Here is a 214,250-nt window from a genome sequence, read left to right on the forward strand (position 1 = left end):
ATGCAGCGGCTGCTGCGTACGGCGGTGTGGGACGCCGACGCCGTCCGCGATGACGTGCGTTCCTGGCTGGTCGAGCAGCTCGGCCATCCTGACGCGGTGCTGGCCACCGACGAGACCGGGTTCCTGAAGAAGGGCGTGTGCTCGGTCGGGGTGCAGCGGCAGTACAGCGGCACCGCCGGTCGGTTCGAGAACAGCCAGGTCGGGGTGTTCCTGGCCTACGTGTCACCTGCGGGGCGGGCGATGATCGACCGCCGGCTCTACCTACCCGAGGCGACGTGGTGCGAGCGGCCCGAGCGTCTCGTCGCCGCTGGCGTGCCGGACGACGTCGAGTTCGCGACGAAGCCGGCCCTGGCCCGGCAGATGATCGCTGCCGCGTTGGACGCCGGTGTCCCGGCGGGGTGGGTGACCGGCGACGAGGTCTACGGCGCCGACCCCAGCCTGCGCGGCGACCTCGAGCAGCGTCAGATCGGCTACGTCCTGGCCGTCGGCTGCGACCGACGCGAGACGGGCGGTGAGGTCATCACCATCACCACGGCGGGTGAGAAGCCGGGTGTGATGGTGGGGCAGCTCATCGAGGTCGAGCAGTTGGAGGCCATTCCGTGGGCGACCAACGGGCGCAACGGCGTCGCGTTCCGTGCGATCTCGCTGAAGCCGAAGGCTGGTTCGGCGGCCAAGTAGTCCTTCGCACAGCGTGCTGTGTGAAGCCTGCGGTGTCCTCCGCCAAAGCGGCCTGATGGTCCGCTGACCTGACAAGCAACGGTCCGGGAGTGGTTCCGACTCCTACGCTCCCGGCCCGGTCACCGCCTGCGGCGGTGGCATCCCCGCAAGAGCTGGCGCGGGGTCGGTCCGACTCCTACATCTGCCGACCCCGTGCCCTCCAACTCATCCACCCTCACAAGGGAGGACTCGTCGTGTCCAAGTCTAGCCCCCGCCGCCCCTTCGGGCGGAACACCGGAACGGTGACGGTCATCGAGGCCAAGGTCCACCGTTCCTCGGCACGTAATGCCCGGCTGGCGTTCATCCTCACGGCGGTCATCGTCGGCCTGCTCTCGGCCGTGGTGGCCGCTTCCTACATGCACCCCATCCTCGCCCTGTTCCTGGGCGCGCTCATCGGCGTCCCGCTCGGCGGCCTCGCCTGGGTCCTGGTCCGGATCTGGCCGGTCCTGCGAGTGCTGTGGTGGTGGACCCCGGAAGTCGGGATCACCACTTTCCTCGGTGCTGGCTGGGTCCAGCTCGCCAACCACACCTCGGGTCCGGTGACCCTGCTTGTGGTCGCCCTGGTCGTCGGCGTCCCGGCCGCCCTGCCGGCCTCCCGCCGCGCCCTGGTCGCCTGGACCTGGTGCCTCGTCGTGCGGCACCGCCTGCGCGTGTGCTTCGCGCAGTTCATCATCGCCAACCAGTCCGGCAGCCTGCCGCTCATCCTGTGGGCCAAGCCCACCCCCGTCGGTGAGCGGGTCTGGGTCTACCTGCGCCCCGGCCTGTCCCTGGCCGACCTGGAGGGCCGTCTCGACCGCATCGCGGTCGCCTGCCACGCCTCCACCGCCCTGATCGAGCGGGCATCCGACGGCAACGCCGCCTACCTGCGCTTCGACATCAAGCGCCGCGAGGTGCTTACCGCCCAGGTGGGCTCCCCGCTCGTCGACGTCATCGACCCGGCAACCACGCCGGCCGCCACCGACCGGCCTACGCCGGCCGTACCGACGGCCCTGGACCTGCCCGACGTCGACGTCCCGACCATCACCCTGCCGGCCCAGAAGAAGCCGCCGGCCACCGCCAACGGCAGCAAGCCCGCGGCTACGTCCTCCACCCCCTGAGGACGACGTCTCCGACTGGATCTGACCCCACCCAACCTCGGTCGCGGAGAGCCCTGCGGGCTCGTTCGTGTGGCTCTCCGCGCCCACCAACGCCCAAGGAGGGCACCCATGAACACCGCTACCGCCCCGGACACCGGCATACCGGTGGGGCCTGGCCTGTCGATGTTCGACCCCATCTTCGTCGGCATCGACGAGTTCGGTCACCCCGTCTACATCACCCTCGCCTACCGCAACCTCCTCGCCGGCGGCGAACCCGGCGGAGGCAAGAGCGGCCTGCTCAACACCATCGCCGCCCACGCCGCCCTCTCCGTCGACTCCCGGCTCGTGCTGCTGGACGGCAAGCTCGTCGAACTCGGCCAGTGGGAGGACTGCGCCGACGCCTTCATCGGCCCCGACATCACCGCCGCCCTCGACGTTCTCAAGCGCCTCCAACTGGTGATGAACAACCGCTACGCCTGGCTGCGCGCCCACGGGCGCCGCAAAGTCACCGCCGCCGACGGCCTCTCGATCATCACCGTCCTCGTCGACGAAATCGCCTTCTACTCCGCCACCGTCGGCAGCAAGCAGGAGCAGGAAGAGTTCGTCGCGCTCCTGCGCGACCTGGTCGCCCGGGGCCGTGCCGCCGGCATCCCGGTCGTCGCCGCGACCCAGCGGCCGTCCTTTGACATCATCCCCACCTTCCTGCGGGACCTGTTCGGCTACCGCGCCGCCTTCCGCTGCACCACACCCAACAGCTCGAACATCGTCCTCGGCCACGGTTGGGCCGAGCAGGGCTACACCGCCACCGACATCTCCCCGTCGAATCAGGGCGCGGCCTACCTCATCGCCGAAGGCGGCACCCCCCAACGCATCAAGGTCGCCTACCTCTCCGACAGCCAGATCGCCGGCATCGCCGACTACGCCGCCTGGATCCGCCGACCCCGCCCGTTACCGGCCCTCGTCCCCGACCTCACCCGCGTCGACCTGGGGATGGCGGCATGACCACCCGGGAGCGCACCTACACCCGCGCCAACCAGCAGCGGGCCGCGCAGTACGCCGAAATCTGGATCATCGCCCAACCGGCGGAGATCGCCGCCATGGTCCAGGTCGCCTCCGCCAGCGGCCGACTCGTCTACGTCGGCCCGCCTCAGCTCATGGGCGGCGACGACACCCGCCACCGCCGCTACCTGCGGCTGCGCACCCGATAGCCGGCCGACAGGACCAGGTCACCGCCTGCCAGCAGAGCTGGTCCTGCCGACCTCCCACCAAGCCCTTCTGAAAGGACGTGGCTGCCATGAAGGCTACCCAGAAACCGCCCACCACCGCGCCGGTCACCCCTGCCGACCTGCTGCGGATGGCTGCCCTCTACCTGCGCCGGCACGGCTGGCACCAGGGCACCTACTACGCCCCCACCGACACGCCCACCCCGCCGGCCTGCGCCGTCGGGGCCATCGGCATGGCCTGCGCCGGACACCCGGTCAACCACTTCGCCGACCTCAACCCGGACGACCAGACCACCTACCTCGACGCCATCGCCGTCCTCGTCGACTACCTCGACGACCACTACCCCATCCACCTGTTCGACGACGACGGCTACTGCATCGACGAACACACCTCCCCCTACTCCTGGAACGACGACCCGCTCTGCACCGCAGAGCACATCACCACCGCCCTAGAAGGCGCAGCGAAGGAGTGGGACCGCCTCCACACCACCGGAGGCGAGAACCGATGAGCACCGTCAAGCACACCTTGACGCACATCCCGCGATCCCGCCGCCGCCGTGAGGTCGTCGAGAACGACCAGTTCGCGGCCTTCGCTCGGCGCATCATCCGCGCCCACGGCCGCCGCGTCGCCACCGGAGACGTCGAAGCCCTCCGCGACCTGGTCGCCCTGTCCACCAACCTCGACAACGCCATCGGCGAAGCCGTCATCGGCCTGCGCGCCTTCGGCTACTCCTGGGCCGAAATCGGTGCCCGGCTCGGCATCTCCCGCCAGGCCGCCCAGCAGCGCTGGGGAGGCCAGGCATGACCACCACCGCCTACCCGGCCAGCACCGCCGAACAGTTCCCCACCTACCCCTATCGGCTGGCTCCAGGCGGCCTCGCCACGCGCCGGCAACTGCGCGCCGCCGGCCTCCGACCGGGAGGGCATGACCCGGTCGCGCAGATCCTCTGGCGTCGCGGCAAGCGCGTCGCCTACCTCTACCGCCTCGACCTCGCCGCACCCAAACGCACGGCCACGCCCGCCCAGCGGGAGGCCATCGCCAAAGCCCTACGCGCCCGGCGCACCTGCCGCCACTGCGGCGTCGTGCGCCCCTACTACATCCCCCGCCGTACCGGCTCCTGCCTCGACTGCACTGGAGGTGCCCGATGACCACCGCCATCACCAACCTCGCCGCCCAGGAGCGGATGACCCCGGACGACTACGTCATCACCGTCATCGCCCGTGACTTCGCCGGCCGTGGCGAGCTGTCCTTCGAACGGTTCCTGTCCGGCTACTACGCCGAAGCCCTGCGCATCATCCACGAAGCCCACCTCACCCAGTGCACCGCCGCCGACGGCGACAACTGCGCCACCTGCGACGGCATCCGCGTCGGCCTCGCCGGCCTCATCGCCGAGGAACGCGCCGTCACCGCCGGGGAGGTGACCAGCAATGGCCACCACTGACCGCGCCACCGGCACCCGCGTCGAGGGTGTCGTCCTGGTCCTCATCCTCCTTGTCGTCGCCGGCTTCGCCGGGGCCGCCTCGTTCACCCACGTCAAGGACTGGACCCTCGCCAACTCTCCGACCGGCACCGGGCAGTGGTTCGGCTGGGCCAACGCCGTCATCTCCGAACTCGTCCCCATCGCCTCCCTCCTGACGATCCGCCGACGCCGCCGGGCCGGCGCTCCGATCGGCTACCCGCTGTTCCTGCTCATCGCCGCCGCCGGCCTCTCCCTCTCCGCGCAACTCGCGGTCGCCAAGCCCGGCCCGTCCGGGTGGCTCCTGTCCGCTGTTCCGGCGCTGGCGTTCATGGCCCTGGTGAAGCTCGTCCTCGCCCCCGCCCCCATGCGGGAGGACACCACTCCGCCGGCTGAGCCGGCAGAACCCCTTCGGGTCCAGGTGGCCGAGCAGGTCACCGAGCCGGCACCGCCGGCTGCCATCACCCCGGCCCCGGAACCGACCCCGGCCACCCCGCCGGCTGTCGAGCCGGAGCCCGTCACCGTGCCGGCCCCGGAGCCGGTCGACGTCCCTACCCACCTGCTGCCCATGGCCCGCTTCGCGGCCGTGCAGCACGAACAAGCCACCGGCACACCCATCACGCCCGCCGAGCTGGCCAACCGGCTCGACGTTGCCCCGGCCGTTGCCGGGCAGCTCCTCACCACCATCGGCGGTGGTGCCCGATGACCATCTACCTCGTCGACGTCGAGCAGGTCATCCACACCTGCCCTGGCGAACCTGAGCCGCACCCGTACGACATCCGCCGAACCGTCGTCGACGTCATCCCCGGCGGCCCCTGCCGGGCACCGGTCACCATCCGCTGCGGCGGACAGACCATCCAGGTTCCCTGCCATCGGCACGAGCCGGCCAAGCGCCAGTGCGGCGCCTGCCGGGTCATCGTCACCGAACGCACCATCACCAACCACCACCAGACCGGGGTGGCGGCTTGATGGCCTCGACGCTGGACCTCACCCCCCGCGCTTCGGCCCGGGGGGTGGGCTCGAACGCCGACACCATCACGCCCGTCTACGGCTACACCGCCGCCGGCTCCGCCTTCGAACGCGCCACCCGCCCCGACTACTTCGGCTGGCTCGAACACGTCCGATCCGCCGCCGGCTGCACCCGACCCATCCGGCTCGCCGGGCAGCTCCTCACCGTCGACGCCTCGACGGGCCGGGTCCTAGAGCAGCGTCACACCGACGCCATGCCCGACGCGGCGATCTACACCGCCTGCGGCAACCGCCGCGCCACCGTCTGCCCCTCCTGCGCCCAGACCTACCAACGCGACGCCTTCCAACTCCTGCGCGCCGGTCTCGTCGGCGGCAAAGGCGTCCCCGAAACAGTCGCCGCTCATCCAGCGGTGTTCCCGACATTCACCGCCCCGTCGTTCGGGCCGGTCCACGCCCGGGTGATCAAGCGACATACCTGCGCCAACCGCCGCCGCTGCGACTGCCGCGCCGAACCATGCCACGCCCGCCGCGACGTCGGCGTCTGCCCCCACGGCCGGCCCGCCGTCTGCTGGGCACGCCACGAAACCGGAGACGCCGTCCTCGGGCGGCCGTTGTGCCTGGACTGCTACGACCACGACCACCAGGTCGTGTGGAACCTGTTCTCCGGCGAGCTGTGGCACCGCACCAAGCAAGCCGCGGAACGCTGGCTGGCCACGCTCGCCCGCCGACGCGGCATCCCCCGCGTCGAGATCGTCACCGCCTCCGGCAAGACGCGCAAGGTCGCACCGGTCCGGCTGTCACCCGGCAAGGTCGCTGAACTGCAAGCGCGGGGAGCGGTGCACTTCCACGCCATCGCCCGGCTCGACGGCGTCGACGGCCTGGACCCCGACGCCGTCGTCCCTCCCCCGGCTGGGTTCACCGTTGACGACCTGGTCGACGCGTTCCGGCACGCCGCCGCGCAGATCGCTTTCCACACCCCGCCGCACCCCGACCGACCCGAGGGGTGGCTCATCGGCTGGGGCGAGCAGCTCGACATCCGGCCCATCACCACCGGAGTTGCCGGGGACGTCACCGACGGCATGGTCGCCGGTTACCTTGCCAAGTACGCCACCAAGAGCACCGAGGCCACCGGGCACACCTCCACCCGCCTCACCGGCGACACCATCGACGACTACGCAGACCCCGACGGCGACCACACCGCCCGCCTCATCGACGCCTGCTGGCGCATCGGCCGACCCACTGCAATCCCGGCCTCGCTGTCCGAGCGGCCCCGGGAGCTCCGACCCCGGCCCGGGTTCGTTGACCGCTGGGAATGCCCCGACTGCGGCACCCACACCCGATACGCCGCCTGCCCCGTCTGCGTCGCCCACCGTCAAGCCAGCCTTGACACCGAACCGACGAAACCAGCGACGACCAACCCATACGCCCGACTGCGCCGCTGGGCGCACATGCTCGGCTACGGCGGCCACTTCCTCACCAAAGGCCGCCGCTACTCCGTCACCTTCCAACTCCTGCGCGACACCCGCATCGCGTACCGGCGGCACGAGGACCACGCCCACGAGCACCCCGCCGCCGGCGGCCCACCGGTCGACCCCGTCAACGAGGACACCACGCTCATCGTCGGCACCCTCACCTTCGCCGGCACCGGCTGGCACACCACCGGAGACGCCCTCCTCGCCAACACCGCCGCCGCCATGGCCAGAGAGCGACGAACCACCGGCCGCGAAGAACTCGCCCACGAACTCGCGACCACCCCGGCCAGCATCACGCCGGCTGCCGCTTGACCCCGGTCCCGTCACACGAGGAAGGCCAACCGTTGAACAACCCTCTGCGATCACTCCTCGCGTGCTGCGCGTCGAGGAAGCCGCCCGAGCGCTCGGCATCGGCCGCTCGCTCACCTATCACCTGATCCGCTCTGGCCGGCTGCGCTCCTTCAAGGTCGGCAGCCGCCGTCTCATCCCCGCCTCGGCCATCGACGAGGCGATCGCCACGCTCACGGAAGAAGCCGCCTGATGACCAAGCAAGCCAAGCCCCGCCAGTCCACCGCCCGCCGGAACCCCAACGGCGAAGGCTCCATCTACCAGCGCGCCAGTGATGGCCGCTGGGTCGGACAGGCATACGTCCTCACCACGGACGGCACTCGTAAGCGCAGGTTCGTCTACGGAGCCACCTGGGATGAAGCCCACGCCAAGCTCACCGAGCTCAAATCACGATCCCAACGCGGCATACCCGTGCCCGACCGGGCCTGGAAGCTGGCCGATTACCTGCCCTACTGGCTGTCCGCCTACGTCACTGACCTCAAGCCCACCACCGCGCGGGGGTACGAGAGCGCCGTACGTCTGCACTTGATCCCCGCACTCGGCACCAAGCGCCTCGATGGCTTGCAGGTACAGCACGTCAAGGCGTTCATGGACGACTTCCGGCGCAAGTGCCTCTGCTGCACCAACGGCCTCGACAAGATCCGTCCTGCTAGCCGACGGTGCTGCTCCGTTGGCCGCTGCTGCCAGAGCTACCCCAGCGCGCGACAGATTCAGTTCGTGCATGCGGTGCTGCGCAACGCGCTCCAACACGCCATGCGCGAGGAGCTGGTGTCCCGCAACGTCGCCAAGCTCGTCCGGGTTCCCTCGCCTCGCTACAAGGTCGGTAAGGGCCTGTCTGTCGACCAGGTGCGCAAGATCCTCGCCGCCTCTGCTGGTCACCGGCTCCACGCGCTCTACGTCGTGGCCGCCACGATGGGCCTCCGGCGCGGTGAGCTGGTCGGGCTCCGCTGGTCGGACGTCGACCTGGACGAAGGCACCCTGCGGGTTCAGCAGACCGTCCAGCGGGTGGCGGGACAGCTCCACGTCCTGGACGCCAAGACCGAGGACTCAGAGGCAGTGTTGCCGCTGCCCGAGGTCACCTGGCTCGCTCTGCTTGAGCACCAGGAGCGCCAGCAGGCCGAACGGGCTGCGCTCGCCGAGGTCTGGGAGGACCACGGTCTAGTCTTCCCCTCCGAGCGGGGCACCCCGTTGGAGCCGACCAACCTCAGCCGCTCGTTCGCTCGGCTTCGGGAGACCGCCGGTCTGCCCGGTGTCCGCCTGCACGACCTGCGACACACGGTCGTGTCGCTGCTGATGGAGCTGGGCGTCCCGCCGCACGTCGTCCAGGCCATCGCCCGGCACGCGGACGTGAAAATGACGCTCAAGGTCTACGCTCACGCCAACCTTGACGCGATGCGCCAGGCACTCGGCAAGCTCGACGGGCGGCTGTCATGAACCGCGTTGTCTGTCAGCGTTGCTGTCATCGGGCCGTCTCACGGCGGCAACCGCCGAGAAATGCCTGATGAAATTGGAGCCCCCGGCCGGGATCGAACCGGCGACATCTCGCTTACAAGGCGAGTGCTCTGGCCAGCTGAGCTACAGGGGCGCGTGGTCCGGGGTCAGCATAGCGACTGGGCGCCGGAAATCCCGTTCCGCAGGCCTCCCGAGCACGGAAAACGTCAATTTTCCGACCTCCGCACCACCGGATCGACGCCCATCCGGGCCGGGCACCGTGGAGATTGATGCCTGCCCGTGCCCGCCTGACCGTTATGCGCCATGCACTCGGTCCCACCGGCCGCATCTCGCCTTGGCAGGTTCGCGAAACCCGTTTACGGTGCAGTGACACGGACGACACTCCGGTTGGCCTCGGCTGCCCGGTCGACCGCCCGTTGGCCGGCACCTCGGGTGCCGGTCGCTCCTTCCACTCGGATCGTCCGGCACGTTCCTGCCGGTGAAAGGAAGCGCTCCACCATGGCTACGGTCACCTACGCGAAGGCCTCCCGGATCTACCCGGGCACCGAACGCCCCGCGGTCAACCAGCTCGACCTCCAGATCGGTGACGGGGAGTTCCTCGTCCTGGTCGGCCCGTCGGGTTGCGGAAAGTCCACCAGCCTCCGGATGCTCGCCGGCCTGGAGGACGTCGACGACGGCGCGATCTACATCGACGACCGGGACGTCACCCACCTCCCGCCGAAGGCCCGCGACATCGCGATGGTCTTCCAGAACTACGCCCTCTACCCGCACATGACGGTGTACGAGAACATGGCGTTCGCCCTCAAGCTGCGTAAGACCTCGAAGTCGGAGATTGACCGGCGGGTCAAGGAGGCGGCCGGGCTGCTCCAGCTGGAGGAATTCCTCAGCCGCAAGCCGAAGGCGCTCTCCGGTGGTCAGCGCCAGCGGGTCGCCATGGGTCGCGCGATCGTCCGCGAGCCGCAGGTCTTCCTCATGGACGAGCCGCTGTCGAACCTCGACGCCAAGCTCCGCGTGCAGACCCGCACGCAGATCGCCTCGCTCCAGGCGAAGCTGGGCGTCACCACGGTCTACGTCACGCACGACCAGGTCGAGGCCATGACCATGGGTCACCGGGTCGCGGTCATGCTCGACGGCGTCCTGCAGCAGGTGGACACCCCGCGGGCGCTCTACGACACCCCGTCCAACGTCTTCGTCGCGGGCTTCATGGGCTCCCCGGCGATGAACATCAAGACCGTGCCGCTGAACGACAACGGCGCCGCGTTCGCCGAGCTGAACGTGCCGCTCACCCGCGAGCAGGTCGAGGCGGCCCGCGCCGAGGGCGGCGACGGCAAGGTGACCGTCGGCTTCCGTCCGGAGGACTGCGACCTGGTCAGCCCGACCGAGGGCGGCATGCCGGTCGTGGTCGAGCTGGTCGAGGACCTGGGCTCCGACGCCAACGTCTACGGCCACGCCGCGCTCGAGGGCCACAACGAGCGGTTCGTGGTCCGCACCGACCGGCGCACGATGCCGAACATGGGCGACACCGTGTTCGTCAAGCCGCGCACCGGCCGCAGCCACGTCTTCCACGCCGCCACCGGCAACCGGATCTGACGTACACGAAGAAGGGGCGGCCCGCCACGGCGGACCGCCCCTTTCTCGTGCCGTCGTTACGCCTCGACGGAGCGGCGGCGGGCGACCTCGGCGAGGGTGACCGCCGCGGCGACGCTGGCGTTGAGCGACTCGACGTCGGAGACCATCGGGATGCTGACGGTCAGGTCACAGGTCTCCCCGACGAGGCGGGACAGCCCACGCCCCTCCGAGCCGACCACCACGACGAGCGGGCCGACCGCGGCCTCCAGGTCGTAGAGGTCGGTCTGCCCGTCGGCGTCCAGGCCGACCACGATGAAGCCGGCGTCCTTGCACGCCTTCAGCGACCGGGTCAGGTTGGTGACCTGGGCGACCGGCACCCGCGCGGCCGCGCCGGCGCTGGTCCGCCAAGCGGTCGCGGTGATCCCGGCGGCCCGCCGCTCGGGTACGAAGACGCCCTGCGCGCCGAACGCGGCGGCCGACCGGATGACGGCGCCGAGGTTGCGCGGGTCGGTGACCCCGTCGAGCGCGACCAGCAGCGGGGCGGCCTGCTCCAGCGACGCCGCCATGAGGTCCTCGAACGGCTCGTAGGCGAACGGCGGCACCTGGAGGCCGACGCCCTGATGCAGCACGCCCCCGGTCATCCGGTCCAGCTCGGCCCGGCTGATTTCGAGGATCGCGATGCCCCGGTCGGCGGCGGTGCGGATGATCTCGTTGACCCGGTCGTCGATGTCGATGCCCTGGGCCGTGTAGAGGGCGGTCGCCGGCACCTGGGCGCGCAGCGACTCCAGCACCGGGTTCCGCCCGACCAGCAGCTCCGGGCTGTCCTTGGCCGGGTTCGACTTGCGGCCGGGGGCGACCCGCGGCCCGGACCGGCCGGCGGGCTTGCCGCCACGGCCCTTCCCGGCGGCGGGGACGCCCCGGCCTCCGCCCTTGCCCCAGGTGGTGTCCTTGCTGCCCGGCTGACCGATCTTGGGGGCGCGCCCCTCCTCGACCGCCGCGCGGCGCTCCTTGTCCTGCTTCCAGGCAGTGCGCTGGGGCAGCTTCTCGGTGCCCGAGTAGGCCTTGTGCCAGGGCCGCTCGTCGGCGGGAAGGGTGCGGCCCCGGCCGGCGAGGGAGTCCTTGTTCTTGCCACCGGAGCCCTTCTGGGCACCCGCCTTCGGCGTCAGTCGCCGGCCACGGCGCTGCGAGTTGCCGGCCATCAGTCCTGCTCTCCAATAGTCCAACGCGGGCCCTGGGCGGTGTCCTCGACGACCACGCCGGCCTGCTTGAGCTGGTCGCGTACGGCGTCGGCGGCGGCCCAGTCCTTGCGGCTGCGGGCCTGGGCGCGCTGCTCCAGAGCCAGCGCGACCAGGGAGTCCACCACGCCGCGCAGGTCGTCCACACGGCCGCCGCCGGTCCAGGCCGAGTCCAGGGGGTCGACGCCGAGGATATCCAGCATCGCCCGGGTGGCGGCCAGCGTGGTGCGAACCGTCACATCGTCGCCGCCGGTCAGCGCGGAGTTGCCGTCCCGGACCACCTCGTGCAGCACGGCCAGCGCGGCCGACGTGTTGAGATCGTCGTCCATCGCCGCGACGAAGCCGGCCGGCAGCTCGCCCGGCTGGCCGGCGCCGACCCGCTCGGCGGCCCGCTGCACGAAGCCCTCGATCCGCCGGTAGGCGACCGCGGCCTCACGCAGCGCGTCCTCCGAGTAGTCGATGCGGGACCGGTAGTGGGCGGCGGCGTAGTAGTAGCGCAGCTCCACCGGGCGCACCCCGAGGGACGCCACGTAGTCGAGGTCGAGGGTGTTCCCCAGCGACTTGCCCATCTTGGCGCCGCCGATGCCGAGCAGGCCGTGGTGCACCCAGTAGCGGGCGAACGGCAGGTCGGCGGCCTGCGACTGGGCGATCTCGTTCTCGTGGTGCGGGAACGTCAGGTCGAGCCCGCCGCCGTGGATGTCGAACTCGGGCCCCAGGTAGCGCCAGCACATCGCCGAGCACTCGATGTGCCAGCCCGGCCGGCCCCGGCCCCACGGCGACGGCCAGTAGGCGTCGGCCGGCTCGTCCGGCTTGGCGCCCTTCCAGAGCGCGAAGTCGCGGGGGTCGCGCTTGCCCCGCTCCGGGGCGTCACCGGCGGACTGCATGTCCTCCGGTGACTGACCCGACAGCGACCCGTAGGCCGGCCAGGAGGCCACGTCGAAGTAGACGTCGCCGGAGCCGTCGGTGGCCGGGTAGGCGTGCCCGGTCTCGATCAGCCGGGCGATCAGCTCGTGCATCTCCGGGATGTGACCGGTGGCCCGCGGCTCGTAGGTCGGCGGCAGCACGTTCAGCGCGCGGTAGGAGGCGGCCAGGATCTGCTCGTTGGCGTAGGCGATCGACCAGAACGACCGCCCCTGCTCCATCGCCTTGACCAGGATCTTGTCGTCGATGTCGGTCACGTTGCGGATGAAGGTGACCTCGAAACCGGAGGCGGTGAGCCAGCGGCGCAGCACGTCGTAGTTGACACCGGAACGAAGGTGGCCGATGTGCGGCGGGGCCTGGAGGGTGAGACCACACAGGTAGACCCCCACCTTGCCGGCTTCCCGCGGGACGAAGTCCCGCACCGATCGGGTGGCGGTGTCATACAGGCGTAGCGTCACCGTACAAGGGTAGCCGTCCGCGCATTTCGAGGTAGGCCGGAGCCGGGTCGTACGCTGCGTGCTGTGGACACGGCGGCACGTACGGGAGAGACGGCGCAGACCCTGGACCGGGGGCTGCGGCTGCTGCACCTGGTCGCCGACGCGCCGGGCGGGCTGACCGTCACCGAGGCGGCAAACCGGCTGGGCATCGGCCGGGCGGCCGTCTACCGGCTGGTCGGCGCGCTGACCGATCACGGCATGCTGCGCCGCGACGGCGAGGGCCGGCTCCGGCTCGGCGCCGGCGTGCTGCACCTGGCCCGGCGGGCCCAGCCGCTGCTCGCCGAGGGGGCGCTGCCCGCGCTGCGCCGGCTCGCCGAGCAGGCCGGGGCGACCGCCCACCTGACCGTGGTCGAGGGCGGCGAGGGGGTGGCCCTCGCGGTGGTAGAGCCGAGCTGGACCTCTTTCCACGTGGCGTACCGGACCGGATCCCGCCACCCGCTGGAGCGGGGCGCGGCCGGACGGGCGATCCTGGCCGGCCGCGCGGGTGCCGCCGCCCCGGTGAGCACCAGCGGCGAACTGCAGTCCGGGGCGTACGGGGTGGCCGCGCCGGTGCTCGGCGTGCCGGGCCTGGAGGCGAGCGTCGGCGTGGTCTCGCTGACCCCGCTCGACGTCACCGAGGTCGGCACCCAGGTCGCCGCCGCCGCCGAGTCGATCGCCGCCGCGCTGTCCTGAGGGCCGCCACCCGGGCGCCTGCGCCAGCACGGCGATGTGGCGGTATCGGCGGGCAGCGGTCACCGCCAAATCGGCGACCTGGCCTGGGGCGGCCGCCGTGCTCGGCCACTGTCGGCGCCCTGCCGCTAGCACAGCGGCCGAGGGTGGTGGTGGTTGTCCACAGGCCGCTGGTCGCGGGCGCTCGTGGGTTGTCCACAGGGGTGCCGGACGGCGGCCCGCCGCCGCCAGGCTGGTCGGCATGCCACCTCATCCCCATCGACCGCCCGAGCTGGCCTGGCAGGTCTTCCGCGGCTCGGATGTGATCCGGCGCGGCCTGCTCACCCGGCACCAACTCCGGGGCGCCTCCTGGATCCGGCTCCGGCAGGACGTCTACGCCGACGCCCGCCTCGATCGCGACCACGCGCTGGCCTGCCGCGGCGCACTGCTCCGCCTGCCGCCGGGCACGCTGCTCGGCGGGCCGTCGGCGGCGTACGTGCACGGGGTCGAGCACGCCGCCGGCTTCCAGGACGACGTGCACGTCCTGCTGCCGGCGACGGTCCGGGCCGATGCCCAGCCCGGCGTCCGGGTGCACCAGGCCCCGTCGTCGCCCCGACGACTCGGTCTCCTCGTCCCGGCCTGCTCGGCCGGCACCGGCCTCGGCCCGAGCGGCCCGACCAGCACCATCCCCGATCCGCGCAGCCCGGCCAGCACCAGCCCCGATCCGCGCAGCCCGACCAGCACCAGCTCCGATCCGGACCGCCCGGCCAACTCGGTCAGCGCCATTTCCGGCCCGCACCGGCCGGGCCACGTCATCGCCGGCCCCAACCTCCCCGCCGCCGGCTCCGCGGACACCACGCCGGGTCGAGACGGCCACGGCATCCGCCGGTGGAGCACCACCGCCGGCCGGGACGGCAGAGCCACCGGGCTGAGCACGGCGTTGGCCGGATCGGCGGTCGGTGGCCCTGTGGGGCTGGGCGGCGAGCCCGGCCTACCGAGCGGGGCCGGCAGGCTGCTCCGTACCGCGCCGGCTGCCTGCGCCTGGGAGACCGCGGTCTGGTCCGACCCGGTTCGGGCCGTCGGGATCATCGACGCCCTGCTCCGGATGGGTGTGGTCAGCCGGACGGATCTGGTTGACGTGGCCGACCGGAGCGCCGGACGACCGGGTGGCCGGCGGGCGCGGTGGGTGTTCGGCCTGGCGGACCCGGGAGCGCAGTCCCCGCCCGAGTCGCACCTGAGGGTTCGGCTCGTGCTGGCCGGCCTGCCCCGCCCGGTGGCGCAGCACCCGGTGCGCGGTCCCTCGGGTCTCGTCCTGCACCCCGACCTGGCCTGGCCGCAGTTCCATGTCGCGGTCGAGTACGACGGCCAGTGGCATGCCGACCCGGATCAGTTGACTCGGGACCGTTACCGGCTCAACCAGCTCGTCGCGGCGGGCTGGCTGGTGCTGCACGTGACCGGTCGCCGCCTGCACCGGGAGTTCCCGGCCCTGGTCCGCGAGATCCGCGCCGCGCTGGTGGCCCGGGGCTGGCGGCCGTGAGGCAGGCCGACGTGGCGGCATGCGAGCTCCGGACACCGCCACTCCGCATCAGAACGCCGACGTGGCGGCATCCGGGAGTTCCGGACACCGCCACGTCGTGGAGCTGGGTGTTACGGCCGGACGTTCGGCTTGAGCGGGGACTTCACGGCGGAATAGGCGTCGATGACGCCGTAGCCGTAGAAGCCGTTGAAGTTCAGCGAGCCGGCGCAGTAGGCGTCGTACTCCGGGCCGCGTCCCTCGTTGGCGTAGGTCTGCAGCCGCGGCTCCGGGCAGGCGTGCTCCGCCGCCGTCCGGTAGAGGTGCTGCTCGACCAGGTCCGGCGACATGCCGAAGCCGTCCCGGCCCTGCTTCTTGCCGTAGCGGCTGACGATCAGGGCCGCGACCCCCGAGGCGTGCGGGGACGCCATCGAGGTGCCCTGAAGGTAGGTGTAGTAGCCGCACTCACCCTTCGTGGTGCACTGCTTGAACACCGAGTTCTCGAACCCGGCGACGATGTTCCCGTCCTCGTCGACCGAGCCCTCCTCCTGCAGCACCTTCTTCGGGTACGTCGAGAGGATCATGTTGGCGTCGGTGCGGTAGGTGTCGGTGCCGAAGCCGTCCCGGAACCAGCCACCCGGCGCGGAGACCGAGATCTGCTCGGTGCCGTAGTTCGAGTAGTCGGCCTTCTTGCCGGACGGGCCGAGCGCCGACACGCCGATCACGTGCGGTCCCTCGGTCGGCAGGTCCCAGCAGCTCGCGTTGTCGATCGGCCGCGGGTACGGGTCGGCGCCGTAGTCCGGGCTGCTCACGTCGGTGCGCGGGTCGCCGAGGTCCTCGTTGTTGTTGCCGAGCGCGCCCACCAGGGTGACGCCCTTGTGGTGGGCGAAGTTCAGCGCCCGCTTCATGGCCTCGATGATGGTCCGCTGCTCGGCCTGCGCCTCGGGCGAGTCGGCCGGGTTGGCGGTGCAGTTGTAGAGCCACGGGTCGACGTAGAAGGACATGTTGACCACGTCGAGACCCGACTTGCCCGCGTGCACGAGGGCGTTGACCACCGGGTTGAGGAAGAAGTAGCCGCTGTCCTGGCCACCCTTGAGCTCGACGATGGAGACCTTCGGCGCCACGCCGGAGAGGCCGAACCCGTTCGCGGCGGCGCCGATGGTGCCGGCGACGTGCGTGCCGTGGCCACCGTCGTCGGTGCCGACCGGGTCGAGGCAGCTCGCCACCTCGCACGGGCCGTCGACGTCGGTCAGGTCGGGGGCGAAGTTGCGCGACAGCGCCCAGTTGAAGTTGGGCGCCAGGTCGGGGTTGCTGGCGTCGACGCCGGTGTCCAGGACGCCGACGGTCACCCGACGGTCGCCCGGCTCGATCTTCCGCGCCTGGTCGGCGCGGATCATCTCCAGGCCCCAGAGCTTGTCGTCCAGCGGGTCCAGCTTCTTGCCGTGCCCCTTGGCCGTGCCCTTGGTGGCGGCCGCGGCCAGCAGGTGCTCCTGCTCGACCCGGTCCAGCTTGGGCTTGCGGCCGATGGCCTTCTGCTCGGCGGCTCCGACCAGTGCACCGGCGGCGGTGGCCCGGCTGGCGAAGTCCGCCCGGGCGCTGGTGACCTGGAAGAGACCGACGTCGTCGGTGCGGGAGACGACCGAGCCGCCCGCCGCGGTGATCGCGGCGATGGCGGTGTCGATGGAGACGCCGTCCTCCGCCAGCACGGTGAAGGTTCGGGTGCTGGCCGGGGCGGCGGTCGCCGGCACGGCCAGTCCGGTCACCGTGAGTGCCAGCGCGGCTGCGGTCGCGCTGGCGGTGAAGCGTTTGCTCACCACATCAGATCCTCTCGTTGAGGGACGTGGCAGCCATCCCACCGCACGCGAGGAGGTTTCGCCAGACGGTCGTCCGGTATAGACCGCAATCAGGCTTTCGTGGTTTCGAGTCGGGCGAGCACGTCGGGCAGTTCGGCCAGGGTGGACACCTCGGCGTCCGGGGTGAGCCCCGGCGGGCGGGGCAGGCGGCCCCGGTTCAGCCAGATGGCCCGCAGCCCGGCACGCTGGGGCGCGAGCACGTCGTGCTCCGGCGAGTCCCCCACGTGGACGACGGGGAGACCGGCGGCCGCCACCACGGCCGCGTAGAACTCCGGCGCCGGCTTCTTGGGCAGGCCGTTCTCGTGCGCGTAGAGCTCGAACTCGAACTCGCCGGCCAGCCCGCAGCGTTCGGCCCGGCTGTTGCCGTTGGTGGCAAAGCCCAGGAGGTGGTGGGAGCGCAGCGCGGCCAGCGTGGGCAGCGCGTCCGGGAACGGCCGGGTCAGCGCAAACCGGCGGGCGAAGAAGAGCGCGGCGAACTCGTCGAGGTGGGTGTCCAGCCCGGCACGGGCCAGTGACCGGGCCAGCGCAGCCCGCCGGATCTCCTGCACCGGCGCGGCGCTGAGCGCGCCGAAGACCGCGCCCCAGTCGGCCTCCAGGTCCGCGAGCGACACCTCGGCCGCCGCCGGGGTCCACCGCCGCATCTCGTCGAGTACGGCCGCCAGCGCGCCGGTGACCGCCGGCCGCAGGTCGACCAGGGTCTCGTCGGCGTCGAAGACGACGGCGCTGGACGGTCCGCTCATCGCTCGGCGGCCAGGGCCGGCTCGGCCGGGGCCGGCGGTGCGGCTGCCGGCGGGGAGCGCAGCTCGTCCACCCGGACGAGGGCCACACCGGCCACGATGAGCGCCCCGCCGAGCAGTTGCACGGCGTTCGGCAGCTCACCCAGCACCAGCCAGGCGATCAGCACGGCGAACATCACCTCGGTCAGCCCCACGAAGGAGGAGAGCCGCGCGCCGAGCATCCGCGCCCCGGCGACGCCGGTGAGGTAGGCGACCACCGCGGCGATCAGCGACAGCCCGGCGATCGGCACCAGCCAGCTCATCTCGTGCCCGGCGAAGCTCACGTCGGCGGTGCCGGCGTGCAGCGGGAGCGCCCCGACCAGCCCGAGCAGGAGCAGCACGAGGGCGCCGACGGCCATGCCACCGCTGGCCATCACCACCGACGGCAGCGCGGGGTCGACCCGGCCGGCGATGACGAAGTAGCCGGCCAGCCCGACCCCGGCGCCGAGCCCCCAGAGGACGCCCACCGGGTCGAGGCTGCCGGCGCCGGTCAGGTCCAGCACGAACACCAGCCCGCACAGGGCGGTCAGGGATCCGGCCACCGTGAGCAGCCGGGGCCGCTGGCCGTGGACCAGCCACATCCAGCCGACCACCAGCACGATGCCCAGGTATTCGAGCAGGAGCGCGACGCCGACCGGCAGGTAGCGGACCGCGTTGAAGAAGCACGCCTGGGCCAGGGCCACCCCGAGCAGCCCGAACACCACGAGCGTGCCGGCGTTGCGGCGCAGCACCGGCCAGCGGCCGCGCAGTGCCAGCAGGGCGGGCACGGCGAGCACCAGCGCGGCGATGCCGACCCGGGCGAGCACCACCGCCTCGGCGGACCACTCGCCGGTGATCAGCGGTCGGGCGAAGGTGCCCGAGGTGGCGAAGGTGAGCGCGGAGAGCAGCGCCAGGCCGAGGCCGACGCCGGGCCGTTCACGCATCGACAGCTCCTTGGGGGTCGACCGGACATGAGTCAAGTGGCGTTATGCTGATGACGCTAGGCCGGCACCTCGACAGGAGTCAAGTTGCTTTTTGCTCATGACACCGAGTGTGGCCTGGTCGCGGCCGCGGCGCTGGTCAACACTGCCGGACCGGACCGGGAAGGGCTGCCCGACGTGACCGCCCTCGACGAGTTCTTCACCGCGTACGGGTGGACGGGCCGGCACGAGCACAGCGAGGCGGAACTGCGCGAGGTCCGCGCGCTGCGGCCCCGGCTCCGCCGGATCTGGTACGCCGACACCGACGAGGTCGTCACCGTGGTCAACGGTCTGCTGCGGGAGTCGCACGCCCTGCCCCAGCTCGTCCGGCACGACGACGAGCCCTACCACCTGCACGCCGTGCCGCGGGACGCGCCGCTGGCCACCCGGATGGCGGTCGAGGCCGCCATGGCGCTGGCCGACCTGATCCGCATGGGCGAGCTGAGCCGGCTACGCCTCTGCGACCACCCCGACTGCGAGAACGTGCTGGTCGACCTCTCCAAGAACCGGTCCCGCCGGTTCTGCGACACCGGCTGCGGCAACCGGGCCGCGGTGAGCGCGTACCGGGCCCGCAAGGCGGCCTCCCACTCCTGACGCACCCCGCAGCGGGGTGGGCGGAGCCGTGGCTCAGGGGTGGGTCATCCGGAGCAGGTCCAGGGCCTCGTCCAGCTGGGTCTCGCTGAGCTTGCCCGAGTCGACGTGCCCGCGGGAGATCACCACCTCGCGGATGGAGACCTGCTTGGCCAGCGCCTCCTTGGCGATCGAGGCGGCCTCGTCGTACCCGAGGTGGCGGTTGAGCGGGGTGACGATCGACGGCGAGCCCTCGGCGTACGCCAGGCAGACCTCGGCGTCCGCGACCAGGCCGACCACCAGGCGGTCGGCGAAGAGCCGGCTCGCCGCGGAGATCAGCCGGATGGACTCCAGCAGGTTGCGGCCCATCACGGGAAGCATCACGTTCAGCTCGAAGTCGCCCTGGGAGCCGGCGAACGCCACGGCGGCGTCGTTGCCGATCACCTGCGCGCACACCTGGCGCATCGCCTCGGCCACCACCGGGTTCACCTTGCCCGGCATGATCGACGAGCCGGGCTGGAGGTCGGGGATGCGTAGCTCGCGCAGGCCGGCGCGGGGGCCGGAGCCCATCCAGCGGATGTCGTTGGCCATCTTGTAGAGCCCGACGGCCACGGTGCGGAGCTGACCGGAGGTCTCCACCAGCGCGTCCCGGGCGCCCTGCGCCTCGAAGTGGTTGCGGGCCTCGGTCAGCGGCAGCCCGGTCGAGCCGCGCAGCTTCTCGATCACCCGCGCGGCGAAGCCGAGCGGGGTGTTGATGCCGGTGCCCACGGCGGTGCCGCCGAGGGGCAGCTCGGCCAGCCGGGGCAGCGCGCCCTCCAGCCGTTCGACGCCGTAGCGGACCTGGGCGGCGTAGCCGCCGAACTCCTGCCCCAGGGTGACCGGGGTGGCGTCCATGAGGTGGGTACGCCCCGCCTTCACCACGGTCTCGAACTCGGCGGCCTTGTCCTCGAGCGCGCCGGCCAGGTGCTTCAGCGCGGGCAGCAGGTCCTCCACCACCGCTTGGGTCGCCGCCAGGTGGATCGAGGACGGGAAGACGTCGTTGCTGGACTGGGAGGCGTTGACGTCGTCGTTCGGGTGCACGTTGCGGCCCAGCTCCCGGCCGGCCAGCGTGGCGATCACCTCGTTGGTGTTCATGTTGGACGAGGTGCCGGAGCCGGTCTGGAAGACGTCGACCGGGAACTGGTCGTCGTATCCACCGTCGGCGACGTGCGCGGCCGCCGTGGCGATCGCTTCACCCACGTCGGCGCCGATCACCCCCAGCTCGGCGTTGACCTGGGCGGCCGCCCCCTTGATCTGTGCCAGGGCCTTGATCTGGGCCGGTTCGATGCCCCGCCCGGAGATCGGGAAGTTCTGCACCGCGCGCTGGGTCTGCGCCCGCCACAGCGCCTCGGTGGGCACCTCCACCTCACCCATCGAGTCGCGTTCGATCCGGTAACCGGTCGCCTCTGGAGTCGTCACGCGTACCATCCTGCCGCGCCGGTCGCCGGGATGCAGGGAAAGCGCTGCCGGCCGGCCCGCTCAACCCAGCTCGGCCAGCAGCTCCGCGGTCGGGTGCTGATCGGGCGACTCGATCTGCCGAAAGAGCGCCAGAGCGCGGCTGGCGTAGGTCCGGGCCTTGCGCGGATCGGTGCCGCGCGTGCAGCGGGCCATCCCGTCCAACGCGCGGGCCTGCTCGTGGCGGGAACCCAGGCGGGTGGCGTCCGCGAGCACCCGGCGGTGCAGGTCGAGTGCGCTCGCGCCATCGCCCTGCGCGAGAAGTGCCCGGGCCAGCAGGTTCCGGGACGAGCACTGCCCGATCCGGTCCGCGGCCTCGATCATGATCAGCAGAGCCCCACGGTGCATTTCCGCGGCTCGCTCGGCATGACCGGCCTCCTGCTCGATCGTCCCCAGCTCGTTGAGCAGTTCGGCCTCACCGAAGCGGTTGCCCGTCTGGCGCTTGAGACGCAGGGCGACGCGCAGCAGGCGGCGGGCCGGCTCGACGTGCCCCAGCCGGTGTCGGACCATCCCGATGTGGCCCATCGCCAAGGCCACGTGGCGGGTGTCTCGATGCTGCTGCGCCAGGAACATGTGGTGCCGCGCCACCCGCAGAGCCTCCGGATACCGGCCCCAGCTGAACAGGCCGAAGGTGAGGTTGTTCAGCAGGCTCGCGTGCGCCTTGGCGGAGTGCTGCTTCAGGGCGAGCGCCTCGTCGAGGTACTCCTCGCCACGCCGGTAGTCACCGTTGTTGAGGGCGGCCACGCCGAGGTTGCCGAGGGTGGCGCCCATCTCGGCGTCACGCCCGAGCCGGCGCTGATGGACAAGCGCCACCTCCATGAGTCGGATCGCCTCGCTGAACCGGGCCCGCCGGTAGTGCGCGGAGGCGAGGTAGTTCAGGGTTGTGGCCACCGCGTCGTCGTCCCCGAGTGCCTCGGCGGCGCGCAGGGCGATGCTGTGGGTCTCGAGCAGCTCGTCGAGGTGCCCACCGTCGAAGTTGGCCCGCCAGGTGGCCCGAGCCAGCTGCCAGCAGTGCCGGAGGAAACCCTCCGCCTCAGCGAGCCGGACCAGGGCGGTGAGCGTGGCCCGGTTCTCGTCGAACCAGGAGCGGCCCTGGGCAGCGGTGGCGGTCACCAGGTCGAGGCGGGTCGGATCGGGCAGCCGGGAGAGTGACGGGCTCCCCACCAGCTCGATCGTGCGGGCGATCGCGGCGGCGACATGCATGTGGTGGTCCAGGAGTCGCTCCAGCGCCCCCCGGCGTTCCGCCGCGTGCTGGGGCTGGCCCGAGATGGTCCGCGAGTACTCCCGGATCAGGTCGTGCAGTCGGTACCGCCCCGGCTGCACCTCCTCCGCCAGGTGCGCGTCGACAAGCTCGTCGAGCAGGTGCTGGCTGTCCGGCATCGGCACGCCGAGGAGGGCGGCCGCCACCGCGTTGTCGAAGCGGGCCCCGGGGTGGAGGCCGAGGAGCCGGAACAATCGCCGGGCGGGCGGCGGAAGTTGGGCGTACGACAGGGCGAAGGCCTGCCCCACCGACCGCTGGCCCGCCGCCAGCTCGGCGAGCGGGTCGCTGCCGGTCGCCAGGCGCTCGGCCAGGTCCGTGACGCGCCAGCCGGGCCGGTGGGCCAGCCGGGCACCGGCCAGGCGCAGGGCCAGCGGCAGGTAGCCGCAGCGGCGTGCCACCTCGGCGGCCGCCACGGGCTCCGCCTCGATCCGGCCCGCGCCCGCGACGCGGCCGAGCAGTTCGACCGCCTCGTCCCGCTCCAGGACGGTCAGCGAGGAGGGCCGGCCGTCGTCGAGCCCCACGAGTCGACGCCGGCTGGTGATGAGGACGACGTTGTCCGTCCCGTTGGGCAGCAGCGGCGCCACCTGCGCGGTGCTCGCCGCGTTGTCGAACACCACCACCGCCCTCCGGCTGGCCAGTTCCGTGCGCCACAGGGCCAACCTGTCGTCCACGTCCAGCGGCACCCGCTCCGCCGGCACCCCGAGCTGGCGCAGCAGCGTGGCCATCGCCGCCGCCGGCGTGAGCGGCGTGCGGTCGCTGTGGCCGTGCAGGTCGACGAAAAGGTGCGCATCCGCGAAGCGCTCGCCGAGGGCGGTCGCCACATGCACGGCCAGAGCGGTCTTGCCGCTGCCCGGCATCCCGTCGATGAGCTGGATCCGGACGCCGTCCCCCTCGATCTCCTTGACGAGTCGGGCCACCGTCTGGTGGCGGCCGGTGAAGTCGCTGATCGCCCGGGGCAGCGAGCGGACCGGCACGAGGACGCGGTTCTCCGCACCGGCGAGCGCCAGGTCGCCGGCCAGGACCCGCTGGTGCAGCTCCTGCAACGCCGCACCGGGCTCGATGCCCAGCTCCTCGGCGTAGATTCGCCGGCCCTCGCGGTAGACGGCGAGCGCGTCCGCCTGGCGGCCCACCGCGGACAGGGCGAGCATGAGCTGACCCCGCAACCGCTCGCGAAGCGGATCCCGCTCGACGCTCTCGGTCAGCTCGTCGATCACGTCGGTCGCCCGGCCCAGGCGCAGCTCGACGTCGACGCACTCCTCCAGGGCGGCGAGTCGCTGCTCGTCGAGGGCCTGGGCCCGCCGGCGAACGCTCCGGCTGGCGATCCCGGCCAGGGCCGGGCCGCGCCACAGCGCCAGCGCGGCGCGGTAGTGCCGGCGCGCGTCGGCGGGACTGCCGGCGGCGACCGCGGCCCGGCCGGCCTCCACGAGGCGGGCGAAGACCTCGGCGTCGAGGTCGTCGGGCTCGATCCGGACGCCGTAGCCGACCGGGTCGGTGATGATGATGTCCGCTGGTGACCCGAGCGTCGCCAGACGCTGTCGCAGGCGTGACACACAAATCTGGAGCTGGGTGCGCGCGGTGGCCGGCGGGTGGTCCTCCCAGACCGCGTCGATCAGCTCCTCGACGGGCACCACCCGGCCCGACCGCAGCAGCAGAAGGGCGAGCACGGTCCGGTCCCGACCTGCGGTGATGGTGGCCTCGCCACCGCCGACCCGCAGCGGCCCCAGAATCGCGAACCGCATCTGCGCCCCCGCATGCCTTCCTGTGCAACTTCCAGCAGCGTAGCCCGACGGTCACGGATCGCCTCGGGCAGACGATAGCGATGTGATAGCGGATCGACAGCACCGGCCCGGACACTGGGCGTGGTTGTCGGTGACGGCATCCGACGGGGGCGGTGCGCCCGCCCGGGCTCCGCGCCCGGACGGGCGCACCGATGTCGATGAGCCGCCGGGCACCGGGACGGCGTAACGTCCGCACGTCTGCACTCGCTGAGGTGCATGAAGCTCGATCCCACTCCTCGGAGGCATCCATCTTGCACGTAAACGGGGGTTCCCTCGGCGTGTCCACGGCACGCCGGCGGCGCGTACCGCGCCGCCTTCTCGGCACGGGCCTGGCGGCCCTGCTCACCACCACCGGCGCCCTGGCGGTCACCGGCCAGCCGGCTGCCGCGGGCGTCACCCGCTGGGTCACGCCGACAGGCGTCAGCTACACCGACGCCCGGCAGCCGACGGAGGCCTTCGCGGTCGCCGCGGGCGAGGCCCTGCCGGTCGGCACCTGGGAGGCGGCGGGCGACAAACACACCGCACGGGCCTACTTCACGTTCGACCTGACTCCGTACCGGGGCAAGGAGATCATCAGCGCCGAGCTCCAGACGGGCGAGACCTCGGTGGACGACTGCACGAAGCCGCGTGAGCTGGAGTTGTGGCGTACCGACACCCCGGCGGCCGCGCCGACCTGGGCGAACGCCCCGGCCGTGCGGGAGAAGGTCGGCGACCTGGGCGGGACCGTCACCCACTGCCCTGCGGGTTACCTGGAGATGCTGGTCACCGCGGCGGTGCAGCGGGCGGTCGAGGAGGGGCGTGACTCGCTCACCCTGATGGCCCGGATCGCCGGAGACCACGAGGAGGCCAAGCACTTCGGCCGGCGGATCGAGCAGCCGGGCATCTCGCTCAAGGCGAACGCCGCGCCGGACGTGCCGGGCAAGCTCACCGTGTCCGGCCTGGCCTGCGCGGAGGGGCTGCGGATCGGCACCACCACGCCGACCTTCTCCGCGGAGGTGACCGACCCGGACAGGGTGGACGGCTTCGTGGGCGACCAGGTGACCGCCACCTTCGCCTGGTGGCCGGTCGACCGTCCTGCTGAGCGGACCGAATGGACGTCGTACGCGATGTACGCCCCCGCCCGGTTCGACTACTCGGTGCCGCCGGGGCTGTTGGTTCACGACCGCACGTACGCCTTCACCGTGAAGGCCGCCGACCAGCAGGCCGGCTCGGAATGGTCGCCCGAGTGCCGGTTCACCGTCGACACGAAGGTCCCCCCGCCGCCCACCGTCACCTCGACCGAGTACCCGGCCGGCTGGGCCTTCCCCGGCCACGGTGGTCCAGGCATCCCGGGCCGGTTCACTTTCACCGCCCCGGGCGCCGACGACGTCGCCGGCTACCGGTGGGGTCCCAGCGGCGCCACCACGTACGTCGCCGCCGACACGTCCGGCACGGCCACCATCACCTGGACGCCCACCGACTACGGGCTGAAGCGGCTCTATGTCCAGGCGGTGGACCGCGCGGGTAACCGGTCCCCGCTGACGACGTACCAGTTCACCGTGCGCAACACCGCGCCGACGGTGACCGACGGCAATCCCGACGGGCGACTGGGCCAGGCACGGCAGTTCACCCTCGCCCCGAACATGACGGACGTCGTGGAGTACGTCTGGCGGCTCAACGAGGGCGCCGAGCAGACTGTGCCGGCGGACGCCGAGGGCCGCGCCACGGTGCAGGTCACGCCCGAGGTCGCGGCCAATACGCTGCACGTCCGCAGCCGTACCCGCGACGGGCAACTCTCCGGCGACGCCGGCTACCGGTTCACCGTCCGGACCGAGCCCACCGTCACCTCCGCCCAGTGGCCGCTGGACGGGGCGGTCGGCGCGCCGGTCGGCAGCGAGGGCAGCTTCGTCTTCACCCCGGCCATGGACGGCGTCACCGAGTACGTCTACTCGTTCGACTACGGCGAGCAGGAGACGGTCGCCGCGGGCGCCGACGGCACTGCCACGGTCCGGTACACCCCGACCGCGGCATACCAGCACTCGATCCAGGTGTTCAGCCGGACCGGCGACGGCGTCGAGTCGGCGACCGCCTACCGGTCGTTCCAGGTGGCCTCGCTCGCTCCGAACGTCGAGTCCGCGGTCTACCCGCGGAACACGACGGGCGGCGGTCCGGGCGTGACCGGCACGTTCACCTTCCGGCCCAGCCCGGGGAGCAACGGCGTCACCTCCTACGTCTACACGTTCCGAGGCGAGCCCGAGCGCACTGTGGCGGCGGGGCCGGACGGGTCCGCCACCGTCGAGTGGACGCCCGCCACCTTCGACGAGGCGTGGGACGGCTGGAACTCGGTGCAGGTCTCGGCCCGGACCGCCGCCGGAACGAGCACGGACGCGCAGTACTACTCGTTCCGGATCGACCCGAAGAGCCCGATGGTGACCTCCGACGTCTTCGGCTGGCAGGGCGCTCCCGTCGGCACTACCGGCGACTTCGTCTTCACCGCCCAGCTCGCCGGCACCGTCGAGTTCGTGTACTCGTTCGACGGTGGGCCGGAGCGGACCGTGGCCGCCGACGAGGCCGGGACGGCCCGGGTGAGCTGGACCGCCGACTCGGCGTACAGCCACAACTTGACCGTACGCAGCCGCACCGCGACCGGGGTGAGCTCCGGAGCTGCGCTCTACAACATCTGGATCGACGGCTGATCCAGGGGAAGCCGAAGGGGCGCCGGGTATTCCACCCGGCGCCCCTTTTCGCGTACGTCGAAGGTCAGCGCCGCCCGACGGTGAGCACCGGCTTGGTGACCTCGGCGAAGAAGTCCTCACCCTTGTCGTCGACCACGATGAAGGCCGGGAAGTCCTCCACCTCGATCTTCCAGACCGCCTCCATGCCCAGCTCGGGGTATTCGAGCACCTCGACGTGCTTGATGCAGTCCTGCGCGAGGCGGGCGGCCGGGCCGCCGATCGAGCCGAGGTAGAAGCCGCCGTGGGTCTGGCAGGAGCGGGTGACCTGGGCGGAGCGGTTGCCCTTGGCCAGCATCACCATCGAGCCGCCGGCCGCCTGGAACTTCTCCACGTAGGCGTCCATCCGGCCGGCGGTGGTGGGGCCGAACGAGCCGGAGGCGTAGCCCTCCGGGGTCTTGGCCGGGCCGGCGTAGTAGACGGCGTGGTCGCGCAGGTACTGCGGCATCGGCTCGCCCGCGTCCAGCCGCTCGGCGATCTTGGCGTGCGCGATGTCCCGGGCCACCACCAGCGGGCCGGTCAGCGACAGCCGGGTCTTCACCGGGTATTTCGACAGCTCGGCGCGGATCTCGTCCATCGGCCGGTTGAGGTCGACCCGGACCACCTCGGAGCTGTCCAGGTGGGCCTCGGTGACGTCGGGCAGGTAGCGCGCCGGGTCGGTCTCCAGGCGCTCCAGCCAGACGCCCGACGGGGTGATCTTGGCGACCGCCTGGCGGTCGGCGGAGCAGGAGACCGCGATGGCCACCGGGCAGGACGCGCCGTGCCGGGGCAGCCGGACCACCCGGACGTCGTGGCAGAAGTAGCGCCCGCCGAACTGCGCGCCGATGCCGAAGTTGCGGGTCAGCTCCAGCACCTCGGCCTCCAGTTCGAGGTCGCGGAAGCCGTGCGCGCTCATCGAGCCCTCCGTGGGGAGGGCGTCCAGGTATTTCGCGGAGGCGTACTTGGCGGTCTTCAGCGCGTACTCGGCCGAGGTGCCGCCGATGACGATGGCCAGATGGTAGGGCGGGCAGGCCGCGGTGCCGATGAGGCGCAGCTTCTCCTCCAGGAACTGCATCATCCGCGTCGGATTCAACAGCGCCTTGGTCTCCTGGTAGAGGTAGGACTTGTTGGCCGAGCCACCGCCCTTGGCCATGAAGAGGAACTTGTACGCGTCGGCGTGCCCGTCCGGGTCCTCGGCGTAGAGCTCGACCTGGGCGGGCAGGTTGCTGCCGGTGTTCCGCTCGTCCCACATGGTCAGCGGGGCGAGCTGCGAGTAGCGCAGGTTGAGCCGGGTGTAGGCCTGGTAGACGCCGCGCGAGATGGCCTCGGCGTCGGTGCCGTCGGTGAGCACGTGCCGGCCGCGCTTGCCCATGACGATCGCGGTGCCGGTGTCCTGGCACATCGGCAGCACGCCACCGGCGGCGATGTTGGCGTTGCGCAGCAGGTCCAGCGCGACGAACCGGTCGTTCGGCGAGGCCGCCGGGTCGTCGATGATCGATCGGAGCTGGGCCAGGTGGGCCGGGCGCAGGAAGTGGGCGATGTCGTGCATCGCCTCGGCGGTCAGCGCGGTCAGCGCGGCGGGCTCCACGGTGAGGAACCGTCGGCCACCCGGGCCGTTGACGACGTCGACGCCCTCATCGGTGACCAGGCGGTATTCCGTCTGGTCGGGTCCGGTCGGCAGCAAAGGGGCGTACGAGAAGGCGGCGGCACTGCTCATGACCGAAAAGCCTAGGGCAGAGCAGTCGATCGGTGACACCCGCCGGGTCGGTCCTGGGACGCCGCTCTCACCGGGGGTCACTTGCCGTCGGCGCAGAGTTCCTTCTTCGGACCGCAGCTGCCCTGGTCGGTCGGGGGTCGCCAGGTGTCGCCCGGGTCCGGCGCGGGCACCGCGCCCTCGTCCGGTGCGGGCACCCCGGCGGCTCCGGCGCCCCAGCGGACGTACCCGATCTCCCGGCCCTCGCCGATGATCATGCCGTTGGGGCCGACCGCCAGGGCGTTGGCGGAGGTGCGCAGAAGCACCAGCTCCCGGCCGCTGCGCGGCTCGACCGCGATGAGCCGGGACGGCTTCTCCTCGGCGATCAGCGCCGCGTACGGGGTGAGCGCCGCGCCGGTCTTCCCGCCGGCCGGCCGGGTCCACCGCGTGCGGTCGACCGACAGCTCCCGGCCGAGGAGCGAATCCTTGTCGGCGCTGCGCACCAGCGCGTAGCGGTCGTCGACGGCGAGCAGCTTCTCGCCCTCGGCGCCGACCTGGAGCAGCCGGCCGTCGTAGCCGTCGATCACCGCCTCGCGCCCGTCCGGGGCGACCCCGATGAGCACGTTCCGGGCGCCCTGCGGGTCCTCCCGCTGCACGCAGCCGGCGTAGTCGGCGGTCCGCAGGTTCACCCCGTTGCGGCGCCACACCTGCTGCCCGGTGGCCGGGTCGACGGCGGTGAGGGCGAAGTAGCAGGTCCCGTCGCGGGAGGTGGCGGCGATCCGGAGCAGCCGCCCGCCGACCACCGCGAGCCGTTCCTCGCGGCCGGGCTCGACGTTCTGGAGGACCCGGCCGGTGGCGGTGTCGACCACGTGCACCCGGCCGTCGACCGGGAAGCCGAGCAGCGGCGGGACCGACTCCGGCCCGGCCACCCCGCCGTCGATCCGCGGCGCGCCGAGCCGCCGGGTGCCCAGGAGTTCGGGGTTGTCGGCGAGCACCCCGCTGTTGACGCCGGGCAGGAAGGCGCTCCAGCGCGGTGCGGTGCCGCGCGGCTCCCAGGCCCGCAGCGTGCAGTCGGTCGACTGCACGCAGTAGGCGTCGAGCAGCAGGTTGCGGTAGGTCCAGACGGCCACCGCCCGCTCGTCGCGGCGGCGCACCACGCCGGTGGCGGGGTCGAGCACCTCGTAGCCCTTGTCCAGGAGCTTGCCCACCGCGACGACCGCGTCCCGGTCGCCGCCGGCCACCGCCGCCCAGTCGGCCTTGCGCTCCCAGAGCTGCGCGCCGTTGGCCAGGCTGCGTGCCTCGACCCGGGTGCGCTGCTCCACGATCACCGTGTCACCGGCGATGGTGACGCTCTTCGGGGTGCCACCGACCCGCTGCTGCCAGACCACGTCCGGCTCGGAGATCGGCTTGCTCCGGTCGACCCAGTCCCACAGGGCGGGGAACGGGTTCCACACCCCGGTGGCGGCGAGCACGACCACGGTGACGAGCCCCAGCAGCAACCAGCCGCGTACGCCAAGGCCCTTCACACCGCACACGGTAGCGACGATCACCGGCGGGCCGGCCCCCCGAACGGCCGTGTCGCGCCGCTTTCTCGGTCGGCCGCCGTGTTATGCGCCGCGGGCGGCGGAACGGACCAGGGGCAGGGTGCGATAGGGGATCTGCTCGGCGAGGGCGATGATCGTGGAGGCGCGGCGGATGCCCTCCGAGGCGACGATCTGGTCGATGACCCGCTGGAGGTCGGTGTTCGACCGGGCCACGATGCGGCAGAGCAGGTCGCTGGAGCCGGTGATGGTGTGCGCCTCCAGCACCTCGGGGATGGCGGCCAGGTGCGCGGTCACCGGGTCGTGGCCGTGCCGCTGGCTGATCTCCAGGGTCACGAAGCTGGTGACGCCGAAGCCGATCGCGGCCGGGACGATCTCCGGCCCGAACCCGGCGACCACTCCCCGCTCGACCAGCTTGTCGAGCCGGGCCTGGACGGTGCCCCGGGCCACGCCGAGCCGCCGCGAGCACTCCAGCACCCCGATGCGGGGTTCCTCGGCGAGCAGATCGATCAAGCGAGCGTCCAGCGCATCGAGCTGTACATCCTGACCAGTGTTCATGGGGTTTCATATTACTGAATGCACAACCTGACCAGAGTTTCCGCCGACTATTGCCCAACCGGTGGCGGCGCGGCGATCCTCGCCACAACAGCAGAGCAACGGCGGCCCACGAGGCCGGCCGGTACGCAAGGGAGGCCCAGATGACCCAGGCGATCGACCGACCCCAGTCGACCGAGGAGGTCGACGTCGACGCCCTCGTCGGCGCCGTCGACCACGACATCACCCGCGACCCGTTCCCGGTCAAGGGCCTCGACCACGTGCACTTCCTGGTGGGCAACGCCAAGCAGGCCGCCCACTACTACTCCACCGCCTTCGGCATGACCTGCGTGGCGTACCGGGGGCCGGAGCAGGGCTACCGGGACCACGCCCAGTACGTGCTGACCAGCGGCTCCGCCCGGTTCGTGCTGACCGGCGCGGTCCGCCCGGACGCCGCGGGCAGCGAGCACGTGGCGAGGCACAGCGACGGCGTCTCCGACATCGCGCTGGAGGTGCCGGACGTGGACGCCGCGTACGCCCACGCCACCGCCCAGGGCGCGACCGGCCTGGTCGAGCCGCACGACGTCAGCGACGAGCACGGCACCGTCCGGATGGCGGCCATCGCCGCGTACGGCGACACCCGGCACACGCTGGTCGACCGGTCCCGCTACACCGGCCCGTTCCTGCCCGGCTTCGTGGCCCGCGGCCCGATCGTGGACCGGCAGCCGATGATCGACGCCGGCATCCAGCCGAAGCGCTTCTTCCAGGCCGTCGACCACGTGGTCGGCAACGTGGAGCTGGGCCGGATGGACGAGTGGGTCGAGTTCTACAAGCGCGTCATGGGCTTCAGCAACATGGCCGAGTTCATCGGCGACGACATCGCCACCGACTACTCCGCGCTGATGAGCAAGGTGGTCGCGAACGGCACCCGCAAGGTGAAGTTCCCGCTCAACGAGCCGGCCGTCGCCCGCAAGAAGTCGCAGATCGACGAGTACCTGGAGTTCTACCAGGGCCCGGGCGCCCAGCACATCGCCGTGGCCACCAACGACATCCTGGCCAGCGTCGACGCCATGCGGGCCGCCGGTGTCGAGTTCCTGGACACCCCGGACTCCTACTACGAGGACCCGGAGCTGCGCGCCCGGATCGGCCAGGTGCGGGTGCCCATCGAGGAGCTGAAGTCCCGCAAGATCCTGGTGGACCGGGACGAGGACGGCTACCTGCTCCAGATCTTCACCAAGCCGGTGCAGGACCGCCCGACCGTCTTCTTCGAGCTGATCGAGCGGCACGGCTCGCTGGGTTTCGGCAAGGGCAACTTCAAGGCCCTGTTCGAGGCCATCGAGCGGGAGCAGGAGAAGCGCGGCAACCTGTAACACTGTCCGCGTGACCGAGCCTTCCCCCGCGTCTCCGCCGCCCGCCGGGCCCCCGCCCGCGGGCGGCGGCTTCGCGCCGCCGTCCGGGCCGCACCTGCCGCCGCCGCAGCGCACCCCGCCGCCCTACGCCGGGCTGCCGGGCTACCCCCCGCCGCCCCCGGGGTACGCCCCGCACGCCGCCTTCGTGCCGCCCACCCGGGCCCCCAACGGGCAGCCGCTGGCCGGTTTCGGCGACCGGCTGCTCGCCTGGCTGATCGACACCGCGCTGGCGAGCGCGGTGGCCATGGTGCTCTTCCTGCCGGTCTTCCTCTGGCTGTGGTTCCGGATGTTCAACGAGATGATGACGGTCGCCCCGGACGGGACGGTGCCCGAGCCCGACCCGGCCACGATGCTGACCGACTTCTTCCTGCCGGTCCTGCTCGCCGAGGCCGGGCTGCTGCTGGTGATGCTCGCCCTCTACTGGCTCTACCACGTCGAGTACGCCCGCCGGACCGGCCAGACGCTCGGCAAGAAGGCGATGAAGCTGCGCATCGTCCCGCTCGACCCGACCGCGCCGCTGACCCGGGGCGTCCTCGGCCGGCGGTACCTGGTGGAGTTCGTCGCCGGCTCGCTGGTGCCCTTCGCCAACTACCTCGACGGGTTCTGGCAGCTCTGGGACAAGCCCTGGCAGCAGACCCTGCACGACAAGTTCGCCGGAACGGTCGTCGTTAAGGTTGCACCGTGAGCGTGAGGAGTGAGCCGGGTTTGCGAGCCCCGCAGTCGCGAACTGAGATGACGCCGTGAAGCACAGCGAGGCACGGCCGTGAGCGTGCAGGCCGGCTGGTACGTCGACCCCGCCGACCCGGAGACCCGCCGGTACTGGGACGGCGAGGGGTGGGTCGGCGCCCCGATCCCCGTCGACGCCACCCCGCCCGAGGGACCACCGCCGCCCGAGCCGGCACCCGCCGCCGCACCGGCCCCCGTCCCCGCCGCGCCGCACCCGGGCCAGCCGGCCCCGGCGCCTGGCGCGCACCCCGGCGCGCCGGCCCCCGGGCCGTACCCGGGCCCGCCGGCCGGTGGCCCGGGACAGCCGTGGCCGGGACAGGCCGGCCCGTGGCCCGGACAGCCGGGCCAGCCGGGCCAGCAGGGCCAGCCCGGCCCATGGGCGGGACAGCCGGGCCAGCAGGGACCGCCGCCGGGCTGGCCGTACCCCGCCTGGCCGGTACGGCCGCCGGCGCCGCGCCCGCACGGGCTGCCGCTCGCCTCGTACGGCGCCCGGCTGGTCGCCCGCCTGATCGACCTCGGCGTGGTGTTCCTGCTCAACGCCGTGGTCAACGGCTGGTTCGTCTGGCGCTACGTCGAGGAGATCTCGCCGTACCTGCGCGAGTCGGTGCGCCGGTCGCTGGCCGGGGACACCTCCACCGACGGGCTGCCCCAGCCGGGCGAGCAGGCCGCCGGGCTCCAGATCGCCATCCTGCTGATCGCCACCGCGCTGTGGTTCGCGTACGAGGTGCCCTCGATGGCCGCCCGCGGCCAGACCTTCGGCAAGCGGCTCATGGGCGTCCGGGCGCTGCCGGTCGAGGCGGACCAGCCGCTCGGCTTCGGCAGGGCCACCCGGCGCTGGAGCACCCTCGGCCTGCCCACCCTGCTCTGGTACTGCTGCGGCCTGGGCCTGCTGCTCCAGTTCGTGGACGCGGTCTCCCCGCTCTTCGACCAGCCGCTGCGCCAGGCCCTGCACGACAAGCGGGCGCAGACCGTGGTGGTCCAGCTTCCCCGCACCCGGCCCGACACCCGTACCACCTCGCGCGACCGCGCCAACCCCCCGGGAGACACCCCATGACCGACACCGGACGTCACCAGCCTCCGCTGCGGCTCACCCGCGCCGACCTGGACGCGCTGCCCAACTACGTGCCCGGGCGCAGCCCGGCCGACCTGGCCCGGGAGCTGGGCCTGCCCGAGGCGATCAAGCTGGCCAGCAACGAGGTCCCGTACGGCCCGCTGCCCGGCGTCGTGGAGGCGGTCGCCGAGGCGGTCGCCGGCTCGCACCGCTACCCCGACATGGGCGTGGTGGCGCTGCGCCAGGCGCTCGCCGAGCGCTACGGCGTGGACGCCGACCGGATCGCCACCGGCTGCGGCTCGGTGGCGCTGGCCGAGCACCTGGTCCGGGCCACCTGCCTGCCCGGCGACGAGCTGCTCTACTCGTGGCGGTCCTTCGAGGCGTACCCGATCATCGCGGCGACCAGCGGCGCGACCAGCGTGCGGGTGCCGAACGACGCCGGCCACGGCCACGACCTGGTTTCGATGGCGGCGGCGGTGACCGACCGGACCCGGATGATCCTGGTCTGCAACCCGAACAACCCGACCGGCACGGCGGTCCGGAAGGCAGAGCTGGACCGCTTCCTCGACGCGGTGCCGGACGACGTGCTCGTGGTGATCGACGAGGCGTACCGGGAATTCGTCACGGACCCCGAGGTGCCGGACGGCCTGAGCTACCTGGACCGGCCGAACGTGGCGGTGCTGCGCACCCTGTCCAAGGCGTGGGGCCTGGCCGGCCTGCGGATCGGCTGGCTGGTCGCCGAGCCGACCGTGGCAGCCGCCGTGCGCAAGGTGGTCACGCCCTTCTCGACGAGCATGGCCGCGCAGGCCGGCGCCCTGGCCGCGCTCGCGCAGGCGGACGAGGTCGAGCGGCGCTGCGCACTGGTCGTCGCCGAGCGGGACCGCGTCACCGAGGCCCTGCGCAAGTTCGTCCCGGACGTGCCGGACAGCCAGGCCAACTTCGTCTGGCTGCCGCTGGACGAGCGGGCCGTCGAGTTCGGCCGGGCGTGCGAGGCGCGCGGCGTGATCGTCCGGCCGTTCCCGGGCGACGGGGTGCGGGTCACCATCGGCACCCCGGCCGAGAACGACGCCTTCCTGGTCGCCGCCGAGGCCGCGCTGGCCTGACCGGCGCAGGTCCGGGGCCGGTCCGTCAACCCCCTACGGACCGGCCCCGGACGCCTCGACCGACGGGATATTGGGAACTCTAATACCTTTTGTCCGTTTTGTCGAGTGAGCACAAGGTCAGGTCGCGGCCAGGAGCACCGGCTCGGCCATCAGGAAGTACCCCTGGTCGTCGTCGTCCGGACGGGCCCGCTCGCGGAGCCGTTCCACCGCCACGTAGCCGTCCGCCGCGTGTGCCCGGCCGGGCTGCCAGCCGATCCCGTCCCGGCCGATGTCCATGGCGAACCGGGACCGCTCCGCGCCGGTCGTCGGGTCGACGGTGACCAGCTCCCGCGCCTCGGTCAGCAGGTGCACCCGACCCGGCTCGACCGCCAGGATCCGCACCGGTCCCAGGTCGGCCCGGCGCCACAGCTCCGCGCCGGTGCGGGCGGACCGTCCGCTGACCACGCCGCCCGCGATGCCCACGGCGTGCTCGCCGTCCAGCTCGGTGTCCGGGCCGTCCAGGGCGGCAGCGGCAACCGGTTCGCCCGCGCCGGGGACCAGCCACCCCCGGCCGGTCTCGTCGCCCCGCCCGGAGGTACGCAGCCCGCGGCAGGCCGAGTGCCCGTCCCGGCAGCCGAGCGGCGTCACCACGAGCTGCTCCGGGGCGTCCGGCGGTCGCCAGCGGGTCCGTACCGCTCCGGTCGCGGCGTCCCGGAACTCGATCGTGGCCGGCCCGGCGCAGGAGTCCACCCCGAGCAGCTCGCCGGCGGCCGTGGTGCCCACGTCGGCGCGGCAGCCCCGCGCCACCTCCGCACGCCACAGCCGGCGGCCGTCCGCCAGGGCGTACCCGCCCACCGCACCGGGACCGGCGGCGACCAGCACGGCACGGCCGTCTGCGGCCCGGGTGACGTGCAGGCCCGCCGGATCCCAGACCGTGGCGGCGTGGGTCCGGCGCGGCTTCGGCACGTCGCCCGGCTCCGGCCCGTCGGCCCGCCAGGCGACCCGCCCGGTACGCGCGTCCAGCGCCACCAGCTTTCCGTCGGACCAGCGACTGACCACCGTGGTGCCCTCGGCGAGCACCCCGACCAGCTTGGCCGGCCAGCGGCGGTACGACCAGAACGGGGTGACCCGGTGCTTCCCGGAGACGGGCTGGTCCGCGTACACCTGGCGGGCGCCTGCGTAGACGCGGAGCCGGCCGTCCACGACCAGCGGCGCCACCGGCAGCCGGCCGATCACCCCGACCGGCGGGGTCGGCGCGGCCGGGTACGCGCCCCGGGCGACCGTCTCGACCTCGGCGGGCGCGAGGACCCGGAGGATCACGGCGGCCGCCGCCGCGACGGCCAGCACCGCCACGACCGCCACCACGATCCGCCGCCCCGCAGGCTTGCCCATGCCGCACCTCCGCCCGGCACCCTACCCAGCGGAGGTTCCCGGGGGCCGCGCGCCCGGCCGGGGTCGGATCCTCCGGCGGGGTCGGCTCAGGCGGCCTCGGCGGACCGGGTGGGCCCGACAGCCAGCGCCAGGTCGGCCAGGTCACGACGGAGGGCACCCTCCACCGCACGGGCCGCCAGGCCGCCGAGGATCAGCGCCAGCACCCGCCCGTACGCGCGGGTCGGCACCGCCTCGTGCTCGACGGTGACCTCGGTGCAGCCGCGCCGCCGGCGCTCCACGGTGCGCAGCGTCCAGGTGATCCGGTAGTCGGCGCCCGCGCCCTGCGAGCTGAGCACCAGCCGCGCCGGGGCGGCCGCCTCGATCACCAGGAACTCCTCCGACTCGGCGACGCCGTCGGGCCGGACCCGGGTCTCCCGCCAGGCGGTGCCGGGCCCGAGGTCGCCGGGGCTGAGGACATCGACCGCGCCGACCGCGGAGAGCCAGTCGGCCCGCGCCGGGAGGTCGGTGAGGAGTCGCCAGACGTCGACGTCCTGCGCTTCGATGAATGCGGAAACCGTCACCGTCGACATGGCACCTCCCGTGTCGTCCACGGTACGGGCCGTCACCGGGTAAGGGGAGCCTTGCGGTGACATTTCCACCACCGGTGCCCCGATCGGGGCACCGGGCGCGCGGTGAGCGGTCAGGAGTGGAAGGCGTCACCCCGGATCGCGGCGACGAACGCGGTCCAGCCCGGTGGGCTGACCGTGAGCGCCGGACCCTGGGGGTCCTTCGAGTCGCGGACGCCCACCACGCCGTGCGCGGCGACCACGTTGGTCGCCACCTCGACACAGAGGCCCTGATCGTTGGAGCGGCTGCTGGTGCGCCAGACGGCGCCGGTCAACTCGGTCATCCTCGCGGTCCTTCCTGTTCCACTCGGGTGCGCCCCGGCTCGCACCGCCGGGGCGTACGCAATCCGCGACGATCAACGGCGCAGGAAACGCCCCCGGTCGCACAGCGGGTGCGACCGGGGACGGAGAGTGAACAGGCCGACTCAGCGGGCCGGCAGGACGGTGCCGCTGACCTCGCCGAGGGCGATCGTGGTGCCGTCCGGGCCGGGCGCGGTGGCGGTGATCGTCACCGTGTCGCCGTCCTCCAGGAAGGTGCGGGCGGCGCCGTCGGCGAACTTGACCGGCTCGGCCCCGCCCCAGGTCAGCTCCAGGAACGAGCCGACCTGCCCGCGCTCCGGGCCGGAGACGGTGCCGGAGGCGTAGAGGTCGCCGGTCCGCAGGGAGGCGCCGTTGACGGTGAGGTGGGCGAGCTGCTGGGCCGGGGTCCAGTACATGGTGGCGAAGGGCGGTTCGGCGACCCGCTCCCCGTTCCACTCGACCGACAGGCTCAGGTCGAGTCCGAGGTGCGGGGTGTCGCGCAGGTAGTCCTGGACCGGCGGGTCCTGGTCGGGCGCGGGCACGAAGGCGTCGGCCAGCGCGTCCAGCGGGGTGACCCAGGCCGAGACCGAGGTGGCGAAGGACTTGCCCAGGAACGGGCCGAGCGGCTGGTACTCCCAGGCCTGGATGTCCCGGGCCGACCAGTCGTTGACCAGCACCACGCCGAAGACGTGGTCGGCGAAGTCCGCGACCGGAACCCGGTCACCGAGCCGGCTCGGCACCCCGACCACGAAGCCGACCTCGGCCTCGATGTCCAGCCGGACGGAGGCGCCCGTGGTCGGGCCCTGCGCGGTGGCCCGCTGGCCGGCGGGGCGCACCACGGGGGTGCCCGAGACGACCACGGTGCCGGCCCGGCCGTGGTAGCCGATCGGCACGTGCTTCCAGTTCGGCAGCAGCGGCGGCTGGCCGGGGCGGAAGATCTGCCCGACGTTCGACGCGTGGTGCTCGGACGAGTAGAAGTCGACGTAGTCCGCGACCTCGAACGGGAGCAGCAGCTCCACCTCGCGCAGCGGCACCAGCAGCGGCTCCACGGCCGGCCGGTGCGCCGGGTCGGTGAGCAGCTCGGTGACCCGCTGCCGCACGGCGGTCCACTGCGGACGGCCGAGCGCCATGAAGTCGTTGAGGGTGTGCCGCCCGAGCGCGCCGGCGGCCAGCACCAGCCCGGCGGCCTCCGCACCCGCCAGGTCCAGCACGAAGTCACCGATGCGCACGCCGATCCGCGGCTCGCGGTCGCCCTGCCGGAACACCCCGTACGGCAGGTTGGTCACCCCGTACGGCGAACCCGCGGCACCCGTCACCCAGCTCATGCCGCCACTCCGCTTCGCTCCGTGCCGCCATGAGGCACCATCGCACTGAGCCTGCTGATTCGCTCGCTGCGCTCGCTCATTCGTCAAAGCCCCCGTTCACCAGCCCCAGCCGGATCAGATCGGTCAGTGGTTCGGAGATGCTGCACGAGCCGTAGCCGACCCAGAGCGGCCGCTCGGCCTCCTGGTGCGCCCGGGCCAGCTCGACCACCCGGAGCGGGTCCGTGGCGGCGAGCAGCTCGGCCACCCCGTCGACCTCGGCACCCCCGGTGGCGGCCAGCGTCGCCGCCAGCACGTTGACGAACCCGTGGTGGGTGAAGCCGGTCTCCGGGTCCCGGTGCCGGAGCGCCTGGTGCAGCCCGGCGGTCAGCTTGAACGGCAGCCCCCGGTCCCGGCAGGCGCAGATCACCCCGGCCAGCTCCACCGGGGTCGGGAAGAGTTCGGCGGCCAGCCCGCCGGTGCGGAACTTGGCGGCCACGGGCAGCCCGCCGGCCCGCGCCGCGGCGAGGGCGTCGAGCGCGCCCATCAGTCCGAAGGTCAGCGGGATCTCCGCGTACACGATGGTGCCGGTGCGGCGCTCGGCGAGCTTGAGCAGGTCGGCCAGGCCGGGCTGCGGGTCCTCGCCGCGCTTGGCGACGGGCGCCTCGACCTGGCGGACGGCGAGCCGGGCGTCCGCCTCGGCCAGGGCCGCCTCCAGGCGGCCGACCGGCACGTCGCCGATCACGCCGACCGCCAGGGTCGCCTCCGGAGCGAGCAGGTCGGGCAGGTCCGGCAGCGTCGAGGCGGGCAGCAGCAGCGGGCCGACCAGGTCGGCGTACCACCCGGTCCGATGCCGGCGGTGGGCGGTCACGGCGTCCGGCAGCGCGGCGCTGCCGGGCGGGAAGACCGCCGCGTCGTCGACCAGGCCGGCGAAGAGGCGGGGCACCTGCGTTGACACGAGACAAGAATCTACGGGACGCTACAAGGAACGGACAACTGCGTCCGATTATCGGACGTCACCGGCCGGAGAACGGGACATATCGGGAGGCGAGATGCCGTACTACCGCAGCGTCGGCGAGGTGCCCCGCAAGCGCCACACCCAGTTCCGCCAGCCCGACGGCACCCTCTACGCCGAGGAGCTGGTCGGCCAGGAGGGCTTCTCCTCCGACTCGTCGCTGCTCTACCACCGGCACGCGCCCACGGCGATCGTGGCCGCCGAGGAGTTCGCCCCGCCCGCCTTCACCCGCGCGCCAAACCTGCCGCTCAAGCCGCGCCACCTGCGCACCCACAAGCTCGACGGTGCCGGCGCCGACCCGGTGCTCGGCCGGCAGTACCTGCTCGCCAACGACGACGTGCGGATCGCCTACGTGCTGGCTGACCGGCCGTCGCCGCTGTTCCGCGACGCCACCGGCGACCACTGCCTCTACGTGGAGTCCGGGGCGCTGCGGGTGGAGTCGCCGTTCGGCGTGCTGGAGGCGGTGGCCGGCGACTACGTCGTCATCCCCACCTCGACCATCCACCGCCTCGTGCCCACCGGCGACGAGCCGACCCGGCTGCTCGCCATCGAGGCCGCCGGCCACGTCGGCCCGCCCAAGCGCTACCTGTCGGTGCGCGGGCAGTTCCTGGAGCACTCGCCCTACTGCGAGCGCGACGTCCGCGGACCGGACACCCCACTGCTGGTCGACGGGACCGACGTCGAGGTGCTGGTCCGCCACCGGCGGGGTTGGACCCGGTACGTGTACGCGAACCACCCGTTCGACGTGGTCGGCTGGGACGGGCACATGTACCCGTGGGCGTTCTCCATCCACGACTTCGAGCCGATCACCGGCCGGATCCACCAGCCGCCGCCGGTGCACCAGACCTTCCAGGGCCCGAACTTCGTGATCTGCTCGTTCGTGCCGCGCAAGGTGGACTACCACCCGGGCGCCATCCCGGTGCCGTACAACCACCACAACGTCGACTCCGACGAGATGCTCTTCTACACCGGCGGCAACTACGAGGCCCGGCGCGGCTCCGGCATCGAGCAGGGCTCGATCTCGCTGCACCCGTCCGGCTTCACCCACGGCCCCCAGCCGGGCGCCGCCGAGCGGTCGATCGGGGCGGAGTTCTTCGACGAGCTGGCGGTCATGGTGGACACCTTCCGCCCGCTGGATCTCTGCGACGCCGCGACCGCCTGCGAGGACGACGCGTACGCCTGGACCTGGGCGCGCCGGGCCTAGCGCCGGGGGTGGTGGCCGGGCCGGGCGAGCACGACGAACTCGGCCACCACCGTGGCCGTGATCCCGGCGACCAGCGGCCACGGGCCGCCGACCAGCGCGTAGAGCACCAGCAGCACCGGGGCGGCGGCCACCGCGCACACGGCCAGGGCCAGGCCGCGGTCGGCACGGAACAGCCCCGGCAGGATGGTGTCCAGCAGACCGGGCAGCCGGGCCGCGTACCGCCAGGCCAGCAGAGCGCCGCCGAGCGCGGTGAGCACCGCGAGGACCCGGGACGGACCCGACGCGACCGGGGCCAGGAAGGCGACCAGCACGGTGGCCACCAGCGACCAGCCCGCGCCGTAGAGGACCAGGTCGCGCAACCCCTCGCCGACGGTCCGGCGGGTGTCGCCGCCGGCCGGGTCCAGGGCCGCCGACTCGGCCAGGTGTTCCAGCGCCTCCGCGTAGCGGCGCTGCTCCAGCCGGATCACACCCGTGTCGTGCCGCGCCTCGGCCAGCTCCGGATCCAGCCGCAACGCCTCCCGGTAGGCCCGCTCAGCCAGGTCGTACAGCTCCAGCCGGGCCGCGACCAGACCGAGCACCAGGTGCGCCTGGGCGGTGTCCGGAGCCAGCTCCACACCGCGCCAGGCGGCGTTGAGCGCGGCCTGCCCGTTGCGCGCGCCGGCCAGGATCGCGGCGGCGCTCCGCTGGGCGTACGCGTCGTCCGGGCCGAGCGCCAGCATCTCGTCAGCCGTGCTCGCGGCGGCCTTCCACCGGCCCAGGTCGACCAGGGCGAAGCCGCGCGCCACCAGCGGCGCCACGGTCCCGGGGGCGGCGGCCACGGCGGCCTCGGCGATCGGGAGCGCCTCCGCCGGCCGGGCTGCGGCGAGGTGCACCCGGGCCAGCATGGTCAACGCCGCGGCGTTGCCCGGATCGGTGGCGAGCGCCCCGTCGAGTTCCTCGGCGGCCTCGTCGTACCGGCCCAGTTCGGCGAGGAGCTGCGCGCGCTGGACGAAGCCGTCGGCGGCGGACTGGTCGGGGGCGGCGTCGTTCGGCATCCCGCCGAGCGTAACCGCCGACCGCTGCCCCCGCCGCCGGCCGCGGACGCCGGTCAGGCGCTGTGGCAGCGGGACCGGTCCGGCGAGCGCCCGCAGGTACCCAGGCTGCACCAGCGCCGCAGCCCGCTCTCGTCCAGGAAGAGCCAGCCGCACCGCTCGTCCGGGCAGATCCGGAGGGCGAGCCGGCGCGGGTCGGCGAGCAGTTGGGCCGCACTCCACGCGACCGCGTGCAGGGGCATCCGGAGCCCGGCCGCGAGGTCCGGCCACCAGCGCCCGCGACCGTCGGTCTCACGCCGGAACACCAGCTCCTTCGCGGCGGCCTCCGCGGCCCGGGCGACCACCTCGAACCCGTGCCGGCCGTCCGGGTCGGTCAGGCACCCGTACAGCGCGTGCCGCAGGTCCCGGGCCTCGGCGAGCACCGCCTCGGCCCGGTCCGGGTTCCGCCGGGCCAGGTGCAGCAGCCGGCTCACCGAGACGTCGTCGACCAGCCCCACGTGCCCGGCCCACACGGCCAGGGTGCGGTAGCCGCGCAGCCACTCGGCGCCCGGCAGCGGCGGTTCGTGCCCCCACCCGGCGAAGGTGTTGCAGAAGTCCAGCGCCGGGTGCCCCCCGACGCTCCAGGGCAGGCACTCGTCGCGTACCCGGACCTCGTAGACGGGCCGCCCGGGCCGGTCCAGGCGGTCGTCGCCCCGCAGGATCCGGCGGTGCACCTCCCGCAGGCGCGGTCCCGGTTCGACGCCCAGCTCGTCCACCAGCAACTGCCGGGTGGTCCCGTACAGGCGCAGCGCGTCGGCCTGGCGGGCACCCCGGTACAGCGCGGTCATCAGCACGGCGACGAGCTGTTCCCGGGCCGGGTGCCGGGCGGCCAGGGGCATCAGCTCGGCGATCGCCCGCGCGTGCTGGCCCAGTGCGAGCTGCGCCTCGGCACGCAGCTCGACGGCGACCAGCCGGAGCTCCTCGACGGTCCCGTGCAGCCGGTCCCGCAGCTCGCCGTCCGCCGCGTCGGCGAGCAGCGGCCCGCGCCAGAGGGCCAGTGCCCGGTCGAGCAGCCGCACCCGCTCGGCGGGGCCGGCGGCGGCGCCGGCCGCCCGCACCAGCTCGCCGAACTCGTCGACGTCGACGCGGTGCCCGTCGGCCTCGACGAGGTAGCCCCCACCCCGGGTGCTGATCCGCACCCCGTAGGGCGTCAACGCCCCGCGCAACCGACCGATGTACGTCTGCACGGCACCGCGCGCCGACGCCGGCGGCCGGCCGCCCCAGAGCAGGTCGATGAGGCGGTCGGTCCGGACCACCCGTCCCGTGTCGAGCAGCAGCACACCGAGCAGGCAACGCTCCTGGCGGCGGCTGCCGACCTCGACCGGCCGGCCTTGGTGGCGGGCCTCGAAGGGTCCGAGCAGGCGGAACTCCATACCGAACAGACAGCCTGGCGCGGGCCGGCGGTTGTCATCCGCAGGTGAGCGGATGGTGAGCGCGCCGGCGGCCGGTCCGGCAGCCGGGCGGACCGGGCCGGCTGGAGCGGCAGGCGTGGTGAGTCCGTGGTGAGCGGGCCCGGTGATCCTGGTCCGGCCCTGACCAGAAGCACGGATGGAGTGACCATGCGTTTCAGGATGAGCGTCGCGGTGGCGTCGGTCGTGGCCGCGATCGTCGCGGCCCTGCCCGGCTCGGCGTCCGCCGCGACCGGCGGCAGCGGCCACGGCGCCTGGGAGCCCGCCCCGCAGGAGGCGTTCGAGATGCCCGCCGGCGCCCGGTGCGACTTCGCGGTGCGGGTCGAACCGATCGTCGACGAGGTCCGGAAGCTGACCCTGGCGACGTACCCGGACGGCTCGCCGAAGCGGGAGCTGTTCACCGGCGCCCTGATCGACCGGGTGACCAACCTGGAGACCGGAGCCACGTCCACGGCGGACGCGAGCGGCACCGCACTGGTCGTCTACGGCACCGACGGGTCGATGACCTGGTACGTGACCGGGCCGGTGCTGCTCGGCTTTCGGGAGAACGCGGGCTCGCTGCCGAAGGGGCTGTGGATCGTCGACGGCCAGTTCACCGTGGAGTTCACGCCCACCTTCGACAAGACCATCACGATGCTCCACGGCACGACCCACAACGTCTGCACCGACGTCGACTGACCGGGCGCGGCGACCGGGCCACCCCGGTCGCCGCGTCACGCCGCCGGCGCCTCGTACACCAGGGCCACCGCGATCCCGGTCAGCCCCTCGCCGCGGCCGGTGAAGCCCAGGCCGTCGGTGGTCGCGGCGGAGACGGTGACCGGCGCGCCGACCGCTGCGGAGAGCACGCGCTGCGCCTCCTCCCGGCGGGGACCGATCTTGGGCCGGTTGCCGACCACCTGGACCGACACGTTGCCGATCTCGAAACCGGCCGCCCGGACCCGCCGGGCGCTCTCGGTCAGCAGGGCCACCCCGGACGCGCCCGCCCACTCCGGCTGGTCCACCCCGAAGTTGGCGCCCAGGTCGCCGAGGCCGGCCGCGGAGAGCAGGGCGTTGCAGGCGGCGTGCGCCGCCACGTCGGCGTCGGAGTGGCCGGCCAGGCCGTCCTGGTCCGGCCAGTGCAGGCCGGCGACCCAGCAGGGTCGCCCGGCCACGAAGGCGTGCACGTCCGTCCCGATGGCCACCCGAGGAACGATCATGAACCGAGGGTACGCGTCGGGTCGGTTTCGGACTCGTGCAGCGTCCTTGACTGCCCGGTCGAGCCGAGTTAACTTACTGACGTACGCCCCAGTGTCGCCTCTGCCTCGTGCACGCGCCTGGGGCTCCTTTCGTTGCGGCGTGTGCTGCCGCCATCACGCTCCGGGTGTGCCTAGCATCCCTCCGTGACGGTCCACCCCTACGCACGAACGATCCGGCACTGGCTCTCACCCGGGCGCTTCCAGACCTATCTGGCAGCCGCGGGGGGTGACGACAGCGAGGCCTGCGAGCTCTACGAATGGAGCGCGGCACTGACCGCCGCTTCCTTCGAGGCCTTCCACTACGTGGAGGTGGTCATCCGCAACACCATCGACCGGGTGCTGCAGGAGCACCTGAACGAGGCCGAGCGCGGCATCCCGTGGTTCCTCCTGCCGATGGGCGGCAGAAAGGAGACGCAGGAGCGCATCGACCGGAACGTGATGGAGGTCCGCAACCGGCTCCGCCGGGAACACCCGGGAAAGGAGACGCGCGATCAGATCATCGCGGGGCTGAGCTTCGGATTCTGGGTCGCGCTCTTCGGCTCGGAGCACGAACAGTTGTGGCGCGATGCCCTCCACCGGGCGTTTCCCCACTCCTCCGGCAAACGGCACGATGTCGCCAGCGCGCTGAACGCCCTCCGGGTGTTCCGCAACCGGCTCGCCCACCACGACTCGCTCCTGGCGACGGACGTACCGTTCCGCCTCACCCAGATGCTCGACGTGGTGCGCTGGGCCGACCCAGACGCCGCCGCCTGGCTGGCGGCCAACGAGCGGGTCACCGAGGTGCACGGCCGGCGACTCACCGCGCGGAACGACACCGTCGTGGTGCCCGCCCGGGACGCCTGGGGCCTCTACCAGTCGGCACGCGCCTACGTCTGCCAGCCAGGTCGCTCGTTTCAGCCGGTCGACCACCTGGCGTTCTACTCGCAGCGGCAGATCCACCCCGAGATCCCGAAGATCCTCTTCCGGTTGGACAACGTCGACTGGACGGCCGGTGAGGTGAACCGGCTGCGCACCACCGGGCTGACCCGGGACGCGCAACTGGCCGACATCATCGAGACCAGCTGGAAACATGGTTGGACCGAGGGTCGGTACCAGGTGTTCGGGCTCAGCGCGCCGGGCTCGGCCGGCCATCTGACCCTGTCTGCGCCGGTCCCCCACCACCCGCGAGGCAGGGGCAGCGCGTTCACCCAGGGGCAGCGCTACGTCGTCCGGGACCGGCTGCGCCGGGCGTCCTCGACAGCCGACCTGTGAACGCCCCGGTACGCGTCAGGCGCCGGTGGCCAGCAGGTGCTCGGCCAGGGCCAGGTCGAACGGGCGGGTGATCTTCAGGGCCAGCTCCGACCCGGGTACGCAGACCACCGCGACGCCGAGCTTCTCGACAAGGCCGGCGTCGTCGGTGAGCGCATCGCCGGCCGCCTCGTGGGCGGCGGTCAGCACCGACCGGCGGAAGCCCTGCGGGGTCTGCACCGCGCGCAGGGCGGCTCGGTCGACCGTGCCGAGGACCCGCTCGCCCGCGTCGACCTCCTTGACGGTGTCGACCACCGGCAGCACCGGGATCACCGCGTCGTGGCCGCCGCGGACGGCCGCGGCCACCGACTCGACCAGCTCGGGCGGGGTGAGCGCCCGTGCCGCGTCGTGGACGAGGATGATCTCCGGTCCGGCGGGGACGGCGGCCAGCGCGGCGGCCACCGACGCCTGGCGCTCGGCGCCGCCGGGGACGACGGTCACCGGGGCCACCGGCGCGAGCAGCAGCCGCACCGACTCGACGTCGGCGGCCGGGGCGGCCACGACGATCGTGTGCACCGAGGGTGCAGCGGCGATCCGGCGGACCGCATGCACCAGCAGCGGCTCGCCGGCGAGCGGCCGGAGCGCCTTGGGGGCGCCCGGGCCGAGGCGTACCCCCGCCCCGGCCGCAGGAACAAGGACCGCGACGTCACCGCGCGGATTGAGCTGCGCGGTCACGTCGCGGTCCTCGGATTCGTTTGCTACGGGGTGGGTACGACGACTGCTGTGGATCAGGCCTCGGTCAGCACCTTGTCGAGCAGCGTCTCCGCCTCGTCCTTGGTGCTCTTCTCGGCCAGCGCGACCTCGCCGACGAGAATGTCGCGCGCCTTGGCCAGCATGCGCTTCTCACCCGCGGAGAGACCCCGCTCCCGCTCCCGGCGCCACAGGTCGCGGACGACCTCGGCCACCTTCAGCGGGTTACCGGAGGCCAGCTTCTCCAGATTCGCCTTGTAACGCCGCGACCAGTTGGTCGGCTCCTCGGTGTGCGGTGCACGGAGCACGTCGAAGACCTTGCCCAGGCCCTCTTCGCCGACCACCTCTCGCACACCCACGATCTCGGCGTTCTCGGCGGGCACCCGGACCGTCAGGTCACCCTGCGCGACCCTCAGGACGAGGTACTGCTTAGGCTCGCCCTTGATGACCCGAGTCTCGATTGCCTCGATGAGTGCGGCCCCGTGGTGGGGGTAAACAACGGTCTCGCCGACACTGAAAACCATAGGTTCGAAACCCCTTTCGCTGTGTCTAGGGTAACACGCTCAGGCACCGATGTCTCACCGCTGTCCTGACCGTTGGCGCAGCTCAGGGGCCCTGTGAGAGGTATTTCTTCAGCTTGACAGGCGGTCAAGCCGATGGTTTCGACACGCTCCGTGACCATCGGATGACAACCCGGTAAGAGTGACGGAAGCGTTCATATCTAGGGCTATGCGCTCCTTCCATGGTAGCTCCGGAATTCCACCTGCGCCCAGGTGTGGCGGTACGACGACCGGTGCGGGACCCTGGAGATGGACTGACGCCCGCTCACCGAGACGGTTCCTGGGGGTCCGATGGGCATGCCTGACGCTGAAGGCCACGGGCCACCGGACGGGCTTCCCGACCTGCCCCCGGAGTGGGGCCGGGTGGTCGTCCCCGACGACGCCTCGGCGCTGGCCGAGGAGGCCCGCCAGGTCCGCCGCGAGCTGCGCCGGGCCGACCGCCAGGCCGGCCAGGGGCCACACCTCGGTCCGGCCGTCCGGCCGTCGATCGGGCTGCCGGTCCTGGTCCTCCTGGTCGCCGTGCTGATCACCCTCACCGGGCTGGCCGCCGTCACCTGGCCCCGGGCCAGCCGCTCCGGGGGCGCGCCCACCGTGCTGCCGTACCCGACGGCCCCCGTCGGGCCGCTGCCCGCGCTCGACCTGGTCGGCCCCGACGACGCACCGGTGCCGCTGCGCAGCCTGCTACCCGCCATGATCGTCCTGGTGGACGCGTGCGCCTGCACGGAGCAGGTCAGCATCGCGGCGGCCGCCGCGCCGCCGGGGGTCACCGTGGTGACCGTCACCGAGGACCGCGCCGCCGGTGCGGCCACCGCACCGGGGGTACGCCCGCTCGCCGACCCGGCCGGCGGCCTCCGCTCCTACCTGCACCTGTCCGCCCATCCCGGCACGGCCGCCGCCCTGCTGGTGGACCGGCAGGGCGCCCTAGTCCGGGTGGTGCCGGAGCTGGGGCCGGTGACCGACTACCGCGACGACCTGGCGCGGCTGGCCGGCTGACCCGCGCTCAGTTGAGCTCGTCCAGCCGGGCGTCGAGGTCGACCTGGTCGCGGGCCGCGGTGAAGCGCACCAGGAGCGGCCCGCCGCGCGCCGTCACCACCACGCGGTCAGCCGGCCCGTTGCAGCTCAGCCCCAGCTCCGTCTCGTCCTCTGACGAGCCGGTGAACCCGACGGAGACCGCGTCCGCGCCCGAGCACGAGACTGTGAGCAGGAACCGGGCGCCGTCCGACGCATTCGCCCGGCGGGTCACCGGGCCGCCGTCCGGCATCAGGAGGGACTGCTCCCGCCACACCGTGTGCGAGACGTCGCGCCACCGCGCCGCCCCGTCGGGATTCTCCTCGATCACCACCGGCTCGTCCGGATCCGCCTCCGACCCCGGCAGCACCCGCCCGGTCTTCGCGTCAAGCGTCACCCGGAGGCCGGGTTGGAGGAAGGCGCCGGCGGACGCGGCGGGGTCGGGCCCGGTCCGCCCCAGCGCCGGCTCCGCCGCCCGCCACCAGGCCGCGCCGGCCACCAGCGCCGCCACCGTCAGGCCGGCCAGCAGCGCGCGCCGGATCCGCTCGTCGGGAGCCACGCGCAGAGCGTATCGGCGCGCGGCGGCGGCCACCGACCCGTCAGGCGGTGCGCTCCAGCAGGGCCGCGTAGAGGGTGAGGCCCGGCCCGAAGGCCAGCATCACCACCCGCTCCGGTGGTGTCTCCGCCCGGCGCAGCCGGTCCAGGATCAGCAGCACCGTCGGCGACGAGCAGTTGCCGTGCTCGTCCAGGACGGCCCGGGACGCGGCGAGCGCCGTCGGCGGCAGGGCCAGCTCCCGCTCCACCACGTTGAGGATGCGGGGACCTCCCGGGTGCACCGCCCAGCCGTCCACGTCGTCGCGGTGCCACCCGTGGCGGGCCAGCAGGTCGTCCACCAGGCCGCGGACGTGGTGCGAGAGCACCTGCGGCACCTTCGGTGACAGCCCCATCCGGAAGCCGGTGTCGGTGACGTCCCAGGTCATGTGGTCGGCCGTGGAGGTGTCGGTGACCGAGGTGACCTCGCGCAGCGCGTACCCCCGGCCGCCGGGGACGACCACGGCGGCGACCGCGGCGTCCGAGAAGAGCGCGTGCGAGACGATCTGCTGGGTGTCCACCCGGGCGCCCGGCGGCTGGATGTGCAGGCTGGTCAGCTCCGCGCAGAGCAGCAGCGCGGGGCGGCCCCGGGCCGTCACGAAGTCGCTCGCCGCGCCCAGCCCGGGCAGGGCCGCGTAGCAGCCCATGTGCCCGACGAACATGCGCTGGGTGTCCGGGGCCATGCCCAGGTCCCGGGCGAGCAGGATGTCCAGCCCCGGGGTGGCGTACCCGGTGCAGGAGCAGACCACGAAGAGCCCGACGTCACCGGCGTCCAGACCGGCGGCGGTCAGCGCCCGGCCGACGGCCTCCTTGCCCAGCGGCAACGCCTCGACCTGGTACCGCCGCATCCGGCGTTCCGTGGGCCACTCCGAGACGTCCTCCAGCAGCGGGTTCACCGCCGCCTGCCGGCGGGACACCCCGGAGTTGGCGAAGATCCGCTCGGCCAGTGCCCGGGTGGTCCCGGAGAAGTGCTTCGCGAAGAAGCCCGCCCACAGCTCGTCCTGCGCGGCGGACGGCGGCTGCGCCGTACCCAGGCCCGCGATCACCGGCACGCCCATGTCCCCCACCTCTCGTCCCGCAACCCCACGCTTCACCAACGAGGCCCGCCCGCTCACGACTGCGGCCCTCGCAAAACCGATTCACCAAGCCGCCTTTCGTTCGCGACTGCGGGGCTCGCAGGACCGGCTCACTCCTCGCGCTCACCAAGCCGCCTTTCGTTCGCGACTGCGGGGCTCGCAGGACCGGCTCACTCCTCGCGCTCACCAACGAGGCGCCGAACCGTCGCGGTCCGGGTCCCCACCGAGCGCGGCGATGCCGAGCCAGTCGGCGCAGACGTCGGACGTGGCCGGGTGCAGCGAGCCGCACCGGGCGTCCCGGTAGAGCCGCTCCAGGGGATGCCCCCGCCGGGTGGCCGAGGTGCCGGCGGCCTCCAGCATGGACGCCGCCACGTCGGCCGCCGTGGTGCCGGCGAGCAGCTTCGCGCGCCACACCCAGCGGTTGGTCTCCTCGTCGCCGGGCGCCTCGTCGACCCGGCGGGCCGCCTCGGCCACCACCAGCTCGGCCGCCGCGACGGCCGCGTCCGCCCGGCCCAGCCGGGCCCGGACCGCCGGCAGGCCGGCCAGGTTGCGGGCGTTGAGGTGCTCGGCGGCCGCGTCGATCGAGGCTCGGGCCACGCCGACGTAGACGGCCGCGTAGCTGGCCACCAGCCAGTGCGGCATGAGCTGGGCGACCACCAGGGCCAGACCCTCCACCCCGCCGAGCAGCCGGTCGGCCGGCACGGTCACGTCCAGGTGCAGGTCGTGGGAGGAGGTGGCGCGCATGCCCAGCGAGTCCCAGGTGGGCTCGACCGTGATCCCCTCCCCGGCCGGCACCAGGAACTGGGAGACCACCGACTGGTCGGTGGCGCTGCGGGCGGCCACCAGGTAGCCGTCCGGGTGGCCCGCGCCGGAGCAGAAGGTCTTGCTGCCCTTGAGGTGCCAGCCGCCCTCGGCCGCCTCGTAGACCGTGCTGAGCTGGGACAGCCGGGCGCCGGCGCCGCGTTCGCTCATGGCCACCGCGTACCAGGCGCCCTCGGCCGCCGCGCGGAGCAGCCGGTCCCGGGCGGCCAGCGCCTCGTCGGGTACGCCGAGCGCCTCGGCCAGCTCCTCGGTCACCGCCCCCAGCGCGCCGGTGACCGAGGCGTGCATGTTGAACACCAGCGCCGTCGCGCCGTTGCCCCGGGCCAGCTCGGTGGCGACCGCGGCGTACTGGGCGAAGGTGGCGCCCAGGCCGCCCAGCTCGCGCGGCACCATCAGCCCGAACAGGCCGGCCTCGCGGAGGTCGGCGAAGTCCTCGACCGGGAACGAGCCGTCCCGGTCGTGGTCGGCCGCGCGGGCGGCCAGTCGCGGCGCCAACCTGCGGGCCGCCTCCAGCGCGTGCACAGTCATGTAGCCCCCTTCTCGGCGTCCCTTTACCCCGGGCGGCCCCCGCTACCCGCTCCGGTGCCCGCGGCCCTGGTAGAGCACGGCGGTCGACCAGGTCGGCACGATGCGCGGCTCCGTCCGGGCGGGACGGTCGCCGCCGCGCAGGCGGCGCAGCAGCCAGGCCAGTGTGCCGCCCAGCTCGGGGCGGATCCCGCGCAGCCGCAGCGCCACGCCGTGGCGGGCGCACTCGGCGGCCAGCGCGCGGGCGTCCACGAACAACCGTGGATCGTGGATGCCGCGCGGCACGGTGGGCAGCCGCTCGCCGAGCTCCACCGCGACGAGCCGGGCCAGCAGGGTGTCGTTGAGCGTGTCGAGCACCAGGAGGCCGCCGGGCCGCAGCAGCCGGCAGGCCTCGGCCACCGCACGGCGCCAGTCCGGCACGTGTTCCAGCAGCTCACCGGCGGAGACCACGGCGGCGCAGCCGTCCGCGAGCGGGACGGCGGTGGCATCGGCCTGGATCACCGTCACGCCGTGCGCGGCGGCCTGGTCGAGGGCGGAGCGGGTCAGGTCCACGCCGACGTGCCGGTAGCCCTTGCCGGCCAGGTGGGGGGCGAGCAGGCCGGCGCCGCAGCCCAGGTCGATGAGCAGCGCGTCCCTTTCGGACGCCGGTGGCACCATGGCCGCACGGGCCCGGGCCAGCCAGTGCAGCATCGCGAACGCGCCGTCCGGTCGCCACCACTCGCCGGCCAGGTCGTCGTACTGGCGGGGATCGTTGGGCGGCAGCACCCGGGGTGGGGTGGACACCGGTGCCGCGTCTCGCATGGACCGAGCGTGGCACGACTCCCCGGTAACGACCAGACTTCCCTTATGTCGATGTCGGTGTTAGGGCTGGTCAAGGCGAGCCACCCGGAGCCGGCCGCCGCGGTGACCGTGGTGGCCGGACTGCTCGCCCGGGCGGTGGGGCACGGTCCGGGCGGGGTCGCCGTCGTGTCGCTCACGGTGCTGGCCAGCCAGCTCGCCGTGGGCTGGAGCAACGATCTGATCGACGCCGACCGGGACGCCACGGTGGGGCGTACCGACAAACCGGTGGCCACCGGCGCGGTCTCGCGGCGGGTCCTGGCCCGCGCCACCGTGCCGGCCGCCGTCGCCACCCCGCTGCTGGCACTGGCCGCGGGTCCGGCAGCGGCGCTCTGCGCCACCCTCGGCCTGGTCTCGGCGCTGCTCTACAACTGGCCGCTGAAGTCGACCGCGGTCTCGGTGCTGCCCTACGCGGTGTCGTTCGGCGCGCTCCCGGCCTTCGTGGTGCTGGCCCTGCCGGGCGCGCCCCCGCCACCGGTCTGGTTGGTCGCCGCCGCGGCGCTGCTGGGCGCCGGGGCGCACTTCGCCAACGTGCTGCCGGACCTGGCCGACGACGCGCGGACCGGGGTGCGGGGGCTGCCCCACCGGCTCGGGCCGGCGGGCAGCCGGGTGGCCGCCGCCGGGCTGCTCCTCGCGGCCACCGTGGCGCTGGTCGTCGGCCCACCCGGACCGCCGTCGTGGGCCGGGTTGGCGGCGGTCGCCGCCGCCGCCGGGGTCCCGGCCCTCGGCTGGTACGCCGGCCGCACGGCGACCGGGGACGGCGCCCGACCGGTGGCCGCCTTCCGGGCGGTGATGGTGGTGGCCCTGATCGATGTGGTGCTCCTGGTGGCGAGCGGTCGGGTCGTCTGACCGGTCCCCTCGAAGGTGGCAATACCGGGTCGGCGTGCGGGCCTCGATCAGCTCCAACTACCCTGGAGCGCGGTCTGCGCGGGTATGGCCACCCCGTGTCCGGCGTCCGGCCGGGTGGGGATCGTGACGAGGAGGACCGACGTGACGCGCTCGATCAGGGGTTCCCGGCGGGCGGCCCTGTTGCTGGCCGGTACGGCGGCGGCAGCGAGCCTGCTGCTGACCGGGTGTGGCGCCGGCCAGGTGGCCGAGACCGCCAACAAGATCCCGTCGGTGCAGGGCGTCAACGTCCAGACCCCCGACAACCTCTACAAGGTGCGCGGCCTCTACCTGGAGTTCCCCGGCCCCGAGGGCTACAAGGCGGGTGCGCAGGCCCGGGTCAACGTCGTGGTCTACAACGACAGCCGGGAGCCGGTGACCGTGACCGTCACCACCGACAGCGCGCGGGAGATCCTGCTCAGCGGCGCCGGGGCGGGCAGCGACGAGGCCACCCCGACCGGCTCGCCGACCGAGCCGGCCTCCGCGTCGCCCACCGCGACCGACCCGAGCGCCTCGCCGAGCCAGTCGCTCGGCACCGAGGAGTCGCCGTCGGCCAGCGGCTCCGCCTCGGCCAGCGGATCGGCCTCGGCCAACCCGTCGCCGTCCGCCAGCTCGGCCCCGGCCGGCCGGCCGGCGCGGTTCGAGATCCCGGCCCTGAGCTACCTCCAGCTCACCAGCAACAGCCCGCAGTTCCTCCAGCTTGTCGGCCTGAACGAGGACCTGCTCGTCGGCCAGCGGGTCAACCTGACCTTCGACTTCGGCGGCGGCAAGGTGATCAAGACCGGTGCGCCCGTCGGCGTCCCGCTGACCCCGCCGGCGCCCGCCTCGCCCGTGGTGCAGCCGCGCGAGGAGGGTGGCGCCGGGCACCCCGGTGGCCTGGAGGAGGGCGGCAACGAGGGCGGCGGCCACAGCTGACCGTCCCAGCGATCGTCGACGACACCGCCGCCGTGGCCAGCGCCACGCCGGCGGTGTCGCCGTTTCCGGGTGGGCTTTCGTCGTACCGTCCGGTTAGCGTCCTGGGGTGAGCACGCCCCGATCCGCCTCGCCCCGACCCGCCGCCGGTCGCGGCCGCGCCGCCGCCCGTGAGCCCCGCCCGGCCTACGAGTGCGACGCCTGCGGCCACCAGCCTCCCAAGTGGGTCGGGCGCTGCCCGGAGTGCGGCGAGTGGGGCTCGGTGGTCGAGTGCACGGTGAGCGGCCCGCTGGTCTCCGGCCGGGTGGTCAGCTCCCGGATGCCCGCCGAGCCGGCCCGCCCGATCGCCACCATCAGCGCCGCGCCCGCCCGGGCCCGGGCCACCGGCGTCAGCGAGCTCGACCGGGTGCTCGGCGGTGGCCTGGTCCCCGGCGCGGTGGTGCTGCTCGCCGGCGAGCCGGGGGTCGGCAAGTCCACCCTGCTGCTCGACGTTGCCCAGCAGTGGGCGGCCAACGCGGGCAGCCCGTCGCTGGTGGTCAGCGGTGAGGAGTCGGTCAGCCAGGTGCGGCTGCGCGCCGAGCGGATGGGCACCCTGCACGATCAGCTCTACCTGGCCGCCGAGAGCGACCTGTCGGCGGTGCTCGGCCACCTCGACGCGGTCAAGCCGGGGCTGCTGGTCCTCGACTCGGTGCAGACGATCTCCACGACCGGCACCGAGGGCGTTCCGGGTGGGGTCACCCAGGTCCGGGCGGTCACCGCGGCGCTGGTCGCGGTCGCCAAGGAGCGCGGCGTCGCCACCGTGCTGGTCGGGCACGTCACCAAGGACGGCCAGGTCGCCGGCCCCCGGGTGCTGGAGCACCTGGTCGACGTGGTGCTGCACTTCGAGGGCGACAAGCACTCCTCGCTGCGCATGGTCCGGGGGGTGAAGAACCGGTTCGGCGCGGCCGACGAGGTGGGCTGCTTCGAGATGCACGAGGGCGGCATCAGCAGCCTGGCCGACCCGTCCGGCCTCTTCCTGACCCGCTACTCCGAGCCGGTGCCGGGCACCTGCGTGACGGTGGCCATGGAGGGTCGGCGGGCCCTGGTCACCGAGGTGCAGGCGCTGATCGGCGCCACGGTCGCCGGCTCCCCCCGGCGCACGGTCTCCGGGCTGGACGGCGCCCGGCTGGCCATGGTGCTCGCGGTGCTCCAGCGGCGCACCGAGCGGCTGACGCTGCACGACCGAGAGGTCTTCGCCGCCACGGTGGGCGGCATCCGGGTGGTCGAGCCGGCGGCCGACCTGGCCGTGGCCCTGGCGGTCGCCTCCGGCGGGCTCAACCTGGCCCTCAACCCGCAGCTGGTGGCCATCGGCGAGGTGGGGCTGACCGGCGAGGTGCGCCGGGTCGGGGCGGTTCCCCGCCGGCTGGCCGAGGCCGCCCGGCTCGGCTTCCGGCAGGCCCTCGTGCCGCCCGGCTGCGGCCCGGGCAGCAGCGGGGTGGCCCCGGAGAACATGCGGGTGACGGAGGTCACCGACGTCCGGGCAGCCCTCCAGGCTGCCGCGCGCGCGTCGGCGGAGTGACGGTCGGTAGACGTGCGGTGGGACCGGCCGGGCGATTCCGGACAGCCGGCGCACCCGGTCGGCGACCGGGGGAGCGGGACATCGTGACACATCACAGTAACCACGAGAGCACCCACCGCACCGCAGTCCGTAGACTGTGCCCGTGCCGATCGACCGCGATGCCACCAAGCCCGCCGCGACGACGCCGCACGCCCGCACCGGCGCCGTGGGCTCCCCCACCCGTTCCATCAGCGTGAGCGTCACCGGAAGCGTCGGCGGGGCCGGCGGCGACCCGTTGCGGGCGAACCTCGCCCTCATGGCGCCGGGCACCGCGCTGCGCGACGGCCTGGAGCGGATCCTGCGCGGCCGCACGGGCGCGCTGATCGTGCTCGGCTACGACAAGATCGTCGAGCAGATCTGCACCGGCGGCTTCCCGCTCGACGTCGAGTTCTCCGCGACCCGGGTCCGTGAGCTGTGCAAGATGGACGGCGCCGTGGTGCTGTCCAGCGACGGCACCCGGATCGTGCGGGCCGCGGTGCACCTCATGCCCGACCCGTCGATCCCCACCGAGGAGTCCGGCACCCGGCACCGCACCGCGGAGCGGGTTGCCCGCCAGACCGGCTACCCGGTGATCTCGGTCAGCCAGTCCATGCGGATCATCAGCCTCTACGTCAACGGCCAGCGGCACGTGCTGGACGACTCGGCGGCGATCCTCTCCCGGGCCAACCAGGCGCTGGCCACCCTCGAGCGCTACAAGCTCCGGCTGGACGAGGTCTCCGGCACGCTCTCCGCCCTGGAGATCGAGGACCTGGTCACCGTCCGCGACGCCGTGGCCGTGGTGCAGCGGCTGGAGATGGTCCGGCGGATCGCCGACGAGATCGCCGGCTACGTCGTGGAGCTGGGCACCGACGGTCGCCTCCTCGCCCTCCAGCTCGACGAGCTGATGGCCGGGGTGGACGCCGACCGCACTCTCGTCATCCGGGACTACCTGCCGGTGGGCCGGAAGTCGCGCACCCTCGACGAGGCGCTGGTCGAGCTGGACCTGCTCAGCGCCACCGAGCTGATCGACCTGGTCGCGGTGGCCAAGGCGATCGGCTACCCGTCCGCCTCCGACGCGCTCGACGCCGCCGTGAGCCCGCGCGGTTTCCGCCTGCTGGCCAAGGTGCCCCGGCTTCCGGCGGCCGTGGTGGACCGGCTGGTGGTGCACTTCGGCAGCCTCCAGCGCCTGCTGGGTGCGACCGTGGAGGACCTCCAGGCGGTCGAGGGGGTGGGCGACGCCCGCGCCCGCGGTGTGCGTGAGGGGCTGTCCCGGCTCGCCGAGGCGTCCATCCTGGAACGCTACGTCTGACCCCGGTCAGCCGGTGATGGTGAGCTTCACCGGCTCGCCGAGCTTGGTGCCCACCCGGGCGAAGAGCTGGTACGTGCCGATCGGGGCGTACGGGCCGGCGGCCACGCCGTTCTTGCAGGCGCTCACGTCCCGCCCGTTCCAGCCCAGCTCGTAGGAGCGCTCGAAGTTCGGCGTGAACGACTGCACGTCGGAACCCTTGCCGGTGCCGCAGGTGTCCGACGACCAGACCTTCGCCGCGCCGGCCTTGATGTAGAGCTCCTGCAGGTCGGCCCCGACGTCCCGGCTGCACGTGCGCTCCGAGATGTTCTTGACCTTGAGGCGCAGGGTGACCACCGTGCCCCGCTGCGCGGAGGCCGGCAGCGCCACCGGCGTCACCTGGAGCTCCGAGTCCGCGCAGGTGCCGTCGTCGGCCACCGGGGCGGCCGGCGCGCCGCCGTCGTTCGTGCCGCCACCGTTCTGGCCGCCGCCGTTGTCGGTGCCCGTGCCGCCGCCGTCGCTCGTCCCGTTGCCGTCGCCCGACTCACCCGGGGTGGGCGACGGGCTGGTGGACTGCGGGGTCAGCAGCGAACCGGTCGGGCCGGGAGCGGCCGCCGACGGCGTGCCTCCCGCGTTGCCCCCCGCCTTGCCGGTCGGGGCGCCGTTGCGGTCGGTGCCGGTGCACGAATAGAGCAGGACAATCAGGAAAAGCAGCCCGGCTCCGAAGACGACGGCTCGACGCCGCCAGTACACGGCGGGAGGCAGCGGGCCGACCGTCATACGCATGATGCGTTCACCGTAACGGCGCGACGCCCGGCCCGCTGGCGCGACGCGCCGGAGGCCCTTCGGCCCGGTCCCGCAGTGCTCCACAATGGACTTCGGAGGTCACCGAGCGGCGCCGCCGGACCACGGCCCGTCAGAGGTAGACCTTGCGCTGGTAGACGGCGTGCGCCCCGGCCACCCGGTCCAGGAAGAGCAGGCCGGCGCAGTGGTCGATCTCGTGCTGGAGCGCCCGCGCCTCGAACCCGTCGGTCACCAACCGCACCGGGTCCCCGCTGCCCGGCAGCACACCCTCCACCACCAGCCGGCTGGCCCGCTTCACGTCACCGGTCAGGTCGGGCACCGACATGCAGCCCTCCCGCCCGGCCTTCCAGCGGCTCGCCTCCACCACCGTGGCGTTGCACAGCACGAAAGCCCCGTGCACGGTGATCGCCTTCGGGTGCCCGGTCACGTCCACCGCGAACACCTGGGCGCTCACCCCGACCTGCGGCGCGGCCAGGCCCACGCAGCCCGGCGACACCCGCATGGTGGCGACCAGGTCGGCGGCCAGTTGGACGATCTCGGCCGAGGTGGGGTCGACCGCCGGGCCGGGCCGGCTGAGCACCGGGTCGGGCGCGGCCACGACCGGACGTACGGCCCCGGGGACGTCGAGTTTCTCCGGTGTCCAGCCGCCCAGCCCGGCGTACTCCTCCCCGGTCACAGCAGGTCCGTGTCAGCCGGGCGGAGGCTGACCCCCACGCCCAGCTCCGCGGCCGTACGGGCGAGCCGGCCGGCCACCTCGTCGGCGCTGCCCGGCGGCAACTCGACCTCGGCGACCACCACGTACAGCGAACCGGTCAACCGGGTGCTCAGGTCGGTCACGTTGCCGCCCGCGTCGGCCAGCACCCGGGTCATCGCCGCGACGATGCCCATCCGGTCCGCGCCGTGCACCGCCATGACGTGCGGCTCGCCGCCGGGCGCGGCCTGCCCGTCGGGGGTGACGGCACGTACGGTGGCCAGCAGCTGACCGTCGGCGGCGAGCGGGGCCAGCGCGGCCTCGACGTCGGCGGCGGCCGGGCCCACGCAGATCAACGTCATCGCGAAGTGTCCCCGCAACCGGGTCATCGTCGAGTCGGTGAGGTTCGCGCCGAGCCGCGCGAGGACCTCGGCGACGTCGGCCACGATGCCCGGCCGGTCCCGGCCGATGACGGTGATCGCGAGCTCGTTCATCCGGACATTCTGCCCCGTCGCCGCCGGCCGCCCGCGACGGCCCGCCCGCCCCGCCCAACCCGCGGGAAAGCCACCCGTGACATCCTTGGCGGCGCGATGTCTGAGCCCACCTTCGCCACCCTGGTCAGCCGGTGGTACGAGCGCAACGCCCGCGACCTGCCCTGGCGCGAGCCGGGGATCGGGGCCTGGGCGATCCTGGTCAGCGAGGTCATGCTCCAGCAGACACCCGTGGTCCGGGTGCTGCCCGCCTGGGAGGCGTGGCTGTCCCGCTGGCCGATCCCGGCCGCGCTGGCGGAGGACACGCCGGCCGAGGCGATCCGGATGTGGGGCCGGCTCGGCTACCCCCGCCGGGCCGTACGCCTGCGCGACTGCGCGGTGGCCATCGTGGAACGGCACGGCGGCGAGGTGCCGGAGCGGCTCGACCAGCTGCTGGCACTGCCCGGGGTCGGCACGTACACGGCGCGGGCGGTGGCGGCCTTCGCCTACGGGCAGCGGCACCCGGTGGTCGACACCAACGTCCGGCGGGTGGTGTGCCGGGCGATCGCCGGCGAACCCGACGCCGGGCCCGCCACCCGCCCCGCCGACCTGGTCGCCACCGAGGAGCTGTTGCCCGTCGAGCCCGCCGCGGCGGCCCTGGCCAGTGCGGCATTCATGGAACTCGGCGCGGTCGTCTGCACCGCCCGGGCACCGCGCTGCGGGGTTTGCCCCGTCGAGTCGAGCTGTGCCTGGCGGGCCTCCGGCCAGCCGGCACCCGCCGGCCCGACCCGCCGCCCCCAGCGCTACGTCGGCACCGACCGCCAGGTGCGCGGCCTGCTCCTCGCGGTGCTCCGCGACGCCTCCGGGCCGGTGCCGCACCAGCGGCTGGACCAGGTCTGGCACGACGACGTGCAGCGGGCCCGTGCCCTGGCCGGACTGGTCACCGATGGCCTGGTCGAGCCGGTCGGCGAGGAGTCCTTCCGGCTCACCGGCGACGGCCCCCCGGTCCCGCTCCCCTGCCCCTGACCCGCTCGGCGTCGGCACCGGGCCGATCCGGCTGGCTGGCTGGCTGGACACCGGCTCGCCGATGTGGCGGCATCCGGGCGGCCCGGAAAGCGCCACCTCGCCGAGCTGGAGTCGATCATGCACGGGAAAGGCGACGGCCCCGGCGGCTCTCGCCTGCCGGGGCCGTCGCCCTCGATCGGTTGCCCGAACTTACGCCGCGTCGTCCGCGCCCGTGGCGGCGGTGCCGCCGAGGTCCGCCGGGACCGCGTCCGGAACGGCCACCGGCCGGTCGGCGCCCCGGAAGACGAGCTTGGACTTGTCGATGTCGCTCGGGTCGCCCTCGCAGTCCACCACCACGATCTGACCCGGGGTCAGCTCGTTGAAGAGGATCCGCTCGGACAGGTTGTCCTCGATGTCGCGCTGGATCGTGCGACGCAGCGGCCGCGCGCCCAGCACCGGGTCGAAGCCCTTCTTCGCCAGGTACTTCTTGGCGTTGTCGGTCAGCTCCAGGCCCATGTCCTTGTTCCTGAGCTGCGACTCGATCCGGGCGATCATGATGTCCACGATCTGGAGGATCTCGTTCTCGCGCAGCTGGTGGAAGACGATGGTGTCGTCGATCCGGTTCAGGAACTCGGGCCGGAAGTGCTGCTTGAGCTCGTCGTTGACCTTCTGCTTCATCCGGTCGTAGTTCGACTCGGAGTCGTCAGAGGCCTGGAAGCCCAGCGACACCGCCTTGGCGACGTCCCGCGTGCCGAGGTTGGTGGTCAGGATGATGACCGTGTTCTTGAAGTCCACGATCCGGCCCTGGCCGTCGGTGAGCCGCCCGTCCTCCAGGATCTGGAGGAGCGTGTTGAACACGTCCGGGTGGGCCTTCTCGATCTCGTCGAAGAGGACCACCGAGAACGGCCGGCGACGCACCTTCTCGGTCAGCTGCCCGCCCTCGTCGTAGCCGACGTAGCCGGGAGGGGCACCCACCAGCCGGGACACCGTGTACCGGTCGTGGAACTCGGACATGTCGAGCTGGATGAGGGCGTCCTCGCTGCCGAACAGGAAGTCGGCGAGCGCCTTGGAGAGCTCGGTCTTACCGACGCCGGACGGGCCGGCGAAGATGAACGAGCCGGACGGGCGCTTCGGGTCCTTCAGGCCGGCCCGGGTGCGCCGGATCGCCTTCGAGACCGCCTTGACCGCGTCCTCCTGGCCGATGACGCGCTTGTGCAGCTCGTCCTCCATGCGCAGCAGGCGCGAGGTCTCCTCCTCGGTCAGCTTGTAGACCGGGATGCCGGTCCAGTTGCCGAGCACCTCGGCGATCTGCTCGTCGTCGACCTCGCTGACGACGTCCAGGTCACCGGCCTTCCACTCCTTCTCCCGCTGGGCCTTCTGGCCGAGGAGCTGCTTCTCCTTGTCACGGAGCTGCGCGGCCCGCTCGAAGTCCTGCGCGTCGATCGCGGACTCCTTGTCGCGGCGGACCTGGGCGATCCGCTCGTCGAAGTCACGCAGGTCTGGCGGCGCGGTCATCCGGCGGATGCGCATCCGGGCGCCGGCCTCGTCGATCAGGTCGATCGCCTTGTCCGGCAGGAAGCGGTCGGAGATGTACCTATCGGCCAGAGTTGCGGCAGCAACGAGAGCTGCGTCGGTGATCGAGACGCGGTGGTGCGCCTCGTAGCGGTCCCGCAGGCCCTTGAGGATCTCGATGGTGTGGGCCAGCGAGGGCTCACCCACCTGGATCGGCTGGAAGCGGCGCTCGAGAGCGGCGTCCTTCTCCAGGTGCTTGCGGTATTCGTCGAGCGTGGTGGCGCCGATGGTCTGCAGCTCGCCGCGGGCCAGCATCGGCTTGAGGATGCTGGCGGCGTCGATCGCGCCCTCGGCGGCACCCGCACCCACCAGGGTGTGGATCTCGTCGATGAACAGGATGATGTCGCCGCGGGTGCGGATCTCCTTGAGCACCTTCTTGAGGCGCTCCTCGAAGTCACCGCGGTAGCGGGAACCGGCGACCAGGGCACCGAGGTCGAGGGTGTAGAGCTGCTTGTCCTTCAGCGTCTCGGGCACCTCGCCCTTGATGATCTTCTGGGACAGGCCCTCCACCACGGCGGTCTTGCCGACGCCGGGCTCACCGATCAGGACCGGGTTGTTCTTGGTCCGGCGGGAGAGCACCTGCATGACCCGCTCGATTTCCTTCTCGCGCCCGATGACCGGGTCGAGCTTGCCCTCGCGGGCGGCCTGGGTCAGGTTCCGGCCGAACTGGTCCAGCACGAGGCTGGTCGACGGCGCGGCCTCGCCCGGCGCGGCGCCCGCCGCGGCCGGCTCCTTGCCCTGGTAGCCGGAGAGCAGCTGGATCACCTGCTGGCGGACCCGGTTGAGGTCGGCGCCGAGCTTGACCAGCACCTGGGCGGCGACGCCCTCGCCCTCACGGATCAGGCCGAGCAGGATGTGCTCCGTGCCGATGTAGTTGTGGCCGAGCTGCAGCGCCTCGCGCAGCGACAGCTCCAGCACCTTCTTGGCCCGCGGCGTGAACGGGATGTGCCCGCTCGGTGCCTGCTGGCCCTGGCCGATGATCTCCTCGACCTGCTGACGGACGCCCTCGAGGGAGATGCCGAGGCTCTCCAGGGCCTTTGCCGCGACACCCTCACCCTCGTGGATCAGGCCCAGCAGGATGTGCTCCGTACCGATGTAGTTGTGGTTGAGCATCCGGGCCTCTTCTTGGGCCAGGACGACAACCCGTCGCGCTCGGTCGGTGAACCGCTCGAACATGCCCTCGTGCTCCTCACGTGCCGTGCGCCTTGATGGTCAGATCTCGGCGGGGCCGGTGCGCGGACGTCCGGGACGGGCGTCCGTGCCTCCTTACTCTATCGCCGCGGACCGACTCCGCTGAGGTCGTGTGTCCCCGCGAATGGCCGTTCACGCGTCGTTTCTGACAACCGTCCGCGCTCAGGAGGTGTTCCGGTACCCCCGCCTGTACGCGCAGAGCGAAATTCGACCGCCGGTGGAAAAGCCCGGTCGAGGGGCTGGAGCGGGAGCGGGGGCGCCCGGCCGCGGTCTTCCACAACCTGTGGACAGAATCTCCACCGCCTGTGGACAACGGCGCGGGACGCGGGTTTCTTCCCGCGCCCGGCGACGCCGCGCACCCGCCCGGCACGGGACCGGACAGACGGCGCAGGCGGGCGGAAACGGCGACGCCGGCCCGGAGAGGCACTCCGGTCCGGCGTCGTGTCGCCCGCTGCGGGGGTCGTCGGGGTCAGTGCCCCGCCTTCGCGTGGTACTCGTCCACGATCTCCTGCGGGATGCGCCCCCGGTCGGAGATGTCCTTGCCGGCCTTCTTGGCCCAGGCCCGGATCGCCTTGTTCTGCTCGCGGTCGGCGGTCGCGCCGCCACGTCCCCGGGCAGCCCGGCCACCCACGACCACCCCGCCGCGGCCGACCTTCGTGCCGTGCCCGATGTACTGCGCGAATACGTCGCGCAATTTTTCAGCGTTGGAAGCGGAGAGGTCGATCTCGTACTGCACACCGTCGAGCGCGAACTTGACGGTCTCGTCAGCGTCCCCGCCGTCCAGGTCATCGACCAGCTTGTGAATGATCTGCTTGGCCACGTCCCACATTCCTTTCGAGCAGGGTTGTGCTCCTGCAATACAGGAGCACAATAGCCCGCCCGCCGCTCGCTCCGTCAATAGGACGCGGTAACGACCCGGAGAAGCTTGTGTGCTACTCGGGCCGGACCAACGGGAACAGGATGGTTTCCCGAATTCCCAGGCCGGTCAGCGCCATCAGGAGCCGGTCGATTCCCATTCCCATACCACCGGCCGGCGGCATTCCGTACTCCATCGCCCGGAGAAAGTCCTCGTCCAGCCGCATGGCCTCGTCGTCGCCCCGCGCCGCGAGCTGCGCCTGGGCCACCAGCCGCTCCCGCTGCACCACCGGGTCCACCAGCTCCGAGTACGCGGTCCCCAGCTCGAAACCGAGCACGTAGAGGTCCCACTTCTCGGCCAGGCCCGGCTCGGTGCGGTGGGCCCGGGTCAGCGGGCTGGTCTCCTCCGGGTAGTCGCGGACGAAGGTGGGCGCCCGGAGCGACGGGACCACCAACTCCTCGAACAACTCCTCGGCCAGCTTGCCCGGGCCCCACTTCGGGTCGACGGAGAGGCCGACCTTGTCCGCGTACTCGACCAGGCGTGACCTTTCGGTGCGGACGGTGACCTCCTCACCGAGCGCTTCGGAAAGAACACCGAACAGCGACACCGAGCGCCACTCGCCGCCCAGATCGAACTCGCGGCCGTCGGCGTGGGTGACCACCGTCGAGCCGGCGACCGCGAGAGCGGCCTGCTGCACGAGATTCCGGGTCAGCTCGGCCATGGTGTTGTAGTCGCCGTACGCCTGGTAGGCCTCGAGCATCGCGAACTCCGGCGAGTGCGAGGAGTCGATGCCCTCATTCCGGAAGTTGCGGTTGATCTCGAAGACCCGGTCGACGCCACCGACGACCGCGCGCTTCAGAAACAGTTCCGGCGCGATTCGCAGATACAGATCGGTGTTCAACGCATTGCTGTGGGTCACGAATGGGCGGGCCGCCGCGCCGCCGTGCAGCAACTGGAGCATCGGCGTCTCGACCTCGACGAAGTCCTGCCCGTGCAGGGTGTCCCGGAGGCTGCGCACCGCGGCGGCCCGGGTGCGGACCATCTGCCGGGCCTGCGGGCGGACCACCAGGTCCACGTAGCGCTGGCGGACCCGGGCCTCCTCGCTGAGCGGCTTGTGCGCCACCGGCAGCGGGCGCAGGGCCTTCGCCGTCACCGCCCACTCCTCGACGAGCACCGACAGCTCGCCGCGCCGGCTGGTGATCACCTCACCGGTCACCCCGACGTGGTCGCCCAGGTCGACCAGGCGCTTCCAGTCGTCCAGCCGCTCGGCGCCGACCCGGTCCAGCGAGAGCATCGCCTGGAGTTCGGTGCCGTCGCCGTCCCGCAGGGTGGCGAAGCAGAGCTTGCCGGTGTTGCGCACGAAGATCACCCGGCCGGTGACCGAGACCCGGTCGCCGGTGGCCGTGTCGGTGGGCAGCTCGGCGTACCGCTCGCGGATCTTCGCCAGCGTGCTGGTCCGCGGGAAGCCGACCGGGTACGGCTCGACGCCCTCGGCGAGCATCCGGTCCCGCTTCTCCCGGCGGACCTTCATCTGCTCCGGAAGGTCGTCGGCGGGGTCTACTGGCAGGGCGTTCTGCTCGGTCACGGCACGCTTCCTCAGACGGAGAATTCGGGCGGGGTCAGGCCCCGAGCGTACTCAAGGGGCTGCCGGGTCGTTACGGGATAACCTGCCCGCCATGACCGACCCCACTGAGGCCCTCTCGTTCGGCGCGGCCGCCGCCGACTACGACCGCTACCGGCCCCGCTATCCCGAGGCCGCGCTGGGGTGGGCGCTCGACGACCTCACCCCGCCGGCCCGCACCGTCGACCTGGGCGCCGGCACCGGGATCGTCAGCCGGGGCCTGCTCGCCCTCGGGCACGAGGTGACCGCCGTGGAGCCCGATCCGGCGATGCGCGCCCAGTTCGAGGCCGCCACGCCCGGCGTCGCCGCCCGGCAGGGCAGCGCCGAGTCGGTCCCGCTGCCCGACGGGTACGCGGACGCCGTGCTGGTCGGCCAGGCGTACCACTGGTTCGACCGGGAGCGGGCGCACCCGGAGATCGCCCGGGTGCTGCGGGCCGGCGGGATCTTCGCGGCGGTGTGGAACCTCCGGGACGACCGGGTCGGCTGGGTGACCGAGCTGAACCGGATCGCCGAGATCGGCGACACCGTCGACCACCTGCGCGAGACCGTGACCGGCTTCGGTACCCGGTTCGCGGCGCCCGGGTGGGCCGAGTTCGACCACGCCACCACGCTGACCCCGGACGAGCTGCTCGGCATGGTGCGCACCCGCTCGCACTACCTGACCGCCGGACCGGAGCGCCGCCGCGAGGTCGACGCGGAGCTGCGGGACCTCCTCGCCGGCCACCCGGACCTGGCCGGCCGGGACACGATCAACCTGCCCTACCGCACGCTCGTCGCCCGCGCGCGCCGTAGCTGACCCCCCCCGCGGCCGGCCGCCGCACTAGCCTCACCTCATGGTCGACGTCATCCCGGCACTGTCCTTCGGCGCCGCCGCCGCCGACTACGACCGGTTCCGCCCCCGCTATCCCGAACCGGCGTTGCGCTGGGCGCTGGACGGGCTGGCCGCCCCGGCCCGGGTGGTGGACCTCGGCGCGGGCACCGGCATCCTCACCCGCGGGGTGCTCGCGCTGGGCGCTGAGGTCGTACCCGTGGAGCCGGATCCGGGGATGCGGGCGCAGCTCGCGGCCGCCACCCCGGGCACGACGGCGCGGGCCGGCAGCGCCGAGTCGGTGCCGCTGCCCGACGGGTCGGCCGACGCGGTGGTGGTGGGTCAGGCCTACCACTGGTTCGACCGGGAGCCGGCGCACGCCGAGATCGCCCGGGTGCTGCGGCCGGGCGGCACGTTCACGCCGCTCTGGAACGTCCGGGACGAGCGGGTGGCCTGGGTGGCGGAGCTGACCCGGATCGCCCACCTCGGCGACAACGCCGGCGACGTGACCGAGAAGTACGCCGACTTCGGCCCCGCCTTCGAGCCGGTCGAGCTGGGCGAGTTCGCCCACGCGACCACGCTCACCCCGGACGAGGTGGTCGGCATGCTGCACACCCGCTCGTACTGGCTGACCGCGGCGCCGGACGAGCGGGCGCGGATCGACCGTGAGCTGCGCGAACTCTTCGCCACGCACCCCGACCTGGCCGGCCGCGCGACGGTCGAGCTGCCCTACCGCACTCTGGTCCTCCGCTCCCGCCGCCGCTGAGGCTCAGAGGTTGCGCTCGTAGACCATCCGCAGGCCGATCAAGGTGATCATCGGCTCGTGGTGGGTGATGGTGCGGCACTCGCTGAGCACCAGCGAGGCCAGGCCGCCGGTGGCGATCACGGCCTTCACCTCGCCCAGCTCCTCGGTCATCCGCTCGACGATCCGGTCCACCTGGCCGGCGAAGCCGAAGTAGAGGCCGGCCTGGAGGCACTCGACGGTGTTCTTGCCGATCACCGAGCGGGGCCGGGTGGCCTCCACCTTCCGGAGCTGGGCGGCGCGGGCCGCGAGCGCGTCGAAGGAGATCTCGATGCCCGGCGCGAACGCGCCGCCGAGGAACTCACCCCGGCCACTGATCACGTCGAAGTTGGTGGTGGTGCCGAAGTCCACCACGATCGACGGCCCGCCGTAGAGCGTGTACGCGGCCAGGGTGTTGACCACCCGGTCCGCGCCGACCTCCTTGGGGTTGTCGATGGCGAGCTGCACGCCGGTGCGCACGCCGGGCTCGACGATCACGCTGGGCAGGTCGGCGTAGTAGCGGGCCAGCATGGTGCGCAGCGAGCGCAGCGCGGCCGGCACGGTCGAGCAGGCGGCCACCCCGGTGATCTCCACGGCGTCACCGGCCAGCAACCCGCGGAACATGAGGCCCAGCTCGTCCGCGGTGGACCGGGCGTCGGTCTTGATCCGCCAGTTGTGCACCAGCTTGTCGCCGTCGAAGGTCGCCAGCACGGTGTTGGTGTTCCCGATGTCGATGCAGAGCAGCACGATCGCAGCCTAGACAACCGCCGTGCGGGCGGGCGCGCAGCGGCGGCCGAACCGTATCCTGAACACATCGCGGCATGAACATGGTTCTATCCACGGCACGGCCGGACGGGGAGCGGACATGTCGAGGACGTGGTGGGTCCGGGGGCGCAGTGCCCTGCTGCGCCGTCGCCGGCACGTGCTGGTGCTCGCGGTGCTGGCCGGTGGGGCGCTGTGGATGATCGTCCAGGCCGGGCAGTCGTGGCAACGCCACGGGCAGACCTTCCGCGGCGACCTCTACCTCAACGTCGGCGCCGCCCTGATCATGACGCTCCTGACCTATCTGGTGCTCAACCCGCTCTTCCGGGAACTCAGGACCGCCACCATCATCGAGCACCCGCGGCTGGACCGGGACGCGCTGATCCAGCGGGTGGCGCAGTCCCGCGAGGTGGTCGCCATCCTGGAAACCTTCACCAGCATGCTGGAGGGGCCGTACACCACCCGGTTCCTCGCCGCGCTGCGCTTCGCCCTGGCCAACGGCGCCACGGTCAAGGTGCTGCTGCTCGACCCGGACTCCCCCGCCGTCCGGCTACGCGCCGAGGAGCTGCGCCGCGCCGACACCGCCGTCGCCATCATGAACAACCTCTACCATTTCGGTCGCCTCCAGCAGCAGCTCGCGCCAGCCGCCCGCTCGCGCCTCCGGGTACGGATCTACGCCACCGCACCCTCGGTCCAGATGTACCGCTGGGACGACAAGGCGTTCATCTCGTTCTTCCCCGTGCACGGCAAGACCTTCGACGCCCAGCAGCTGGAGGCCTTCGTCTCCACCCCGCTCGGCGAGTTCGTCGACGACCGGTTCAGCGAGCTGTGGGAGACGGCCCCGGTACGCGACCTCGACGCCTGCCTGACGCTCAACGTCTGCCTCCGCCGCGGCGACACCGAGCTGGAGTCCTGCGACGCCCGCTACGTCCGGCTGGACGGCACCTGGTACATCGCCGGCGGCGACCTCGTCCGCAACGTCGCCCGGCACGGGCTGACCGGGCTGAGCGTGGTGCTGCTGAACCGGCCGGAGGCGGCCGGGCAGGCGTTCGCCCTCGCCGAGGCCGACGAGCTGGAGGCCGAGATCTACCACCGCGCACTCCAGCTTTTCCGCGCCAAGTACGGGCTGGACGCCCGGGACGACACCGAGAGTCAGGTCATCTTCAACCTGGTGCCGGCCACCGCGCTCACCGCCCGGCTGAGCTGACCGTCACTCCTCCCGCAGGTCCAGCGCGAGGTCCAGGATCGGCGAGGAGTGGGTCAGCGCGCCGACCGAGAGGAAGTCGACGCCCGTCGCCCCGTACTCGGCGGCCACCGGCAGGGTGAGCCCGCCGGTCGCCTCCAGCTCCGCCCGGTCGCCCACCGCGGCCACCACCTCGCGCAGCTGCGCCGGGGTCATGTTGTCCAGCAGCAGGAAGGCGGCGCCGGCCTCGACGGCCTCCACCGCCTCGGCCAGGGTGTCCACCTCCACCTGCACCGGCACCTCCGGGAACGCCTCCCGCACCCGGCGGAAGGCGGCGCCGATCCCACCCGCGCCGACCTTGTGGTTGTCCTTGATCATGGCGACGTCGTGCAGGCCCATCCGCTTGTTGGTGCCGCCGCCCGCGCGGACCGCGTACTTCTCCAGGGCGCGCAGGCCCGGAGTGGTCTTGCGGGTGTCGAGCACGGTCGCCTTGGTGCCGGCCAGCGCGTCGGCCCAGGCCCGGGTGTGGGTGGCCACCCCGGACATCCGGGAGAGCAGGTTCAGCGCCGTCCGCTCGGCGGTGAGCAACAGCCGGGTGGGGCCGGTCACCGTGGCCAGCACGTCGCCGCGCGCCACCCGCTGCCCGTCGTGGGCCACCAGCGACACCTCGACGGTACGGTCCGCCCCGGTCACCTCGCCCACCAGCTCGAACACGGCCGCGGCCACCGGCAGCCCGGCCACCACGCCGTCGGCGCGGGCGACCAGGTCGGCGGTGTCGTTCTGCGCGTCCGGGATGGTGGCGACGCTCGTCACGTCGAGGAAGTCCGGGCCCAGATCCTCGGTGAGCGCGTCGACGATCACCCGCCGGACCTGCTCCGGGTCCAGGCCAGCGGCCCGCAGCTCCCGCTCCGTCGACTCCCTCACTGCGTCTCCTTCGTTCGCGACTGCGGGGCTCGCAGGACCGGCTCACTCCTCGCGCTCACTGCTGATCCTCCCAGCGCTCGGTCAACAAGCCCTCGATTCCGACCCCCGCCACGAGGTGGCCGCGCCACCGCTCGTCGGCCGTCGGGAAGTCCTCCCGCCAGTGGCAGCCCCGGGTCTCGCGGCGGGCGTACGCGGCGGCGACCAGCGTCGACGCCACGGTGAGCAGGTTCGTCGCCTCCCAGTCGGCGGTGCGCGGCACACCCCGGGCCTGGCCCAGCTCGGTGAGGGTGGCGGCGGTCCCGGCGAGCGTCGGCGCCGACCGCAGCACGCCCGCGCCCCGGGTCATGGCCCGCTGCAGGGTGTGCGTGGCCCCCGCCGGCACCAGCCAGCCCTGGCCGCCCACCCAGGCGCCGACCTCGGCCGGTTTCGCCTGCTCGGGCAGCCCGGCGGCGATGTCCTCGGCGATCCGGCGGGAGAAGACCAGTCCCTCCAGCAGCGAGTTGCTGGCCAGCCGGTTGGCGCCGTGCACGCCGGTGCAGGCGACCTCGCCGCAGGCGTACAGGCCGGGAATCGAGGTGTGGCCGCGCAGGTCGGTCCGGACGCCGCCCGAGGCGTAGTGGGCGGCCGGGGCGACCGGGATCAGGTCGGCGGCCGGGTCCACCCCGATGGCCAGGCAGGAGGCCACGATGGTCGGGAAACGCCGGGCCAGGAAGTCGCCGCCGAGGTGACGGGCGTCCAGCCAGACGTGGTCCGCGCCGGTGGCCAGCAGCACCCGGTGGATGCCCTTGGCCACCACGTCGCGGGGCGCCAGCTCGGCCATCTCGTGCTGGCCCACCATGAACCGCTTGCCGTCGCCGTCGACCAGGTGGGCGCCCTCGCCGCGCAGCGCCTCGGAGACCAGCGGCTGCTGGGCGAGGCCCGCGCCCGGTTCACCGGCCGGCACGATCAGCGCGGTCGGGTGGAACTGCACGAACTCCAGGTCGGTGACCGCCGCGCCGGCCCGCAGCGCGAGCGCCACGCCGTCGCCCGTGGAGACGGCCGGGTTGGTGGTGGCCGCGAAGATCTGCCCCATCCCGCCGGTGGCCAGCACCACGGCCCGGCCCAGGATGGCCCCCACGCCGTCCTCGCTGCCCTCACCGAGCACGTGCAGGGTGATCCCGCAGGCCCGCCCGAGCCCGTTCGGCCCGTCATCGGGGGCGCGCAGCAGGTCCAGCACCAGGGCGTGCTCGACCAGCCGGATCCACGGGTCGCGGCGCACCGCGGCGTGCAGCGCCCGCTGCACCTCGGCCCCGGTGGCGTCGCCGCCGGCGTGCACGATCCGGTCGGCCCGGTGGCCGCCCTCGCGGGTGAGCATGAGCGAGCCGTCCGGGTTGCGGTCGAACTCCGCCCCGATCCGCATCAGCTCGCGCAGCCGGGTCGGGCCCTCCTCGACCAGCACCCGGACCGCCGCCGGGTCGCAGAGGCCGACGCCGGCCACCTCGGTGTCGTACGCGTGCGCCGCCGGCGTGTCCGCCGGGTCGAGCACGGCCGCGATGCCGCCCTGCGCCCACCGGGTCGAACCCTCGTCGATGTTGACCTTGGTGACCACGGTGACGTGCAGGCCGGCCTCGCGCAGGTGCAGTGCGGCGGTCAGCCCGGCGACCCCGGAGCCGACGACGATCACGTCGGTGGTCTCGACCCAGCCCGGTGCGGGCGCGGCGAGCAACCTCGGCAGGGCCGGCAGGTCGACGGTCGGAAGGTCCATGGGAACAGTCAACCCGAACGCCTCTCGTCCCGGACGCCGGGGGCGGGACGAGTGGTTTCGGCTACCTCGTCCGGACCGGGAGGCCCGTCGGCCCGGCCCCCTTGAGCGAGGCCGTCACCGTGCGGTCGCTGAGCCAGAGGTAGCAGCGCACGCCCCGGTCGCCGACCGCCCACCGGCCGGCGCCGGGCGGGCGCACCACCACGCCGCTGCGGAACCGCAGCGTCGGGTCGTCGGGCACACCGGCGTACGCGGCCAGGACGCTGTTGCAGCCGGTGTAGAGGGGCGCCCAGTCGGCGTCCTTCCGCGGGTACGGGCGGTCCGGCGCCGCCCACACCCCGACGAACTCGGCGTCGTGCGGGGTGCGGCAGTCGACCGGCGTGAGCGTCTGCACCCGGCGCGCGTCCCGGCCGGTGCGCTGGCAGCCCAGCCGCAGCGGGGACGGGCCCTTGAGCGCGTCGCGCAGGCTGCCCGTCCGGGTCACCACGGTCGCCGCCACCTCGACCGTGGTCAGCTCCGCCAGGTCGCAGCGGTACCAGCGCGAACCGGCCGCCCAGCCGGGCGAGGTGGGCAGCGCCACGGCCAGCCGCAGCCGGCCGGCACGCCAGTTGTCACCGACGTAGCGGCCGGCCCGGGTGTCGCAGTCGGCGAAGGCCGTCCGCAGCTCGGGCGAGCCGAGCGCCGGCGGGCCGGCCCGCTCGACCGTGAACGTCCCGACGTGCACCGTCTCCACCCGGTGCGGCAGGTCGCAGCCGACCGGGTCGTAGCCGGACAGGCCCACGGTGGGGGTGAAGTCGCCGACCTGGCAGACCCCGGCGGCCGGGGTGAACGCGCCGGCCGGCGGCGGGGCGGCCCAGTCGTCCGTGAGGTTCCCGTCCAGCCCGCCCGACGGGGCACACCCGGCCAGCGCCGCCCCCGCGACCAACGCGGCGACGAGGCTCCGCATCGCCCGGCCCATCGCGCCTCCCCCAGCCCGACGACCGTCGATTCCGACGGTCCGACCAGGGTAGCGGGAAATGACCTTCCGGTGACAGACCGTGCGTGCGGCCCGGGATCAGTTGAGGGCGGCGGCCAGCGGGTTGGGGACGGGGTCGCCGGCGGTGCCCGGGGCGGCCGTGGTCGGGTCCGCGGTCAGGTCGACGACCCGGTTGTCGGCGTCGACGTGCACCACCCGCGGCTGGTACGCGCGCGCCTCGGCGTCGTCCATCTGCCCGTACGAGATGAGGATGACCAGGTCGCCCGGGTGCACGAGGTGCGCCGCGGCCCCGTTGATGCCGATCACGCCGCTGCCCCGGCGCCCCGGGATCACGTACGTCTCCAGCCGGGCGCCGTTGGTGATGTCGACGATCGCGACCTGCTCGCCGGGGATGAGGTCGGCCGCGTCGAGCAGGTCCTCGTCCACGGTCACCGAGCCGACGTAGTGCAGGTCGGCCTGGGTCACCGTGGCCCGGTGGATCTTCGACTTGAGCATGGTCCGGAGCATCGGGGTGCCTTTCCGAGGGATCTGGTCGGGTCAGGAACGCGGGGCGAGGTGGATCGCCGTGTTGTCGATCAGGCGGGTGGCGCCGACCCAGGCGGCGACCAGCAGCCGCGCCGCGCCGGAGACCGGGCCGGGCTCCAGGTCGGCGTCGGTGAGCACCAGGTAGTCCAGCCGCGCGCCGGGCGTACCCGAGTCGAAGGCCCGGTGGGCGGCGGCCAGCACGGCGCCGGCGTCCGCGCCCTGGTCGGCGGCCTCGACGCCGGCCCGCAGCGCGGCGGAGAGGCTCAGCGCGGCCTGCCGCTCCTCCGCTGACAGGTAGCGGTTACGGCTGGACAGCGCCAACCCGTCCGGTTCCCGCACGGTCGGCACGCCGACGATCTCCGTCGGCACGTCCAGGTCGCGGACCATCCGCCGGACCAGGGTGAGCTGCTGGTAGTCCTTCTCGCCGAAGAAGGCCAGGTCGGGGCGGGTGAGCTGGAGCAGCTTCAGGACCACGGTGAGCACCCCGTGGAAGAAGCCGGGCCGGCTCAGCCCCTCCAGGTCCTCACCGAGCGGACCCGGGTTCAGCCGGACCTTCGGCTGGCCCTCCGGGTACATGTCCGCCACGGCGGGGGCGAAGACCACGTCCGCGCCGGCCCGCCGGCAGATCTCCAGGTCGGCGTCGAGGGTGCGCGGGTAGCGGTCGAAGTCCTCGTTCGGGCCGAACTGGAGCGGGTTCACGAAGATCGTCACGAGCACGTGGTCGGCCCGCTCCCGGGCGGCCCGCAGCAGGGTCTCGTGCCCGGAGTGCAGCGCGCCCATGGTCATCACCACGCCCACCGTGCCGGTGAGGCCCTCGCGGGCCGCCGCCAGCTCCTTGCGGGTGTGCACCAGCTCCGTCATCAGCGCCTCCTCCGTTCGCGGCCGCGGGGCTCGCCCAACCGCCTCACGCCGACACCCGCATGCCGTCCAGGACGTCCAGCAGCGGCGCCGCGTCGGCCGGCCGCAGCCGGCCCGCCGCGATCGCCCGGTCGGCCGTCCGTCGGGCCAACGCCAGGTAGGGGGGCACGGATTCCGGGGCGGTCGCCGCCAGCCGCTCCAGGTGCCGGCGTACGGTGCCCGCGTCACCTCGGGAGACCGGGCCGGTGAGCGCGTCGTCGCCGAGGCGCAGCGCGTTCTCCAGGGCGGCCCGGAGCAGCGGGGCGAGCACCTTCTCCGGCCGGTCCACCCCGGCGTCGCGCAGCCGGTCGGCGGCCTCGTTGACCAGGGTGACCAGGTGGTTGGCGCCGTGCGCCAGGGCCGCGTGGTAGAGCGGCCGGTCGCCCTCCGCCACCCACTCCGGCACGCCGCCCAGGTCGGCCACCAGCCGAGCGGCGAACGCGCGCAGCTCGGCCGGGGCGGTCACCCCGTAGGAGATGCCGGCGAGGCGGCTCAGGTCGTCCGGCGTACCCGTGAAGGTCATCGCCGGGTGCAGCGCGAGCGGCCGGGCGCCGGCGGCCGCGGCCGGGGCGAGGACGGCCAGCCCGTGCGCGCCGGACGTGTGCGCGACCACCTGGCCGGGGCGCAGCGCGCCGGCCTCGGCCAGGCCGGCCACCACGCCGGCGAGGGCGTCGTCGGGGACCGCCACGACCAGCACGTCGGCGGCAGCGCGGGCCACGGCGGCGGCGGATCGGGTCGGGGTCTGCGGCAGCAGCAGCGCCATCCGGGCCCGGGTCGTGCCGGAGGCGCCGGCGGCGGCGACCACCCGGTGACCGGCGGCGGCGAGGGCCGCGCCGAGCACGGCGCCGACCCGGCCGGCGCCGATCACGCCGACCGTGAGGGTGCGCGGGAAGACGAGCGGGGCGTCGGCGGCCCGGAGCGGGGCGGCCGGACGCGAACGCAGCGGTGCGCTCATGGCAATCGATCCAGTCCTCGAAGGGGGTACCGGTCGATCGCAAGTATGCGCCGGGGCCACAGAGCCGAAACAAGGATGTGTGAAAACCTTCACCGACGGCGCGACCGGGCCGCTCCGGCGGCGCCAAACGGCCCCATCTGGTACGTCGGCACACGTCACGCGGGCGCCGGCCGTCCGCCCGCCGTAGGGTCGGCACGGTGACGCCCCCCGCACGTGCGCTCCGCTGGCGCGAGGCCATGGCGACGGCCCTCTACGGCCCGGACGGCTTCTTCGTCTCCGGCCCGGGGCCGGCCGCCCACTTCCGCACCAGCGTCCACGCGTCCCCGGTCTTCGCCTCGTGCCTGCTTCGGCTGCTGTCTTCTCTCGATGCGGCTCTCGGCCATCCCGCCCGGCTGGACGTCGTGGACGTCGGTGCCGGCCGCGGGGAGCTGTTGCGGTCGTTGTCGGTCGCCGTGGGGGTTTCGCTGGCCGATCGGGTACGCCTCATCGCGGTCGAGAAGGCGCCCCGGCCGGAGGACCTGCCGGCGGAGATCGAGTGGGTGGACGAGATCCCCCAAGGCGTCACGGGCCTGCTGGTGGCCACCGAGTGGCTGGACAACGTGCCGCTGGACCTCGCCGTGCACACCCCCGAGGGCTGGCGCTACCTACAGGTGGACCCGGCAACGGGCGAGGAGTCGACGGGCGCCCCAGTGAGCGCGGAAGACGCGGACTGGCTGGCCCATTGGTGGCCCGCACCGCCCCCCGACGCGTTGATCAAGAAGTTTGCGTCGGCGGGGACCGCGAAAACTGACGCAAACCTCTTGATCAACGGGCTGGGAGATCGGGTTGAGATCGGGCGGTCGCGCGACGAAGCCTGGGCAGAGGCGATCGGGGAGATGGCGCGAGGAATCGCACTGGCCGTTGACTACGGGCACCTGCGGGGCGGGCGGCCGGTCGGTGGGAGCCTCACCGGGTACCGGGGTGGGCGGCAGGTGGCGCCGGTGCCGGACGGGTCGTGCGACGTGACGGCCCACGTCGCCATGGACTCGGTCGCCTCCGCCGGTGAGCGGGTCGCGCGGTGGGCGTACACCCTGGTGTCGCAGCGGGAGGGGCTGCGGGCGCTCGGGGCCGACGGCGGGCGGCCCCCGCTGAGCCTGGCCTCCCTGGACCCGCCCGGCTACGTGCGGGCCCTCGCCGCCGCGTCCTCGGTGGCCGAGCTGACCGACCCGGCCGGCCTCGGCGGGCACTGGTGGCTGCTGCAACCGGTCGACGTCACCCTCGATCCGCTCATGGCACGATGACGGACATGACCACCGACGCCGGCGACCTCCGCGAACTGACCGTCGGCACCGGGGCCGGCGGGGAGCAGCTCGGCACCGACATGGTGCTCAACATCGGGCCGCAGCACCCGTCGACGCACGGCGTGCTCCGGCTGAAGCTGGTGCTCGACGGCGAGCGGGTGATCTCCGCCGAACCGATCGTCGGCTACATGCACCGGGGCGCGGAGAAGCTTTTCGAGGTCCGCGACTACCGGCAGATCATCGTGCTCGCCAACCGGCACGACTGGCTCTCCGCGTTCTCCAACGAGCTGGGCGTGGTGCTCGCCGTCGAACGGCTCATGGGCATGGAGGTGCCGGAGCGCGCCGTCTGGCTGCGGATGGCGCTCGCCGAGCTGAACCGGGTGCTCAACCACCTGATGTTCCTCGGCTCCTACCCGCTGGAGATCGGCGCGATCACGCCGATGTTCTACGCGTTCCGGGAGCGCGAGACCATCCAGGCGGTCATGGAGGAAGTCTCCGGCGGCCGGATCCACTACATGTTCAACCGGGTCGGCGGGCTCAAGGAGGAGGTGCCGGCCGGCTGGACCACGCGGGCCCGGGCCGCGATCGGCGAGGTGCGCCGCCGGATGCCCGACCTGGACAACCTGATCCGGCGCAACGAGATCTTCCTGGCCCGCACCGTCGGCGTGGGCGTGCTGTCCGCGGCCGACGCCGCCGCGTTCGGCGCCTCCGGGCCGGTCGCCCGAGCCTCCGGGCTCGACCTGGACCTGCGCCGGGACGAGCCCTACCTGGCGTACGACCAGCTCGACGTGCCCGTGGTCACCAAGACCGCCGGGGACTGCCACGCCCGCTTCGAGGTGCTGCTCGACCAGGTGTACGCGTCGCTCGACCTCGCCGAGCAGTGCCTGGACCGGGTCGACCGGCTCACCGGGCCGGTGAACACCCGGCTACCCAAGGTGGTGAAGGCGCCCGAGGGGCACACCTACGCGTGGACCGAGAACCCGCTCGGCATCAACGGCTACTACCTGGTGTCGCGGGGCGAGAAGACCCCGTGGCGGCTCAAGCTGCGCACCGCGTCGTACGCCAACGTGCAGGCGCTGGCGACCCTGCTCCCGGGCTGCCTCGTGCCGGACCTGATCGCCATCCTCGGCTCGATGTTCTTCGTGGTCGGCGACATCGACAAGTAGCCCGGGGCTCAGCGCCAGCGGTCGGTGGGCCGGGCGCCCCCGGCCCGGGGGACGTCGTCGCGCGGCGGGTAGCCGTACCGGGCCGGCTCGGGCTCGACCTGACGCCACTCCGGCTGGCCGCTGCGCTGCGTCGGGGGCCGCCACTCGTCCGGCACCGGCACCCCGCCGGCCGGAAGCGCCGGCCGGGCCTCCTCGGCCCGGTCGCCGCCCGGGTCGCCGGAACCGGCCCTGCCGCGGACGGACGCCCAGCGGTCCTCGACCCGGTACTCGGTGCCGCCGCCGTCGGCGTGCACCGCGGCCCGCCGCTCCCCGACCCGGATCTCCCGGCCGTGCTCGTCGTCACGGACCGCGGCCCACCGGTTGCCGGTGCGCAGCTCGGACCAGTAGTCACCGTCCGGATCGTCGCCCACCGCCCGGCCGGGCTGCTCGGCCGGCGCCCGGCCCGGATCGGTCCCCGCCCAGCCGTCGGCGGCCCGCTCGCCGTAGCCGCCCCGGTCGCCCTGGCCCGCCGACGCGCCCTGACCGCCGCGGGCGGCGTCGTCGCCCGGGGCGGCGGCCCAGCCGGCCTCCCCGGGCGCCGGCGGCCAGGACCGGTCGCCGGCCGGACCCTCCTGGCCAGATCGCCAGGACCGGTCGCCGGACCAGCCCCGGTCCTCGCCCTCCTGAGCGGACCAGCCACGGTCGGCGCCGGACGCCCGGCCGACGCCCGCCCACGGGTGCTCGCCGCCGCTCGCCCCGGACCAGGAGGCGTCGTCCCGGGAGCCGGGCGACCCGGACCAGCCCACCTGCGCGGACCGGGAGCGCTCGTCCCGAGCGGGCCGGATGTGGTCGTCGTCGCCGCTCCGGTATCCGGCGCGGGGGCGCTCGTCCGGCTCCCCGCCGCTCCACGAACGCTCCTCCGGCACTGGGGACCAGCGGCCGGCGTAGCCGCCGTAGCGGGTGCCGGCCGGTTCGCCGCCCCCGTCCACGATCGTGTGTCGGGTGGTGACGTGCACGGTCTCGGTGTGGTGCACCACCCCGACCTGCCGGGGTTCCGCCCGGACCTCCGGCTCGGGAGCGCGGGGAGCGCCGTAGACCCCGGCCTGCGGGCGCTCAGCGCCGTAGGCCCCGGCCTGGGGGCGCTCAGCGCCGTAGACCCCGGCCTGGGGGCGGTCGCCGCCGTAGCGGCCGGCCTGCGAGCGGTCGGCGCTGTGACCATCGGCCTGGGAGCGGTCGGAGCCGTGGCCGGGGTGGTCGGCGGCGGGGTCGGCGCCGTACCGGGTGCCGGGCTGCGGGCGGCGGACCGCCTCGTCCTCGTCCCGGGCGGCGGGCTGCGCCCGGCCCGGCTCGGTCCGGGCGCGCCCCTCGTCGTGGGGCTCGGTGGCCGGCACCCGGGCGCGGCCGCCGGCCGGCTCCTCGGCGGCGGACGTGGCCAGCCCCGCGGCGGCGGCGATGCCGGCGGCCGCGGCGTCCAGCCGCCGGCGCATCGCGGTGACCGACTCCTGGGTCCGCTGGACCTGGTCGAGTGCCTGGTTGCCGCGCTGGGCGGCGGCCACGATCTCGCCGCGCAGCTCCCGGCGGAGCTGCTCGATCTCCTCGCGCAGCTCCTCCGCGCCGGAAGCCCCGCCGCCGCTCTCCGCCCGCAGCGCGACGGAGAGGCCGATCAGCACCACGGCCAGGATCGCCAGCACGGCGCCGAACCGGAGCGCGCCGTTGCCGTCGGCCACGAGCAGGATGAGTGCCGCCAGGGGCGCGAGCGCCACGCCGATCCAGAACAGGACGGTCAGCAGCTGCGGGGTGCGGTTTTCGGCGGGGGCGACCGAGGCGGGCATGGCTGAGCAGACTACCGAGACTTGCCCCGGTAGGGAACGGGCCGAAAGCATCGATGTAAAGCCGGTGACCAGGACTTCCCTCCCGGCCACGGCGGCTGCACCCGCGGCGCCGGCGGGCCCGGGGGCCCGCCGGCGCGGCGGCGGTGGTCAGCTCGCGGCGAGCGCGGCGTCGGAGGAGAACACCAGGCCGACGCTGGCCGCGCCGGTCTTCAGGGCGTTCTTGGTCTGCGGGCCGCCCGCGTCGAGCGAGCTGAACGAGCCGGCCTTGAAGTCGTAGACCTCGACGAGGCCGGCCTGGCACTTCGGCCGCTGCGGGCACTCGGGCGGGCCGGCCAGCACGGTGGCCGTGCCGGAGCACTTGGCCGCCAGATCGGAGAGGCTGGCGAGCTGGTACTTGTCGGCGAACGCCGTGGTGACCGCGAAGGCGTTCTGGTCCTGCGCCTGGGCGGGCTGGCCGAAGCTGATGCCGACCTTGTCGCCCGCCGCCTTGAGCGCGCTGACCGTCTTGTCCAGCTCGGGCGAGGAGACCGGCTGGGCGTCCTTGCCGTTGGCCTTGGTGTTGAGGAACTCGGCCATCGTCGCCGCGTATTCCGGGACGACCTGGATCTGGCCCTTCTCCAGGGCCGGCTCGTAGAGCTCGCGGTTGCCGATGGTCTGCACCTTGACCTGGTAGCCGGCCGCGGTGAGCGTGATCTTGTACAGCTCGGCGATCGTCTGGCTCTCGCTGAAGTTGCCCGCGCCGACCGTCACCTGGCCGCCGGGGCCCTTCTCGACGCCGTCGGTCACGCCGTTGGCGTCGGCGAACTCCTTCGCCGCGACCTGCGGGGTCTTCCGGTCGACGTCGACCGCCCGGTTCAGCTCGATCAGCTTGGGGGTGTCGAGCTTCGCGGAGACCTTGTCGAGCGCGGCGACGAGCTGCGGCGTGGCCGCCTTCGCGTTGACCGCGGGGATGACGTTGTCGGTGTTCTGAAGCTTCTTGTCGTCGGTGAGGACGACCAGCTTGTCGCCCGCCACCGGGGCGCAACCGGCCCCGGAGCCGCCCTGCTGGGGGGCGTCGGTGCCGGAGGAACCGGCGTCACCGCAGCCGGTGAGGAGGCTCGCCGCGGCGAGGGCGCCGAGCGCCCCCGCGGCCAACCGTGAACGTGCGTGCATCAGTGCCCGCCTTCCGTGTCCCGGCGCGACCCGTCCAGGGCCGGCCGCGTGTCCGACGGGCGATCCGATCGAGCGCCCGCGTCTCCAGCCAATATCTTCCGGACCCGACCGACAAACTCCGAGCGAGATTCGTCACCGGATCGTCATCGGTCCGGCTCAGGCGCCCGCCGTGGCGTCGGCCGCGCGGCGCGTCGCCGCCCGGCGGGCCCGGCGCAGCGGCCGCGGCGTCACCGCCCGCTCGACGAGCGCCAGCACCCCCTCGACGAGCAGCGCCAGCCCGGCCACCAGGACGCCGCCGGCGATGATCTGGCCGCCGCCGGCCGCGATGTCCAGCCCGAAACCGGCCCGGATGATCTGCCCGAGCCCGCCGCCGTTGACGAACGAGGCCAGCGCCGCGGTGGCCACCACCTGCACGGCGGCGGTGCGGAACCCGGCCGCCAGGTAGGGCACCGCGAGCGGCAGCTCCACCCGGCGCAGCACCTGCCCGCCGGAGAGCCCCATCCCGCGCGCCGCGTCCCGGGCCTCCGGATCGGCCTGCCGCACCCCCGTGTACGCGGTGGCCAGCAGCGGCGGCACCGCGAAGACCGCGAGCGCGACCACCACGGCCGGCCGGCCGAAGCCCAGGAAGGTCAGCGGCAGGATGGTCAGCAGGGCCAGGGTCGGGATGGCGAGAGTGACGTTGGACACCAGCAGCACCAGGCCGCCGCCCCGGCCGGTGTGGCCGAGCCAGAGCCCGATGGGCCAGGCCACCAGGCAGCCGAGCAGCACCGCCAGCGCGGACAGGGCCAGGTGCTCGCCCAGCCGGTCCAGGACGCCGCCGGGATTCGTCCAGTTCAGCGGGTCGTTCAACCAGACGACCGCCTGCTGCACGGGGTTCATGACGACCGCCCCCGCAGCCAGGGGGTGAGCATCCGGCCGATCCCGGCCAGGATCAGGTCGAGCACCAGCGCCAGCAGCACGCAGAGCACCGTGCCGGTCATGATCTCGGCCTTGTAGAAGTTGTTCTGGAAGCCGGCGAAGATGAGCTGGCCGAGGCCGCCCCGGCCGACCACCACGCCGACCGTGACCAGCGCGACCGTGGAAACGGTGGCCAGCCGTAGGCCGGTGAGGATGCCGGGCAGCGCCAGCGGCAGCTCGATCCGGAGCAGGCGGCCCCAGCGGCCGTAGCCCATGCCCTCGGCGGCCTCTCGCACCTCGGGCGGCACCTGGTTCAGGCCGGCCAGCGCGTTGCGCACGATGACCAGCAGCGCGTAGAGCGCCACCACGGTGAGCACGGTGATCGCGCCGATGCCCAGGTAGGGCGCGAGGAAGGCGAACAGGGCCAGCGAGGGGACCGTGTAGAGCACCCCGGTCAGCGCCAGGATCGGCCCGGCCAGCGACCGGAACCAGTACGCGGCCACCGCCAGCGGCAGCGCCACGAGCGCCGCGATCAGCACGGCCCGGGCGGTCAGCCAGGTGTGCTCACGCAGCGCGGCGAGGATCGTGTCAGAGTTGTCCCGCACGTACTGCCAGGAGAACCACGGGTTACCGGGCGCGGCCTGGTAGCTCAGGTGGAGGGACACACGTGGACGTTACCCCGGGCGCCGGACACGGCGCGGCCTCGATCACGCTTGAGCGCATCCGCAAGCGCTACCCGGACGGCACGGAGGCGGTGCGGGAGCTGAGCCTGGAGGTGAAGGCCGGCGAGCTGGTGGTGCTGATCGGCCCGTCCGGCTGCGGCAAGTCCACCGTGCTGCGGATGATCAACCGGCTGATCGAGCCCACCGACGGGCGGATCCTGCTCGGCGACGACGACGTCACCCGGGTCGACCCGGTCACGCTGCGCCGCCGTATCGGGTACGTCATCCAGAACGTCGGCCTCTTCCCGCACCAGACGGTCGCCGCCAACGTGGCCACCGTGCCGGGCCTGCTCGGCTGGTCCCGGGAGCGGACCCGGGCCCGGGTGGACGAGCTGCTGGAGCTGGTCGGCCTCGACCCGGGGCAGTTCGGCCGCCGCTACCCGCACGAGCTCTCCGGCGGCCAGCGGCAGCGGGTCGGTGTGGCCCGCGCGCTCGCCGCCGACCCGGTGGTGCTGCTCATGGACGAGCCCTTCTCGGCCGTCGACCCGATCGTCCGGACCCGCCTCCAGGAGGAGTTCCTCCGGCTCCAGGCCGAGGTCCGCAAGACCATCGTGCTGGTCACCCACGACCTCGACGAGGCGGTCCGGCTGGGCGACCGGATCGCGGTGCTCTCCGAGGGCGGCCGCCTGGAGCAGTACGACGTCCCGGCCGCCCTGCTCGGGTCGCCCGCCTCGCCGTTCGTCCGCGAGTTCGTCGGCGCCGACCGGGGCATCCGCCGGCTCGCGGTCACCCCGGTGACCCGCGAGGTGCTCGACCCGCTCCCGGCCGGCGGCGGAGCCGGCCTGCCGACGGTGCCGCTGGGCGGTTCGGCGTACGACGCGCTGGGCGGGCTGCTCACCTCGGGCGCCGAGCACGCGGTGGTCACCGAGGACGGCAAGCCGGTGGGCCTGCTCAGCCGGGCCCGGGTGCTCGGCCTCGGCGTGGTGGACTGAGCGGACCGGTCGGGCCGCGCGGAGCGGGACCGGTCAGGCCCGGCCGCCCAGGCTGGCCAGGCCGACGATCCAGCCGGCGAAGAAGCCGTAGGTGACGCCGGTGCTGGCGGACTGGAAGGCGGCGAAGAGCGACCCGTGCGGCCCGAGGAGGGTGGCCAGCAGGGCCGTGCACCCGGCGGCCAGCGCGTACGCGCCCCAGCCGGAGAAGAACTGGCTGCCCGAGCTCTCCACCCGGGCCACCTGTGGGCCGGGCAGCAGGTAGAGCAGCGCCGCGGCCAGCACGATCAGCAGGATCGCCCGCAGGTTGGTGGCGAGCACGCCCTGCGCCGGGTCGTCGGCGTGCAGCCGCCAGGCCGGCCAGGCGAGCAGCCGGAGGAACCAGCCACCGGCGCCGGTCGGGTCGGTGTGGTCCTGCACCCAGCCCACGTACGTGGGGCTGCCGCCGACCGCGACGAGCAGGAGCACGGCCAGCGTGCCGGTGCCGGCGGCCGTGCCGTACGAGGCGACGGTGCGGGGGCGGTTGGTGAGGGCCATGGAGCGGTCAGTTCCCGGCCCACCGCGCCGGGCAAACCTGCGTACCCGGTCCACCGCCGAGGGTCGGCGGGTGGCCATCGTTCAGTGCTTCATCAGGTAGTCGATGAAGGCGGCCCGCAGCAGCGGGGTGGACTCCGGCTCCTCGTAGCCGTGCCCGGTCATCTCCCGCCACAGGGCGTTGGCCTCGTCGACGATCGGCCCGATCGAGTTGGGGGCGCCGTCCAGGATCGCGGCCTCGTCCGCGTTGGGCATGTGCCGCAGCACCGACCAGAAGAACTCGACGTCGCGGCGCTCCCGGGCCAGGTGGAACGCCTGCTCGCGCAGGTCCTCGGTGGAGAGCTTGTCCAGCTCGTCGAAGGTACGGCCGCCGGGGGCAGGAGTGTCCGTCATGCCGCCGAGCCTAACCGGCGAGATCACCTGCGGCCGGCTGGACGCGACGCCACACCGGGCGGCCGCCGGGGTCAGCGGTCCCCGGCGTCCCAGCGGCGCGGCTCGTTCTCCCAGCGCGGCGACTCCCACGAGTCGACGGTGTCGGTGTTCCGCACCGGCAGCACCGACGGCCAGGCGTCGGCCGGCTCGGGCGACGGGGTCAGCGCCCAGCCGGTGCTGATCGCGCCGTCGCCGCCGGGACCGGTCGGGCCGGCCGGGAGCGCGTTCGGTGGCGCCGGCCGGGGCCGGCCGAACGTCTCGACCAGCCGGGTGACCAGCAGCCCGGCGCCGAGGGTCGCCCCGCCGACGGTCCACCGGCTGATCGTCCAGTCCTGTGCCGCGGCCCAGGCCAGGAAGACCTCCACGGTGCAGACCGCCAGCAGGGTGCCGAACATCCCGCCCCGGCGCCCGTAAGCGCTGGTGCCGCCGAGCATGACCGCGCCGATCGCCAGCACCGACCAGTCGAGGCCCGTGGCGGGCGTCACCGGGCCGTCCCCGTTGGCGGCGATGAGCACCCCGCCGAGCACGGCCAGGACCGTCGAGCCGATCAGGGCCAGCGCGGCCACCGTGGCGGCCGCGGCACCCCGCCGCCGGGCCGGGTCGGCGACCGGCCGGAACCGTCCGAGCAGCCGGCGGACCGGTTTGATGGCGCCGAAGAGCCCGCCGAGGACGGCCACCGCGGCGAAACCGACGAAGAGGTAGAGCGCGGTGCGCCGGGGGTCGTAGCCGCCCTGCACGACGATCGGGGTGGTCCGGCGCTCGATGTACACGATGACGCCGGCCGCGCCGGCCAGGCTGGCCGCCCAGGCGGGCACGTGCAGCACCACCACGGCGAGCGCGAGCGCCAGCCCGCCGAGCGCCGCCACCGCCAGCGCCGGGAGCAGCGCCTCCCGCACGCCGCGGTCGCCCTGCTCGGCGAAGTGCAGCGCGGCGGCCAGCGCGATCGGCCCGACCGCCAGGTTCACGGCGGCGGCCCGCAGGCTGAGCCCGGCGGCCAGGGTGAGCAGCCCGAGCCCGGCCACGTCGACCAGCAGCGTCTTCAGCGCGCCGCCGCGCAGCGCGTCCGCGTCCTCGCGCAAGAGCAGCCAGGTCACCGCGGCCAGCCCGAGCAGCAGCAGGAACTCCCAGACCACGTGCACGGCGATCCGGTCCCGGCCGGGCTCGCCGTGGGAGGGGTCGTCGAAGACGTTCTCCAGCACGGCTACGGGCACGCCGGACGACGTGTCCACCGGCGCAGTCCGGCCCGTCTCGTCGTACCCCATGGCCCGCGCCTCCCACATGGCCGGCCGTGTGGTCCGACGCGCGGGCGGACCGGCGGCGGCCGTTGCTCTCCGGTCGCCAGGCACGGTACCTGCGGGGGGAGGTGCTGGGAACCCCCTGATCAGAGGCGGCCGCGCGGAGTCTCCCGGTCGCCGGGCTCGCGGTCCTCGTCGTCCTCCTGCTCGGGAACCCGGCAGGACCGCTCCAGCCACAGCGCCGCCGCGACGAGGGCGAGGGCGGCGAGGAGCCCGGCTCCGCTGGCGGGCCGGTCGCCCATGGCGGCGTTGGTCCGCTCGACGAAGAGCCAGCCGGTGAGCCCGGCGTAGAAACCGGCGAAGATGGCTCCGGCCAGGGCGGACGCCTTCGCGAGCACCACGAACCGGGCGACCAGCAGCGGGTTCACCGGGTCCCGGCCCGGGCGGCGCTCGATGCGGCCGCGGGTGTTGACCGCCGCGTACGCTTCCAGCACGGCCAGGCCGGTCAGCGTGACCACCGGCAGCCAGGGCAGGTCGGGCGCCATCTCGTAGTAGAAGGCGCTGATCAGCAGCCAGGCCAGCGCGGCGGCGGCCAGCGCGGCCACCACCAGCGTGGAGATCCGGGTCGGACCCATCCGGAAACGGTCGGGGTCGCGCGGGGACTGCGCCTGGCTCATGCCGTCCGGCTCCACAGGGTCATGTGTCCGACTCTAACGCCAGATCGGGACGCGGACTGAGTTCCAGCGCGTCGGAGGCCAGCGGCTCGGCGTTGAGCAGGTCGGTCAGCCAGCCGTGCCCGGGCAGTCGGCCGTGCGGCTCGATGTCGATCCACGGCCGCAGCACAAAGGCGCGCAGGTGGGCCCGGGGGTGCGGCAACGTCAGCTCCGGATCGCCGCTGAGCACCGGCTCCCCGGCCGCGTCCCAGACCGCGATCACGTCCACGTCGAGGGTGCGCGGCCCGTACCGCCGCTCCGGGTCACGCGTGCGCCCGGCCGCCGCCTCGGCGGCCCGGGCCCGCGCCAACCAGTCGTGCGGGGTCGCCGCCGGGTCCCGGACCAGCACCGCCGCATTGAGGTACGCGGGCTGCTCGGCGTCCCCCCACGGTGGAGTCTCGTAGACGCCGGAGACCACCAGCACGGTGTCGCCGAACGAGGCCACCGCGGCCCGCAGGTGGGCGAGGCGGTCGCCCAGGTTGCTGCCGATCGACAGCACGGCCCGGGTCATCGGGTACGCCGCATCGTCACCGCGACGTCCCGGAAGGTGTGCGGGATCGGGGCCTCCGGCTTGTGCACGGTGACCGTCGCGGCGGCGACCAGCGGCGCGGCCAGGCACACCGCGAGCAGCCGGTCGGCGAGCGTCTCGATCAGGTTGACCGGCTCGCCGGTGATCACGCCGACCAGCTTCTCGGCCAGCTCGCTGTAGTGCACGGTGTCGGTCACCTCGTCCGAGCGGGCGGCCGGGGCCAGGTCGAGTTCGAGCACGGCGTCGACCACGAACTCCTGCCCCTGGGCGCGTTCGAAGTCGTAGACGCCGTGCCGGCCGTGCGCGCGCAGGCCGGTCAGTTCGATCCGGTCGGTCATCGCTCTCCCTCGGTGGTGTGCCGCCCGGTCGCTGATCGGTCCCCCTGCGCGGCAGGCCGGGCCAGGCGTGGGCGGCCGGTGGCCCGCCAGACGGCGAGCGCGTCGGCGGTGCCCCGCACGTCATGCACCCGGACCCCCCAGGCGCCGGCCGCCACGGCGAGCACACTGGTGGCGACCGTGGCCGCCTCCCGCTCCGCGGTTGGCCGGGGGTTGCCGTCGGCGTCGGCCAGCAGGCGGCCCAGGTAGGACTTGCGGCTCGACCCGAACAGCAGCGGGAAGCCGAGGTCGACCAGCTCGGGCAGGCGGGCGCTCAGCTCCCAGTTGTGCGCGGCGGTCTTGGCGAAGCCCAGCCCCGGGTCGACGATGATCCGGTCGGCGGCCACCCCGGCGGCAAGGGCCTCGTCGACGCGCCGGCTCAGCTCGGCCCGCACGTCGGACACCACGTCGGCGTACCGGGCCAGGTCCCGCATCTCGCGCGAGTGGCCCCGCCAGTGCATCAGCACCCAGGGGCAGCCGGCGTCCCGGACCACCCGCGCCATGTCCGGGTCGGCCAGGCCGCCGGAGACGTCGTTGACCACGTCCGCCCCGGCGGCGAGGACGGCCTCGGCCACCCGGGCCCGACTGGTGTCGATGCTGACCGGGATGCCGGCGGCGCTCAGCTCGCGGATCACCGGCAGCACCCGGGCGATCTCGGTCTCCGCGTCGACCCGGTCGGCGCCCGGCCGGGTCGACTCCCCGCCCACGTCGACCAGGTCGGCGCCGGCCGCCCGCAGTCGCACTCCGTGTGCGACGGCGGCGTCCACGTCGGCGTACCTGCCGCCGTCGGAGAAGGAGTCGGGCGTGACGTTGAGGACGCCCATCACCACCGGGGCCTCCGCCCGTACCAGATCGGTCACGGACCCGACAGTACCGGTCGCCAGCAGGGCTTCCGGCGGCCCCGGCGACCCCGGCAAAGGACGGCCCTGACGTGCAGATTGGAACAGGTGTACGATCGCCCTTCGGGCCCGTTCCGGGTCGACTCTTCGCGGGTTGTCGCAAAGGTGGCCGGGCCGTACGCTTTGGAATTGCCCAGCATCGAGATGGCGAAGCCTGGAGGGAGGGCCGAAGCGGGACGAAATCGCCCAAAGCTCGCCACCCTACGTGGTGGGTGACGAACGCAGCGTCGCCGACGCTGTGTGGAACGAGCACCATCCCGCCAGGCTTTGCCCACATGCACCACCGCGGCGCCGCCGGCCGCGACCTTGGGGAGGTTTTCCAGTGATCGCCATCGAGCTCATGGGAACGGCGTCCGCCGCCGTCGACCACGCGCTCCACACTCTGGCGTCGACTCCACTCGCCGAGCCGGCTCCCAAAGGCATCGACACCAACAATGTCGTCTCCTTCTTCGCCAGCAAGATCGCGCCGATCCTGCTCGCGGTGCTCGGCGTGATCTTCATCGGCCGGGCCAGCCGGGGCGAGATCTCCAAGGTGCTCACCAGCTCGGCCATCGCGATCATCGGGCTGGCCTTCATCGCCGGCGCGGCAACACTCTTCTTCGTCGGCGACTACCTGATCAACCTGATCTTCGAATAGGCGTTGGGCGACGATGCGGCTGCGCACCGACGACGACATCTACCGGGCACGTCTCGTCTACCTGGGGCCGCCCGGCTACACCCTTCCCGTCCACCTGCCGTACGCCCAGTACGGCCTGTTCATGCTGCTCGTACCCCTCTACATGTTCATCCACTGGTTGTTCACGCTCCAGGTCGAGCTCTTTCCCGCCTGGGAGATCTCGCTCGCCATCGTGACCACCTCGTTCATCTTCCGGTACGTCGACCCGGACCGGCCGGCGCGCATGGTCATCCGGACCGCGCTGACGGACTGGCGACGCACCCGGGAGCCGGCGGCCGAGCTGCGCGACCCGCGCCTCGTCGCGAGCCGGATCAGGATCCGGGAGGAACTGGCATGACCGGGCGTACGCCGACGGCGCAGACGAACGACGCGGGTGAGGCGGTCGCATGAGTCGCTCTTCCACGCCGGGTCCCCCGGCCGGACGCCCGGCCGGGCCCTACGGTAACCGTGCGCGATCGTTCGACTACCCACCGGACGAGGAGCTGGACGAGACCACCCTCGACCCGGCCCTGGTGACCAGCCCCCAGCACGGTCGCGTCGGGGTCTTCCAGCCGCCCCGGCCGCTGGCTCCGCGCGGCGCCGAGCAGCGGGAGCCGGTGGTCCCCGACGGCGGCGACATCGACTCGCCCTTCCTCGACCTCTTCGGCGGCGCGCAGCCCCGGGTCCGCCGGCCGGCGACCCCGCCCGCCGGCCCGCCCGTCCCGGTGGAGCCGGTGGTGGCGCCACCCCGCCGCGGTGTCGGCCGGGAGGCGCTGCCCATCCCGCACCAGCACGCCACCCCGGTCGAACCCGCCCTGCCGGTCCCCCACGCCGCCCCGGTCGAGCCGATCCTGCCGTCGCCCCCCGCCGTGCCTGCCCTGCCCGAGGAGCGGTCGGCCGCCCGGGGCCGGGAGGGCGCGTCCGGCGTCCGCCCCGTGGGCCGGCCGCGCGAGGCCCTCGATGCGGCCCGGCCCGCGTCGCACGCGGCCGCCGAACCGCCGGCTCTTGAGCCGCCCGCCCGCACCCGGGTGCCGCAGCAGGTCGGTGACCGGCTCCCGGTGCTCCGGCCCACCGTCGAGCCGGAGCCGACCGAGCCCGGCAGCCCGGTCGAGCGCCCCGCCCGCCGGGCCGACCGGCGGACGGCCGAGCCGGCCCGTGCCGACGGGCGGGAGATGACCAGCGCCGCCACCCGCGAGGTGGCCCCGCCGCCCAACCGGGAGGTGGCCCCGCCCCGGCAGCGGTCCCCGGAGCGCGCCGGGAAGCCCACCAAGCCGGTCCGGGTCCGGGCCCCGAAGATCAAGTTCGGCGACCGGGACCCCTCGGTCGAGCTGGCCATCACCGAGATCGCCGGCCACCTCACCTTCACCCCCAACACGGTCACCGCCTGGTACTGGCTGCCCGAGGTGCGCTGGGCGTTCCGCCCGGACGCCGAGCGCGAGGCACTGCTCTCGGCGATCTCCGAGCAGTACGCCGGCCTGGCCGGCTTCCGGCTGCACCTGCGCCGCACCACCCGGCCGTTCCCGGCCGACGAGTGGGCCCGCACCATCGACGCGCACACCGCCGCGCCGCTGCCCGACGTGCCCGGCACCACCGGCTGGGCCGACCACCTGGTCGCGGCGCAGCGGCACCTCATGGCGGTCAACCACGCCGAGGGGCAGACCTACCTGGGTGTCACCTTCGCCCGCCGGTCGCTCGGCGACTCGCTCACCGAGCGGCTGCTGCGCACCTTCGGCCGGGGCACCGCCGACGGCGAGCGGCGCCGGCTGGGCCGCACCGTCGAACAGTTCGACGAGGTGCTCGGCGCGTTCGGCATGCGCGGCCGCCGGGTCACCGCGCAGGAGCTGGAGTGGCTGCTCTACCGCTCGGTGGCGCTCTGCATGGCGCCGCCCGGCGTGCTGTCCCCGATCACCAACGGGCGGTGGGAACGCGGCGACCTGCTGGCCCTCACCGAGCAGGTCGAGCGCTACCGCACCCCCTACGGCTCGACGGTGAAGCTCGTCAACCGGATGACCGGCGAGGAGCGGCACGTGGCCGTGCTCGCGGTCGGCCGGATGGAACCACTGGAGATCCCCGAGCGGCACGAACCCTGGCTGCACTTCCACGAGCGGCTGCCGTGGCCCATGGAGCTCTCCACCCGGGTCGACATCCTCGGCCCCGGCGACTCCTTCCGGAACCTCGAACACCGGCTCCGGATGATCCGCTCCCAGCAGCTCGACTACGCCGAGCACGGCATCGACGCCCCGCCCGAGCTGGAGCGGCTGGCCAAGCGGGCCCTGGTGATCGGCGACGAGATGACCACCGGCCTGCCGGTCGACTCGGCCCGGGCGCACGGCTGGCACCGGATCGCGGTCGGCGGCCGGACCCGCGAGGAGTGCCTGGAGCGGTCCCGCCGGCTCATCCAGCTCTACTCCCGCGAGCTGCGCATCTCGCTCCAGCACCCGAAGAACCAGGACTGGCTGGCCCGCGAGTTCATCCCCGGCGAGCCGATCGCCAACACCGGCTACGTCCGGCGGATGCCGGTCAACCTGCTCGCCGCCGCCCTGCCCCAGGCCGCCTCCACGGTCGGTGACCGCCGCGGCGACCTGATCGGCCGGACCGCCGGCACCTGCCGCCGCCCGGTCTTCCTGGACCTGCACTTCCCCATGGAGGTCCGCGAACGCTCCGGCCTCGCCGTCTTCGTCGCCGAGCCGGGCGGTGGCAAGTCCACCCTGCTCGGCGCGCTCGGCTACCTGGCCGCCCGGCGCGGCGTGCAGGTGACCCTGCTCGACCCGTCCGGCCCGCTGGCCCGGCTCTGCGCCATGCCCGAGCTGGCGCCGTACTCGCGGGTGCTCAACCTCACCGGCTCCGAGCAGGGCACCCTGGCCCCGTACGCGCTGATTCCCACACCGCTGCGCAGTGAGTTCAGCGCCGGGGCGGCGGGCGACCGGGAGTTCGAGATCGCGGTCTCCAACGCCCGCGCCGAGCGCCGGATGCTCGTGCAGGACATCTGCATGATGCTGGTGCCGCCGCAGGTGGCCCGGGAGGCGTCCACGGCCACCCTGTTCCGGCACGCCGTGCGCCAGGTGCCCGCCGAGGAGACGTCCACGCTGGACGACGTGGTCGCCTGCCTGCAGGGGCTGGACGACGACGCCGGTCGGGAGCTGGCCAACCTGCTCCTCGACACCGCCGAGATGCCGCTGGCCATGCTCTTCTTCGGCCGGCCCCCGGAGGGCCTGCTCGGCGCCGACGCGGCGCTCACCGTGATCACCATGGCCGGTCTCCGGCTGCCCGACCTCAAGATCGAGCGGGAGTACTGGTCGGCCGAGGAGGCGCTGGCCCTGCCGATGCTGCACACCGCGCACCGGCTGGCCGTCCGCCGCTGCTACGGCGGCTCGATGTCCTCCCGCAAGCTGGTCGGCCTGGACGAGGCGCACTTCATGGAGGGCTGGCGCTCCGGCCGGTCGTTCCTGGTCCGCCTGGCCCGCGACTCCCGCAAGTGGAACCTCGCCGCGCTGGTCGCCTCGCAGAACCCGAAGGACATCCTCGGGCTCGACGTGCAGAACCTGGTCTCCACGGTCTTCGTCGGCCGCATCGCCGAGGACACGGAGATCGCCTCCGAGGCGCTGCGGCTGCTCCGGGTGCCGGTCAACGACGGCTACGAGGCCACCCTCGCCTCGCTGTCGCAGGCCGACAGCGGCTCGGCCGCCCGGCTCGGCTTCCGCGAGTTCGTCATGCGCGACGTCGACGGTCGCGTGCAGAAGGTCCGGGTCGACGTGTCGTACGTCGACGGGCTGCTGGACCACCTGGACACCACCCCCGCCGCGGTCGCCCAGGCCGCGGAGCAGCTGCCGACCGTCCTGGCTGATCTGGAGGCGTGACATGGCGAGGGCCCGGGCACGGATCGCGGCGCTCCTCCTCGCGCTCGGCCTGCTGGCCGGGGCCACCATCGGCTGGCCGCTGGTCGGGGCGACACCCGCGTACGCCGCCGCCCAGCCGGCCGCCCAGGCCCGGGCCGAGCTGTGCAGCACCAAGCAGTGGCAGGCCGACTTCCGCGCCTGCGTCGCCGAGCTCAAGGCGGTCAGCGAGGACCAGGTCGAGTGCCGCAACGCGCCGGTGCCCGGGGCACCGGACTCCGGCCTGGCCGGCTGGTTCGCCTCCCGCCCCGACTCCGCCAAGCAGCCCGGCCCCAAGGGCCTCTACAGCGACTACGGGTACGCCGGATACAGCTACACGACGTACGACGTCGACGGCGGCTGCGCCTCCTCGGTGCTGCATCCCGACTACCGGTTCACCACCATGGTCGCGAACGGCGAGTTCATGTTCGCCAACGCGATCATCGGGGCGTCGAACGCGCTGCGCGAGCGCGCCTGGGACCCGCGGACGATGTGGCGCTGGGCCGACCCGCTGGTGGAGCAGGCCACCAAGGCCGTCTACCAGAAGGTGTTCAGCGTCTTCGGCATCATCACCATCTGCGTGGTCGGCCTCTACCTGCTCTGGCGCTCGCGCCAGTCGGACATGAGCAACGCCATGACCACGGCCGGCTGGGCGATCCTGGTGATGGTGGCGGTGACCGCGCTGGCCGCCTGGCCGGTCAAGTCGGCGAACATCGCCGACAGCACCCTGATCACCACCCTCGGCGTGGTACACGACGCCGTCGGCCCGGCGTCCAAGGACATCCCCCCGGACAAGTGCGTCCTGCCGAACCCAGATGCCTGTGTCGACAAACGGCCGCCGGCGGTCCGCGCCAGCGACACTGCCACCGAGACGATGCTCTACCGCAACTGGCTACGCGGCGTGCTGGGCTCGGCCGACAGTGAGACCGCCAAGAAGTACGGCCCGGCGCTCTACGATGCCAAGTCCCTGACGTGGGGAGAGGCGGAGTCAATCCGGGCCAAGCCGGCCACCCGTGACGTGGTCATCAAGGCCAAGCAGCAGCAGTGGGCCCGGGTGGCCGAGCAGATCAAGTCGGAGGACCCGGAGGCGTACGAGTACCTCCAGGGCGTCCGGGACATGGACCGGATCGGGGCCGGGTTCATCGCGGTGCTGGCCTCGCTGCTGTTCGCGATGTTCGACCTGACCGCCTCGGTGCTGGTGCTGCTCGGCTTCCTGATCTTCCGCTGGGCGGTGATCGCCGCGCCGATCCTGGGCACGGTCGGGCTGATGCGCCCCGCGAGCGCCGGCCTGCGGCGGCTGGCCAACGCCGTGGTCGCCGCGGTGTTCAACATCGCCATCTTCGGCACCGGGGCGGCCATCTACCTGTTCGCCGTGGATCTGATCATGAACACACCGACCCTGCCCGGCTGGCTCCAGGTGGTCCTGGTCTGGCTCTGCGGCGTCGTGGGCTGGCTGCTGCTCCGCCCGTACCGGCGGATCACGCAACTCGGCGGCAAGGACAGCAGCGAGGCGGTCAGCTCCGCCGGCTCCTGGCACCGGCGGTTCTTCCGGGACATGCGCATCGCGGCCCGCCTCGACGTGGCCGAGCCCGGTGGCACCGCCGAGCCGGCGATGGGGCGGCGGCGCGCCGTGACGGCCGACCAGCGCAGCCTGCGACCGGAAGCCCGGCACGAGGACCCCGCGCACACCGTCACGGTGGTCGAACGGGAACGGCCCGACGGAAGGAGCCGGCCCGAGGACGCCCCGGCGGCCGAGCGCGGGTCCGGCCGGACGGCCGCACCCCGGCAGCGCCGCGCGCCGGCGGGCTGGACCGGACCGGACGTGCCCGAGGAGGCGCCCTCCTTCGCGGTCTACCGGCCGGACTCAACCGAGCGCACCCCGGCGCCGAAGCCGCCGCGGATCCGCTCCGAGGCACGGTGAGACCGGTGCGGCGTGCGCTCGAATTCCTCGTCACCCGGATACTGCGGTCCCGGCTCGGCGTCGCGCTGGTGATCGCCGTCCTGGTCTTCGGCGTGATCGGCGCCGCCCGGCTGGTCTCCGGCCCGGCCGACTCGACCCTCGGCCTGAGCACCCGCCCGAGCCAGCCGATCAGCACGGTGGACCCGCACGCCGGTGACGACGGGGTGCTGTCGAGCCCGCCGGCGGCGGTCTCGCCGAAGACCCGGCCGGGCGAGGCCACCCCGGAGCAGACCGCGAGCCGGTTCACGACGGCGTGGCTGACCGGCCCGGGCAGCAGTGGCGAGGCGTGGCAGTCGCGCCTGCGGCCGCTCTCCACGCCCGCCCTCGTCGAGAAGCTGACCGGCGCCGATCCGGAGAGCGTGCCCGCCGGCCGGGTGGCCGGTGCGGTGACTCTCCGGCCCCGGACGGAGTCCTTCGTGGAGGCGCTGGTCCCCCTCGACGACGGCCGGCTCCGGCTCGAACTGGTGGCCACCGACGGCCGGTGGCTGGTGGACGCGGTCGACTGGGAGCGGCAGTGAACGCCGTCTCCGCTGCCACCGCGCCGGTCCGTCGAAAGCTGCGGGTCGGCGTGCTGCTCACCGCCGTCACCACGGTGCTCACCCTGCTCTGCTGCGTCGGCGGCGCGGGCGCGTTCCTCCTCACCGAACTGGGCGGCGACCAGAAGGACGGTGCGCTCGCCGGCCTGAACTGCGACCCGGCCTACCAGGTCAACCTCACCGGGGACATGCCGCGCTTCACCGAGTACGGCGAGGGCCAGCTCCGCAACGCCGCCGTCATCATCAAGGTCGGCCAGGACATGAAGGTGCCCGCCCGCGGCTGGGTGATCGCGCTGGCCACCGCCATGCAGGAGTCCGGGCTGCGCAACCTCGCCAACCGCAAGGTGCCGGCGTCGTTGGCCCTGCCGCACGAGGGCGTCGGCGCCGACCACGACTCGCTGGGCCTGTTCCAGCAGCGGCCCGGGTGGGGCAGCGTCGAGCAGCGGATGACGCCCTCGTACACGGCCCGGAAGTTCTACGAGAAGATGGTCAAGGTGCGGAACTGGCAGGACCGGCCGCTGACCGTGGTGGCGCAGCGGGTGCAGGTCAGCGCCTTCCCGGACGCCTACGCCAAGCACGAGGACCTGGCGGGCCGGATCGTGGACGCGCTCGCAGGTGGGGCCGCCCGGACCGTCGAGATCGCCGGCAAGGCGGTCTGCGACGCCGCCGCCGGGGCCCGGATCGCCGCCTCCGGCTGGACCGCCCCGCTCCCCGGCGGCGTGGTCTCCGCGTTCCGCACCACGGAGCGGCCCAGCCACAACGGGGTCGACCTCGCCGCGGACAAGCGCACCCCGATCCACGCCGCCTCCACGGGCCGCGTGCTCGTGGCCCGCTGCGACCCCGACCACTCCGGGAAGCGCGACTGCGACCGGGACGGCTGGCCGGGCAAGGGCGGCTGCGGCTGGTTCGTGGACATCCTGCACGCCGGCGGCTACATCACCCGCTACTGCCACATGATCGAGCGCCCCCGAGTGGTCCCGGGCCAGCTCGTGGAGGCGGGCGAGGTGATCGGCGTCTCCGGCACCAGCGGCAACTCCTCCGGCCCGCACCTGCACTTCGAGGTGCATGTGGACAGCGACCGGTCCAGCCGGGGTGCGATCAACCCGGTGCCGTTCATGCGCCAGCGGGGCGCCCCGGTGGACGGGACCGCATGAGGCGCGCCCGCACATGAGCAACCCGCTGCCCGACCCCTTCGCGGACCGGCCCGACTGGGCCCCGCAGCCGCCCCGCCCGGTCGAGATCGTGCCGGCCACCGGCCGGATCGAGCTGCGCGGCCGCCGCGTGCTGGTCGGCCTTCCCGGCCTCGGTTGGCGCGGCGACCTGCGCGCCGACGAACGGGTGGTGCAGGGCAGCCGGACCTACGTGCCGGTCATCCCGGAGCACGAGTGGTACCGCGCCGAGTCCGAGCAGGTGGAGGTCTTCGCGCCGCTGGTCCCGGTGGAGCGGGTCTGGGTGGAGACCGTGGGCGAGCGACGACCGCCGACCGGGCCGACCGAGTCGGGCATCCGGCTCGTCTCGCTCGACGCGCCCACCCGGCGCCCCCCGACTCCGGTTTTCGAGGCCGACGCCGTCACGGGCCGGCGCGTCGTGCACGTGGCCGGGTCGACCGAGCAGCGCGACCTGCGCGCGGTCACCGAGACGTACTCCGGCACGGACGGGGACATCTGCGTCCGGGTGGCCCCGGAGCTGGAGTGGTACCGCTGGGCCTGGCGCGGTCAGGCACCGACCACCTTGGAGGTGCCGGTACACCTGCTCTGGCTGGAGTGAAACCAATCAGGAGCGGTTGGCCGTGCACACCCGCCAGCCGTCTCGGCGCTGCGTCTCGAATCGCCAGCCCTGTCGATCGCTCTGCGAGATCCCGTCGACGAAGGCCGAGATGACCAGATCGACTTGGATGGTGGCGCGGTCCCCGTGCTGATCCACAGTGAGCCGCTCCCACCCCACGGAGATGTTCGTTCCGAAGCGCCTCTCTCGGGCAATGAGATCGTCGCGGAGGAGCTTCAGATCATCGAAGTCGGTGCCGCCATTGCAGGCGAACTCGTCCGCCTTTGCGTCATTGCGGTCCTCGAAGAAGGCTTGAATGTAGTTGGCCACCGTGACCTCGGGGCTGCTGCGGTCGGGCGCGGTGGCGCGGTCGTACAGCACGAATCCGACGATGCCGCCGCCGGCACAGACCAGTGCCAGCACCCCGGCGACCACGGCGAGCACGGTCCGCAGCCGCCGCTTCGGGCGTACCGGCGCCGGAGCGGGCGCGGGCGGCGCCGACTGCTCGGGCGGGGTCCGCTGCGCCGGTACCCGGGAGACCTGGGAACCGGCGGGGGGCTGCACTGATTCCACCTCCTGAGGCTATCGGCTGCGCGCCGCGTACCCAATGCCTCAGAACTGGCGGATCTGCGGCGATAATCCGGCCTCCGCGCCGCCGGGCGGCGGCCCGTCCGGAGGACGGCCGTGGCGAACCGCCGGCGGGTGAGGCTGCTCACCGCGGAGCCGGGCACCGCGCCGACCGACATCCCGGAGGACGGCGGCCGGCTGGGATACCGTCACCATCGGGGAGGAGATGTCGGCCTCGGGAAGAGAGGTGGACGGGTGGCGAGTCCGAAGGCGCGCGCCGGCCGGGCCGCCGCGCTGCACCGCAGGGCCGAGGCCACCGCGACCGCGGCGGCCGGGATCCTCGACGAGATCCGGCCCGCCCCCGCCGACCACCACCGGCAGTACGAGCTGGCCGAGCGGCTCCGTGCCGCGGCCGCGGTCGCCGCCCCCGGCTGGGCCGGCGACCCGCTGGAGACGCTGGCCCCGACAACCCCGCCCGGGGACGGTCCGCCCGCCTTCGTCCGGCTCGGCGCCGCCGCGCCGCTGGACGACGCCCGGTTCCCCGCGCTGGTGCCGCTGCTCGGCAGTGGACACCTGAGCATCGACGCCGACGCCGGCGACCCGCGGGTGGCCGGGCTGCTCCGGGCGCTGCTGCTGCGGCTGTTCGCGGCCAGCCCGGCCGGCGCCCTGCTGGCCCGCGCGGTCGACGGCGGGCCGGGCGGCACCTTCGCCGGTTACGTGACGCTGGCCGACGCGGGCCTGCTGCCGCCGCCCGCCACCGACCTCACCGGGCTCCGGGCGGTGCTGGCCGAGGCCGAGCAGTGGGTGGCCGCCGGCACGGCCCGCCAGCGCGGGCACGACCGCACGCTGCTGCTCATGGTGGCCGCCCTGCCCGACGCTGCGACGCCGCCCGATCTCGACCGGCTCGCCGACCTGGCCGCCCAGGGTCCCCGGGCCGGGCTGCACCTGGTGGTGGCCGGCTGGCCCGCCGGGGTGCCGCTACCGCAGGCCACCCCGCTCGCGGTGCGCACCGCGTACACGCTGGTGGGCGACCCGCCCGCGGCCGGGTTCAGCAGCCCCGGTGCGGAGTCGCCGGGCGGGTTGAACTGTCCGGTCTTCCTCGACGAGGATCCGCCCGGTGAGCTGGTCACCGGGGTGTGCCGGCGGCTGGCCCGGCAGATCGAGGACGGCTCCCGCCTGGCCCTCACCGACCTGCTGCCGGAGGGCGACCTCTGGGCGGAGGGTTCGGTCGACGGGCTCAGCACGACGGTCGGTGACGCCGGGGGGCGCCCAGTCAGCCTGGGCTTCACCGAGTTGACCCCGCACTGGCTGGTCAGTGGCCGCTCGCAGGCCGGGCGGTCGGCGTTCCTCACCGACGCGCTCTTCGGCCTGGCCGCCCGCTACGGCCCCGACGAGCTGGTCCTCTACCTGGCCGACCTCGACGACGGCGAGTCCTTCGTGGAGTTCCTCCAGACCGAGCGGGACCGGTCCTGGGTGCCGCAGGTTCGGGCGGCCGGGATGGCCGTCGACCGCGAGTACGTGGCGGACCTGCTCGGCGAGTTGGAGGCCGAGCTGCACCGCCGGGAGGAGGCGGCCCGGCGGGCCGGTGGGCAGCGCTACGCCGAACTGCGCCAGCACCAGTCGCTACCCCGGATCGTCTGTGTGATCGACAACTTCCCGCTACTGCTGCGCGAGCGGGACCGGCTCGCCGCCGACCTGCTGGCCCGGCTCGACGGGCTGGCCCGCGCCGCCCGGTCGTACGGGATCCACCTGGTCCTGGCCGGCGAGGGCGACCTCGGCATCGGCGGCCCCCGCGACCCGCTGCTCGGCCAGTTCCCGGTCCGGGTGGCGCTGCCCGGCGGTTCGGCGGTCCTGGAGCCGACCAACGACGCGGCCGCCGGCCTGCCGGTGGGCAGCGCCGTGGTGAACACCGCCGGCGGGCTGGGCGGCCCGCGGGGCGCGACCCGGGGCCACGAGCGGATGATCCGGTTCCCCGATCCGCACGAGGACCCGACGGTCCTCGCGGACCTGCGGCACCGGCTCTGGTCGGCCCGGGCCGAGGGGGCCACCCCACCGGTGGTGTTCGCCGGCTTCGCCCGCCCCCTGCTCGCCAACGATCCCCGGCACCGGGCCGCGCTGGCCGGCCGGGCACACGCGCCGGCCGCGCTGCTCGGCCGGGCGGTGGACGTCCGGCGCTCCACGGTGGCCGTGCCGCTCGGGGCGGCCGCCGGCCGGAACCTGGCGGTGCTGGGCCGGAACGAGGAGGCCGAGCGGCTGCTGGTCACGGCGGCGCGCAGCGCGGCGGCGGCCCACCCCGGCCCGGCGCGGTTCGTGCTGGCGCCGCTGGCCAACGGGTCGGCCGAGCCGGCGGGAGTGCTCGCCGCCGAGCTGGCCGGCCGGCACCGGGTGGAGACCGTCGACGTGGCCGGGCTGCGGGCGGCCATGGCGGCGGACGAGCCGGGTTACCTGGTGGTGTTCGGGCTGGACGTGCCGGACGCGACCGAGCTGCCGCCCGAGCTGCTCCGCGCGCTGCTGCTGGAGGGTCCGCCGGCGGGCCGGCACCTGCTGGGCTGGTGGCGCACGGTGGCGCCGCTGGCCGGGCTGCTCGGCCCGGAGGGCGAGGTGGACAAGCTGACCGCCGTGGTGGTCACCGACGTGCCCGGCGGCCGGCTGGAGCAGCTCTTCGACCGGCCGGTGCTCTGGCGGCCCCGGCCGGGCCGGGCGGTGCTCTGGGACGGCCCCGGCGAGCAGGGCACGGTGCTGGTGCCGTTCGGGGAGGTGGCGGCATGAGTGAGACCGGCACGGCGGTGCCCGCGCCCCGGTCCGGGGGCCCGACGGTCGACCTGGATCCGGCCGGCGCGGCCTGGGCGGACTACGTGGCTGCCGCCCGGCAGCTCGACGGCGTACGCCGGGCGGCGGCGACGGCCGCCGGCGAGCAGGCCCGATCGGTGGCGGCCGCCCGGGAGGAGCTGACCGCGGTGCGCGAGCGGCTGGCCCCGCAGCAGTCCCGGCTGCGGGAGCTGGGCGTTCCGGCGATCTCGCTGGTGCCGACGCCACCGGAGGTGTCCGAGGCGGCCCGGTCGATGGCGGCCGGTCCGGCGGCCGTGCTGGCCGCGCTGCGGAACGCCCGGGGCTGGGCGGACGCGGCGGACGACAGCCTGGCCGCGCGGGGCCTGCCCCGGCTGGCCCGTTGGCCCGCATATCCCCGCAACCTGCTGGTCTACGGGCCGTTGGCGCTGGTGGTGCCGCTCATCCAGCTCACGCTCCTCCTCGCCACCGGCACCGGCCCGGTGACGGTGGTCGCGCTGGTGGTGGGGCTGCCGTTGCCGGCGGTCGCGTTCATGCTGGGCTGGCTCGCGGTGGGGCGGCTGTTCCGGCCCCGCCCGGCCGACCGGGTGGACCGGACGCCCCGCTTCGGCGCGCTGGTCTGTCTGGTCCCGGCGGTGCTGACCACGGCCGGCCTGCTGCTGGCCATGCTGGCCGGCTGAGTCCGGACACGGCACCGGGCCCCTCCCGTGGGGGAAGGGCCCGGTGGCGGTGCGGTCAGCGCGGGATGATCAGGGCCATCGCCTCGGCGCGCGACTTGGCATCGTGCTGGAGGGTGCCCCGGACCGCCGAGGTGATCGTCTTGGCGCCGGACTTCTGGATGCCGCGCATCGCCATGCACATGTGCTCGCACTCGAGCACCACCACGACGCCGCGCGGGGCCAGCTTGTCCATGAGCAGGTCGGCGATCTGAGAGGTGAGCCGCTCCTGCACCTGCGGGCGCCGGGCGAACACCTCGACGAGCCGGGCCAGCTTGGACAGGCCGGTGATCCGGCCGTCCGGCCCCGGGATGTAGCCGATGTGCGCGCTGCCCCGGAACGGGAGCAGGTGGTGCTCGCAGAGGCTCATCACGTCGATGTCCCGGACGAGCACCAACTCCTCGTGGTTGGCCTCGAAGGTGGTGCTGAGCACCTGCGCCGGGTCCACCCGCAGGCCCGCGAAGAGTTCCGCGTACGCGCGGGCCACCCGGGCCGGCGTCTGCTGGAGGCCGTCCCGGTCCGGGTCCTCACCGACCGCGACGAGGATCTCCCGGACCGCCTTCTCGATGCGGGCCAGGTCGACGCTCTCCTCCACCGGCCGCCCGGTCAGCTTGCCGCTGATCAGGCGCGCGGCGACGTAGTCGAGCGCGTCGTCACCGTCGGGCTCGGTCGCGGAGACGGCCAGCTCCCGCTTGCGGGAGCTGGCCGTCGGGTCGGTGGTCAGTGGGTACCGTCCGAGTTGTTCGAGGAAGACCCGCCGACCGAGGCGCCGTCGGCCTGGGCCTGCGCCTTGAGGGTCTCCTTCTCGGCCGGCGTGAGCACGGGCGGCTCCGTGGAGGGCTGACGCTTGCCGAAGCCGTGGTAGGGGGCCATCGGCGGGCGCTTCGCCACCCGGGCGCAGATCCGGGCCATGTCGGCCGTGGAGAGGGTCTCCTTCTCCATCAGCTCGAGCACGATGTTGTCCAGGACATCCCGGTATTCCACCAGGATCTCCCAGGCCTCGTCGTGGGCCAGCTCGATCAGCGCCCGCATCTCGCCGTCGATCTCGGCGGCCACCGCGTCCGAGTAGTCCCGCTCGTGGCCCATGTTGCGGCCGAGGAACGGCTCGTCCCCGCTGGTGCCGTACTTGATCGCGCCGAGCTTGGAGCTCATGCCGTACTGGGTGATCATCGCGCGGGCCAGCTGCGTGGCCTTCTCGATGTCGTTGCCGGCGCCGGTGGTGGGCTCGTGGAAGACCAGCTCCTCGGCGGCCCGGCCACCCAGCGCGTACGCCAGGGTGTCGATCATCTCGGCCCGGGTCTGGGTGTACTTGTCCTCGGTCGGCAGGACCAGGGTGTGGCCCAGCGACCGGCCCCGGGACAGGATGGTCACCTTGTGCACCGGCGCGGCGTGCGGCAGCGCCCAGGCGACCAGCGCGTGCCCACCCTCGTGGTACGCGGTGATCTTCTTCTCCTGGTCGCTCATCACCCGGGTCCGGCGCTGCGGACCGGCGATCACCCGGTCGATCGACTCCTCCAGGGAGTCGTTGGTGATCGCCCGCTGGTCCTTGCGGGCGGTGAGCAGCGCGGACTCGTTGATCACGTTGGCCAGGTCGGCGCCGCTGAAGCCGGGGGTGCGCCGGGCGACCGAGTCGAGGTCGACGTCGGGCGTGAACGGCTTGCCCTTGGCGTGCACCCGCAGGATGGCCTTGCGGCCCTCCATGTCGGGGGCGTCGACCGGGATCTGCCGGTCGAACCGGCCCGGGCGCAGCAGCGCCGGGTCGAGGATGTCCGGCCGGTTGGTGGCGGCGATCAGGATGACCCCGCCCTTGGTGTCGAAGCCGTCCATCTCGACCAGCAGCTGGTTGAGGGTCTGCTCCCGCTCGTCGTGGCCGCCGCCCATGCCGGCGCCGCGGTGCCGGCCGACCGCGTCGATCTCGTCGACGAAGACGATCGCCGGCGCGTTCGACTTGGCCTGCTCGAAGAGGTCGCGGACCCGGCTGGCGCCGACACCGACGAACATCTCCACGAAGTCCGAGCCGGAGATGGAGTAGAACGGCACGCCGGCCTCACCGGCGACCGCGCGGGCGAGCAGGGTCTTGCCGGTGCCGGGCGGGCCGAAGAGCAGCACGCCCTTCGGGATCTTGGCGCCCAGGGCCTGGTACTTCGCCGGGTTCTGCAGGAAGTCCTTGATCTCGTGCAGTTCCTCGACGGCCTCGTCGGCCCCGGCCACGTCCGCGAAGGTCGTCTTCGGCGTGTCCTTGGTGATCATCTTCGCCTTGGACTTGCCGAAGTTGAGCACCCGCGAGCCGCCGCCCTGCATCTGCGACATGAAGAACAGCAGCAGGAGCACGAGCAGCGCGATGGGCAGGAGGTTGACGAGCAGGCTCACCCAGATGCTGTCCGAGGAGACCTTGGTGTCGGCCGGGCCGGTGACCCGGTTGGCCGCCTTGGCGTCCAGCACCTCGTTCCAGACCTGGCCGCCCACCTCGTAGGGGAACTGCGCCTCGATCCGGTCGGTCGTGGTGTCGCCGAACTTCGTCTTCTGGGCCAGGTCGAGCTGGAGCGTCTGCTCCTTGTCCTGGAAGACCGCCTTGTTGATCTTTGCGGTGTGGAGCTGGTCGAGCGCCACCGACGTGTCCACGCGGTGGTAGCTCGGGCCAGCCGTGAAGAGTTGACTGAGCACAACGGCGCCGAGGATGACCAGGATGATCCAGACCACCGGTCGGCGGAAGAAACGCGTACGTTCCATACTGTTGTCGGGCACCGAGGCGCCCGCATCCTCCTGATCGACGTCCTGACCGTCTGAATGGTGTCGCCGCCTCGGGCGGCGGCCGCAGCCGCCGTGCGGGCCGGCCCCGACCCCGAAGCGCCACAACTGCCGCGCCGCGGTCATTCGACGGTACACCGTTCGCGCCAGATGTGAGCTTGCGAGCCCGGCACTTACGCGTACGGCGAACCCGGGTTTGAGCCGGCGTGGCGGGGAGCTCCCCACCCGGCCACCCGACCGCCCGGTCACGCGGTTCGAGAGGTCGGGCGTGGAGGGTGCCTCCACGTCACCGGCCTCTACCGTAGACCGGAAGGCTGAGAGCCCGCTGAACGTCGGCTGACGACCGGCCGGGCGCCGGGGTCAGGCGCGGGCGTAGACCTCGGGCTTGAGCACCCCGACGTAGGGCACCTCGCGGTAGCGCTCGCCGAAGTCGAGGCCGTAGCCGACCACGAACTCGGTCGGGATGTCGAAGCCGACGTACTTCACCGGGACCGGCACCTTGACCGCGTCCGGCTTGCGGAACAGGGCGACCACCTCGACGCTGGCCGCGGAGCGCGACTCCAGGTAGCGCAGCAGCCAGGAGAGGGTCAGACCGGAGTCGACGATGTCCTCGACGACGACCACGTGCCGGCCGGCGATGTCCCGGTCCAGGTCCTTGAGGATCCGCACCACGCCGGAGGAGGTGGTGCCCTGGCCGTACGAGGAGATGGCCATGAAGTCCAGCTCGGCGGGCGGGCCCTGGCGGCCCAGCGCGCGGGCGAAGTCGGCCATGAACATGACCGCGCCCTTGAGCACGCAGACGAGCAGGAGACCGTCCTCGACGTGGGCGTAGTCCGCCGAGACCTGCTTGGCCAGTTCCGCGGTCTTCTCGCGGATCTGCGCCTCGGAAATGATCACGTGGTCGATGTCGGCGTCGTACCAGGAGCCGTCAGCCATGCTCCTAGCCTGCCGTACGCCGGATGGCCTCCGTCGGCGGGGCCGCCCCTTTTGGCGCGGTCCCGCCGAGGATTAACGGCGCGGACGGGGCAAATCACCTCAGCAGGTGCGGGAGCGCCAGCGCCGACCGTCGTCGGTCGGCTTCCAGTCGGCCGAGTCCCGGGTGTCCGCGGTCAGCCCGAAGGCGCTGGCGCCCACGAGGAGGAGCAGGAAGAGCAGGAGCAGCAGAACGGTCATGGCGGCGCTCGCTTTCGCGTGGTTGAGGTTGTTTTCGCCGCCGGTGCGCACCGGACACCATTGATTCTGCGGTCCGCCGCCCCCATCGGACAGTGGCAGAAATGCCAGTGGGCCTCGATTTTCTGCCACCCGTCGGGTTACCCTCGTCACATGCTTCGATCCGTCGCCGTCATCGCCCTCGAAGAGGTCGCCGCGTTCGAGCTCGGCGTCGTCGCCGAGGTGTTCGGCACCGACCGCACCGCCGACGGCTTCCCCGGTTACCGGTTCGACGTCTGCACCGTGGACGGGGGGCCGGTCCGCACCCGGTCCGGCTTCCGGCTCACCCCGACCGCCGACCTGACCCCGATCGAGGACGCCGACCTGGTGGCCGTGCCCGCCCACGGCGACGGGATGACGCCGGTCCCCGCGCCGGTGCTGGCCGCGCTGCGCCGGGCCGCCGACCGGGGCGCCTGGCTGCTCAGCGTCTGCTCCGGGGCGTTCGTGCTCGGCGAGGCGGGGCTGCTCGACGGGCGCGACTGCACGACCCACTGGCGGCACGTCGACGACCTGCAGGAGCGGTTCCCGGCGGCCCGGGTGGACTGCAACTCGCTCTACGTGCAGGACGGGCGGCTGCTCACGAGCGCCGGCACCGCCGCCGGCATCGACGCCTGCCTGCACCTGGTCCGCCAGGCGCACGGCTCGGCGACGGCCACGCGGCTGGCCCGCCGGATGGTCGTCCCGCCGCACCGCGACGGCGGCCAGGCCCAGTACGTCGAGGCGCCCATCCCGAAGGCGCCCGAGGCGCCCACCCTGGAGCCGGTGCTGGAGTGGCTCATGGGGCACCTGGACCGGACGGTGACCGTGGACGAGCTGGCCGCCCGGGCCGGCATGGCGCCGCGCACGTTCGCCCGCCGCTTCCGGGCCGAGACCGGCACGACCCCGCACGACTGGCTCACCAACCAGCGGGTGCTGCTCGCGCGGCGGCTGCTGGAGGAGACCCGGTTGAGCGTGGAGAGCGTCGCCGACCAGGCCGGCTTCGGCGACGCGGCGGCGCTGCGGCACCACTTCACGCGCCGGGTCGGCACCACTCCGCTCGCCTACCGAACCACGTTCCGGGCGCGGGTCGACGCCTGATCACCAGCCCAGCATCGCGCCGTCGACTCGGCGCTCCCCCTTCCGCCAGCTCGGCGACCTGGCGCCATCCCGGACCGTCCGATACCGCCACCTCGGCGAACCGGTGGCGGACACCCGGGGGCCACCGGGCGGGTCAGGTGGTGAGGCGGCCGGCGTGGCGGCGGACGGGGAGGCCACCGGGCAGGTGGACCGCGCCCTGCCCGTGCCAGTCCGTGACAAGGGCGTCCAGCGCCGCCACGTGCCGGTGCGACAGGGCGGCCGGCGTGGCGCCCAGCTCCCGGGCCCAGGCGTGCAGCACCCGGGTGCGTACGGCCGGGGGCAGCGCGGCCAGGCCGTCGACCGAGAGCCCGGCCTCGGCCCCCCGGACCTCGGCGAGCGCGGCCGCGGCGAGCTCGTCCAGGGCCGCGGTGTCGGCGGCCAGCAGGCGGGCGGTCCGGGCCAGGTTGTCCACCACCCCGGGGCCGAGCGCCCGGACCAGCGCGGGCAGCACGTCGGCCCGGACCCGCGAGCGGGCGTACGCGGGGTCGGCGTTGTGGGGGTCCTCCCACGGCGCGAGCCCGAGCGCGGCGCACGCCCCGCGGGTGTCGTCGCGGGGGACGTCGAGCAGCGGGCGCAGCAGCGGCATGCCGTCGCAATCGCGGCGGGGCGGCATGCCGGACAGGCCGCGCGGACCGGCGCCCCGGGCCAGCGCGAGCAGCACCGTCTCGGCCTGGTCGTCGCGGGTGTGCCCGAGCAGCACCCCGGCCGCACCGTGCCGGCGGGCGGTGGCCAGCAGGGCGTCGTACCGGGCCTCGCGGGCGGCCGCCTCCGGGCCGCCGGGCCGGCCGGTCACGCTCACCGCAACCACCTCGACGGGGTCGAGGCCGGCCTCACGAGCCCAGCCGGCCACCCGTTCGGCGCGCCCAGCCGAACCGGGTTGCAGGCCGTGGTCGACGGTCGCCAGGCCAGCCCGGCGGCCGAGGCGGGGCGCCACGAAGGCGGTGGCGGCGGCCAGGGCCAGCGAGTCGGCACCGCCGGAGCAGGCGACCAGCACCGGCCCGGCGCCGGGCAGCCCGGTCAACGCCCGGCGTACGGCGAGCCGAACGCCGGCGACCGGCGGGGCGAGCGAGGTGCCCGCCCTCGTGCGCGACTGCGGTGCTCGCGAACCCGGCTCGCTCCTCGCGCTCACCAACTCAGCCGGCGGTGGGGGGAATGGTCGCCGCCCCGCCGTGCACCCGGGCCACCCAGGCGTCCGGGTCGCCCAGCTCGTCGAGCCGGGGCAGCGTCAGCGGCGAGGAGAAGATCTTGTTGAAGCCGGCCATGCCGACCCGGTCCACCACCCCGTGCACGAACTTGCGGCCCTCGGCGTACTGGCGCATCTTGACCTCGATGCCGAGGACCCGGCGGATCGCCTTCTCCAGCGGGTTGCCGGACTGGCGGCGGCGGTTGAACGCCGCCCGGATCGACTCGACGCTGGGGATGACCAGCGGGCCGACGCCGTCCATGACGAACTCGGCGTGCCCCTCCAGCAGGGTCATGAGCGCGGTGAGCCGGTCCAGCACGGCCCGCTGCGCGGGGGTCTGCACGATGTCCAGCACGCTGGCCCGGCTGTCCGGGTCCTTCACCGCGTCGGAGAGCGTGGCCACGGCACGGCGCAGCCGCTCCAGGAGGTGCTCGCCGCCCTGGGACGCGTCCACGAACGCCTGCACCTCACTGAGGAAGTACGCCCGCATCCACGGCACGGCGGTGAACTGGGTCCGGTGGGTCACCTCGTGCAGGCAGACCCAGAGCCGGAAGTCCCGGGGGTCGGCCCCCAGCTTCCGTTCCACCTCGACGATGTTCGGGGCGACCAGCAGCAGCTGGCCGGGGTCACCGGCGAAGACCTCGTACTGGCCGAGCACCCGGCCGGACAGGTACGCCAGCACGGTGCCGGCCTGCACCCCGGTGAGCCGGGAACCGATCGCCTCGGTGAGCGGGCCGGGGCGCTTGTCGCCGGAGAGCCGGTCCACCAGCGGGGTGATCACCTCGCGGAGGCCGGCGATGTTGGCGGCCGCCCAGTCCCGGCGGTCGACCACGCGGACCGGCGGGTGACTGACCTGGGAGCGCAGGCCGGTGTAGTCGGCCACGTGGCCGGCGGCCTCCTCGGTCAGCCGGCGCAGCTCGCCCACGACGTCGGTGGCCTCGGCGTACGACACCCGGGGGCCCGACTTGCCCAGCGCCCCCGCGGTCGCGGCGGCCAGATCCCAGTCCACGAACTGCGCCATGAACCCACCGTACCCGCGCCGCGACACCCCCACCCGGGCTCACGAGCGCCGATCGACGCCGCTCGCGCCGGGCGGGCCGGTCAGCGGCAGCCGCAGCCGGCCAGCGCGGAGGAGATCCGGTCGAGGGCCTGCCGGGTCTCGTCGAGGGTGTCCGGCGTGCGGTCGGTGAGGACGGCGAAGGTGAGCAGCCGGCCGTCGGAGGTGGTGACCAGCCCGGCGATGGCGTTCACCCCGCTGAGCGTCCCGGTCTTCGCCCGGACCACGCCCGCGCCGGCCTTCGTCACCGCCGCCTGGTAGCGCTCGTCCAGGGTGCCGGACCAGCCGCCCACCGGCAGGCCGCCGAAGATCGCGGCCAGGTCGGGATGGCTGCCGTTGCCGGCGAGCGTGACCAGGTCGGTCAGCAGGGACGGGCTGATCCGATTCGTGCGGGACAGCCCGCTGCCGTCGGCCAGGCTGATCTCGTCGGCCGGCAGCCCCAGCTCGCCGAGGACCTGGTCGGTGGCGGCCGCGCCGCCGGCGAACGAGCCGGGCTTGCCCTTGGCGAGCGCGACCTGGCGGGCCATGGCCTCGGCGATCACGTTGTCGCTGTCGCTGATCATGATGTCGACCAGGCGGACCATCGGCAGCGACTGGACCTTGCCCAGCTCGGCCCCGGGAGCCGGCGTGTCGGTCGCCGTCGCGCCGGAGGCGGCGGGCGCGGTGCCCCGCTTCACCTCGGCGGCGGCGCCGGTGAGCCCGAGCAGCTTGGCGAACTGCCGTCCGGCCGTCAGGTCCGGCTGGGGCACCCGCTCGGCCGCGTGGTTGGTGGCCTCGGCGGTGCGGCGGGCCTCCGCCGCGTCCCGACGCGCGCCGTCGGTCATCAGCGCGGTGATCGCCGCGCCGAACCCGCCGGTGGGGATGTCGGGGTCCCAGCCGGGCTCGTACACCGGGCCGCTGAACAGGGACGAGTCGACGGTGACCTTGGTGGGGGCGGTGGCGCCGAGCGCCTTGCGCACCTGGGCGGCGAGGTCGTCCAGGCGGGCCGCGCCGGGATAGAAGCCGTTCTTGTCGACGGCGAGGGTGGGGTCACCGCCGCCGACCAGGACCACCTCGCCGGGGGCCGGGCCGGCGACCGCCCGGGTGGGGATCCGGTACGCCGGGCCGCGGGCCGCCAGCACGGCGACCCCGGTGGCCAGCTTGGTCACCGAGGCGGGCACGGTGGGGCTGTCCTGCCCCTTGCCGTAGAGCGCCTGGCCGGTCGCCACGTCGGCCACCGAGACGTTCACCCGGTCGCCGAGCGCGGCGGCGCGGACCAGGGGTTCGAGGGCGGCGCGCACCCCCTCGGGGGTGGGCAGCGGCGCGTTGCCGTCCGCGCCGGCCAGCACGGCGGGCGGGTCCGGCTCGGGCGACTGCGCGGCGGCGCTCGGCGAGTCCTCGCCCAGCCAGCCGGCCACCGGGCCGGGACGGACCACGGCCAGCCCGACCGCGGCCAGGGCGACGATCAGCACGCTGGCCAGCATCGCGACCAGCCGGAGGCGGCGCGGGCGCGGTGGTGGGGGCGACGGCGGAGGCGGGGCCGCGCCGACCGGGGGCACCGGCGGGCTCACCGGAATGCCGCCGGGCGCGTCGTACCCGGGCCAGCTCACGGGTGCGGCCGGACCAGGGCCGTGGTCGCGCGGGTCGGCCTGCCCGTAGTCGCGCGGAGCGGCCTGCCCGTAGTCGCGTGGGGCAGCCTGCCCGTAGTCCCGTGACGCGGCCTGGCCGTACTGCCGGGGGTCGGCCTGGCCGTACTGCCGGGGGTCGGCCTGGCCGTACTGCCGGGGGTCGGCGTGGCCGTGGTCCCGGGGAGCGGCCTGGCCGTACTGTCGGGGATCGGCGTGGCCGTGGTCCCGCGGGGCGGCGCGGCCGTATTCCACCGGGCCGGGGCGGCCGTACTCTCCGGGGTTGGCGCGGCCGACCGGGGCGGACCCGGCGGCCGGCGCCGGGCGGTGGGCGGGGTTGGTGCCGGGGACCGACACACGGCCGGTGGCCCCGCCGGGAGCGGAACCCGCGGATCCGGGCCCGTCAACTCCCTCGGGGCGGTAGTGTGAATCTTCCCTCCCCACGACCCCCTCCTCCCCCGCTCAAAAGCGCCTTGGGTGACACTACTTCGGTCCGAACACTATGCGGCGGCCGGAGCCGGCGGGGAGCGTTCACCCCGTCCGGTGGGCGGCGCCACTGGTTTCCGTCAGCCAGCGTGGGCAAACGAGGGAGCGTGGAAGATGGATTTCGACGTCACGGTTGAGATCCCCAAGGGTCACCGCAACAAGTACGAGGTGGACCACGCGACCGGCCGGATCCGGCTGGACCGCACCCTCTTCACCTCCACGCAGTACCCGGCCGACTACGGCTTCATCGAGGGCACCCTGGGCGAGGACGGCGACCCGCTGGACGCGCTCGTGCTGGTCCCCGAGCCCACCTTCCCCGGCTGCCTGATCCGCTGCCGCACCATCGGCATGTTCCGGATGACCGACGAGAAGGGCGGCGACGACAAGGTCCTCTGCGTGCCCTACGAGGACCCGCGCCAGGAGCACCTGCGGGACATCCACCACCTGGGCGAGTTCGACCGCCTGGAGATCCAGCACTTCTTCGAGGTCTACAAGGACCTGGAGCCGGGCAAGTCGGTCGAGGGCGCGACCTGGGTGGGTCGCACCGAGGCCGAGGCCGAGATCGTGGCCTCGTACCAGCGCGCCAAGGAGGCCGCCGAGCGCGGCGAGACCCTGCACTGACCTGATCCGCGCCGACGGGCCCGGGCCGCTCCACCGAGCGACCCGGGCCCGCGCGCGTGCGGGTCAGCCGAGCAGGCCGCGGGCCCGGTCGTAGAGGTCGAGCACCGCGCAGGCCACCGGGACCACGGCGACCACCAGCGCGGTGTCGGTCAGGTCGGCCAGCCGGCCGAGGTACGGGGAGACCGGCCGCCGGGCGTACGTGGCGCCGGCCGCGACGGCGACCAGGGCCAGGACCAGCCCGCCGACGGTCAGCGCCAGCCGGGCGGCCGGACCGGCCCGGTCGGCGAGCACCGCCCCGAGCAGGGCGTACCCGGCCAGCCCGGCGGCGACGGCGGGCACCCGGTGCCGGACCGCCACGAAGAGCCGGGAGCGCAGCAGCAGCACCCCGCAGCCCACCGCCACCAGCAGCCGGCCGGTGAGCCCGCTGGCGGTGACGAGCACCGCGGTGGCCGCGACGGCCAGCACGGCGTGCCCGAGCAGCATCCCGGTGAGCATCTCCTCGGTGCGGGCCACGGCCGCGTGCACCCGGGCCCGGTCGGGCAGGTCACGGACGCCGGGCGGGGTGCCGGCCGGCACGGGCAGGGTGATCGGCGGCAGCGGCACCTTGCCGAGGCGGATGGCCAGCAGCGGCAGCCCGCCGAGGGCGAAGACCAGCGCGCAGAGCAGCACCGCGGCGGTGCCGGCCGAATCGAGGAACAGCCCGCCGAGGCCGGCCGCGGCGCCGGCCGCGCCGGTCGTCGCGCCGGCCAGGAAGACCCGCGACCGGCTCGCCACCCCGAGCAGGCCGAGCACCGACACCAGCAGCAGCGCCACCGAGCCGGCGAGCAGTTCGGGCGCGCCGACCCAGGGCAGCGGACGTAACGGGCCGACCGGGTCGCCGGAGCCGACCGCCAGGGCGCCGGCCGCAGCGGCCCAGGGCAGCGCGTAGCCGCCGAGGGTGGCCCCGACCGGCCCGTCGCCGTAGGCCCGGGAGGCGGCGGTGGCGGCGAGCACCAGGAGCAGGGCCACCACGGCGGCGACCGGCCAGCCGTTGCGCGGCCCGGGGCCGGCGGCCAGCACGGCGAACAGCCCGACGGCCAGCGGCACCCCCGCCCCGGCCAGCGCGGCGGCCCGGGTGGCCCGGGGCGACCAGGCGGCGCCGCGGCGGCGGGCACCGTCGGCGATCGCCTCGATGACGTCGTCGTACTCCAGTTCGGGCCACTCGGCGCGGGCCGGGACGAGGTGCAGCACCTCGCCGTCGCGGACGCCCTGGGGCAGCAGCGCCTGGGCGGTGGCCAGCACCGCACCGTCGGTGCGCCGCAGCACCCAGCCGCCGTGCCGTTCGCCGTCGTCGGCCAGGCCCTCTCCGGCGTGCCGGAGCACCTCGGGCAGCAGCTCGGCGAGGGGAACCTGTTCCGGCAGGGCCACGTCGACCCGCCGCCGGGGGGCGCTGATCGTGACCCGGGCCAGCCCGCTTGTCATCGATGTCTCTCCATATTGAGCGGGAACGGTGGCTGACGGACGAGTGGACTTTACCTACGATGAGCCAGGCTCAGGTTACCGAGAGCCATGGGGAGGACGAGTGTCCACTGTCGTCATCAAGCGGCCGCCGCGCCGCCCGGCGCCGGAGATCCCGGCCGGCGAGCTGCCCGTGGAGGCGCCGCCGGAGATCCCCGCCGTCGCCGGGGGGCGCTGGCAGCAGGCGCTGATGGTGCTGCCGATGCTCGGCGGGACGGTGGCCATGGCCATGATGTTCGGCCGGGGCGGCGGGGCCTACTCGTACGTGGTGGGCGGCATGTTCGGGCTCTCCTCGGTGGCGATGCTGGTGACCTCGTGGGGCAGCGCCGGGCCGAAGAAGTCGGAGATGATGGCCGCCCGCCGGGAATACCTCCGGCACCTCGCCGCGCTGCGCCGCCGGGTCCGGGAGACCGCCGGGGCGCAGCGGGCCGGGCTCTACTACCGGCACCCCGACCCCGGGCGGCTCTGGTCGACGGTGGACAGCCACCGGGTCTGGGAGCGCCGGCCGGGCGACCCGGACTTCGCCGTGGTGCGGGTCGGGGTCGGGCCGCAGACGCTGGCCACCCCGCTGCTCCCGCCGGTCACCCGGCCGCTCGACGAGCTGGAGCCGATGACCGCGGGGGCGCTGCGGCGCTTCCTGGACGCGTACTCGGTGGTGCCGGACCTGCCCGTGGCGCTCTCGCTGCGCAGCTTCGCCCGGGTCTTCGTCCGCGGCCCGGCCGGCGACGTCCGCGGGGCGGGCTCCCCGGCGGCCCAGGCGCTGGCCCGGGCGGTGCTCACCCAGCTCGCCGTCTTCCACGCCCCCGACGAGCTGCTCGTCGCGGTCTGCGCCGGGCCGGAACGCCGGGCGGGATGGGAGTGGGTCAAGTGGCTGCCGCACGCCCACCACCCGGCGCGCACCGACGCGCTCGGCCCGGTCCGGCTGGTCACCAGCTCGGCGGCGGAACTGGAACGGCTCCTGGGCGACGTGCTGGGCAGCCGCTCCCGGTTCAGCCCGGCCGGTCCGGCCACCGACGGGCCGCACGTGGTCGTGGTGCTCGACGGCGGCGACCTGACCGGCGCCACCGACCTGGCCGGCGACGGCGGGATCGACGCGGTCACCGTGCTCGACCTGGACAGCCCGCCACCGCGCCTGCTCGACCGGTACGCCCTCCTGCTCGACCTGGTCGACGGCCGGCTGCACTCGCACTCCGCCGACGGACACGCCGAGGTGGGCGCGGCCGACGCGCTGGAGCCGGCCGACGCCGAGGCGGTCGCCCGCCGGCTCGCCCCGCTGCGGCTGGCCGGCACGGCACGCGGGCCGGACGCCCCGCCCGGCGCCGAACCCGGCCTGCCCGAGCTGCTCGGCCTCGGCGAGCCGGAGAGCTTCACGGCCGAGCAGGGCTGGACGCCCCGGGCGGCCCGGGACCGGCTCCGGGTGCCGATCGGGGTGGGCGCCGACGGCGGGGCAATCGAGCTGGACCTCAAGGAGTCGGCGCAGGACGGGATGGGCCCGCACGGGCTGCTCATCGGCGCCACCGGGTCGGGCAAGTCGGAGCTGCTCCGCACGCTGGTGCTCGGGCTCGCCGCCACGCACAGCTCGGAGCAGCTCAACTTCGTGCTTGTCGACTTCAAGGGCGGCGCCACCTTCGCGCCGTTCGAACGGCTGCCGCACACGGCCGCGGTGATCACCAACCTGGCCGACGCGCTGTCGCTGGTCGACCGGATGGTCGACGCGATCAACGGTGAGCTGATGCGCCGGCAGGAGCTGCTGCGCCGGGCCGGCAACTTCGCGAGCGTGCGCGACTACGAGCGGGCGCGTGCGGCCGGCACCCCGCTCGCTCCGCTGCCGTCGCTGCTGCTCGTCTGCGACGAGTTCTCCGAGCTGCTCTCCGCCAAGCCCGACTTCATCGACCTCTTCGTGCAGATCGGCCGGGTGGGCCGCTCGCTCGGCGTGCACCTGCTGCTCGCGTCCCAGCGGCTGGAGGAGGGCCGGCTGCGCGGGCTGGACACCCACCTGTCGTACCGGATCGGGTTGCGCACCTTCTCGGCGCTGGAGTCCCGGACGGTGCTCGGTGTGCCGGACGCGCACGAGCTGCCCCGCAGCCCGGGGCACGGCTACCTGCGCTCGGGCACCGACCCGCTGGTCCGGTTCAAGGCCGCGTACGTCTCCGACAGGGTGCGCCGGCGCGGCGGCCCGGCCGGCGGGGCGGGTGCCGCCGGACCCCGACTGCTCGCCTTCTCCACCCACCTGGTGCCGGTGCCCGAGCCGGCGACCCCGGCGGCCCTCCCGGCCGAGGAGGAGACCGGCGAGAGCCTGCTCAACCTGATGGTGGGGCGGCTGGCCGGGCAGGGCCCGCCGGCGCACCAGGTGTGGCTGCCTCCGCTGGACTCCGCGCCCTCGCTGGACGAGCTGCTCGGCCCGGTCGGCGTGGATCCGGCGCGTGGCCTCACCGTGGGCAACCCGGAGCTGCACGGCGCCCTCCAGGTGCCGGTGGCCGTGGTGGACAAGCCGTTCGAGCAGCGCCGGGACCTGCTGTGGCTGGCCCTGGACGGCGCGGCCGGGCACGTCGCGGTGGTCGGCACCACGCGCAGCGGCCGGTCCACCCTGCTCCGCACCCTGGTCTGCGCGCTGGCGCTCACCCACACCCCGGCCGAGGTGCAGGTCTACTGCCTGGACTTCGGCGGCGGGACGCTCGGCGCGCTGCGCGACCTGCCGCACGTCGGCGGGGTCAGCGGCCGGACCGACGACACCGCGGTACGCCGGACCGTCGGTGAGATCGCCGCCCTGCTGGCCGAGCGGGAGCGGCGGTTCGCCGAGGCGGGGGTGGAGTCGATGGCGGCCTGGCGGCGGCGACGGGCCGCGGCGCCGGCCGGGGGCCACCCGGCCGGCGACCCGTTCGGCGACGTGTTCCTGGTGGTCGACGGCTGGAACACCCTGCGCGGCGAGTACGAGGACCTGGAACCGCTGGTCACCGAGCTGGCCACCCGGGGCCTGGCGTACGGGGTGCACGTGGTGGCGAGCGCGCTGCGCTGGTCGGACTTCCGGCCGGCGATCCGCGACCTCTTCGGCTCTCGGCTGGAGCTGCGCCTCGGCGACCCGGCCGACTCGGTGGTGGTCAAGCGCGCCCTGGCGGCGACCGTGCCGAAGGAACAGCCGGGGCGGGGCATCACCGCGGCCGGGTTGCACTTCCTGGCCGCCGCGCCCCGGGTCACCGGCCTCGGCGACGAGACCGCGGACCTGGTCAAGGCGGTCGCCGGGTCCTGGCCGGGGCCGGCCGCGCCCCGGGTGCGGCTGCTCCCGCCGGTCCTGCCCTACGCCGAACTGGACCAGGCCGCCACCAGCGGGCTGGCCTTTCCGATCGGGGTGGCCGAGGCGGACCTGCGCCCGGTGGTGCTGGACTTCGCCACCGAGCCCAACTTCGTGGTCTTCGGCGACGCCGAGTGCGGCAAGTCCTCGTTCCTGCGCGCGCTGGCCACCTCGATCGTCCGGCGGTTCACCCCGGAGCAGGCCCGGGTCATCCTGGTCGACTACCGGCGCAGCCTGATGGGCACCATCGAGACGGCGCACCTGATCGGTTACGGGACCGCCGCGCCGCACACGACCGAGCTGGTCGAGTCGGCGGCCGGCTACCTCCAGGGCCGGCTGCCGGGGCCGCACGTCACACCGGCTGAGCTGCGTACCCGGTCGTGGTGGACCGGCCCGGAGCTGTTCGTGCTGGTGGACGACTACGACCTGGTTGCCGGCGGGCCGACGAACCCGTTGCGGGCGCTGGAGGAGCACCTGCCGCACGCCCGGGACGTCGGCCTGCACCTGGTGCTGGCGCGCCGCTCCGGTGGCGCCGGCCGGACCTCGTTCGAGCCGATCATCCAGCGGCTGCGGGAGCTGTCCACCGCCGGGCTGGTGATGTCGGGCGGCCCGGAGGAGGGCCCGCTCGTCGGCCAGGTGAAGGCGGGCCCGCTGCCACCGGGCCGCGGCCGGCTGGTGACCCGGCGCGAGGGCGTACGACTGGTACAGCTGGCCCATCTCCCACCTCCGTGACCGGGTTTTCACCGTGACGCGCGGGAAAACCGGTAATCTCCGAGCAGCATGTGTCTGACGCGATGAAATGGCTGGGGAATGTGACCAGGGATCGGCAGGGAGTTCCCACCGCGCCTCCCCGGCGTCTCGCCGGTCGCGCGCTGCTGGCCGCGGTGGCGGCCGTGGCCGCCGTGGCCGGTCCGCTCGCCCCGCCCGCCCCGGCCACCGCAGCACCGGAAGCCGCCCGCCTGGCGCCGGTGGACGAGTTCACCGGGGCGGACCCGACCCGCGACGGCCAGTGGCAACTCGCCGCGTTGCGGGCACAGGCCGCGTGGCAGACCTCCACCGGTCGGGGCGTCATCGTCGCGGTGGTCGACTCCGGCGTGGACGCTTCCCACCCGGACCTGGCCGGCCAGGTGCTGTCCGGCGTGGACCTGGTTTCTGGCGGCGTCGACGGGCCCGACCCGGTGGGGCACGGCACCACCGTGGCCGGCCTCATCGCCGGGCGCAGGGACGACGACCGCGGCGCGGTCGGGCTGGCACCGGATGCCAAGATCCTCCCGGTCCGGGTGCTCGACCAGGAGAACCGGTACGACGACGCGGGCACCGTCGCCGACGGGGTCCGCTGGGCGGTCGACCACGGCGCTCGGGTGATCAACCTTTCCCTCGGCGGCAGCGACACGAGCGAGTCCCTGGCCGCCGCCATCGACTACGCCTTCGCCCGCAACGTCGTGGTGGTCGCCTGCACGGGCAACCTGGCCACCTCGAAGGGCCGCGACGTCTGGTACCCGGCCCGCGAGCCGGGCGTCCTCGCCGTCACGGGGCTGGACGGGAACGACAACCTCTGGTCCGGCTCCATCACCGGTCACGAGACGGTGCTCAGCGCCCCGGCCACCGCCATCAACGGCGCCCGTCCCGGCGGATACTGGCTGGTGCAGGGAACCAGCTTCGCGGCTCCGCTGGTCGCGGCGACGGCGGCCCTGGTCCGGGCCCGGTACCCGCAGATGTCGGCCGCGGACGTGGTCAACCGGATCATCACCACGGCCCGGGACCTGGGGCCCACGGGCCGCGACGACCGGTTCGGCTACGGCATGGTGGATCCGGTGGCGGCGCTGACCGCCGACGTGCCGCCGGTGCCGCGCAACCCGCTCGACGACAACGGCTCCCCCGGAACGGCGGGCTTCGGCTGGGCGCCCGGCATGGGCCCGGACACCACGGCCGCCGGGGCGGGCGGCGACCCGTTCGCCGTCGCCGCACCGGAGCAGCAGACCCGGTGGGCGGCCCGCCCGGCCGGACAGGTCGCCGAGTCGGCGCGGGAGCGGCTCTGGCCGGGGCTCGCCCTGTTCGTCGCCCTGGTCACCAGCGCCGCGCTGGTGGTCCGCCGGATGCGCCAGTCCCGCCGCTGACCGACGACGGTCTGACCGGGCCTCACCCTGGGTAGGGAACAGCGCATGAACACGCCCGGCGGTCTGATCTCCACTCGCGAGCGGTCCTGGCGGCGTCGCCGCCTCGACCCGGACCATTCGCTGGGGCTCCGGCTGACCCTGGCCGCCACCGCCGCGTTCCTGGTGCTGGTGCCGTTCGCCCTGCTCGCGCTGCTGGTGCTGGGCGCGTGGTCGCCGCTGTCCCGGCTGGACGCCGCGATCACCGGCGCGCTGCACGGGTACGCCGTCGACCACCCGGCCTGGGTCCGGCTGACGGAGGTCTGGACCCACGTCTTCGGGCCCGGCCCGCTCCGGGTGGCCGCCCTCGGGGTGGTGGTGTGGCTGCTGTGGCGCGGCGCGCCCCGGCTGGCCCTCTGGGTGGTCACCACGATGACCGTCGGTGGGCTGCTCGGCGCGCTCCTCAAGCTGCTCGTGGGCCGGCACCGGCCGGACCTGCTCGACCCGGTGGCCCGGGCGGCCGGCTACTCCTTCCCGTCCGGGCACGCGCTGAACGCCACCCTGGCCGCCGGGGTGCTCCTGCTGGTGTTCCTGCCGTTCGCCCGGCACAGCCGGCCGTGGCGCGGCGCGCTCTGGGCGGCCGCGGCGCTGATCGCGGTGCTGACCGGGCTCAGCCGGATCGCGCTGGGCGTGCACTGGACCAGTGACGTGGTCGGCGGCTGGCTGCTCGGCGTGGCGGTGGTGGCCGCCACCGCGGCCGCGTTCTCCACCTGGCGGACCCGGGTCGGCCGGCGGCCGGCGCGTACGGTCCGGGAGGGGGTCGAGCCGGAGCTGGCCGAGCCGGAGCCGGACGGCCGCCGCGCGTAGTCGGGCACCGGTCGGGGTATTGAGCGCCCCATGTCCGATGTCGCGGTCCAGATCGCCCGGCGGGTGCTGCTGCCGGTCACCCTGCTCTTCGCCGTCCTGGTGGGGTTGGGCCTGCTGGTCACCCGGGTGCTCGAGACGACCTGGCCGTTCACCGTCGAGGACACGGTCAACCGCGAGTTGGCCGCGCACCGGACGTCCGGCTGGAACGACGTCTCGCTGGTGTTCAGCACGCTGGCCAGCACCCAGCTGATCGTGGTGGTGACCGTGCTGGTGGCGCTGGTGCTGCGGCTGGTGCTGCACCGCTGGCGGGAGCCGATCTTCCTCTGCGCCGCGGTGAGCGCGCAGGCGCTGATCTTCCTCTTCACCACGATGGTCATCGACCGCGGCCGGCCGGCCGTCGAGCACATGGACGACTCGCCGCCGACCTCCAGCTTCCCCTCGGGGCACACCTCGGCGGCGATGGCGCTCTACGTCGGCATCGCGGTGCTGCTCGCGCTGCGGGCGCGGAGCACACCGGCCAAGGTCGGCTGGTGGGCCCTTCTCGTGCTGGTGCCGGTCGGGGTCGCGCTCACCCGGATGTACCGGGGCATGCACCACCCGAGCGACGTGCTGGCGTCCTTCCTCAACGGCGGCGCCTGCGTGGCGATCATGGCGCGCGCGGTGCTGGACCGCACGCGCACCTGGGGCCGGGCCAGGCTGCCGCTCGGCCGTTCCGGCGGCGACGTGACCCCGGCGAGGACCACCGCCGGCTGACCACCGGCGGCGGCTGGATCACCGGCGGCTCAGGTGCACTCGCCGGTGGCGACCCCCCGGGTACGCTCCGCGCCGGCCAGCGCCACCGACCGGGCCTCAGCGGCGGTCACCGCGAAGCCGGTGTTCGGGTCGTCCGCGGCGGCCGCGAAGATCACGCCCAGCACCAGCCCGTTCGAGGAGACCAGCGGGCCGCCCGAGTTGCCGCTGCGGACCAGCGCCCGGATCGTGTAGATCTCCCGGGTCACGTCACCGGACGAGTAGATGTCCGGCCCGGTGATCCGGTCGACGTCCCGGATCCGGGCCGGGCGGGCGTCGTACGGGCCGTCGAGGGGGAAGCCCAGCACGATGGCGTCGGCCCCGCTGCCGGCCTCGCCGGCGGCGAAGCGCAGCGACGGCCCCGGCAGCCCCGGAACGTGCAGCACGGCCAGGTCCCGCGCGGGGTCGTAGACGACGACCTCGCCGTCGTAGCGCTCGCCGCGCAGCTCCACGGCCACCGACCGGGTGCCCGCCACCACGTGCGCGTTGGTCATCACCCGGTCGTCGGCGTAGACGAACCCGGAGCCCTCGATGCGGCGCGCGCAGCTCGGCGCGGAGCCCAGCACCTTCACCACCGCCCGCTGGCTGTTCTTCACCACCTGCGAGTTGGCCAGCGTCGGGTCAGGCGGGGAGACCTGCCGGGCCCGGGTCGGCGCGAGGTCGCCGAAGACGTCCGGGAAGCCGTTGGTGTCGACCGTGTCGCGCAGTGCCGTGGACAGCTCCTGCGCCTGGTCCGGCAGGACCCGGTCGACCACGGTGAGCAGGGCGCTGTTGCGCACCGAGGAGGCCAGCCAGGGCACCGACGAGGAGCCCAGCGGCACGGCGACCAGCCAGGCCACCAGCATGACCGCGAAGACCGAGATGACCGCGCCGCCGGCGTCGTCGATCTTCCGCCCGGCCGGCCCGGTGATCGCGGCCCGGAGGTTCGAGCCCAGCCAGCCGGCCAGCGCCTGCCCCAGCACGGCCAGCCCGAAGATGGCGACCAGGGAGATCAGCACGCGGGTCCCGCTGTCGCTGAACTGCCGGGCGACCAGGGGCCCGAGCTGCAGGCCGAGCAGCGCGCCCAGGAAGAAGCCGGAGAACGAGAGGGCCCCGATGACGAAACCCTGACGGTATCCGCTGATCGCGAACACGAGCATGAGCAGGAGCAGTACGAGATCCACGGCGGACACGCCCCCAGGGTACGGGCACCGTGCCCGCAACAGGCTGACCGCTCGCTGAACGTGACCTTCGGATCCGTGCGGGTGATGCCCGCCGGGTCAGCGGACGGGGCTCTCGTCGACCGCGTCGGTGCCGGCGGAGGGGGCCGGGGCGGCACCGGCCGGCGGCAGCTCCACCACCCGGGAACGCGGCCACGGGCGGGCCCAGCCGCCCATGTCCAGCAGCGTGTTCAGCACCCCGGCCGTGAAGCCCCAGACCAGCATGCCGCGCACCGAGAAGGCCGGGCCGATCCAGCCGCTCGGGTGGCGTACCCGCATCCGGTTCTCCGGGTCGACCAGCTCGGCGACCGGCAGCCGGGCGACGTGCGCCACCTCGGCCGGCTCGCGCGGGTGCACCGGGTGCGGGGCGTGCCACCAGGCGAGCACGGGGGTGACCACGAAGTCGCTGACCGGGATCCACAGCTTGGGCAGCTCGGCCAGCACGGTCACGCTGGCCGGGTCGAGGTCGACCTCCTCGTTCGCCTCGCGCAGTGCGGTGGCGCTGGCGTCGGCGTCCTCCGGGTCGGCCGCCCCGCCGGGGAAGGCCGGCTGCCCGGCGTGGTTGCGCAGCGTGGCGGCGCGCTGGAGGACCAGCACATCCGGGCCGACGCCGGGCTCCTCGCCGAGCAGCACCAGCACGGCGCTCTCCCGGCCGCCGCTCTCCGGGGTGGTGAGCCGGGTGAAGTCCTCGGCCCGCGCGGTGCCGAGCCGGCCGAGCAGCGGGTCGAGCCAGTCCGGCGGCCGCGGGGTCACAGCCGCACCCCGAGGTGGGTGCGGACCAGCTCGGCGAGGCGGGCGTCGTCCAGCGCGCCGGTCGAGTCGGTGTGCCGGATCCGCCCGTCGGCGTCGACCAGGACGGTCAGCGGGAAGGCGTTGCGGCCGAGCGCCCGCTCGAACGCGTCCCCCTGGTCGACCAGCATGGGGAACCGGACGCCGAAGTCCTCGCCGATGGACTGCGCGCCGCCGCGGCTGTCCCGGCTGTTGACCCCGATCACCTGGAACCGGCCGCCGGCCCGCTCGCTGAGCCGCTGGAAGGCGGGCAGCTCCTTGCGGCAGGGCGGGCACCAGGACGCCCACACGTTGATCACCGCCGGCCCCCTGATATCGCGCACGTTCACGGGGGCGCCCCCGGTGAAGCAGGAGAGCGCCAGGTCGGGCAGTGGATCGCCGGCGGCGCCGGACGGGGCCGGGCCGGACGTCGGCGCGGCGGTCAACGGGGCGCAGTCGGCGAACGGCGAGGGGCGCTCGGCGCGGGTGGCCGGTGCCGGGCCGGCCGGCTCCTCGGTCGTGGCGGTGCAGCCGGCGACCGCGAGCAGCAGCGGGACGAGCAGGTGGGCGAGTCGGCGGGTCACGGCACCTCCGCCGCGACGGCCTGCTGCGGCACCAGGTCGGGGTCGAGGCCGACGGCCGCCGCCAGGTCCCGGGCGCGGGGCCCCTTGAGCAGCTTGGCCGCGGCCACCGGATCGGTCGGCCCGGTGCCGTACGAGGGGCAGAGCTTCGCCAGCGTGCAGGCGCCGCAGGCCGGCTTGCGGGCGTGGCAGACCCGCCGGCCGTGGAAGATGATCCGGTGCGACAGCATGGTCCAGTCGCGCTTCGGGTAGAGCGCGCCGATCGCGTGCTCGATCTTGACCGGGTCGGTCTCGGTGGTCAGCCGCCAGCGCTGCACCAGCCGCTGGAAGTGGGTGTCGACGGTGATGCCGGGGACGTCGAAGGCGTTGCCGAGAATCACGTTGGCGGTCTTGCGCCCGATGCCCGGGAGGGTGACCAGGTCGGCCAGCCGGCCGGGAACCTCGCCGTCGTAGCGTTCGCAGAGAGCCTGGCCCAGGTTGATCAGTGAGCTGGTCTTGTTGCGGTAGAAGCCGGTGGGCCGGATCAGCTCCTCCAGCTCGGCGCGGTCGGCCCCGGCGTAGTCCGCCGCAGTGCGGTAGCGGGCGAACAGCTTCGGGGTGACCTCGTTGACCTTCTTGTCCGTGCACTGCGCCGACAGGATCGTGGCGACGGCCAGCTCCAGCGCGTTGGAGTGGTCGAGTTCACAGTGCGCGTCGGGGTGGGTCTCGGTGAGCACCCGGCCGATCCGCCGGGCCCGGCGGGTGCGACCGAGGTCGGTCTCGGGGGAGGGCGTGGTCACGCCGGTCAGCCTACGTCGCGGGGGCGACGTCCCGTCGGGCCCACGCGGGCGTCGGTGTCCTCAGCCGCCCGCCGGAGCGCTGATCTTGCCGCTCCCGTCGACCTTGGCGCCGGTCTCCGGGAAGTCGGCCCGGCTGACCTCGCGGACGAGCCCGAGGCCCCGGTCCTGCCCGTCGACGGCCGGACGGCCAGAGCTGTTCATCGCGGTCGAGGTGAACTCGCCCCCGACGAAGCGGCCCTCCGCGGTCAGCGAGACCTTCAGCACGCCACCCCAGCCCAGCCGGCCGGCGCTGTTCAGCGACTTCCCGCCGCCGGCGAAGTTGCCCAGGCTGTAGGCGATCAGGCGCCCCTTGTAGAACTCCATGCCGCGCAGCACGTGCGGGCCGTGCCCGATCACCAGGTCGGCGCCGGCGTCGATCACGGCGTGGGAGAAGCGGATCGGGTCGCCCCGGTTCTCCCCGAAGTACATCTCGGTGCCCGGCTTCACCCGGGTGCGGTCGGGGCCCTCGGCGCCCATGTGCACCTGCACCACGACCAGGTCGGCCATGCCCTTGGCCATGGTGATGACCTGCTTAGCGGCGTCGATGTCGACCAGGCTGTTCGACCACGGGTACGACGAGAAGCCAACCACGGCGACCTTCACGCCCTTGACGTCGACCACGGTGATCTCGCCGGGCGCGCCGGTGTGCTTGAGCCCGTGCGCCTCCAGCGCCGACTGGGTGTTCTCGTAGCCCTGCTGGCCGTAGTCGTAGCCGTGGTTGTTGGCCTGGTTGAGCAGTTGGAACCCGGCGGAGCGCAGGTGCGCTGCCCAGCCCGGGGGTGCCCGGAACTGGTAGCAGTTCTTCGGCTTCGGGCCGCACTTGCCGGCGCCGGTGTCGTCGGTGAGCGGCTCCTCCAGGTTGCCCATCACGAGGTCGCCCTTGAGGGCGGCCTTGACGTCGTCGAAGAAGCCCTTCCCGCCGTTGCCCGGGAGCCGGGACGGGGCGTTGCCCATGATCACGTCCCCGGTCGCGGTCAGCGAGATCGACTTTTCGGTCGACCCGCTCGGCGCGGCGGCCTGGTCGCCCTCGGCCGGCCCCCCGGATGCGGTCGAGCCCCCGCCCTGGCCCGGCTGCCAGAGGGGCCCGTCGCCGGAGCCGGCGTCGCCGCAACCGGCGGCGAGCAGGACGACGAGCACGGCGCCGACGGCGGCGGCCAGGCGGGCGCGGGGGCCGGCGGAGCGGCGGCGACGGGGACCAGACACGGAGAGGGCGGGAGCGTACATCGTGGGCGACGCTACCGGCCCGGAAGCGCGGCGACGAGGGCCGATCGGTCGGAAAACCCGTCGGCCGGGCCGGGGCCGGTCCACGCTCACCCCTCCCGCCGGTGGGACCACGGCACGACGGTGCCCGCGCCGCCGGCCAGGACGGCCGCGTGCACGGCCCGCGCCAGCGGGGCGCCCCAGGCCGAGCGGGGGCCGCCGTACGGGGCCGGATCGCCGTCGGCCGGGCAGAGGACGGTGACCGCGTCGGTGGGGGTGCCGGTGGCCGGCAACCCCAGCTCCCAGATCGCCTGTGCCTTCGCCTCGGTGGCCGTGGCCACCGCGTTCACCAGCGCGGCGTCGCCCAGCCGGGCCGGCACGTACACGACGATGTTGACCGTGCCGACCCGCTGGGCCGGGGTCGCGGGGGCGGGCGCGGCGGCCCAGACGGGCATGCCGAGCCCGACCGTCGCCCAGACCCGTACGCCGCCGTCCGTCCGGGGCACCACGTCGGTCACGTCGACGCCGGTCAGCAGCCCGACGCCGGGCCCGGCCAGGCCGAGCCCGTCGGCCAGCTCGGTTAGGTGCGCGGCCGGGTCCTCCCGGTCGTACGACATGGGCACGGTCGCGTTGACCACCCACCCGCGCACGCCGATCCCCCCGCCCAGCGGGGCGGAGCCGACCGCCAGCAGCGGCGCCTCGGCCCGCCAGACCAGCAGCGGGATGTCCGACCCGTCCTCGGGCCGGCTGGTCAGGAACGGCTCGCTCAGCACGCCGGTCACCCTACGATCACAGGTGGGGGCGGTGGCGCCCACCCGCACGGAGGCGGGATCCTAGTCGTTGACCGGGTCGGGCAGGTTACGCCCAACGATCAAGATTCCAGGGGTGCACCTCTGATTCGTGCTCATGTGCGCCTAGACTGGTCGGCGCGCGAGGGATCAGCGGACGGCGGACCCGGCCGACGGACGGCACGCGCAAGCGGAGGTGCGCGATGGACGAGGTACTGGCCCGCAGCGGGATCTTCCAGGGTGTCGACCCGGAGGCTGCCGAGGCGCTCGCCAAGGAGATGGAGACGATCGAGGTCCGCAAGGGCGAGGTCGTCTTCAACGAGGGCGAGCCCGGCGACAGTCTCTACATCCTCCTGTCCGGCAAGATCAAGGTGGGTCGCCGCGCCGCGGACGGCCGGCAGAACCTGATCGCCGTGATGGGCCCGTCGGACATGGTCGGTGAGCTGTCGCTCTTCGACCCCGGCCCGCGTACGGCGACGGCCACGGCGGTCACCGACACCCGGCTGGTCCGGCTGCGCAAGCAGGCCCTGCGGCCCTGGCTGAACAACCGGCCCGAGATCGCCGAGCAGCTGCTGCGGGTGCTGGCCCGCCGGCTGCGCCGGACGAACGACTCGCTGGCCGACCTGATCTTCACCGACGTGCCCGGGCGGGTCGCCAAGAACCTGCTCCAGATGGCCGGCCGGTTCGGCACCCGCGACGGCGGCGTGCTGCGGGTGACCCACGACCTGACCCAGGAGGAGATCGCCCAGCTCGTCGGCGCCTCCCGGGAGACCGTCAACAAGGCCCTGGCCGACTTCGCCTCGCGCGGCTGGCTGCGGCTCGACGGCAAGAGCATCATCATCCTCGACCCGGAGCGCCTGGCCCGCCGCGCGCGGGTCTGACACCTCCGCCGGCGTCCCGGCCCGTGCCCGCCTCCGCGGGCCCGGGCCGGTTCCGTCTTCCCGGCGCGGTGGGTCCGCGATCCGGACCGGTTCCGCCTGCCCGCCGCGGTGGGCCCGCGATCCGACCGGTTCCGCCTGCCCGGCGCGGTGGGCCCGCGATCCGACCGGTTCCGCCTGCCCGGCGCGGTGGGCCCGCGATCCGACCGGTTCCGTCTCTGCCGGCTGCAGAATTCCTGGACCGGCCGGCCCGCCACAGCGGAGGCTGGGCCGATGATCGAGCGGGTAGCTGTTCTCTCCGACATCCACGGCGTGCTGCCGGCGCTGGAGGCCGTCCTGGCCGAGCCGGACGTGGCCGCCGCCGACCTGATCGTGCTCACCGGGGACATCGCGGCCGGCCCGCAGCCGGTCGAGGTGCTCGACCTGCTCGCCTCACTCGGCGACCGGGCCTGCTGGGTCGGCGGCAACGCAGACCGCGAACTGGTCGAGGCGCGGGCCGGGCGGCCGGCCGGGATCGAGGTGTCCGAGTGGGCCGCCACCCAGCTCCGCGACGACCAGGTGGCCCGGCTCGCCGCGCTCCCGCCGACCGTCACGCTGCCGGTCGCCGGCCTGAGCGACGTGCTCTTCTGCCACGCCACACCCCGGGACGACGAGGAGGTGGTGCTGGTCGACTCCCGGCTGGAACGCTGGGCCGAGGTCTTCGCCGGGCTGCCGGCCGCGGTGGGCACGGTGGTCTGCGGCCACACCCACATGCCGTTCACCCGGCTGGTCGACCGCCGCCTCGTGGTCAACCCGGGCAGCATCGGCATGCCGTACGGGGGCGCGGGCGCCTGGTGGGCGCTGCTCGGGCCAGGCGTGCAGCTGCGCCGGACCGGCTTCGACGTGGACGCCGCCTGTGCCCGGGTGGCCGCCGAGTCGGGCTTCCCGGACGCCGCGGCCTGGGCCGACGAGTACCTGCGCTCCCGCCACTCGGACGCGGACGCCCTCGCCGTCTTCGGCCCGCGCGACGGCCGCGCGACAGCACGAGGTTTGTGAATACATTTCGACGGCGGCGGGACCGGCCGGGGCGACCCGGCCGGCCCTCCGGCCGGTCAGCGGTGGGTCAGGTAGTGGCGGGCCGTCTCGCGCAGCCGGGCGTGCATCCCGTCGTACGCGCCGACGCCACCCAGGTAGCGCTTGTCCACCTTCGCCACCATCGTGTAGTTCGTGTCGCACACGTTGCCGACCGGCGCCTCACCGGCCTGGCTGACCAGCTGGTACGCGTCGAGCTGGTCCAGCCCCACCAGCTCGGCGGTCCAGGTGACCAGGTCGTGCTGGCTGATCCGGTAGGCGTCCTCCAGCGGGCGGGCCGAGCCGGTGGACAGGAGCGCGTCGTCCGACTCCAGCCGCGGCCACGGGGTGCCGGCCCCCTTGACGACGTCCACGACGACCGTGGTGTTCATGGCCGCCTCGATGCCGGTGCCGCAGACCTCGCCGTGGCCCTGCCGGCAGTGCCCGTCGCCGAGGGCGAAGAGCGCTCCCGGCACGTTCACCCCGAAGTACGCGGTGACGCCGGCCCGCAGCTCCGGGGTGTCCATGTTGCCGCCGTGCGCGTCCGGGGTGATCGTCATCCGGGCCTCGAAGGCACCGGGTGCCACCCCGGCGGTGCCGTGCATCGGGTCCAGTGGCAGCGCCACGGTGTAGTCGCCCCGGCGGGCCCGGTACGTCGCCGTGCCGGCCGCGACGTCGACGTCGTACCGCCAGACCACCTCGTCGAGCGGGGGTTGCAGGGTCGCCGTGGTGTGGGTGCTGGTGAGCGCGCCGAAGTGCGGAAAGGTGGTGGACACCGCCCAGTCCCGGGCCGGCTCGATGGAGATGAAGTGCACGGCCAGGGTGTCGCCGGGCTCGGCCCCCTCGATGTGGATCGGCCCGGTCACCGGGTTGAGGTACGGGAACTGGCAGACCTGCGACGGCAGGTCGTCGGTGCCGCGGACCCGGCCGCCGAAACAGTCCTCGGTGTACAGCTCGAGGATCGTGCCCGGGCTCACCCGGAGCACCGCCTCGCGCCCGCCGAAGGTGTAGGAGAGCTCGTCCGGCTCCGGCCGGTACTTCACCACGTCGGTGTTCACTGCGGCTCCTTCACCGGCTCGTCGGTGTTGTCGTGGGCGACGTCGACGAGCGCAGCCAGCTCGGGACGCCGGCCCGTCAGGTAGAAGGCCAGCAGGACCAGCAGCCCGACGCCCAACCAGACGAAGCCGAGCACCTGGGCGGCGACCTTGGCGTTGATGACGACGTAGAGCAGGATCAGGAACCCGATCACCGGCACCACGAGGTGCCGCAACCAGTCCCGGCTGCCGTTGCGCACGACGTAGTGGGTCACCACCGAGACGTGCAGCGCCAGGAACGCGGTCATGGCGCCGAAGTTGACAAGTGTGGACAGCAGCGAGATGCCGTCGTCCCGGCTGGCCATGTAGAGGCCGAGCGCCAGGGAGATGCCGGCGACCAGCAGGGTGGCGTTGGCCGGCACCTTGTGTTTCGGGTTGATCCGGGCGAGGAAGCGCGGCATCTGCCGGTCGCGGGCCATCGCGTACAGCAGGCGGGAGGTCGCGGCCTGCGCGACCAGGGAGTTGGCGAAGCCCCAGGCGATGGCGGTGGCCAGGGCGGTGAGCCCGGCCAGCCAGCCGCCGCCGGCCGCGCGGGCCGCGTCGTAGAACGCGGTTCCCTCGGGGTCGCCGTTGTCGAGCAGGCCGGGCGCGTCGGGCACCAGCAGGGCCGCGACCCAGGTCTGCACGACGAACAGGGCGCCGGCCAGCAGCAGCGCCGCGATCATCGCCCGGCCGATCTGCCGGGCCTCCTCGCGGCTCTCCTCGGCCAGCATGGAGATCCCGTCGAAGCCGAGGAAGGAGAGCACGGCGATCGACACCGCGCCGAAGACCAGCGGCCAGGAGAAGGTGTCCGCGTCGAACAGTGGCCGGAGCGAGAAGCCGGCACCCTTGCCCTGCGCCAGCGCCACCACGCCGACGACCAGGAAGATCGCGAGGATGACCAGCTCGGCGGCGAGCATCACCCGGTTGACCCGGGCGGTCATCTTGATGCCGAAGTAGTTGACGACGGTGTTGAGCACGACGAAGGCGGCCAGCCACACCCACACCGGCACGCCGGGCACGAGGGAGTGCATGGCCACGCTGGCCACCAGGTAGAGCAGGCCGGGCACGAGAACGTAGTCGAGCAGGATCACCCAGCCGGCGAGGAAGCCGACGGGCGGTGCGATGCCGCGACCGGTGTAGCTGTAGACGGAGCCGGCCATGGGGAACGCGCGGACCATCTGCGCGTACGACGAGGCGGTGAACATCATCGCCACCATGCCGATGAGGTAGGCCAGCGCGACCATGCCGCCGGACCCGGAGTACACGCTGCCGAAGATGCCGAAGGGCGCGATCGGCACCATGAAGATCAGACCGTAGATGAGCAGGTCGGTGAAGCTGAGGGTCCGGCTCAGTTCCTGCCGGTAGCCGAACCGTTCGACCTGGGCGACTGTCTCGGATGGGTCGGGAGGTTGAGTCACGGCACGCCTCCTTGATCTGGTGAGGCGCACGTTAGTCCAGCCATCGACCGACAGCTAGATCTATGCGCATGGATTGTATACATCGCTCGGTCAGGGCTCAGAAAAAGTCAAGCTTGACTGTTTGTTTCGGGGACGGCACGCTGTCCCCGTGCCCGCCACATCGACCCGCGTCCCTCAACAGGAGCGCAGCCGCGCCACCCAGGCCCGGCTGCTGGAGGCGACCGTCGAATGCCTGGTGGAGCACGGCTGGTCCGGCACGACGACGACCGTGGTGGCGGCCCGGGCGGGCGTCTCCCGGGGTGCCCAGCTGCACCACTACCCGACCAGGGCGGCCCTGGTCACGGCCGCCGTCACCCACCTCACCGAGCGCCGGGCCGTGGAGCTGCGCACCGAGGCTGCGGCGCTGCCGGCCGGCCCGCGGCGCCTCGACGGGGTGGTCGACCTGCTCGCCGCCGCGTTCACCGGGCCGCTCTTCGTCGCGGCGCTGGAACTGTGGGTGGCCGCCCGCACCGACGCCGAGCTGCGCGACGCCCTGGTCCCCCTCGAAGCCCGGGTCGGCCGGGAGATGCACCGGCTGACCGTCGAGCTGCTCGGCGTGGACGAGCGGCGACCCGGCGTCCGCGAGGCGGTGCAGGCCACCCTCGACCTACTTCGCGGCCTCGGCGTGGCCAACCTGCTCAGCGACGACTCGACCCGCCGCGCCGCCCTGCTGCACACCTGGAAGCGCCAACTCGCCGCCCTGCTCACCCCCGACGCCGGAGCGCCGACGCCCGGGAGCGCACGGCCGCACTGATCCCCCGGAGGCACCATGGTCGACCTGACAGCCCTGCTCGCGGACCTGGCCGCCGAGTCCGAGCAGCTCGACGCCCTCGTCGCGCCGCTGCCGCCGGAAGCCTGGGAGCGGCCGACCCCGGCGCCCGGGTGGAGCCTCGCCCACCAGATCGCCCACCTGGCCTGGACCGACCACGTCGCCCACCTCGCGGCGACCGACGCGGCGGCGTTCTTCGCCTCGGTCACCTCCGCCCCGGACCCGTCCCGGCTGGTCGACGACGGCGCCGCGTCGTTCCTCGCCCCGGCCGCCGCGCTGCTGGCGCGCTGGCGGGCGGGCCGGGCGGCGCTCGCGACGGCGCTGGCCGCCGTCCCGGCCGGGGAGAAGCTGCCCTGGTACGGCACCCGGATGTCGCCCACCTCGATGGCGACCGCCCGGCTCATGGAGACCTGGGCGCACGGCGAGGACGTGGCCGACGCGCTGGGCGTCCGGCGTGCCCCGACGGCTCGGCTGCGGCACGTGGCGCACCTGGGCTTCCGTACCCTCGGGCACAGCTTCGCGGCCCACGGCCGGGCGGTGCCGACGGCGCCGGTCCGCGTCGAGCTTGCCGCCACCGACGGTGACACCTGGGCCTTCGGGCCGGCGGACGCGGCCGACCGGGTCACCGGCCCGGCGCTCGACTTCTGCCTGCTGGTCACCCAGCGGCGCCACCGCGCGGATCTGGCGCTGGTCGCCACCGGGCCCGTCGCTGACGAGTGGCTCGACGTGGCCCAGGCGTTCGCGGGGCCGCCCGGCGGCAAGCGGGAGGCGGCGGGCAGCGAGGTGGTCCGGTGACGGCGCTGCGGGTCGGCAACGCCTCCGGCTTCTACGGCGACCGCCTCACCGCCTGGCGGGAGATGCTCGACGGCGGCGAGCTGGACGTGCTGACCGGCGACTACCTGGCCGAGCTGACCATGCTGATCCTCGGCCGGGACCGGATGCGCGACCCCTCGCTCGGCTACGCGAAGACGTTCCTGCGCCAGCTGGAGGGCACCCTCGGCACCGCGCTGGAGCGCGGGGTCCGGCTGGTCACCAACGCCGGCGGGCTCAACCCGGCGGGGCTGGCCGCCGCGATCGGCGCGCTCGCCGACCGGCTCGGCCTCACCGTCCGGACCGGGTACGTCGAGGGCGACGCCCTGGCCCGGCCGGACGCGCTGACCGCGAACGCGTACCTGGGGGCATTCGGGATCGCGGCCTGCCTCGACGCCGGGGCGGACGTGGTGGTCACGGGGCGGGTGAGTGACGCCTCGCTGGCGGTCGGCCCGGCCATCGCCCGCTTCGGCTGGACCCGGGACGACCTCGACGCGCTGGCCGGCGCCACCGTCGCCGGGCACCTCATCGAGTGCGGGGCGCAGGTCACCGGCGGCAACTTCAGCTTCTTCACCGAGCTGCCCGACGGCGGGCACCGGCCCGGTTTCCCCATCGCCGAGATCCACGCCGACGGCTCGTCGGTGCTCACCAAGCACCCCGGCACGGGCGGTGCGGTCACCGTCGAGACGGTCACCGCCCAACTGCTGTACGAGGTGGGCGGGCCGGCCTACCTGGGGCCGGACGTGGTGACCCGGCTGGACACCGTGGAGCTGGCGCAGGAGGAGCCGGACCGGGTGCGGGTCTCCGGGGTCCGCGGCACGCCCCCGCCGGACACCCTCAAGGTGGGCGTCAACAACCTGGGCGGCTTCCGCAACTCGATGACGTTCGTGCTCTGCGGGCTGGACATCCCGGCCAAGGCGGCCCTGGTCCGGGGTCAGCTGGAGGAGGCGGTCGGCAAGGAGGGGCTGGAGTTCACGCTGGCGCGGACCGACCACCCGGACGCCGCCGACACCGAGGCGGCGAGCGCGCTGCTGCACGTACACCTGCGGGACGGTGACAAGGCGCGGGCCGGGCGGGCCTTCTCGGCGGCCGCGGTGGAGCTGGCGCTGGCCTCCTATCCGGGCTGCACGCTGACCACACTGCCCGGCGACGCCACCCCGTACGGGGTGTTCACCGCGGACGCCGTGCCCCAGGACGCGGTGGCGCACGTGGCCGTGCTCCCCGACGGGGCCCGGGTGCCGATCCCGCCGCCCGCCGTCACGTGTTTGCAGGGGGCCCCTCTACAACGCGAGGCGTTAACAGGGGGCCCTTCCTTGCACCCGACCCGGCGGGCACCGCTGGGCGAGCTGGTCGGTGCGCGGTCGGGAGACAAGGGCGGGGACGCCAACCTCGGCGTCTGGGCCCGGTCGGACGCCGGCTGGGCCTGGCTGCGCGGCTGGTTGACCGTGGCGCGGCTGGCCGAGCTGCTGCCGGAGACCGCCCCGCTGACCGTCGAGCGGTACGAGCTGCCGAACCTGCGCGCCGTCAACTTCGTGATCCGGGGGCTGCTCGGCCAGGGGGTGGCCGCCTCGACCCGCTTCGACCCGCAGGCCAAGGCGCTCGGCGAGCTGCTCCGCTCCCGGCTCGTCGACCTGCCCGCCGACCTCACCCCGGGGGTGCCGTCGTGACCATGGTGGACACTCCCGAGCGGCGGCAGCTCCGCGAGCTGACCCGGGCCTTCGTGACGAAGGAGGTCCTGCCCCACCTGGACGACTGGGAGCGGGCCGGTGAGGTGCCCCGCTCCCTGCACGAGACCGCCGCGAAGATCGGGCTGCTCGGCATCGGCTTCCCCGAGTCGGTCGGCGGCAGCGGCGGCGACCTGCTCGACTCGCTCCTGGTGACCGAGGAGATCATTCGCTCGGGCGGTTCGTCCGGGCTGATCGCCGCGCTCTTCACCCACGGCATCGCGCTGCCGCACATGGTCGCCTCGCACGACGACGGCCTCATCGAGCGATACGTGCGGCCCACGCTGGCCGGCACGATGATCGGCGCGCTGGCGATCACCGAGCCGGACGGCGGCTCCGACGTGGCGGGCATCCGCACCTGCGCGCGGCGGGACGGCGACCACTACGTGGTGAACGGATCGAAGACGTACATCACCAGCGGCGCGCGGTCCGACTTCGTGACCACGGCCGTCTGCACCGATTTCCCCGGCTCCGGCTCGCTGAGCCTGCTCGTGATCGAGAAGGGCCTGCCCGGGTTCACCGTCGGCCGGCGGCTGGAGAAGCTCGGGTGGCACTGCTCGGACACCGCCGAACTCTCCTTCGTCGACGTCCGGGTGCCGGTGACGAACCGGGTCGGCCCGGAGGACACCGGCTTCCTGGCGATCATGCAGCAGTTCGCCACCGAGCGGCTGTCCCTGGCCACCCAGGCCTACGCCACGGCGCAGCGCTGTGTGGAACTGGCCACCCGCTGGTGCCGGGACCGGTCCACCTTCGGCCGCCCGCTGGCCAGCCGGCAGCTCGTCCGGCACCGGCTCGCCGAGATGCACACCCGCGCCGAGGCGGCCCGGGCGTACGTGCACGACGTGGCCGAGCGGGTGGTCGCCGGCCAGCCCGTGGTGACCGAGGTGGCGATGGCGAAGAACGTCGCCGTGGCCGCCTGCGACGTCGTCGTCGACGCGGCGCTGCAACTGCACGGGGGCTTCGGCTACCTGCGCGACGCCGAGGTGGAACGGCACTACCGCGACGCCCGGATCCTGGGCATCGGCGGCGGCACGACGGAGATCATGAACGAGATCATCGCGAAGGGCATGGGCCTTTGATGACCACACTCGACAGCGGGCTCGACCCGTCCTCGCCGGCCTACCGGGCCAACCGGGAGGCGCTGCTGGACCGCCTCGCCGAGCTGGAGACCGCGCTCGACCAGGCCCGGGCCGGTGGCGGCGAGAAGTACGTGACCCGCCACCACAAGCGGGGCAAGCTGCTCCCTCGGGAGCGGATCGAGTTGCTGCTGGACCAGGACAGCCCGTTCCTGGAGCTGTCGCCGGTGGCCGCGTACGGCACCGACTTTCCGGTCGGGGCCAGCACGGTCACCGGCATCGGGGTGGTCGAGGGCGTGGAGTGCCTGGTCGTCGCCAACGACCCGACGGTACGCGGCGGCGCCGTGAACCCCTGGGCGCTCGCCAAGACCCGCCGGGCCGGCGAGATCGCCCTGGCCAACCGGCTGCCCATGGTCAACCTGGTGGAGAGCGCCGGTGCGGATCTGCCCACCCAGGCCGAGATCTTCATCCCGGGCGGCCGGGTGTTCCGCGACCTGACCCGGCTCTCCGCGGCGAAGATCCCCACGGTCAGCGTGGTGTTCGGCAACGCCACCGCGGGTGGCGCGTACGTGCCGGGCATGTCGGACTACACGATCATGATCCGGGACCGGTCGCAGGTCTACCTGGCCGGGCCGCCGCTGGTGAAGATGGCCACCGGCGAGGTCACCGACGACGAGTCGCTGGGCGGCGCGGTCATGCACTCGGCGACGTCCGGCCTGGCCGACTTCCTGGCCGAGGACGAGCGGGACGGCATCCGGCTGGCCCGGCAGTGCGTACGCCGGCTCAACTGGCGCAAGCAGGGTCCCGCGCCACGCAACCCGTTCCCCTCGCCACCCAAGTACGACCCCGAGGAGCTGCTCGGCATCGCCAGCGCCGACCTCAAGGTGCCGTTCGACCCGCGCGACGTGCTGGCGCGGGTCCTGGACGGCAGCGACTTCGACGAGTTCAAGCCCGCCTACGGGACGGCCCTGGTCACCGGCTGGGGCGAGCTGCACGGGTACCCGGTGGGCGTGCTGGCCAACGCCCGGGGCGTGCTGTTCAGCGAGGAGGCGCAGAAGGCCGCCCAGTTCATCCAGCTCGCCAACGCCGCCGACACCCCGCTGGTCTTCCTCCAGAACACCACCGGCTACATGGTCGGCACCGAGTACGAGCAGCGCGGCATCATCAAGCACGGCGCCCTGATGATCAACGCCGTGTCGAACTCGACGGTCCCGCACCTGACCGTCAACCTGGGCGCCTCCTACGGGGCCGGCAACTACGGCATGTGCGGCCGGGCGTACGAGCCGCGGTTCCTGTTCACCTGGCCGAACGCGAAGTCGGCCGTCATGGGACCGGCGCAGCTCGCCGGGGTGCTCTCCATCGTCGCCCGGCAGGCCGCAGCCGCCCGGGGCCGCGACTACGACGAGGAGTCCGACGCCGCCATGCGGATGATGGTCGAGCAGCAGATCGAGTCCCAGTCCGGGGCGCTCTTCCTCTCCGGCCGGCTCTATGACGACGGGGTGATCGACCCCCGGGACACCCGTACCGTCCTCGGGCTCTGCCTGTCGGCGATCCACAACGGACCGGTGAAGGGCGCCGACGGCTTCGGCGTCTTCCGGATGTGACCGGTGAGCGCGAGGAACGCAGCGAAGCGGAGTCCCGCAGTCGCGAACGGAAGAAAGGCGCAGCGCCGATGATTACCAGGCTGCTCGTGGCCAACCGGGGGGAGATCGCCCGCCGGGTCTTCGCCACCTGCCGGACGCTCGGCGTGGAGACGGTCGCCGTGCACTCCGACGCGGACGCCGGCGCGCCCTTCGTGACCGAGGCCGACCAGGCCGTCCGGCTGCCCGGCAACACGCCGGCCGAGACGTACCTGCGGATCGACCTGGTCCTGGACGCGGCCCGCCGGGCCGGCGCGGACGCGGTCCACCCCGGTTACGGGTTCCTGGCCGAGAACGCGGAGTTCGCGGCCGCGGTCACCGACGCGGGGCTGACCTGGGTCGGCCCGCCGGCCAAGGCGATCGCGGCGATGGGCGACAAGATGGCGGCCAAGGCGCTGCTCGCCGACGCGGGCGTGCCGATGCTGCCCACCTGGACCGAGGCCGGCCAGGTGACCGGCTTCCCGGTGCTGGTCAAGGCCGCCGCGGGCGGCGGCGGCCGGGGCATGCGGGTGGTCCGCGACGCGGCCGGGCTCGCCGAGGCCGTCGCGGGCGCGCGCCGCGAGGCGGCCGCCGCGTTCGGCGACGGCACGGTCTTCATCGAGCGGTACGTCGAACGCGGCCGGCATGTCGAGGTGCAGATCTTCGGCGACAGCCACGGCACCGTGGTGGCCCTCGGGGCGCGCGACTGCTCGATCCAGCGCCGGCACCAGAAGATCGTCGAGGAGGCGCCGGGCGTCCTGCCCCCGGAGGTGCGGGAGCGGCTGCACGAGGCGGCGGTGGCCGCCGGGCGGGCGGTCGACTACGTGGGCGCGGGCACCGTGGAGTTCCTCCTCGCCCCCGACGGGCAGGTCCACTTCCTGGAGATGAACACCCGCCTCCAGGTGGAGCACCCGGTCACGGAGCTGACCACCGGGCTGGATCTCGTCCGGCTGCAACTGCTCGTCGCCGAGGGCGAGCCGCTGCCGCTGACGGCCACCCCGCCGGCCGACGGCCACGCCGTCGAGGTGCGGCTCTGTGCCGAGGACCCGGCGCAGGGTTTCCGCCCGGCCACCGGCACGCTGCACCGGTTCGCGATCCCGGAGGTGGCCGGCGAGTTCACCCGGACGAAGGGCCTGCGACTCGACTCCGGCGTGGCCGACGGCTCCGCGGTCAGCGTCCACTACGACTCGATGCTGGCCAAGCTGGTCGCCTGGGCGCCCACCCGGGCCGAGGCGGTCCGCGCCCTCGCCGGCGCGCTGGCCCGGGCCGAGCTGCACGGCGTCGCCACCAACCGGGACCTGCTGGTCCGGGTGCTGCGCAGCCCCGAGTTCGGCGCCGTGGACATCGACACCGGCTTCCTGGACCGGCACCCCGAGGTCTTCGCCCCGCTGCTCCCCACCGACCAGCTTCCCGTGGCCGCCCTCGCCGCCGCGCTGGCGGGCGCCGCCGGGCGCCGGGCGTCCGCGCCCCTGCTGGGCGGGCTGCCGTCGGGCTGGCGCAACGTGCCAGCGTTTCCGCAGGTCACCCGGTTCACCGGGGCGGACGGCGGCGAGGTCGAGGTCCGGTACCGGCTCGACCGCACGGGTGCTCTCGCCGACTGGTCGGTTTCGCCGGCCCCGGCGTCGACCGGCCCGGACGGGTCAGCGGCGGGCGGCGACACGACGTCCGGCGACGCCTTCCCGGCCGTGACCGTGGTCGAGGCCGCCCCGGACCGCGTCGTGCTCGACGTCGACGGGGTGCGGCGGGCGTTCCGCGTACACCGGGTGGGGTCGGAGGTCTTCGTGGACGGCCCGGACGGGGCGGCGAGCCTCACCGAGCTGCCCCGCTTCCCCCTGCCCACCGCCGAGCTGGCGGCCGGGTCGCTGCTCGCGCCGCTGCCCGGGGCGGTGACCCGGGTGCACGTCGAGGTCGGCCAGCGGGTGAGCGCCGGCGACCTGCTGCTGACCCTCGAAGCGATGAAGCTCGAACACCCCGTGCCGGCGCCGACCGACGGCGTGGTGGCGGAGCTGCCCGTGCCGGCCGGCGGCCAGGTCGACACCGGGGCCGTGCTGGCCGTGGTCAACTCCGAGGAGGACCCGCGATGAACTTCGACCTCACCCCCGAGCAGGACCAGCTCCGCGACGCGGTCCGGGCGCTCGGGCGGAAGTACGGCCACGGCTACTTCGTCGAGAAGGCCCGGGCCGGCACGCACACCACCGAGCTCTGGCAGGAGGCCGGGCGGCTCGGCTACCTGGGCGTCAACATCCCCACCGAGTACGGCGGCGGGGGCGGCGGCATCACCGAGCTGGCCATCGTCTGCGAGGAACTGGCCGCGGCCGGCTGCCCGCTGCTGCTGCTCGTGGTCTCGCCCGCCATCGCGGCCACCGTCATCACCAGGCACGGCACCGACGAGCAGCGCAAGCGCCACCTGCCCGGCCTCGCCGACGGCTCACAGAAGATCGTCTTCGCGATCACCGAGCCGGAGGCCGGGTCGAACTTCCACCGGCTCGGCACGGTGGCCCGCCGCGACGGCGACGACTGGCTGCTCACCGGCCGCAAGTGCTACATCTCCGGCGTCGACGAGGCCGGGCACGTGCTGGTGGTGGCCCGGGTCGCCGTCGGAGACGGCAGTGCCGGCTCAGGGGACGCTGCTCCACAGAAGCTCAAGCCGGCGCTGTTCATCGTGCCGACCGACGCCCCCGGGCTGGAACGCTCCAAGCTGGACATGGAGATCCTCTCCCCGGAGAACCAGTTCCTGCTCTACCTGGACGACGTCCGGCTGCCCGGCGACGCGCTGGTCGGCGAATCCCTGGACGCCGGGCTGCCCGCGCTCTTCTCCGGCCTCAACCCCGAACGGATCACGGTCGCCGCGATGGGCGCCGGCACCGGCCGGTACGCCATCGAGCGGGCCAGCGAGTACACCGCCAAGCGGACGGTGTGGGGCGGGAAGAGCATCGGCTCGCACCAGGGGGTCGCCCACCCGCTCGCCCACGCGGCCGTGCAGGTGGAACTGGCCCGCCTGATGATCCACAAGGCGGCCACCCTCTACGACGCCGGCCGCGACCTGGAGGCCGGCGTCGCCGGCAACATGGCCAAGTACGCGGCCGGCGAGGCCGCGGCGCTCGCCGTGGACACCGCCGTCCAGGCGCTCGGCGGCGCCGGCATGACCACGGAGTACGGCGTGGCGACCCTGCTGGGGGCGGTCCGGGCCGGCCGGATCGCCCCGGTCAGCCGCGAGATGATCCTCAACTTCGTCGCCCAGCACGTGCTCGGCCAGGACAAGTCCTACTGAGCGCGCCGGGTGCCGTTGCCCGGCACCCCTCCTCAGGGCGCCGGGCCACCAGCTCTGTCCGCGGCCCGGGGTACGGCGGGTGCCCGATCACCCGCCGCACCCCGGGGGTCCGTCAGCGAACGGTCAGCGTGCCGACCGCCGGCAGCGGCGCCACCACCGGCGGCAGCCGCTTCGGCTCGCCCCGACCGGGCGCACCGGCCCGGGCCAGGTCGCTCTTCGAGGCCTTCGCCCGGGTGGCCGCCGGCTCGTCCTGGAACGGCTGCGCGTCACCGGTGCAGAGCGTGCCCCTGGCGGGCAGCGTCCCCTGGAGCAGGTACGCGTCGACCGCGCCGGTCACGCAGGCCGAGGTGCCGTAGGCGGTGTGCCCCCAGCTGTCACTGCTGAGCAGCCGGCTGTTCGGCAGCAGCCTGGCCGAGCTGACCGCGCCCTGGTAGTTGGTCGCCGGGTCCCAGTAGTTGCCGACCACCAGCACCGGGGCGGCGGTGGTCCGGTTGAACGGGCCGGTGAAGGCGTCCTCGTCCCGCACCGTCCAGGTGTTGCGGGCGCAGGGCGCGGTGCCCCAGGCCCAGGCCCGGCCGAAGTACGGCGCGCGCTTGTCCTCCCGGGCCGACAGCGCCGGCCAGGCGTCCGCGCTCTTCGGGTGGTACGCGTCGGTGCAGTCCACCGTCAGGAACGTCTCCAGCCCGTTGTCGTACGGGAAGTCGTAGCCCCGCTGCCGGCGGGCCTCGGCGGCGCGCTGTGCCACGGCGGTGCGCGCCTCCGCCCGGTCGGAGGCGGGAGCGGCCGGGTCGGTCAGCACCAGCAGCTCACCGGTGAGGTCCACGATGTACTGCCAGCCGCTCGGGTCGTAGAGGTTGCCGAGGGTGGCGCCGACGAAGTCGGCGTAGCTGACGGTGAACTGCCCGGCGTCGGGGTCGTTGACCACCAGCGGCTTCTTGCGCAGCCGCTGCGCCACCGTCTCGTAGGCGTCGGCGGGGTCTCCACCGGAGGCCAGCGTGCACTTCTCCGCGCCGGCCTTGGCGCAGCGGGCCAGGATCTCGCGCAGCGCGCGGTACGCGCCGTCGGCGCTGCGCAGCCGGGTCTCCTGGAGCTGGTTGCGGGCCTTGCCCTGCCCGATCCAGGCGTTGGGGTTGAGCACGCCGTCGACCACCAGGGCGCGGAACCGGTCCGGGAACATGTTGGCGTAGTACTGCCCCAGCGCGGTGCCGTAGCTGAAGCCCAGGTAGCTGAGCTTCTTGTCGCCGACCGCGCGGCGCAGCACGTCCATGTCGCGGGCCACCTCGGCGGTGGACGCCGCGCCGGTCAGGGGCTTGCCGGTGGTCGAGCAGCCCTCGCCGACCGCCTTCGACGCCGCGACGTACGCCTTCTCCTCGGCCTTCGTGAACGGGAAGGCGACGTTCAGCCCGGCGTACGCCCGGGTCTGGTCCTTCACCGACGGGAAGCACTTGACGTTGTCGCTGGCGGCGATCCCGCGCGGGTCGACGCCGACGATGTCGAACCGGTCGAGCAGGTCGTCGCCGAGGAAGTACGGTGCGGCGAGCGCGATGCTGGTGCCGGAGCCGCCCGGGCCACCCGGGTTGAGGAACAGGCTGCCGACCTTGTGCTGCTGGTCGCGGGCCTTGACCCGGAGCACCGCCACCTCGGTGGTGGCGCCCTTCGGGTTGTCGTAGTCCAGCGGGAGCCGGACCGTGGCGCACTCGGCGTAGTCGTAGCAGGCGTACCAGTCGAGCTTCGGCGTGGGCACGCGGTCGACCCGGCGCGCCTCGGCGGCGCTGGTCCGGTCGTACGCCGGCGGCTGCGGCGTCGCGGCCGCGGCCGCGGCGGGCCAGACCGCCGATCCGGCGAGGACGAGGCCGGCGATCCCTGTTGCGGTGAGGGACCGGATTGCACGTGGCATGTGGCTGCCTTCCGGTGGGGAACGGGGTCCGTCGAGGAGACCTCGACACCCGTCACTTTAGGGATCACGGCCAACCGGAGCCGCCCGTCAAACGCGGACGGAAGCGACAGATTGCCGATTGATGTAACGAAGTTTTATTGATCGACGCTTTCGTTACTCTCCGGAGTGGAGGCTGGCCGGCTCCACGAACGCCGTCGGGGGAAGCCGTACCGGTCCGGCGGTTGACAGCGCGACAACCTGGGCCATGCTTGTCGGGTGAGTTCGTTCCCGAAGCCCGATGCGCGGGTCAAGGCCGTCGTCGCGTCGGTGGCGGCGGTGGCGGCGCTGGTGACGCTGGTGGTGTGGCGCCCGGCGGGCATCCTGTCGGTCGTGCTGGCCCTGGTCTGCGTCCTGCTCGGCATGATCGCCGGGGTGACGGTCGCCGCCGCCCGGCAGGCTCCGCCCCGCGCCGACGCGCCCAGCGACGAGTGGCCGGCCCTCACCGCCTACGGGGTGGACGCCGACACCCTGGAGGCGATCGACCCCCGGGCGGTGCGGCAGCTCCGCACGCCGGCCGGCGGCTACGCGGGCGACGCCGACACGTTGGAGGCGCTCGACCCGCGGGCGGTCCGGGACCTGCGGGCGTCCGGCGGCGGCTACCCGGGCGACGCCGACACCCTGGCTGCCCTCGACCCGCGGGCGGTGCGGCAGCAGCGGACGGCGAACGGGGTCAGCGACCGATGAGCGTCGGCACGGCCAGCGCGTCCACGCCCCGCCCCGCCAGGCACCGGTAGGTGCGGTCCGTGCCGGCCGGCGGCAGCACCTCCAGGTTCCAGCCGGTCACCTGCCGGACGCCGCTGGCCAGCTGGAACGTGCTCACGCTGCACACCTGCTGGACGGCCGGGTCGGCGACCACCGCGTCGTGGCCCGCACCGACCAGCGCGGCCGGCAGGTCACCCTCGGCGTAGGTCTCCCACGTGTGCCGGCCGTCGCAGGGCACCCGGGTGGCCTCGGCCCGGTCGCGGCGCAGCCGCACCGGGCCGTAACACTCCAGTTCGGACGCGCAGTGGACACCGGTCGGGAGGCGGACGTCGCCCGCCGCGCAACCGGGCGGCACCCGCGCCCCGGACGGCTCCACCGCCTCGCTGGCCACCGGCGTCGGCGACACCACGGCCGGCGCGCCGTCGGCCAGCCAGGCGCCCGCCCCGGCCGAGGCGGCGAGCGCGAGCACCCCCGCCCCGCCGAGGAACCAGCGTCGCGGCCAGCGCCGGCCACGGGTCGGCACGGTCGGATGGGCGTCCTCGGCCGGCGGGCGCGGGCTCGGCTGGCCGGCGCGGGCCAGCGGATGGCCCCCGGTGGTCGGGCCGCCGCTCACCGGAGCCCCCGGATAGGGCGCGCCGCTCACCGGCGTGGCACCCGGGTCCAGCGGGAGCGTGGCGAGCATGCCGCGCAGCTCGACGGCGGACGGCCGCTCGCCCGGGTCGTTGGCCATGCCCAGCCGCAGCACGTCGATCAGCTCGTCGGGCACCCCGGGCAGGCCGGGGATCGGCTGCTGGAACATCTCCAGCACGGTGACCAGGCTCGGGTTGCGCTCGGACTGCCAGCGCGGCGGCCGGCCGTGCATCACCGCGTAGAGGGTGGCGCAGAGCGCGTAGACGTCGACCGCCGGGCTGGGCGGGCTGTGGCTGAACATCTCCGGCGGCGCGTAGGCCGGGGTGAGCACCTCCAGGGTGACCGAGGCGTCGCGCACCTCGGCCAGCACCGCCAGCCCGAAGTCGGCCAGCACCGCCGAGTTGAAGTGCGAGTAGAGGATGTTGGCCGGCTTGACGTCGCGGTGCAGCACCCCGGCCGCGTGCGAGTGGGCCAGCGCGTCGGCGATCTTCACACCGAGGTCGCGGGCCTCGACCGCGCCCAACGGGCACCGGCGCATCCGCTCCGCGTACGAGCCGTCGCAGAGCTCCATGATCAGGTAGGGGTGCTGGTCGACGGTGACCCCGACGTCGAAGAGGTCCACCACGTGCGGGTGGGAGGACATCTTGCCGGCGGCCCGCGCCTCGCGCAGGAAGCGCGCCTGGTCCCGCTCGCTGTCCAGCGTGCGGTTCTCCACCTTGACCGCGACCTCGCGCCCCACCGAGATCTGGGTGGCCCGGTAGACGGTGGCGTAGCCGCCCCGGGCGAAGACCTCCAGGTCGGTCAGACCGGGCACGATGGGCAGCCGCAGGGCGCCGGGCGGGGTCTCGGTCACGACTCGAAAATACCCAACGGTCCCGGTCGCTCAGCGCACCGCGTCGGTCGCCGGAACCGGAGCGGTGTCGTCGGCCGCGGCCGGCTCGCCCGGCCCAGCGGCCGCCCGCCGGGCGTCCCACCACAGGCCGACGGCGGTCGCGACCGCGCCCAGACCCTCCCAGGCGGCGACCCCGAAGAACCGGTCCGGGGCGACGTCGGACAGCACCGCGATGCTGAAGACGGTGAACGTGACCAGCCGGAACCAGACCGTGAACCGGTAGAACGGCCGCCACTCGGTGGCCACCGCCAGCAGGTAGTAGACCCCCATGTTGAACGAGGCCATCGAGGACGCCGTGAGGAACGTGCCGGTGTAGTCGCCCGGGGCGCGCTCGGCGGGCACCTCGAAGCCGAGCAGGCGGAGCTGCGTCTCCGGCCAGATCAGCCCCAGCGCGCCGAGCAGCAGCGCCAGAAGCCCGAAGACCGCGATCGTCCAGCCGGCGCCGGAGCGCGGCAGCCTCATCGTCCCTCCCCAACCGTGGCCGCCGGCGTGGACGGCCCCTCACCCCCCACGCTAACCGCCCCCTCCGACAGGCACATCCCCGGAACCGGCAGAACCGGGTCGGGATCAGCGCGCGGCGAGGCGGGCGCGGAGCGCGTCGGCGACGGCCCGCTCACTGCGCTGCTCGGTGGCGTACGCCAGCCGTACCGCCTCCTCGGCGCTGGCCAGCGCCTCGGCCGGGCGGCCGCACGCGGCGAACGCCTCGGCCAGCACCATCCGCGCGATGACCTGGCTGCGCACGTCCTCGGCCGGGGCCGACACCGCCCGCTGCGCCCAGTCCAGCGCCTGCTCGCGCTGGCCGTGGGCGAGCAGCGCCGACGCGTACCGGGCCATGGTCTGGCGGCGGGAGAACAGCAGCGACGGGGTGTTGGCGGCGGTCGTGGCGACCGGGGCGAGCAGCCCCACCGCGGTCGCGGCGTCGCCGGCCGCGAGCCGGGCCATGGCGAGCAGCACCCGGGGCGCCACCTGGGCGGGGGCCTGCGGGTTGTGCGGCTCCACGCTGGTCAGCACCGACCGGGCCTCCCGCTCGGCCGTCCCGGCGTCGCCCATGTCCAGCGCCACGAAGCCGCGCAGCGTCCCGGCCATCCCGGTGAGCAGGGGGTGCGCGGTGCGGTCGGCGTACGCCAGGGCGTCGGTGAGCAGGTCGGCGGCGTGCTCCGGCTCGCCCAGCCCGCGCGCCACCACGCCGCGCACCACCAGCGCGAAGCCCTGCCCCCAGTCGTCGCCGACCTCGGCGAACTCCCGGTACGCCCGGCGCGCCGCCCGGTCCGCCTCGGCCAGCTCGCCCAGCTCGGCGGTGGCGTACGCCTCGACGGCGCGCAGCGTGCCCACCGCCCACGCCTCGCCGACCCGCTCGCCGAACGGCAGGAACACCTGCGCCATCCGGCACGCCTCGCGGAGCCGGCCGGCGAGCAGCCGCGCGAACGCGGTGGTGCCGCGCAGCCAGGCCCGCCCGTACGGGTCCTTCAGCTCGGCGAAGAGCCGGGCGGCCCGGCCGAGCACCGCGTCGGTGCCGGCGAAGTCGCCCCGGGTCGTGGTGACCCAGGCCAGGTTCTGCAACGACCAGGCCTGCCCGCGTGGGTCCTTCGCGGCGAGGCTGACCTGGTAGGAGGCCGCCAGGCGGCTGCTCGCCTGGCCCAGCCGGCCGGCGATGAAGTCGGCCATGCCGAGCCGGCGCATCGCCGAGGCGCGCATGGTCGGCAGGTTGGCCGCCGTGGCCACCTGCAACGCCTCCTGCCAGCTCCGCTCGGCCCGGGCGGTCTCACCCAGCGTCTGGTGGGCCTGCCCGGCCAGCAGCAGGGCGCTGGTGCGGGTGGCCGCCGCGTCCCCGGCGTTCGCGGCGATCTTCTCGGCGAAGGCGAGCGCGTCGGCCGGGCGGCCGACCTGGAGCAGCGCGCGGGCGTGCACCACCCGGTCGGCCAGCGGCACCCCGTCGCGGGCCAGTTCGGCGGCGCGTTCGGCGTACTCGACGGCCATCGCCGGCTCCCCCGACCGCAGCGCGCGGCGGGCGGCCCGGCACAGCGCGGCCACGCCCAGCGGGGCGACCGCCCGGGCCGGCGAGTCCGGGCGGAGCTTGACCGCGTCGGCGAGCGCGGCGGCCCGCTCGACGTGCTGGGCGACGAAGTCGTCCCGGGCGGAGTCGGTGAAGCCGCCGGGTGGCGCGGTCGGGCCGTCGGCGCTCTCCGGGGCGGCCCAGCGGGCCAGCGCCGCGTGCCGCTCGGCCAGCTCGGCCTTGCTCACCCCGGCGTACGCGGCCTCGCGCATGAGCGGGGTGGCGAAGGCGAACCCGGTGCGGGTGCGGTGCAGCATGCGGCGTTGCAGCAGCTCCTCCACGGCCCGGTCCAGCTCGACCGCGGCCACCGCGGCCGGCCGGCCGTCCCGCCCGAGGCGCTGCTCGCGCAGCGCCTCCAGCGCACCGCCGGGCACGATGTCGCCGACCACCGCGGCGTCCCGCAGGACCGAGCGGGCGTCCGGCGGCAGGGCGTCGATACGCGCGGCGAGCACGGCGGCCAGGTCGCGGGAGAGCAGCCGGCTGCCCAGCGAGCCGGGCGCGAGCCGCCAGCCGACGTTGGCGTCCCGCCCCGGGCCGGCGGTCAGCGCCCCGCGCTCCATGAGCAGGGTGACCAGCTCGGCCAGGTAGAACGGGTTGCCCTGGGCGGTGGCGAGCAGCCGGTCGGCGTCGGCCGTGGACAGCTTGCCGCCGCTCAGATAGCTGGTGAGCAGCCGGGAGGCGTCGGCGCCGCGCAGCGGCGGCAGCGCGTGCACCTCGGCGTCCGCGACGCGGGTCAGCGCGCCGGCGGTCCGCACCAGCTCGGGCCGGCCGAGCAGCAGCACCAGCACCGGGCCGCTGAGCCGGTTGAGGGTCAGCGCGAGCGCCTTGATCGTCTCGGCGGTGGCGTCGTGCAGGTCGTCCACCACGATCACCAGCGGCGCCTCCAGGGCGAGCGCGCTGAGCAGCTCGGCGACCGCGTTGGGCACGGCCTCGGCGTCCGGCGGCGGGGCGGCGGCGTTCCACTCGCCGTTCTCGGTGGCGGCGGGGAGTTCGGCGTACCCGAGCAGGGCCAGGAGCTGGTCCACGGCGAGCGGGGGCAGGTCGCCGGGGAGCCGGCCGAGGCGCTGCCCGAGCCGGCGCAGCCGCTCCTCGACGGCGGGCCGGGTGAGCGCCGTGGCGGCGTCGTTGGGTAGGCCGACCGCCGCCCGGACCAGGTCGGCCAGGGGGGCGAGCCGGCGCCGCTCGCCGAACGCGGCGCAGCGGACGGAGAGCACGCGGGCGCCGGTGTGCGCGGCGTACCGGCCGGCGCCGACGTCGTAGCCGGCGGCGAGGCGTTCCACCTCGGCGGCGAACCGGGACTTGCCGATCCCCGCCTCGGCGGTCATCAGCAGCACCCGGGGCTCGCCCCGGTCGATCACCTCCGCGAGCCGGCCGGCGACCCGGCCGATCTCGGTCTCCCGGCCCACGAAGGGCGCCTCGTCGCCGAGGCCGGACCGGGTGCCCGGCGCGTCCAGCAGGCCCAGCAGCTCGTACGCCTCGACCGGCTCGCGCTTGCCCTTGAGCCGCAGCGGGCGCAGCGCCCGCCAGGAGGCGACGTGCCGGGTGGCGGCGGAGGTGCGCCCGCCGGCGTAGACCGCGCCGACGGCGGCGGCGTCGGCGAGCCGGGCGGCGGTGTTCACCGTGTCGCCGATGACCGTGTATTCGATCGCGGCCTGGATGCCGGCGATCACGTCGCCGGTGTTCAGGCCGACCCGCAGGCCGAGCGGCGCGCCGCCGCCCCGCTCGTCGTCGAGCACCCGGCGGACCGCCCGCTGCATGGAGAGCGCGGCCCGGACGGCGCGCTCGGCGTCGTCCTCGTGGGCCACCGGCGCGCCGAAGACCGCCATGATCCCGTCGCCGGTGAGCTTGTCGACGTGCCCGCCGAAGGTCTTGACCGCGCCCGCCAGGGCGGCCAGCACCCGGTCCGTGACGGCGCCGACCCGCTCCGGGTCGAGGTCCTCGGACCAGGAGGTGAAGTCGGAAAGGTCTCCGAAGAGCACGGTCACCACCCGCCGCTCGGCGGCGGGCAGCGTGGCGGCGGCCGGCAGGGCGGCCCCGCAGTTGTGGCAGAACCGCGCGCCGGGTACGGCGACGGTTCCACACACCGGGCAGGTCACAGCTGCTCCAACCCCGTACCCCCGGCGCCGGATTCCCGGGGGCTCACCCCGAGGTACTCCAACTGGGCGCGCACCGACCACTCGGCGGCCCACCACAGCGACCGGTCGACGTCCGCGTAGACCCGCTCGACGACCTCGGGCGCGGTGGTCGCGCCGGCGGCGACCGCCGCACGGACCTGGTCGAGCCGCGCCCGCCGGTGGGCCAGGTAGAACTCGGCCGCCACGCCGCAGTCGGCCAGCGCCGGGCCGTGGCCCGGCAACGCCGGGACCCCCCGGTACGTGGCGAGCAGCTCCAGGCTCGACAGGTAGTCGCCGAGGTGCCCGTCCGGGTGGGCGACCACGGTGGTGCCCCGCCCGAGGATGGTGTCGCCGGTGAGCACGACCCGCTCGTCGCCGTGCTTCACCAGGAAGCAGACCGAGTCGGCGGTGTGCCCGGGGGTCGTCAGCAGGCGGATGTCCAGGCCGGCGTCGAGCGCGGTGGCCGGGGTCAGCGGCGTGCCGCCGACGGTGTGCGTCGGGTCGGCGGCGAGGACGGGCACCCCGCCGAGCAGCTCGCTGAGCCGCGCCGCGCCCTCGGTGTGGTCGGCGTGCCCGTGGGTGATCAGCACGAAACCGACCGGGCCGTGCGCGGCGAGCGCGGCCAGGTGCTCCTCGTCGGCCGGGCCGGGGTCGACCACCACGGCGTGCCCGGCGCCCGGGGCGCGCAGCACCCAGGTGTTCGTGCCGTCGAGCGTCATCGGCCCCGGGTTCGGGGCACGCACCAGCGTCACCCACCCCGGCAGCTCGTCCGCGAGCGCCCCTGCGGCTCCGGTCACAGGCCCCATGGCAGCGATCGTACGACCCCGCCCGCCACTCCCCGCGATCTTGCCGTGCCGCCAGGGGTTATGTCCCCTTGCGGGTCGTCTGCCCCTCCGGCACCGGCAAGATCACGGGTACGCAGCGTCAGGCGACCTCGACGATGACCTCGACCTCGACGGGGGCGTCGAGGGGAAGCTCGGCGACGCCCACGGCGCTGCGGGCGTGCCGGCCGGCCTCGCCGAAGACGGCGCCGAACAGCTCGGAGGCGCCGTTGACCACGCCGGGCTGGCCGGTGAAGCCGGGCGCGCTGGCCACGAAGCCGGTCAGCTTCACGATCTTGACGACGTTCTCCAGCCCGACCAGCGAGTCGATCGCGGCGAGCGCGTTCAGCGCGCACCGCTGCGCCAGGTCCTTCGCCTGCTCGGCGGAGACGCCGTTGCCGACCTTGCCGCTGGCGAGCAGCTTGCCCTCGGCGATCGGGAGCTGGCCCGAGACGTAGACGTGCTGCCCGGACTGGACGGCCGGCACGTAGCTGGCCAGCGGCGCCGTCACCTCGGGCAGGGTCAGGCCGAGTTCCGCGAGCTTCGCGTGCGGTCCGTTGCTCATGGCCTCAGCCCTTCGGGCGCTTCAAGTAGGCGACGAGCTGCTCCGGGTTCGGGCCGGGAACCACGGAGACCAGCTCCCAGCCGTCCTCGCCCCAGTTGTCGAGGATCTGCTTGGTCGCGTGGACCAGCAACGGGACCGTGGCGTATTCCCACTTCTGCATCGGGTGAAGGCTCCCTTGCCTGGCATGGACTGCGGTCAGGCACAGCCTACGGTCCGCCGCCGTTAGGGGGACGCGGGACGCTGCTCGGGCGTACCGGGGGGCTCGCCGCAGGGGGCCTCGTGCTCGTACCGCTGCGGGCACCGGCTGCGGTCGGGCAGCAGCAGGTCGCAGAAGACCCGGTGCCGGTTGTTCTGGTCGTCGGCCGTGGAGACCGTGGTCTCGCCGGCGTCCAGCTCGCTGAGGAAGCCCAGCGAGGTGGCCACGGTGCCGGCGAGCGCGGTGGCCGCCGCCAGGTCGGGGACCCGGACCGGCAGGTGGATGACGTAGCCGGGCTCCTCCTCGTCGCGACCCCGACCGGCCGGCCGGGCCAGGGTACGCACCACGTCGGTCGGCGGGCGGTAGGACCGCTCGTTGAACGGCGCTCCCGCGCCGGGCCCCTCGGCGTCGCCGGGCCGTCCCGCGCGCTCGCCGGGGAACTGGGCTCGGGGAATGTTCTCCGCGTCGCGCATCCGCTGCCTCCGGGCCTCGTACCTGTTCACCGTCACCACCATCCGGCTCGGAACCCGTCGCCGGTCCGGCCCCCGCGTCGCGACGAACGTAGGACCTGGGAGGAGTCCCGGCAACGGGACGCGCACAACCGGTCACCTCCAGTCACATATGCGACACATTCCCCCATCCGGGAGAGCGGCGGCGGGCACCCGTCCGGCGCGGCGCGGCACGGCGTACGCGGGGCTGGCAAGCCGTCCGCCGACCGCTACCCTTCCGGTCTGGGTGAGCGCCCGTGCTCGCCCGCCACGCTCGATCACGTGTCCGTCGCCTGGGGCGGCGTCGGCGCGCCGCACCCCGGGGGAACGACATGACCCAACCGCCCATCGGTGGCGCCGCCGGCTCGCCCGGAGGTCCCGCCCACCAGGAGCCGCCCGCCGGCGCCACGCCGGCCCCCGGCGCCCTGCCGACGCCCGGCTACCCGCCGGACCCGCAGCCGGCGGCCCCGAAGAAGCGGCGCGGCCTGCTCATCGCCTCCATCGTGCTGGCCGCGGCGATCCTGCTCTGCGGCGGTGGCGGCACGGCCGCGTTCCTCACCCTCCGCCAGGCCGAGGACGGCCAGGGCGCCAAGGAGCCGACGGTCGCGGTGGACGGCTTCCTCACCGCGGTCTACAAGGATCGGGACCCCCGCGCGGCGGCCACCTTCGTCTGCTCGGCGTCCCGCGACGACGAGAAGATCGCCGCCAAGGTCGCCGAGGTGCAGAAGTACGCCGGGCAGTACCAGAACGCGCGGTTCCGCTGGACCACCCCGAAGGTCGACAACCAGACCGGGGACCGGGCGACGGTCAGCACCAGGGTCACCATGACCACGGCCGACGAGAAGACGGCCGACCAGGAACTGCGCTTCACCGTGGTGCGGAAGACGGGTTGGTGGGTCTGCGAGGTCGCCTGACGGCGGCGGCTGGATAGGCTCGACGGGTGGCAGCGACTGAGCAACCGGCCGAGTCCGCCGGCAGATGGCCGGCCCGCCTGCACGTGGTGACCGGCAAGGGCGGCACGGGCAAGACCAGTGTGGCGGCGGCGCTGGCTCTCGGGCTGGCCGCCGGCGGCCGGCGCACCCTGCTGGTCGAGGTGGAGGGGCGGCAGGGCATCGCCCAGCTCTTCGGCGCCGACCCGCTGCCCTACGAGGAGCGGCACCTGACCGACGCGCCGGGCGGCGGCGAGGTGCGTGCCCTGGCGGTCGACGCCGAGGAGGCGCTCCTCGAATACCTGGACATGTTCTACAAGCTCGGCGCGGCCGGCCGCGCGCTGCGCAAGCTGGGCGCCATCGACTTCGCCACCACCATCGCCCCGGGCCTGCGGGACGTGCTGCTCACCGGCAAGGTCAAGGAGGCGACCACCCGGACCACCGGGCAACGCCGGGCGTACGACGCGGTGGTGCTGGACGCGCCGCCGACCGGGCGGATCGGCCGCTTCCTCAACGTCACCGCGGAGACCGCCCGGCTGGCCAAGATGGGCCCGATCAAGACCCAGAGCGAGGGGGTCTCGGCGCTGCTCCGTTCGCCGATGACCGCGGTGCACGTGGTCACGCTGCTGGAGGAGATGCCGGTCCAGGAGACCGTCGACGCCATCGCCGAGCTGACCAAGCTCGGCTTCCCGGTCGGCCGGGTGATCGTCAACGGGGCCCGGCCCCCGGTGCCGGCCGACCGGCCGGTGACCGCCGCCGAGCTGAAGCGCGGGCTGGCCGCCGCCGGCCTGCCGACCGACGCCCGGACCGTGTCCGGGCTCGCCGCCGAGGCCCGTGACCAGCAGGTACGCCGGGAGCTGGAGGACTCGCTCCGCGCCGACCTGGTCGAGCTGGGCCTGCCTCTGACCGAGCTTCCACTGCTGCCCGCCGGGGTCGACCGGGCGGGGCTGGAGACGCTGGCCGAGACGCTCGTCCGGGCGGATTGACTCACACCTGCGGCCGGCACGGAGCAGAGAGACCCTCGAGACCGATACGCTCGATTGGTGCCTTCCGAAGACGCGGCGCCACCGCTGGACGTCGACCAGATCCTCGCCGATCCGGGCGTACGGATCGTGGTCTGCTGCGGGGCGGGCGGAGTGGGCAAGACGACCACCGCGGCGGCGCTGGCGCTGCGGGCGGCCGAGCGGCACGGCCGGCGGACGGTGGTGCTCACCATCGACCCGGCCCGCCGGCTGGCCCAGTCGCTCGGCCTGACCGAGCTGAACAACACCCCGCGCCAGGTCAAGGGGATCGACGTCGAGTCCAGCGGCGGTCAGTTGCACGCCATGATGCTCGACATGAAGCGCACCTTCGACGACGTGGTGCTCCAGCACACCGATCCGGCGAAGGCGGCGGAGATCTTCGCCAACCCCTTCTACCAGGCCATGAGCTCCACCTTCGCGGGCACGCAGGAATACATGGCGATGGAGAAGCTGGGTCAGCTGCACGCCCGGGGCGAGTGGGACCTCATCGTGGTGGACACCCCGCCGTCCCGCTCGGCGCTCGACTTCCTGGACGCGCCGGCACGGCTCTCCCGCTTCCTCGACGGGCGGATGCTGCGGCTGCTGCTCGCACCGGCCCGCAGCGGCGGGCGGAGCATGTTCAGCCTGGTGACGGCCAGCTTCGGGATGTTCTCGAAGGTGGTGCAGAAGGTGATCGGCGCGCAACTGCTCACCGACCTGTCCGGCTTCGTGGCCGCGCTGGACTCGATGTTCGGCGGGTTCCGGCAGCGGGCCGAGCAGACGTACCGCATCCTCCAGGCCCGGGAGACGGCGTTCCTGCTGGTGGCGGCGCCGGAGCCGGACGCCGTCCGCGAGGCCGCCTACTTCGCCGGCCGGCTGGGCGCCGAGCGGATGCCGCTCGCCGGCCTGGTGCTCAACCGGGTGCACCGGCCGGCGGTGCCGGACCTGTCCGCGGCGGACAGTCTGGCCGCGGCCGAGCGGCTGGCGGGTGCGGGCGGGCACGAGCGCACCGCCGAGGTGCTGCGGGCGCACGCCACGCTCGCCGAGCAGGCGGCACGGGAGGAGCGGGTGGCGGCCCGGTTCACCGAGGCGTTCCCGGCGGTGCCGGCGGCGTCGGTGACGGCGCAGCCCGCCGACGTGCACGACGTCGACGGGCTGCGGACGATCGGCGAGGCGATCAGCCGGCACTGAGCGGCGCGACCGACCGGCGCGTCGGTCAGTTGGCCGTGGTCACGAGGACCTTGTCCCGACCGGCCTTCTCCTTGGCGTTCTTCTTCATGGCCGCCTCGAACATCTTGCGCCAGCTGGTGACCTGCGGATGGCGCCGCAGCAGCGCCCGGCGCTCGCGTTCGGTCATGCCACCCCACACACCGAACTCGATCCGGTTGTCGAGCGCGTCGGCCAGGCACTCGTACCGGACTGGGCAGCTCCGGCAGATCCTCTTCGCCACGTTCTGTTCGGCGCCCTGTACGAACAACGCGTCCGGGTCCCCGTTCTGACACGCCGCCAGTGACGGCCAGTCAGTGATCATGCCCATCTGTACACGTCCCCCCTTGCTGTACCTACCGACTTCGCGCGACCAGCCGTCGAATTTCCCCCCGGTCGTCCGGGCCGGCCTCCCCAGGGCGGCGCGGACGACGTGTGGCTGCTGTCGCCGCCACCATCATGCTGTGTAGTCGCCTGATTACGCAACGTTGTCGGCGAAATCCATCATTCCGGACACTCCCGGCTTCCCGGGCTTTCGCCCGCCGTCTACCCCGCCGGGGTAGGTGAAAACGCTGCACCACTCCTCCGTTCGGAGGAGACTTCTGCCAGGTTTCACGCAACCACGCACCGGGGTTCGTGCGTTTAGCACAACGAGGCCGGCGCGCGCAGGAAATGGGGAAACTTCCCCGCGCGCCCCTCGTTCCCTACTCGCGTACCCTGTCGAGGTGACCTGGATGCGGAAACGTGACCACAACGTGCTGACCAACGCCGCATCGCTACTCATCTGTGGCCTGTTGGCCGGCGTGGTGGTCGCCGCGGCGGCCTTCCCCGCGGTGGCGATGTCCGGACTTGCCGCCAAGGCGGGGGCCGAAACCTTCGGCGCGCTCCCCACCGAACTGACGGTGGCCCGGGCCCCGCAGATCACCTACCTGCTGGCCTCCGACGGCAGGACGCCGCTGGCCACTATGTACGACGAGAACCGGCGCGACGTGAAGCTCAAGGACATCGCGCCGATCATGCAGAAGGCCATCATCGCGGCCGAGGACCACGACTTCTACAAGCACAACGGCGTGGACCTCAACGGTGTGGCCCGGGCGTTCGTCAACAACCAGTCCGGGACGAACTCGCGGCAGGGCGCGTCGACGCTCACCATGCAGTACGTCCGGCTCGCCATCTCCTACTCGGCCACCCACCCGGCCGACGTGGTGGCCGCGACCGAGGACACCAGCGCCCGCAAGCTCCGCGAGATGCGCTACGCGCTCCAGATCGACAAGGAGCTCTCCAAGGACGAGATCCTGGAGCGCTACCTGAACATCGCCGCCTTCGGCAACGGCGCGTACGGCATCTACGCCGCCAGCCAGGTCTACTTCAACAAGCCGCCGAGCAAGCTCGACATCCAGGAGTCGGCGATGCTCGCCGGCCTGGTGAAGGCGCCGACCGCGTTCGACCCCACCACCACGGCCGGCTACCCGGACGCGGTCGGCCGGCGTGACTACGTCATCGACAACATGGTGCAGACCGGCGCCATCACCAAGGAGCAGGCCGACCAGGCCAAGCAGATCGAGCTCAAGGTGGCGAAGAAGCGCACGCCGAACGGCTGCGTCGCCACCAACACCCGCTCCTGGGGCTTCTTCTGCGACTACTTCTACCGCTGGTGGCTCCAGCAGGAGACCTTCGGCGCCACCTCCTACGACCGGGAGCGGCGGCTGAAGAGCGGCGGCTACACCATCACCACCTCGCTGGACGTGCAGGCGCAGAAGGGCGCCGACAAGGCGGTCCGCAACCAACTGGACGAGGCCAGCACGGCCGCCCGGATGGTGGCCGCCGTCGAGCCGGGCAGCGGGCGGGTCCGCGCCATCGCGGTCAACCGGAACTTCAAGCTCGACGACCCGGACCACCCGCAGAACAAGATCTCCAGCGACCCGAAGAAGGCCAAGAAGAAGATCCGGGGCAGCCGCCCGAACACGGTCAACCCGCTGGTCAGCGGCGGCGGCGGCATCACCGGCTACCAGGCCGGCTCGACGTTCAAGATCTTCACGCTGGTGGCGGCCCTGGAGAAGGGCTACCCGCTCAGCTACACCATCAACGCGCAGCACCAGTTCCAGTCGGAATACATCATCGACTCCGGCAACCCGGCGGCCTGCAAGGGCACGCACTTCTACTGCCCGCAGAACGCCGGAAAGTCGATGGCGGGCGTGCACAACATGTGGAGCGCCTTCGGGGCCTCGGTCAACACCTTCTTCGTCGAGCTCCAGCAGCGGGTCGGCGCAGAGAACGTGGTGAAGGCCGCCGAGAAGCTGGGCATCACCTTCCGCGCCTCCAACGACGCCAAGTTCGCCGCCAACAAGGACGCCGCGCACCAGTGGGGCGCGTTCACCCTGGGCGTCTCGCAGACCACTCCGCTGGAGCTGGCCAACGCGTACGCCACCCTGGCGGCCGACGGGAAATACTGCGAGCCGATCCCGGTCCAGGAGATCCGGGGCCCGGACGGCGAGAAGCTGGACATCGCCAACCCGCGCTGCGAGCAGCGGATCAGCACGCAGGTGGCCCGGGCCGCCGTGGACGCGGCGCGCTGCCCGGTGGGTGACCGCTCGTCGACCTCGAAGTGCAAGAACGGCACCGCGGGCAACGTCCGCGGCATCGTCGACGCCCCGGTGGCCGGCAAGTCCGGCACCACCGACGGGGACAAGACCTCCGCCCTGGTCGCCATGACCAAGCAGTACGCGGTGGCCGGCATCGAGGCCGACCCGGACTGGCCGCAGACCAACCAGCGGATGAAGCACAACGAGGTGGCCTGGGGCATCAACCCGGCGGTCTACCAGACGCTCCGCGACGCCATGAGGGGCAAGGAGCGGATGAACTTCACCCCGCCGAGCGGGAAGATCATCGAGGGCGACCAGCGCTCGATCCCCGGGGTGAAGTGCGAGTCCGTCGAAACCGCCAAGTCGCGGCTGCGCGGCGCCGGCTTCGAGCCGGTGGTCTCCGACGGCAAGGTCGCGTCGGAGTGCCCGGTGGGCACCGCGGCCGGCACCAGCCCGGACGGACGCACCATCAAGGGCGGCGTGGTGATGATCGAGGTGAGCGCCGGCGGCGGCCAGCCGAAGCCCGGCAGCAGCACCGGCCCCGGCGGGCCGGCGGTCCCACCGCCGCCCAACCAGGGCCGCCCGGGCCGACCGCGCGGCTGACCCGAGCAACGCCAGCGGGCGGGCACCCCACCGGGTGCCCGCCCGCTTCGTCGTCGAAGGGGTGCGGTCAGAGACCGAGCTGGCGGCGGACCTCCGCGGCGACCCGGCCACCCTCGGCCCGACCCGCCACCGCGGCCTGCGCCGCCTTCATGGCCGGGCCCATCTGCGCCTTGCCGGTGAAGCCGCCCGCGGCGAGCGCCCCCGAGACCAGCTCGGCCAGCTCGCCGTCGGAGAGCTGCTTCGGCAGGTAGCGCTCCAGCACCTCGCCCTCGGCGGTCTCCTTGCCGGCCTGCTCCGCGCGACCCGCGTCGGCGAAGGCGGTCGCCGCCTCGCGGCGCTTCTTCGCCTCCTTGGTCAGCACCGCCAGCACCTCGTCGTCGCTCAGCTCGCGCTTCTCCCGGCCGGCGACCTCGGCGTTGCCGACGGCCGCGAGGGCCATCCGCAGCGTGGAGGTGGTCAGCTCGTCGCGCGCCTTGAGGGCGGCGCGCATGTCGGCGGTGAGGCGGTCCTTCAGCGTGCTCATGGACGGTCAAACTACCCTGAACGCCATGCGAAAGCGCACACTATTCCGGCTCACGGCCGGCACCGTCGCCGCCGGGGCGGCCACCCTGGCGTACGCGTCGCTCATCGAGCGCAACATGTTCACCCTGCGCCGGTACGACGTACCGGTGCTCCCGACCGACGCCGAGCCGCTGCGCGTACTGCACCTGTCGGACCTGCACATGATGCCCGACCAGCGACGCAAGCAGGACTGGGTGGCCTCGCTGGCCGCCCTCGACCCCGATCTCGTGGTGGTCACCGGGGACAACATGGCCCACCCGGAGGCCGTGCCGGGCGTGCTGCGCGCCCTGCAGCCGCTGCTCGACCTGCCCGGCGCCTTCGTCTTCGGCTCCAACGACTACACCGGGCCGGTCCTGAAGAACCCGTTCACCTACTTCCTGCCGGACCGGGAGTACACCGAGGGCGTGCCGCTGCCGTACGAGGAGCTGCGCGACGTCTTCACCGGCGCCGGCTGGGTGGACCTCAACAACGCGCGGACCACCCTGAAGGCCGGGGGCCGGGAGATCGAACTGGCCGGCGTGGACGACCCGCACATCGAGCGGGACGACTGGGCGGCCGTGGAAGGGCCGGTCAGCACGGGCGCGGCGCTCTCCATCGCCCTGGCTCACTCCCCGGAGCCGGCCGTGCTGGACCGGATGGCCGCCGACGGCTTCGGGCTCCTGCTCGCCGGGCACACCCACGGCGGACAGGTCTGCTTGCCCGGCTACGGCGCGCTCGTCACCAACTGCGGGTTGCCCCGGTCGATGGCGCGCGGGCTGCACCGCTGGCCCGGCTCCGACTCCTGGCTGCACGTCTCGGCCGGCCTGGGCACCCATCCCACCGCGCCGGTGCGCTTCGCCTGCCCACCAGAGGCGACCATCCTGACCCTGATCCCCCGCTGACCTCACCGGCTCGCAGATCCTGGTGCGAAACGGCCCCTTGAGGGGCCGGTAGCTACCAAGATCTGAGGCCGGGTCGGCGCGGGGGGTACGGAGTTTGACCATCGGAGCGGGTGGGCTACTATTTGTCGGCACGCCTCGGGGTGTGGCGCAGCTTGGTAGCGCGCTTCGTTCGGGACGAAGAGGTCGTCGGTTCGAATCCGGCCACCCCGACCAGAGGTGAGAACAGGTCAAGGCCCCTCCACGGAGGGGCCTTGATTCATTTCCGGCGGATCGTCACCCGCTCGTCGAGTGCGTGTGGCGGTCCCGCGTCGTGGACGTCTGCTCGTGCCCCATGACCCTCGTCACGTCGTTGATCGGCACCTGTGGGAGACGAGCCAGTTCGCGCTGGAGATCATCGACGGTCTCCTCCCCCACCAACCATGGTCAACCCGGGTGAAGTAGCCGGCAGATTTCCTCGATCCCGTGCAACCGTGGCGTCGCTCTGCTGCGTGAGTGGGAGGAGCAGCCACCAAGGAGAGTGGGGTCGGCGTGACAGAGGAGGACTACCGGGCGTTCTACGCATCGGCGTTCGCGCGGTTGGTCGGTCAGGTGTATCTGCTGACCGGCAACTTCGCTGACGCGCAGGACGCCGTTCAAGAGGCGTTTGTCCGAGCCTGGAGCAGACGTCGCCGGTTCGCCGACGGGGACGAGCCGGAGGCGTGGATCAGAACCGTCGCCCGCCGTGTCGCGGTCAGCCGTTGGCGCTCCGCACGGTCCGGGTTGGCGGCGTGGCGGCGCCACGGGCCGGTCCAACACGTGGCTGCGCCCGGCGTGGAGACTCCGCTGATCGTGGCGGCCCTGCAACGTCTGCCCGAGGAGCAGCGACGCGCAATCGTGCTGCACCACCTGTGCGACCGGTCCGTCGATCAGGTCGCCGCAGAGATGGGCGTGCCGTCCGGAACGGTCAAGGCCCGGTTGTCGCGCGGGCGGAACGCTCTGCGACAGATCCTCGACGAGGCGGATGCCTCGCATCCGTGGAGCCGCACGGAGTCGCGCTCCACACCCCTCGCGGGCGAGCCGCGGGCCGGCACGCCGCGCGGTTCCGACCGACCGGACGACATCACAACCTTGGAGCGTCGTCATGTCTGAACACGAACACCCCGACCGAGAGAGCCGCGAGCTCGAAAGCCGCGTCGTCCGCAACCCTCCCCTGGACAACCCGCTGCCCGGCCTGGACACCATGCTCCGGGACGCGGCCGGCGACGCGGCGCGCCGCGCGATCGTGCCGTCGTACGACCTGGTCCAGGGTCTGGCACGGGGCCGCCGTACCGCGAAGGTCGCGACTGCCGGCGTGTTCGGGCTCGTGCTTTGCCTGGCGCTGGGGGTGGCGGCGGTCACCGGTGCCGGGCCGCACCGGGACGAGGACAGCCCGCGGCCGGCCGGATCGGCCATCACGCTCGACCCGTCGTTGCGTGGGTACTGGACAAAGATCCCGATCCTGAGCTGGACGCCGGACACGGGCCGCGTGGTGTCGGACGTGGCTGGCACGAACGAGTTCCGTACGGCGGTCTTTTCCGCGCTGGTTCCGGGGGATCACGATTATTCCCAGCTCAACGATCTGCGGAAAACCTTTCCCGACGCTCCGGTCGGTGGCCCGGCCATCGCCATCGATCAGTCGGTCACGAGAGCTGAGTTGGAGAACGCGGCCGCGAACCTGCGCAAACTCGACGGCGTGCAGGACGCGCGCGTCGTCGAGGTGCGCGGCCTGTGGTTCACCGTGTCGGCCACCGGCCCCGCCGCCTCCGGCAGTGGGATGCCACCGGTCGTCGACCTCAAGGGGATAGGTGTGAACGGCTCCGCCAGCGGCCGGCACCGTGACGCTCAGAATCGTTGGGTCAACTGGGTACGCACCACCTACGTCGGACCGGCCATCGACCGCGCCACCTTCGACCTGCTCCGCGCCCGGACCGCCGAAGCCGTGCACATCGACGTCTCGCAGGTGGTGGTCACCGCGGAATCCTCCGTCAGCAGACCGAAGCCGACGACGAGCTGACGCCGGGGTCTGCCGATCCGCTCGGCGATCACCGTCGCCGGCATCGTGGGCCACTGCTGCACCAACGCCCCAATCTGCGGCGCCAGGTAAGAGGCCGTATCCGGTTCCACCGGGTGCAGCCTCTTCGCCTTTCGCGGACCCAGCACCGGAGGCTGTGGCGGGGCTCACGGCAGCCGGCACGGTCCGTAGCCGAACCGGCGCCCGATCACAAGCGTCTCGTCACGGGCAGTTGATCCGTCTTCCTGGCAAGGTTGATGCATGGCCGCCATGATCCGATCCCGCCTGACCGATTGGACCACCCTCCTACCCCTGATCGCGGTCCTGGTGCTCGCGGCCACCTGGGGTAGGGACCTGGCCGGCCCGCTGATCGTGGTGGTGGCCGCGCTGCTCGCCGGCGCGGTGCTCGCCGCCGTGCACCACGCCGAGGTGGTGGCGCACAAGGTGGGCGAGCCGTTGGGCTCGCTGGTGCTCGCCGTGGCGGTCACCGTGATCGAGGTCGGTCTGATCGTCACGCTGATGATCAGCGGCGGCGACAAGACCCAGGCGCTGGCCCGGGACACCGTCTTCGCCGCCGTGATGATCACCTGCAACGGGATCCTCGGCCTGTCGCTGCTGCTCGGCGCGTTGCGCCGGCGGGTGGCGGTGTTCAACCCCGAGGGCACCGGCGGGGCGCTGGCCACCGTGGCCACGCTCGCCACCCTCAGCCTGGTGGTGCCGACGTTCACCAGCCGGCCCGGCCCGCAGTTCTCCCCCGCGCAGCTCACCTTCGCGGCGGTCGCCTCGCTCGCCCTGTACGGCCTGTTCGTGATAGTGCAGACCGGCCGGCACCGCGACTACTTCCTGCCGGTGACGCAGGAGGGCAGCATCATCCCCGAGGACGCCGACGGCGACGGGCACGCCGATCCGCCGTCCACGCGTACCGCCCTGGCCAGCCTGGTGCTGCTCGTGGTGGCGCTGGTCGCGGTGGTCGGTGACGCGAAGACCATCTCCCCGGCGATCGAGGCGGGTGTCGAGGCGGCGAACCTGCCGCAGGCGTTCGTCGGCGTGGTCATCGCCCTGCTGGTGCTGCTGCCGGAGACCCTTGCCGCCGCCCGGGCGGCCCGCCGGGACAGGGTGCAGATCAGCCTCAACCTGGCGCTCGGTTCGGCCATGGCCAGCATCGGCCTGACCATCCCGGCCATAGCGCTGGCGTCGATCTGGCTGGACGGCCCGCTGCTGCTGGGCCTCGGCGGCACCCAGATGACGCTGCTCGCGCTGACCGCGGTGACCGGGGTGCTCACCGTGGTGCCGGGCCGCGCGACCGTGCTCCAGGGCGGGGTGCACCTGGTGCTGCTCGCCGCGTTCGTCTTCCTCGCCGCCAGCCCGTGACCGTCGGGAACGGCGGTCAGTCCTGCAGCTCAGTGCGGGCGACCTCGGCGAACGCGGCCGACAGGTAGTCGGCCAGGGGCCGGCCGGTGGCCGCCAGCAGGTCGGCGACGAGCAGCGGGGCGTGCCGGGCGATCGCGGTCGGGTCCGGCGGCGCGTCGTCGTCGCCCGGGTCGTAGACGCCGAGCGCGCCCGCCAGCAGCACGAGCAGCACGTGCGGGTCGACGTCGGGCCACCAGGCCGCGGTGGACCGGACGCACCGCTCCAGCACCTGACGGACGTCATCGCCGTCCAGCCCGTCCGGGTGGCTCTCCTCCAGCAGCAGCCGGACCACGCCGCCGAGCACCAGCCCGGCCCGGTCGGCGGAGGCGAGCCGTTCCACCGCGGGCGCGTATGTCTCACCGTCCCGATCGGCGGCGGCGGTCACGGCCCCGGTGGCGGCCTCGGCGATCTCCCGGGCGGAGGCGGGGAGGTGGCGCCAGGTCGTGGTCACCGGGCCAGCATGGCAGACCCCACCGACAGGTCGCCGGTCAGCCGCACCGGCGGCGCCCGGCCCGGGCCTGCCGGAAGGTTTCGAGCCCGAAGATCCGGGGCACCGAGATCCGCACCGTTGATCGAGCGGCGCCCGAGATGCCGGATGCGCTCGGTCGTACGTCATGACAGACCGTGGCACGCGACGCGCGTACCGGAATGGAGCTGACCGTGAGCACACCGGAACTCACACCGCTGTCCCTGGACGAGTTGGCCGCGGAGGCGGCGACCGCACTGCCCACCAAGGAGGTGATTTCCCTCCTCGACCTCAACGTGGACCTCGACCTCGGGCTGGATCTCGCGGCACCGATCGACCTCGCGGTGGCCGCCAACGCCAATGTCGCCGCCCCGATCGACGCCGCCGTGGGTGCCAACATCCTCTCCACGGGCTCGACCGCGGCCGCCCTGTCCGACCAGGGCGTCCTCATCGACCAGACCATCTCCGGCCACGCGATCGCCACCGCTCCCCAGGACAGCGCGATCGACCAGTCCAACGACGTGATCGACGACGGCACGACCGACCCGGGCACCACGGACCCGGGCACCACCGAGCCCGGCGCCGGTGACACGAACGACGGGAATGTCACCGTCCCGACCGACCCGGCGTCGATGCTCGACGGCGACCTGCTGAACGTCGACGTCAACGTGGCCCTCGACGCCGACCTCGCCGCGCCGGTCGCCGGCGCGGTCGCCGCCAACGCCAACGTCGCGGCCCCGATCGACGCCGCCGTCTCCGCGAACGTCGCGTCGGTGGACTCCAGCGCCACCGCCATCTCCCAGCAGGACGCGATCATCACCCAGCATCTCGACGACGTGACGGCTCGCGCCACGGCCGACCAGCAGGCCGAGATCACCCAGTAGCGCGATGAGTGTCATCTCGCCGTCCGGCCCGATCACCCCGCAAGGGCGGGGCGCCGTCAGCACGGTGCTCCGCCCTGCGGGGGGTCCCCGACCGGACCCGGACACCGCCGAGGCCACCGGCTCCGGCCCGCGGGAGGTCGTGCCCGCCCACGCGCCAGGACTGGAACTGCTGGGCGAACTGCCGGGCTCCGGGTACCGCCAGCCACCCGGGCTGGTACGGCGGGCCGACGGCCAGACCTGCCAGCTCACCCGGCTGCTGTACCTCGTTCTCGAGGCGATGGACGGCCGGCGCGGCTACCCGGAGATCGCGGCGCTGGTCAGCGGGAGGATCGACCGTCTGGTCACCGCGGACAACGTCCGGATGCTGACCGAGCAGAAGCTGCGCCCGCTCGGCCTCATCCGGCAAACCGACGGCTCCGCCCCGACGGCACGCAAGGCCAATCCCCTGCTGGCGCTGCGGTTCCGGCTCGTGGTCTCCAACCCCCGGGTGACCCGACGGATCACCCGGCCGTTCGCGGTCCTGTTCCGACCCCTGGTCGTCGCCCTCGTCCTGGTCGCCTTCCTGCTGTCCACCGGATGGGTGCTGTTCGAGAAGGGGCTCGCCTCCGCCACCCACCAGGTGTTCGACAGGCCGGGTCTGCTGCTGCTGGTCTTCGCCATCACCATCGTCTCGGCCGGCTTCCACGAGTTCGGGCATGCCGCGGCCTGCCGGTACGGCGGCGCCACCCCCGGCACCATGGGTGTGGGCCTGTACCTGGTCTGGCCCGCCTTCTACACCAACGTCGACGACAGCTACCGCCTGGGACGGGCGGGCCGGATCCGCGTCGACCTCGGCGGCCTGTACTTCAACGCGATCGTCGCGGTGGCGATCTTCGCCACCTGGGCGATCACCCGGTGGGACGCGCTGCTGCTCGTCATCGTGGCCCAGGTGCTGCAGATGCTCCGGCAACTGGCGCCGTTCGTCCGCTTCGACGGGTATCACATCCTGGCGGACCTGACCGGGGTGCCGGACCTCTACGCCCGCATCAAGCCGACGCTGCTCGGCCTGCTTCCGACCCGGTGGAACCGTCCGGAGTCAAAGGTGCTGAAGCCGTGGGCCCGGGTGGTGGTGACCCTGTGGGTGCTGATCGTGGTGCCCCTGCTCCTGATCACGCTGGTGCTGATGGTGACGGCCCTGCCCCGGGTCGTGGCGACCGCCTGGCAGGGCCTGCGGCGCCAGTCGGTGCTCCTGGTCGCGAACTGGGTGGACGGGGACGTCCCCAGTATCGGCGTCCGGCTGCTGTCCGTGCTCGCCATCTGCCTGCCCCTGCTCGGCACGGCGTACCTCCTGATCCGGCTGGTGCGGCGGACGGTCCGCTCGGTCTGGCGGGCCACGGCGGGCCGGCGGCTGCACCGCGTCGGCGCCGTGGTGGCCGGCGGCGCGCTGGTGGCGGCCCTGGTCTGGGCCTGGTGGCCGGACCCGGCGACGTACCGGCCGGTGCAGGAGCACGAGCGCGGCACCGTCGCCGACGTGCTGCCCGCCGGGCAGCGGCATTCCGCCGTGCCGGCGGTCGAGCCGCCGCTCCGGGTCGGGGAGCGGCGAACGGTGACCACCGTCTGGCCCGGCGCCACCACGCCACCCACCCCGGGCGAGCAGCGGCTGGCGCTCGTCCTGGTGCCCCGGGAGGCCGACTCGCCGGCGGCCGGGGCCCACCCGCGATCGACCTGGGTCTTCCCGTTCAACCCGCCGGAGGCGCCGGGCCCGGGAGACAACCAGGCCCTGGCGGTCAACACCCGGGACGGCTCCACCGTCTACGACGTGGCGTTCGCCCTCGTGTGGGCCGACGGGGACGAGGGCGACGTCGACAACCGCAACGAGGCCTACGCCCTGGCGAGCTGCCGGGACTGCCGCACGGTGGCGGTCTCGTTTCAGGTGGTGCTCGTCGTCGGGCCCGCCGACGTGATCGTGCCGGAGAACGTGTCGGCGGCCGTGAACTACTCCTGCCGGGACTGCCTGACGTACGCGGTGGCCTCGCAACTCGTGTTCACCCTGCCCCAGGGTCTGAGCGGCGACACGAAGGACCGCATCACCGCGCTGTGGCGGGAGATCGAGCGGTTCGGCCGGGACATCCGGGGGCTCGGTCCCCAGGAGATCCAGGCCCGCCTGGAGGGGTTCAAGGCGCAGATCGTGGCGATCATCGGGCAGGACCCGGCCGTCGCGGCGACGACCGGCGGCACCCCCTCCCCGACCGCGGCGACGCCGATGCCCGGCGCCGGCCTGACCCCTGGCCCCACCGACACGCCGTCCGTCGCGCCGTCGGCGCCCGCCGGCCCCACCGCGCCGGCGGCCGCCGGGACCCCGTCGCCCGCGGACTCCGCCTCTACCTCGCCGGGAGTCACCCCGTCCGGTACGACTCCGGAGGCGACCGCGGCGGCAGAGGAATCACCGTCGGCCGTCGCAACCGAAGGGTCACCGCCGGCCGCCACGGTCGACGGGTCGGCGTTGCCGACACCGACGCCGATCGGCTGAGACCCACCTCACCCCGTGAGCAGCGGGGTGAGGTGGGCCACCCGAAAACCGTTCGCCGCCTGTCGTACCCCGGCAACAGAATCCAGCCATGCTGCGCCGCGCCCTGCCCGCCCGTCCCGAAGCCCGCCGCCTCCTGATCGGCACCCTGCTGTCGGCCGTCGGGCGCGGCCTCACCCTGCCGTTCCTCTTCATCTACCTCACCGACGTCCGCGGGTTGAGCGATGCCCGCGCCGGCCTGGTGATCGGCTGGTTCGGCGCGGTGACGCTGGCACTGTCGCCGCTGGGCGGCACGCTGATCGACCGGTTCGGCGCCCGCCGGGTGGTGCTGCCCTGCCTGGCCGTCGAGGCGATCGGCACCGGCTCGCTGGCCCTGGTCGACTCGACCGCGTCGGCGTTCGGCGTGATGACGCTGATCGCGGTGGGCAGCTCGGCGATCTGGTCCGGCCAGAACACGATCCTCGCCTCGCTCACCGGCGACGGTGAGCGGCAGCGGGTGTTCGGGTTGAACTTCGCGCTGCTCAACCTGGGCATCGGCGTGGGCGGCATGATCTCCGGTGCGGTGGTCGACGTGGCCCGGCCGGTCACCTTCCAGGCCATCTACGTGCTGGACGCGGTGAGCTATCTGATGCCGGGCCTGATCCTGCTGACCCTGCCGCACGTCGGTCACCGGCTGGTCCAGGAGCGGGCGGCGGACGCCGCGCCGGGGGCCGGGGGTTACCTCGCCGTGCTGCGGGACCGACCGTTCCGCCGGCTGGTCATCTTCGGCCTGGTCCTCACCACCTGCGGCTACGCGCAGATCGAGGTGGGCTTCGCCGCGTACTCGGTGCGGGTGGTCGAGGTGTCGCCCCGGGTGGTGGCGTGGGCGCTCGCCGGCAACACCGTGATGATCGTGCTCTCCCAGCTGCTGGTGATCCGCCGCATGGAGGGCCGGAGCCGGACGGGCGCGCTCGCCGCGGTGGGCGCGGTCTTCGCGACCGCCTGGCTGGTCCTGGGCGCGGCCGGCCTGGTCGGCACGGGCAACGCGTTGCTCGCGGCGCTCGGCGTGGTGGCCTGCTCGGCGATCTTCGGGTTCGGCGAGACGATGCTGTCGCCGGTGATGCCGGCGCTCACCAACGCGCTCGCCACCGACGAGCTGCGCGGCCGGTACAACGCCATGAGCTCGATGATCTTCGGGATCAGCGGCGTCATCGGCCCGGTCACCGCGGGCCCGCTGATCGGCGCGGCGCACGGCCGGCTCTGGGTGGCGGTCGTGGTGGGCGGGTGCCTCACCGCCTCGGTGCTGGCCCTGTCGCTGCGCCGGCTGCTCACCGGCGCCCAGGACGGCCGCATCGCCGCCGTGGTCGGGGAGCCGGCGCCCGCGCACGCCTGAGCACTGCCGCGAAACACGGACGGGCCCCGGAGCATCCGCTCCGGGGCCCGTTCGTCGTACGGTTCGGCCGTCAGGCGACCGGGACCTCCGCCGTGGTCTGGATCCGGTCCAGCGCCGGCGCGGAGACCGGCGACTTCTCGGTCAGGTACGCGGTGAAGGCGTCCAGGTCGATCAGGCCGGTGACGGCGTTCGTGCCACCGGTGAGGACGCTGAAGCCGTCGCCGCCGCCGGCGAGGAAGTTGTTCACCGTGACCCGGTAGGTCGCGGTGTCGCTCACCGGGGTGCCGTTGATGGTGAGGCTGCCCCGGACCACGCGGGTGCCGGTGCACGGCGACGCGGCCGGCGCGGTGGTGCCGTTGACGTCGACGACGTAGTGCACGGTCGAGGACGCGTACAGCACCTTGGTGGTGCTGAACTGCTGCTCCAGCAGGCAGTAGAGCTGCGCGCCGGTCAGGTCCAGCGTCACCAGGTTGTTGGCGAACGGCTGGACGGTGAACGCCTCGGCGTAGGTGACCGGGCCGGCGTCGAGGTCGGCGCGGACACCACCGGGGTTCATGAACGCGGCGACCGCGTTCTGCTCGTTGTCGGTGGCCGCGAGCTGGGCGTCGGCGATCACGTTGCCGAGCGGCGACTCACCGGTCTGGTACGTCGGCTTGCCGTTGACGTCGACCCCGGTCTGGTACAGGTTCTCCTGGGTCTTGGTGAGCACGCTGGTGGTCTCGCCGACCACCTTGTCGGCCACCGGGCCGAGGGCGGTCTTGTAGTGGGTGATCAGGTCGTTCGTGGCCTGGTCCGGGTCGACGGTCCGGGTCACCACGACGTTGTTCGCCGACGCGCTGACGATGTCCTTGCTCCGCCGGTCGATCTTCAGGTCGATGTCGGTGACCAGGCGGCCGAAGGAGCTGGCGCTCGTGACGAGCTTGCCGTTGATGTTGCAGTTGTAGGCGGCGTGGGTGTGCCCGCTGACGATCACGTCGATGGACGGGTCCATCCGGTTGGCGATGTCGACGATCGGGCCGCTGAAGCCGACGCAGTCGTTGATGCCGCCGCCGTTCTGCACGCCACCCTCGTGCAGCAGCACGACGATGGCCTGCACGCCCTGGGCGCGCAGGATGCGGGCGTACTTGTTGGCGGTGTCCGCCTCGTCGGCGAAGGACAGCCCGGCGACGCCCTGCTGGCTGACGATCTGCGGGGTGCCCTCCAGGGTCATCCCGATGAAGCCGATCTTGACGCCGTCGATCTTCTTGATGCCGTACGGCGGCAGCAGCGGCTTACCGGTGGCGGTCTTGAAGGCGTTCGCCGAGAGGTACTGGAACTTGGCGCCCTTAAACGGGGTGCCGTCGGCGCAGCCGTCGACCGGGTGGCAGCCGCCGTTCTGCATCCGGAGCAGCTCGGTGGCGCCCTCGTCGAACTCGTGGTTGCCGACGCTGGTGAACTCGAGCCCGGCGAGGTTCATCTCCTCGACGGTGGGCTCGTCGTGGAACGCGGCGGAGAGCAGCGGCGAGGCGCCGATCAGGTCACCGGCGGCGACCGTGATGGTGCGCTCCCGCTCCTTCTTCGTGGTGCCACGCAGCGCGTCGAGGTGGGCGGCCAGGTATGCGGCGCCACCGGCGGTCTGCCCGTCGATGGTGCCGCTGGAGCCGGTCGGCGGCTCCAGGTTGCCGTGGAAGTCGTTGATGGCGAGCAGCTTGACGTCGATCGGCTTCGGACGGGCCTCGGCCTGGTCGGGGTGTACGGCGACCGCGGTGAACGCGGTGGCGGCGAGTGCGGCCAGGCCGACGGCGGCCCGGCGGCGCATCCCGGGGACGGACATGGGACTCCTCGTGAGATACCGGCGCGTGGTGTCCGGACGATGGTTCGCCCGGGTGACCCTGATCCGTGCCGTGACAGGGGTCGATCGCGGAAGGCGGCAGTCGGGGGACACCGCCCCGCCGGGGGCAAGCTTCTCATCCGGCGGCCGGGAGGTCGACCGGAGAGCACACGGGAATGGTGAATATGGACGGCGGCCTGTACCGGTCTGCCCGACGAGTCGGACATGACGGGCAGGTGAAATCCTTCACGGCTCTCCGCTGTCGCGGTCCGACCCCACGGTGCCGGCCCCCAGGGACCAGGGAGCCGGCGCCGCGCGTCGGGTGGACCAGCAGGAGGGTGCGGCGCCTGCTGGTCCACGAACAACCGTCGGCGGGACACGCCCGTCGACGCTGCCAATGTCACCGAGTAACGCTTGCGCCGACAACCTCTGCGTAGGCAAATACAGCCACCGGGCGGCCGATCCCGACCGAACGGCGGCCCGTTCTGCCGGTCCGCCCGGTAGCGCTCCCGGTCAGGGCGCCGACGCCTCCGTGACCAGTCGGCGCACCCCGGAACGGGACCAGTGTCCGGCGACTCCGGGCCGCGCCGCCAGGTAGCCGGTGGTGCGGCCGACGTCCCAGCCGTGCGCCTCACGCAGCCCGCGGGCGAGCATGCCGAGGTAGACGGGGGCGGGCGGGGCCCACTCCACCTCGGACGCCGCGTGCGGCGCCGTGAAGGTGAGCATCGGCAGGCCGTCGCGCGCCCCGACCCGGAGCAGGGTCTCGTAGCGGCCCGGGCCGAGGGTGACGCGGCCGGCCTCCGCCGCCACCCGGATCAGGTCCAGGTCCGTGCCGGGCGGCCGGTACATCTCCTGCGCCGCGATGTCGGCGAACTGCTCGACCGTCACCAGGTAGCCGCGTACGGCCGCCTGACCGGGCAGCTCCGGGTCGTAGAACGCCATCCCGCCGGTCCAGGCCCGGGACTCGCCGGCGAAGTAGACGCCGCCGGGGATCGACCCGGCGACCGTGCGGCGCGGTGGTCGGCAGTCCCGGCAGCCCGGGTACGTGCGCAGCCCGCCGGGCGGGCGCCCGCCGCGCAGGTACCGGTCGAGCCGCGCCGCGTGCAGGTTCGAGCCGTACGCGACGTACCAGAGAAGCCGCTCCACGCCGGTTCAGAACCAGCAGGTCCGCCCGGCCGCGTGGCTCACCTGGACGGTGTGGGTCACGCAGCCGCCGTCGGCCACCCGGTGCAGCAGGAAGGCGGTCGGCTCGGCCACCCAGCCGATCTCCTCCTCCTCGGTCATGGCCAGGCTGACCTGCATCCAGGTGCTCGGCGCGGTGGTCAGCACCGTGCCCGCGAAGGCGCTGGTCACCGGCCGGTGCAGGTGCCCGGCGGCGACTCGGACCACATGGGGGTGGCGCCGGATCACCTCGGCGAGCGCGTCGGCGTCGGTGAGCCCCATGGCGTCCATGACCGGGACGCCGACCGCCACCGGCGGATGGTGCAGGCACACCACGGCGGGCACCTCGGTGCGACCGGCGAGCAGCCCGTCGAGCCAGCCGAGCTGATCGTCACCGAGCCGCCCCCCGGCGTTGCCGGGGGCGTGCGAGTCGAGCACCACGAGCGTGCCGTCCGGCTGGTCCACGTGGTAGTGGGCGGAGAAGCCGCCACCCAGGTACGGGGTGCCGCCGAAGGTGTCGAGGAGGGACTCCCGGTCGTCGTGGTTGCCCGCGGCGAGGTGCACGGGCAGCGGGAAGCGCGCGACGATCTCGCGCAACGCGAGGTACTCGTCGGGGCGGCCGTTGCCCACCAGGTCGCCGGTCATCACCACGCAGTCCGGCCGGGGCCGGAGGGCGAGCACCCGGCCGAGCGCCCGGTGCAGCCCGGACGCCGGCTCGGCCGCGAGCGGGCCGGTGGTCACGTGCGGGTCGCTGAGCTGGGCGATGAGCATCGGCGCCTCCTGACGAGCCCGGGACCCTCACGCTATCGCCGCCGCACCCCACCGCGGGGCCCCGTCGCCCACAGGCGGCGTCCACAGCCTGTGGATAGCACATGTGTACGAAGGTCGCCGGCTCGCCCGCTGGGTACCCTTGATCGCACCCCGCCCCCTCCGAGCAGGAACGACGTGGATCACGAGCGAGTCGTCCGGGACGTCACGGTCCGCCTTCCGATGGCGTCGACCGCGCTGGAGGCGTGCCAGTGGACCGTCGCGGCGCTGGCCCGGCACACCCCGGCGACGATCTCGATCCTGCTCCAGGTCCACGACCGGCTGCGCTGCGTCGCGGCCACCGGCGCGTGGCAGGTCTTCTCCACCGTGCCGCTGAAGACACCGACCGAGAACTCCGGCCCGGCCCGGCGGGACCAGGAGCGGTCGATCGTGGCCCGGGTGTACGACTCCGGCGAGCCCGCCACCGTCCCCGACGTCACCGCCGACCCCGACTACCTGCCGGTACGCCCCGACGTCACCGCCGAGATCTGCGTGCCCGTGCGGGATCAGGCAGGCCGGCCGCTCGGCGTGCTGGACCTCCAGTGGAGCGGCCCGGTCGGGACGGACCGGTGGCGGGAGACCGCCCAGCGGCTGGCCGACCGGCTCGGCGCCCGGATCGCCGCGCTCGACGGCCCGCCGGCCGAGAGCCGCAGCGAGAAACTGCTCCGGCACGCCGCCGCGATGACCACCGCGCATACCGACTGGGACCTGATGACCGCCGCGATCGCCGCGGCCCGGGACGTCTCGGCGCTCTCCGCCGCCGTGCTGATCCTTCCCGGCCCGCGCGAACCCCGGCTGGGCACGCCGACGGGCACCCCCGGAGCGTTGGACGCCCGGATCCGGGCCGAGCTGGCCGAGGCCGGCCCGGCGGCGCTCGCCCGGATGATCGCCCGCGCCCACCGGCACGGCTCGGCGTACACGCTGGGCGAGGAGGGGCATCCGCCGACCGTGGACTACCTGCCGCTGACCCGGGCCGGCGCGCGCACCCTGGTGGCGGTGCCGGTCGGCCCCACGGAGGGCGGCGGTGTGCTGCTGGCCGCCGACGAGCGGCTGCTGCGCCCCGACCCGACCACGGTCAACCTCATCGAACTGCTGGCCGGGCAGGCGTGGATCTGCCTCGACCGGCTGCGTACGCTCGCCCGGCTGCGCGAGCAGGCCAGCTCGGACCCGCTCACCGGGCTGCGCCACACCGGGCCGTTCGGGCAGCGGATCGCGAGCGCCACGCCGGGGCGTACCGCCTTGCTGGCGATCGACGTGGACGGCTTCAAGGACGTCAACGACACGTACGGCCACCAGGCCGGCGACCAGCTTCTCGTGGGGCTGGCCCGGGCGCTGGAGGGGGCGCTGCGCCAGGGCGACGAGCTGTACCGGACCGGCGGCGACGAGTTCGTCGCGGTGATCGAGGTGAGCCGCCCCGAGGAGGCCGTCCGGATCGCCGAGCGGCTCATTGAGGCCGCCCGCCGCACCGGCCGGACCATCAGCGTCGGCGTCGCCCTCCCGCGGCCCGGCGAGACCCCGGAGCGGACCCTGCGCCGCGCCGACCAGGCGCTCTACGCCGTCAAACGGGACGGCCGCGACGGCGTGCACCTCTCCGCCGCCTGACCGGCCGGCCGGCGGCACCAGCCGGGCGGAGCGGACGCCGGCCGCGGATCAGCGGGTCAGCTCCCTGGCCAGCAGCTCGGCGATCTGGGCGGTGTTCAGGGCGGCGCCCTTGCGCAGGTTGTCGCCGGTGACGAAGAGGTCGAGGGCGCGCGGGTCGTCGACGGCGCGGCGGATCCGGCCGACCCACGACGGGTCGGTGCCCACCGCGTCGATCGGCATGGGGAACTCGCCGGCGGCCGGGTCGTCGACCAGGATCACGCCGGGCGCGTTGCGCAGCACCTCGCGGGCGCCCTCGGCGTCGACCTCGGTGGCGAAGACCGCGTGCACCGCGACCGAGTGACCGGTCACCACGGGCACTCGGACGCAGGTCGCGGAGACCTTGAGGTCGGGCAGCCCGAGGATCTTGCGCGACTCGTTGCGCATCTTCAGCTCCTCGGACGACCAGCCGCCGTCGGCGAGCGAGCCGGCCCAGGGCACCACGTTGAGCGCGAGCGGCGCCGGGAACGGGCCCAGCTCGTCGCCGACCGCCTGCCGGACGTCGCCCGGCCGGGAGCCGAGCACCCGGTCCCCGGCGATCTTGCCGAGCTGGGCGTGCAGCGCGTCCACGCCGGCCTGCCCCGCACCGGAGACCGCCTGGTACGAGGCGAGCACCAGCTCGCGCAGCCCGTACTCGCGGTGCAGCGGGGCGATCGCCACGATCATCGCCAGGGTGGTGCAGTTGGCGTTGGCGATGATCCCCTTCGGCCGGTTGCGGACCTGCTCGGGGTTGATCTCGGGGACGACCAGCGGCACGTCGCGGTCCATGCGGAACGCGCCCGAGTTGTCCACCGCGACGGCGCCCCGGCTCACGGCGACCGGCGCCCACTCGGCCGAGACCGCGTCCGGGACGTCGAACATCGCCACGTCCACACCGTCGAACGCCTCGGCGGTGAGCGCCTGGACGGTCAGCGACTCGCCCCGGCACTGGATCTGGCGGCCGGCCGAGCGCGCGGAGGCGAGCAACCGGATCTCGCCCCACACGTTGCGGCGGGAGGAGAGGATCTGGCACATCACCGTGCCGACGGCACCGGTCGCTCCGACCACGGCGAGGGTGGGCAGCGACGACATCCGCGCTACCGCCCGGTGCCGGCGTAGACGACGGCTTCGGTGTCACCGCCCAGTTCGAAGGCGTCGTGGATGGCCCGGACCGCCTTGTCGAGGTCGGTGTCCCGGCAGACCACGGAGACCCGGATCTCCGAGGTGGAGATCATCTCGATGTTCACCCCGGCCGCGCCGAGGGCGGCGAAGAAGCCGGCCGCGACACCCGGGTGCGAGCGCATGCCGGCGCCGATCAGGGAGACCTTGCCGACGTGGTCGTCGTAGAGCAGGCCCTTGAACTTGACCTGCTCCTGGATCTTGCTGAGCGCGGCCATGGCGGTCGGGCCGTCGGTCTTGGGCAGCGTGAAGGAGATGTCCGTGCGGCCGGTGCCCTCCGTGGACACGTTCTGCACGATCATGTCGATGTTGATCTCGGCGCCGGCCACGGTGTCGAAGATCCGCGCGGCGGCACCCGGCTCGTCGGGCACCCCGACGATGGTGATCTTCGCCTCGCTGCGGTCGTGGGCGACCCCGGTGATCAGTGCCTGTTCCACAGGAAGGTCCTCCATCGATCCGGTGACCATCGTGCCGGTGTTGGTCGAGTATGACGAACGGACGTGGATCGGCAACCCCGCGCGCCGGGCGTACTCGACGCTGCGCAGGTGCAGCACCTTGGCGCCGCAGGCGGCCAGTTCCAGCATCTCCTCGTAGGTGATGTGCTTGATGTGCCGGGCGTTCGGCACGATCCGCGGGTCGGCCGTGAAGACGCCGTCCACGTCGGTGTAGATCTCGCAGACGTCCGCGTCGAGCGCGGCGGCGAGGGCCACGGCGGTGGTGTCCGACCCGCCCCGGCCCAGCGTGGTGACGTCCTTGGTGTCCTGCGAGACGCCCTGGAAGCCCGCCACGATGACCACCGCGCCCTCGTCCAGCGCGCCCTTGAGGCGGCCCGGGGTGACGTCGATGATCCGCGCCCGGCCGTGCACCGAGGTGGTGAGCACGCCGGCCTGCGAGCCGGTGAACGAGCGGGCCTCGTAGCCCAGGTTGTGGATGGCCATGGCCAGCAGCGCCATGGAGATCCGCTCCCCGGCGGTGAGCAGCATGTCCAGCTCGCGGCCGGGCGGCAGCGGGCTGACCTGGTTGGCCAGGTCGAGCAGCTCGTCGGTGGTGTCTCCCATGGCGGAGACCACCACGACCACGTCGTCGCCGGCCTTGCGGGCGGCCACGATGCGCTCGGCCACCCGCTTGATCCGCTCGGCGTTGGCGACGGAGGACCCGCCGTACTTCTGCACCACGAGTGCCACGACGGTGCACTCCCTCCCCGCGACGACCCTGAGCGTGCCGGCGCCGCCGGTTTCTTCGGTCCGGCGGCGCGTGTCAGACCTCCCCAGGGTATCGGGCGGCCCGCGGCGCCGGGTCGGGTGATCCCACCATCCGGCCCGGCCTGCGCGGCTCACCGGCACCGGCCCGGCCCGACGACACGCCGGCCGGAACACCCGCACGGCGGGCTCCCCGGAGCCCGGGCGGCACCGCAGAATGTCCCGGTGCACGCACACCGACGCGCGGCCCGGCGACTGACCGGCACCCTGGCGCTCACCCTGCCCGCGCTCCTGGTCGCCTGCACCGCCGACCCGCCGAGCCCGGCCCCGACCGGCACCGCCGACCCGGTCCCCGCCGAGGTGGACGCCGCCCGGGACGAGATCGCCGCGCTGGCCGCCGCCGCCCAGGACCGGCACCTCACCGCCACATACACCTTCGAGCCGGCCGACGGCGCGACCCGGACGGTCGCGGTGACCAGCGCGAACGACGGCACCTGGCGGGTGGACGTGCCCGGTTGGGGTCAGGGCGGCACGGTCGACGTCTCGCTCGCCGCCACCGGCGACGGGCTCTTCCAGTGCGCCCTGCCCTCGGCCGGGTGGGCGCAGCCGGCGGGCTGCGTACGCCTCGGCGACGCCGACGACGCCGTGCCCCGGAGGCTGGACCCGCGGGTGCAGCACCCGTTCACCGACTGGCTGGACGTGCTCACCGACCGGCGCGCCCCGCTCGCCGTCTCGCCGGCCACCCCGCTGCCCGGGGTGAGCGGCGAGTGCTACTCGATCGAGTCGACCTCGGCCTCGCTGAACGCCCCGCTGGACGTCGGGATCTACTGCTACCTGCCGGACGGCACCCCGGCGGCGGTCCGGGCGGCCTTCGGCACGCTGAAGCTGGCCGGCGAGCCGGGCGCGGCGCCGGCCACCGTGCCACTGGCCGGGCCGGTCACCGAGGGCGAGCCGGTGAGCCGGGACCTGCCGTCTCCTACCGACAGCCCGAGCGCGGGAACGCCCTGACCCCGATGTCCGTTACGGGTGCTCTTGGCCACATCTGCCGGGGTCGGTTGCGGGAGCAAAACGCCCATCAGGGATGCTTCTCCGCATGCCCGACCTCACCCCGCTGCTCGCCTTCCGCTGGAGCCCCCGCGCCTTCGACCCGGCCGCCGAGCTGAGCGGCGACGAGGCCACCTCCCTGCTGGAGGCCGCCCGCTGGGCGCCCTCGGCCGGCAACGCCCAGCCGTGGCGCTTCGCGCTCGGCCACCGCCAGGACGACACGTGGAAGCGCATCCTGGTCAACCTGCCCGAGGGCGACCAGCGCTGGATCCGGCACGCCTCGGCCCTGGTCGTCGGCGCGCACACCGGCGGCGACCCGGAACGGGCCGCATACGACCTGGGCCAGGCCGTCGCCCACCTGACCGTGCAGGCCACCGCGCTCGGCCTGCACGTCCACCAGCTCACCCGCTTCGACCGCGCCGGCCTCGCCACCGAGCTGGACCTGGCGATCGAGGTCCGGCCCCTGGTGGTGGCCGCGGTCGGCCGGCTCGGGGACCCGTTCGCGCTTCCGGAGGACCTGCGGGACCGGGAGACGGCACTGCGCCGCCGCCGCCCGCTGGCCGCCCTGCTGCTCGCCTGATCCGCCCCCACCCGGCGGGTCAGCCGCCGCGGCTGGCCCGGACCAGGACCGTCGCGACGTCGGTGTTGCGGTAGAGGACGTGCCGGCCCTGCCGGGACCGGGACACCAGCCCGGCGGCGTGCAGCGCGGCCAGGTGTTGCGACACGTTCCCGCCCGACATCCCGGTGCGCCGGGCCAGGTCGGTGGTGGTCACCGCCGAATCGAGCAGGTGCAGCAGCGCGGCCCGGCCGGCGCCGACCACCCGGGCCAGCGCGTCCCCGGGCGGGGCCGGTACCGGCTCCCAGAGCGTCCCGACCGCCCGCACCGGGTACGCCCCGGCCGGCAGCGAGTCCTCCAGCAGGTTCCACAGCACCCGCCGGTCGGTGAACACGCTCGGGTTCAGCGCCAGCCCGCGCCCACGGAGGTCGAAGTCCCGCTCGAACGGGTCGTCGCTGACCACCCGGTCGCCCAGCCAGCGCAGGCTCGGGTGCAGCTGCGCGAACAGCCGACCGGCACCACCCTCGGCGAGCTGGGCGGCCCGGTACGCCACGTCGGCGTCGAGCAGCGCCCGCATCCGCGTCCAGTCCGGGGCGATCGCCTCGTCGTACCAGATCCGCACCGCGTCGACGAGCTGCGGCAGCAGCCCGCGGGGATCGGCGAGCAGCGCCTGCCCGAACGGGCTGAGCGGCCCTCGTGGGGTGGTCGCCAGCAGGTCCTGGACCACCACGTCCGGCGGCGTCGACGCGATCTGGTCGAGCTGCTCCGTCATCTCCCTGCCCGGCTGGGCCGCCGGCGTGAGGAAGTCGGGCAGCCAGCGGCGCGGCCGGGTCAGCTCCACCAGCGGGCGGACCCGGTGGGCCACGTCCGGGCGGCGCAGCGTCAGCCGGGCCCGGTCGATCCAGGGCAGGTGCACGGCGTAGCGGACCGGATCGGCCAGCGCCCACATGCTCATGACCGTCTCGTTGGCCGGCGAGACGGCGAACCGTACTCCCGCGACGTCGGCCAGGCTGAACCGCAACTCGGACACGCGCACCCCCGGACGCAGGATTCGCCACAGACTAAAAGGCTCGACGGACTCCGTGGGGGCAGGGTTCACTCACCGGCCATGGGGGCCAGAGACACGATCCGCACCGCCGTCCGGCACGTCGTACCGCCCGCCGGGCTGACCCGGGCCCTGGCCGTGCAGGCCATGGTCTACGCCATCGGCGGCGGCCTGTTCCAGGCGGGCAGCGCCGTCTTCTTCACCCGGGCGCTGGGGCTCAGCGCCGCCCAGGTGGGGCTGGGCCTGTCCATCGCGGCCGGGGTGTCGCTGCTGGGCACGGTGCCGCTGGGCGGGCTCACCGACCGGTACGGACCGCAGCGGGTCTGGGTGGTCGCGCTGGTGCTGGACGGGGCGCTCTTCGCGACGTACCCGTTCGTGGGCGGGTTCGCCGGGTTCCTCGCCGTGGTGGTGGCGCTGGCCGCCGTGGACGCCGCGGCCGGCGTGGCCCGGCAGGTCTACTCGATCAACGCGCTCCCCCCGGCCGAGCGGGTCACCGCGATGGCCTACCAGCGCTCGTTGCTGAACGTCGGGTTCGGGCTCGGTGCGGCGATCAGCGGCCTGGTACTGGCGGTGGACACGATCGCGGCGTACCGGGGGATGGTCTGGTTCATCGCGGCGGTCTTCCTGGTGACGTCGCTGTTCGTGCGGCGGCTGCCCCGGCTGCCGCAGGCGACCCGGGCGGTGGAGCCGATGAGCCGGCTCGCCGTGCTGCGTGACCGCCCGTTCCTGGCGGTGTCCCTGCTCTCGGGGCTGCTCACCGCGCACCAGACGCTCTACCTGACGGTGATGCCGCTGTGGATCCTCACTCACACCGACGCGCCGAAGACGGTGATCGCCGGGCTGGTGCTGCTCAACACGGTCCTCATCGTGCTGCTCCAGGTGCGCGCCAGCCGGGGCGCCGACACCGCGCCGGGCGCGGCCCTGGCGTCCCGCCGGGGCGCCCTGCTGATCGCCCTGTTCTGCCTGGTCCTGCCCATCTCCGGGGCGACCCGGGGCACGCTCACCGTGGTGGTGCTGGTGGCCGCCGCGATGCTGCTGATCGTGGCCGAGCTGGTCGAGTCGGCGGGCACCTGGGGGCTCACCGCCACCCTGCCGCCGGCCGCCCAGCGCGGCGCGTACGTGGGGGCGTTCCGGCTCGGCACGCAGCTCCAGTACCTGATCGCCCCGGCGGGGCTCACCGCACTGGGGGTGACCACCGGCGGCTGGGGCTGGTACCCGACGGCGGCGATCTTCGTGCTGGTCGGGCTGGCGATCGTGCCCGCGGTGGCCTGGGCCGCGCGGACGCCGCGCCTGGGCGCCGTGGTGCCGGAGGAGACCGTGACACCGGTCCCATAGTCCGGACCTGCCTTCCCACCCCCGACCTCACCACGTAGGGTGACCTTGTCATGTGGCGCGCGTACCTTCTCCTTGGCTGCCGCGACGAGGCCTGACCGGCCGGCACCTCGTCGCGGAGTTGAACCGCGCCGTCCAGCACATCCGATCTTCTTCTCGGCACCGCCGCGCACCGTCGCCCGGCATCCGCCGACACCTTCCGATCTGCTGACGCCACATGTTCCCAGGGAGCACTCCGAGATGGCTCAACCTGTCACCGACGCCGAGACCGATCCGATCGCCCGGCAGCGCCCCAGCCGGATGCCGTTCCAGCGTTACCTGCCCTACCACCAGCAGTTCCGGTTCGACCTGCCGGACCGCGCCTGGCCGACCCGCCGCGTAGAGGCCGCGCCCCGCTGGTGCGCCGTGGACCTCCGCGACGGCAACCAGGCCCTGATCGACCCGATGTCGCCGGAGCGCAAGCGCCGGATGTTCCAGCTCCTGGTGCAGATGGGCTACAAGGAGATCGAGGTCGGCTTCCCCTCGGCCAGCCAGACCGACTACGACTTCGTCCGGCAGCTGATCGAGCAGGACCTGATCCCGGAGGACGTCACCATCCAGGTGCTGACCCAGTGCCGGGAGCACCTGATCGACCGGACCTTCGAGTCGCTGCGCGGCGCGCGCCGGGCCATCGTGCACTTCTACAACTCCACCTCGACGCTCCAGCGCCGGGTGGTCTTCGGCCTGGACCGCGACGGCATCACCGACATCGCCACGACGGGCGCGCGGCTCTGCCAGAAGTACGCGGAGATCCACACGCCGGACACCGACATCCACTACGAGTACTCGCCGGAGTCGTACACCGGCACCGAGCTGGAGTACGCGCTGGAGGTCTGCGCCAAGGTCATCGAGGTGGTCGACCCCACCCCGGACCGGAAGCTCATCGTCAACCTGCCGGCAACCGTCGAGATGGCCATGCCGAACATCTACGCCGACTCGATCGAGTGGATGCACCGGCACCTGCCCCGCCGGGACAGCCTGGTGCTGAGCCTGCACCCGCACAACGACCGGGGCACCGGGGTGGCCGCCGCCGAGCTGGGCCTGCTGGCCGGCGCCGACCGGATCGAGGGCTGCCTGTTCGGCAACGGCGAGCGCACCGGCAACGTCGACCTGGTCACCCTGGGGCTGAACGTGTTCTCCCAGGGCATCGACCCAATGATCGACTTCTCGAACATCGACGAGGTCAAGCGCGCCGTCGAATACTGCAACCAGCTGCCGGTGCACGAGCGCCACCCGTACGCGGGCGACCTCGTCTACACCGCCTTCTCCGGCTCCCATCAGGACGCGATCAAGAAGGGCTTCGACGCGCTGCACACCGACGCGGCGGCGGCCGGGGTGCCGGTCGACGAGTTCACCTGGGCCGTGCCCTACCTGCCGATCGACCCGAAGGACCTGGGCCGCACCTACGAGGCGGTCATCCGGGTCAACTCGCAGTCCGGCAAGGGCGGCGTCGCGTACATCATGAAGTCCGAGCACCAGCTCGACCTGCCGCGCCGCCTCCAGATCGAGTTCTCCGGCGTGGTCCAGCAGGTCACCGACCACGACGGTGGCGAGGTCGAGCCCGGCACCATGTGGGAGATCTTCGCCCGCAACTACCTGGTCGACCACCAGGTCGACCCGGCGGTCACCCTGGCCGGCTACGCCATCGGCACCGCCGAGGGCAAGGTCGAGATCGAGGCCCGGGTCGGCTACGACGGCGAGGTCCACCCGCTGACCGCGGTCGGCAACGGCCCGATCGACGCGTACGTCAACGCGCTCCAGTCGCTGGGCGTGGCCGTGCGGGTGCTCGACTACCACGAGCACGCGCTGTCCTCCGGCGGGGACGCGCAGGCCGCCGCGTACGTGGAGTGCGAGGTGGACGGCCGGACCGTCTGGGGCGTCGGGATGGACGCCAACATCGTGACCGCCTCGATCAAGGCGGTCACCAGCGCGGCCAACCGCGCCCGCGCCTGATGTGAAAGGAGGGGTCCCCTGTTAACGCCTCGTGCATAACAGGGGGCCCCTCCTAACCGCGCTCCGGCTGGCGGGGGCGGTGGATCAGCAGCCCGGCCAGCACCGCGCCGGCCAGCAGCAGGCCGGCGCACCAGAACATCGCCCCGCGGAACGCGCCGGCCAGCGCCGTCTTCTGCTCGTAGCCGCTGCCGGAGAGGCCGACCAGCAGCGGCAGCGCGGCCACCGCGAGCAGGCCACCGGCCCGCGCGGCGGCGTTGTTGAAGCCGCTCGCCACCCCGGCGAACCGGTCCGCCACCGCGGCCAGCACGGACGCGGTCAGCGGGGCGACCACCAGGGTGAGCCCCGCGCCGAACAGGAGCACCCCGGGCAGCACGTCCACCCAGTACGACGCCCCGGGGCCGACCCGGCGCAGCAGCAGCAGGCCGGCCGCGGCGACCACCGGGCCGACGGTGAGCGGCAGCCGGGGGCCGATCCGGGCGGCGAGCGCCCCGGCCCGGGCCGAGCCGACCAGCAGCAGCAGGGTCATCGGCACGGTGGCCAGGCCGGTGAGCAGCGCCGACCAGCCGACCACGTTCTGCAGGTAGACGGCGAGGAAGAAGGTGAAGCCGCCGAGGGCCGCGTAGACGATCACGGTGAAGATGTTCAGCACCGAGAAGAGCCGGCTGCCGAACAGCCCGGTGGGCAGCATGGCGGTGTCTCCGCGGCGCCGCTCGACCAGCACGAAGACCACCGCGCCGAGCACCCCGAGCACCGCCGCGGCCACCACCGCCGGAGAGCCGGCGCCCCGCGCCGGCGCGTCGATCAGGGCGTACGTGACGCCGCCGAGGGCCAGCGCGCCGAGCAGCGCGCCGGCCACGTCGAACCGCCGGCCGGCTCCGGTACGCGAGGCGGCCTCGTCCCGGCTCTCCGGCACCCAGCGCAGCGCGGCGAGCACCACCCCGACGGCCAGCGGCAGGTTGACGAAGAAGATCCACCGCCAGGAGAACGCGTCGATCAGCCAGCCGCCGAGGAGCGGGCCGAGCGCCGTGGACACCCCGGAGAGCCCGGACCAGGTGCCGATGGCCCGGGCCCGGTCGTCCGGGTCGAAGCTGGCCTGGAGCACGGAGAGCGAGCCGGGGGTGAGCAGCGCCCCGCCGGCACCCTGGAGGAACCGGGCGGCGATCAGCCAGCCGGTGCCCTGGGCCAGCCCGCACAGCATCGACGCCACGGCGAACCACACCACGCCGAGCAGGAAGACCCGCCGCCGCCCGAACCGGTCGCCGAGCGCGCCGCCGAGCAGCACGAAGGCGGCCAGCATCAGCAGGTACCCGTTGACCGTCCACTGGAGACCCGCGACGCTGGCGTCGAGTTCGGCGCCGAGCCGGGGCAGCGCCACGTTGACCACGGTGCTGTCCAGGAAGACCATGCCGGAGGCGAGGATCGCCGCGAGCAGGGTGCCGCGACCGGCGGCGGTGCCGATACGCAGCGCGGGAGCGGGTGCGGTCATGGGTAACCACTCTGCCCGGCCCTCCACTTCCGACGCCACGAATCACGGAAACCATCTCCGGGTACTGTGCGGACTCGCCGGGAGCACGCAAGCTGGAGGGGTGTCGTCTGTGCGTACGAGATCAGGAGCCCGTGCCGGGATGGCCGCCGCGCTCACCGCGGTGCTCGCCCTCGGCGCCACCGGATGCGTGCCCGTCGACGAGCCGGACACGCCGCCCAGCGCCGCCGGCAACGTCGACCAGCAGCTCGGTCAGCTGACCGTGGCCGCCGCCGGGTCGATGAAGGGCTACAGCCGGACCCGCTTCCCGCACTGGCGGGACACCGGCAAGAACTGCGACGTGCGGGACAGCGTGCTGCAACGGGACGGCGAGGGCATCAAGCTCTCCGGCTGCAACGTGGTGGGCGGCCGCTGGGAGAGCGCGTACGACGGGCTGGCGCTGAGCGATCCGGCCGACGTGGACATCGACCACATGGTGCCGCTGGCCAACGCCTGGCGCTCCGGCGCCGACGAGTGGGACGACTCGAAGCGCGGCGACTTCGCCAACGACCTGACCCGGCCGCAGCTCATCGCGGTTTCCCTCCGCTCCAACCGGGCAAAGGGTGACCAGGACCCGTCCCAGTGGAAGCCGGCGAACCGGTCGTACTGGTGCCAGTACGCGGCGGACTGGGTGACGGTCAAGCACTACTGGCGGCTGACGGTGACCAGTGCCGAGAAGGCCGCCCTCACCGACATGTTGGAGGGCTGCACATGGGCGAACAAGCCGTGACCGGGGCCGGTGGCGCGCCGGCGCCGGAGGGAACGCCGGACACCACCGGCGGGGCCGCCGCAGCGGCCCCGGGCGGCGCGACCGCGCCCGGCCCGACCTCGGCCGGGATGACGGCCGACGGCACGCCGGCCGCCCCCGCCGACGTCTCCGGCGCCGGGATGTCCGCCGACGCCACCCCGAGCACACCCGCGGCGGCCCCGCCGGCGCCCGGAACCCCGGAACGGACCAGCGACATCACCGCCGGCCCGGGCGGGGTGATGACCGACGAGGTGGGCGTGGTGACCGGCGACCTGACGCTGCGCACCGAGTACGCCGACGGGCAGGTCACCCTGCGGGTGCAGTACAAGGACGCCGACGAGTGGTACGCGGTGACCGGTGGCCGGGTGCCGCTGGCCGACCCGGCCGCGCTGGACGCCGTGCACACCGTCGCGGTGGCGCTGCTGAACCGCCCCGAGGGCTGAGAGTCCGAACGCGACGAGGCCCCTTCCCCGCCCGGGGAAGGGGCCTCGCGTCGTCACGTCACGGGGTCGGGATCAGCTCCCCGGTGTCGCCCGGCGCCGCGCCGTCGTCGGGCCGGACCAGCTCCGGCTCCACCTCGTGCGGCCGGATCCGGCCGGCCGCGATGTCCTCCGCGTAGTGGCAGGCCACCCGGTGCCCGCCGAGCACCTCGCGCAGCGCCGGCCGCTCCTCGGCGCACCGGGTCGGCTGGGCCCACGGGCAGCGGGTGTGGAACCGGCAGCCGGCCGGCGGGTTCGTCGGCGAGGGCAGGTCGCCGGCGAGCAGGATCCGCTCCCGGTGGTCCTCCACCTGCGGGTCCGGCACCGGCACGGCCGACATGAGCGCCTTCGTGTACGGGTGCATCGGCTCCCGGTAGAGGTCGTCGCTGGACGCCTCCTCCACCAGGCCGCCGAGGTACATGACCCCGACCGTGTCGGCGATGTGCCGGACCACCGCCAGGTCGTGGGCGATGATCAGGTACGTCAGGCCGTGCTCGTTCTGCAGCTCCTCCAGCAGGTTGATCACCTGCGCCTGGATCGACACGTCCAGCGCGGAGACCGGCTCGTCGGCGACGATCAGATCCGGGTCGAGCACCAGCGCCCGGGCGATGCCGATGCGCTGCCGCTGCCCGCCGGAGAACTCGTGCGGGTACTTGCTCAGCGCCGAGGCGGGCAGGCCGACCGCGGCGAGCGCCTCCCGGAGCCGCTTGGCGGTGGCCGCCTTGTCCTTGGCCAGGCCGTGCGCCTTGAGCCCCTCGACCAGCAGCGACTCCACCGACTGGCGGGGGTCGAGGCTGGACAGCGGGTCCTGGAAGATCATTTGGATCCGGCGGCGCATCCGGCGCATCGACTCGCCCTTGAGCGCGCGGATGTCGGTGCCGTCGAAGACGATCTCGCCGTCGGTCGGCTCGACCAGCCGCAGCAGGCCCCGGCCGAGGGTGGACTTGCCGCACCCCGACTCGCCCACCAGCCCGTACGTCTCGCCCTTGTTGATGGAGAGCGAGACGCCGTCGACGGCGTAGACGTGACCGACGGTGCGGTCGAAGAGCACGCCGCTCTTGATCGGGAAGTGGACCTTGACGTCACGCAGTTCGACCAGTGGTCCGGTCCGCTCGGTCGACTCGGTCACGGCACCGCCACCTCCTCGGAAACGGGGTTGTTGCAGCGCAGGTCGCCGCCGGTCGCGGTGGGTTCGAGCGGAGGGGTGCCCTCCAGGCAGGCGTCCACCACGTTGTCGCAGCGGGGGGCGAACGCGCAGCCCTCGACCCACGGGATGTTGTCGGCCACCGAGCCGCGGATGGCGTGCAGCCGCTCACCCCGCGGCGAGTCCAGCCGCGGCACCGAGTTCAGCAGCCCGTGCGTGTACGGGTGCCGCGGCCGGGCGAACAGCTCGTGCCGTTCGGCCCGCTCGACCACCTTGCCGCCGTAGAGCACGTTGACCGTGTCGCAGAGGCCGGCCACCACGCCCAGGTCGTGCGTGATCATGATCAGCGCGGTGCCGGTCTCGTCGACGAGCTGCTTGAGCAGGGTGAGGATCTGCGCCTGGATGGTCACGTCCAGCGCGGTGGTCGGCTCGTCCGCGATGAGCAGGCGCGGCTTGCAGGCCAGCGCCATGGCGATCAGCGCGCGCTGCCGCATGCCGCCGGAGATCTGGTGCGGGTACTCCTTGAGCCGCCGCGTCGGGTCCGGGATGCCCACCGCGTCGAGCAGCTCGCGGGCCTCCTTCATGGCCGCCTTGCGGTCCATCCCGCGGTGCCGCTCCAGCACCTCGGTCACCTGGACGCCGATCGGCACGACCGGATTCAACGACGACAGCGGGTCCTGGAAGATCATGCCGATGTCCCGGCCGCGCCGGTCCCGCATGTCGTCCGGGCGCAGCTTGAGCAGGTCGGCGCCGTCGAAGTAGACCTCACCGGCGACCTTGTTGCCCCGGCGGGGCAGCAGGCCCATGATCGCCAGACTGGTCACACTCTTGCCGCAGCCGGACTCGCCGACCAGACCCACGGTCTGCCCCGGTTCCACGCTGAAGCTCACCTTGTCGACCGCGGTGAACGGCCGCTCACCGCGACGCTGGAACACCACGCTCAGATCGCGTACGTCGAGCAGGCTCATCGGGTCACTTCCTCACGGTGCTGGTCCTTGGTCCGCATCGCCGTCACCGCCGGCTCTTCGGGTCGATCGCCTCGCGCATGCCCTCACCCAGCAGGGTGAAGCCCAGCGCGACCACGATGATCGCGACGGCCGGGAAGTAGGCCAGTTCCGGCCGCACCTCGAAGTAGCGCTGCCCGTCCACACCGAGCATCAGGCCCCACTCGGCGCGGTTGATGTCGGGGTCACCGAGACCGAGGAAGGAGAGCGACGCCGCCTCCAGGATCGCGGTGGAGAGGGTCAGCGTGGCCTGCACGATCACGGCGGTCATCGCGTTGGGCAGCATGTGCCGCAGCACGATCGACCCCTGCTTGACGCCGAGCGCCCGGGCAGCCAGCACGTGGTCGCTCTCCCGTTGGGCGAGCATCGAGCCGCGCAACAGCCTTGCGAAGATCGGCACGTTGACGATGGCCACCGCCAGGATGACCGTCCACTGGCTGGACCGGCTGGCCATGGCCACCAGGCTGATCGCCAGCAGCAGGGCCGGCAGCGCCAGCATCACGTCGGTGAAGCGCATCAGGATGTTGTCGACCCAGCCGCCGAAGGCGCCGGCGATCGCGCCGACCAGCACGCCCAGGGCCAACCCGATGAGCGTGGCGAACACACCGACGAAGAGGGTCTGCCGGCTGCCGTGGATCATGCGGGACAGGAAGTCCCGGCCCAGCGGGTCGGAGCCGAGCGGGAACTCGCTGCTGGCGCCGGGGATGCTGTCGACGGTGAGGTTCTTCGTCAGCTCGTCGAAGCGCTGCGCGGGGTCGTGCGGCGCGAGCAGCGGCGCGAAGATCGCGACCAGGACGAAGAGCGCCACGATGGACGCGCCGACAATCGCCGTCGGGTTGCGCCGCAGCCGGCGGAACGCGTCCCGGACCAGGCTCACGCCGCCCTTGTCGGCGGTGGTCTGGGCCAGCTGCTCCAGCCGGGCGCGCTTGCGCTCGCCGAGCCGGTCGATGCCGCGCGGCAGGGTGCCCTCGCGCTTCTCCTCGACGGCGGCCGGGTCCACGCTCTCGCGCGGGGTGCCCACCGTGGGCCGGGTGATCGGGTCACTCATCGCACACGCACCCTCGGGTCGATGAAGGCGTAGGAGAGGTCGACCAGGAGGTTGACCACCACGAAGACCAGCGCGGCCAGCAGGATCAGCGCCTGGAGCACCGGGTAGTCGCGGCCGCCGCTGATCGAGTTGTAGATCAGCGTGCCGAGGCCGCCCCAGTTGTAGACCCGCTCGGTGAGCACCGCGCCGGAGAGCAGCGCACCGGTCTGCAGGCCGATGGTGGTGACCACCGGCAGCAGCGCGTTCCGCAGGATGTGCCGGCCCCGGATGGTCTTGTGCCGCAGGCCCTTAGCCTCGGCGGTGCGGACGTAGTCCTCGTTGAGCACGTCGAGCACACTGGCCCGGGTGATCCGGACGATCACCGCCAGCGGGATGGTGGCCAGGGTGAGCGCCGGCAGGATCAGGTGCCACAGCGCGTCGCCGGCGGCGTCGAACTCCCGCGTGAGCAGCCCGTCGAGCACGAAGAAGCCGGTCACGTCGGTGTTGTCCACCCCGGTGCTGATCCGGCCCGAGGGCGGGAACCAGTGGATGTTCTGGGTGAAGACGTCCTTGAGCAGGTAGCCCAGGAAGAAGATCGGGATCGAGATGCCGAGCAGGGTGCCGGCGATGCTCGAGTTGTCGAGCAGCCGGCCGCGGTGCCGGGCCGCGAGGTAGCCGAGCGGCACGCCGAGACCGATGGCGATGATCATGGCCGCCGCGGCCAGCTCGATGGTGGCCGGGAAGGCACGCCCGATCACCTCGGTGACCGGGTCGCCGCTGCGGATCGAGTTCCCGAAGTCGCCCGTCAGCAGCCGCTGCATGAACTTGCCGTACTGCACCAGGATCGGCTGGTCGTAGCCGAGCGCCTTGATCAGCAGGGCGCGTCGCTCCGGCGTGGCCCGCTCACCGAGCAGCGCCTCGACCGGGCCGCCGGGCAGGTTCCGCAACCAGATGAAGACCAGCGCGGACAGCCCTATCAGGGTCACCACCAGCTGCAGCAGGCGGCGGACTATGACTCGCAACATCTCTCACACACCAGATTCTCGGTAACAGCGGGTCGGCCCGGGCCGGGAGAGCAAGCCCGGCCCGGGCCGATTCCGCGTACGGCGTCAGCGGTCAGAAGCGCTTCAGCCGACGCTGACGGTGTTGAACCGCTCGTCGGTCAGGGGGCTGGCGACCAGACCCTTGACGTCCTTGGTGACCACGATGGCCGGCGGGGCGTGCCAGACCGGCACGGCCGGCAGCCACTTGGCGGCGATGTCGCGGTTGACCTGCTCCCACGCGGTCTTCTTGCCGGCCTCGTCGACCGTGGCGTCGGCCTTGGTGATCGCGTCGAACATCTCGGTCATCCCCTGGTCGCCGAACTCGACCTTGCCGCGGCCGAAGAAGGTGCCGACGAAGTTGCCCGGGTCGTTGTAGTCACCGGTCCAGCCGAGGATGTGCAGGTCGTGCTTGCCGAACTGCTGCACGTCGTCCTTGTAGCCACCGTTCCACGGGCGGGCCACACCGTTGACCTTGATGCCGACGGCCTGCAGGTCGTTGGCCAGGACGGTGAAGATCTCCTGCGGGTTCGGCATGTACGGCCGGGAGACGTCGGTCGGGTAGTAGAAGTTGAGCGTCAGGTTCTCGGCGCCCGCCTCCTTGAGCAGCTGCTTGGCCTTGTCGACGTTGTAGTCGTACTTCTGCACGTCCGCGGCGTAGCCGAGCACGGTGTCCGGCATGAACTCGTCGGCGACCTTGGTGCCACCCGGGCCCTTGGTCTGGACGAGCTGCTGGCGGTTGAGGGCGTAGGCGATCGCCTGGCGCACCCGCAGGTCCTTCAGCTTCGGGTTCTTCTGGTTGAAGCCGAGGTAGAGGATGTTGAACGCCGGGCGGTCGAGAACCTGGAAGCCCTCGCCCGAGAGCGCCTTCCGGTCGGCCGGGGCCGGGAAGTCGATGCCCTGGACGGTGCCCGCCCGCAGCTCCTGCTTGCGGGTGTTCTCGTCCTCGATGATCTTGATGACGAGCTTGTCGACCTTGGCCTTCTCGCCCCAGTAGTCGGGGTTCCGGTTCAAGGTGATCTCACCCTTGGCCTTGTCCCAGCCACCGAAGGTGAACGGGCCGGTGCCCACCGGGTGCTCGTTGGCGAACGCGCTGTACTCGAACGAGTCGCCGTTCTGCTTCACCGTGTCGGCGTCGTACTTCTTCAGCGCCTCGGGGCTGGCGATCGAGAGCGCGGTCAGCGCGAAGGCGCCGGGGAAGGCACCCTTGTACCGGTTCATCGTGACGACGGCGGTGCCGTCGTCCTTCGCCTCGCACTTGTTGTAGACCGGGTCGCCCGCACCCTCGGCCTCGTTCTTCGCGAAGCCGCCGAAGACGTCCGAGTAGTAGATCATCTGCGACTGGGCGGCGGCGCCCTTCATGTTGAACCAGCGGTCGAAGTTGAAGCAGACCGCGGCGGCGTTGAACGGGGTGCCGTCGTGGAACTTCACGTTCTTGCGCAGCTTGAAGGTCCAGACCTTGCCCTCGGGGTCGTGCTCCCAGCTCTCCGCCAGGGCGCCCTGCAGATCGGCCGTGCCCGGCTTGTTCTGCACGAGGGTGTCGTACATCTGCCGGATCGGCCGGAAGGACTCACCGTCGTCGTTGAAGATCGGGTCGAAGTTCTTCGGGTTACCGGCGCCCGCGAAGACGAAGGTGCCGCCGGTCTTGGCCCCACCGCTGTCGTCGTCGCGCTCGCTCTTCGCGCAGCCGGACGCCCCGACCGCCAGAGCGGCGGCGGCCGCGAGGGCCACGGCCGCTTTAAGCCTGCTCGCCTGCATCTCTCACCTCTGTCATGCGCATGTGTTCACGCCGAGCTGTGACTCAGTCCGTGTGCGGGAGGCTATGACACGACACACAGAATGCGGAACGCCCGCGCGGCAATCGCTATCAAGCCGACACCAAGTGGCCGGGTCTGACAGCGTCCGATCTCCCGACAAACAGGACTGTCACAGCCATGAGCAGATAGTGGGATCGGACGGATCGCCGCAAACCGGCCAGCCGCTGGTCGGGTGGCGCCCACGTGGCGAATCGCACACCTCCCACATTCCGGATACGCGAACAAGGCCGGCCGGCCCCTTCCACGGGACCGGCCGGCCTGGTCGTTCGCTCCGGTCAGATCGCCCGGCGGCCCTCGAAGGCGCGACCGAGGGTGATCTCGTCGGCGTACTCCAGGTCGCCGCCGACCGGCAGGCCGCTGGCGAGCCGGGTCACCGCGATGCCCATCGGCTTCACCATCAGCGCCAGATAGGTCGCGGTCGCCTCACCCTCGGTGTTCGGGTCGGTGGCGAGGATCAGCTCGCGAATCGCGCCCCCGCCCAGCCGGGTCATCAGCTCCCGGATCCGCAGGTTGTCCGGGCCGATGCCCTCCAGCGGGTTGATGGCGCCGCCGAGCACGTGGTAGCGACCGCGGAACTCGCCGGTCCGCTCGATCGCCACGACGTCCTTCGGCTCCTCGACCACGCAGAGCACCTCGTCCGTGCGCCGCGGGTCACGGCAGATCCGGCACTGCTCCGACTCGGCCACGTTGTAGCAGGTCGTGCAGAACCGCACCAGCTCCTTGACCTTGCGCAGCGCGCCGGCCAGCCGGTTCACGTCGGCGGGATCCGCCGAGAGGACGTGGAAGGCGATCCGCTGGGCGCTCTTCGGGCCCACGCCCGGCAGCCGGCCCAGCTCGTCGATCAGGTCCTGGATGGCACCCTCGTACATCTGCCGCTCAGAACCCGGGCAGGCCGAGGCCGCCCATGCCGCCCGCGACCGGGCCCATCTTCTTCTCGGTCAGCTCCTTGGCCGCCTCGGCGGCGTTGTGCACGGCGGCGACGACCAGGTCCTCCAGCGTCTCCACGTCCTCCGGGTCGACCGCCTTCGGGTCGATCTTGACCGCCTTCAGCTCACCGGTGCCGGCGACGGTGGCGGTGACCAGGCCCCCACCGGCGGTGCCGGTCAGCTCCGCCTCGGCCAGCTCGGCCTGCGCCTTGGCGATCTGCTGCTGCATCTTCTGCGCCTGCTTCAGCATCTGCTGCATGTTCGGCTGTCCACCTGGGCGCACGGATGGCTCCTTCTCGCACTCGTCTGATCGGCCGCGCCCAGCCTAGTCGGGCGGCGGCACTGCTCCTCGGCGGTCGACGCGCGCTCAGCGCGCGTCCACCTCGTCGATCTTCTCGGCCCCGAACGCCTCGCGGAGCAACTGCACCGCCTGCTCCTCGCTGGACTGCCGGGCGGTCCGCTCGTCGATCACGTCATCCAGCGGTTCGTCTCCCGGGTCGAAACCCTCGTAGGCGGGTGCCGCCGGGGCCGCGACCGCCGACCGGCCGCTGACCGGTCCGTCGTAGTCGGGGTCGTAGGGCGGCTCGCCTGCCCAGTCGACGTCCGCGGTCTTCCGGCTCGCCTGCGCGGCCCGCGGGCCCTTGCTCTGTCCGCCACCGGCGGCGGCCGCCGCCGCAGCCGCCCGGGCCGCCGCGATCGCGCTGTTCTTCGGCGTGCCACCGCCCGCCGGAGACGGCGCCGGGCCCGGCGGTCCGGCCGGCCTGGGTACGGCCGGTGCAGCGACGCCCGACGCGGTGGCAGCCGTCGAGACGGCGGCCGGCGCGGGGGCCGTGGCCACGGCTGCCGCGCCACCCGGGCGGGCGGCCTCGGGCCAGTCGTCCCCGCCCGCACCGGCCGTCGAGGCAGCGTCGTTCCCCGCCGGCTGTCCGGCGCCTCCCGGTCGGGCCGGCTCCGGCCAGTCCTCGTCGTCGTCCCCGCCAGCACCCGTCCCGCCAGCACCCGTCCCGCCCGCGGCCGTCCCGTGTGCGGCCCTCGCGGGGGCGGCCGGACTGGCCTGGGGGCGGGCCGGACCACCGGATGAGTCCGACGCGCGGGCAGCTCCACCGGACGGGCCGGCGGCGTTCCCGGGCCGGCTCCCGGTCGAGCCACCGGCATGGTTCGCCGGGGAGTCGGACGCACCGGCGTCGTCCCCGGGCCGCCCCCCGGCCGAGCCACCGGCGTGGTTCCCTGGCGCGTCGGACGGGCCGGACGGACGGGCCGGCGCGGCATCCGGACCGGACGTCGGGCGTGCCGGGGCCGCGTCGGTGGACGCCGCGCGGGACGAGCCGGAGGGCCGGGCCGGGCCGCCGAGCGAGGCCGCGCCGCGCTCGCCGGCCACCTCGCACCGGATCTGCCAGCGACCGCCCAGCTCCTCGTAGAGCGCGTCGGTGAGCACCGCCGCGTGGTCGGCCATCATCTTCGCCAGCACCGTCGACTTCACGGTCAGCACCAGCGTGTCGCCGTCCAGGTCGCGGACCACCGCGTCGCGCATCAGCGCCGCGATCCGCTTGTTGCTCCGGTTGACCTTGCCGACCACCTCGGCCCAGACCCGGCGCACCGCGACGGCGTCCAGCGCGCCAGCCGGGGCCGCACCGGGCCGCGGCGGCTCCGGGGTGGCCGGATCGGGCAGCACCGCCGAGGCCGGGACCGGTCGCCGGGCGGGAGCGCCGGACACCGGACCGTCGGCCGCCGGGCCGCCGGGCGGCCGTTCGGTCGGGGATCCACCCGGGGCCGGTTGGGCCGAGCCGGCGCCCGGACCGGGCGGGGCGGCCGCACCGGGCTCCGGGTCGGCCTGGCGGCCCGGCCCGGAGCCGCTCGCGCCGGGTTCCGCCGGGCGGCGGGCAGCCGGGGTTGCGCGGGCACCGGCCGCCGCGGCGGCCGCACGCGCCGCGGCCGGCCCGGTCGGGGCGCCGGCAGCCGCCGGCGTGCCGGCGGTCTCCGCGTTGGGCGCGGCGGCAGCCGCGGTCGGGGTGGGAGCCGCCGGGCGTACCTCCGGGGCGGAGGCGGCCGGCGCGGAGCCGGCGGCGGCCGGCGGCAGCCCGGCGCCACCAAGGGTGAGCCGGCGCTCCATGCGCTCCAGCCGCTGGAGCAGGCCACCGGACGAGTCGTCCACGCCGGGCAGCAGCATCCGGGCGCAGATCAGCTCCAGCAGCAGCCGCGGCGCGGTGGTGCCGCGCATCTCGACCAGGCCGTTGTGCACGATGTCGGCGCAGCGGGACAGGGTCGCCGGGCCGAGCCGCTGGGCCTGGGCGGCCATCCGCTCGATCTGGTCGTCGGGGCCGTCGATCAGGCCCTTGGCGGCAGCGTCCGGCACCTGCTGAATGACGATCAGGTCGCGCAGCCGCTCCAGCAGGTCGGAGGCGAACCGGCGGGGGTCGTGCCCGGCCTCCGCGACCCGGTCGACGGTGGCGTACGCGGCCGCGCCGTCCCCGGCGGCGAGCGCGTCGCACATCTCGTCGATGAGGGCGGAGTCGGTGACGCCGAGCAGCGCGGCGGCCCGGGCGTAGCTGACCCCCTCCGGGCCGGCGCCCGCGATGAGCTGGTCGAGCACGGAGAGACTGTCCCGGGCGCTGCCGCCACCGGCGCGCACCACCAGCGGAAAGACCGCCGGCTCGACCGTCACCCCCTCGGCCTCGCAGAGCTGCTCCAGGTACGGCCGGAGCACGTTCGGCGGGAACAGCCGGAACGGGTAGTGGTGGGTCCGCGACTTGATCGTGCCGAGGACCTTCTCCGGCTCGGTGGTGGCGAAGATGAACTTGACGTAGTCCGGAGGCTCCTCGACCAGCTTGAGCAGGGCGTTGAAGCCGGCCGACGAGACCATGTGCGCCTCGTCGATGATATAGATCTTGAAGCGGCTGCGGGCCGGCGCGAAGAATGCCTTCTCGCGCAGCTCACGGGCGTCGTCGACGCCGCCGTGGCTGGCCGCGTCGATCTCGATGACGTCGATCGAGCCGGCGCCGTCGGGGGCCAGCGAGCGGCACGACTCACACTGCCCGCACGGCTCGGGAGTGGGCCCCTGCTCGCAGTTGAGCGAGCGGGCCAGGATCCGGGCGCTGGAGGTCTTGCCGCAGCCCCGGGGGCCCGAGAAGAGGTAGGCGTGGTTCAGCCGCCCGCTGCGCAGCGCCTGCGACAGCGGCTCGGTGACGTGCTCCTGTCCGATGACCTCGGCGAACGTACGGGGCCGGTACTTGCGGTAAAGGGCCAGTGCCACCCGTCCCGCCTCCTCTCGACCGAGCCATTCTGCGCCGGTCGGCCCCGGGTGACCACCCACCACCCCGTGACCTGACCCGCAGGGACGTTACCGGCACCCGGAGACAGAAAGGCCCCCCGTGCACCCGTCAGAGCCCGCTTATCCTTGCTGCCTTCCGGCCCTGGGGAGGTTCACGAGATGCACGCCGCACGGGGGGTGCCGCCAAGCCTACCCGACGCGGGGTGGATCTTCAGGGGGTGGTGGGGTGGCTCGCCGGTCGGGGACCTGTATCCTGGCTCGCGGAGGATTCGCCTAGAGGCCTAGGGCGCACGCTTGGAAAGCGTGTTGGGTTAACACCCTCACGAGTTCGAATCTCGTATCCTCCGCCGTCGACGCAAGGGCCGGCCCCGCTCAGGGCCGGCCCTTCGTCGTTTCCCCGGTCGCTCAACGCGGCGTCTGATCGCCGCCAGACTCTCCGCCCGCCGCCGAGCAGGCTGGTGGCATGAACGGAGTTCTGGACGGAAAAGTGGCATTGGTGACCGGCGGCAGCCGGGGTATCGGGGCGGCGGTGGCGCTGCGGCTGGCCCGGGACGGCGCCGACGTGGCGCTGACCTACGAGCGGCGCGCCGACCGGGCGGCCGAGCTGGTGGAGCAGATCAAGGCAGTGGGGCGGCGTGCCCTGGCGGTGCCGGCCGACAGCGCCGACCCGGCGGCGGTGCGCGCGGCGGTCGACCGGGTCGCCGGGGAGTTCGGCCGGCTGAACGTGCTGGTCAACAACGCCGGGGTGTTCCTGACCGGCCCGGTGACGGAGTTGGGGACGGACGAGGTCGAGCGGACGATCGCGGTGAACGTGCGGGCGCCGTTCCTGTTCGCCCAGGCGGCGGTCGGGCACCTGACCGACGGCGGACGGATCGTGAACATCGGCAGCAACGTGGCCGAGCGGGCGGTGTTCCCCGGTCTCGCGCTCTACTCGATGAGCAAGACCGCCCTGGCCGGCCTGACCCGGGGCCTCGCCCGGGAGCTGGGCGGCCGGGGGATCACGGCGAACCTCGTCAACCCCGGCCCGACGGACACCGACGCGAACCCGGCGGACGGGCCCGCCGCGGAGACCATCCGGGGCTTCACGGCCCTGGGCCGCTACGCCGCCCCGGCGGAGATCGCCGCCGTCGTGGCGTTCCTCGCCGGGCCGGACGGCGGGTACGTGACCGGCGCGACGATCAACGCGGACGGCGGCTTCACGAGCTGACCGGCGCCGCCGGCTGGGCGGTCGATGGTGTGGCCGGTGCGCCGGGACGCCGCCCGCCGCGCAGCGCCCAGCCGGCGAGCAGGACCGCGCCGGCCGCCGCGACCGACAGGACCACCCGGTGGTCGACCAGCTCCAGCAGGCCGGCGCCGGCCAGGACGGCGAGCGTGCCGGGGCCGAAGGTCAGCGTGTTCACGGTCGCGGAGACCCGCCCGACCAGCGCGTTCGGCGTCTCCCGCTGCACGGCGGTCCAGACGGTGATGAGCACGAGCGGCACCCCGAACCCGACGGCCAGGGTGCCGGCGGCCACCGGGACGAGGGCGGGCACGGCGCGCAGCGCCAGCCCGGCGGCGAGGGCCGCGACCGCCACCGCGGTCAGCCGCCGGTCGCCGAGCCGGCGCAGCAGCGTCCCCGCGGCCAGGCCGCCGACCAGGGCGCCGACGCCCTGCACGGTGGCGAGCACCCCGTTGAACTCCGGCGGCCGGTGCAGGCCGGCGTCCACCACGGCGTACGCGACGGCGCCGTTGATCCCGGTCAGCAGCAGCGTGGCGCCGGTGCAGGCGACGAGGTGGCGCAGGGCCGCGTGCCCGCGCAGGTGGCGCAGTCCCTCGGCGAGCTGGCGGTTCCACGGTTCGGGCGGCGGTGGGGGCGCCTCGCGTACCCGGATCAGGGCGAGCAGCAGGGCGGCGAGGGCGAAGGTGGCGGCGTCGAGCAGCACCACGGGGCGCCCGCCGTACGCGGCGAAGAGGCCGGCGCCCACCAGCGGGGCGACGAGCTTCATCCCCTCGTTGACCGTCGTCCGCAGCCCGTTGAAGTCGCCGAGCAGTTCGCCCGGGACCACGGCCGGCACCAGCGCCGCCTCGGCCGAGTCGATCAGCACGAAGCTCACCCCGTACGCGACCATCACCGCGAAGATCAACCAGACCCGGGCGGCGGAGTCGACCAGCAGCAGCACCGGCAGCAGGGCGGCCATGGCCAGGTGCAGGGCGATCAGCAGCGGTCGGCGGCGGAACCGGTCGGCCAGCACCCCGATGAGCGGGGCGACCAGGGTGGGTCCCCAGGTGCCGAGGGTGACCAGCCCGGCCAGGCTGCTCGACCCGGTCAGGTCCTTCACCCAGATTCCGGCCACCAGGAGCATGGCGGCCGTGCCGAAGCCGGACACCAGCACGCCGGCCAGGTAGCGGCCGGCGTCGCGGTTGCCGAGCACCCTGGTCGTACCCCAGCTCATGGCACCTCCCCCGTGCGGTGCGATTCTGTCCACATCCCACTCCCAAGTCAATGCTTGGGGGTAGGTGCGGCGGGTGGGTGCGGTTCAATGGCGGCCGTGAGCACCACCGATCCGCGCCTGCGCGCGCTGGCCCACCCGGTACGACTGCGCATGCTCTCGCTGCTGTGGAGCGCGCCGCTCTCCGCCGCCGCGCTGGCCCGGGAACTGGCCATCTCGCACGCCCTGGCCAGCCAGCACCTGCGCCGGCTGGACGCCGCCGGCCTGGTCGAACTGGCCGACGTGCGCGCCCGGCGCGGCGGCCGGGAACGCCGCTACCGCGCGGTGCGCGGCCCCTGGCTCACCGAGCAGCAGGAGGGGCAGCCGCTGCTCGCCGAGTCGCTCGCCCGCAACCTGCTCGACCGGGTGGCCGACCGCGCCCCGGGGACGTCCGGCGTCACCACGGACGCCGAGCTGTGGGTGTCCCCCGACGCCTGGGCGGCGGCGCGCCGGCGGTTGCACGCGATCATGACCGAGCTGCACGACGCCGCGCAGCCGCCGCACGCTCCCGGTACGGTCCGGGTGGGCGCCACCCTCATGGCCTTCGAGATGACCGACCCGGCACCGGCCGCCGAGGGCTGACCGACCGTCGTACACATGTTCCATCCACAGCCTGTGGACGCCGAGGAGATCGGATGAGTTACCAGCTCAGCGCGGTGGTCGCCGACGTCGAGCTGCTGCGCGAGCAGACCGCCGAGCTGGATCACGCGGTGCTCGCCGCGCTCCGCCAGGACTTCGCGCTGCTGCCGGTCACCCCGCAACTGGTCGAGGAGCTGACCGGCCGGCTGCCGGACTTCGCCACCGGGGAACCGTCGGCGGAGCACCCGTTCCACCTCGTCCTGTCGCCCGCCCTCGGCAAGCTGCTGGCCCGCTGGTCCCGGCGGGGGCCGGTGGCCTACCTGGAGGCGGAGTTCGCCGGCGGGCTGGGCCACCAGGCGGCGGCGGTCTGGCTGGGGGGCGAGCCGAGCTGCGGGCCCTGCTTCGACGATCGGCTGGACCGGCCGCGCGCCGAATGGCCGATCAACGCGGCGCTCGCCCGGCTGGGCGCCGAGCCGGGGCCGTGGATCGACCCGTTCGCCGAGCTGGGGCTGCACCTGGAGCGGGACACGGCCGGCTGGCTGGCGCACGGCCGGCGCGGGCTGTCGGCCGACTACTGGGACGAGCTGGCGGAGGAGTGGGAACTTCGCCAATCCGACCAGCACCAGCAACTGAATCGCCCCGGTCCCGTTGGGGACTGGGGGAATGCATGAAACTGCGACAATTCGGATTCATTGCCGTACTGATGACGGCCGCCTCGATCGCCGGCAGCGGCGTCCGTCCACAGGGGCCGGACGTGCCGGCCCGGCCGGTCGGGGCCGCGGAGGTGGTCAGTCTCCACGGGCTGGGCAACGCCGAGTTCGGCGCCACCGAGGACGACCTGACCCGGCGCGGCGTGCTGCGCACCGACGAGGACGCGTGCGGGCCGACACTGACCGGACACGGCTCGGTCAGCCCGATCTTCGCCGACGACCGGCTCGTCCTGCTCTGGCTCGACGACCCGATGAGCACACCGGAGGGGATCACCGTGGGCACCCCGGTCGACGCGGTGCACGCCGCGTACCCGTGGGTGGTCCGGCTCGACGCTCCACAGGAGATACACCGGTTCGACGGCCTGCTCGCCCGCAGCGGCGACCGGGCGTACCTCTTCCTGCACGACGGCGCCAGCGTCCGGAAGATCATCGCCGGGTACGCGGACTGGGCCCGCCGCCTCTTCGACGAGGGCTACGGCCCCTGCTGACCGGGCGCGGGTTGTGCGCCGGACCGTGCGGACGGTAGAGACGACGCATGCGTCGGGTGGTCATGGTCGGCCTGTCGGTGATTGTCGTGGCCCTGCTCGGCGTGGCCACGAACGTCGCCACCGGGGCGCTGCCCGAGCGCTGGTCCCCGTACCTCTGGTTGGCCTGGCCGCTGGTGCTGCTGCTGGTGGCGGTCCTCGTGGCCATCGAGGTGCACCGCGGCCGGGAGCCGCGGCGGACCGGAACCGCCGGCGCGGCGCGGGCCCGGAAGGTGCTGCTGGAGCGGGTACGCCGCTACTGGGTGACCAGCGTCCTGGACCGGTCCCTGTACGAGGAGGCGCGGATCGAGCTGGGCATCGCCGCCACCGCCGACGACCGCCGGCACCCGTGGAGCCTGCGGGCCAGCCACCGGGACGGCTTCACCGGCTCGCTGGACGACCGGACCTCGATGTCGGCCCTGTTCGACCAGCTCGACCAGGCGGTGGTCATCGTCGGCGCGCCCGGCGCCGGCAAGACCACCACCCTGCTGGAACTCGCCCGGGAGCTGCTCGACCGCGCCGACCACGACCCGGACGCCCCGATCCCGGCCGTCTTCAACCTCTCCTCCTGGGCGACCCTCCGCCGGCCCCTCGACCGGTGGCTCGTCGAGCAGCTCACCGAGCGGTACGGCATCCCGGCGGAGCAGGCGACCGCGTGGGTGGCGGCCGGGGAGATCCTGCCGTTGCTGGACGGCCTCGACGAGGTCGGCGGGCAGCACCGCGACGAGTGCGCGGAGGCGATCGCCGCGTTCCACCAGCGCCAGCCGCTCACCCCGATCGCCGTCTGCTGCCGCCAGGCCGAGTACGCACGACTCCGGTCGGAACTGCCCCTCTACGGCACGGTCGCCATCCAGCCACTGGACCGGTCCCAGATCGAGCGGTACCTCGACCGGCCGGGTCTGAGTGGGCTGCGGGAGGGGCTCGACGCCGACCCCGGGCTGTGGCAGCTGTCCGACTCGCCGCTGATGCTCAGCATCATGGCCCTGGCGTACGCGGACGCCCGCGACGCCGGCGCCGCCCCGGCCCCCACCGGCTCGGGACGCGACCGGCTCTTCACCCGGTACGTCGACACCATGCTGCGTCGCCGGCCGCATCCCCGCTACGGCCCCGAGCGGACGGCCGGTCACCTCGCCACCCTCGCCCGGGTGCTGCGCCTGCGCGACCAGACGGTCTTCGTGCTGGACATGATCGACGAGTCCTGGTCGGCCCGGCGTCCGGCCGCGCCGTGGACCTCGACGGCGCTCGCCCGGCTGCTCGGCTGCGCTGCCCTCGCCGTGCTGTTCGGCACGGCGGGTTGGGCGCTGGGCTCGGTGGCCGGCCTGGTGGTCGCCGGCGGCCTGCTGGCGCTGGCCGTGCTCATGCACGCGGTCAACTACGACGACCTGTTCGAGCTGACCTCGACCATCCGCGACCGCGACGACCGGCGACCGGAGAGCTGGGTGGCCGCCTGGACCACGAGCGTCGCCGAACTGGAACGGCTCATCCAGGTCTCGGCGCTCGCCGCCGGCGCGGCCGTCGGCGTGCTCACCGGCTGGCTCGCCCCCGGCGGGCCGAGCTGGACGGCCGGCCTCGGTTACGGCGGCGGGTTCTTCCTCGCCACGGTGGTCGCCCTGATCGCCCTCGACAGCGCGCAGATCCGGCTGCACTTCCGGCCGCTGCCGCCCCGGACGGGCCGCCGCGAGCTGCCGAGCCCGCTGCTGCGGCAACGGTTGACCGTCATGGCGGCCGATCTCGTCACGCTCGGCGTGATCGTCGGCGTGCTCGGCTTCGTGCCGGTCGCGCTGGCCCGGGGTGCGGCCGAAGCCCTCCGCTTCGCGGTGCTGCTCGGTGCCGGCACCACCCTCCTGCTGTTCACCGTGGTCGCGTTCTCGCCGATGATCGAGCAGGCCCTGGTGCGGCGGCGACTCGCCCGGGAGGGCCTGGTGCCGTACCCGCTGCTGCCGTTCCTCGACCACGCGGTGCAGTGCCTCTTCCTGCGCCAGGTCGGCGACGGCTACATCTTCGTGCACCGGGAACTGCTCGACCACTTCGCCGAGCGCGCGGCGGCCGACCTGCCACTGCCGCGATTCCGCGCCGCCGCGCGGGGCCGGGGGGAGCAGGTACGGCGAAGCGCCGGGGATGTCCCGGGCGCTTCGACGGTTGGCGGTGGCGGCGGGATTTGAACCCGGCCCCCGCGCGCCTGATCGGGCCGGTTCGCCACCCGGGTCACGTAACGAAGATCATCAGTTCGCCGCTGTGCCTACGGACAGGGCTCCTCCTGTCCCGGCCGTAGCAATCCGGCGCGTCCTCCGGCGTAAGGATTCCATGTCTCTGCACCAGCAACGACGCCTCAAGCTGGTCGGTGCACTCGCGGGGAGTGCGCTGACCGTCACCACCGCCAGTCTGCTGCCCGCTGCCCCGGCGGCCGCCGCCCCCGCCCGGGCGGACCTGGTCGTCGCCACCTCCGTCGACCCCGTTGAGGTGCCGGCCAGCGGCGGCTGGTCGGACCTGACCCTCGACCTGCGTAATTCGGGCACGAAGGCCAGCCAGGCCGTGACCGTGGCGGTCACGCTGCCAGCGGGCGCCTGGTTCCCCACCGATGGTTTCGTGATCCCTGCAAGCTGGAACTGTGACCTGCTGGGCACGGCGACGTGCACCCACGCCCCGCTGGCCGCCGGGGAGGTCGGCGACACGCTGAGCATCCCGTTCGGGCTTCCGGCCGGTACCGCCGGCGACACGCTGACCGTCACGGCCACGGCAAAGACCGGCGTGGAGTCGTCGACCGCCAACAACACAGGTCAGGCGACCATGCGCTACATCCCGAGCACCGTTGATCTCGACTTTGAGCCCGCCGCCACCACCCAGCAGCTACTTCCGGGCGAGCAGGCGCAGCTCATCACGTCGGTCCGGAACACCGGGAACTCGCCCTCGGGCGACGTCACCGTCACCACCCCCGTGCCGGTCGGCACGCGCGGCTGGGAGACGTTCAATGAAGGGTGGGACTGCGCGTTCGGCGACGGCGTGGCCGACGGCCGGACTGGCTGGCGGTGCATTCACGCCCCGCTGCGGCCAGGCCAGACAAGCGAGCCGCTGGAATTCGCCGCGACCCTCACCGACGTCACAGTGGGCCAGGTCGTGACGATAGAGGCGACCGCGTCGACGACGTCGACGGAGACCACGCTGGACAACAACACGGCGCGGGACACCGTCACGGTCGAGCAGGGCGCCATCGTGCGCGGCACCGTCTGGGTGGACAGCAACCGCAATGGCGTGCGGGACGCAGGCGAGGGGGGCGCCCCGGTCGGCAGCGGCGGGATCGACCACATCGAGCTGGTCCCGCAGACCTCGGGCCAGCCCGGCTACCTGGTCACCGTCAACCCCGACGGCACCTACGTCGCGTACGCCCGTGCGGGTACCTACCGCCTGGAGTTCTTCGTGCAGGACCCGCACGAGTTCGTCGACTCGGTCGACTCGGACCTGATCTACCACTGGAACGAGACCGGTGGTTACAACAACTACGGATACACCGACTGGTTCGCCGTGGCGACCGGTGACGAGGTCACCCGCGACGCGGGCGTCAACTGACCGCACCTCACCGCCCGGGTGCGTCGGGACATTGCCCAGCGGGCCGGTGGGCTGCTCTGGGGAAAGCCCGACAGAGAAGCCGACATCGGCTTCTCGAGCAGGAATTGAGCTCAGCACCGAGACCACAAGCGGAACGCCCGGCCGATCCTCACGGATCGACCGGGCGTTCGCGCGTCTCACGAGCGGTGGCGGCGGGATTTGAACCCGCGGAGGGCGTAAACCCTCACACGCTTTCGAGGCGTGCTCCTTAGGCCACTCGGACACGCCACCGCCGAGTAGGGTACAGGACCCCGGGTCTGGACGCCGAACCGGTATCCCCGCGCCCGGCCTGGCAGGATCCTTGCCATGAGTACGCACATCGGCGCTGAGCCGGGAGAGATCGCCGAGCGGGTCCTGATGCCGGGCGACCCGCTGCGGGCCAAGTGGATCGCGGAGACCTACCTCGAGGACGCCCGCTGCTACACGACGGTTCGCGGCATGCTGGGCTTCACCGGCCGCTGGAACGGCGTCGAGGTCTCCGTCCAGGGCTCCGGCATGGGCATGCCGTCCGCCTCCATCTACGCCCACGAGCTGATCAACGAGTACGGCGTGAAGACGCTGATCCGGGTCGGTTCCTGCGGTGCCCTGACCGAGGACCTCCAGCTGCGCGACGTGGTGGCGGCCATCGGCTCGTCCACCGACTCGAACATGAACCGGATGCGGTTCGACGGGTTGATCGACTACGCCCCGGTGGCCGACTTCGGGCTGCTGCGCACCGCGGTCGAGGTGGCCGAGCGGCGTGGCATCACCATGCGGGTGGGACCGATCCTGGCCGCGGACGCCTTCTACACGGACCGGCCGGACCTCTACGACACCCTCGCCGATTACGGAGTGCTCGCGGTGGAGATGGAGTCGGCGGCGCTCTACACGATCGCGGCCCGGTTCAAGGCCCGCGCGCTGACCGTCCTGACCGTGAGCGACCACATCAAGACCGGCGAGAAGACCACGTCGCAGGAGCGTGAGCAGACGTTCGGCCAGATGGTCGAGATCGCCCTCGACACCGCCGTCGCCTGACCTCACCCCGATCCGCGACCGCCCCGCCACCACCAGGTGGCGGGGCGGTCGGCGTTACCGGGGTCACACAAATAAATACGACCGGTCGTTCTTGTCTTGGTTACGCTGCCCGCATGACTTCCGACGGCCGCGTCGCCCGCGGCGACCGCACCCGCACCGCGGTGCTCGACACCGCCGTGTCGCTGGCCACCGAGGTCGGCCTGGAGGGGCTCTCCCTGGCCCAGCTCGCCGAGCGGCTCGGGGTCAGCAAGTCCGGCCTCTTCGCGCACTGGCGCTCGAAGGAGGCGCTGCAACTCGCCACCGTCGACCGCGCCGTGACGCAGTGGGAGGAGCGGATCGTCGCCCCGGCCCTGCGCGCTCCCCGGGGCGTCCGCCGGCTGCGCGCGCTGCACGAGGCACGCATCGAGTTCTACGCCGCCCGGGTCCTCCCCGGCGGCTGCTTCTTCGCCAACACCGAGTTCGAGTACAACGCCCGCCCCGGCCCGGTCCGGGACCGGCTCGCCGAGGCGTTCGGCCGGTGGAGCACCTTCCTCGAACGCCTCGTCCGGGAGGCCGTCGAGCTCGGCGAACTCCCCGCCGACCTCGACGTGCCGCTGCTGGCGTACGAGATCGACGCGCTGGGGATCAGCGCCGCGATGCGGTCCCGGATGCTCGACCCCGACGTCACCTACCGGCACGCCCGCCAGGGCCTGCTGAACCGGCTGCGGGCGCTCTGCCCCGACCCGACCCTGCTAACGGAAGGCCCGTCATGAGCCAGACCACCGTCGAGTTCGGGCACGTCGAGCACGTCCCGGTGCACTTCGACGACCTCGACGCCATGGGCATCCTGCACAACGCCCGCTACGCGGTGCTGCTGGAGCGCGCCCTGACGCCGTACTGGGCCGAGCGCGGCGTCGCCTTCCGCGGCGACGTGCACGCCGCTCCCGACGTGTTCCACGCCGTCCGGGAGTTCACCATCACCTACCGCGCCCCGGTCACCGGGGTCGGGCCGGTGGCGGTGCACTTCTGGCTGGAGCACTTCGGCACCAGCAGCGCCCGCTACGCCTTCGAGTTCCGCTCGGTCGACGGCGGCGTCCTGCACGCCGACGGCACCCGGTCGATCGTCCGGCTGGACCCCGCCACCCTGCGCCCGACCGCGTGGACCGAGGCGGCCCGGGCGGTGGCCGCGACCCTGCTGCGCCCCGCCCCCTTGCCCGCCTGAGGCGGCGCGGGCGCGTTAACAGGGGGCCCGTGCTCTACCTGAGGCGTTAAGAAGGGGCCCTTCCTTACCGGAAGAAGGCGCGTAGCAGGGCGGCGCTCTCCGCCTCCCGCACGCCGCCGTACACCTCGGGGCGGTGGGTGAGGCGGCGGTCGCGCAGCACGTCCCAGAGCGAGCCGACGGCGCCCGTCTTCGGCTCCCACGCCCCGAAGACCACCGTCGAGATCCGGGCCAGGGCGATCGCGCCCGCACACATCGTGCACGGCTCCAGGGACACCACCAGGGTGCAGCCCTCCAGCCGCCACCGGCCCAGCCGCTCGGCGGCCCGGCGCAGCGCCAGCACCTCGGCGTGCGCGGTCGGGTCGCCGGTCAGTTCCCGCTCGTTGCGGCCGATCGCCAGCTCGGCGCCGTCCGGCCCGTAGACCACGGCGCCGACCGGGACGTCCTCGACCGCGTCCTCGCCGTCGCCGGGGACCCCGTCCGGGCCGGTCACCGCGACCTCCAGGGCCCGGCGCATCCACAGCTCGTGCCGCTGCCGGCGGCCCGCGCCGTCCGGGTCGGCCAGGCCCTCGTCCGCGCCCGGACCGACCCGTGCCGGCCGGCCGGGGGTGGGCTGCCCCGGGCGTACGGTCTCCAGCGCCGGGTCGGTGGCGTCGGCCGGCTCCGCCCCGCCGGTCCACTGCGGGCCGGGCGGCTCAGACCTCACGAAGCTCCTCGACCTCGTCGGCGCAGCCGAGCACCTGGCAGACCTCGGCGGTGACGTCGGCCGGCATCATCCCCTCGTGGCCGCAGAGGGCGAGCAGCTTCGGCGCGGAGATGCCCAGGTCGGCGAGAAGGTCGGCGTCGCCCACCGGGTCGGCCTCGGGGTCCACGGCCGGCTGCTCGGTCTCCTCGTCGCCACCAGCGGCCGGCCGCGGCTCGTCGGCGTCCTCCAGGCCGGTGACCGAGGTCTTCAGGTCGCCGACCAGCAGCGCGCCCAGCCGGGACTCCTCCGCGTACGCCGAGTCGGAGCCGAAGACCCGCAGGTCCTCCCCCTCGTCCAGACGCAGGATCACCAGGTAGGTGTCGTCGGCCTCGACGAACAGCAGGGAGAGGTCGGCGTCGGGCTCGACGTCGCGCAGCCGGTCGGCCACCTCCTCGATGTCGGTGACCCCCCGCAGGCTCACCTCGTCGGCGGTCCAGGCGCCCTCGACGCGCGCCACGGCAGCAGCGAAGTACGACACGGTCCCCCCAAATTGGCCTCGGCAGCACGCCGACTCGTCACGCGATGCACGTTAACCGGTCGGGTCGGCAGGCGACCGGTCAACGCCCCGAAGGGCCGGTCGAACCTGGAGAAAGTCGGTCAGCCGGCGATGCGCCGGCGGGTCGCGATGAGTTCGCGCAGGCGCTCGGAGCTGGCCCGCTGCTGCGGCCGTTGGCGCTGCCGCACCGTGCGGGCGCCGGCCAGCTCGGCGAGGAGTTGCAGGCGGCGGCGGCTCCGTTCCGGGTCGAGCCGCGGCGGGGTGATCCAGGCCATACCGCGAGCGTGGACCGTCACCGCGCGTACGTCAAGACGGTCTTCGGTGCGCAGCGAAACCGGCACGCACCGTCACCAGAGCGGCCAGTCGCCACTCTGCGCCCAGCGCAGCGCGACGACCGCGGCGGCGATGCTCCAGCCACCCGCCGTGACGATCGCGACCCCGGTGGCCACCCCCCGGTCGCCGTGGCGGACCAGCACCGCGGCGGCCAGCCAGGCCAGCCCGCCGGCGAGCAGAGTCCACCAGGCGTAGCCGGGCACGTCCCGCCCAAGCAGGCCGAACAGCAGCAGCCAGACGAATGCCGTCACCGCGCCGACCGCGACGCCGGCGCCGGTCACCGGGTACGGCTCGCGGTAGCTCGGCCGCATCGGCGCCCCGGACGGGAAGAGCCCCGACGGCGTCCGCGGCAGCGGGCGCACCGGACCCGCGCCGGGCTCACCGGCCACGCCGTGCCACCCGTTCGTCACCACTGCCCCCTTCACGGACCGTAGACGGATCGACGTCACGCAGAGCGACGGTCCCGGACGGACGTGTCTCAGCGTTCGTCCCTACGGTAGTGGTCTGCCAGGATGACCAAATGCGCTCGTCATCGATCGGACGCCGCGCGCGTCCGGCGTACCCGGTCCTGCTGCTCGTGGCGGCGCTGGCCGCCGGGTGCGCCCCCGAGGCCCGGCCCGCCGCGGCGCCGGGCAACTCGTGGCAGAGCCCGAGCGCGCCGGCCACGGGGGCGCAGCCCGCGCCGCCGACCGGCCCCGCCGCGTCGTCCGCCCCACCCACGCCGTCCCCGGCACCGAGCCGCACCGCATCGAGGCACGTCTTCCCGGTCCGCGCCGGCAACGTCGACTACCACCCCACCCACTCCGGGTACCCGGGCACGGACATCTTCGCCGACTGCGGCGAGCCGGTGGTGGCGGTCACCGACGGCGTGATCCTGGAGGTCAGCCGGGTGGACCGCTTCAGCCGGCGGGGGCCGCTCGGCCCGAACAACGGCGGGCTGTCGGTGTCGCTGCTCGGTGACGACGGGGTCCGCTACTACGGGTCGCACCTGAGCGCGATCGCCACCGGCGTCGACGCCGGCGTCCGCGTCCGGGCCGGTCAGCAGCTCGGGAAGGTGGGCCACACCGGCAACGCCAACAACGTCTGCCACCTGCACTTCGGGCTCTCCCCGAAGTGCACCGGCCACGACGACTGGTGGATCCGGCGGGGCGTCGTCTGGCCGGCGAAGTACCTCGACTCGTGGCGCAAGCGGGGCAACCGCGCGCCGGCCGCCGAGGTGACCGCCTGGCAGCGCCGGCACGGCTGCCCCAAGGCGCCGAGCGGCTCCGCCGCGGCCGGCTGACCGCCGTCCACTCCCGACACCCCGGGTGAGACCGCGCGGCGGGCGGCGCGGGCGCGTAGTTTGCAGGGCATGACTGCCCGGGACCCCATCGCCGACCTGCGGCGGATCGCGTTCCTGCTGGAACGGGCGAACGAGGCCACCTACCGGGTCCGGGCGTTCCGGTCGGCGGCCAACGCGCTGGGCGCCCTCCCGGCCGGCGAGGTGGCCGAGCGGGCCCGCACCGGCACGCTCACCGAGCTGTCCGGGGTCGGCGACGTCACGGCCCGCTGCGTGGTCGAGTCACTGGGCGGCGAGGAGCCGGTCTACCTGCGCCGGCTGGTCGCCACCGAGGGCACCGACCTGGACGAGGCCGCGGCGAAGCTGCGGGACGCGCTGCGCGGCGACTGCCACACCCACTCGGACTGGTCCGACGGCGGTTCACCGATCGAGGAGATGGCCCTGGCCGCCGTCGAGCTGGGGCACGAGTACGTGGTGCTCACCGACCACTCGCCCCGGCTGAAGGTGGCCCGGGGCCTCACGGCGGACCGGCTGCGCAAGCAGCTCGACCACGTGGCCGCGGTGAACGAGGCGCTGCCGAAGGGCTTCCGCATCCTCACCGGCATCGAGGTGGACATCCTGGCCGACGGCTCGCTGGACCAGGAGGACGAGCTGCTGGCCCGGCTCGACGTCGTGGTCGGCTCGGTGCACAGCGGCCTCAACGACGACCGGGCGAAGATGACCCGCCGGATGCTGGCCGCCGTCGCCAACCCGCACCTGGACATCCTCGGTCACTGCACCGGTCGGATGGTCTCCTCGCGGCCGGCGGGGGTGACCGGCCCGGGCGACCGGGGGCACCGGGCGCGTACCCGCAAGGAGAGCGACTTCGACGCGGAGGCGGTCTTCGCGGCCTGCGCGGAGCACGATGTGGCTGTCGAGATCAACTCCCGGCCGGAGCGGCAGGACCCGCCGAAGCGGCTGATCCGCCGCGCCCTGGAGGCCGGCTGCCGGTTCGCGATCAACACCGACGCGCACGCCCCCGGCCAGCTCGACTGGCAGCGTTTCGGCTGCGAACGCGCCGCGCTCTGCGGGGTGCCGGCGGACCGGGTGGTCAACACCTGGAAGGCCGACCGCCTGGTGAAGTGGACGGCCGGCCGCGGCTGAGCGCGTCGCCGCCCGCGCCGTGGTGTGGCGGCATCCGGAGGCCCCGGACCCCGCCACCTCGCCGGCCTGGCGGTCAGCGCCCGGCCGGCACCGCCGGACGGGTGGCGGCGGCGGGGACGGACGTCCGCCGGCGCCGGCCCAGCATCCCCTGCGCGACGGCCACGCCGAGCAGCACGACCAGGGCGCCCACCGGCTGGTGCCAGTTCATCCGCTCGCCGAGCACGACCGCGCCGACCAGCACCGCGAACACCGGGATCAGGTACGTGACGGTGGACGCCGTGCTCGCTCCCGCGACCCGGATGTTGCGCAGGTTGATCACGAAGGCCAGCCCGGTGCCGAGCGCGCCCAGCGCCAGCACGGAGGCCACCACCTTCGCGGAGAGCCCGGTGGGCACCGGCGGCGCGCCCGCCACCAGCGGCGCGACCACCGCGAGCTGCGCCGTCGCCACCAGCAGTTGGGCCGCCGACAGCGACAGCCCGGAGTACGCGCTGCCCGCGATGAACTTCTTCTGGTAGGGGATCGCCACCCCGTAGCAGGCCGCCGCCCCGAGGCACATGAGCTGGCCGGTGAAGTGCGACCCGCCGACGCCCTCCCACACGCCGAGCACCACGAGCACACCGGCGAAGCCGAGCCCCAGCCCGACCGCGCGCCGCACGGTCAGCCGCTCGGTGCGGAACACCAGCACCGCCAGCGGAAGCACGATCAGCGGCGTGGTCGCGTTCCAGATGCCGGCGAGCATCGACTCGACCCGCTGCTCGCCGAAGCCGAACAGGGTGAACGGCAGCGCGACGCCGAAGGCGGCCACCACCAGCAGGTGCGCCCAGACCCGGGGCTCGCGGGGCAGCCGGTCGCGCAGCACGGCCAGCACCACCAGCAGCGTCGCCGCGCCGGTGGCCACGCGGTAGAGGGTGAGGTGCAGCGGGTGCAGCTCGGCCACCCCGACCTTGATGAAGAGGAAGCTGGAACCCCAGATCACACCGAGTGCGACGAACCCGGGCAACCAGCTGCGCGCCGGCGCGCGGTCAGGAGTGATATCGGCTGTCACCCCTGACACTCTGCCGTAGGCGTACGACGAAGTCGCGCGAAATTCGGACGCCGTGTCGACCACCACAGCCGCCCGGCGGCACCGGGCCTGCTGCCTCGAACCCGGCGAACGGCGCCGACAACGGGGTTGCCCGGTCACGTAGGGTCGCATCGTGGGACGAATCGATGACCTCGCCAACCGCTACGTGGCCGACTGGGCTCCGCTGAGCCCGACCGGGGCCACCTACGTCGGCATCGCCGGCTACGACGACCAGCTCGACGACCTCTCCCCGGAGGGCTACGCGGCCCGCGCCGACCTGACCCGGCGCACCCTGGCCGACCTCGACGTGACCGAGCCGGACACGGAGGCGGAGCGCACCGCCAAGGAGGCGATGCAGGAGCGCCTCGGCCTGGAGCTCGCCCGCTTCGAGGCCGGCGAGACCGGCAGCGAGGTCAACGTGATCGCCAGCGGTCTGCACGACCTGCGGATGGTCTTCGACCTCATGCCGACCGAGGGCGACGACGCCAAGGCGAACGTGGCCGCCCGCCTCAACCGCTTCGCCGGCGCGCTGGAGGGCTACAAGCGCACGCTGCGCGAGGCCGCGGCGGCCGGCCAGGTCAGCTCGCAGGTGCAGCTGGTCGAGGTCGCCAAGCAGTGCGACATCTGGGTCGACCCGAACGGCGACAACTTCTTCCACGGCCTGGCCGAGCGGCTCGGCGCGGAGGGCGCGCTCGGTGTGGAGCTGCGCAAGGGCGCGGCCGCCGCGACGGCCGCCACGGCCGAGTTCGGGCAGTTCCTCCGCACCGAGCTGGCCCCGCGGGGCCGGCAGAAGCAGGCCGCCGGCCGGGAACGCTACGAGCTGGCCTCGCAGTACTTCCTGGGCGCCCGGGTCGACCTCGACGAGACGTACGCCTGGGGTTTCGCCGAGCTGGCCCGCCTGGAGAGCGAGATGCGGGCGGTGGCCGGCCGCATCGTCGGCCCCGGCGCGAGCATCGACGAGGCGGTGGCCGCCCTGGACGCGGACCCGGCCCGGACCATCCAGGGCAAGGAGGCGTTCCGGGACTGGATGCAGGCGCTCGCCGAGAAGGCCATGAGCGAGCTGCACGGCACCCACTTCGACATCCCGGAGCAGGTCCGGCGGATCGAGTGCTGCCTCGCCCCCACCAGCGACGGCGCCATCTACTACACCGGCCCGAGTGAGGACTTCTCCCGGCCGGGGCGGATGTGGTGGGCCGTGCCGCAGGGCATCACCGACTTCTCCACCTGGCGCGAGGTGACCACGGTCTACCACGAGGGTGTGCCGGGCCACCACCTCCAGGTCGCCCAGACCGCCGTCCGGGCCGACCTGCTCAACCGCTGGCAGCGGCTGCTCTGCTGGGTGTCCGGGCACGGTGAGGGCTGGGCGCTCTACTCGGAGCGGCTGATGGACGAGCTGGGCTACCTGGAGGATCCGGGCGACAAGCTCGGCATGCTCGACGGGCAGGCGTTCCGGGCCGCCCGGGTGATCGTCGACATCGGCATGCACCTGGAGCTGGAGATCCCGGCCGACAACCCGTTCGGCTTCCACCCCGGCGAGCGCTGGACGCCGGAGCTGGGCTGGGAGTTCATGCGGGCGCACTGCCGGGTGCCGGACGAGAACCTGCGCTTCGAGCTGAACCGCTACCTGGGCTGGCCGGGGCAGGCGCCCTCGTACAAGGTGGGCGAGCGGATCTGGCTCCAGGCCCGGGAGGAGGCGAAGGCCCGCAAGGGCGCCGACTTCGACCTCAAGGAGTTCCACCGCCAGGCGCTCGACCTGGGCTCGCTGGGGCTCGACCCGCTGCGCCGGGCGCTGGCCCGGCTCTGAGTGACGACGACGGCCGGGAGTCGGAGGGGTTCCTCCGGCTCCCGGCCGTTTCGCGTGGCCGTCCGGGTCAGGTCAGGTCGAGCTTGAGCACCGGCCGGGCGGTGAGCGACTTCGAGTTCTCGTACGCCAGGTCGATCACCGGGTCGGTGAAGCTGATCGGGATCGGCGAGGTGATCGGAAGGCCGTCCGGGAACGGCAGGTCCGGGGTGAGCGTGATCTTGATGCCGAGCAGGTGCCCGACGAAGCGGGTGGCGTAGAAGGCGACGTCGCCCTCGACGGTGAGCCGGTCGGTGACGTACCGCTGCTTCTTACCGGCCGGACCGGTGGCCAGGAGGGTGAAGTCCTCCGTCACGGCCTTGTCCATGGAGAACTTCAGGCACTTGAGCTTGCCGTCCCGGGTGGGCAACTCGACGATCCCCTCGAATCGCAGCCCGGTCATGGTCACCTTGGAGCCGGTGAGCTTCGACGGCGGGTCCGCGACCATCGGCTGGTCCGGGTCGGCGGCCAGCTTCGGCAGCGGCTTGCCCTCCTCGACCGGCTTCGGCTTCGTCGGCGCCGGGCTGTCGCAGTCGGCGTCCGGCTTCGCCGGGGTGGACGGCGTCGTCGTGGCACTGCCGCTCGGCTTCGGCGTGGCGGTCCCGGTCGCGGTGGCCGCCGGCGCGGCGGCCGCCGCCGGGGCGGACGAGGTGCTGGGGCTGGGCGAGGGCTCGGGGTCGTCGCCCCCGGTGAACAGGTCGGTGATGCCGTCGACGATGTCGGTCAGCAGGTTGCCGTCCGAGTCCTTCTGCTCCTCAGCCGGCTCCTCCTCGGCCGGCTTCTCCTCGGCCGGTGCCGTGCTCGGGCTGGCCGACGCCGACGCCGAGGCCGACGCGCTGGGGCGCGGGGCCGGGGCCGTAGCGGTCGGGCAGGCGGCCGGCGCCGCGACTGCCGGCTCCTGACCGCGGAGCGCGAACAGGCCGGCCGCGGAGACGGTGGCGACGACGAACAGGATCGCGTACGCCCTGGGGTCCCGGTGCCCGCCGCCCCGCGGCGTGTCCGGTCCGACGGGCGGCAGCATCTGGGTGCTGTCGGTGGCGCCGGGCGGGTCCGCCGGAGCGGGCTCGCGCAGCGGGTTACGCGGCTCGGGCAGGGTGTCGGTCAGGACGCCGGTCGTCTCGTCCTCGCGCTGCCGGGGCAGCAACTCGTCGACGAGGGCCGGCTCCGGCTCCCCGCTCGCGTCGTCCTCCTCCGCCGGCTCCACGGGCGCGGCGGGCTCGGCGGCCGGCTGCTTCTGCGGCACCCAGGCGAAGCCGAGGGCGCTGCCGACCATGCCGAGCAGCAGGCCGATGAAGAAGCCGCCGAGGTTCACCCCGATCATCGAGTAGAGCGCGGTGACCGCGGCGACCACCGCGTAGAACATGCGCTGCTGCGGGCTGAACCAGAGCAGCATGCCGCAGGTGAAGAGGATGACCGGGATCAGCCAGGACAGGAAGCCGGTGGGCCCCATCTGGAAGGTGAGGCCGTGGAGGCTCATCTGTGTGGTGCCGAAGATCTCGAGGCCGGCCAGCGCGGTGAAGAGCCCGCCCCAGAACGGCCGCGTCCGCCGCCACCGGCGGAAGTTACGCCACGCCTGGCCGGCCCGACCGGGCTCGGCCTGCTGCGTCTCGGCGGTTGTCACGTACTCCTCCTGGCGGTGCTGACGGCGTGAGACAAGGACGAGGCCCGCGGAGGGCGCCCTCCGCGGGCCTCGACATCAGATCAGAAGCATTCCTTGGCGTTCTTGCCCACGTTGACCTTCAGCTTCAGGCCGTTGAGGGTGAAGACGCCGGCGCTGGTGGACCGCGCCACCTGCTCCAGGCCGGTGATGGTCACCTTGTCCGCGCTCTGGCCGAAGGACTTGGGCAGGACGGGCTGGGCCGGGTTCATGTCGCCCGCGTCGCGGCCGATCTTGATCTTCTCGAACGTGGCGTCACCCTCGAGCGAGTCCATGTCGATCAGCAGGTCGGTGGCGGTCGCCGGCTTGCCGCCGCCACCGGCGTTGATGGTCAGCACGATCGGGATGTTCGGAAGGCTGGCGTTCACCGACTGGCAGAGGTCGTAGAGCTTGGCGTCGGCGATCTCGGAGACGGCCACCGGGTGCTGGATGCCGTCGCTCTCCTTGACCAGACCGCCGTACTGCTTGAAGCCGTTGCCCTCCAGCTTCGAGGCGCCGACCTTGAAGGTCGAGCCCGAGACGGCGAACGAGGCCGCGATGGCGCCGTTGGCCATGCCCAGCACGATGCCGCCGGCCACGACGGTGGCGGGCACCATCACGGCGGCAAAGCGACGCCAACGGGTGCCGCCACTCATCTGGCGGTTCTCCGATTCACTCACAAGGTCCTCCTCGACGGGGGGTGCGTCACCGGCGCGGGACGCGACGCGGGACGGGGAAAGCTGCGGGGCGGCGCGGGCCCGTTGTGCCGACGGACGCGCGGTACGCGGATTGCATGCTCCCGCGAAGCGACACACCTCACAAGTCCCTTGCTACTGACGGGTAACACAGTCGTGGTATCAAGATCGCCCACGGTTACCAACGGTTAACATCCCGATAGCAAGGGGCTCAGGGCAAAACGGCCCTATTACGACAGGAAGACAGAGACGTTTCACCTGTGGTAGCCGTCACGGGCCTAAGTCACAGTTCAATAACGGACAGCTGACAAGCCGCTGAGGGTGATGCCCCGTTCACCCGTCCGGCCGACCCGGCTGACCGTCCGGAGGCCGGTCAGCTCCGGCCGTCCAACCAGGACCCGAGCAGATGGTGGTCGATCGAGTCGATCCGACCTAGCGGGCGCCCCGCCGACACCCGCTCCCGCAGCTCCGCCCGCGTGAACCAGCGCGCGTCCACCAGTTCGTCGCCGTCCACCCGCACCTCGGTGGAGGCAGCCGTCGCACGGAAGCCCACCATCAGCCCGGCCGGGAACGGCCAGGCCTGGGAACCCTGGTACGCCACGTCGACCACCGCCACCCCGGCCTCCTCGGCCAGCTCCCGGCGGACCGCGTCCTCCAGGCTCTCGCCGACCTCCACGAACCCCGCCAGGGTCGACCAGGAGTCCTCCGCCGCGCCCCGGTGCCGGGCCAGCAGGCAGCGCTCCGGCTCACCGGGCGCCTCGACCAGCACGATGACCGCCGGCTCGATGCGGGGGAAGTGCAGCTGGCCACAACCCGGGCCCGTGCAGGACCGGGTGTGCCCGCCGTCGCCCGCCACCGTGGCCGCACCGCAGCCGCCGCAGAACCGGTGGCCCCGGTGCCAGTGCAGCAACCCCCTGGCGTACGCCTGGACGGCCGCCTCGGCCGGCCCCAGCCCGCCCACGAGCGCCCGGACGTCCACCGCCTCGGCCGCACCGGCCAACTCGCACGCCTCGGCCTCGCCCCGGCCGGAGAGGTCCACGGCGAACGCCGCCCGGCCGGAGTCCAGCCCGAGGAACACCGTCTCGTCGGCGGCGGCGCGCAGCCCTGCCGCCTCGGCCCCTGAGCGGCGCACCGGCACCCGATCGGCCGCGACCAGGCACCGGTCCCGCCACAGCGGCAGCAGGGCGCTCTCCGGGTCGGTCAGCCGCGCGGCGACCCACCCCAGGTCGGCGCGCAGCGCCCCCGCCCGGTCCAGCCAGCCACCGCCGTACGCCAGGGTCCGCTCATCCGTCCGCACCCGGCCACCGTCCCACGATCCGGACCGCCGCGGAGGTCCCGCCGGGGTGATGACGGCGACACCGGCGAACGGCGGACGCCGCCGCCCGACAACCCCCCGGGGCGGAGACTGCCGGCCGGCTCGGGCGTTGGTTACCGTAGGTGTCTCCCGTGGGGGAAGCGGTCCCCGCGTGGTACTTCCGATCGAGGTTGCTGTGACGCTGTACGGCGAAAAAGTGCCTTCCGCCGACGACCGGCCCACCGTGAAGGTGAAGGCCGTGAGCTGGCCGGACGTGGAGCCGGAACCGGTCGCCGCACCCGCCGCGGGCGGGCCCGGGAAGTCGGGTCGGTCCCGGGGGCGGATGCTGCTCGCCGGCGGGATCGTCGCCGCCGTGCTGGCCGCCGGCACCGGTCTCGGCGCCTACGCGTACGCCGGCGACGTGCCCCGGGGCACCACGGTCCTCGGCGCCGAGCTGGGCGGTCGGAGCCGCGCCGAGGCGGCCCGGGCGCTGCACGCCGAGCTGGCGCGCCGGGCCGCGACGCTCAACGCCCCGGTCACCGTCACCGTGGGCGAGAAGCAGGCCGAGCTGAAGCCGGCCGACGTCGGGCTCGCCATCGACGTGGACGCCACGGTGGCGGCGGCGGCCGCCGCCGAGGCGCACCCGGTGAGCCGCCTCGTCGGCTCCCGAACCGTCGAGCCGGTCGTGACGGTCGACACCGCCCGCCTCGAGGCCGCGCTGCGAGCGGCGATGGGCAACCAGGGCCGCGAGATGACCATGCCGGCCATCATCTTCACCGGCACCACCCCGAAGCCGGTCTACCCGAAGCCGGCGCTGACCGTCGACGCGGCGGGCGCGGCCCACGTCGTGAAGGCCGGCTGGCTGGCTGGCAAGCCGGTGACCGTGCCGCTGGTCGAGAAGTGGCCGGCGACCACCCGCGAGGAGGTCGACCGGTTCCTCGCCGAGCTGGCCCGTCCGGCCGTCGCGGCACCCGTCACGCTCACCACCGACGGCGGCAAGGTCACCATCCCGCCCGCCGCCATCGCCCGGGGCCTGCGCTTCGCCGCCGACGACGCGGGCAAGCTGACCCCCCGCGTCGACGTCAAGCGGCTGCGGGCCGCGCTCGGCGACGGGCTGGCGAAGCTGGAGGTCGCGCCCAAGGACGCCGGGCTGACCATCAGCGGCGGCAAGCCGAAGGTGGTGCCGGGCCGGGCCGGCCGGCAGGTCGACGCCGCGGCGCTCGGCCGGGACCTGCTCGCGGTGCTGCCCAGGGCGGACGGCCGCACGGTGACCGCGGCGCTGAAGCCGGCCGAGCCCGAGCTGACCGAGGCCAAGCTCGCCGAGCTGGGCATCAAGGAGCGGGTCTCCACGTTCACCACCCGGTTCCCCGGTGGTCTGTCCTCGCCGCGCAGCCAGAACATCGTCCAGGCCGCCAAGGACGTGGACGGCGCCATCGTGCGGCCGGGGGAGACCTTCTCCCTCAACGGCCACACCGGCGAACGCGGCTACGACCAGGGCTACAAGGACGCGCCGACCATCGTCGGCGGCAAGCTTGTGCCGGGCGTGGGTGGCGGGGTCTCGCAGTTCACGACGACGCTCTTCAACGCCAGCTACTACGCCGGGCTGGAGGACGTCGAGCACAAGCCGCACTCGTTCTACTTCAGCCGCTACCCCGCGGTCATCGAGTCGACCATCTTCTGGCCGCAGCTGGACTTCAAGTTCCGCAACAACACCCCGCACGGCGTCCTGATCGACACGTCCTACACCTCCAGCACGATCACCGTGTCGATGTGGAGCACCAAGATCTACGACAGCGTCAAGACGGAGTACGGGCCCCGCCGGAACATCACCCAGCCCAGGACGGTCTACCTGGATCCCGGCCCGAGCTGCATCTCCGCCGCGGGCAGCGTGGGCTTCGCCCAGGACGCCTACCGGGTCATCAAGAAGGACGGCAAGGTCGTGAAGCGGGAGAAGTTCAGCTGGCGCTACGACCCCGAGCCGCGCTTCATCTGCGCCAAGCCACCCGCCTGACGCCCGTCGGGCGCACGCACGGCAAAGCCCCGCCGGCCACATCGCCGGCGGGGCTTTTCCCTGTCGTACGCCCGTTCAGGGCCGCGCCGCGGCCAACCCCTGCCGTACGCCGTCCGCGTCACGGTCGGTGCCGTAGACCGGGGTGCCCGGCTGCTGCCGCCAGCTCTCGTCGAGCGTGCCGGCGTCCACGGGGTCGAAGCCCAGCGCGTCCACGAGTTCCATGACCACCCGCTTGGCCTCGGCGTCGTCACCGGCGACCGGCAACCCGATGCGGTCGGGCGTGCCCGCCGGCTTGCCGCCGTCCATCAGGTACGCGGCCTGGATGTTGTTGAAGACCTTCACCACCCGGGCGCCCTTGAGGTGGTCCGCGGTCCAGCGGCTGGAGCTGAGGCTGCGGTCGAGCAGCTCGGGGATGTCGCCGTCCCGCTCGGGGTAGTAGTTGTCCGCGTCGACGACCAGCTTGCCGTCGAAGAGCGCCGCCGGCAGCTCCGGCACGGCCCGGAGCGGGATGGCGACGACGACCAGGTCCGCGCCCTGGACGGCGTCCTCCAGGGTGCCGGCCGTGGCACCGGTCTCCGCGGCCAGGTCGGTCAGGCTCTGCGGCCCGCGCGAGTTCGCCACCGTGACGTCGTGGCCCAGGGTGCGCAGCCGCCGGGTGAGGGTGCCTCCGATGTGCCCCGACCCGATGATTCCGATCTTCATGACCACTCCTGCCTCCGCCAGCGCCTGGCGGTCAGTTCCGGCCGAACCATCAGCAGGTACCCCCACCGCTCCGCCCCCGATCGTGGGCGGCGGGTACACCACGTCACGTTTTCCGCCCGCCTGACGGGGCAGGCGCGGGCGGTTCCCGCACCGACGGTACGAGACGCGGCAGCGTGCCCGGGGCGATTCACGGAAGCGGGCCACAAACGCAGTCAGGGCCACCCCGAAGGGTGGCCCTGACTGGAAGATTGTCCGGCGGTGTCCTACTCTCCCACACCCTCCCGAGTGCAGTACCATCGGCGCTGGAGGGCTTAGCTTCCGGGTTCGGAATGTTACCGG

191 protein-coding genes, 4 tRNA genes, 1 rRNA gene, 1 other RNA gene and 3 pseudogenes (1 of these 200 running past the window's edge) are annotated in these 214,250 nt (G+C 73.6%); 95 read left to right on the forward strand and 105 right to left on the reverse strand.

Annotation, left to right across the window (positions count from 1 at the left end; genetic code table 11):
• From ABZS80_RS09305 to ABZS80_RS09365, 13 genes and pseudogenes are all read left to right on the forward strand, one after another.
• A pseudogene (locus ABZS80_RS09305) lies at positions 1-486 on the forward strand (IS701 family transposase); its annotated part reaches 141 nt to the left of the window's first position; the annotation flags it as partial.
• Positions 487-959: 473 nt separating this feature from the next.
• Positions 960-1,839 (forward strand): annotated as a pseudogene (locus ABZS80_RS09310) (hypothetical protein).
• A gap of 83 nt (positions 1,840-1,922) precedes the next feature.
• Positions 1,923-2,795 (forward strand): FtsK/SpoIIIE domain-containing protein, encoded by an 873-nt coding sequence (locus ABZS80_RS09315; protein WP_355055259.1) that lies wholly within the window; start codon positions 1,923-1,925, stop codon positions 2,793-2,795.
• Positions 2,792-3,001: a hypothetical protein gene (locus ABZS80_RS09320; protein ID WP_355055260.1), complete on the forward strand. Its 210-nt coding sequence runs from the start codon at positions 2,792-2,794 to the stop codon at positions 2,999-3,001. The genes ABZS80_RS09315 and ABZS80_RS09320 overlap by 4 nt, the downstream gene beginning before the upstream one ends.
• 86 nt (positions 3,002-3,087) lie before the next feature.
• Complete coding sequence (locus tag ABZS80_RS09325; protein WP_355055261.1) at positions 3,088-3,525, forward strand: hypothetical protein; 438 nt, start codon at positions 3,088-3,090, stop codon at positions 3,523-3,525.
• Positions 3,522-3,821: a hypothetical protein gene (locus ABZS80_RS09330; RefSeq protein ID WP_355055262.1), complete on the forward strand. Its 300-nt coding sequence runs from the start codon at positions 3,522-3,524 to the stop codon at positions 3,819-3,821. The genes ABZS80_RS09325 and ABZS80_RS09330 overlap by 4 nt, the downstream gene beginning before the upstream one ends.
• Positions 3,818-4,165: an RRQRL motif-containing zinc-binding protein gene (locus tag ABZS80_RS09335; protein ID WP_355055263.1), complete on the forward strand. Its 348-nt coding sequence runs from the start codon at positions 3,818-3,820 to the stop codon at positions 4,163-4,165. The genes ABZS80_RS09330 and ABZS80_RS09335 overlap by 4 nt, the downstream gene beginning before the upstream one ends.
• A complete protein-coding gene (locus ABZS80_RS09340) occupies positions 4,162-4,458 on the forward strand; it encodes a hypothetical protein (RefSeq protein WP_355055264.1) in 297 nt (98 codons plus the stop codon). The genes ABZS80_RS09335 and ABZS80_RS09340 overlap by 4 nt, the downstream gene beginning before the upstream one ends.
• Positions 4,445-5,179 (forward strand): hypothetical protein, encoded by a 735-nt coding sequence (locus tag ABZS80_RS09345; RefSeq protein WP_355055265.1) that lies wholly within the window; start codon positions 4,445-4,447, stop codon positions 5,177-5,179. Before ABZS80_RS09340 ends, ABZS80_RS09345 begins: the two co-directional genes overlap by 14 nt.
• Entirely contained in the window at positions 5,176-5,442 is a 267-nt protein-coding gene (locus ABZS80_RS09350; protein ID WP_355055266.1) for a hypothetical protein, read from the forward strand. The genes ABZS80_RS09345 and ABZS80_RS09350 overlap by 4 nt, the downstream gene beginning before the upstream one ends.
• Positions 5,442-7,226 carry a replication initiator gene (locus ABZS80_RS09355; protein ID WP_355055267.1) on the forward strand — a complete coding sequence of 595 codons (1,785 nt, stop codon included), beginning with the start codon at positions 5,442-5,444 and terminating at the stop codon, positions 7,224-7,226. Before ABZS80_RS09350 ends, ABZS80_RS09355 begins: the two co-directional genes overlap by 1 nt.
• A gap of 61 nt (positions 7,227-7,287) precedes the next feature.
• Positions 7,288-7,455, forward strand: coding sequence for an excisionase family DNA-binding protein (locus tag ABZS80_RS09360; RefSeq protein ID WP_355055268.1), 168 nt, complete (start codon positions 7,288-7,290; stop codon positions 7,453-7,455).
• Complete coding sequence (locus tag ABZS80_RS09365; RefSeq protein ID WP_355055269.1) at positions 7,455-8,696, forward strand: site-specific integrase; 1,242 nt, start codon at positions 7,455-7,457, stop codon at positions 8,694-8,696. Before ABZS80_RS09360 ends, ABZS80_RS09365 begins: the two co-directional genes overlap by 1 nt.
• Before the next feature lie 74 nt (positions 8,697-8,770).
• On the opposite strand, the gene ABZS80_RS09370 is transcribed toward ABZS80_RS09365, so the two are convergent.
• Positions 8,771-8,847: transfer RNA gene (locus ABZS80_RS09370), tRNA-Thr, on the reverse strand.
• Positions 8,848-9,212: 365 nt separating this feature from the next.
• Here ABZS80_RS09370 and ugpC point away from each other — a divergent pair.
• The gene (gene ugpC, locus ABZS80_RS09375; RefSeq protein WP_355055270.1) at positions 9,213-10,304 is read left to right on the forward strand and encodes a sn-glycerol-3-phosphate ABC transporter ATP-binding protein UgpC; all 1,092 of its coding nucleotides are present in this window, start codon (positions 9,213-9,215) and stop codon (positions 10,302-10,304) included.
• Positions 10,305-10,360: 56 nt separating this feature from the next.
• On the opposite strand, the gene rlmB is transcribed toward ugpC, so the two are convergent.
• Positions 10,361-11,482 carry a 23S rRNA (guanosine(2251)-2'-O)-methyltransferase RlmB gene (rlmB, locus tag ABZS80_RS09380; RefSeq protein ID WP_355055271.1) on the reverse strand — a complete coding sequence of 374 codons (1,122 nt, stop codon included), beginning with the start codon at positions 11,480-11,482 and terminating at the stop codon, positions 10,361-10,363.
• Complete coding sequence (gene cysS, locus ABZS80_RS09385) at positions 11,482-12,897, reverse strand: cysteine--tRNA ligase (protein ID WP_355055272.1); 1,416 nt, start codon at positions 12,895-12,897, stop codon at positions 11,482-11,484. Before cysS ends, rlmB begins: the two co-directional genes overlap by 1 nt.
• A 63-nt stretch (positions 12,898-12,960) precedes the next feature.
• On the opposite strand from cysS, the gene ABZS80_RS09390 reads away from it, so the two are divergent.
• Both ABZS80_RS09390 and ABZS80_RS09395 read left to right on the forward strand, forming a co-directional pair.
• Positions 12,961-13,608, forward strand: a complete 648-nt coding sequence (locus tag ABZS80_RS09390) for a helix-turn-helix domain-containing protein (RefSeq protein WP_355055273.1) — start codon at positions 12,961-12,963, stop codon at positions 13,606-13,608.
• A 238-nt stretch (positions 13,609-13,846) separates the two neighbouring features.
• Complete coding sequence (locus tag ABZS80_RS09395; RefSeq protein ID WP_355055274.1) at positions 13,847-15,121, forward strand: hypothetical protein; 1,275 nt, start codon at positions 13,847-13,849, stop codon at positions 15,119-15,121.
• Positions 15,122-15,231: 110 nt separating this feature from the next.
• On the opposite strand, the gene ABZS80_RS09400 is transcribed toward ABZS80_RS09395, so the two are convergent.
• From ABZS80_RS09400 to ABZS80_RS09410, 3 genes are all read right to left on the reverse strand, one after another.
• A complete protein-coding gene (locus tag ABZS80_RS09400; RefSeq protein ID WP_355055275.1) occupies positions 15,232-16,911 on the reverse strand; it encodes a S8 family serine peptidase in 1,680 nt (559 codons plus the stop codon).
• Positions 16,912-17,000: 89 nt separating this feature from the next.
• A complete protein-coding gene (locus ABZS80_RS09405; RefSeq protein WP_355055276.1) occupies positions 17,001-17,690 on the reverse strand; it encodes an HAD family hydrolase in 690 nt (229 codons plus the stop codon).
• The gene (locus ABZS80_RS09410) at positions 17,687-18,649 is read right to left on the reverse strand and encodes an EamA family transporter (RefSeq protein WP_355055277.1); all 963 of its coding nucleotides are present in this window, start codon (positions 18,647-18,649) and stop codon (positions 17,687-17,689) included. Before ABZS80_RS09410 ends, ABZS80_RS09405 begins: the two co-directional genes overlap by 4 nt.
• A gap of 84 nt (positions 18,650-18,733) precedes the next feature.
• Between ABZS80_RS09410 and ABZS80_RS09415 the strand changes: the two genes are divergently transcribed.
• A complete protein-coding gene (locus ABZS80_RS09415) occupies positions 18,734-19,279 on the forward strand; it encodes a CGNR zinc finger domain-containing protein (RefSeq protein ID WP_355055278.1) in 546 nt (181 codons plus the stop codon).
• Positions 19,280-19,312: 33 nt separating this feature from the next.
• On the opposite strand, the gene ABZS80_RS09420 is transcribed toward ABZS80_RS09415, so the two are convergent.
• Together ABZS80_RS09420 and ABZS80_RS09425 are read right to left on the reverse strand one after the other, a co-directional pair.
• Complete coding sequence (locus tag ABZS80_RS09420) at positions 19,313-20,722, reverse strand: class II fumarate hydratase (RefSeq protein ID WP_192579882.1); 1,410 nt, start codon at positions 20,720-20,722, stop codon at positions 19,313-19,315.
• Between the two features lie 51 nt (positions 20,723-20,773).
• Positions 20,774-23,749, reverse strand: a complete 2,976-nt coding sequence (locus ABZS80_RS09425; protein ID WP_355055279.1) for a BTAD domain-containing putative transcriptional regulator — start codon at positions 23,747-23,749, stop codon at positions 20,774-20,776.
• A gap of 317 nt (positions 23,750-24,066) precedes the next feature.
• Here ABZS80_RS09425 and ABZS80_RS09430 point away from each other — a divergent pair, with 317 nt between their 5' ends.
• Entirely contained in the window at positions 24,067-26,463 is a 2,397-nt protein-coding gene (locus ABZS80_RS09430) for a DNRLRE domain-containing protein (protein ID WP_355055280.1), read from the forward strand.
• A 64-nt stretch (positions 26,464-26,527) separates the two neighbouring features.
• Here the strand turns inward: ABZS80_RS09430 and ABZS80_RS09435 are convergent, their stop codons facing one another.
• From ABZS80_RS09435 to ABZS80_RS09445, 3 genes are all read right to left on the reverse strand, one after another.
• Positions 26,528-28,195 carry a fumarate hydratase gene (locus tag ABZS80_RS09435; protein WP_355055281.1) on the reverse strand — a complete coding sequence of 556 codons (1,668 nt, stop codon included), beginning with the start codon at positions 28,193-28,195 and terminating at the stop codon, positions 26,528-26,530.
• 77 nt (positions 28,196-28,272) lie between these two features.
• Complete coding sequence (locus tag ABZS80_RS09440; protein ID WP_355055282.1) at positions 28,273-29,706, reverse strand: PQQ-binding-like beta-propeller repeat protein; 1,434 nt, start codon at positions 29,704-29,706, stop codon at positions 28,273-28,275.
• Positions 29,707-29,778: 72 nt separating this feature from the next.
• Positions 29,779-30,270, reverse strand: a complete 492-nt coding sequence (locus tag ABZS80_RS09445) for an Lrp/AsnC family transcriptional regulator (protein WP_151463558.1) — start codon at positions 30,268-30,270, stop codon at positions 29,779-29,781.
• 140 nt (positions 30,271-30,410) lie between these two features.
• Here ABZS80_RS09445 and hppD point away from each other — a divergent pair, with 140 nt between their 5' ends.
• The 4 genes from hppD to hisC all read left to right on the forward strand — a co-directional run bounded on the left by hppD (position 30,411) and on the right by hisC (position 34,535).
• A complete protein-coding gene (gene hppD, locus ABZS80_RS09450; protein WP_355055283.1) occupies positions 30,411-31,616 on the forward strand; it encodes a 4-hydroxyphenylpyruvate dioxygenase in 1,206 nt (401 codons plus the stop codon).
• A 10-nt stretch (positions 31,617-31,626) separates the two neighbouring features.
• The gene (locus ABZS80_RS09455) at positions 31,627-32,340 is read left to right on the forward strand and encodes an RDD family protein (RefSeq protein ID WP_355055284.1); all 714 of its coding nucleotides are present in this window, start codon (positions 31,627-31,629) and stop codon (positions 32,338-32,340) included.
• Between the two features lie 78 nt (positions 32,341-32,418).
• Positions 32,419-33,435 (forward strand): RDD family protein, encoded by a 1,017-nt coding sequence (locus ABZS80_RS09460; RefSeq protein ID WP_355055285.1) that lies wholly within the window; start codon positions 32,419-32,421, stop codon positions 33,433-33,435.
• Positions 33,432-34,535 carry a histidinol-phosphate transaminase gene (gene hisC, locus ABZS80_RS09465; RefSeq protein WP_355055286.1) on the forward strand — a complete coding sequence of 368 codons (1,104 nt, stop codon included), beginning with the start codon at positions 33,432-33,434 and terminating at the stop codon, positions 34,533-34,535. The genes ABZS80_RS09460 and hisC overlap by 4 nt, the downstream gene beginning before the upstream one ends.
• Positions 34,536-34,652: 117 nt before the next feature.
• Here the strand turns inward: hisC and ABZS80_RS09470 are convergent, their stop codons facing one another.
• From ABZS80_RS09470 to ABZS80_RS09490, 5 genes are all read right to left on the reverse strand, one after another.
• Positions 34,653-35,906 (reverse strand): PQQ-binding-like beta-propeller repeat protein, encoded by a 1,254-nt coding sequence (locus ABZS80_RS09470; RefSeq protein WP_355055287.1) that lies wholly within the window; start codon positions 35,904-35,906, stop codon positions 34,653-34,655.
• 86 nt (positions 35,907-35,992) lie between these two features.
• Complete coding sequence (locus ABZS80_RS09475) at positions 35,993-36,475, reverse strand: SRPBCC family protein (protein WP_355055424.1); 483 nt, start codon at positions 36,473-36,475, stop codon at positions 35,993-35,995.
• Positions 36,476-36,585: 110 nt separating this feature from the next.
• Complete coding sequence (locus ABZS80_RS09480) at positions 36,586-36,795, reverse strand: DUF397 domain-containing protein (protein ID WP_355055288.1); 210 nt, start codon at positions 36,793-36,795, stop codon at positions 36,586-36,588.
• Positions 36,796-36,936: 141 nt separating this feature from the next.
• A complete protein-coding gene (gene fahA / locus ABZS80_RS09485) occupies positions 36,937-38,136 on the reverse strand; it encodes a fumarylacetoacetase (RefSeq protein WP_355055289.1) in 1,200 nt (399 codons plus the stop codon).
• Positions 38,137-38,212: 76 nt separating this feature from the next.
• Positions 38,213-39,070 (reverse strand): hypothetical protein, encoded by an 858-nt coding sequence (locus ABZS80_RS09490; RefSeq protein WP_355055290.1) that lies wholly within the window; start codon positions 39,068-39,070, stop codon positions 38,213-38,215.
• 94 nt (positions 39,071-39,164) lie between these two features.
• On the opposite strand from ABZS80_RS09490, the gene ABZS80_RS09495 reads away from it, so the two are divergent.
• Positions 39,165-40,331, forward strand: a complete 1,167-nt coding sequence (locus ABZS80_RS09495; protein ID WP_355055291.1) for a homogentisate 1,2-dioxygenase domain-containing protein — start codon at positions 39,165-39,167, stop codon at positions 40,329-40,331.
• Here the strand turns inward: ABZS80_RS09495 and ABZS80_RS09500 are convergent.
• Together ABZS80_RS09500 and ABZS80_RS09505 are read right to left on the reverse strand one after the other, a co-directional pair.
• Positions 40,328-41,365, reverse strand: coding sequence for a tetratricopeptide repeat protein (locus ABZS80_RS09500; protein WP_355055292.1), 1,038 nt, complete (start codon positions 41,363-41,365; stop codon positions 40,328-40,330). The genes ABZS80_RS09495 and ABZS80_RS09500 overlap by 4 nt on opposite strands.
• A gap of 53 nt (positions 41,366-41,418) precedes the next feature.
• Complete coding sequence (locus ABZS80_RS09505; RefSeq protein ID WP_355055293.1) at positions 41,419-42,774, reverse strand: BTAD domain-containing putative transcriptional regulator; 1,356 nt, start codon at positions 42,772-42,774, stop codon at positions 41,419-41,421.
• Positions 42,775-42,960: 186 nt separating this feature from the next.
• On the opposite strand from ABZS80_RS09505, the gene ABZS80_RS09510 reads away from it, so the two are divergent.
• Complete coding sequence (locus ABZS80_RS09510) at positions 42,961-43,488, forward strand: hypothetical protein (RefSeq protein WP_355055294.1); 528 nt, start codon at positions 42,961-42,963, stop codon at positions 43,486-43,488.
• A gap of 35 nt (positions 43,489-43,523) precedes the next feature.
• Here the strand turns inward: ABZS80_RS09510 and ispF are convergent, their stop codons facing one another.
• Positions 43,524-44,006, reverse strand: a complete 483-nt coding sequence (ispF, locus tag ABZS80_RS09515) for a 2-C-methyl-D-erythritol 2,4-cyclodiphosphate synthase (protein ID WP_355055295.1) — start codon at positions 44,004-44,006, stop codon at positions 43,524-43,526.
• 183 nt (positions 44,007-44,189) lie between these two features.
• Between ispF and ABZS80_RS09520 the strand changes: the two genes are divergently transcribed.
• Positions 44,190-45,296: a hypothetical protein gene (locus tag ABZS80_RS09520; protein WP_355055296.1), complete on the forward strand. Its 1,107-nt coding sequence runs from the start codon at positions 44,190-44,192 to the stop codon at positions 45,294-45,296.
• A 15-nt stretch (positions 45,297-45,311) separates the two neighbouring features.
• On the opposite strand, the gene ispD is transcribed toward ABZS80_RS09520, so the two are convergent.
• Positions 45,312-46,007 carry a 2-C-methyl-D-erythritol 4-phosphate cytidylyltransferase gene (ispD, locus tag ABZS80_RS09525; RefSeq protein WP_355055297.1) on the reverse strand — a complete coding sequence of 232 codons (696 nt, stop codon included), beginning with the start codon at positions 46,005-46,007 and terminating at the stop codon, positions 45,312-45,314.
• Positions 46,008-46,060: 53 nt separating this feature from the next.
• Positions 46,061-46,546 (reverse strand): CarD family transcriptional regulator, encoded by a 486-nt coding sequence (locus tag ABZS80_RS09530; RefSeq protein ID WP_007073334.1) that lies wholly within the window; start codon positions 46,544-46,546, stop codon positions 46,061-46,063.
• 327 nt (positions 46,547-46,873) lie between these two features.
• Here ABZS80_RS09530 and ABZS80_RS09535 point away from each other — a divergent pair, with 327 nt between their 5' ends.
• On the forward strand, positions 46,874-47,575 hold the full coding sequence (locus ABZS80_RS09535; protein ID WP_355055298.1) for a hypothetical protein: 702 nt from the start codon (positions 46,874-46,876) through the stop codon (positions 47,573-47,575).
• Positions 47,576-47,582: 7 nt separating this feature from the next.
• Here the strand turns inward: ABZS80_RS09535 and ABZS80_RS09540 are convergent, their stop codons facing one another.
• From ABZS80_RS09540 to ABZS80_RS09555, 4 genes are all read right to left on the reverse strand, one after another.
• Positions 47,583-48,149 (reverse strand): hypothetical protein, encoded by a 567-nt coding sequence (locus tag ABZS80_RS09540; RefSeq protein WP_355055299.1) that lies wholly within the window; start codon positions 48,147-48,149, stop codon positions 47,583-47,585.
• A 40-nt stretch (positions 48,150-48,189) separates the two neighbouring features.
• Complete coding sequence (locus ABZS80_RS09545; protein WP_355055300.1) at positions 48,190-49,239, reverse strand: type III polyketide synthase; 1,050 nt, start codon at positions 49,237-49,239, stop codon at positions 48,190-48,192.
• Positions 49,240-49,440: 201 nt separating this feature from the next.
• Positions 49,441-50,607 carry an acyl-CoA dehydrogenase family protein gene (locus ABZS80_RS09550; RefSeq protein ID WP_355055301.1) on the reverse strand — a complete coding sequence of 389 codons (1,167 nt, stop codon included), beginning with the start codon at positions 50,605-50,607 and terminating at the stop codon, positions 49,441-49,443.
• A 42-nt stretch (positions 50,608-50,649) separates the two neighbouring features.
• Complete coding sequence (locus ABZS80_RS09555; protein WP_355055302.1) at positions 50,650-51,405, reverse strand: methyltransferase domain-containing protein; 756 nt, start codon at positions 51,403-51,405, stop codon at positions 50,650-50,652.
• Between the two features lie 45 nt (positions 51,406-51,450).
• On the opposite strand from ABZS80_RS09555, the gene ABZS80_RS09560 reads away from it, so the two are divergent.
• The 4 genes from ABZS80_RS09560 to disA all read left to right on the forward strand — a co-directional run bounded on the left by ABZS80_RS09560 (position 51,451) and on the right by disA (position 56,123).
• Entirely contained in the window at positions 51,451-52,290 is an 840-nt protein-coding gene (locus tag ABZS80_RS09560) for a UbiA family prenyltransferase (protein ID WP_355055303.1), read from the forward strand.
• A 141-nt stretch (positions 52,291-52,431) separates the two neighbouring features.
• Positions 52,432-53,241: a hypothetical protein gene (locus ABZS80_RS09565; RefSeq protein ID WP_355055304.1), complete on the forward strand. Its 810-nt coding sequence runs from the start codon at positions 52,432-52,434 to the stop codon at positions 53,239-53,241.
• 106 nt (positions 53,242-53,347) lie between these two features.
• On the forward strand, positions 53,348-54,796 hold the full coding sequence (radA, locus tag ABZS80_RS09570) for a DNA repair protein RadA (protein WP_151462174.1): 1,449 nt from the start codon (positions 53,348-53,350) through the stop codon (positions 54,794-54,796).
• 142 nt (positions 54,797-54,938) lie between these two features.
• On the forward strand, positions 54,939-56,123 hold the full coding sequence (disA, locus tag ABZS80_RS09575; protein WP_355055305.1) for a DNA integrity scanning diadenylate cyclase DisA: 1,185 nt from the start codon (positions 54,939-54,941) through the stop codon (positions 56,121-56,123).
• Positions 56,124-56,129: 6 nt separating this feature from the next.
• On the opposite strand, the gene ABZS80_RS09580 is transcribed toward disA, so the two are convergent.
• The 3 genes from ABZS80_RS09580 to ABZS80_RS09590 form a co-directional block, all read right to left on the reverse strand.
• Positions 56,130-56,885 carry a hypothetical protein gene (locus tag ABZS80_RS09580; RefSeq protein WP_355055306.1) on the reverse strand — a complete coding sequence of 252 codons (756 nt, stop codon included), beginning with the start codon at positions 56,883-56,885 and terminating at the stop codon, positions 56,130-56,132.
• 130 nt (positions 56,886-57,015) lie between these two features.
• Complete coding sequence (locus ABZS80_RS09585; RefSeq protein WP_355055307.1) at positions 57,016-57,579, reverse strand: peptide deformylase; 564 nt, start codon at positions 57,577-57,579, stop codon at positions 57,016-57,018.
• Positions 57,576-58,088: an ACT domain-containing protein gene (locus ABZS80_RS09590; protein ID WP_355055308.1), complete on the reverse strand. Its 513-nt coding sequence runs from the start codon at positions 58,086-58,088 to the stop codon at positions 57,576-57,578. Before ABZS80_RS09590 ends, ABZS80_RS09585 begins: the two co-directional genes overlap by 4 nt.
• 96 nt (positions 58,089-58,184) lie before the next feature.
• On the opposite strand from ABZS80_RS09590, the gene ABZS80_RS09595 reads away from it, so the two are divergent.
• Positions 58,185-59,090 (forward strand): A/G-specific adenine glycosylase, encoded by a 906-nt coding sequence (locus ABZS80_RS09595; protein WP_355055309.1) that lies wholly within the window; start codon positions 58,185-58,187, stop codon positions 59,088-59,090.
• 189 nt (positions 59,091-59,279) lie between these two features.
• On the opposite strand, the gene ABZS80_RS09600 is transcribed toward ABZS80_RS09595, so the two are convergent.
• From ABZS80_RS09600 to lysS, 3 genes are all read right to left on the reverse strand, one after another.
• On the reverse strand, positions 59,280-61,817 hold the full coding sequence (locus ABZS80_RS09600; protein ID WP_355055310.1) for an ATP-dependent Clp protease ATP-binding subunit: 2,538 nt from the start codon (positions 61,815-61,817) through the stop codon (positions 59,280-59,282).
• A 484-nt stretch (positions 61,818-62,301) separates the two neighbouring features.
• Positions 62,302-62,652, reverse strand: coding sequence for an Lsr2 family protein (locus ABZS80_RS09605; protein ID WP_355055311.1), 351 nt, complete (start codon positions 62,650-62,652; stop codon positions 62,302-62,304).
• 112 nt (positions 62,653-62,764) lie between these two features.
• Positions 62,765-64,273, reverse strand: coding sequence for a lysine--tRNA ligase (gene lysS / locus ABZS80_RS09610; RefSeq protein WP_355055312.1), 1,509 nt, complete (start codon positions 64,271-64,273; stop codon positions 62,765-62,767).
• 91 nt (positions 64,274-64,364) lie between these two features.
• Here lysS and ABZS80_RS09615 point away from each other — a divergent pair, with 91 nt between their 5' ends.
• Positions 64,365-65,105, forward strand: coding sequence for a class I SAM-dependent methyltransferase (locus tag ABZS80_RS09615; protein WP_355055313.1), 741 nt, complete (start codon positions 64,365-64,367; stop codon positions 65,103-65,105).
• Between the two features lie 37 nt (positions 65,106-65,142).
• Positions 65,143-65,883 carry a class I SAM-dependent methyltransferase gene (locus tag ABZS80_RS09620; protein WP_355055314.1) on the forward strand — a complete coding sequence of 247 codons (741 nt, stop codon included), beginning with the start codon at positions 65,143-65,145 and terminating at the stop codon, positions 65,881-65,883.
• Positions 65,884-65,886: 3 nt separating this feature from the next.
• On the opposite strand, the gene ABZS80_RS09625 is transcribed toward ABZS80_RS09620, so the two are convergent.
• Positions 65,887-66,645 (reverse strand): type III pantothenate kinase, encoded by a 759-nt coding sequence (locus ABZS80_RS09625; RefSeq protein ID WP_151462164.1) that lies wholly within the window; start codon positions 66,643-66,645, stop codon positions 65,887-65,889.
• 118 nt (positions 66,646-66,763) lie between these two features.
• On the opposite strand from ABZS80_RS09625, the gene ABZS80_RS09630 reads away from it, so the two are divergent.
• Positions 66,764-67,867, forward strand: a complete 1,104-nt coding sequence (locus ABZS80_RS09630; protein ID WP_355055315.1) for a hypothetical protein — start codon at positions 66,764-66,766, stop codon at positions 67,865-67,867.
• Between the two features lie 3 nt (positions 67,868-67,870).
• Here ABZS80_RS09630 and nadC read toward each other — a convergent pair whose 3' ends face one another.
• From nadC to ABZS80_RS09660, 6 genes are all read right to left on the reverse strand, one after another.
• Positions 67,871-68,767 (reverse strand): carboxylating nicotinate-nucleotide diphosphorylase, encoded by an 897-nt coding sequence (nadC, locus tag ABZS80_RS09635; protein ID WP_355055316.1) that lies wholly within the window; start codon positions 68,765-68,767, stop codon positions 67,871-67,873.
• 55 nt (positions 68,768-68,822) lie between these two features.
• Positions 68,823-70,511 (reverse strand): L-aspartate oxidase, encoded by a 1,689-nt coding sequence (locus ABZS80_RS09640; RefSeq protein WP_355055317.1) that lies wholly within the window; start codon positions 70,509-70,511, stop codon positions 68,823-68,825.
• Between the two features lie 61 nt (positions 70,512-70,572).
• Entirely contained in the window at positions 70,573-71,466 is an 894-nt protein-coding gene (locus tag ABZS80_RS09645) for a septum formation family protein (protein WP_355055318.1), read from the reverse strand.
• A gap of 96 nt (positions 71,467-71,562) precedes the next feature.
• Entirely contained in the window at positions 71,563-71,991 is a 429-nt protein-coding gene (gene panD, locus ABZS80_RS09650) for an aspartate 1-decarboxylase (protein ID WP_151462159.1), read from the reverse strand.
• Between the two features lie 30 nt (positions 71,992-72,021).
• Complete coding sequence (gene panC / locus ABZS80_RS09655; RefSeq protein ID WP_355055319.1) at positions 72,022-72,870, reverse strand: pantoate--beta-alanine ligase; 849 nt, start codon at positions 72,868-72,870, stop codon at positions 72,022-72,024.
• Positions 72,871-72,913: 43 nt separating this feature from the next.
• Complete coding sequence (locus tag ABZS80_RS09660) at positions 72,914-73,861, reverse strand: Rossmann-like and DUF2520 domain-containing protein (protein ID WP_355055320.1); 948 nt, start codon at positions 73,859-73,861, stop codon at positions 72,914-72,916.
• A gap of 236 nt (positions 73,862-74,097) precedes the next feature.
• Here ABZS80_RS09660 and ABZS80_RS09665 point away from each other — a divergent pair, with 236 nt between their 5' ends.
• Entirely contained in the window at positions 74,098-75,141 is a 1,044-nt protein-coding gene (locus ABZS80_RS09665; protein WP_355055425.1) for an SAM-dependent methyltransferase, read from the forward strand.
• Positions 75,138-76,307 carry an NADH-quinone oxidoreductase subunit D gene (locus tag ABZS80_RS09670; protein ID WP_355055321.1) on the forward strand — a complete coding sequence of 390 codons (1,170 nt, stop codon included), beginning with the start codon at positions 75,138-75,140 and terminating at the stop codon, positions 76,305-76,307. Before ABZS80_RS09665 ends, ABZS80_RS09670 begins: the two co-directional genes overlap by 4 nt.
• A gap of 8 nt (positions 76,308-76,315) precedes the next feature.
• On the opposite strand, the gene ABZS80_RS09675 is transcribed toward ABZS80_RS09670, so the two are convergent.
• The 4 genes from ABZS80_RS09675 to ABZS80_RS09690 all read right to left on the reverse strand — a co-directional run bounded on the left by ABZS80_RS09675 (position 76,316) and on the right by ABZS80_RS09690 (position 80,832).
• Positions 76,316-78,118, reverse strand: coding sequence for a hypothetical protein (locus tag ABZS80_RS09675; RefSeq protein WP_355055322.1), 1,803 nt, complete (start codon positions 78,116-78,118; stop codon positions 76,316-76,318).
• A gap of 147 nt (positions 78,119-78,265) precedes the next feature.
• Positions 78,266-79,270, reverse strand: coding sequence for a glycine betaine ABC transporter substrate-binding protein (locus ABZS80_RS09680; protein WP_355055323.1), 1,005 nt, complete (start codon positions 79,268-79,270; stop codon positions 78,266-78,268).
• 156 nt (positions 79,271-79,426) lie between these two features.
• The gene (locus ABZS80_RS09685; RefSeq protein WP_355055324.1) at positions 79,427-80,149 is read right to left on the reverse strand and encodes an ABC transporter permease subunit; all 723 of its coding nucleotides are present in this window, start codon (positions 80,147-80,149) and stop codon (positions 79,427-79,429) included.
• Complete coding sequence (locus ABZS80_RS09690; RefSeq protein WP_151465380.1) at positions 80,146-80,832, reverse strand: ABC transporter permease; 687 nt, start codon at positions 80,830-80,832, stop codon at positions 80,146-80,148. The genes ABZS80_RS09685 and ABZS80_RS09690 overlap by 4 nt, the downstream gene beginning before the upstream one ends.
• Positions 80,833-80,834: 2 nt before the next feature.
• On the opposite strand from ABZS80_RS09690, the gene ABZS80_RS09695 reads away from it, so the two are divergent.
• Positions 80,835-81,821, forward strand: coding sequence for an ATP-binding cassette domain-containing protein (locus tag ABZS80_RS09695; RefSeq protein WP_355055325.1), 987 nt, complete (start codon positions 80,835-80,837; stop codon positions 81,819-81,821).
• A gap of 33 nt (positions 81,822-81,854) precedes the next feature.
• Here ABZS80_RS09695 and ABZS80_RS09700 read toward each other — a convergent pair whose 3' ends face one another.
• The 7 genes from ABZS80_RS09700 to folP form a co-directional block, all read right to left on the reverse strand.
• A complete protein-coding gene (locus ABZS80_RS09700) occupies positions 81,855-82,355 on the reverse strand; it encodes a hypothetical protein (RefSeq protein ID WP_151465378.1) in 501 nt (166 codons plus the stop codon).
• 81 nt (positions 82,356-82,436) lie between these two features.
• The gene (locus tag ABZS80_RS09705) at positions 82,437-82,745 is read right to left on the reverse strand and encodes a hypothetical protein (RefSeq protein WP_151465377.1); all 309 of its coding nucleotides are present in this window, start codon (positions 82,743-82,745) and stop codon (positions 82,437-82,439) included.
• Between the two features lie 71 nt (positions 82,746-82,816).
• On the reverse strand, positions 82,817-84,046 hold the full coding sequence (locus ABZS80_RS09710) for an ABC transporter permease (protein ID WP_355055426.1): 1,230 nt from the start codon (positions 84,044-84,046) through the stop codon (positions 82,817-82,819).
• A 119-nt stretch (positions 84,047-84,165) separates the two neighbouring features.
• Positions 84,166-84,696 carry a DUF3180 domain-containing protein gene (locus ABZS80_RS09715; protein ID WP_355055326.1) on the reverse strand — a complete coding sequence of 177 codons (531 nt, stop codon included), beginning with the start codon at positions 84,694-84,696 and terminating at the stop codon, positions 84,166-84,168.
• Positions 84,697-84,715: 19 nt separating this feature from the next.
• Positions 84,716-85,243: a 2-amino-4-hydroxy-6-hydroxymethyldihydropteridine diphosphokinase gene (folK, locus tag ABZS80_RS09720; protein WP_355055327.1), complete on the reverse strand. Its 528-nt coding sequence runs from the start codon at positions 85,241-85,243 to the stop codon at positions 84,716-84,718.
• On the reverse strand, positions 85,240-85,599 hold the full coding sequence (gene folB, locus ABZS80_RS09725; RefSeq protein WP_355055328.1) for a dihydroneopterin aldolase: 360 nt from the start codon (positions 85,597-85,599) through the stop codon (positions 85,240-85,242). Before folB ends, folK begins: the two co-directional genes overlap by 4 nt.
• Positions 85,596-86,495 carry a dihydropteroate synthase gene (gene folP / locus ABZS80_RS09730; RefSeq protein WP_355055329.1) on the reverse strand — a complete coding sequence of 300 codons (900 nt, stop codon included), beginning with the start codon at positions 86,493-86,495 and terminating at the stop codon, positions 85,596-85,598. The genes folB and folP overlap by 4 nt, the downstream gene beginning before the upstream one ends.
• A gap of 361 nt (positions 86,496-86,856) precedes the next feature.
• On the opposite strand from folP, the gene ABZS80_RS09735 reads away from it, so the two are divergent.
• The 7 genes from ABZS80_RS09735 to ABZS80_RS09765 are packed head-to-tail and all read left to right on the forward strand — an operon-like array spanning position 86,857 to position 95,324.
• On the forward strand, positions 86,857-87,171 hold the full coding sequence (locus ABZS80_RS09735; protein ID WP_151465372.1) for a hypothetical protein: 315 nt from the start codon (positions 86,857-86,859) through the stop codon (positions 87,169-87,171).
• Positions 87,172-87,184: 13 nt separating this feature from the next.
• Positions 87,185-87,547, forward strand: coding sequence for a hypothetical protein (locus ABZS80_RS09740; protein WP_091317037.1), 363 nt, complete (start codon positions 87,185-87,187; stop codon positions 87,545-87,547).
• A 49-nt stretch (positions 87,548-87,596) separates the two neighbouring features.
• Complete coding sequence (locus ABZS80_RS09745; protein ID WP_355055330.1) at positions 87,597-91,046, forward strand: ATP-binding protein; 3,450 nt, start codon at positions 87,597-87,599, stop codon at positions 91,044-91,046.
• A 1-nt stretch (position 91,047) separates the two neighbouring features.
• Positions 91,048-92,982: an MFS transporter gene (locus ABZS80_RS09750; protein ID WP_355055331.1), complete on the forward strand. Its 1,935-nt coding sequence runs from the start codon at positions 91,048-91,050 to the stop codon at positions 92,980-92,982.
• Positions 92,979-93,539, forward strand: a complete 561-nt coding sequence (locus tag ABZS80_RS09755; RefSeq protein WP_355055332.1) for a hypothetical protein — start codon at positions 92,979-92,981, stop codon at positions 93,537-93,539. The genes ABZS80_RS09750 and ABZS80_RS09755 overlap by 4 nt, the downstream gene beginning before the upstream one ends.
• Positions 93,536-94,711 (forward strand): M23 family metallopeptidase, encoded by a 1,176-nt coding sequence (locus ABZS80_RS09760; protein ID WP_355055333.1) that lies wholly within the window; start codon positions 93,536-93,538, stop codon positions 94,709-94,711. Before ABZS80_RS09755 ends, ABZS80_RS09760 begins: the two co-directional genes overlap by 4 nt.
• A 13-nt stretch (positions 94,712-94,724) precedes the next feature.
• A complete protein-coding gene (locus tag ABZS80_RS09765) occupies positions 94,725-95,324 on the forward strand; it encodes a hypothetical protein (RefSeq protein WP_355055335.1) in 600 nt (199 codons plus the stop codon).
• Positions 95,325-95,330: 6 nt separating this feature from the next.
• Here the strand turns inward: ABZS80_RS09765 and ABZS80_RS09770 are convergent, their stop codons facing one another.
• Positions 95,331-95,885 carry a hypothetical protein gene (locus ABZS80_RS09770; protein ID WP_355055427.1) on the reverse strand — a complete coding sequence of 185 codons (555 nt, stop codon included), beginning with the start codon at positions 95,883-95,885 and terminating at the stop codon, positions 95,331-95,333.
• A 258-nt stretch (positions 95,886-96,143) separates the two neighbouring features.
• Here ABZS80_RS09770 and ABZS80_RS09775 point away from each other — a divergent pair, with 258 nt between their 5' ends.
• Both ABZS80_RS09775 and ABZS80_RS09780 read left to right on the forward strand, forming a co-directional pair.
• Entirely contained in the window at positions 96,144-98,657 is a 2,514-nt protein-coding gene (locus tag ABZS80_RS09775; RefSeq protein ID WP_355055336.1) for an FtsK/SpoIIIE domain-containing protein, read from the forward strand.
• Positions 98,654-99,355, forward strand: coding sequence for a hypothetical protein (locus ABZS80_RS09780; RefSeq protein WP_151463851.1), 702 nt, complete (start codon positions 98,654-98,656; stop codon positions 99,353-99,355). Before ABZS80_RS09775 ends, ABZS80_RS09780 begins: the two co-directional genes overlap by 4 nt.
• 55 nt (positions 99,356-99,410) lie before the next feature.
• Here the strand turns inward: ABZS80_RS09780 and folE are convergent, their stop codons facing one another.
• The 4 genes from folE to ABZS80_RS09800 form a co-directional block, all read right to left on the reverse strand.
• Complete coding sequence (gene folE / locus ABZS80_RS09785) at positions 99,411-100,076, reverse strand: GTP cyclohydrolase I FolE (protein ID WP_355055428.1); 666 nt, start codon at positions 100,074-100,076, stop codon at positions 99,411-99,413.
• Between the two features lie 35 nt (positions 100,077-100,111).
• Positions 100,112-102,121, reverse strand: coding sequence for an ATP-dependent zinc metalloprotease FtsH (gene ftsH / locus ABZS80_RS09790; RefSeq protein ID WP_151463853.1), 2,010 nt, complete (start codon positions 102,119-102,121; stop codon positions 100,112-100,114).
• Positions 102,122-102,499: 378 nt separating this feature from the next.
• Positions 102,500-103,075: a hypoxanthine phosphoribosyltransferase gene (gene hpt, locus ABZS80_RS09795; RefSeq protein WP_262282689.1), complete on the reverse strand. Its 576-nt coding sequence runs from the start codon at positions 103,073-103,075 to the stop codon at positions 102,500-102,502.
• Positions 103,076-103,174: 99 nt separating this feature from the next.
• The gene (locus tag ABZS80_RS09800) at positions 103,175-103,312 is read right to left on the reverse strand and encodes a hypothetical protein (protein WP_192579893.1); all 138 of its coding nucleotides are present in this window, start codon (positions 103,310-103,312) and stop codon (positions 103,175-103,177) included.
• Between the two features lie 150 nt (positions 103,313-103,462).
• On the opposite strand from ABZS80_RS09800, the gene ABZS80_RS09805 reads away from it, so the two are divergent.
• Positions 103,463-104,425, forward strand: coding sequence for a helix-turn-helix domain-containing protein (locus ABZS80_RS09805; RefSeq protein ID WP_355055338.1), 963 nt, complete (start codon positions 103,463-103,465; stop codon positions 104,423-104,425).
• Between the two features lie 133 nt (positions 104,426-104,558).
• On the opposite strand, the gene tilS is transcribed toward ABZS80_RS09805, so the two are convergent.
• The 3 genes from tilS to dacB form a co-directional block, all read right to left on the reverse strand.
• Positions 104,559-105,593, reverse strand: a complete 1,035-nt coding sequence (gene tilS / locus ABZS80_RS09810; RefSeq protein ID WP_355055340.1) for a tRNA lysidine(34) synthetase TilS — start codon at positions 105,591-105,593, stop codon at positions 104,559-104,561.
• A 4-nt stretch (positions 105,594-105,597) separates the two neighbouring features.
• A complete protein-coding gene (locus tag ABZS80_RS09815; RefSeq protein ID WP_355055341.1) occupies positions 105,598-106,668 on the reverse strand; it encodes a zinc-dependent metalloprotease in 1,071 nt (356 codons plus the stop codon).
• An 80-nt stretch (positions 106,669-106,748) separates the two neighbouring features.
• Complete coding sequence (gene dacB, locus ABZS80_RS09820) at positions 106,749-108,167, reverse strand: D-alanyl-D-alanine carboxypeptidase/D-alanyl-D-alanine-endopeptidase (protein ID WP_355055429.1); 1,419 nt, start codon at positions 108,165-108,167, stop codon at positions 106,749-106,751.
• A 741-nt stretch (positions 108,168-108,908) separates the two neighbouring features.
• Between dacB and ABZS80_RS09825 the strand changes: the two genes are divergently transcribed.
• Complete coding sequence (locus tag ABZS80_RS09825; RefSeq protein ID WP_091266984.1) at positions 108,909-109,415, forward strand: inorganic diphosphatase; 507 nt, start codon at positions 108,909-108,911, stop codon at positions 109,413-109,415.
• Positions 109,416-109,478: 63 nt separating this feature from the next.
• On the opposite strand, the gene eccD is transcribed toward ABZS80_RS09825, so the two are convergent.
• Positions 109,479-110,876, reverse strand: a complete 1,398-nt coding sequence (gene eccD / locus ABZS80_RS09830; RefSeq protein ID WP_355055342.1) for a type VII secretion integral membrane protein EccD — start codon at positions 110,874-110,876, stop codon at positions 109,479-109,481.
• Between the two features lie 100 nt (positions 110,877-110,976).
• Between eccD and eccCa the strand changes: the two genes are divergently transcribed.
• The 4 genes from eccCa (at position 110,977) to ABZS80_RS09850 (ending at position 117,914) form a co-directional block, all read left to right on the forward strand.
• Complete coding sequence (eccCa, locus tag ABZS80_RS09835) at positions 110,977-114,933, forward strand: type VII secretion protein EccCa (protein ID WP_355055343.1); 3,957 nt, start codon at positions 110,977-110,979, stop codon at positions 114,931-114,933.
• Between the two features lie 62 nt (positions 114,934-114,995).
• Positions 114,996-116,318, forward strand: a complete 1,323-nt coding sequence (gene mycP / locus ABZS80_RS09840; RefSeq protein ID WP_355055345.1) for a type VII secretion-associated serine protease mycosin — start codon at positions 114,996-114,998, stop codon at positions 116,316-116,318.
• 45 nt (positions 116,319-116,363) lie between these two features.
• Positions 116,364-117,161, forward strand: a complete 798-nt coding sequence (locus tag ABZS80_RS09845) for a phosphatase PAP2 family protein (protein ID WP_355055346.1) — start codon at positions 116,364-116,366, stop codon at positions 117,159-117,161.
• A gap of 30 nt (positions 117,162-117,191) precedes the next feature.
• Entirely contained in the window at positions 117,192-117,914 is a 723-nt protein-coding gene (locus ABZS80_RS09850) for a phosphatase PAP2 family protein (protein ID WP_355055347.1), read from the forward strand.
• Positions 117,915-117,943: 29 nt separating this feature from the next.
• Here the strand turns inward: ABZS80_RS09850 and ABZS80_RS09855 are convergent, their stop codons facing one another.
• The 6 genes from ABZS80_RS09855 to ABZS80_RS09880 form a co-directional block, all read right to left on the reverse strand.
• The gene (locus ABZS80_RS09855) at positions 117,944-119,122 is read right to left on the reverse strand and encodes a MarP family serine protease (protein ID WP_151464884.1); all 1,179 of its coding nucleotides are present in this window, start codon (positions 119,120-119,122) and stop codon (positions 117,944-117,946) included.
• Between the two features lie 87 nt (positions 119,123-119,209).
• Complete coding sequence (locus ABZS80_RS09860) at positions 119,210-119,902, reverse strand: CoA pyrophosphatase (protein WP_355055349.1); 693 nt, start codon at positions 119,900-119,902, stop codon at positions 119,210-119,212.
• The gene (locus ABZS80_RS09865; protein ID WP_355055350.1) at positions 119,899-120,501 is read right to left on the reverse strand and encodes a TlpA disulfide reductase family protein; all 603 of its coding nucleotides are present in this window, start codon (positions 120,499-120,501) and stop codon (positions 119,899-119,901) included. The genes ABZS80_RS09860 and ABZS80_RS09865 overlap by 4 nt, the downstream gene beginning before the upstream one ends.
• Complete coding sequence (gene nth / locus ABZS80_RS09870; RefSeq protein ID WP_151464881.1) at positions 120,498-121,277, reverse strand: endonuclease III; 780 nt, start codon at positions 121,275-121,277, stop codon at positions 120,498-120,500. Before nth ends, ABZS80_RS09865 begins: the two co-directional genes overlap by 4 nt.
• 60 nt (positions 121,278-121,337) lie before the next feature.
• On the reverse strand, positions 121,338-122,519 hold the full coding sequence (locus ABZS80_RS09875) for a CapA family protein (protein WP_355055351.1): 1,182 nt from the start codon (positions 122,517-122,519) through the stop codon (positions 121,338-121,340).
• A gap of 107 nt (positions 122,520-122,626) precedes the next feature.
• Positions 122,627-123,289 (reverse strand): adenosylcobinamide amidohydrolase, encoded by a 663-nt coding sequence (locus ABZS80_RS09880; RefSeq protein WP_355055353.1) that lies wholly within the window; start codon positions 123,287-123,289, stop codon positions 122,627-122,629.
• A 218-nt stretch (positions 123,290-123,507) separates the two neighbouring features.
• On the opposite strand from ABZS80_RS09880, the gene ABZS80_RS09885 reads away from it, so the two are divergent.
• Positions 123,508-124,185 (forward strand): Crp/Fnr family transcriptional regulator, encoded by a 678-nt coding sequence (locus ABZS80_RS09885; protein ID WP_007073398.1) that lies wholly within the window; start codon positions 123,508-123,510, stop codon positions 124,183-124,185.
• Positions 124,186-124,455: 270 nt separating this feature from the next.
• Positions 124,456-125,217, forward strand: a complete 762-nt coding sequence (locus ABZS80_RS09890) for a metallophosphoesterase family protein (RefSeq protein ID WP_355055354.1) — start codon at positions 124,456-124,458, stop codon at positions 125,215-125,217.
• 56 nt (positions 125,218-125,273) lie between these two features.
• Here ABZS80_RS09890 and ABZS80_RS09895 read toward each other — a convergent pair whose 3' ends face one another.
• Positions 125,274-126,290 carry an acetamidase/formamidase family protein gene (locus ABZS80_RS09895; protein WP_355055355.1) on the reverse strand — a complete coding sequence of 339 codons (1,017 nt, stop codon included), beginning with the start codon at positions 126,288-126,290 and terminating at the stop codon, positions 125,274-125,276.
• Positions 126,287-127,726 carry an APC family permease gene (locus ABZS80_RS09900; protein WP_355055356.1) on the reverse strand — a complete coding sequence of 480 codons (1,440 nt, stop codon included), beginning with the start codon at positions 127,724-127,726 and terminating at the stop codon, positions 126,287-126,289. Before ABZS80_RS09900 ends, ABZS80_RS09895 begins: the two co-directional genes overlap by 4 nt.
• Positions 127,727-127,874: 148 nt before the next feature.
• On the opposite strand from ABZS80_RS09900, the gene ABZS80_RS09905 reads away from it, so the two are divergent.
• From ABZS80_RS09905 to ABZS80_RS09935, 7 genes are all read left to right on the forward strand, one after another.
• Positions 127,875-128,519 (forward strand): TetR/AcrR family transcriptional regulator, encoded by a 645-nt coding sequence (locus tag ABZS80_RS09905; protein WP_355055358.1) that lies wholly within the window; start codon positions 127,875-127,877, stop codon positions 128,517-128,519.
• 15 nt (positions 128,520-128,534) lie between these two features.
• Complete coding sequence (locus ABZS80_RS09910; protein WP_355055359.1) at positions 128,535-129,329, forward strand: TIGR03084 family metal-binding protein; 795 nt, start codon at positions 128,535-128,537, stop codon at positions 129,327-129,329.
• Positions 129,326-131,011 carry an acyclic terpene utilization AtuA family protein gene (locus ABZS80_RS09915; RefSeq protein ID WP_355055360.1) on the forward strand — a complete coding sequence of 562 codons (1,686 nt, stop codon included), beginning with the start codon at positions 129,326-129,328 and terminating at the stop codon, positions 131,009-131,011. The genes ABZS80_RS09910 and ABZS80_RS09915 overlap by 4 nt, the downstream gene beginning before the upstream one ends.
• Entirely contained in the window at positions 131,008-132,147 is a 1,140-nt protein-coding gene (locus ABZS80_RS09920; RefSeq protein ID WP_355055362.1) for an acyl-CoA dehydrogenase family protein, read from the forward strand. The genes ABZS80_RS09915 and ABZS80_RS09920 overlap by 4 nt, the downstream gene beginning before the upstream one ends.
• Positions 132,147-133,748 (forward strand): carboxyl transferase domain-containing protein, encoded by a 1,602-nt coding sequence (locus ABZS80_RS09925; RefSeq protein WP_355055363.1) that lies wholly within the window; start codon positions 132,147-132,149, stop codon positions 133,746-133,748. The genes ABZS80_RS09920 and ABZS80_RS09925 overlap by 1 nt, the downstream gene beginning before the upstream one ends.
• Before the next feature lie 68 nt (positions 133,749-133,816).
• Complete coding sequence (locus ABZS80_RS09930) at positions 133,817-135,847, forward strand: biotin carboxylase N-terminal domain-containing protein (RefSeq protein ID WP_355055364.1); 2,031 nt, start codon at positions 133,817-133,819, stop codon at positions 135,845-135,847.
• Entirely contained in the window at positions 135,844-137,034 is a 1,191-nt protein-coding gene (locus ABZS80_RS09935) for an acyl-CoA dehydrogenase family protein (protein WP_355055365.1), read from the forward strand. Before ABZS80_RS09930 ends, ABZS80_RS09935 begins: the two co-directional genes overlap by 4 nt.
• A gap of 112 nt (positions 137,035-137,146) precedes the next feature.
• On the opposite strand, the gene ABZS80_RS09940 is transcribed toward ABZS80_RS09935, so the two are convergent.
• Complete coding sequence (locus ABZS80_RS09940) at positions 137,147-138,931, reverse strand: alpha/beta hydrolase (RefSeq protein WP_355055366.1); 1,785 nt, start codon at positions 138,929-138,931, stop codon at positions 137,147-137,149.
• Between the two features lie 255 nt (positions 138,932-139,186).
• On the opposite strand from ABZS80_RS09940, the gene ABZS80_RS09945 reads away from it, so the two are divergent.
• Complete coding sequence (locus ABZS80_RS09945; protein WP_355055367.1) at positions 139,187-139,654, forward strand: hypothetical protein; 468 nt, start codon at positions 139,187-139,189, stop codon at positions 139,652-139,654.
• Here ABZS80_RS09945 and ABZS80_RS09950 read toward each other — a convergent pair.
• From ABZS80_RS09950 to ABZS80_RS09980, 7 genes are all read right to left on the reverse strand, one after another.
• Positions 139,641-141,155 carry a protein kinase gene (locus tag ABZS80_RS09950; RefSeq protein ID WP_355055368.1) on the reverse strand — a complete coding sequence of 505 codons (1,515 nt, stop codon included), beginning with the start codon at positions 141,153-141,155 and terminating at the stop codon, positions 139,641-139,643. The genes ABZS80_RS09945 and ABZS80_RS09950 overlap by 14 nt on opposite strands.
• Before the next feature lie 30 nt (positions 141,156-141,185).
• On the reverse strand, positions 141,186-141,656 hold the full coding sequence (locus ABZS80_RS09955; RefSeq protein WP_355055369.1) for a hypothetical protein: 471 nt from the start codon (positions 141,654-141,656) through the stop codon (positions 141,186-141,188).
• 105 nt (positions 141,657-141,761) lie between these two features.
• A complete protein-coding gene (locus ABZS80_RS09960) occupies positions 141,762-145,343 on the reverse strand; it encodes an adenylate/guanylate cyclase domain-containing protein (RefSeq protein WP_355055370.1) in 3,582 nt (1,193 codons plus the stop codon).
• Entirely contained in the window at positions 145,340-146,167 is an 828-nt protein-coding gene (locus ABZS80_RS09965) for an MBL fold metallo-hydrolase (protein ID WP_355055371.1), read from the reverse strand. Before ABZS80_RS09965 ends, ABZS80_RS09960 begins: the two co-directional genes overlap by 4 nt.
• Positions 146,168-146,285: 118 nt before the next feature.
• Entirely contained in the window at positions 146,286-146,747 is a 462-nt protein-coding gene (locus ABZS80_RS09970) for a RidA family protein (protein WP_355055372.1), read from the reverse strand.
• Between the two features lie 4 nt (positions 146,748-146,751).
• Positions 146,752-146,907 (reverse strand): DUF4177 domain-containing protein, encoded by a 156-nt coding sequence (locus ABZS80_RS09975; RefSeq protein WP_013289021.1) that lies wholly within the window; start codon positions 146,905-146,907, stop codon positions 146,752-146,754.
• A gap of 62 nt (positions 146,908-146,969) precedes the next feature.
• Entirely contained in the window at positions 146,970-147,416 is a 447-nt protein-coding gene (locus tag ABZS80_RS09980; RefSeq protein ID WP_355055430.1) for a hypothetical protein, read from the reverse strand.
• Positions 147,417-147,763: 347 nt separating this feature from the next.
• Here ABZS80_RS09980 and ABZS80_RS09985 point away from each other — a divergent pair, with 347 nt between their 5' ends.
• From ABZS80_RS09985 to ABZS80_RS09995, 3 genes are read left to right on the forward strand one after another with little or no spacing between them, the layout of a single operon-like run.
• On the forward strand, positions 147,764-148,345 hold the full coding sequence (locus ABZS80_RS09985; RefSeq protein ID WP_355055373.1) for a hypothetical protein: 582 nt from the start codon (positions 147,764-147,766) through the stop codon (positions 148,343-148,345).
• A gap of 26 nt (positions 148,346-148,371) precedes the next feature.
• Positions 148,372-149,346, forward strand: a complete 975-nt coding sequence (locus ABZS80_RS09990; protein ID WP_355055374.1) for an ArsA-related P-loop ATPase — start codon at positions 148,372-148,374, stop codon at positions 149,344-149,346.
• A gap of 54 nt (positions 149,347-149,400) precedes the next feature.
• Positions 149,401-150,552 carry an ArsA-related P-loop ATPase gene (locus ABZS80_RS09995; RefSeq protein WP_355055375.1) on the forward strand — a complete coding sequence of 384 codons (1,152 nt, stop codon included), beginning with the start codon at positions 149,401-149,403 and terminating at the stop codon, positions 150,550-150,552.
• A 25-nt stretch (positions 150,553-150,577) separates the two neighbouring features.
• Here the strand turns inward: ABZS80_RS09995 and ABZS80_RS10000 are convergent, their stop codons facing one another.
• Positions 150,578-150,898: a WhiB family transcriptional regulator gene (locus ABZS80_RS10000; protein ID WP_091266889.1), complete on the reverse strand. Its 321-nt coding sequence runs from the start codon at positions 150,896-150,898 to the stop codon at positions 150,578-150,580.
• A gap of 403 nt (positions 150,899-151,301) precedes the next feature.
• Here ABZS80_RS10000 and ABZS80_RS10005 point away from each other — a divergent pair, with 403 nt between their 5' ends.
• Positions 151,302-153,752 carry a transglycosylase domain-containing protein gene (locus tag ABZS80_RS10005; protein WP_355055376.1) on the forward strand — a complete coding sequence of 817 codons (2,451 nt, stop codon included), beginning with the start codon at positions 151,302-151,304 and terminating at the stop codon, positions 153,750-153,752.
• A gap of 67 nt (positions 153,753-153,819) precedes the next feature.
• Here ABZS80_RS10005 and ABZS80_RS10010 read toward each other — a convergent pair whose 3' ends face one another.
• Positions 153,820-154,275: a GatB/YqeY domain-containing protein gene (locus ABZS80_RS10010; protein ID WP_151462334.1), complete on the reverse strand. Its 456-nt coding sequence runs from the start codon at positions 154,273-154,275 to the stop codon at positions 153,820-153,822.
• 25 nt (positions 154,276-154,300) lie between these two features.
• On the opposite strand from ABZS80_RS10010, the gene ABZS80_RS10015 reads away from it, so the two are divergent.
• From ABZS80_RS10015 to ABZS80_RS10035, 5 genes and pseudogenes are all read left to right on the forward strand, one after another.
• Complete coding sequence (locus ABZS80_RS10015) at positions 154,301-155,194, forward strand: metallophosphoesterase (protein WP_355055377.1); 894 nt, start codon at positions 154,301-154,303, stop codon at positions 155,192-155,194.
• A 136-nt stretch (positions 155,195-155,330) separates the two neighbouring features.
• Positions 155,331-155,407 (forward strand) — tRNA-Pro (locus ABZS80_RS10020).
• A 315-nt stretch (positions 155,408-155,722) separates the two neighbouring features.
• Positions 155,723-156,184: pseudogene (locus tag ABZS80_RS10025) on the forward strand (SigE family RNA polymerase sigma factor); the annotation flags it as partial.
• Positions 156,185-156,314: 130 nt separating this feature from the next.
• Complete coding sequence (locus tag ABZS80_RS10030; protein WP_355055378.1) at positions 156,315-157,226, forward strand: hypothetical protein; 912 nt, start codon at positions 156,315-156,317, stop codon at positions 157,224-157,226.
• 258 nt (positions 157,227-157,484) lie between these two features.
• Entirely contained in the window at positions 157,485-158,594 is a 1,110-nt protein-coding gene (locus ABZS80_RS10035) for an ionic transporter y4hA (RefSeq protein WP_355055379.1), read from the forward strand.
• 16 nt (positions 158,595-158,610) lie between these two features.
• On the opposite strand, the gene ABZS80_RS10040 is transcribed toward ABZS80_RS10035, so the two are convergent.
• Positions 158,611-159,084, reverse strand: a complete 474-nt coding sequence (locus tag ABZS80_RS10040; protein ID WP_355055381.1) for a hypothetical protein — start codon at positions 159,082-159,084, stop codon at positions 158,611-158,613.
• A 209-nt stretch (positions 159,085-159,293) separates the two neighbouring features.
• On the opposite strand from ABZS80_RS10040, the gene ABZS80_RS10045 reads away from it, so the two are divergent.
• The 3 genes from ABZS80_RS10045 (at position 159,294) to ABZS80_RS10055 (ending at position 163,861) form a co-directional block, all read left to right on the forward strand.
• Positions 159,294-159,983 (forward strand): hypothetical protein, encoded by a 690-nt coding sequence (locus tag ABZS80_RS10045; RefSeq protein WP_355055382.1) that lies wholly within the window; start codon positions 159,294-159,296, stop codon positions 159,981-159,983.
• 4 nt (positions 159,984-159,987) lie between these two features.
• Positions 159,988-162,492: a hypothetical protein gene (locus ABZS80_RS10050; RefSeq protein WP_355055383.1), complete on the forward strand. Its 2,505-nt coding sequence runs from the start codon at positions 159,988-159,990 to the stop codon at positions 162,490-162,492.
• A gap of 88 nt (positions 162,493-162,580) precedes the next feature.
• Entirely contained in the window at positions 162,581-163,861 is a 1,281-nt protein-coding gene (locus ABZS80_RS10055) for an MFS transporter (protein WP_355055384.1), read from the forward strand.
• Positions 163,862-163,931: 70 nt separating this feature from the next.
• On the opposite strand, the gene ABZS80_RS10060 is transcribed toward ABZS80_RS10055, so the two are convergent.
• The 3 genes from ABZS80_RS10060 to ABZS80_RS10070 form a co-directional block, all read right to left on the reverse strand.
• Positions 163,932-165,674 (reverse strand): bifunctional metallophosphatase/5'-nucleotidase, encoded by a 1,743-nt coding sequence (locus ABZS80_RS10060; protein WP_355055385.1) that lies wholly within the window; start codon positions 165,672-165,674, stop codon positions 163,932-163,934.
• Positions 165,675-166,184: 510 nt separating this feature from the next.
• Positions 166,185-166,817, reverse strand: a complete 633-nt coding sequence (locus ABZS80_RS10065; RefSeq protein WP_355055386.1) for a histone deacetylase — start codon at positions 166,815-166,817, stop codon at positions 166,185-166,187.
• A 6-nt stretch (positions 166,818-166,823) separates the two neighbouring features.
• A complete protein-coding gene (locus ABZS80_RS10070) occupies positions 166,824-167,603 on the reverse strand; it encodes a phosphodiesterase (RefSeq protein WP_355055387.1) in 780 nt (259 codons plus the stop codon).
• 174 nt (positions 167,604-167,777) lie between these two features.
• On the opposite strand from ABZS80_RS10070, the gene ABZS80_RS10075 reads away from it, so the two are divergent.
• Complete coding sequence (locus ABZS80_RS10075) at positions 167,778-169,241, forward strand: diguanylate cyclase (protein ID WP_355055388.1); 1,464 nt, start codon at positions 167,778-167,780, stop codon at positions 169,239-169,241.
• A 48-nt stretch (positions 169,242-169,289) separates the two neighbouring features.
• Here ABZS80_RS10075 and ABZS80_RS10080 read toward each other — a convergent pair whose 3' ends face one another.
• Complete coding sequence (locus tag ABZS80_RS10080; protein ID WP_151462327.1) at positions 169,290-170,348, reverse strand: aspartate-semialdehyde dehydrogenase; 1,059 nt, start codon at positions 170,346-170,348, stop codon at positions 169,290-169,292.
• A gap of 5 nt (positions 170,349-170,353) precedes the next feature.
• Positions 170,354-171,619: an aspartate kinase gene (locus tag ABZS80_RS10085; protein WP_151462326.1), complete on the reverse strand. Its 1,266-nt coding sequence runs from the start codon at positions 171,617-171,619 to the stop codon at positions 170,354-170,356.
• A 240-nt stretch (positions 171,620-171,859) separates the two neighbouring features.
• Between ABZS80_RS10085 and ABZS80_RS10090 the strand changes: the two genes are divergently transcribed.
• Both ABZS80_RS10090 and ABZS80_RS10095 read left to right on the forward strand, forming a co-directional pair.
• Entirely contained in the window at positions 171,860-172,642 is a 783-nt protein-coding gene (locus ABZS80_RS10090) for a hypothetical protein (RefSeq protein WP_355055389.1), read from the forward strand.
• 85 nt (positions 172,643-172,727) lie between these two features.
• Entirely contained in the window at positions 172,728-173,258 is a 531-nt protein-coding gene (locus ABZS80_RS10095; protein WP_355055390.1) for a nitroreductase family protein, read from the forward strand.
• A gap of 19 nt (positions 173,259-173,277) precedes the next feature.
• Here ABZS80_RS10095 and ABZS80_RS10100 read toward each other — a convergent pair whose 3' ends face one another.
• On the reverse strand, positions 173,278-174,264 hold the full coding sequence (locus ABZS80_RS10100; RefSeq protein ID WP_355055391.1) for a MarR family transcriptional regulator: 987 nt from the start codon (positions 174,262-174,264) through the stop codon (positions 173,278-173,280).
• Between the two features lie 78 nt (positions 174,265-174,342).
• On the opposite strand from ABZS80_RS10100, the gene ABZS80_RS10105 reads away from it, so the two are divergent.
• The gene (locus ABZS80_RS10105; protein WP_355055392.1) at positions 174,343-175,614 is read left to right on the forward strand and encodes an MFS transporter; all 1,272 of its coding nucleotides are present in this window, start codon (positions 174,343-174,345) and stop codon (positions 175,612-175,614) included.
• Positions 175,615-175,851: 237 nt separating this feature from the next.
• Complete coding sequence (leuA, locus tag ABZS80_RS10110) at positions 175,852-177,603, forward strand: 2-isopropylmalate synthase (RefSeq protein WP_355055393.1); 1,752 nt, start codon at positions 175,852-175,854, stop codon at positions 177,601-177,603.
• A gap of 52 nt (positions 177,604-177,655) precedes the next feature.
• On the opposite strand, the gene ABZS80_RS10115 is transcribed toward leuA, so the two are convergent.
• Entirely contained in the window at positions 177,656-179,089 is a 1,434-nt protein-coding gene (locus ABZS80_RS10115) for an MFS transporter (RefSeq protein WP_355055394.1), read from the reverse strand.
• Positions 179,090-179,228: 139 nt separating this feature from the next.
• Here ABZS80_RS10115 and ABZS80_RS10120 point away from each other — a divergent pair, with 139 nt between their 5' ends.
• The gene (locus tag ABZS80_RS10120) at positions 179,229-179,855 is read left to right on the forward strand and encodes an HNH endonuclease family protein (RefSeq protein WP_355055395.1); all 627 of its coding nucleotides are present in this window, start codon (positions 179,229-179,231) and stop codon (positions 179,853-179,855) included.
• Entirely contained in the window at positions 179,837-180,316 is a 480-nt protein-coding gene (locus ABZS80_RS10125; protein ID WP_355055396.1) for a hypothetical protein, read from the forward strand. Before ABZS80_RS10120 ends, ABZS80_RS10125 begins: the two co-directional genes overlap by 19 nt.
• A gap of 58 nt (positions 180,317-180,374) precedes the next feature.
• Here the strand turns inward: ABZS80_RS10125 and ABZS80_RS10130 are convergent, their stop codons facing one another.
• The 9 genes from ABZS80_RS10130 to ffs form a co-directional block, all read right to left on the reverse strand.
• Positions 180,375-181,481 carry an oligopeptide/dipeptide ABC transporter ATP-binding protein gene (locus ABZS80_RS10130; RefSeq protein WP_355055397.1) on the reverse strand — a complete coding sequence of 369 codons (1,107 nt, stop codon included), beginning with the start codon at positions 181,479-181,481 and terminating at the stop codon, positions 180,375-180,377.
• Positions 181,478-182,464, reverse strand: a complete 987-nt coding sequence (locus ABZS80_RS10135; RefSeq protein WP_355055398.1) for an ABC transporter ATP-binding protein — start codon at positions 182,462-182,464, stop codon at positions 181,478-181,480. The genes ABZS80_RS10130 and ABZS80_RS10135 overlap by 4 nt, the downstream gene beginning before the upstream one ends.
• Positions 182,465-182,507: 43 nt before the next feature.
• Entirely contained in the window at positions 182,508-183,449 is a 942-nt protein-coding gene (locus tag ABZS80_RS10140; RefSeq protein WP_192579796.1) for an ABC transporter permease, read from the reverse strand.
• A 95-nt stretch (positions 183,450-183,544) separates the two neighbouring features.
• The gene (locus tag ABZS80_RS10145; RefSeq protein WP_355055399.1) at positions 183,545-184,552 is read right to left on the reverse strand and encodes an ABC transporter permease; all 1,008 of its coding nucleotides are present in this window, start codon (positions 184,550-184,552) and stop codon (positions 183,545-183,547) included.
• Between the two features lie 102 nt (positions 184,553-184,654).
• The gene (locus ABZS80_RS10150; RefSeq protein WP_355055400.1) at positions 184,655-186,325 is read right to left on the reverse strand and encodes an ABC transporter substrate-binding protein; all 1,671 of its coding nucleotides are present in this window, start codon (positions 186,323-186,325) and stop codon (positions 184,655-184,657) included.
• 334 nt (positions 186,326-186,659) lie between these two features.
• Positions 186,660-187,253, reverse strand: a complete 594-nt coding sequence (gene recR, locus ABZS80_RS10155) for a recombination mediator RecR (protein ID WP_302770752.1) — start codon at positions 187,251-187,253, stop codon at positions 186,660-186,662.
• A gap of 7 nt (positions 187,254-187,260) precedes the next feature.
• On the reverse strand, positions 187,261-187,569 hold the full coding sequence (locus tag ABZS80_RS10160; protein WP_355055431.1) for a YbaB/EbfC family nucleoid-associated protein: 309 nt from the start codon (positions 187,567-187,569) through the stop codon (positions 187,261-187,263).
• Positions 187,570-187,677: 108 nt separating this feature from the next.
• On the reverse strand, positions 187,678-190,560 hold the full coding sequence (locus ABZS80_RS10165) for a DNA polymerase III subunit gamma and tau (protein WP_355055401.1): 2,883 nt from the start codon (positions 190,558-190,560) through the stop codon (positions 187,678-187,680).
• Positions 190,561-190,667: 107 nt separating this feature from the next.
• Positions 190,668-190,758, reverse strand: an RNA gene (ffs, locus tag ABZS80_RS10170) — signal recognition particle sRNA small type.
• Positions 190,759-190,840: 82 nt separating this feature from the next.
• On the opposite strand from ffs, the gene ABZS80_RS10175 reads away from it, so the two are divergent.
• Positions 190,841-190,925: transfer RNA gene (locus ABZS80_RS10175), tRNA-Ser, on the forward strand.
• 116 nt (positions 190,926-191,041) lie between these two features.
• Positions 191,042-191,785: a 3-oxoacyl-ACP reductase family protein gene (locus ABZS80_RS10180; protein ID WP_355055402.1), complete on the forward strand. Its 744-nt coding sequence runs from the start codon at positions 191,042-191,044 to the stop codon at positions 191,783-191,785.
• Here the strand turns inward: ABZS80_RS10180 and ABZS80_RS10185 are convergent.
• Positions 191,775-193,010: an MFS transporter gene (locus ABZS80_RS10185; RefSeq protein WP_355055403.1), complete on the reverse strand. Its 1,236-nt coding sequence runs from the start codon at positions 193,008-193,010 to the stop codon at positions 191,775-191,777. The two genes, ABZS80_RS10180 and ABZS80_RS10185, sit on opposite strands and share 11 nt — an antisense overlap.
• A 96-nt stretch (positions 193,011-193,106) precedes the next feature.
• On the opposite strand from ABZS80_RS10185, the gene ABZS80_RS10190 reads away from it, so the two are divergent.
• The 5 genes from ABZS80_RS10190 to ABZS80_RS10210 all read left to right on the forward strand — a co-directional run bounded on the left by ABZS80_RS10190 (position 193,107) and on the right by ABZS80_RS10210 (position 198,423).
• Positions 193,107-193,628 carry a winged helix-turn-helix domain-containing protein gene (locus tag ABZS80_RS10190; protein WP_355055404.1) on the forward strand — a complete coding sequence of 174 codons (522 nt, stop codon included), beginning with the start codon at positions 193,107-193,109 and terminating at the stop codon, positions 193,626-193,628.
• A 53-nt stretch (positions 193,629-193,681) separates the two neighbouring features.
• Complete coding sequence (locus ABZS80_RS10195; protein WP_355055405.1) at positions 193,682-194,296, forward strand: hypothetical protein; 615 nt, start codon at positions 193,682-193,684, stop codon at positions 194,294-194,296.
• A gap of 32 nt (positions 194,297-194,328) precedes the next feature.
• Complete coding sequence (locus tag ABZS80_RS10200) at positions 194,329-194,823, forward strand: hypothetical protein (RefSeq protein ID WP_355055406.1); 495 nt, start codon at positions 194,329-194,331, stop codon at positions 194,821-194,823.
• A gap of 47 nt (positions 194,824-194,870) precedes the next feature.
• Complete coding sequence (locus tag ABZS80_RS10205) at positions 194,871-197,021, forward strand: NACHT domain-containing protein (RefSeq protein WP_355055407.1); 2,151 nt, start codon at positions 194,871-194,873, stop codon at positions 197,019-197,021.
• Between the two features lie 142 nt (positions 197,022-197,163).
• Entirely contained in the window at positions 197,164-198,423 is a 1,260-nt protein-coding gene (locus ABZS80_RS10210) for a hypothetical protein (RefSeq protein ID WP_355055408.1), read from the forward strand.
• Positions 198,424-198,606: 183 nt separating this feature from the next.
• Here ABZS80_RS10210 and ABZS80_RS10215 read toward each other — a convergent pair.
• Positions 198,607-198,693, reverse strand: a tRNA-Ser gene (locus ABZS80_RS10215).
• 75 nt (positions 198,694-198,768) lie between these two features.
• Between ABZS80_RS10215 and deoD the strand changes: the two genes are divergently transcribed.
• The 3 genes from deoD (at position 198,769) to ABZS80_RS10230 (ending at position 200,677) form a co-directional block, all read left to right on the forward strand.
• Positions 198,769-199,476, forward strand: a complete 708-nt coding sequence (gene deoD / locus ABZS80_RS10220) for a purine-nucleoside phosphorylase (protein WP_262282614.1) — start codon at positions 198,769-198,771, stop codon at positions 199,474-199,476.
• Between the two features lie 113 nt (positions 199,477-199,589).
• Positions 199,590-200,228 (forward strand): TetR/AcrR family transcriptional regulator, encoded by a 639-nt coding sequence (locus ABZS80_RS10225; protein ID WP_355055409.1) that lies wholly within the window; start codon positions 199,590-199,592, stop codon positions 200,226-200,228.
• The gene (locus tag ABZS80_RS10230) at positions 200,225-200,677 is read left to right on the forward strand and encodes a thioesterase family protein (protein WP_355055410.1); all 453 of its coding nucleotides are present in this window, start codon (positions 200,225-200,227) and stop codon (positions 200,675-200,677) included. The genes ABZS80_RS10225 and ABZS80_RS10230 overlap by 4 nt, the downstream gene beginning before the upstream one ends.
• A 64-nt stretch (positions 200,678-200,741) precedes the next feature.
• Here ABZS80_RS10230 and ABZS80_RS10235 read toward each other — a convergent pair whose 3' ends face one another.
• The 4 genes from ABZS80_RS10235 to ABZS80_RS10250 form a co-directional block, all read right to left on the reverse strand.
• A complete protein-coding gene (locus ABZS80_RS10235; RefSeq protein ID WP_192580001.1) occupies positions 200,742-201,191 on the reverse strand; it encodes a nucleoside deaminase in 450 nt (149 codons plus the stop codon).
• Between the two features lie 178 nt (positions 201,192-201,369).
• On the reverse strand, positions 201,370-201,897 hold the full coding sequence (locus ABZS80_RS10240; protein ID WP_355055411.1) for a tRNA adenosine deaminase-associated protein: 528 nt from the start codon (positions 201,895-201,897) through the stop codon (positions 201,370-201,372).
• A gap of 119 nt (positions 201,898-202,016) precedes the next feature.
• On the reverse strand, positions 202,017-202,190 hold the full coding sequence (locus tag ABZS80_RS10245) for a hypothetical protein (RefSeq protein WP_355055412.1): 174 nt from the start codon (positions 202,188-202,190) through the stop codon (positions 202,017-202,019).
• 72 nt (positions 202,191-202,262) lie between these two features.
• Positions 202,263-202,559 (reverse strand): hypothetical protein, encoded by a 297-nt coding sequence (locus tag ABZS80_RS10250; RefSeq protein WP_355055432.1) that lies wholly within the window; start codon positions 202,557-202,559, stop codon positions 202,263-202,265.
• Positions 202,560-202,768: 209 nt separating this feature from the next.
• On the opposite strand from ABZS80_RS10250, the gene ABZS80_RS10255 reads away from it, so the two are divergent.
• Together ABZS80_RS10255 and ABZS80_RS10260 are read left to right on the forward strand one after the other, a co-directional pair.
• Complete coding sequence (locus tag ABZS80_RS10255; protein ID WP_355055413.1) at positions 202,769-203,530, forward strand: M23 family metallopeptidase; 762 nt, start codon at positions 202,769-202,771, stop codon at positions 203,528-203,530.
• Positions 203,531-203,599: 69 nt separating this feature from the next.
• On the forward strand, positions 203,600-204,670 hold the full coding sequence (locus tag ABZS80_RS10260; RefSeq protein ID WP_355055414.1) for a PHP domain-containing protein: 1,071 nt from the start codon (positions 203,600-203,602) through the stop codon (positions 204,668-204,670).
• A 73-nt stretch (positions 204,671-204,743) separates the two neighbouring features.
• On the opposite strand, the gene ABZS80_RS10265 is transcribed toward ABZS80_RS10260, so the two are convergent.
• Entirely contained in the window at positions 204,744-205,715 is a 972-nt protein-coding gene (locus ABZS80_RS10265) for a DMT family transporter (RefSeq protein WP_225853994.1), read from the reverse strand.
• Positions 205,716-205,866: 151 nt separating this feature from the next.
• On the opposite strand from ABZS80_RS10265, the gene ABZS80_RS10270 reads away from it, so the two are divergent.
• Positions 205,867-207,537 carry a DUF885 domain-containing protein gene (locus tag ABZS80_RS10270; protein WP_151465167.1) on the forward strand — a complete coding sequence of 557 codons (1,671 nt, stop codon included), beginning with the start codon at positions 205,867-205,869 and terminating at the stop codon, positions 207,535-207,537.
• 67 nt (positions 207,538-207,604) lie between these two features.
• Here ABZS80_RS10270 and ABZS80_RS10275 read toward each other — a convergent pair whose 3' ends face one another.
• From ABZS80_RS10275 to nudC, 3 genes are all read right to left on the reverse strand, one after another.
• Complete coding sequence (locus ABZS80_RS10275) at positions 207,605-209,194, reverse strand: DUF6114 domain-containing protein (RefSeq protein ID WP_355055415.1); 1,590 nt, start codon at positions 209,192-209,194, stop codon at positions 207,605-207,607.
• An 80-nt stretch (positions 209,195-209,274) separates the two neighbouring features.
• Positions 209,275-209,865, reverse strand: coding sequence for a DUF6230 family protein (locus ABZS80_RS10280; RefSeq protein ID WP_355055433.1), 591 nt, complete (start codon positions 209,863-209,865; stop codon positions 209,275-209,277).
• Positions 209,866-210,277: 412 nt separating this feature from the next.
• Positions 210,278-211,201 (reverse strand): NAD(+) diphosphatase, encoded by a 924-nt coding sequence (gene nudC / locus ABZS80_RS10285; protein ID WP_355055416.1) that lies wholly within the window; start codon positions 211,199-211,201, stop codon positions 210,278-210,280.
• Between the two features lie 193 nt (positions 211,202-211,394).
• Here nudC and ABZS80_RS10290 point away from each other — a divergent pair, with 193 nt between their 5' ends.
• Complete coding sequence (locus tag ABZS80_RS10290; protein WP_355055417.1) at positions 211,395-213,209, forward strand: VanW family protein; 1,815 nt, start codon at positions 211,395-211,397, stop codon at positions 213,207-213,209.
• A 75-nt stretch (positions 213,210-213,284) separates the two neighbouring features.
• On the opposite strand, the gene ABZS80_RS10295 is transcribed toward ABZS80_RS10290, so the two are convergent.
• Together ABZS80_RS10295 and rrf are read right to left on the reverse strand one after the other, a co-directional pair.
• Positions 213,285-213,911: an NADPH-dependent F420 reductase gene (locus ABZS80_RS10295; RefSeq protein ID WP_355055418.1), complete on the reverse strand. Its 627-nt coding sequence runs from the start codon at positions 213,909-213,911 to the stop codon at positions 213,285-213,287.
• A 250-nt stretch (positions 213,912-214,161) separates the two neighbouring features.
• Positions 214,162-214,250: ribosomal RNA gene (rrf, locus tag ABZS80_RS10300) — 5S ribosomal RNA — on the reverse strand; the annotation flags it as partial.

The sequence above is a fragment of the Micromonospora sp. NPDC005305 genome (assembly GCF_040607315.1).
Taxonomy (GTDB): domain Bacteria; phylum Actinomycetota; class Actinomycetes; order Mycobacteriales; family Micromonosporaceae; genus Micromonospora.

What these genes read in the sequence shown, in the direction of transcription:
- ABZS80_RS09340 (WP_355055264.1), top strand. Translation starts at nt 4,162, where the DNA reads ATGACCACCGCCATCACCAACCTCGCCGCCCAGGAGCGGATGACCCCG.
- ABZS80_RS09645 (WP_355055318.1), bottom strand. Translation starts at nt 71,466, where the DNA reads ATGGGCCGGGCGATGCGGAGCCTCGTCGCCGCGTTGGTCGCGGGGGCG.
- ABZS80_RS09345 (WP_355055265.1), top strand. Translation starts at nt 4,445, where the DNA reads ATGGCCACCACTGACCGCGCCACCGGCACCCGCGTCGAGGGTGTCGTC.
- mycP (WP_355055345.1), top strand. Translation starts at nt 114,996, where the DNA reads ATGAAATGGCTGGGGAATGTGACCAGGGATCGGCAGGGAGTTCCCACC.
- ABZS80_RS10260 (WP_355055414.1), top strand. Translation starts at nt 203,600, where the DNA reads ATGACTGCCCGGGACCCCATCGCCGACCTGCGGCGGATCGCGTTCCTG.
- leuA (WP_355055393.1), top strand. Translation starts at nt 175,852, where the DNA reads ATGGCTCAACCTGTCACCGACGCCGAGACCGATCCGATCGCCCGGCAG.
- ABZS80_RS10055 (WP_355055384.1), top strand. Translation starts at nt 162,581, where the DNA reads ATGCTGCGCCGCGCCCTGCCCGCCCGTCCCGAAGCCCGCCGCCTCCTG.
- ABZS80_RS09435 (WP_355055281.1), bottom strand. Translation starts at nt 28,195, where the DNA reads ATGAGCAGTGCCGCCGCCTTCTCGTACGCCCCTTTGCTGCCGACCGGA.
- ABZS80_RS09580 (WP_355055306.1), bottom strand. Translation starts at nt 56,885, where the DNA reads ATGCGTATGACGGTCGGCCCGCTGCCTCCCGCCGTGTACTGGCGGCGT.
- ugpC (WP_355055270.1), top strand. Translation starts at nt 9,213, where the DNA reads ATGGCTACGGTCACCTACGCGAAGGCCTCCCGGATCTACCCGGGCACC.
- ABZS80_RS10235 (WP_192580001.1), bottom strand. Translation starts at nt 201,191, where the DNA reads ATGCGCCGGGCCCTGGAGGTCGCGGTGACCGGCCCGGACGGGGTCCCC.
- ABZS80_RS09470 (WP_355055287.1), bottom strand. Translation starts at nt 35,906, where the DNA reads ATGGGCAAGCCTGCGGGGCGGCGGATCGTGGTGGCGGTCGTGGCGGTG.
- ABZS80_RS10230 (WP_355055410.1), top strand. Translation starts at nt 200,225, where the DNA reads ATGAGCCAGACCACCGTCGAGTTCGGGCACGTCGAGCACGTCCCGGTG.
- ABZS80_RS09890 (WP_355055354.1), top strand. Translation starts at nt 124,456, where the DNA reads ATGATCGAGCGGGTAGCTGTTCTCTCCGACATCCACGGCGTGCTGCCG.
- ABZS80_RS10050 (WP_355055383.1), top strand. Translation starts at nt 159,988, where the DNA reads ATGAGTGTCATCTCGCCGTCCGGCCCGATCACCCCGCAAGGGCGGGGC.
- ABZS80_RS09590 (WP_355055308.1), bottom strand. Translation starts at nt 58,088, where the DNA reads ATGAACGAGCTCGCGATCACCGTCATCGGCCGGGACCGGCCGGGCATC.
- ABZS80_RS10105 (WP_355055392.1), top strand. Translation starts at nt 174,343, where the DNA reads ATGGGGGCCAGAGACACGATCCGCACCGCCGTCCGGCACGTCGTACCG.
- ABZS80_RS09595 (WP_355055309.1), top strand. Translation starts at nt 58,185, where the DNA reads ATGTCTGAGCCCACCTTCGCCACCCTGGTCAGCCGGTGGTACGAGCGC.
- panD (WP_151462159.1), bottom strand. Translation starts at nt 71,991, where the DNA reads ATGCTCCGGACCATGCTCAAGTCGAAGATCCACCGGGCCACGGTGACC.
- ABZS80_RS10185 (WP_355055403.1), bottom strand. Translation starts at nt 193,010, where the DNA reads ATGAGCTGGGGTACGACCAGGGTGCTCGGCAACCGCGACGCCGGCCGC.
- ABZS80_RS09500 (WP_355055292.1), bottom strand. Translation starts at nt 41,365, where the DNA reads ATGCCGAACGACGCCGCCCCCGACCAGTCCGCCGCCGACGGCTTCGTC.
- ABZS80_RS10250 (WP_355055432.1), bottom strand. Translation starts at nt 202,559, where the DNA reads ATGCGGCCGAGCTACCGCGAGCCGTACCCGGTGACCGGCGCCGGCGTC.
- ABZS80_RS09620 (WP_355055314.1), top strand. Translation starts at nt 65,143, where the DNA reads ATGGTCGACGTCATCCCGGCACTGTCCTTCGGCGCCGCCGCCGCCGAC.
- ABZS80_RS09615 (WP_355055313.1), top strand. Translation starts at nt 64,365, where the DNA reads ATGACCGACCCCACTGAGGCCCTCTCGTTCGGCGCGGCCGCCGCCGAC.
- ABZS80_RS10225 (WP_355055409.1), top strand. Translation starts at nt 199,590, where the DNA reads ATGACTTCCGACGGCCGCGTCGCCCGCGGCGACCGCACCCGCACCGCG.
- ABZS80_RS09685 (WP_355055324.1), bottom strand. Translation starts at nt 80,149, where the DNA reads ATGAACCCCGTGCAGCAGGCGGTCGTCTGGTTGAACGACCCGCTGAAC.
- ABZS80_RS09850 (WP_355055347.1), top strand. Translation starts at nt 117,192, where the DNA reads ATGTCCGATGTCGCGGTCCAGATCGCCCGGCGGGTGCTGCTGCCGGTC.
- ABZS80_RS09910 (WP_355055359.1), top strand. Translation starts at nt 128,535, where the DNA reads ATGGTCGACCTGACAGCCCTGCTCGCGGACCTGGCCGCCGAGTCCGAG.
- ABZS80_RS10080 (WP_151462327.1), bottom strand. Translation starts at nt 170,348, where the DNA reads ATGTCGTCGCTGCCCACCCTCGCCGTGGTCGGAGCGACCGGTGCCGTC.
- ABZS80_RS10145 (WP_355055399.1), bottom strand. Translation starts at nt 184,552, where the DNA reads ATGTTGCGAGTCATAGTCCGCCGCCTGCTGCAGCTGGTGGTGACCCTG.
- ABZS80_RS09885 (WP_007073398.1), top strand. Translation starts at nt 123,508, where the DNA reads ATGGACGAGGTACTGGCCCGCAGCGGGATCTTCCAGGGTGTCGACCCG.
- ABZS80_RS09335 (WP_355055263.1), top strand. Translation starts at nt 3,818, where the DNA reads ATGACCACCACCGCCTACCCGGCCAGCACCGCCGAACAGTTCCCCACC.
- ABZS80_RS10245 (WP_355055412.1), bottom strand. Translation starts at nt 202,190, where the DNA reads ATGGCCTGGATCACCCCGCCGCGGCTCGACCCGGAACGGAGCCGCCGC.
- ABZS80_RS09815 (WP_355055341.1), bottom strand. Translation starts at nt 106,668, where the DNA reads ATGGCGCAGTTCGTGGACTGGGATCTGGCCGCCGCGACCGCGGGGGCG.
- ABZS80_RS09975 (WP_013289021.1), bottom strand. Translation starts at nt 146,907, where the DNA reads ATGCAGAAGTGGGAATACGCCACGGTCCCGTTGCTGGTCCACGCGACC.
- ABZS80_RS10010 (WP_151462334.1), bottom strand. Translation starts at nt 154,275, where the DNA reads ATGAGCACGCTGAAGGACCGCCTCACCGCCGACATGCGCGCCGCCCTC.
- ABZS80_RS09705 (WP_151465377.1), bottom strand. Translation starts at nt 82,745, where the DNA reads ATGACGGACACTCCTGCCCCCGGCGGCCGTACCTTCGACGAGCTGGAC.
- ABZS80_RS09940 (WP_355055366.1), bottom strand. Translation starts at nt 138,931, where the DNA reads ATGCCACGTGCAATCCGGTCCCTCACCGCAACAGGGATCGCCGGCCTC.
- ABZS80_RS10160 (WP_355055431.1), bottom strand. Translation starts at nt 187,569, where the DNA reads ATGCAGCAGATGCTGAAGCAGGCGCAGAAGATGCAGCAGCAGATCGCC.
- ABZS80_RS09505 (WP_355055293.1), bottom strand. Translation starts at nt 42,774, where the DNA reads ATGGAGTTCCGCCTGCTCGGACCCTTCGAGGCCCGCCACCAAGGCCGG.
- ABZS80_RS10195 (WP_355055405.1), top strand. Translation starts at nt 193,682, where the DNA reads ATGAGTTACCAGCTCAGCGCGGTGGTCGCCGACGTCGAGCTGCTGCGC.
- ftsH (WP_151463853.1), bottom strand. Translation starts at nt 102,121, where the DNA reads ATGGAACGTACGCGTTTCTTCCGCCGACCGGTGGTCTGGATCATCCTG.
- ABZS80_RS09745 (WP_355055330.1), top strand. Translation starts at nt 87,597, where the DNA reads ATGAGTCGCTCTTCCACGCCGGGTCCCCCGGCCGGACGCCCGGCCGGG.
- ABZS80_RS09330 (WP_355055262.1), top strand. Translation starts at nt 3,522, where the DNA reads ATGAGCACCGTCAAGCACACCTTGACGCACATCCCGCGATCCCGCCGC.
- ABZS80_RS10060 (WP_355055385.1), bottom strand. Translation starts at nt 165,674, where the DNA reads ATGTCCGTCCCCGGGATGCGCCGCCGGGCCGCCGTCGGCCTGGCCGCA.
- ABZS80_RS09715 (WP_355055326.1), bottom strand. Translation starts at nt 84,696, where the DNA reads ATGAGCCAGGCGCAGTCCCCGCGCGACCCCGACCGTTTCCGGATGGGT.
- ABZS80_RS09750 (WP_355055331.1), top strand. Translation starts at nt 91,048, where the DNA reads ATGGCGAGGGCCCGGGCACGGATCGCGGCGCTCCTCCTCGCGCTCGGC.
- ABZS80_RS09675 (WP_355055322.1), bottom strand. Translation starts at nt 78,118, where the DNA reads ATGCCCGCCTCGGTCGCCCCCGCCGAAAACCGCACCCCGCAGCTGCTG.
- ABZS80_RS09630 (WP_355055315.1), top strand. Translation starts at nt 66,764, where the DNA reads ATGTCGAGGACGTGGTGGGTCCGGGGGCGCAGTGCCCTGCTGCGCCGT.
- ABZS80_RS10035 (WP_355055379.1), top strand. Translation starts at nt 157,485, where the DNA reads ATGGCCGCCATGATCCGATCCCGCCTGACCGATTGGACCACCCTCCTA.
- ABZS80_RS09740 (WP_091317037.1), top strand. Translation starts at nt 87,185, where the DNA reads ATGCGGCTGCGCACCGACGACGACATCTACCGGGCACGTCTCGTCTAC.
- ABZS80_RS10200 (WP_355055406.1), top strand. Translation starts at nt 194,329, where the DNA reads ATGACGGCCGCCTCGATCGCCGGCAGCGGCGTCCGTCCACAGGGGCCG.
- ABZS80_RS09800 (WP_192579893.1), bottom strand. Translation starts at nt 103,312, where the DNA reads ATGACCGTTCTGCTGCTCCTGCTCTTCCTGCTCCTCCTCGTGGGCGCC.
- ABZS80_RS09680 (WP_355055323.1), bottom strand. Translation starts at nt 79,270, where the DNA reads ATGCACGCACGTTCACGGTTGGCCGCGGGGGCGCTCGGCGCCCTCGCC.
- ABZS80_RS09420 (WP_192579882.1), bottom strand. Translation starts at nt 20,722, where the DNA reads ATGGTACGCGTGACGACTCCAGAGGCGACCGGTTACCGGATCGAACGC.
- ABZS80_RS09550 (WP_355055301.1), bottom strand. Translation starts at nt 50,607, where the DNA reads ATGACTGTGCACGCGCTGGAGGCGGCCCGCAGGTTGGCGCCGCGACTG.
- ABZS80_RS09665 (WP_355055425.1), top strand. Translation starts at nt 74,098, where the DNA reads ATGGCGACGGCCCTCTACGGCCCGGACGGCTTCTTCGTCTCCGGCCCG.
- ABZS80_RS09530 (WP_007073334.1), bottom strand. Translation starts at nt 46,546, where the DNA reads ATGGTTTTCAGTGTCGGCGAGACCGTTGTTTACCCCCACCACGGGGCC.
- dacB (WP_355055429.1), bottom strand. Translation starts at nt 108,167, where the DNA reads ATGCTGGCCAGCGTGCTGATCGTCGCCCTGGCCGCGGTCGGGCTGGCC.
- folK (WP_355055327.1), bottom strand. Translation starts at nt 85,243, where the DNA reads ATGACCCGGGCCGTGCTGTCGATCGGCAGCAACCTGGGCGACCGCCTC.
- ABZS80_RS10005 (WP_355055376.1), top strand. Translation starts at nt 151,302, where the DNA reads ATGCGGAAACGTGACCACAACGTGCTGACCAACGCCGCATCGCTACTC.
- ABZS80_RS09985 (WP_355055373.1), top strand. Translation starts at nt 147,764, where the DNA reads ATGACCCAACCGCCCATCGGTGGCGCCGCCGGCTCGCCCGGAGGTCCC.
- ABZS80_RS09395 (WP_355055274.1), top strand. Translation starts at nt 13,847, where the DNA reads ATGCCACCTCATCCCCATCGACCGCCCGAGCTGGCCTGGCAGGTCTTC.
- ABZS80_RS09320 (WP_355055260.1), top strand. Translation starts at nt 2,792, where the DNA reads ATGACCACCCGGGAGCGCACCTACACCCGCGCCAACCAGCAGCGGGCC.
- ABZS80_RS09560 (WP_355055303.1), top strand. Translation starts at nt 51,451, where the DNA reads ATGTCGATGTCGGTGTTAGGGCTGGTCAAGGCGAGCCACCCGGAGCCG.
- ABZS80_RS09925 (WP_355055363.1), top strand. Translation starts at nt 132,147, where the DNA reads ATGACCACACTCGACAGCGGGCTCGACCCGTCCTCGCCGGCCTACCGG.
- ABZS80_RS09935 (WP_355055365.1), top strand. Translation starts at nt 135,844, where the DNA reads ATGAACTTCGACCTCACCCCCGAGCAGGACCAGCTCCGCGACGCGGTC.
- ABZS80_RS10150 (WP_355055400.1), bottom strand. Translation starts at nt 186,325, where the DNA reads ATGCAGGCGAGCAGGCTTAAAGCGGCCGTGGCCCTCGCGGCCGCCGCC.
- deoD (WP_262282614.1), top strand. Translation starts at nt 198,769, where the DNA reads ATGAGTACGCACATCGGCGCTGAGCCGGGAGAGATCGCCGAGCGGGTC.
- ABZS80_RS10115 (WP_355055394.1), bottom strand. Translation starts at nt 179,089, where the DNA reads ATGACCGCACCCGCTCCCGCGCTGCGTATCGGCACCGCCGCCGGTCGC.
- ABZS80_RS10135 (WP_355055398.1), bottom strand. Translation starts at nt 182,464, where the DNA reads ATGAGCCTGCTCGACGTACGCGATCTGAGCGTGGTGTTCCAGCGTCGC.
- hisC (WP_355055286.1), top strand. Translation starts at nt 33,432, where the DNA reads ATGACCGACACCGGACGTCACCAGCCTCCGCTGCGGCTCACCCGCGCC.
- ABZS80_RS10210 (WP_355055408.1), top strand. Translation starts at nt 197,164, where the DNA reads ATGTCTCTGCACCAGCAACGACGCCTCAAGCTGGTCGGTGCACTCGCG.
- ABZS80_RS09805 (WP_355055338.1), top strand. Translation starts at nt 103,463, where the DNA reads ATGCTTCGATCCGTCGCCGTCATCGCCCTCGAAGAGGTCGCCGCGTTC.
- ABZS80_RS09765 (WP_355055335.1), top strand. Translation starts at nt 94,725, where the DNA reads ATGAGCAACCCGCTGCCCGACCCCTTCGCGGACCGGCCCGACTGGGCC.
- ABZS80_RS09495 (WP_355055291.1), top strand. Translation starts at nt 39,165, where the DNA reads ATGCCGTACTACCGCAGCGTCGGCGAGGTGCCCCGCAAGCGCCACACC.
- ABZS80_RS09365 (WP_355055269.1), top strand. Translation starts at nt 7,455, where the DNA reads ATGACCAAGCAAGCCAAGCCCCGCCAGTCCACCGCCCGCCGGAACCCC.
- ABZS80_RS09510 (WP_355055294.1), top strand. Translation starts at nt 42,961, where the DNA reads ATGCGTTTCAGGATGAGCGTCGCGGTGGCGTCGGTCGTGGCCGCGATC.
- ABZS80_RS09545 (WP_355055300.1), bottom strand. Translation starts at nt 49,239, where the DNA reads ATGGGCGTGCCGGTGATCGCGGGCCTGGGTACGGCGCAGCCGCCGTCC.
- ABZS80_RS09845 (WP_355055346.1), top strand. Translation starts at nt 116,364, where the DNA reads ATGAACACGCCCGGCGGTCTGATCTCCACTCGCGAGCGGTCCTGGCGG.
- ABZS80_RS09355 (WP_355055267.1), top strand. Translation starts at nt 5,442, where the DNA reads ATGGCCTCGACGCTGGACCTCACCCCCCGCGCTTCGGCCCGGGGGGTG.
- ABZS80_RS10180 (WP_355055402.1), top strand. Translation starts at nt 191,042, where the DNA reads ATGAACGGAGTTCTGGACGGAAAAGTGGCATTGGTGACCGGCGGCAGC.
- ABZS80_RS09780 (WP_151463851.1), top strand. Translation starts at nt 98,654, where the DNA reads ATGAGTGAGACCGGCACGGCGGTGCCCGCGCCCCGGTCCGGGGGCCCG.
- folB (WP_355055328.1), bottom strand. Translation starts at nt 85,599, where the DNA reads ATGACCGACCGGATCGAACTGACCGGCCTGCGCGCGCACGGCCGGCAC.
- ABZS80_RS10280 (WP_355055433.1), bottom strand. Translation starts at nt 209,865, where the DNA reads ATGAGTGGCGGCACCCGTTGGCGTCGCTTTGCCGCCGTGATGGTGCCC.
- ispF (WP_355055295.1), bottom strand. Translation starts at nt 44,006, where the DNA reads ATGATCGTTCCTCGGGTGGCCATCGGGACGGACGTGCACGCCTTCGTG.
- ABZS80_RS09980 (WP_355055430.1), bottom strand. Translation starts at nt 147,416, where the DNA reads ATGCGCGACGCGGAGAACATTCCCCGAGCCCAGTTCCCCGGCGAGCGC.
- ABZS80_RS09425 (WP_355055279.1), bottom strand. Translation starts at nt 23,749, where the DNA reads ATGCGGTTCGCGATTCTGGGGCCGCTGCGGGTCGGCGGTGGCGAGGCC.
- ABZS80_RS09700 (WP_151465378.1), bottom strand. Translation starts at nt 82,355, where the DNA reads ATGGCCCTCACCAACCGCCCCCGCACCGTCGCCTCGTACGGCACGGCC.
- ABZS80_RS10070 (WP_355055387.1), bottom strand. Translation starts at nt 167,603, where the DNA reads ATGCTCATCGCCCAGCTCAGCGACCCGCACGTGACCACCGGCCCGCTC.
- ABZS80_RS09640 (WP_355055317.1), bottom strand. Translation starts at nt 70,511, where the DNA reads ATGGACCTTCCGACCGTCGACCTGCCGGCCCTGCCGAGGTTGCTCGCC.
- hpt (WP_262282689.1), bottom strand. Translation starts at nt 103,075, where the DNA reads ATGGCTGACGGCTCCTGGTACGACGCCGACATCGACCACGTGATCATT.
- ABZS80_RS09660 (WP_355055320.1), bottom strand. Translation starts at nt 73,861, where the DNA reads ATGAGCGCACCGCTGCGTTCGCGTCCGGCCGCCCCGCTCCGGGCCGCC.
- ABZS80_RS10295 (WP_355055418.1), bottom strand. Translation starts at nt 213,911, where the DNA reads ATGAAGATCGGAATCATCGGGTCGGGGCACATCGGAGGCACCCTCACC.
- rlmB (WP_355055271.1), bottom strand. Translation starts at nt 11,482, where the DNA reads ATGGCCGGCAACTCGCAGCGCCGTGGCCGGCGACTGACGCCGAAGGCG.
- panC (WP_355055319.1), bottom strand. Translation starts at nt 72,870, where the DNA reads ATGACGGAGCTGGTGCACACCCGCAAGGAGCTGGCGGCGGCCCGCGAG.
- ABZS80_RS09670 (WP_355055321.1), top strand. Translation starts at nt 75,138, where the DNA reads ATGACGGACATGACCACCGACGCCGGCGACCTCCGCGAACTGACCGTC.
- ABZS80_RS09600 (WP_355055310.1), bottom strand. Translation starts at nt 61,817, where the DNA reads ATGTTCGAGCGGTTCACCGACCGAGCGCGACGGGTTGTCGTCCTGGCC.
- ABZS80_RS10000 (WP_091266889.1), bottom strand. Translation starts at nt 150,898, where the DNA reads ATGGGCATGATCACTGACTGGCCGTCACTGGCGGCGTGTCAGAACGGG.
- ABZS80_RS09480 (WP_355055288.1), bottom strand. Translation starts at nt 36,795, where the DNA reads ATGACCGAGTTGACCGGCGCCGTCTGGCGCACCAGCAGCCGCTCCAAC.
- ABZS80_RS09825 (WP_091266984.1), top strand. Translation starts at nt 108,909, where the DNA reads ATGGATTTCGACGTCACGGTTGAGATCCCCAAGGGTCACCGCAACAAG.
- ABZS80_RS09930 (WP_355055364.1), top strand. Translation starts at nt 133,817, where the DNA reads ATGATTACCAGGCTGCTCGTGGCCAACCGGGGGGAGATCGCCCGCCGG.
- hppD (WP_355055283.1), top strand. Translation starts at nt 30,411, where the DNA reads ATGACCCAGGCGATCGACCGACCCCAGTCGACCGAGGAGGTCGACGTC.
- ABZS80_RS10125 (WP_355055396.1), top strand. Translation starts at nt 179,837, where the DNA reads ATGGGCGAACAAGCCGTGACCGGGGCCGGTGGCGCGCCGGCGCCGGAG.
- ABZS80_RS09535 (WP_355055298.1), top strand. Translation starts at nt 46,874, where the DNA reads ATGGGCATGCCTGACGCTGAAGGCCACGGGCCACCGGACGGGCTTCCC.
- ABZS80_RS09710 (WP_355055426.1), bottom strand. Translation starts at nt 84,046, where the DNA reads ATGGGGTACGACGAGACGGGCCGGACTGCGCCGGTGGACACGTCGTCC.
- ABZS80_RS09555 (WP_355055302.1), bottom strand. Translation starts at nt 51,405, where the DNA reads ATGCGAGACGCGGCACCGGTGTCCACCCCACCCCGGGTGCTGCCGCCC.
- ABZS80_RS09445 (WP_151463558.1), bottom strand. Translation starts at nt 30,270, where the DNA reads ATGAACACTGGTCAGGATGTACAGCTCGATGCGCTGGACGCTCGCTTG.
- eccD (WP_355055342.1), bottom strand. Translation starts at nt 110,876, where the DNA reads ATGACAAGCGGGCTGGCCCGGGTCACGATCAGCGCCCCCCGGCGGCGG.
- recR (WP_302770752.1), bottom strand. Translation starts at nt 187,253, where the DNA reads ATGTACGAGGGTGCCATCCAGGACCTGATCGACGAGCTGGGCCGGCTG.
- ABZS80_RS10205 (WP_355055407.1), top strand. Translation starts at nt 194,871, where the DNA reads ATGCGTCGGGTGGTCATGGTCGGCCTGTCGGTGATTGTCGTGGCCCTG.
- ABZS80_RS09350 (WP_355055266.1), top strand. Translation starts at nt 5,176, where the DNA reads ATGACCATCTACCTCGTCGACGTCGAGCAGGTCATCCACACCTGCCCT.
- ABZS80_RS09315 (WP_355055259.1), top strand. Translation starts at nt 1,923, where the DNA reads ATGAACACCGCTACCGCCCCGGACACCGGCATACCGGTGGGGCCTGGC.
- ABZS80_RS09405 (WP_355055276.1), bottom strand. Translation starts at nt 17,690, where the DNA reads ATGAGCGGACCGTCCAGCGCCGTCGTCTTCGACGCCGACGAGACCCTG.
- ABZS80_RS10015 (WP_355055377.1), top strand. Translation starts at nt 154,301, where the DNA reads ATGCGAAAGCGCACACTATTCCGGCTCACGGCCGGCACCGTCGCCGCC.
- ABZS80_RS09325 (WP_355055261.1), top strand. Translation starts at nt 3,088, where the DNA reads ATGAAGGCTACCCAGAAACCGCCCACCACCGCGCCGGTCACCCCTGCC.
- ABZS80_RS09410 (WP_355055277.1), bottom strand. Translation starts at nt 18,649, where the DNA reads ATGCGTGAACGGCCCGGCGTCGGCCTCGGCCTGGCGCTGCTCTCCGCG.
- ABZS80_RS09955 (WP_355055369.1), bottom strand. Translation starts at nt 141,656, where the DNA reads ATGAGGCTGCCGCGCTCCGGCGCCGGCTGGACGATCGCGGTCTTCGGG.
- ABZS80_RS10030 (WP_355055378.1), top strand. Translation starts at nt 156,315, where the DNA reads ATGTCTGAACACGAACACCCCGACCGAGAGAGCCGCGAGCTCGAAAGC.
- ABZS80_RS09965 (WP_355055371.1), bottom strand. Translation starts at nt 146,167, where the DNA reads ATGGGGCCTGTGACCGGAGCCGCAGGGGCGCTCGCGGACGAGCTGCCG.
- ABZS80_RS10120 (WP_355055395.1), top strand. Translation starts at nt 179,229, where the DNA reads ATGGCCGCCGCGCTCACCGCGGTGCTCGCCCTCGGCGCCACCGGATGC.
- fahA (WP_355055289.1), bottom strand. Translation starts at nt 38,136, where the DNA reads ATGAGCTGGGTGACGGGTGCCGCGGGTTCGCCGTACGGGGTGACCAAC.
- ABZS80_RS10255 (WP_355055413.1), top strand. Translation starts at nt 202,769, where the DNA reads ATGCGCTCGTCATCGATCGGACGCCGCGCGCGTCCGGCGTACCCGGTC.
- ABZS80_RS09475 (WP_355055424.1), bottom strand. Translation starts at nt 36,475, where the DNA reads ATGTCGACGGTGACGGTTTCCGCATTCATCGAAGCGCAGGACGTCGAC.
- ABZS80_RS10095 (WP_355055390.1), top strand. Translation starts at nt 172,728, where the DNA reads ATGCCCGACCTCACCCCGCTGCTCGCCTTCCGCTGGAGCCCCCGCGCC.
- ABZS80_RS09970 (WP_355055372.1), bottom strand. Translation starts at nt 146,747, where the DNA reads ATGAGCAACGGACCGCACGCGAAGCTCGCGGAACTCGGCCTGACCCTG.